Source organism: Vibrio sp. Vb1554 (assembly GCF_033344235.1).
This window is the reverse complement of the sequence record NZ_JAWPOJ010000006.1, coordinates 1-200,424: the sequence shown is the minus strand read 5'-3', so window position 1 is coordinate 200,424 and position 200,424 is coordinate 1. Positions and strand designations below refer to the sequence as shown.

178 protein-coding genes, 5 tRNA genes, 1 rRNA gene and 3 pseudogenes are annotated in these 200,424 nt (G+C 45.1%); 77 read left to right on the top strand and 110 right to left on the bottom strand.

Annotated features, from left to right (window positions below; genetic code table 11):
- Positions 1-77 precede the first annotated feature (77 nt).
- A pseudogene (locus tag R8N28_RS07830) lies at positions 78-425 on the top strand (IS66 family transposase); the annotation flags it as partial.
- Positions 426-594: 169 nt separating this feature from the next.
- Here R8N28_RS07830 and R8N28_RS07825 read toward each other — a convergent pair.
- From R8N28_RS07825 to R8N28_RS07780, 11 genes and pseudogenes are all read right to left on the bottom strand, one after another.
- Positions 595-1,608: a glycosyltransferase gene (locus R8N28_RS07825; RefSeq protein WP_213971421.1), complete on the bottom strand. Its 1,014-nt coding sequence runs from the start codon at positions 1,606-1,608 to the stop codon at positions 595-597.
- A gap of 18 nt (positions 1,609-1,626) precedes the next feature.
- Positions 1,627-2,721 carry a glycosyltransferase gene (locus tag R8N28_RS07820; RefSeq protein WP_213971422.1) on the bottom strand — a complete coding sequence of 365 codons (1,095 nt, stop codon included), beginning with the start codon at positions 2,719-2,721 and terminating at the stop codon, positions 1,627-1,629.
- Positions 2,718-3,686 carry an EpsG family protein gene (locus tag R8N28_RS07815; protein ID WP_213971423.1) on the bottom strand — a complete coding sequence of 323 codons (969 nt, stop codon included), beginning with the start codon at positions 3,684-3,686 and terminating at the stop codon, positions 2,718-2,720. Before R8N28_RS07815 ends, R8N28_RS07820 begins: the two co-directional genes overlap by 4 nt.
- Complete coding sequence (locus R8N28_RS07810; RefSeq protein WP_250159977.1) at positions 3,679-4,797, bottom strand: glycosyltransferase; 1,119 nt, start codon at positions 4,795-4,797, stop codon at positions 3,679-3,681. The genes R8N28_RS07815 and R8N28_RS07810 overlap by 8 nt, the downstream gene beginning before the upstream one ends.
- A gap of 1 nt (position 4,798) precedes the next feature.
- Entirely contained in the window at positions 4,799-6,022 is a 1,224-nt protein-coding gene (locus tag R8N28_RS07805) for an oligosaccharide flippase family protein (protein ID WP_213971424.1), read from the bottom strand.
- Between the two features lie 56 nt (positions 6,023-6,078).
- Complete coding sequence (locus R8N28_RS07800; RefSeq protein ID WP_213971425.1) at positions 6,079-7,197, bottom strand: N(5)-(carboxyethyl)ornithine synthase; 1,119 nt, start codon at positions 7,195-7,197, stop codon at positions 6,079-6,081.
- A gap of 1 nt (position 7,198) precedes the next feature.
- A complete protein-coding gene (locus R8N28_RS07795) occupies positions 7,199-8,188 on the bottom strand; it encodes an ATP-grasp domain-containing protein (protein WP_213971426.1) in 990 nt (329 codons plus the stop codon).
- Positions 8,189-8,228: 40 nt separating this feature from the next.
- Positions 8,229-9,188, bottom strand: a complete 960-nt coding sequence (locus tag R8N28_RS07790; RefSeq protein WP_086046462.1) for a Wzz/FepE/Etk N-terminal domain-containing protein — start codon at positions 9,186-9,188, stop codon at positions 8,229-8,231.
- A gap of 113 nt (positions 9,189-9,301) precedes the next feature.
- Positions 9,302-10,450: pseudogene (locus tag R8N28_RS27460) on the bottom strand (SLBB domain-containing protein); the annotation flags it as partial.
- A 120-nt stretch (positions 10,451-10,570) separates the two neighbouring features.
- Positions 10,571-12,070, bottom strand: a pseudogene (locus R8N28_RS27455) (SLBB domain-containing protein); the annotation flags it as partial.
- 65 nt (positions 12,071-12,135) lie between these two features.
- The gene (locus R8N28_RS07780) at positions 12,136-12,654 is read right to left on the bottom strand and encodes a porin family protein (protein WP_213971428.1); all 519 of its coding nucleotides are present in this window, start codon (positions 12,652-12,654) and stop codon (positions 12,136-12,138) included.
- Positions 12,655-13,049: 395 nt separating this feature from the next.
- Here R8N28_RS07780 and R8N28_RS07775 point away from each other — a divergent pair, with 395 nt between their 5' ends.
- The 13 genes from R8N28_RS07775 (at position 13,050) to cysN (ending at position 26,920) form a co-directional block, all read left to right on the top strand.
- A complete protein-coding gene (locus tag R8N28_RS07775; protein WP_025503633.1) occupies positions 13,050-13,274 on the top strand; it encodes a hypothetical protein in 225 nt (74 codons plus the stop codon).
- A gap of 69 nt (positions 13,275-13,343) precedes the next feature.
- Entirely contained in the window at positions 13,344-14,024 is a 681-nt protein-coding gene (locus R8N28_RS07770) for a YjbF family lipoprotein (RefSeq protein ID WP_140278278.1), read from the top strand.
- On the top strand, positions 14,021-14,779 hold the full coding sequence (locus R8N28_RS07765) for a capsule biosynthesis GfcC family protein (protein WP_213971429.1): 759 nt from the start codon (positions 14,021-14,023) through the stop codon (positions 14,777-14,779). Before R8N28_RS07770 ends, R8N28_RS07765 begins: the two co-directional genes overlap by 4 nt.
- Positions 14,776-16,968 (top strand): YjbH domain-containing protein, encoded by a 2,193-nt coding sequence (locus R8N28_RS07760; protein ID WP_318183342.1) that lies wholly within the window; start codon positions 14,776-14,778, stop codon positions 16,966-16,968. The genes R8N28_RS07765 and R8N28_RS07760 overlap by 4 nt, the downstream gene beginning before the upstream one ends.
- A gap of 148 nt (positions 16,969-17,116) precedes the next feature.
- Positions 17,117-18,058, top strand: coding sequence for an ADP-glyceromanno-heptose 6-epimerase (gene rfaD, locus R8N28_RS07755; RefSeq protein WP_005379462.1), 942 nt, complete (start codon positions 17,117-17,119; stop codon positions 18,056-18,058).
- Positions 18,059-18,184: 126 nt separating this feature from the next.
- Positions 18,185-19,171: a lauroyl-Kdo(2)-lipid IV(A) myristoyltransferase gene (gene lpxM / locus R8N28_RS07750; RefSeq protein WP_005379461.1), complete on the top strand. Its 987-nt coding sequence runs from the start codon at positions 18,185-18,187 to the stop codon at positions 19,169-19,171.
- The gene (locus tag R8N28_RS07745; protein WP_005379459.1) at positions 19,168-19,890 is read left to right on the top strand and encodes a glycosyltransferase family 25 protein; all 723 of its coding nucleotides are present in this window, start codon (positions 19,168-19,170) and stop codon (positions 19,888-19,890) included. The genes lpxM and R8N28_RS07745 overlap by 4 nt, the downstream gene beginning before the upstream one ends.
- Positions 19,887-20,942 carry a lipopolysaccharide heptosyltransferase II gene (gene waaF, locus R8N28_RS07740; protein WP_005379458.1) on the top strand — a complete coding sequence of 352 codons (1,056 nt, stop codon included), beginning with the start codon at positions 19,887-19,889 and terminating at the stop codon, positions 20,940-20,942. Before R8N28_RS07745 ends, waaF begins: the two co-directional genes overlap by 4 nt.
- Positions 20,936-22,180: a lipid IV(A) 3-deoxy-D-manno-octulosonic acid transferase gene (gene waaA, locus R8N28_RS07735; RefSeq protein ID WP_054576850.1), complete on the top strand. Its 1,245-nt coding sequence runs from the start codon at positions 20,936-20,938 to the stop codon at positions 22,178-22,180. Before waaF ends, waaA begins: the two co-directional genes overlap by 7 nt.
- Positions 22,180-23,916, top strand: a complete 1,737-nt coding sequence (locus R8N28_RS07730; RefSeq protein ID WP_054576849.1) for an SLC13 family permease — start codon at positions 22,180-22,182, stop codon at positions 23,914-23,916. The genes waaA and R8N28_RS07730 overlap by 1 nt, the downstream gene beginning before the upstream one ends.
- A 29-nt stretch (positions 23,917-23,945) precedes the next feature.
- The gene (gene cysD, locus R8N28_RS07725) at positions 23,946-24,860 is read left to right on the top strand and encodes a sulfate adenylyltransferase subunit CysD (RefSeq protein ID WP_049534422.1); all 915 of its coding nucleotides are present in this window, start codon (positions 23,946-23,948) and stop codon (positions 24,858-24,860) included.
- A 2-nt stretch (positions 24,861-24,862) separates the two neighbouring features.
- A complete protein-coding gene (gene cysC, locus R8N28_RS07720; RefSeq protein ID WP_054576848.1) occupies positions 24,863-25,492 on the top strand; it encodes an adenylyl-sulfate kinase in 630 nt (209 codons plus the stop codon).
- Between the two features lie 12 nt (positions 25,493-25,504).
- Positions 25,505-26,920, top strand: a complete 1,416-nt coding sequence (gene cysN, locus R8N28_RS07715; protein WP_054576847.1) for a sulfate adenylyltransferase subunit CysN — start codon at positions 25,505-25,507, stop codon at positions 26,918-26,920.
- Positions 26,921-26,957: 37 nt separating this feature from the next.
- On the opposite strand, the gene R8N28_RS07710 is transcribed toward cysN, so the two are convergent.
- The 8 genes from R8N28_RS07710 to R8N28_RS07675 form a co-directional block, all read right to left on the bottom strand.
- The gene (locus tag R8N28_RS07710) at positions 26,958-27,833 is read right to left on the bottom strand and encodes a glycosyltransferase family 2 protein (protein ID WP_054576846.1); all 876 of its coding nucleotides are present in this window, start codon (positions 27,831-27,833) and stop codon (positions 26,958-26,960) included.
- A gap of 12 nt (positions 27,834-27,845) precedes the next feature.
- Complete coding sequence (locus tag R8N28_RS07705; RefSeq protein ID WP_054576845.1) at positions 27,846-28,646, bottom strand: sulfotransferase family protein; 801 nt, start codon at positions 28,644-28,646, stop codon at positions 27,846-27,848.
- On the bottom strand, positions 28,643-29,332 hold the full coding sequence (locus R8N28_RS07700; RefSeq protein WP_318183341.1) for a WbqC family protein: 690 nt from the start codon (positions 29,330-29,332) through the stop codon (positions 28,643-28,645). The genes R8N28_RS07705 and R8N28_RS07700 overlap by 4 nt, the downstream gene beginning before the upstream one ends.
- A 21-nt stretch (positions 29,333-29,353) precedes the next feature.
- Positions 29,354-30,436, bottom strand: a complete 1,083-nt coding sequence (locus R8N28_RS07695) for a DegT/DnrJ/EryC1/StrS family aminotransferase (RefSeq protein ID WP_054576843.1) — start codon at positions 30,434-30,436, stop codon at positions 29,354-29,356.
- Positions 30,426-31,310, bottom strand: a complete 885-nt coding sequence (rfbA, locus tag R8N28_RS07690) for a glucose-1-phosphate thymidylyltransferase RfbA (RefSeq protein WP_054576842.1) — start codon at positions 31,308-31,310, stop codon at positions 30,426-30,428. Before rfbA ends, R8N28_RS07695 begins: the two co-directional genes overlap by 11 nt.
- Positions 31,310-32,374, bottom strand: a complete 1,065-nt coding sequence (gene rfbB / locus R8N28_RS07685; protein WP_237306200.1) for a dTDP-glucose 4,6-dehydratase — start codon at positions 32,372-32,374, stop codon at positions 31,310-31,312. The genes rfbA and rfbB overlap by 1 nt, the downstream gene beginning before the upstream one ends.
- 144 nt (positions 32,375-32,518) lie before the next feature.
- Positions 32,519-33,229, bottom strand: a complete 711-nt coding sequence (locus R8N28_RS07680) for a 3-deoxy-D-manno-octulosonic acid kinase (protein ID WP_005379425.1) — start codon at positions 33,227-33,229, stop codon at positions 32,519-32,521.
- A gap of 11 nt (positions 33,230-33,240) precedes the next feature.
- Positions 33,241-33,648: a diacylglycerol kinase gene (locus tag R8N28_RS07675; RefSeq protein WP_005395798.1), complete on the bottom strand. Its 408-nt coding sequence runs from the start codon at positions 33,646-33,648 to the stop codon at positions 33,241-33,243.
- 107 nt (positions 33,649-33,755) lie between these two features.
- On the opposite strand from R8N28_RS07675, the gene R8N28_RS07670 reads away from it, so the two are divergent.
- The 3 genes from R8N28_RS07670 to R8N28_RS07660 are packed head-to-tail and all read left to right on the top strand — an operon-like array spanning position 33,756 to position 36,399.
- Complete coding sequence (locus R8N28_RS07670) at positions 33,756-34,811, top strand: glycosyltransferase family 9 protein (RefSeq protein ID WP_017820712.1); 1,056 nt, start codon at positions 33,756-33,758, stop codon at positions 34,809-34,811.
- A 35-nt stretch (positions 34,812-34,846) separates the two neighbouring features.
- Positions 34,847-35,614: a glycosyltransferase family 2 protein gene (locus R8N28_RS07665; protein WP_047103887.1), complete on the top strand. Its 768-nt coding sequence runs from the start codon at positions 34,847-34,849 to the stop codon at positions 35,612-35,614.
- Positions 35,611-36,399 carry a glycosyltransferase family 2 protein gene (locus R8N28_RS07660; protein ID WP_017634986.1) on the top strand — a complete coding sequence of 263 codons (789 nt, stop codon included), beginning with the start codon at positions 35,611-35,613 and terminating at the stop codon, positions 36,397-36,399. Before R8N28_RS07665 ends, R8N28_RS07660 begins: the two co-directional genes overlap by 4 nt.
- Positions 36,400-36,430: 31 nt before the next feature.
- Here the strand turns inward: R8N28_RS07660 and R8N28_RS07655 are convergent, their stop codons facing one another.
- The 8 genes from R8N28_RS07655 to R8N28_RS07620 all read right to left on the bottom strand — a co-directional run bounded on the left by R8N28_RS07655 (position 36,431) and on the right by R8N28_RS07620 (position 42,768).
- The gene (locus R8N28_RS07655; RefSeq protein WP_262657588.1) at positions 36,431-37,366 is read right to left on the bottom strand and encodes a glycosyl transferase family 90; all 936 of its coding nucleotides are present in this window, start codon (positions 37,364-37,366) and stop codon (positions 36,431-36,433) included.
- Entirely contained in the window at positions 37,353-37,835 is a 483-nt protein-coding gene (coaD, locus tag R8N28_RS07650) for a pantetheine-phosphate adenylyltransferase (RefSeq protein WP_017820709.1), read from the bottom strand. Before coaD ends, R8N28_RS07655 begins: the two co-directional genes overlap by 14 nt.
- 86 nt (positions 37,836-37,921) lie before the next feature.
- Complete coding sequence (gene mutM / locus R8N28_RS07645; protein WP_053349744.1) at positions 37,922-38,731, bottom strand: bifunctional DNA-formamidopyrimidine glycosylase/DNA-(apurinic or apyrimidinic site) lyase; 810 nt, start codon at positions 38,729-38,731, stop codon at positions 37,922-37,924.
- Between the two features lie 102 nt (positions 38,732-38,833).
- Positions 38,834-39,310 carry a hypothetical protein gene (locus R8N28_RS07640; RefSeq protein ID WP_025998646.1) on the bottom strand — a complete coding sequence of 159 codons (477 nt, stop codon included), beginning with the start codon at positions 39,308-39,310 and terminating at the stop codon, positions 38,834-38,836.
- Between the two features lie 272 nt (positions 39,311-39,582).
- A complete protein-coding gene (rpmG, locus tag R8N28_RS07635) occupies positions 39,583-39,753 on the bottom strand; it encodes a 50S ribosomal protein L33 (protein ID WP_004410866.1) in 171 nt (56 codons plus the stop codon).
- 13 nt (positions 39,754-39,766) lie between these two features.
- Positions 39,767-40,003 (bottom strand): 50S ribosomal protein L28, encoded by a 237-nt coding sequence (rpmB, locus tag R8N28_RS07630; protein WP_005384783.1) that lies wholly within the window; start codon positions 40,001-40,003, stop codon positions 39,767-39,769.
- Positions 40,004-40,305: 302 nt separating this feature from the next.
- Positions 40,306-40,980: a RadC family protein gene (gene radC, locus R8N28_RS07625; protein ID WP_017820707.1), complete on the bottom strand. Its 675-nt coding sequence runs from the start codon at positions 40,978-40,980 to the stop codon at positions 40,306-40,308.
- Positions 40,981-41,094: 114 nt separating this feature from the next.
- Positions 41,095-42,768, bottom strand: a complete 1,674-nt coding sequence (locus R8N28_RS07620; protein WP_033905951.1) for a methyl-accepting chemotaxis protein — start codon at positions 42,766-42,768, stop codon at positions 41,095-41,097.
- A 193-nt stretch (positions 42,769-42,961) separates the two neighbouring features.
- Here R8N28_RS07620 and coaBC point away from each other — a divergent pair, with 193 nt between their 5' ends.
- The 3 genes from coaBC (at position 42,962) to R8N28_RS07605 (ending at position 45,880) form a co-directional block, all read left to right on the top strand.
- Positions 42,962-44,161: a bifunctional phosphopantothenoylcysteine decarboxylase/phosphopantothenate--cysteine ligase CoaBC gene (coaBC, locus tag R8N28_RS07615; RefSeq protein WP_017820705.1), complete on the top strand. Its 1,200-nt coding sequence runs from the start codon at positions 42,962-42,964 to the stop codon at positions 44,159-44,161.
- A gap of 171 nt (positions 44,162-44,332) precedes the next feature.
- Positions 44,333-44,923, top strand: coding sequence for a nucleoid occlusion factor SlmA (gene slmA, locus R8N28_RS07610; RefSeq protein WP_005379386.1), 591 nt, complete (start codon positions 44,333-44,335; stop codon positions 44,921-44,923).
- Between the two features lie 6 nt (positions 44,924-44,929).
- The gene (locus R8N28_RS07605) at positions 44,930-45,880 is read left to right on the top strand and encodes a Kdo(2)-lipid IV(A) acyltransferase (protein ID WP_033905948.1); all 951 of its coding nucleotides are present in this window, start codon (positions 44,930-44,932) and stop codon (positions 45,878-45,880) included.
- A gap of 84 nt (positions 45,881-45,964) precedes the next feature.
- Here R8N28_RS07605 and pyrE read toward each other — a convergent pair whose 3' ends face one another.
- Both pyrE and rph read right to left on the bottom strand, forming a co-directional pair.
- Positions 45,965-46,606, bottom strand: a complete 642-nt coding sequence (pyrE, locus tag R8N28_RS07600; RefSeq protein ID WP_026000307.1) for an orotate phosphoribosyltransferase — start codon at positions 46,604-46,606, stop codon at positions 45,965-45,967.
- 104 nt (positions 46,607-46,710) lie between these two features.
- Positions 46,711-47,427, bottom strand: coding sequence for a ribonuclease PH (rph, locus tag R8N28_RS07595; RefSeq protein WP_031780917.1), 717 nt, complete (start codon positions 47,425-47,427; stop codon positions 46,711-46,713).
- A gap of 184 nt (positions 47,428-47,611) precedes the next feature.
- On the opposite strand from rph, the gene R8N28_RS07590 reads away from it, so the two are divergent.
- A complete protein-coding gene (locus R8N28_RS07590; protein ID WP_005384776.1) occupies positions 47,612-48,478 on the top strand; it encodes a YicC/YloC family endoribonuclease in 867 nt (288 codons plus the stop codon).
- Between the two features lie 55 nt (positions 48,479-48,533).
- Here R8N28_RS07590 and R8N28_RS07585 read toward each other — a convergent pair whose 3' ends face one another.
- The 6 genes from R8N28_RS07585 to R8N28_RS07560 form a co-directional block, all read right to left on the bottom strand.
- Positions 48,534-48,959: a phosphate-starvation-inducible protein PsiE gene (locus R8N28_RS07585; RefSeq protein WP_025768316.1), complete on the bottom strand. Its 426-nt coding sequence runs from the start codon at positions 48,957-48,959 to the stop codon at positions 48,534-48,536.
- A 168-nt stretch (positions 48,960-49,127) separates the two neighbouring features.
- Complete coding sequence (locus tag R8N28_RS07580) at positions 49,128-49,967, bottom strand: ABC transporter ATP-binding protein (protein ID WP_005379372.1); 840 nt, start codon at positions 49,965-49,967, stop codon at positions 49,128-49,130.
- A gap of 35 nt (positions 49,968-50,002) precedes the next feature.
- Positions 50,003-50,860: an ABC transporter ATP-binding protein gene (locus R8N28_RS07575; RefSeq protein WP_005379371.1), complete on the bottom strand. Its 858-nt coding sequence runs from the start codon at positions 50,858-50,860 to the stop codon at positions 50,003-50,005.
- A gap of 9 nt (positions 50,861-50,869) precedes the next feature.
- A complete protein-coding gene (locus tag R8N28_RS07570; protein WP_017634997.1) occupies positions 50,870-52,696 on the bottom strand; it encodes an extracellular solute-binding protein in 1,827 nt (608 codons plus the stop codon).
- Between the two features lie 37 nt (positions 52,697-52,733).
- Complete coding sequence (locus R8N28_RS07565) at positions 52,734-53,777, bottom strand: ABC transporter permease (RefSeq protein ID WP_005379369.1); 1,044 nt, start codon at positions 53,775-53,777, stop codon at positions 52,734-52,736.
- A 1-nt stretch (position 53,778) separates the two neighbouring features.
- Positions 53,779-54,804, bottom strand: a complete 1,026-nt coding sequence (locus tag R8N28_RS07560; RefSeq protein ID WP_005384771.1) for an ABC transporter permease subunit — start codon at positions 54,802-54,804, stop codon at positions 53,779-53,781.
- 820 nt (positions 54,805-55,624) lie between these two features.
- On the opposite strand from R8N28_RS07560, the gene R8N28_RS07555 reads away from it, so the two are divergent.
- From R8N28_RS07555 to R8N28_RS07495, 13 genes are all read left to right on the top strand, one after another.
- Positions 55,625-58,225, top strand: coding sequence for a TonB-dependent receptor plug domain-containing protein (locus R8N28_RS07555; protein ID WP_017634998.1), 2,601 nt, complete (start codon positions 55,625-55,627; stop codon positions 58,223-58,225).
- Between the two features lie 65 nt (positions 58,226-58,290).
- Positions 58,291-59,055 carry a DUF3450 domain-containing protein gene (locus tag R8N28_RS07550; RefSeq protein ID WP_047103763.1) on the top strand — a complete coding sequence of 255 codons (765 nt, stop codon included), beginning with the start codon at positions 58,291-58,293 and terminating at the stop codon, positions 59,053-59,055.
- 3 nt (positions 59,056-59,058) lie between these two features.
- A complete protein-coding gene (locus R8N28_RS07545; protein ID WP_065275018.1) occupies positions 59,059-60,420 on the top strand; it encodes a MotA/TolQ/ExbB proton channel family protein in 1,362 nt (453 codons plus the stop codon).
- 9 nt (positions 60,421-60,429) lie between these two features.
- A complete protein-coding gene (locus R8N28_RS07540; protein WP_005379363.1) occupies positions 60,430-60,957 on the top strand; it encodes a MotA/TolQ/ExbB proton channel family protein in 528 nt (175 codons plus the stop codon).
- 25 nt (positions 60,958-60,982) lie between these two features.
- Positions 60,983-61,390 carry an ExbD/TolR family protein gene (locus R8N28_RS07535; protein WP_005379359.1) on the top strand — a complete coding sequence of 136 codons (408 nt, stop codon included), beginning with the start codon at positions 60,983-60,985 and terminating at the stop codon, positions 61,388-61,390.
- Positions 61,391-61,394: 4 nt separating this feature from the next.
- Positions 61,395-62,027 (top strand): energy transducer TonB, encoded by a 633-nt coding sequence (locus R8N28_RS07530; RefSeq protein ID WP_005379353.1) that lies wholly within the window; start codon positions 61,395-61,397, stop codon positions 62,025-62,027.
- Positions 62,028-62,036: 9 nt separating this feature from the next.
- A complete protein-coding gene (locus R8N28_RS07525; RefSeq protein WP_206959420.1) occupies positions 62,037-63,260 on the top strand; it encodes a tetratricopeptide repeat protein in 1,224 nt (407 codons plus the stop codon).
- Between the two features lie 448 nt (positions 63,261-63,708).
- On the top strand, positions 63,709-64,332 hold the full coding sequence (gmk, locus tag R8N28_RS07520) for a guanylate kinase (RefSeq protein WP_005379347.1): 624 nt from the start codon (positions 63,709-63,711) through the stop codon (positions 64,330-64,332).
- Positions 64,333-64,513: 181 nt separating this feature from the next.
- Positions 64,514-64,786, top strand: a complete 273-nt coding sequence (rpoZ, locus tag R8N28_RS07515; RefSeq protein WP_005379346.1) for a DNA-directed RNA polymerase subunit omega — start codon at positions 64,514-64,516, stop codon at positions 64,784-64,786.
- 39 nt (positions 64,787-64,825) lie between these two features.
- Positions 64,826-66,946: a bifunctional GTP diphosphokinase/guanosine-3',5'-bis pyrophosphate 3'-pyrophosphohydrolase gene (gene spoT / locus R8N28_RS07510; RefSeq protein WP_005379340.1), complete on the top strand. Its 2,121-nt coding sequence runs from the start codon at positions 64,826-64,828 to the stop codon at positions 66,944-66,946.
- A 52-nt stretch (positions 66,947-66,998) separates the two neighbouring features.
- Positions 66,999-67,682: a tRNA (guanosine(18)-2'-O)-methyltransferase TrmH gene (trmH, locus tag R8N28_RS07505; protein WP_017820702.1), complete on the top strand. Its 684-nt coding sequence runs from the start codon at positions 66,999-67,001 to the stop codon at positions 67,680-67,682.
- Positions 67,683-67,935: 253 nt separating this feature from the next.
- On the top strand, positions 67,936-70,017 hold the full coding sequence (gene recG, locus R8N28_RS07500; protein ID WP_262635395.1) for an ATP-dependent DNA helicase RecG: 2,082 nt from the start codon (positions 67,936-67,938) through the stop codon (positions 70,015-70,017).
- A 227-nt stretch (positions 70,018-70,244) separates the two neighbouring features.
- A complete protein-coding gene (locus tag R8N28_RS07495; protein WP_025768313.1) occupies positions 70,245-71,633 on the top strand; it encodes a uracil-xanthine permease family protein in 1,389 nt (462 codons plus the stop codon).
- Between the two features lie 72 nt (positions 71,634-71,705).
- Here the strand turns inward: R8N28_RS07495 and envZ are convergent, their stop codons facing one another.
- From envZ to R8N28_RS07470, 5 genes are all read right to left on the bottom strand, one after another.
- Positions 71,706-72,998, bottom strand: a complete 1,293-nt coding sequence (gene envZ, locus R8N28_RS07490; RefSeq protein WP_025768312.1) for a two-component system sensor histidine kinase EnvZ — start codon at positions 72,996-72,998, stop codon at positions 71,706-71,708.
- 102 nt (positions 72,999-73,100) lie between these two features.
- Positions 73,101-73,820, bottom strand: coding sequence for a two-component system response regulator OmpR (gene ompR / locus R8N28_RS07485; RefSeq protein WP_005379333.1), 720 nt, complete (start codon positions 73,818-73,820; stop codon positions 73,101-73,103).
- Between the two features lie 129 nt (positions 73,821-73,949).
- A complete protein-coding gene (locus tag R8N28_RS07480) occupies positions 73,950-74,345 on the bottom strand; it encodes a DUF1090 domain-containing protein (protein WP_005379332.1) in 396 nt (131 codons plus the stop codon).
- Between the two features lie 105 nt (positions 74,346-74,450).
- Positions 74,451-74,942, bottom strand: coding sequence for a transcription elongation factor GreB (gene greB / locus R8N28_RS07475; RefSeq protein ID WP_005379321.1), 492 nt, complete (start codon positions 74,940-74,942; stop codon positions 74,451-74,453).
- A 117-nt stretch (positions 74,943-75,059) separates the two neighbouring features.
- Positions 75,060-76,940 (bottom strand): RimK/LysX family protein, encoded by a 1,881-nt coding sequence (locus R8N28_RS07470; protein ID WP_262635396.1) that lies wholly within the window; start codon positions 76,938-76,940, stop codon positions 75,060-75,062.
- Positions 76,941-77,169: 229 nt separating this feature from the next.
- On the opposite strand from R8N28_RS07470, the gene R8N28_RS07465 reads away from it, so the two are divergent.
- Positions 77,170-79,491: a Tex family protein gene (locus tag R8N28_RS07465; protein WP_053303402.1), complete on the top strand. Its 2,322-nt coding sequence runs from the start codon at positions 77,170-77,172 to the stop codon at positions 79,489-79,491.
- 104 nt (positions 79,492-79,595) lie between these two features.
- Here R8N28_RS07465 and R8N28_RS07460 read toward each other — a convergent pair whose 3' ends face one another.
- On the bottom strand, positions 79,596-80,060 hold the full coding sequence (locus R8N28_RS07460) for a hypothetical protein (RefSeq protein ID WP_005379316.1): 465 nt from the start codon (positions 80,058-80,060) through the stop codon (positions 79,596-79,598).
- 124 nt (positions 80,061-80,184) lie between these two features.
- Positions 80,185-80,952 (bottom strand): pimeloyl-ACP methyl ester esterase BioH, encoded by a 768-nt coding sequence (bioH, locus tag R8N28_RS07455; RefSeq protein WP_005384724.1) that lies wholly within the window; start codon positions 80,950-80,952, stop codon positions 80,185-80,187.
- Between the two features lie 84 nt (positions 80,953-81,036).
- On the opposite strand from bioH, the gene R8N28_RS07450 reads away from it, so the two are divergent.
- The 4 genes from R8N28_RS07450 (at position 81,037) to cysQ (ending at position 84,062) form a co-directional block, all read left to right on the top strand.
- Positions 81,037-81,762: an amidophosphoribosyltransferase gene (locus tag R8N28_RS07450; protein WP_033905914.1), complete on the top strand. Its 726-nt coding sequence runs from the start codon at positions 81,037-81,039 to the stop codon at positions 81,760-81,762.
- Between the two features lie 97 nt (positions 81,763-81,859).
- On the top strand, positions 81,860-82,444 hold the full coding sequence (gene nfuA, locus R8N28_RS07445; protein ID WP_005379313.1) for a Fe-S biogenesis protein NfuA: 585 nt from the start codon (positions 81,860-81,862) through the stop codon (positions 82,442-82,444).
- Between the two features lie 176 nt (positions 82,445-82,620).
- Entirely contained in the window at positions 82,621-83,190 is a 570-nt protein-coding gene (nudE, locus tag R8N28_RS07440) for an ADP compounds hydrolase NudE (RefSeq protein WP_005379309.1), read from the top strand.
- Between the two features lie 44 nt (positions 83,191-83,234).
- Positions 83,235-84,062: a 3'(2'),5'-bisphosphate nucleotidase CysQ gene (gene cysQ, locus R8N28_RS07435; protein WP_005379308.1), complete on the top strand. Its 828-nt coding sequence runs from the start codon at positions 83,235-83,237 to the stop codon at positions 84,060-84,062.
- A 302-nt stretch (positions 84,063-84,364) separates the two neighbouring features.
- On the opposite strand, the gene R8N28_RS07430 is transcribed toward cysQ, so the two are convergent.
- Genes R8N28_RS07430 through gspC form a run of 12 tightly spaced genes read right to left on the bottom strand, consistent with a single transcriptional unit; the run spans position 84,365 to position 95,673 of the window.
- Positions 84,365-85,126 carry a type II secretion system protein N gene (locus R8N28_RS07430; protein ID WP_158157102.1) on the bottom strand — a complete coding sequence of 254 codons (762 nt, stop codon included), beginning with the start codon at positions 85,124-85,126 and terminating at the stop codon, positions 84,365-84,367.
- 1 nt (position 85,127) lies between these two features.
- On the bottom strand, positions 85,128-85,619 hold the full coding sequence (locus R8N28_RS07425) for a type II secretion system protein M (protein ID WP_005383002.1): 492 nt from the start codon (positions 85,617-85,619) through the stop codon (positions 85,128-85,130).
- Between the two features lie 7 nt (positions 85,620-85,626).
- Complete coding sequence (gspL, locus tag R8N28_RS07420; RefSeq protein ID WP_262635397.1) at positions 85,627-86,829, bottom strand: type II secretion system protein GspL; 1,203 nt, start codon at positions 86,827-86,829, stop codon at positions 85,627-85,629.
- Positions 86,798-87,808, bottom strand: coding sequence for a type II secretion system minor pseudopilin GspK (gene gspK / locus R8N28_RS07415; RefSeq protein ID WP_104979926.1), 1,011 nt, complete (start codon positions 87,806-87,808; stop codon positions 86,798-86,800). The genes gspL and gspK overlap by 32 nt, the downstream gene beginning before the upstream one ends.
- Complete coding sequence (gene gspJ / locus R8N28_RS07410) at positions 87,801-88,478, bottom strand: type II secretion system minor pseudopilin GspJ (RefSeq protein ID WP_132936677.1); 678 nt, start codon at positions 88,476-88,478, stop codon at positions 87,801-87,803. The genes gspK and gspJ overlap by 8 nt, the downstream gene beginning before the upstream one ends.
- Complete coding sequence (gene gspI, locus R8N28_RS07405; protein WP_017635009.1) at positions 88,465-88,854, bottom strand: type II secretion system minor pseudopilin GspI; 390 nt, start codon at positions 88,852-88,854, stop codon at positions 88,465-88,467. The genes gspJ and gspI overlap by 14 nt, the downstream gene beginning before the upstream one ends.
- Positions 88,841-89,440: a prepilin-type N-terminal cleavage/methylation domain-containing protein gene (locus tag R8N28_RS07400; protein ID WP_031779019.1), complete on the bottom strand. Its 600-nt coding sequence runs from the start codon at positions 89,438-89,440 to the stop codon at positions 88,841-88,843. The genes gspI and R8N28_RS07400 overlap by 14 nt, the downstream gene beginning before the upstream one ends.
- 29 nt (positions 89,441-89,469) lie before the next feature.
- Positions 89,470-89,913: a type II secretion system major pseudopilin GspG gene (gene gspG, locus R8N28_RS07395; RefSeq protein ID WP_005379298.1), complete on the bottom strand. Its 444-nt coding sequence runs from the start codon at positions 89,911-89,913 to the stop codon at positions 89,470-89,472.
- 59 nt (positions 89,914-89,972) lie between these two features.
- Positions 89,973-91,190: a type II secretion system inner membrane protein GspF gene (gspF, locus tag R8N28_RS07390; protein WP_005379297.1), complete on the bottom strand. Its 1,218-nt coding sequence runs from the start codon at positions 91,188-91,190 to the stop codon at positions 89,973-89,975.
- Positions 91,190-92,692 carry a type II secretion system ATPase GspE gene (gene gspE, locus R8N28_RS07385; protein WP_005379296.1) on the bottom strand — a complete coding sequence of 501 codons (1,503 nt, stop codon included), beginning with the start codon at positions 92,690-92,692 and terminating at the stop codon, positions 91,190-91,192. Before gspE ends, gspF begins: the two co-directional genes overlap by 1 nt.
- Entirely contained in the window at positions 92,692-94,710 is a 2,019-nt protein-coding gene (gene gspD / locus R8N28_RS07380) for a type II secretion system secretin GspD (RefSeq protein ID WP_005379295.1), read from the bottom strand. Before gspD ends, gspE begins: the two co-directional genes overlap by 1 nt.
- A 36-nt stretch (positions 94,711-94,746) precedes the next feature.
- Positions 94,747-95,673, bottom strand: coding sequence for a type II secretion system protein GspC (gene gspC, locus R8N28_RS07375; protein WP_005379294.1), 927 nt, complete (start codon positions 95,671-95,673; stop codon positions 94,747-94,749).
- Positions 95,674-95,926: 253 nt separating this feature from the next.
- Here gspC and hslR point away from each other — a divergent pair, with 253 nt between their 5' ends.
- The 4 genes from hslR (at position 95,927) to R8N28_RS07355 (ending at position 101,493) form a co-directional block, all read left to right on the top strand.
- Complete coding sequence (gene hslR / locus R8N28_RS07370) at positions 95,927-96,313, top strand: ribosome-associated heat shock protein Hsp15 (protein WP_005379292.1); 387 nt, start codon at positions 95,927-95,929, stop codon at positions 96,311-96,313.
- Between the two features lie 31 nt (positions 96,314-96,344).
- Positions 96,345-97,220, top strand: a complete 876-nt coding sequence (gene hslO / locus R8N28_RS07365; RefSeq protein ID WP_031780788.1) for an Hsp33 family molecular chaperone HslO — start codon at positions 96,345-96,347, stop codon at positions 97,218-97,220.
- A gap of 336 nt (positions 97,221-97,556) precedes the next feature.
- On the top strand, positions 97,557-99,185 hold the full coding sequence (gene pckA / locus R8N28_RS07360; RefSeq protein WP_053307278.1) for a phosphoenolpyruvate carboxykinase (ATP): 1,629 nt from the start codon (positions 97,557-97,559) through the stop codon (positions 99,183-99,185).
- Positions 99,186-99,375: 190 nt separating this feature from the next.
- Positions 99,376-101,493 carry an AsmA family protein gene (locus R8N28_RS07355; RefSeq protein WP_262635398.1) on the top strand — a complete coding sequence of 706 codons (2,118 nt, stop codon included), beginning with the start codon at positions 99,376-99,378 and terminating at the stop codon, positions 101,491-101,493.
- On the opposite strand, the gene R8N28_RS07350 is transcribed toward R8N28_RS07355, so the two are convergent.
- The 3 genes from R8N28_RS07350 to R8N28_RS07340 form a co-directional block, all read right to left on the bottom strand.
- The gene (locus tag R8N28_RS07350) at positions 101,479-102,396 is read right to left on the bottom strand and encodes a bifunctional GNAT family N-acetyltransferase/hotdog fold thioesterase (protein WP_005379283.1); all 918 of its coding nucleotides are present in this window, start codon (positions 102,394-102,396) and stop codon (positions 101,479-101,481) included. The two genes, R8N28_RS07355 and R8N28_RS07350, sit on opposite strands and share 15 nt — an antisense overlap.
- Positions 102,397-102,502: 106 nt before the next feature.
- Positions 102,503-102,937 carry a D-aminoacyl-tRNA deacylase gene (gene dtd / locus R8N28_RS07345; RefSeq protein WP_005379282.1) on the bottom strand — a complete coding sequence of 145 codons (435 nt, stop codon included), beginning with the start codon at positions 102,935-102,937 and terminating at the stop codon, positions 102,503-102,505.
- Positions 102,909-103,853, bottom strand: a complete 945-nt coding sequence (locus tag R8N28_RS07340) for a virulence factor BrkB family protein (protein ID WP_005379281.1) — start codon at positions 103,851-103,853, stop codon at positions 102,909-102,911. Before R8N28_RS07340 ends, dtd begins: the two co-directional genes overlap by 29 nt.
- Before the next feature lie 34 nt (positions 103,854-103,887).
- On the opposite strand from R8N28_RS07340, the gene R8N28_RS07335 reads away from it, so the two are divergent.
- Complete coding sequence (locus R8N28_RS07335; protein ID WP_005382972.1) at positions 103,888-104,529, top strand: DUF2959 domain-containing protein; 642 nt, start codon at positions 103,888-103,890, stop codon at positions 104,527-104,529.
- A 31-nt stretch (positions 104,530-104,560) separates the two neighbouring features.
- On the opposite strand, the gene R8N28_RS07330 is transcribed toward R8N28_RS07335, so the two are convergent.
- Both R8N28_RS07330 and typA read right to left on the bottom strand, forming a co-directional pair.
- Complete coding sequence (locus R8N28_RS07330; RefSeq protein ID WP_203345743.1) at positions 104,561-105,103, bottom strand: AAA family ATPase; 543 nt, start codon at positions 105,101-105,103, stop codon at positions 104,561-104,563.
- A 72-nt stretch (positions 105,104-105,175) separates the two neighbouring features.
- Positions 105,176-107,005, bottom strand: a complete 1,830-nt coding sequence (gene typA, locus R8N28_RS07325; protein WP_318183340.1) for a translational GTPase TypA — start codon at positions 107,003-107,005, stop codon at positions 105,176-105,178.
- Between the two features lie 530 nt (positions 107,006-107,535).
- On the opposite strand from typA, the gene glnA reads away from it, so the two are divergent.
- From glnA to add, 6 genes are all read left to right on the top strand, one after another.
- On the top strand, positions 107,536-108,945 hold the full coding sequence (glnA, locus tag R8N28_RS07320) for a glutamate--ammonia ligase (protein WP_005379275.1): 1,410 nt from the start codon (positions 107,536-107,538) through the stop codon (positions 108,943-108,945).
- Positions 108,946-109,140: 195 nt separating this feature from the next.
- Positions 109,141-109,722, top strand: coding sequence for a DUF4124 domain-containing protein (locus R8N28_RS07315; protein WP_262635399.1), 582 nt, complete (start codon positions 109,141-109,143; stop codon positions 109,720-109,722).
- A 132-nt stretch (positions 109,723-109,854) separates the two neighbouring features.
- On the top strand, positions 109,855-110,901 hold the full coding sequence (gene glnL, locus R8N28_RS07310) for a nitrogen regulation protein NR(II) (protein ID WP_017821940.1): 1,047 nt from the start codon (positions 109,855-109,857) through the stop codon (positions 110,899-110,901).
- A 57-nt stretch (positions 110,902-110,958) separates the two neighbouring features.
- Positions 110,959-112,362: a nitrogen regulation protein NR(I) gene (gene glnG / locus R8N28_RS07305; RefSeq protein ID WP_005379267.1), complete on the top strand. Its 1,404-nt coding sequence runs from the start codon at positions 110,959-110,961 to the stop codon at positions 112,360-112,362.
- A 102-nt stretch (positions 112,363-112,464) separates the two neighbouring features.
- Positions 112,465-115,011 (top strand): EAL domain-containing protein, encoded by a 2,547-nt coding sequence (locus R8N28_RS07300; protein ID WP_149192284.1) that lies wholly within the window; start codon positions 112,465-112,467, stop codon positions 115,009-115,011.
- A 147-nt stretch (positions 115,012-115,158) separates the two neighbouring features.
- Complete coding sequence (add, locus tag R8N28_RS07295) at positions 115,159-116,163, top strand: adenosine deaminase (RefSeq protein ID WP_017821942.1); 1,005 nt, start codon at positions 115,159-115,161, stop codon at positions 116,161-116,163.
- Positions 116,164-116,232: 69 nt separating this feature from the next.
- Here the strand turns inward: add and hemN are convergent, their stop codons facing one another.
- The 5 genes from hemN to R8N28_RS07270 all read right to left on the bottom strand — a co-directional run bounded on the left by hemN (position 116,233) and on the right by R8N28_RS07270 (position 120,941).
- On the bottom strand, positions 116,233-117,624 hold the full coding sequence (gene hemN / locus R8N28_RS07290; protein WP_017821952.1) for an oxygen-independent coproporphyrinogen III oxidase: 1,392 nt from the start codon (positions 117,622-117,624) through the stop codon (positions 116,233-116,235).
- A 184-nt stretch (positions 117,625-117,808) separates the two neighbouring features.
- Positions 117,809-118,297 carry a DUF2489 domain-containing protein gene (locus R8N28_RS07285; RefSeq protein ID WP_005379254.1) on the bottom strand — a complete coding sequence of 163 codons (489 nt, stop codon included), beginning with the start codon at positions 118,295-118,297 and terminating at the stop codon, positions 117,809-117,811.
- A gap of 7 nt (positions 118,298-118,304) precedes the next feature.
- The gene (gene yihI, locus R8N28_RS07280) at positions 118,305-118,847 is read right to left on the bottom strand and encodes a Der GTPase-activating protein YihI (RefSeq protein ID WP_005379252.1); all 543 of its coding nucleotides are present in this window, start codon (positions 118,845-118,847) and stop codon (positions 118,305-118,307) included.
- Positions 118,847-119,485, bottom strand: coding sequence for a class I SAM-dependent methyltransferase (locus tag R8N28_RS07275; RefSeq protein WP_017821951.1), 639 nt, complete (start codon positions 119,483-119,485; stop codon positions 118,847-118,849). The genes yihI and R8N28_RS07275 overlap by 1 nt, the downstream gene beginning before the upstream one ends.
- Before the next feature lie 838 nt (positions 119,486-120,323).
- Complete coding sequence (locus R8N28_RS07270; protein ID WP_017821950.1) at positions 120,324-120,941, bottom strand: c-type cytochrome; 618 nt, start codon at positions 120,939-120,941, stop codon at positions 120,324-120,326.
- 159 nt (positions 120,942-121,100) lie between these two features.
- Between R8N28_RS07270 and yihA the strand changes: the two genes are divergently transcribed.
- Positions 121,101-121,760, top strand: a complete 660-nt coding sequence (gene yihA, locus R8N28_RS07265) for a ribosome biogenesis GTP-binding protein YihA/YsxC (protein WP_017635019.1) — start codon at positions 121,101-121,103, stop codon at positions 121,758-121,760.
- Positions 121,761-122,507: 747 nt separating this feature from the next.
- Here yihA and polA read toward each other — a convergent pair.
- The 3 genes from polA to hemB all read right to left on the bottom strand — a co-directional run bounded on the left by polA (position 122,508) and on the right by hemB (position 127,537).
- Positions 122,508-125,294, bottom strand: a complete 2,787-nt coding sequence (gene polA / locus R8N28_RS07260) for a DNA polymerase I (RefSeq protein WP_053303417.1) — start codon at positions 125,292-125,294, stop codon at positions 122,508-122,510.
- 619 nt (positions 125,295-125,913) lie between these two features.
- Positions 125,914-126,348, bottom strand: a complete 435-nt coding sequence (locus R8N28_RS07255) for a GNAT family N-acetyltransferase (RefSeq protein WP_005379245.1) — start codon at positions 126,346-126,348, stop codon at positions 125,914-125,916.
- 127 nt (positions 126,349-126,475) lie between these two features.
- A complete protein-coding gene (gene hemB, locus R8N28_RS07250) occupies positions 126,476-127,537 on the bottom strand; it encodes a porphobilinogen synthase (protein WP_031777176.1) in 1,062 nt (353 codons plus the stop codon).
- Between the two features lie 184 nt (positions 127,538-127,721).
- Between hemB and R8N28_RS07245 the strand changes: the two genes are divergently transcribed.
- On the top strand, positions 127,722-128,483 hold the full coding sequence (locus R8N28_RS07245) for a TatD family hydrolase (RefSeq protein WP_262635400.1): 762 nt from the start codon (positions 127,722-127,724) through the stop codon (positions 128,481-128,483).
- 459 nt (positions 128,484-128,942) lie between these two features.
- Here R8N28_RS07245 and tatC read toward each other — a convergent pair whose 3' ends face one another.
- From tatC to rmuC, 7 genes are all read right to left on the bottom strand, one after another.
- Positions 128,943-129,695: a twin-arginine translocase subunit TatC gene (gene tatC, locus R8N28_RS07240; RefSeq protein ID WP_005379234.1), complete on the bottom strand. Its 753-nt coding sequence runs from the start codon at positions 129,693-129,695 to the stop codon at positions 128,943-128,945.
- Positions 129,696-129,763: 68 nt separating this feature from the next.
- Positions 129,764-130,162 (bottom strand): Sec-independent protein translocase protein TatB, encoded by a 399-nt coding sequence (gene tatB, locus R8N28_RS07235; RefSeq protein ID WP_017635021.1) that lies wholly within the window; start codon positions 130,160-130,162, stop codon positions 129,764-129,766.
- 3 nt (positions 130,163-130,165) lie between these two features.
- A complete protein-coding gene (gene tatA / locus R8N28_RS07230; protein ID WP_005382958.1) occupies positions 130,166-130,411 on the bottom strand; it encodes a Sec-independent protein translocase subunit TatA in 246 nt (81 codons plus the stop codon).
- A 52-nt stretch (positions 130,412-130,463) separates the two neighbouring features.
- Positions 130,464-132,098, bottom strand: coding sequence for a ubiquinone biosynthesis regulatory protein kinase UbiB (gene ubiB, locus R8N28_RS07225; RefSeq protein ID WP_262600256.1), 1,635 nt, complete (start codon positions 132,096-132,098; stop codon positions 130,464-130,466).
- Positions 132,095-132,730, bottom strand: a complete 636-nt coding sequence (locus R8N28_RS07220; RefSeq protein ID WP_005379213.1) for an SCP2 domain-containing protein — start codon at positions 132,728-132,730, stop codon at positions 132,095-132,097. Before R8N28_RS07220 ends, ubiB begins: the two co-directional genes overlap by 4 nt.
- A gap of 11 nt (positions 132,731-132,741) precedes the next feature.
- Positions 132,742-133,521 (bottom strand): bifunctional demethylmenaquinone methyltransferase/2-methoxy-6-polyprenyl-1,4-benzoquinol methylase UbiE, encoded by a 780-nt coding sequence (gene ubiE, locus R8N28_RS07215; RefSeq protein ID WP_005379210.1) that lies wholly within the window; start codon positions 133,519-133,521, stop codon positions 132,742-132,744.
- Positions 133,522-133,598: 77 nt separating this feature from the next.
- Positions 133,599-135,131 carry a DNA recombination protein RmuC gene (rmuC, locus tag R8N28_RS07210; protein ID WP_005379209.1) on the bottom strand — a complete coding sequence of 511 codons (1,533 nt, stop codon included), beginning with the start codon at positions 135,129-135,131 and terminating at the stop codon, positions 133,599-133,601.
- Between the two features lie 168 nt (positions 135,132-135,299).
- On the opposite strand from rmuC, the gene R8N28_RS07205 reads away from it, so the two are divergent.
- Both R8N28_RS07205 and R8N28_RS07200 read left to right on the top strand, forming a co-directional pair.
- On the top strand, positions 135,300-136,205 hold the full coding sequence (locus tag R8N28_RS07205; protein WP_053349759.1) for a DMT family transporter: 906 nt from the start codon (positions 135,300-135,302) through the stop codon (positions 136,203-136,205).
- A 194-nt stretch (positions 136,206-136,399) separates the two neighbouring features.
- On the top strand, positions 136,400-138,847 hold the full coding sequence (locus tag R8N28_RS07200; RefSeq protein WP_053349760.1) for an EAL domain-containing protein: 2,448 nt from the start codon (positions 136,400-136,402) through the stop codon (positions 138,845-138,847).
- An 18-nt stretch (positions 138,848-138,865) separates the two neighbouring features.
- Here R8N28_RS07200 and R8N28_RS07195 read toward each other — a convergent pair whose 3' ends face one another.
- The 4 genes from R8N28_RS07195 to R8N28_RS07180 all read right to left on the bottom strand — a co-directional run bounded on the left by R8N28_RS07195 (position 138,866) and on the right by R8N28_RS07180 (position 141,112).
- The gene (locus tag R8N28_RS07195; RefSeq protein ID WP_005379202.1) at positions 138,866-139,936 is read right to left on the bottom strand and encodes an AI-2E family transporter; all 1,071 of its coding nucleotides are present in this window, start codon (positions 139,934-139,936) and stop codon (positions 138,866-138,868) included.
- A gap of 80 nt (positions 139,937-140,016) precedes the next feature.
- Entirely contained in the window at positions 140,017-140,313 is a 297-nt protein-coding gene (locus R8N28_RS07190) for a glycine zipper domain-containing protein (protein ID WP_053349761.1), read from the bottom strand.
- Complete coding sequence (locus tag R8N28_RS07185; protein ID WP_005379198.1) at positions 140,303-140,815, bottom strand: phage holin family protein; 513 nt, start codon at positions 140,813-140,815, stop codon at positions 140,303-140,305. Before R8N28_RS07185 ends, R8N28_RS07190 begins: the two co-directional genes overlap by 11 nt.
- 48 nt (positions 140,816-140,863) lie before the next feature.
- The gene (locus R8N28_RS07180) at positions 140,864-141,112 is read right to left on the bottom strand and encodes a hypothetical protein (RefSeq protein ID WP_005379196.1); all 249 of its coding nucleotides are present in this window, start codon (positions 141,110-141,112) and stop codon (positions 140,864-140,866) included.
- Between the two features lie 361 nt (positions 141,113-141,473).
- On the opposite strand from R8N28_RS07180, the gene R8N28_RS07175 reads away from it, so the two are divergent.
- Positions 141,474-141,911: a DUF2383 domain-containing protein gene (locus tag R8N28_RS07175; protein WP_005379194.1), complete on the top strand. Its 438-nt coding sequence runs from the start codon at positions 141,474-141,476 to the stop codon at positions 141,909-141,911.
- Positions 141,912-142,059: 148 nt separating this feature from the next.
- On the top strand, positions 142,060-142,458 hold the full coding sequence (locus R8N28_RS07170) for a hypothetical protein (protein ID WP_005379193.1): 399 nt from the start codon (positions 142,060-142,062) through the stop codon (positions 142,456-142,458).
- Between the two features lie 202 nt (positions 142,459-142,660).
- Here R8N28_RS07170 and R8N28_RS07165 read toward each other — a convergent pair whose 3' ends face one another.
- The 5 genes from R8N28_RS07165 to R8N28_RS07145 form a co-directional block, all read right to left on the bottom strand.
- A complete protein-coding gene (locus R8N28_RS07165) occupies positions 142,661-144,325 on the bottom strand; it encodes a diacylglycerol kinase family protein (RefSeq protein WP_262635401.1) in 1,665 nt (554 codons plus the stop codon).
- A gap of 144 nt (positions 144,326-144,469) precedes the next feature.
- Positions 144,470-144,901 carry a hemerythrin domain-containing protein gene (locus R8N28_RS07160; RefSeq protein WP_005379185.1) on the bottom strand — a complete coding sequence of 144 codons (432 nt, stop codon included), beginning with the start codon at positions 144,899-144,901 and terminating at the stop codon, positions 144,470-144,472.
- A gap of 104 nt (positions 144,902-145,005) precedes the next feature.
- A complete protein-coding gene (locus R8N28_RS07155; protein WP_005394413.1) occupies positions 145,006-145,203 on the bottom strand; it encodes a hypothetical protein in 198 nt (65 codons plus the stop codon).
- An 8-nt stretch (positions 145,204-145,211) separates the two neighbouring features.
- Positions 145,212-145,388 (bottom strand): DUF1328 family protein, encoded by a 177-nt coding sequence (locus R8N28_RS07150; RefSeq protein ID WP_005379177.1) that lies wholly within the window; start codon positions 145,386-145,388, stop codon positions 145,212-145,214.
- Positions 145,389-145,433: 45 nt separating this feature from the next.
- Positions 145,434-145,985, bottom strand: a complete 552-nt coding sequence (locus R8N28_RS07145) for a BON domain-containing protein (RefSeq protein ID WP_005379174.1) — start codon at positions 145,983-145,985, stop codon at positions 145,434-145,436.
- A 435-nt stretch (positions 145,986-146,420) separates the two neighbouring features.
- On the opposite strand from R8N28_RS07145, the gene R8N28_RS07140 reads away from it, so the two are divergent.
- Positions 146,421-147,764 (top strand): sigma-54 interaction domain-containing protein, encoded by a 1,344-nt coding sequence (locus R8N28_RS07140; protein WP_005382945.1) that lies wholly within the window; start codon positions 146,421-146,423, stop codon positions 147,762-147,764.
- 93 nt (positions 147,765-147,857) lie between these two features.
- Here the strand turns inward: R8N28_RS07140 and R8N28_RS07135 are convergent, their stop codons facing one another.
- From R8N28_RS07135 to ftnA, 3 genes are all read right to left on the bottom strand, one after another.
- Positions 147,858-149,051 (bottom strand): NAD(P)/FAD-dependent oxidoreductase, encoded by a 1,194-nt coding sequence (locus R8N28_RS07135; RefSeq protein ID WP_262635402.1) that lies wholly within the window; start codon positions 149,049-149,051, stop codon positions 147,858-147,860.
- A 180-nt stretch (positions 149,052-149,231) separates the two neighbouring features.
- Positions 149,232-149,555 carry a universal stress protein UspB gene (uspB, locus tag R8N28_RS07130; protein WP_005379169.1) on the bottom strand — a complete coding sequence of 108 codons (324 nt, stop codon included), beginning with the start codon at positions 149,553-149,555 and terminating at the stop codon, positions 149,232-149,234.
- Positions 149,556-149,646: 91 nt separating this feature from the next.
- Positions 149,647-150,174: a non-heme ferritin gene (ftnA, locus tag R8N28_RS07125; protein WP_005379167.1), complete on the bottom strand. Its 528-nt coding sequence runs from the start codon at positions 150,172-150,174 to the stop codon at positions 149,647-149,649.
- Between the two features lie 282 nt (positions 150,175-150,456).
- Between ftnA and uspA the strand changes: the two genes are divergently transcribed.
- Positions 150,457-150,882 (top strand): universal stress protein UspA, encoded by a 426-nt coding sequence (gene uspA / locus R8N28_RS07120; protein ID WP_005379165.1) that lies wholly within the window; start codon positions 150,457-150,459, stop codon positions 150,880-150,882.
- A gap of 64 nt (positions 150,883-150,946) precedes the next feature.
- Positions 150,947-151,825: a carboxylate/amino acid/amine transporter gene (locus tag R8N28_RS07115; protein WP_065274996.1), complete on the top strand. Its 879-nt coding sequence runs from the start codon at positions 150,947-150,949 to the stop codon at positions 151,823-151,825.
- A gap of 68 nt (positions 151,826-151,893) precedes the next feature.
- On the opposite strand, the gene R8N28_RS07110 is transcribed toward R8N28_RS07115, so the two are convergent.
- From R8N28_RS07110 to R8N28_RS07100, 3 genes are all read right to left on the bottom strand, one after another.
- Positions 151,894-152,466 (bottom strand): hypothetical protein, encoded by a 573-nt coding sequence (locus tag R8N28_RS07110; RefSeq protein ID WP_053349764.1) that lies wholly within the window; start codon positions 152,464-152,466, stop codon positions 151,894-151,896.
- Between the two features lie 186 nt (positions 152,467-152,652).
- Entirely contained in the window at positions 152,653-153,432 is a 780-nt protein-coding gene (locus R8N28_RS07105) for a class I SAM-dependent methyltransferase (protein WP_033905881.1), read from the bottom strand.
- Positions 153,433-153,521: 89 nt separating this feature from the next.
- On the bottom strand, positions 153,522-156,647 hold the full coding sequence (locus R8N28_RS07100; protein WP_262635403.1) for an EAL domain-containing protein: 3,126 nt from the start codon (positions 156,645-156,647) through the stop codon (positions 153,522-153,524).
- 113 nt (positions 156,648-156,760) lie between these two features.
- Between R8N28_RS07100 and asnC the strand changes: the two genes are divergently transcribed.
- Complete coding sequence (asnC, locus tag R8N28_RS07095; protein WP_005389595.1) at positions 156,761-157,225, top strand: transcriptional regulator AsnC; 465 nt, start codon at positions 156,761-156,763, stop codon at positions 157,223-157,225.
- Between the two features lie 66 nt (positions 157,226-157,291).
- Here the strand turns inward: asnC and prlC are convergent, their stop codons facing one another.
- Complete coding sequence (gene prlC, locus R8N28_RS07090) at positions 157,292-159,334, bottom strand: oligopeptidase A (protein WP_017635033.1); 2,043 nt, start codon at positions 159,332-159,334, stop codon at positions 157,292-157,294.
- 399 nt (positions 159,335-159,733) lie between these two features.
- Between prlC and R8N28_RS07085 the strand changes: the two genes are divergently transcribed.
- Positions 159,734-160,573: a 23S rRNA (adenine(2030)-N(6))-methyltransferase RlmJ gene (locus tag R8N28_RS07085; RefSeq protein ID WP_005379158.1), complete on the top strand. Its 840-nt coding sequence runs from the start codon at positions 159,734-159,736 to the stop codon at positions 160,571-160,573.
- 259 nt (positions 160,574-160,832) lie between these two features.
- Entirely contained in the window at positions 160,833-162,188 is a 1,356-nt protein-coding gene (gene gorA, locus R8N28_RS07080; RefSeq protein ID WP_262635404.1) for a glutathione-disulfide reductase, read from the top strand.
- 81 nt (positions 162,189-162,269) lie between these two features.
- Here the strand turns inward: gorA and R8N28_RS07075 are convergent, their stop codons facing one another.
- Entirely contained in the window at positions 162,270-163,175 is a 906-nt protein-coding gene (locus tag R8N28_RS07075) for a LysR family transcriptional regulator (protein ID WP_005379156.1), read from the bottom strand.
- Between the two features lie 121 nt (positions 163,176-163,296).
- On the opposite strand from R8N28_RS07075, the gene xapA reads away from it, so the two are divergent.
- Positions 163,297-164,121 carry a xanthosine phosphorylase gene (xapA, locus tag R8N28_RS07070; protein WP_005379149.1) on the top strand — a complete coding sequence of 275 codons (825 nt, stop codon included), beginning with the start codon at positions 163,297-163,299 and terminating at the stop codon, positions 164,119-164,121.
- 105 nt (positions 164,122-164,226) lie between these two features.
- Here xapA and R8N28_RS07065 read toward each other — a convergent pair whose 3' ends face one another.
- Together R8N28_RS07065 and R8N28_RS07060 are read right to left on the bottom strand one after the other, a co-directional pair.
- A complete protein-coding gene (locus tag R8N28_RS07065) occupies positions 164,227-164,838 on the bottom strand; it encodes a bifunctional 4-hydroxy-2-oxoglutarate aldolase/2-dehydro-3-deoxy-phosphogluconate aldolase (RefSeq protein ID WP_005379148.1) in 612 nt (203 codons plus the stop codon).
- 9 nt (positions 164,839-164,847) lie between these two features.
- Positions 164,848-166,224: a GntP family permease gene (locus R8N28_RS07060; protein WP_182016010.1), complete on the bottom strand. Its 1,377-nt coding sequence runs from the start codon at positions 166,222-166,224 to the stop codon at positions 164,848-164,850.
- 153 nt (positions 166,225-166,377) lie between these two features.
- On the opposite strand from R8N28_RS07060, the gene R8N28_RS07055 reads away from it, so the two are divergent.
- Positions 166,378-166,902 (top strand): gluconokinase, encoded by a 525-nt coding sequence (locus R8N28_RS07055; RefSeq protein WP_005379140.1) that lies wholly within the window; start codon positions 166,378-166,380, stop codon positions 166,900-166,902.
- Positions 166,902-168,698, top strand: coding sequence for a phosphogluconate dehydratase (gene edd / locus R8N28_RS07050; protein ID WP_169644353.1), 1,797 nt, complete (start codon positions 166,902-166,904; stop codon positions 168,696-168,698). Before R8N28_RS07055 ends, edd begins: the two co-directional genes overlap by 1 nt.
- Positions 168,699-169,400: 702 nt before the next feature.
- Here edd and R8N28_RS07045 read toward each other — a convergent pair.
- From R8N28_RS07045 to R8N28_RS07030, 4 genes are all read right to left on the bottom strand, one after another.
- Positions 169,401-169,730, bottom strand: coding sequence for an SMR family transporter (locus tag R8N28_RS07045; protein ID WP_005478614.1), 330 nt, complete (start codon positions 169,728-169,730; stop codon positions 169,401-169,403).
- Complete coding sequence (locus tag R8N28_RS07040; RefSeq protein WP_005384225.1) at positions 169,727-170,131, bottom strand: SMR family transporter; 405 nt, start codon at positions 170,129-170,131, stop codon at positions 169,727-169,729. Before R8N28_RS07040 ends, R8N28_RS07045 begins: the two co-directional genes overlap by 4 nt.
- 269 nt (positions 170,132-170,400) lie before the next feature.
- A complete protein-coding gene (locus R8N28_RS07035; protein WP_005379132.1) occupies positions 170,401-171,336 on the bottom strand; it encodes a LysR family transcriptional regulator in 936 nt (311 codons plus the stop codon).
- A gap of 55 nt (positions 171,337-171,391) precedes the next feature.
- Positions 171,392-172,399 (bottom strand): substrate-binding domain-containing protein, encoded by a 1,008-nt coding sequence (locus R8N28_RS07030; RefSeq protein WP_005379123.1) that lies wholly within the window; start codon positions 172,397-172,399, stop codon positions 171,392-171,394.
- Between the two features lie 219 nt (positions 172,400-172,618).
- Between R8N28_RS07030 and R8N28_RS07025 the strand changes: the two genes are divergently transcribed.
- The 5 genes from R8N28_RS07025 to R8N28_RS07005 all read left to right on the top strand — a co-directional run bounded on the left by R8N28_RS07025 (position 172,619) and on the right by R8N28_RS07005 (position 180,187).
- The gene (locus R8N28_RS07025; protein ID WP_005379122.1) at positions 172,619-173,971 is read left to right on the top strand and encodes a serine/threonine-protein kinase; all 1,353 of its coding nucleotides are present in this window, start codon (positions 172,619-172,621) and stop codon (positions 173,969-173,971) included.
- Between the two features lie 13 nt (positions 173,972-173,984).
- Positions 173,985-175,457, top strand: a complete 1,473-nt coding sequence (locus tag R8N28_RS07020; RefSeq protein WP_042523863.1) for a hypothetical protein — start codon at positions 173,985-173,987, stop codon at positions 175,455-175,457.
- A gap of 2 nt (positions 175,458-175,459) precedes the next feature.
- Positions 175,460-176,032: a sigma-70 family RNA polymerase sigma factor gene (locus tag R8N28_RS07015; RefSeq protein ID WP_005379118.1), complete on the top strand. Its 573-nt coding sequence runs from the start codon at positions 175,460-175,462 to the stop codon at positions 176,030-176,032.
- Positions 176,033-176,034: 2 nt separating this feature from the next.
- On the top strand, positions 176,035-177,603 hold the full coding sequence (locus R8N28_RS07010) for a hypothetical protein (protein WP_042523865.1): 1,569 nt from the start codon (positions 176,035-176,037) through the stop codon (positions 177,601-177,603).
- Positions 177,604-177,865: 262 nt separating this feature from the next.
- Positions 177,866-180,187 (top strand): acid phosphatase, encoded by a 2,322-nt coding sequence (locus R8N28_RS07005; protein ID WP_262635406.1) that lies wholly within the window; start codon positions 177,866-177,868, stop codon positions 180,185-180,187.
- A gap of 207 nt (positions 180,188-180,394) precedes the next feature.
- Here R8N28_RS07005 and R8N28_RS07000 read toward each other — a convergent pair whose 3' ends face one another.
- From R8N28_RS07000 to R8N28_RS06980, 5 genes are all read right to left on the bottom strand, one after another.
- Positions 180,395-181,414, bottom strand: coding sequence for an SPOR domain-containing protein (locus tag R8N28_RS07000; protein WP_213908236.1), 1,020 nt, complete (start codon positions 181,412-181,414; stop codon positions 180,395-180,397).
- Between the two features lie 157 nt (positions 181,415-181,571).
- A complete protein-coding gene (locus tag R8N28_RS06995) occupies positions 181,572-182,522 on the bottom strand; it encodes an ABC transporter permease (RefSeq protein ID WP_033907403.1) in 951 nt (316 codons plus the stop codon).
- Positions 182,523-182,524: 2 nt separating this feature from the next.
- Positions 182,525-183,502, bottom strand: coding sequence for an ABC transporter permease (locus tag R8N28_RS06990; RefSeq protein WP_005379110.1), 978 nt, complete (start codon positions 183,500-183,502; stop codon positions 182,525-182,527).
- A gap of 147 nt (positions 183,503-183,649) precedes the next feature.
- Positions 183,650-185,203, bottom strand: coding sequence for an ABC transporter substrate-binding protein (locus R8N28_RS06985; protein WP_005379109.1), 1,554 nt, complete (start codon positions 185,201-185,203; stop codon positions 183,650-183,652).
- 92 nt (positions 185,204-185,295) lie between these two features.
- Positions 185,296-187,011 carry a dipeptide ABC transporter ATP-binding protein gene (locus tag R8N28_RS06980; protein WP_005379108.1) on the bottom strand — a complete coding sequence of 572 codons (1,716 nt, stop codon included), beginning with the start codon at positions 187,009-187,011 and terminating at the stop codon, positions 185,296-185,298.
- 661 nt (positions 187,012-187,672) lie between these two features.
- On the opposite strand from R8N28_RS06980, the gene R8N28_RS06975 reads away from it, so the two are divergent.
- Entirely contained in the window at positions 187,673-188,398 is a 726-nt protein-coding gene (locus R8N28_RS06975) for an HAD family hydrolase (protein ID WP_005379107.1), read from the top strand.
- Positions 188,399-188,593: 195 nt separating this feature from the next.
- Here R8N28_RS06975 and R8N28_RS06970 read toward each other — a convergent pair.
- From R8N28_RS06970 to R8N28_RS06950, 5 genes are all read right to left on the bottom strand, one after another.
- Positions 188,594-188,670, bottom strand: a tRNA-Pro gene (locus R8N28_RS06970).
- A 64-nt stretch (positions 188,671-188,734) separates the two neighbouring features.
- Positions 188,735-188,810 (bottom strand) — tRNA-His (locus R8N28_RS06965).
- Positions 188,811-188,858: 48 nt separating this feature from the next.
- A tRNA-Pro gene (locus tag R8N28_RS06960) sits at positions 188,859-188,935 on the bottom strand.
- 69 nt (positions 188,936-189,004) lie between these two features.
- Positions 189,005-189,080, bottom strand: a tRNA-His gene (locus R8N28_RS06955).
- 33 nt (positions 189,081-189,113) lie between these two features.
- Positions 189,114-189,190, bottom strand: a tRNA-Arg gene (locus R8N28_RS06950).
- A 335-nt stretch (positions 189,191-189,525) separates the two neighbouring features.
- Between R8N28_RS06950 and R8N28_RS06945 the strand changes: the two genes are divergently transcribed.
- Positions 189,526-189,939 (top strand): c-type cytochrome, encoded by a 414-nt coding sequence (locus R8N28_RS06945; protein WP_005384252.1) that lies wholly within the window; start codon positions 189,526-189,528, stop codon positions 189,937-189,939.
- A 73-nt stretch (positions 189,940-190,012) separates the two neighbouring features.
- Here R8N28_RS06945 and rep read toward each other — a convergent pair whose 3' ends face one another.
- The gene (gene rep / locus R8N28_RS06940) at positions 190,013-192,028 is read right to left on the bottom strand and encodes a DNA helicase Rep (RefSeq protein WP_005379104.1); all 2,016 of its coding nucleotides are present in this window, start codon (positions 192,026-192,028) and stop codon (positions 190,013-190,015) included.
- Between the two features lie 170 nt (positions 192,029-192,198).
- Between rep and R8N28_RS06935 the strand changes: the two genes are divergently transcribed.
- The 4 genes from R8N28_RS06935 to ubiK all read left to right on the top strand — a co-directional run bounded on the left by R8N28_RS06935 (position 192,199) and on the right by ubiK (position 197,423).
- Positions 192,199-192,780 (top strand): TetR/AcrR family transcriptional regulator, encoded by a 582-nt coding sequence (locus R8N28_RS06935; RefSeq protein WP_005384254.1) that lies wholly within the window; start codon positions 192,199-192,201, stop codon positions 192,778-192,780.
- An 18-nt stretch (positions 192,781-192,798) separates the two neighbouring features.
- The gene (vmeC, locus tag R8N28_RS06930; RefSeq protein WP_238970144.1) at positions 192,799-193,905 is read left to right on the top strand and encodes a multidrug efflux RND transporter periplasmic adaptor subunit VmeC; all 1,107 of its coding nucleotides are present in this window, start codon (positions 192,799-192,801) and stop codon (positions 193,903-193,905) included.
- 12 nt (positions 193,906-193,917) lie between these two features.
- Positions 193,918-197,040, top strand: a complete 3,123-nt coding sequence (vmeD, locus tag R8N28_RS06925; RefSeq protein ID WP_005379100.1) for a multidrug efflux RND transporter permease subunit VmeD — start codon at positions 193,918-193,920, stop codon at positions 197,038-197,040.
- Positions 197,041-197,171: 131 nt separating this feature from the next.
- On the top strand, positions 197,172-197,423 hold the full coding sequence (gene ubiK / locus R8N28_RS06920; protein WP_005379099.1) for a ubiquinone biosynthesis accessory factor UbiK: 252 nt from the start codon (positions 197,172-197,174) through the stop codon (positions 197,421-197,423).
- A 265-nt stretch (positions 197,424-197,688) separates the two neighbouring features.
- Here the strand turns inward: ubiK and ilvC are convergent, their stop codons facing one another.
- Entirely contained in the window at positions 197,689-199,173 is a 1,485-nt protein-coding gene (gene ilvC / locus R8N28_RS06915) for a ketol-acid reductoisomerase (protein ID WP_005379098.1), read from the bottom strand.
- A 143-nt stretch (positions 199,174-199,316) separates the two neighbouring features.
- Between ilvC and ilvY the strand changes: the two genes are divergently transcribed.
- On the top strand, positions 199,317-200,207 hold the full coding sequence (gene ilvY, locus R8N28_RS06910) for an HTH-type transcriptional activator IlvY (RefSeq protein WP_005379097.1): 891 nt from the start codon (positions 199,317-199,319) through the stop codon (positions 200,205-200,207).
- Between the two features lie 91 nt (positions 200,208-200,298).
- On the opposite strand, the gene rrf is transcribed toward ilvY, so the two are convergent.
- Positions 200,299-200,415: ribosomal RNA gene (gene rrf, locus R8N28_RS06905) — 5S ribosomal RNA — on the bottom strand.
- Positions 200,416-200,424: the final 9 nt, after the last annotated feature.

The window sequence follows — 200,424 nt, the reverse complement described above, 5'->3', positions numbered from 1 at the left end:
CAGACTATTTTTTCTCTTAGGTAGAATCGTAAAAATAAAAACTCTTAAAAATCAATGGCCGTCATGAATTTTCCCTGGGAGCAATACAAATCCCGATTCAGCGTTATCAAGAGCGGTGTCGAAAACTTAAAGAGCATAGCCAAAGTCTATGGCTGTTCCTAACTAATCCCAAAATCCCTCTCACCAATAATGAGGCAGAGCGACGGTTGCGTGGCTTCGTTATTCAACGAAAAATCAGCTACGGCACAACCTCAGATGCAGGGGATAAGTTCCGAGACAGGCTGCACTCGCTGATAGAAACCTGCAAGAAGAGGCAGATATCTTCAATCGAGACTTTAACTCACATTGTAACTGCTGTGATCTTACAGCAGCCATACCCTAATGTCTTCGACCTTAACGAAGCTAGCTTTTACGCAAACGCTTAGTCAATAACCCGTTGGTGAACGGTTACCTTTTCGGTAGCTGCTCTTTTTATTTTGTCCTTTGCACTATAAACTCAAGCACTACTAAATGCTTAATCCATACACCTAACTAAACCAAGCGCATATCAACTTAAAATATTCAAGTAATGCAACAAGCAACACAATTAGCCCCTTAGTGACGGCCAGTGTAGATTCTTATATATGAATCTCGATAGTTACGGATATCAAACTCAGTTGAACAATGTAAAGCCTGACCTTTTACTGTTTTATAGTTGGATTTAAGCAACTGTAGTTTAGTGGCAATATCATCAGGGTAATTGTCGACTAAAACCCCATTTCCATTTATTAACTCAGAGCACCCACCAACATTACTCAATAACAAGGGCACCCCTGCAGATGCAGCCTCTAACGCTGACATCGGTAGACCTTCACTATCAGAAACTAAAGCGAAAAGGTCGTAACGACCAAAATCATCGAAATCACTTACAGCACCAACGAAGTTGACGTTTTGAGTTTGTTTGCAATCTCGCTTTAATGGTCCATCTCCAACGATGTCCAATTGAACATCGGCTAGGTTTTCAATAGCTTCGATCAAAATATCGGGTCTTTTGGGTTTAGCCAAACGGCCTAAAAAGAGAATACGAAATATCTCAGATTCTTCTTTTCTCACTATATTACGAGGAAATACACTATTTCTTATATACGCCAGCTTATTATCTCGAATGCCTATTATGTCAATGGCATCTTGGCGATCCTTTTCTGAAACACAAAGAATTGAATCAGACAAATAAGAAAGTAACTTTTCGACTGTTATAAACAATTTCTTCAGGCTGCCGCCATTATAAATACACGACCAGCCATGAGAGACGTATATCACCCTACATCCGGTGAATAACTTTAGCAAACGGGCGTATACGCCTGCATTGGCTGAACTTGCGATAAGAATATCTATTCTATTGCTTCGAACAAAGTGAACTAATTTAAATAATGTCTTTAAACAAAACTTTTTTTCTATTCCCGGAACGAATAGAGTTTGTTGAACACTCACACGCTCAGAAAGCCAACCAGGCTTGTTGGTCACCAAAAAATGTTCGAAATCTTTGTCTAACAGAGATATTTGGTCCTTCACCCAAGTCTGAGCTCCGCCAATCTCAGACTTAGTGATTATATGTGCAACTTTTAACATAAAGGTAAGATCATATGACTACAATGAACGGTAAATTGAAACCCACTTGTCGGCAACTGCGCTTAATGAGTAGTTCGCTACAATATATTCTCGAGCTAGTTTTCCTATTTTTTCTCTTTTAGATGCTGGTAATTCGATATATGTGGCCAGCGCTTCCGCTAAAGCGTTGCTGTTTCGAGTAGGCACAACCTTACCATTTTCCTGAACTGCTCCTCGGATCCCACCGCAATCGGTAGCAACGACTACTCGCTCACACGCCATGGCTTCCAGAAGAACAAGTGGCAATCCTTCCCAAGCAGACGACATAACAAAAATGTCTGCAGCGCACATCCAGTTTTCGACATCAGACTGAAGCCCAAGAAACTGAACGCTATTACTGAGATTCATATCATGAACCTTTGCCTTTATTTCTTCTTCTAGCTCACCAACACCAACAATCGCAAGCTTGGCCTTTACGTTGTTGCTTGCTATCAACTCAGAAAACGCATCAAGTAAGTTTGGATAGTCTTTGGGCTCTGATAAACGGCCGACGGCTAAAAGCAGCATCTCATCAGAACCAAGTTTGAGAAGCTTTCTTTTCTCTTCACGGACGCTGACATCAAAGTGAAATTTGTCTACATCTATCCCGTTGACTACCGCAGCAATTTTCCCTGGCTTACAAGTTTTCTTGTCTAAATATACCTTTACCGCTTCTTCACTTACATTGGTGTTCAGGTTACATAACCAATCCGTATACCTGTAAGCTAATGTACGCAGAGTTCCACCTTCATTTGTACTATGAGCGGTGCACACTAAGGGTGCAGATGAACCAATCAGCTTTAGAAATCGCGAAAAGATATTTGCATGGATCATGTGGCTGTGGACAACGTCTGGCTGAAAACGGTCTATGTGCTTTTTGGCTTTTAACAAGGCTTGCAGAAGACTCAATGGTGCCTTAGTTGCCTTAAGTTCAATGAGCTCTACAGTGCTACTTTTGGGAGTTAAAATAGTCTTTCCTGTCAACGAGATAAGCTGAACCAAATGCCCTTTAGAGGAAAACTGGTCAGCTAAGTCACACACTTGCTTTTCTCCTCCCCCGACTTCAAGTCCAGTTGAGATTAACGTTATTTTCAAGATGATACTCCCCAACCAAAGTAAGGCATACTAATTCGGCCCATATAACTAAAAATAAAAAACAATATGAAAGCACATCTAAAGAGTACTTTTCTTGACGATGTTAAATAACAACCAGCAATCAAAACCAATACAACAAAGCTTTCAAACACACGTCCAGTCACTTCGGTTAAAAAATATGTCGACAGGTAGAAGAGAGCACCTGATATTTCAAAAGCATACTTATGACAATAACGTCTACCTTGCATCCAATAGAGTACGAGAATCGACGACCAGAACAAAAATGCTCCGCCACTAACATTTGCATTTACGAACGCGTATTCGTTAGCTTGCCTTGCGCCTAAAAATGCACTAATGATGGCCAAAGATAGTGCAATCCCAATACCAATAGCGGATATGGTAACGCCTCTGAAATTACGTGTAAGCTTTATCTTTTTTGATAAAATTACGACACCATATACAAGAAGAACAAAAAAGAATGATACATGTATAAGAGGTGTAATTAAAAAAAGGACTTTCCTAAAAAAGCAGTCTTTATAGTAGTAAGCCAATAAAAATACTGATATTGCCACACCTTGTCTTAAGTGAATAATGTAATTTTTAACAACCTGTGGAAAGAGAAGTATAATTAAAACGAGAAAAACTTCCTTTCTGTTATTCTTCAAGCAAACATAGCAACTCAAAAAAGACGAAAAGAAGACTAAAACTCTTATGATGTTTTCAGGTGAAAAGAACACTCTGAGAGACATATTCATTAATAACCAAATAGGTTCATTAAATAAGACTCTCACATCTCCCTTAGATAAATAACGCAACATAATTAGCCATGCATTACTAGCATAGTCTAAGTAATTTGCTCTATCTATGATAGAACCATCTATAGGAAAAATTAACACCAAGCTCAAGGCATAAATCATCGATAACGAAAATATTGCCAACTTTGGTGTATTTCTAACTCTATGCATTAAACAATAATCTCTCCCAAGATTTTAATATGTAATCCCTTTGATAACGAAGTGCCGTTTCTTTAACTGACTCATTGGCTGGTGGGTGTTCATAAGCTTCAATTATGGCTGTAGCGAGAGCTTGAACATTCCCTTGTTCTACTAATGTACCATTACTATTATTTACGATTATTTCACTTGGGCCGCTTGGGCAATCAAAGGAAACAATAGGCGTTCCCAACGTTATAGATTCGACCAACACATTGGGAAACCCTTCGTATAAGCTCGTCATTAAGGTTAGGCGAGCCTTGTTATAATATCCTATTGTGTCTGATTGAAATCCTTCAAACTTAACTCTATCGGAGAGCCCTAGCTCTTCAACTTGTTGCTCTAGAGCACCTAGCAGACTACCTTGACCAATAAACACAAGAGATACCTCAGGAATGCTTTTAGCGACTATAGAGAATGCGTCAATTGCATAGTGAAACGCCTTCTGCTTCTCCAAGCGACCCACGCACAATATATAGTTTTCCTTTGCCGACTCTCCAGGAAAACTCTGACTAAAGCTTTCAACCTTGCTCGACACAGGATTATAAATCACGGAAGTTTTACTCTCAGTCGATGGAATGGTCTTAACAAGATCATCTCTCATGCCAACGCACTGGTTAACGATGTGATCAGCCTTACCGTAAAGAAGTTTGATTAAAGGCACAACGACAAACTTCCCCAAAAAGCCCTTAATATCCTTAGTGTTACGTGAAATTGTATTAATATTTCTTGATATGATGGTGTAGTTTTTAATAAGCGTCCATCGAATGATTACCAATACCATTGTTAACTCGTAATTAAACGCCAACCATTTGTCTATATCACTATTTTTAATAAAATTTCTTAAAGGAGCCAACGCATGACGAGCTTGGCGCACATCCAAAGATACCAGTTTTACTTTATCACTAACAATGCTTAGATAGTCTGCATTATCTAGATTAAGAACAACGAGTGTTACGTCAGCTCCACGCTCGGCCAAACCATTTGCGATATTTACGCAGACCCCTTCAGCCCCCCCGCCAGCCAAAGAGCTGATTAATAGGCATACTTTATTTTTACTCATATTATTTGACTTCGCTTTCATTCTAGCTTTGTTGGACTTTTCGAGACTGTAGTTTATAGCTAACGTAATAATCCATGAAGAATAGGAAGCGAGCCGTTGTAATGGACAACGCTCCTCCAATCAGGCCATAGTGAGTTATTAATACTAAGGCTAGCCCGCCTGAAATCAATGAGACTCGGAGAGAAATATTTCTGTAGAGTTTATCCATACCTTTGGGCAGAAAATACCCTTGACTGTATGAATTTGCGACACCAACAAATAACACTCCAACAATAAGGATTATGAGATATTCGTTTGCAGATGAAAACTCTTTACCTAAGAAGACACCTAAAACATACTCACCAAATAGGAATATAAATATCATCGGCGGAACGCTAACAAAAACATTGGCTATAATTAATTTTGATACCTGACTTTCGTTTATTCTCGAAACAACAGGATAGACAGCTTTAGCCAGTACGTTTTGTAATGTAACAACCACTGAACACAATCTGGATGCTATTGCAAACTTTGCAAACTGCTCTGGAGGATATGATGTACCTAGAATAATAGTTGGAATTGAGTTATACAAGTTAGGTGCTAAAAGCCCGATAAAAACATGAAAACTACTTTTTAATGTACTCAAAAATCCAAATGAAAATTTTATACTTAGCTTTTCATTTTTCTTGCAGCTGTAAGTCAAATATAGTCCACTCAATAGCGAGGGTAGACTTGTAGCCAGCAAAGCGTTACTTATATCACTTTCATTGTTTATAAAAAACAATATTACCAATAAATTCGCAAATTTATTGGCTAGCATAACCTTTGTAACTAGCATCATCTCACTCATACCCTGATAATACCAAACAGGCGTAAGAGCGTAGCCAATTAAGTAAGGTATGGCAGCGACTGACATGTAGGTCAAAAATTCTTCACTACCATAAAACACAGCATAACCTAAACAACATAGGATATAGACTGTAGCTAGAAATAACCTTAGACTTTGCGTTTGAACAAATAGACTATTTTTTACTGAGAAGTTATTTCTATTTTTTGACAGTTCTCGTACAGACGTATAGTGAGTACCGTAATCAATAATAGTATGTCCAAAATAGAGAACCGTCAGAATAAGGAGGTAAATTCCATATGATGTGGCTCCAAGTGCCCTTGTTAGTAGGGGCATGGTCACAATTGGAATTACTAAACCAATTAGGTCTATCACTCCAAAACCAATGAAATTTTTAGCAATTTCTTTTAACTTTGACATATTTTATATAAAAACAGCACTGGCATTATATAAATACCAGTGCTTTGAGCTACAAATTAAGCAAGTCTATCGTGAGGATACTCTTCACCACGCTGCTGAAAATCTAAAATTTTTCTATTGACCACTCTGCCATTTTCTATCTCTAATGCCTTGAGCAGTGTTTTATTTTCTTTCCAGCTATCCGATACCAGCATAGGTATATAGTCAAATATTGACTTGGTAATCTCATATGAGGCTGATTTCCAATAGATAGTTGGAGTATGATCTACACAATAGTAATAAACTTTGTTTTTTACGGTAAATGCTGGCTCATCAAAGTCTGTAGGTTTAGCAAAGTAAAAACCCATACCTTCGTCACAACTGATATCAATGATATCAATTTGCTTATCCAAAGAATCGACAAAGCTTTCATCACGGATAAACATCAATGGATCTGTAGGATTTTGTAATACACAGTTAATGATCACATCATATTGTTCAAGTGCTTTGTGACTATCTATGTATTGAGCATCATCAGTTTCTAGAATAACGTTATTGCCATCCAGCTTCATTTGCTTGTAGTCGACACTTTCTACTGGCGCATTAATTAAATAGCTAGGTCTTTTGCTGTAAACAGAAATGTCATTAATGCCGAGAGATTTTAAACTGCTAATAGCACCTCGAGCCGTAGCCCCAAAACCTAACACACAAGCTTTAATTCTTTTACCAAAAAAGCCATTCTTGCCACTTAACATCATCATGTGCTGAACTGCTGCATAACCAGCCAGCTCATTGTTACGATAGAAAATATGGGTATTGTCATTCCCACCGTACATGGCTTCCCAAGCAATTATTGTCATTTTCTTATCGATTGCTGCTTGAGTAATTTCCTTACCTTGCACACAATGAGGCCATCCCCAAAGGACTTTACCTTCATCAAAATATTTGAAGTCTTCCGTTGTAGGTTTTGGTAATAGCCATACGTCACAGTATGTGTACAAACTCTCGCGATCTAGAACGCCTCCGAACTCTTGTTCAAAAAAAGCATCACTGATACCAAAGGCTTCTCCATAGCCTTTTTCAAAATACATATGTTCTCTTACATCACTTGGGAACCGTTCTAGAAAGTCTGGATGTATCGCAATTCGTTTCTCATGTTTTTTGGCTGACCGACCAAATACAGCTAGCTTTTTCATTCTATACTCCTTCATGCAGCATTTTTATAAAATCATTCACTCTTGGATCCCAGCAAGAGTTGTCACAATGTATACCTTCCTCAAAGACAAACTGATTATCTTCAAGCTTAAACCTGCCAGGTTTTCCATCTACTTTCATTTGATACGGTCTGTATGCACCAATAACCGACTGCATTTCGTTGACAAAATACTCACCCTCTGTGGTCTCAAAGACATCGAGAACCATGCATCGCATTTGCATTTTGTCTGTTGCATCTTTAAGAAGATGCAGTAGCTCGTCCGTAGGCCTGTTCCAGCCAACCAGTTCAGAGCCGCTAGCATAGCCATTTTCTCCCAACAACTTTTGATGACCAAAATAGCTATCTCCAATACGTATCATTCGCCATTCCCACTTAATGTTCAGGAAATCCTGAATGATAGCGTAGTGCTTTTGAGCTCGACCAAATCGAGGAACTTTAATCCCTTTAGTTGAGATCCATGGAACTAAACCTAAAGCTAACTCTGGGCTGAATCGACCAAAAACACGATCGATATATTTTTTGTACTGCTTTGCATCTTTTATAATTGATACAGCGCTTCCCCCAGCTCCAATATTACTCTTTGAAACTACTGGGAATGTAATATCCTCAAGATTTGAGAGAGCTTCATGCTTGCTAGAATAAATTCTGGTTTTTGGATGAGGTATGTCAAAATGCTTTAGAAACAGACACATATTTCTTTTGTTTTCATATGTATATATTTCATTCAAAGATGGGTATATAGGCTTTTTCAAAACCTCATTGATGAAATATACTCTTTCATCAAATATTGTCTTATGCTCTTGATAATTACATGGAGGGCGAACGATATATCCATCAATATTTTCTTCGCAGCTATCAAGCCAGTCATTAGACATTAAATCAATAACTTTATAATCCGCACCAGACTTTCTTACAGAGTCTTTCATTTTTTCCAACTCGTGCCCCTGATAGCATAAAATGCCAATTTTCATATCATTCACCAAAACTTTATAATATCAATTTGTTTTATTTTTATCGTTTTCTATATATAGATAGAACAATGCTAACCATTGCACCCAATATAAAACCTAATAATGTACCAACAATACAGATGAGTGCTCTTGATGGTTTAACTTTAACTTCGGGAACAACCGCTGGGTCAACTACTTTGAAAATGAACTCCTCTTGCGCTTCTGCAAGCATTAGTTTCTTTGTTTGTTCTTCTATTAACTTGTAAAACGTACTTTGCATTTCAGCTACAGATGTCTTATTGAGCTGCTGCTTTAAATAAACCAAGTTGTTGGACACTTCTGATATTGTCCTCTCACGCATAACTCTATTGATCTCATTTACTATCCAATCAACCCACTGTTTCGCAATGTATGGGGAGTAATATGTCATTGAGACAGTATATAAACCACTTGACTTATCTTGCTTTATACTAAATATATCTTTGATAAAAAGCTCATATGCTTCTTGTTCTGTGGGGGCCTCCCCTCTTAAACCATCAGGAGTTCGTAACCACTTATTGTTACTTTCACTATATATGTCATCATCAATGACCAATGTATTATCTTCCAACACCCAGCCTTTAGTAGCCATCAAAGGTACCAGTAAATCATGACTCCCAATAAATGAACTTATAAACTTTCTCGAAGACATCACCTGAACTGCCAGATCAGTTTTCGATGTATCTCCACTACCAAGGCTAACACCTGTTAGAGCTGCTATGCCGCCAAACTGACCGGCTATTTTCTCTAGTCCTCCACTATCACTTCTCTCTGTCGGTGCGAGCAATGCATAAGCTTTATATATGTTTGGTTGATTTAACGCATAGATTACAGAGCCAACAGCAAATATAACTGTGGTAATTATAATAATCCACTTGCCTTTCCATAGAGCCATAAATAAGTCAGTTAAACCAATCTCGTCTTCTGGACGATATACTTCATTGGTAGGCAAATTGTATTGGTCACGATCTTCATTTGACATTATTGATTGTTCCATTCGTGGATAGTTAGCATCTTAGAATACTTTTACTATTCCAGCTTATTCGTCATAAATTAAGTAAAGGCTCTTAATCATCGATTAAGAGCTTTCTTGCTTTACTTCAGAGCATTTATTGCTACCCCTGTCTGATACAGGATCTGTGTTGCAGCTGTCCAAGTGCTTAGCGCATCTCGGTAATCGGTATCAATTGGTACGACAATTGTGTCACCAGCCTCCAGCTCCTCCTGGTTGTTACCGAACCAGTAACCAGAGGATGGTTTGTAAACAGAGCCGTCAGCACGAACTACGAAGATGCGATCTTCATCCGCTTGTTTCTTCGCACCGCCTGCTTTGTTCAAGTAATCATTAACATCAAGTCTGTTATCCAACAAGTAAGTAATTGGAACCTGAACTTCACCCATAATTGAAACTGTGTTGCGGAAGGTAGGTACAAAGAGGAAGTCGCCGTCTTCTAACATAAAGTCTGCTGAGCGATCACCTTTGAAGATACGGTTTAGCTGCACTACCATACGCCCAAGCGCCTTACTGCGACTTGCTTCTTCAACAAATGCTAGCGTTTTCTGTGGATCGGTAATTACGGAACCAATATTGCTGTCGGCCCTGAATGTTTTCTTCGCAGTTTCTGCGCGCATATCAGCGGCGTATTGATTTAAGAGCTTCTGCTCTTGTAAGCGCAATGCCTCACGCGTGAATATTGCTCCTTGAGGGTGAGCAAATTCTGTCAGACCACCAGCTCGACCCAATAACTCACTTAAGGTTTCACCTTGGCGCAATGTATAGGTTCCAGGGAAGCGAACTTCACCCTGTAAAGTTACTGTGCTTTGTAGCTTCACATTTGGCTTTTCTAAGATGTTCAAACGATCTCGGCCCACGATAACTGCATCGTCTGAGGTACCGCCTTGTATTGCTTTACGTAAATCAATCCGTTCAACATCAATATAAGCACGCTCATCTGCACTATTAATCGCGGTTCGTGCTAACTCTGCGCTAATTGTGAATGCGTTATAAGTCAAACCACCAGCGGCTTCAATCAGCGTTGATACCGTCATTCTTGGAGTAATCGGGTAGCGCCCAGGGTGCTTCACTTCACCAAATACTTCTGCAATTTGAGGGGCTAGCCCCAAACGAGACTGTTGTTGGAGTTGTAACAATACTGGTGCAAGCAAAGTGCGACGAGTATTTTGCTTCAGCTTTTCAAAGTCTTCCTCTGTAATCTCTTTACCGCGGAAAATAATTTTTCTTTCTTCTTTTGCTTGCTGGTTCCAGCCAACATAATTCTGTTGGTTATTGAAATTAGTTTGTTGCGGATTATTGCTAGTCATCGCATTGTTACCTGCGATTATCGAACCTGCAGGGTTATTAACCATAGCAACAGACGAGCTCATCTGTTGCTGTTCTTTCTGTTGCTCCATCTCCGCCTGTTTTTGAGCTTGCTCGAGTGTTTTCGCTTTTGTAATTTCTTCATCATTAGCGAGTGTATCTAAATCTTCGTTATTGAACCGGTTGAAGACTAGAACTCGGTCACGAGAACGTAGAGACATATTGTCTTTGCTGTTAGGAGATAAAATCGCGTTCGCGAGGTTTATCTGAAATACTTCGATATCACGTTGAGTATTAACTTCTCGAACAACAACGGCGTAGTTAACATCAGCAGTGGCATTAAATGCAGAGTCGACAGATTTAAACAAATCAGCAATACGCAAACTTTGATGCCACTCTACATACCCAGGGTGTCTGACATCCCCTTCGATTTGAACATATCGAGTAAGCTCTTCGCTTTTTTTCAAGATTTTAATAACATCGCCATTTTTTACTTTGCTTTGCTTATCTTGACTCTTACTAAAATCGAGAGTGACCGCTTCACGAGTCCCATGCGTTGCATAGCGTTTGATTTCTAGCTGTTCTTTATACGCGTTGGCAGTAAAACCACCAGCTATTTGAATAAGTTGTTGGTAGGTTTCACCCGGCTTAACCTCATAAATTGCAGGACGATTAATCTCGCCTTCTATAGAGACTGTATCTTTAACAGAGCCGATTAAAACAACATCATCCGGTAGTAAGCGCACATCATCACTCGCATCACCTTTTAGTAACAGATCATACATGTCCAACTTACGAATAATTTTTCCGTCACGCTTTAGCTGAATATCTCTTAGTGCCCCACTTTCACCAAAACCACCGCTGTAGTAGATAGCCTGTGATATTGTCGTTAATGCGCTAACCGTGTACGCTCCTGGCTTATATGCATCGCCCATAACAAATACTTGCATGGTACGTAGTTCACCTAATGAAATATCGCTACGAACACCTATCATTTGCTCTTTTACACGTTGCGTTAGAGAGTCTCTAACATCAGAAAAGTGCATACCTGCAACATTTACTGGCCCAAGAGAAGGAAAGTTGATTGTTCCTGCGCGATTTACACGTAAGCGATGTGTTTCGTTCTCCTTACCAAATAACTGCACGATGATTTCATCGCCTGCACCCACAGTGTAATTAGCCGGAACTGGAACATCACTTATCGGAGCAAAGGTACTTGGAGAGCCAGCAAAGAGTTCAAGGCCAAAGCGTTGTAACTCATCATCTTCTTTTTTAGTATCCCATATTTTTTCTACTTCAGTAGAACTCGCCCCACTCAATTGAGTTCTAGGTTGAATAACTTGCGGATTTGAGTATGACGTAGACTGGGAAGAAGAGCCTGAAGGGATACTAAAGCCATACTTACTCGCCAGTGCTTGCTGCTGATCTGCTGGTAAGTTCTGAAACATTTTGATTTGTTCTGAAGTAGGTGTTTGCGCAGTCGAGTAAGACGCAAACATGCTTGCCAAGACACAAACGGCAATGGAGAGATATCCTTTAAACATGATATGCCACTATAATAATTGGATAAAAGGCCCTAGCGCTCAAGTTTGAGTTCTAGGTATTTAAATTAGAATCTGTGCTGGAAACCCAGTGTAATCGAGTTAAGGCGAACTTGGTTTTCTGAAACGTTATCAACGAACTCAAACACAACTGCGCTTTGTTTGTTCAAAGCGTAATGCATACCTAACCCAAAACTGAATCCTTGCTCTTTGTCGGAGCCTACATTTTGTAAGTCAAGTTGAACGCTCGAGTACCCTGCTAAACCGTAAAGTGCAACTCGCTCTGAAACAGGCATATTTAGCTTAAAAAAGCCACTCATTGCACTATCAACGGCAAGCCCACTATCACGCTGAACTGACGTTCCATAGCGTCCTTCTAAACCAATATAATCGTTAAAGAAGTACCCTGCTTGCGCACTAAGAAGAAAGGGGCTTCCCTCTTTCACGGACTCAGAAGGCGAGCTTTTCAATTCGGCATTTGAGTAACTCACTAGTGCACCAGCGTAAAAATCGGCAGATGCTGAAAAAGAACTCAGGCTTAAGCACAGTACACTAAGTATTCCTAAACAATGCTGTTTTCTTATCACGTAAAAGTTCCTAGTACTGGTAATAATGAGTGCTACGGACTTCAACGTACGCCTCGAAGACTCATTAATTATTGATTTTTGGCACGCTACCGCCCGGCGGCGTTGAGCGTTAGCCACTGTATCGCTTTCTTTATATTCAAGCGCCCAGCTCCCTCCAAACACTTAAGCCATACTGAAGGAACAGGCCGCCAAATTATGCACGCTTGATGGTTTATCAGCAAGTAAGGGAATAAGATAACCGCGCTATGTCACGTTGGTGTTAGGAATGAGATCGGAAGCCTGGCAAAATAAGAAACTATTTACATGCTAACGCTTTTTTATCTAGAATATAGTTTGGAGCATTTTTTATGCTACCAAACATCGATGTTTTTATACCGGATATACAAGGATTAATAATGAAGAATACAGCTCTAGCTATTCTTATGGCTCTAAGCGCATCAACTGCATTTGCAGCAGAAGAAGCAGGTTCAGCAGGCGCAGCTTCTGCATCTGCAACAGGTACAACAGCCGTAGCAGTAGGTGCAGCAGCAGCTGTAACTGTAGTGGCAGTTGCAGCGTCAGATAGTGACTCGTCTACAGCAACAAACTCTAATTCTGGCTCTGGCTCAGTAGCTAAATAATTTAGCTCTAGTATAGTCCAGCTGATCGCCCTGAAATAATCAGGGCGATTTTATTTACAAGAGGGTACAATGAATATCTTCAAAGCGTCTAAATGGATACGCCCACTTCTCACTCTTCCGTTATTCTTCATAATTCAGGGTTGTACACAAAAGTTCAATGATGTTTCAGCAACCGTCCAAGAAGCATACGGTAACTACATCGATGTAGAGATGTCCTCAGACGAAATAAACGCAGTTCCTTATGCCAGTGCCTATTTGAGACTGGGGAATCAAAAACAGGTCTTTGTTGTTTTAGCTTTTGCAGAGCAAAATCCTCTCAATGGAAAAATACAACTGAAATGGGTAAGTGCTGACAAAGCTATGATCGTTACGGAGAATGGGCATATCGTCAAAACGATAGGTCTACAGAATGGGGACTTAGCGGGTGTTTATGGTGATGTGCCAGATTTTTCCTCTGATTCAGCCTCTGTTAACTACGCACTCTCATACGACTGGGCAACACAATATCGTTATGGCTTTCCAGCAAGTGTGACTCGTTCTTACTCAGGTCAAGAAACGTTGACGACACCAATGTCTAGCGCTACGACCAATGTATATAAAGAAACTGTTGAGTTTAGTAGTCTTTCCCACGGTATCGAAAATATTTATTGGGTTGATGAACTAGGTCAGGTTGTTAAAACCTTACAATATTTAGGACCTAATATGATCCCGGTTGAGTTGACCATTTTAAAGGGGTATAGTAAATCATGAGCAAGCAACTAATCACATTATTATGTTTGGTCATGCCACTTTTGAGCTCATATAGTTTAGCTCAAACAGAAACCTCTACAACACAGTCATTAAATGTTGAGTTGCTTCAGGTGGGTAAACAGCTACAATTCCAAGTACCTGCTCGTTTAGAAAGTGTGCTAGCACTCGCTTCAGAACACAACGTCTCACTACAATACCCTCTTGGTACGACTTTGTTTGATAAATCGGATCGTGCTGAGAAAACGTCTACCGCTTTAAAGAACTCGGTACTCAATCAAATGATCCAGCACAATTTGGTTGCACATCCATTCTACAAATTCATTAAGAAGCAAAGCTTTGCGCCACGAGCACTATCTGCAATTGATGTTGATAAAATTCGACTAAATAAATTCGATAATCCTCTTTTGCACGGTACCTACGCTCTAGCGACTCCTCTACGCGAAGAGAAAGTGTATTACGTAGGAAACCTAAATAATGTGTATTCCGTTAAGGATCAGGCAGGCATCCCTTTACAAAGACAAATAGAGAACTTGGAAAGTAACATTGATACATTATCAAATGCGCCAGTGTTGATTTACCCAGATGGACACGTAGTTAAGCCGCATCATGGAGCTTGGTTGACAACACAATATTACTTACCACCTCTGACATTGGTATATGTCCCGTTTGGTGATTTTGAACACTCCGAAATGGATCAAGATATTGTCCGCCTACTCACTCAACTGATACCAAACTCCACAAAGAGACCGCAATGATGCCAATTAGAAAAAGCTTAACCCTTTCTTTAATGGGCCCAGCATTGGTTTGGGCTCAAGACATGCCGTTTGAAGCTCCCTCTTTACAACCTTCCCAATCTGATTTTGGTGGTGTTGGTTTAATGCAGATGCCAACAGGACGTATGGCACCAGAAGGTGAGTTCAACTTTTCTGTCACCGGAAGTGATGAATACCTTTTTTATAATGCAACATTACAAGTTATGCCTTGGTTGGAGACGACTATTCGTTATACGAGAGTAGCATCAATACCCTACGATCCAACTTTTCCTAATGTTGATAATGAGTACACCGATAAAGGTATAGACTTCAAAGTTCGATTGCTAAAAGAGTCTCAGTATATTCCTGAGGTCTCTCTCGGTGTCCGAGACTTTGCTGGAACAGGACTATTTGATGGTGAATTCATCGCAGCAACAAAACGTTGGTCCAATAGCAATATTGGAACATTCGATTTTACACTGGGGATAGGTTGGGGGTATTTAGGAACTAGAAATAACATATCTAATCCAACATGTAAGCTTTCTGAGAGTTTCTGCGAACGCCCTTCAGACACACTTGCCAGTGGAGGCACCACGAACCTAGATCGTGCTTTTAAAGGCTCAGCAGCTTTGTTCGGTGGGATAGAATATCAAACTCTACATTCCCCTCTTCGTTTGAAATTAGAATATGATAGCAACGACTATAGCGAAGACTTTCCAGCTGTAATGGCGGGTGTAGACATGTCCCCGCACACACCGTGGAACTTTGGAGTGCTCTACCGCCTAGGAATGGCCGATTTTCGTTTAAGCTATGAACGTGGAGACACGTTGGTCGCGGGCTTAACGCTAAACACTAATTTCAATGATATGCCATCATTCTGGCGAGACACACCAACCCCTGAAGTGAAAGATAACCAGCCTGAAGAACTATCTGATGTTGACTGGGAACGTGTAACAGAAGATTTAGATAAAATTGCTGGTTACCAAAACACGCGCATTTATGTCGATGATAATACAGTAACTGTCGTTGGTGAGCAGAAGAAATATCGTGACCGTAACGAAGCACACGAAAAAGCCGCAGCTGTACTCCATAATGAAATGCCTGACGGTATTGATATCTATGCGATCAATGAACGTAACCGAGGCTTAATCAGTGAGCAAACTATTATTTCTAAAGAGAAATATCGCGACTTTGCTCAAGTCAATTATATCAACCCGAAAATAGAAGATACCACCTCCATAGCTACTACTAAGCCAACAGGAGAGTCTGTCTATGATGGATTTGAGCGCTTTGATTGGGGCTTTGCACCAAAGTTAGTTCAAACACTGGGAAGCGCAGAAGACTTTTATTTGTTTAGTATTGGCTTGAGTGGCAGTGCTTCTTATTGGTTAGCTGACAACCTAGAGATCGGTGGCTCACTGTACTGGGATTGGTATAACAACTACGATAAGTTTATCTATGTAACTCCACCTGATGGCACTACAGTTCCTCGTGTTCGCACCATGTTCCGAGCTTACCAAAATGAACATGCTGTAACCATGTCAAACTTACAATTGACTTGGTTCCAAGAGTATTCCAATACGATGGACCAGCAATTCTACGCGGGTTATCTGGAGAGCATGTTTGCCGGAGTAGGTACCGAGTTTCTTTACCGACCACAAGGAGCTAACTGGGCGATTGGCGCTGACGTCAACTTAATTTCTCAACGTGATCCACAAAGTTACTTTGGTGTTTACGATGAGAAATGGCAAAACGTGCCAGAATATGGACGTCCGTTCCAAGTTATTGATAAAGGCTTCACTGGTTTTGTATCTGGTTACTACTACCCTCAATGGGATTTCCTACAAGATTTGATGATCCAAGTCGATGTTGGTCAGTTCCTAGCTGGTGATGTAGGTACACAAATCAATATTTCTAAGCAGTTCAAGAGTGGCGTAATTGCTGGCGCCTTTGCCTCATTTACAGACTTGTCTGCGGACGAATTTGGTGAAGGTAGCTTTACTAAAGGTTTCTACTTGTCGATTCCGTTTGACATCATGACCGTTAAGCCAAGTAACAATCGTGCGAACTTTAGTTGGCAGCCTCTTACTCGTGACGGAGGGCAGAAGCTCGGCCGAAAATACAGCTTAATTGAGTTAACCGACGAACGAAATCCTTGGTACCAAAGACCTAACCGTTCGGATGTGGAATAATAAAGTAATCAAGGGAGCTGCGGCTCCCTTTTTCATATATAGATACTGAGTCATAGAAGACTAAAACCTATCTTCCTGCTTCCAATAGCGCTACTTTTCGTTTCTTGCTAGAATTCCTGAGAAAATTTTAATCTATGGTGGAAGTTCTATGATCATCGTAACTGGTGGCGCTGGCATGATCGGCAGCAACATTGTTAAAGCACTAAACGAAGCTGGTATTAACGATATCCTGGTTGTCGACAACCTAAAAAATGGCAAAAAGTTTAAGAACTTAGTTGATCTGGACATCACAGATTACATGGATCGTGACGACTTTCTGACCCAAATTATGGCGGGCGATGATTTTGGTCCGATTGAGGCAATTTTCCACGAAGGTGCTTGTTCTGCAACGACTGAGTGGGATGGTAAGTACATGATGCTAAACAATTATGAGTACTCTAAAGAGCTGCTGCATTACTGTTTAGATCGCGAGATTCCATTCCTATACGCTTCTTCAGCAGCCACTTACGGCGATACAGAGACTTTCGTTGAAGAACGCGAATACGAAGGCGCACTGAATGTATACGGTTACTCGAAACAGCAGTTTGATAACTACGTTCGTCGCCTATGGCAAGATGCTGAAGAACATGGTGAGACCCTTTCTCAAATCACCGGCTTCCGCTACTTCAACGTATATGGCCCACGTGAAGACCACAAAGGTAGCATGGCATCAGTTGCATTCCACCTAAACAACCAACTTAACGCAGGTGAAAATCCTAAATTGTTCGCGGGCAGCGAATCATTCAAACGCGACTTCGTTTACGTTGGTGATGTATGTAAAGTAAACCTGTGGTTCTTAGAAAACGGCGTATCAGGCATTTTTAACTGTGGTACTGGCCGTGCTGAATCTTTTGAAGAGGTAGCAAAAGCAGTTATCAAGCATCATGGCAAAGGCCAAATTGAAACCATCCCATTCCCTGAGCACCTAAAAGGCGCTTACCAAGAATTCACACAAGCGGATCTGACCAAACTGCGCACCGCAGGTTGTGATGTTGAATTCAAGACAGTTGCAGAAGGCGTTGCCGAATACTTAACTATCCAAAACAGTTAAGCACCACAAGGTGGTAGAACCATAACCTGCCACCTTTACTCAAGTGCAATAGCCTGTATCATTCCTAACTATCTTTTTCTCATTTAAACCACTTCGCCCGTACACGAATAGGTAACTAGACACGCCATGACAATAAAACGTGATGACTTCGACCCCAAAGCATATAACCCTGAGTTTAAGCGCCACTTTCTGTCGCCTAAGTACTGGGGCACGTGGTTAGGTGTTATCTTATTTTTACCGTTATCATTAATGCCACTGGGTTTACAAAAGTGGTTGGCGAAAACCATAGCCAAAAAACTGTCTAAATCCCACAAAGGTCCAGCTCATCGAGCGAGGGTTAACTTTGAGCTGTGTTTTCCGGAAAAATCGTTCCAAGAACGTGAAGCTTTGATAGAAAAAACACTCTACACAGCGGCCATGTTCTTTTTTCGCTTCGGGTTACTAAGTTTACGCTCACCAAAATGGCTTCAGAACCGTTGCCAAATTCGCGGCCTAGACATTTTACGACAGCACATTGATAGCAACGAAAATGTAATTTTAATGGTTCCCCACTCTTGGGCTATTGATGTGCCTGCTATCTTGCTCGCTTCAATGGGAATGCCAGTTTCTGCAATGGCGAAGAAGCAAAAGAATGATGTTGCTGACTGGCTGATGCACAAGCAAAGGGTCCAATACGGTGGTCGTGTTTATGAACGCTCAGGTGGCATTAAGCCTTTTCTGAAATCCATTCGAGATGGCTATGTAGGGTATTATCTACCTGATCAAGATCACGGCCCAGAGCATAGTGTGTTTGTGGATTTTTTTGCAACACGTAAAGCAACGCTACCTGGTTTAGGCAAAATTGCGAAACTATCACGCTCAAAAGTACTGCCTCTATTTGCGTCGATGAACACTGAAGATGGTACGTTTGATATTGAGATTTTACCAGCGTTTGAGCTGGATAAAGGCGAAGAGCAAGACGCTCGTACCTGTAATGAAGCCATTGAATATTTTGTCGGTGATAAACCCGAACAATATATGTGGGTACTACAGTTGCTGCACTCTCAAGAAGACGGCAATAACTATTACAATTTGTTTAAACCAAGATATAACAGCGACTGGAAAGTGCAGTGAAAGTATTTGTCGTAAGCTTGGCTCGATCGCTAGATCGCCGAGAACGTATTGAAGAAAAGTTAAAACAACAAGACATTACGTTTGAATTTTTTGATGCAGTAGATGGCTCTGTTGACCGTTTTCTTCATTCAGAAAAAAGTCGTCCTACCATTACTCTACGCCGCAAAGGGTATCAATTAAAAACCAGTGAAGTCGCCTGTTTTGCAAGCCATTACGAGTTGTGGGTTCGCTGTGTTGAGCTTGATGAACCGATCGTCATCTTAGAAGACAACGTCGACCCCGTAGAAGGGCTGAAGCAAGTACTCGAACATACCCTTCCATTGACTTCTAATTATGACTACATCAAGTTGTCTGCCACTCAGAAGCGTGTATTCACCCCAATCGTACCGATTGATGATAATCATATGCTAGGGGGATACTCAGCAGGCACTTGTGGTACCACCGCTTATATCGTTACACCTAAAGCAGCCTCAAAGTTTGTTATGCATGCTCAAGAGTTTATTGAACCAGTCGATGACTACATGGAAAAACCATGGAGACATGGTGTTCAAGTCTACAGCGTGTCTCCAGATCTCTTTACTAGAGCAGAGATTGCTTCGACGATTGGTGGTAAAAGAAAAGATAAATCCAAAATGACTCTTGCGAATAAAATATACGCTGAACTTTTTAGAACTTATGAGTCAATTTTGAAATTCCTATACTGGAAAAACAAAGCATGAAGATTTTAGTCATTGGCCCTGCATGGGTCGGCGATATGGTAATGTCGCAATCGTTATATATCGTATTAAAGCAACGCCATCCAGATAGCCAAATTGACGTTATCGCTCCAGGATGGTGTAAACCGATTCTTGAGCGTATGCCAGAAATCCATCAAGCGATTGAAATGCCTATCGGTCATGGTGAGTTTAACTTATTAGGCCGCAGGGAAATTGGCAAATCATTACGTGAAAAGCAATATGACCACGCCTATATCTTGCCTAAGTCAGCGAAATCAGCACTGATCCCATGGTTTGCCAACATTCCCCTTCGTACTGGCTGGAAGGGAGAAATGCGCTATGGTTTATTGAACGACTTACGCCCTAACATGAAGTCTTTTCAGTACATGGTAGAGCGCTATGTAGCGTTAGCTTATCCAAAAGCAGAAATGGTGGATTCTAACTCTCTCGGCGGGCTTGAAACCTTGCCTCGCCCACGCCTTGCAATCAACGCGGCAGAGCAACAAGCCACGCTCAAAAAGTTCAACTTAACGCAAGACCAACCAATTATTGGACTGTGCCCGGGAGCAGAGTTTGGTCCTGCCAAAAAATGGCCCGAAACACACTACGCTGAAGTTGCGACGCAAATGGCTCGTTCTGGGCACCAAATCTGGTTGTTTGGTTCTCAAAAGGACTTAGAGACTTGTAACAATATTCGCGCACTTGTTCCGACGCAATTCCATGAGCACATTCATGTTCTGGCAGGCCAAACCAGCTTAATTGAAGCAGTCGATCTCCTTGCTGCATGTAAGACTGTTGTCGCGAATGACTCAGGCTTAATGCATGTGGCAGCTGCGGTTGGTTGTAATGTTGTTGCCGTGTATGGCTCAACTTCACCGAAGTACACCCCCCCACTCGCAGAAAAAGTGGAGATTGTTCATACCGATATTGATTGTCGCCCTTGTTTCCAGCGTGAATGTCAATACAAACACCTTAAGTGCTTGACAGAACTTTCGCCTAAGCAAGTGCTAGATAGCATCCAAAAACTTGACGCCATTACGATAAGCTCATGTTAGTTCGTATTGTTTATACCTTACTACTCGCCCTAGCGTCACCGCTGCTTTTATTTGGTTTGTACAAGAGCAAACCAAATAAGCCTAAGTTCGGCTCTCGCTGGAAAGAGCACTTTGGCATAACCCCCAAGCTAAAAAGCAACGACAAACCTATTTGGATACATGCCGTATCTGTTGGTGAAAGCATAGCAGCAACACCTTTAATCAAAGCCCTTAAGGAACAAAACCCCGAACAATCTATTCTAGTTACAACAACAACAAGTACCGGAGCTGAACAGATTGCTAAGTTGGGTGATTTAATTGAACACCGCTATATGCCAATTGACTTTGGGTTTGCTATCAAAGGTTTTCTTAAAGCAGTGCAACCAAAACAGATGTTGATCATTGAGACTGAGCTGTGGCCAAACACGCTTCACAATGTTCACAAAGCGGGTGTCCCTATAACTGTCGTAAATGCGCGCCTATCTGAAAAATCGTGTCAGAACTACGCCAAAATACAGCGGCTTTTTAACCAGCTTCATCCATGCCTAACTCAAGTACTCTGCCAAACGGATTCAGATGCAGAGCGCTTCGAACGCTTAGGCGTTGAGAAAAAGAAACTATCCGTTACTGGCTCGATTAAGTTCGATATTCAAATATCAGAGCAAGTGAAACAGCAAGGACAGCAGCTTCGAGCCCAACTTGGAAACGATCGTCCGATTTGGATTGCAGCTAGCACCCACAAAGGCGAGGACGAACAGGTATTAGATGCACATAGACAAGTTTTAAAATCTCATCCAAATGCATTACTTATTTTGGTTCCTCGCCATCCGGAACGATTTGATGATGTGTTTGCGCTTTGCCAAAATTCCGGCTTTAATAGCACCAGAAGAACCAATGCTGCAATAGTTAACGCCGATACACAGGTATACCTTGCTGATACTATGGGTGAAATGCTGATTCTCCTTGGTGCCAGTGATGTTTGCTTTATGGCTGGGAGTTTGCTTGGGGATAAAGTTGGTGGACATAATGTGCTTGAACCAGTCGCACTCAACGTTCCAGTGATATCAGGCCCTAGTTACTTCAACTTCAAAGCGATTGTAGAAGACATGATTGCTCTGAATATTATAGACATTACCGATAAAACTCAGCTAGCGAGTAAAGTACTAGAGCGCTTTCAACATAGTAACTCTCAGCAAATGAGTGATTTTATTCAAGGCTATTTAAACTCGACTCAAAAAACAATTGAAGCAATTAAATAATGTCACAGACCCATTCAGCCTACTTTGTCATTACCGTTTTTGTGATTGCAATAATTGCCCTTGTCACAAGGTATCAAAACAAACCTGAAAAGGTTTTTGGAGTAGTTTTGCTTGTTTTATATAGCAGCAGATCCGTATCGACAGAGCAACTCATTAGCAGTATTGCCAATCCTGGCGTACTTACGCTGGTACTACTTATCATCTGCTCGCTAGCTTTAGAAAAGACCTCACTACTTCGTAGAATCTCGCAATTAGTCATCAAACCTAGCTATAAATCTACCTGGGTTCGACTGTTCTCGATAACCACATTGTCTTCAGCATTTCTAAACAACACAGCGGTGGTCTCTACCATGATCGCCCCAATACGTGCCAATGCCCTTCACCCAGCCAGCAAACTGCTACTTCCCCTATCTTTTGCTGCCATCCTTGGCGGAACACTAACGCTGATCGGCACTTCGACGAATTTAATCGTCAATAGTATGGTGCTCGATGCTGGGCTACCTAGTCTCTCCTTTTTTGATTTTTCACTTGTTGGCAGCATTGTTGTACTTGGGTGCGGGCTCACCCTGTTTTTACTTAGCCATTGGCTACCTAGCAACATTGAACGAGCAGATACTCAAGCTCAATACTTCATTGACGCTGAGGTAGAACCAAACTCCCCACTTATCGGTAAAACTATTCAGCGCAACGGGCTGAGAAATCTAAACTCTCTGTTTTTAGTCGAGATTCATCGCCAAGGAAGAACTATTTCACCAGTATCACCACATGAGTTAATAGAGGAAAATGATCGCCTATTATTCTGTGGAGAGATTAGAAAAGTAACTCAACTGAATCACTTCCCGGGCTTATCACTCTTTGCTCATAAAGGCGAAAGACTAAGTCATGATCTCAAAGAGGTCGTATTACGCCCTGAAAGTGCTTTAGTAAATAAGACCTTAAAACAAATTGGCTTTCGCGCTATGTTCAACGCTGCAGTTGTCGCGATCCGACGCGATGGCCACACGGTTTCCGGAAAGCTCGGTGAAGTTACCTTAAAAGCTGGTGACTATCTGGTACTCGCTGTAGGTGATGACTATCACCAGAGAAATAACATCGCTAAAAACTTTATCCAGCTCCAAGCGCTAAAAGCCGATAGGCTGCTCAAAGGACCACAAGAAATTGTCGCTGTTCTTGGCTTTTTTAGTGCTATCGCCCTCGCAGCTATGGAGATAGCTCCACTGCTGCACAACCTGATCTTGTTGCTTGGTGTTCTACTATTAACTGGAGCACTGAAAACGAATGAAATTATACGAAGGCTACCAGTCCAGATATGGCTAGTAATTTCATCTGCACTTTTGCTGTCTCAGGCATTAGATAATAGTACAGCAGTCGACCTCCTGCGGAGCGCAATGACAGAACAAGCTGAATTTATGAGCCCATTGTCAGGGCTTATCATGGTTTACTTGGTCACTTTATTGCTAACGGAGTTGGTCACCAACAATGCGGCGGCGGCCTTAGTCTTCCCCGTTGCTTATGCCCTCGCGACGAGTCTAGATGCAAATCTTCACAGCTATATTTTAGCTGTCGCGTTCGGCGCAAGTGCAAGCTTTATTAGCCCATATGGATACCAAACCAACTTAATGGTTTACAATGCAGGTCAGTACTGTATCAAGGATTATATAAAGATTGGGGTGCCGATGAGTATTACGTATAGCGGTTTAGTATTAACGGCTATCACAACTATCTATGGCGTTTAACTCCCTCATCGAATCAAAGAGAGACCGGAATGAAACTTTCTCCACAACGAATGACTCACCTTAAGCAGCTTGAGGCAGAATCTATCCATATTATGCGTGAGGTAGCTGCCGAGTTTGATAACCCAGTGATGCTTTACTCTGTTGGTAAAGACTCTTCAGTGATGCTACACCTTGCGCAGAAAGCCTTTGCGCCTGGCATTCCCCCGTTTCCACTTATGCATGTTGATACCACATGGAAATTCAAAGAAATGATTGAGTTTCGTGACTACATGGCGAAAAAGCTTGGTATGAAGCTGATTGTGCACCAAAATCCAGAAGGGCTTGCGATGAACATCAGCCCATTTGTGCATGGCAGCTCAAAACATACTGATATCATGAAGACACAAGGCCTAAAACAAGCCTTAGATAATCATGGCTTTGATGCTGCTTTTGGTGGTGCTCGTCGTGACGAAGAAAAGTCTCGCGCGAAAGAGCGTGTTTACTCTTTCCGTGATGAACATCACCGCTGGGATCCTAAAAATCAACGCCCTGAGCTTTGGAATATCTACAACGGCAAAGTAAACCAAGGCGAGAGCATTCGCGTATTCCCTCTTTCTAACTGGACTGAGCTGGATATCTGGCAATATATCTACCTAGAGAGCATCGAGATTCCAAGCCTGTACTTTGCAAAAGAGCGTCCCGTCGTTGAGCGTGACGGTATGTTGATCATGAAAGATGATGATCGCATGGAGCTTCGTGAAGGGGAGACGGTAGAACAACGCATGGTTCGCTTCCGTACACTAGGCTGCTACCCATTAACGGGAGCGGTTGAATCTCAAGCAACAACGCTACCAGAGATCATTCAAGAGATGCTGCTTACAACCACTTCTGAGCGCCAAGGCCGTGCCATTGACCATGATAGCTCTGGCTCCATGGAGAAAAAGAAACGTGAGGGTTACTTCTAACTATGACCTCGCCGTATCAAAAGAAGCACAATGAGTCTGTGAGTGACGATGTGGTTTGGCATAACACCAGCGTAACTCATGAAGATCGTGTTGCGCTTAAGCAGCAAAAGCCTGTTGTACTTTGGTTTACCGGACTTAGTGGCTCAGGAAAATCGACCGTCGCTAACGCGGTAGAAAGCAAGCTATTAGCGTTAGGTAAACATAGTTACCTTCTTGATGGTGACAATGTGCGCCACGGTCTAAACAAAGATCTTGGCTTTAGTGATCTAGACCGTATTGAGAACATTCGCCGCATTGGCGAGGTGGCTAAACTATTTGTCGATGCCGGGAACATTGTTCTGACCGCGTTTATTTCGCCATTTATCTCAGATAGAGAGCAAGTGCGCCAGTTAATGCAGCAAGGCGAGTTTTTAGAGGTGTTTGTTGATACTCCACTCGCAATCTGCGAGCAAAGAGATCCTAAAGGCCTGTATAAAAAGGCACGCGCAGGTGAGATTAAACACTTCACTGGCATCGACTCTGAGTACCAAGCGCCTATATCTCCAGAAATTCACATCAAGACAGCTGAGCTGTCTGTCGAAGCGTGTGCCGACCAAGTGATTCAAGCGCTCACTGAAAAAGAATACATTTAAAAGGAAGTCATTATGTCTCATAGCTCTGAGCTTATCGCTAAAGACATTGAAGCGTACCTAAACGTACATGAAAACAAAGACCTACTTCGTTTCTTAACTTGTGGTAACGTTGATGACGGCAAATCTACACTGATTGGTCGCCTGCTATACGACAGCAAGCTGATTTATGAAGATCAAATGGCTGCGATCGAAAAAGATTCTCAAAAGTTCAATACGACAGATGAAGCGTTCGACTTAGCACTACTAGTCGACGGTCTACAGTCCGAGCGTGAACAAGGCATCACGATTGATGTTGCCTACCGCTACTTCTCAACCGACAAGCGTAAATTCATCATCGCCGACACTCCAGGACATGAACAGTACACTCGTAATATGGTTACGGGTGCTTCTACCTGTGATCTTGCGATTGTAATGGTTGATGCTCGCCACGGTATCCAGACGCAAACACGTCGTCATAGCTATATCTGTAGTCTACTTGGAATTCAGCACGTTATCGTTGCCGTTAACAAAATGGATCTGATGGACTACAGCCAAGAGGTGTATCAGAAAATCAAAGCCGATTACCGAGATATGGCAAAGAACTTCAACATCAAGGATATCCGCTTTGTGCCAATCTCTGCTCTAAAAGGCGACAATGTTGTCACTCCAAGTGAGAACATGGATTGGTACCCTGGCGCTACATTAATGAAGCTGCTTGAAACAGTTAAGATTAACCAAGACATCAACACTGAAGTCATGCGCTTCCCAGTGCAATATGTCAATCGCCCAAACCTAAACTTCCGTGGTTTTTGTGGCACCCTTGCTTCAGGCATTGTACAGGTTGGTGATGAGGTTACTGCTCTTCCATCGAACAAAGTTTCTCGCATCAAATCTATCTTTACCTTCGATGGTGAGCTAAAAGAAGCAATGCCGGGTCAAGCCATCACCCTAACGCTTGAAGATGAAATCGATGTGTCACGCGGCGATATGCTTGTCCATTCCAACAACATTCCGGAGGTTGTAGACGCTTACCAAGCTCATATCGTTTGGATGGATGAATCTCCGATGCAAACGCATAAAGAATACCTATTCAAATTTGCGACTAAAACCTGTACAGGTAAGGTTTCTCAAATTGAGCATAAGGTTGATGTCAATACACTTAAGCAGCATGATCATAAAAATACGCGCCTTGAGTTAAACGAGATTGCACTCGCCTCAATAAAGCTTACCGATAAAGTTGCAATGGATGTTTATCAGCAGCTACCTCAAACTGGCGCTTTTATCATTATTGACCGCATTAGTAACGTGACTGTCGGCGCGGGTATGGTGTCATCGATACAATTAAACCATACTGAAGAACCAGCTCGTGTTTACTCAGAAGCAGAGAAAGAGCTCAATGCTTATGTATGTAAGCACTTCCCAGAGTGGGGCTGTGTAAAAATAAACTAAATAAATAGGTGGGCCATAAACATATCGCTCACCTATTTTATTGGGAAGGGTTAGAGAATATTAGATTTCTGATCCTCTCCTTTATCGCCTTCCTTTGAGATTTTCGCGCTCTCTGTTTATATTTTCTTATTCGATTGTTAAATGACTTTAAGTTCACTCCATCCAAGTCTTGTTTTAGTGACTCCAAACTATTGGCCATTGCTAACAAAAAGTCTCTCTGATTTTCGTGAGAGGACGAGGATATCCTTGTTGAAAAAGAATCTTTTTGATTAATTCTATATACAGACATTGGTTCAGGTAAGTAGACTCCGCCTCCCTTTACAGAAGACATAATCTGCATAAAATAGTCCCCACATGGCATTAATTTAATAGTGCTTGATGAAGCTAGGGATAAAGCAGACTTACGGATAAATAAAGATGCTGTTGGGCAGTAATCACCATCTCCTAGTATAACTTCATCAGTAGAAACGTAATGGGTCCCCTCAAAATGATTTGAGACTAGCTCTCTATTGCCTTCTGGGTCCTCTGAGTATGCTGGGTGAAAGCAAAGGTCTATATTTGGGTTCCCCTCTAAAGCATCAAATTGTTTCTGTAGCTTTGTATTATCTATCCAATAGTCATCACCTTCGCAAAAAGCTAAGTACTCTCCTTTAGCCTTTGGTGATAAGTGTGACAATGCTAGAGTTCGGATGCCTTTAGAGTAAAGATTTTCATCAGTATACATTCGAACTATGTTCGAATGCTTTTCACATATCTCATCAATAATTTCTCTACTATTGTCCGTAGAGAGATCATCATAAACAATAACTTCAAATTCGAAATCACAGGACTGGTTGAGAAAGCTATTAATTGTTTTTTCAATATATTTAGAGTGATTATAACAAACACAAAGAATTGAAACTTTAACAGACATATTATTACCGACCTACAAGTAGTGTTCCAACTTACTCTCTTTAACAAAATCCTCTATACGACTTACAATATCTGCATCAAGGCTATTTTGCCAGCTTATGTCTTTATCCTTGTTTTTGAATACAGAGTAGGTAGTATCAACCTTCTTTTTTGATATAAGAAATGACTTAGTTTGTGAGGTAAGCTCTAGCCCTAGAAAAGCGAATATATCTTCAACTTGTTCTAGAGGGTCTTCTAGCAGCGCACTATAGTGCACAAGTTTAAAGTTATCTGGATACAGCTGAGAAAGTTTTTCAAATAACTTTGTAGTCTCCACCCACTTAGACAGACCAAAATATTCTTCTTTTTTCTCTAAGTTTTTCTTACCTGCATAGATCAACTCTTCTTCCAAAAGCCAGCCTAAATCGGATCTAAATTCTCGCTTTGCATTATACCAACTGCTAATTACAGCTCTCGGGTCTCTAACCAAGCCTAAAACCTTTACATCAGGGCACTTTTTGATCATATTCTCTATGATATGATGGTATCTAACTTCCTTATATACGATAGTACCCAAATGATTGTTCTTTTCGAATATAGGCTTACGACCTTCCTTTCGTTCAGCATCTTGACGAATAAAAGAAGAGTTGGTTTGTGCAATGTTATTAAAAAACGCATCGATATCATCTTTTTTAGAATTTTCATCTAGAAATGATTTAAACTCGTAGGAAAAAAGCGGCTGATATAGATAGTTAACATCAGGAGAGCTATTAATAATCTCACCTAACCAAGATGAACCGGATCTTGGCACAGAGTGAATTGCAAATCTTTTCATATTAAATAATCCATCAACTGGGTCTTAGGTACATTAAAAATCATATCAAGTATTGAAAGTCCTGGCTCAAAATCACTTGTCTGAGTATGCGTATATGGTTTTAATGATACATTTAGGAATTCTAGAGTTAAGCCTTGAGATCGAAAGTTCGATTCACTGTATAAATCCCGCCCTCCAGGAGGATTGATATAAGTGCCACCAGCTAATTTAACACAAGTATCTATAACTCTATCTTGTCCTTTAAGATTTTTATTATTCAGACTCGATGAAATTATAATTTCAGTATCAATATCTAAATAAGATTTTATTTTTTCTATAGAGTTTAGAATGAAAAGAAATAGATTATCTTCTTCATCCAACAAAATATCACTAAAAATCTGATATCCTTCATCAAAATTTGGTGACTTTCGATAAGACTCTCTAATCTTATTTAATAGTTTAGTTCTTTCTTTCAAGAATGTTGGAGATATAAAACGCTCTCTAACATCAAGGTAATCAGAGTCTTTCTTAATAGGAATGGTAAAAGTCTCTACTTTCCCTGAAGCACTTAAGTAACGGTTACGATTTATCCACCCTTTCTTGGTGTACTGAATATCATCATAAACAACAAATTTATCTACAGAAGCCAAGAGCTGCCAGTAGCCAATATATGGTAAAAAATAAGGCTGCATAATAGCAATTTTCATACTATAAGAACTCTCACATGGTTAATTTAATATCAATTCTATAACTTTACATACTGCTTCAACATCATTTGAAGACATACTGGCATGTAGCGGTAGACAAATAATTCCTTTTGATATCTTCTGACTTATAGGGCATCCAAAGCTCAGATTATCAGGGTAAGCAACATCTAAAGATGGTGTAAAATATCGTCGATGTTCAATATCATGCTCAGACAAAGCATCAAGTAGTCTTTCCTGCTTGTCTTTATCTCTAACGAAAATTGGCATGTAAGCACCGTTATACGACGCTTCGGGTAGCCAAAGAGGTAATTCAACATAAGGTTCTAAAAGCGTCCGGTACAAACTAAACAGGTTGGATCGATGCTCAATTACCTCTTCAATCTGATCAAGTAGTGTTAATCCTACTGCGCATTGGTACTCATTCAACTTTGCATTAATACCTGGCTCGCCTAATTGTCCATTCGCTTGAAGACCAAAGTTAATGAACTCTTTCGCACGTAAATAATCTTCATGCCGCTTGAATACAATTGCACCACCTTCGACTGTATGGAATATCTTAGTGGCATGAAAACTCAATGTACTAGCATCGCCAAAGTTTAAGAGAGACTCCTGACCAACCTTAACTCCAAATGCATGAGCAGCGTCGTATAGAACTTTGACCTTATATTGCTCTGCAATTTCTTTGAAACTCTCAACTTCACAAGGATTTCCATATACATGTGTTGCAACAACACCATCTACTTGAGAATTTGCTTCAAGAGCTGCTTTCAAAGCATCTGGAGATAAGTTATAAGATTTTGAATCGATATCGCAATAGCTCACATCAATACCTTGCCACATCAACGCTGATGAAGTTGCAACAAAGCTAAATGGTGTAGAGATCGCGGATTCAATTCCTAAAACTTTACATGCCACCTGAAGTGCCAGCGTACCATTAGAAACTAACAATAAGTTTTTAACACCCAAAAACGTTTCAAGTCGTCTAGTAAGCTTTTCATGCAATGGCCCAAAGTTAGTATACCAACCACTCTCATTTACTTGAGATAAATAGTTAGAAAGCTTAGTTAAGTCTGGGGCTAATGGACTGTTAAGTTTAATTGTCATCTTCGCTCACAATGCTTGATAGGTAGATACCATAATTGTTCTTCTTAAGGGCATCAGCTGCCGCCATTAACTTCTGTTTGCTAATCCAACCATTGTTAAAGGCAATTTCTTCCAAACATGCAATCTTATAACCTTGTCGTTTCTCTATCGTCGAAACAAATTGAGCAGCTTCGAGCAAGCTTTCGTAAGTACCTGTGTCTAACCAGGCAAAACCACGCCCTAACATTTCAACATTGAGCTCGTTTGCTGTTAGGTACATTTGATTTAATGTGGTAATTTCCAGCTCACCTCGCTCTGATGGTTCGACTTGCTTAGCTCTACTCACGACTTGGTTGTCAAAGAAGTACAGCCCCGTCACAGCATAGTGGCTCTTTGGCTTAGCTGGTTTTTCTTCAATAGAGATAGCTTTTCTGTCGGCGTCAAACTCAACCACACCAAAGCGCTCAGGGTCTTTCACTTGGTAGCCAAACACCGTAGCCCCATTGCCACTCTCTGCCGTCTCAACCGCTTTCTTTAACTTTGGAGTGAACCCTTGCCCATAAAAGATGTTGTCACCCAGCACCAAACATACTGAGTCATCGCCAATGAATTCTTCACCAATGATGAAGGCTTGAGCTAAGCCATCTGGGCTTGGCTGAATCGCGTATTGCAACTCAATGCCAAACTCTGAGCCATCACCTAATAGGCGCTGAAAACCCTCCTGGTCTTCTGGCGTGGTGATGATCAAGATTTCACGAATGCCCGCAAGCATAAGTACTGACAACGGGTAGTAAATCATTGGTTTGTCATAAACCGGCAGTAACTGCTTAGAGACACCGCGTGTAATAGGGTAAAGGCGAGTGCCCGAGCCACCTGCTAAAATAATGCCTTTCATTATTCGCCCGCTCCTAATCGCTCTAAACTGTATGAACCATCAAGCACACGTTGCCACCATTGTGGGTTGTTTAGGTACCATTCGACGGTTTTGCGAATACCGCTTTCAAACGTTTCTTCTGGCGTCCAGCCAAGCTCTTGAGCAATCTTGGTGGCATCAATTGCGTAGCGCACATCATGACCAGGGCGATCTTTCACATACGTGATCAAAGATTCATAAGACTCAACACCTGCAGGTTTGTTTGGTCGCAGCTCTTCAAGTAGCGAGCAAATGGTTTTCACGACTTCAATATTCGCTTTTTCATTGTGACCACCAATGTTGTAGGTTTCACCGACTTCACCTTCGTTGACCACTTTGTAAAGCGCGCGAGCATGGTCTTCCACAAACAGCCAATCTCGGATCTGCATACCATCACCATACACAGGCAACGGCTTGCCATCGAGGGCATTTAGAATCATCAGAGGGATCAACTTCTCTGGGAAGTGGTACGGGCCATAGTTGTTGGAGCAATTCGTGATAAGTGTTGGTAAGCCATAAGTCCGTTGCCAAGCGCGAACCAGGTGATCGCTCGAAGCTTTAGATGCAGAATATGGGCTGCTCGGCGCGTATGAGGTGGTTTCGGTGAACAAATCATCCGTTCCCTCTAGATCGCCATACACTTCATCCGTAGAAATATGATGAAAACGGAATGCCGATTGGCGCGCTTCATCTAAGCCCGACCAATATTGACGGGCCGCTTCGAGCAGATGGTAAGTGCCCATCACGTTGGTCTCAATAAAAGCAGCAGGACCATCAATAGAGCGATCGACATGAGACTCAGCCGCTAAATGCATCACCATATCGGGTTGATGCTCTGAAAACACGCGATCTAGTTCAGCTCGGTCACAGATATCTACTTGCTCAAAGTAGTAACGTTCACTCTCTGAGACATCAACCAGTGATTCTAGATTCCCTGCGTAGGTCAGTTTATCTAAATTGATGACGGTATCTTGGGTGTCACGAATGATATGTCGGACAACAGCTGACCCAATGAAGCCTGCTCCACCGGTTACTAATATTTTCATTACAAATGTTACCTACGTTAATTTTTGTGCCATCAGATACACATGAATACTTTATGATTATTGTAGTTTATAGACTCACTCGAGCATCGTTAGACTCAAGAAGGCTTACTTAGAGCAATCAACATAAAATGATAAAAAACTCAATTAAGATTGAGAAGCATAACCGTCCTGAAAATGTTCAAAATCGGATTCTTGCCAAATAATCTGTCGCTTTAAACGCTCCTTATTAAATGAACGCAGAAGTCTATTTAGATTTTGATGCTTCCAGTCACCAGAAGTTTCAAAACGGCACTTATCAAAATCGATAATCCATACCTTATCTTTGTCGTCGATCAAGATATTGTGGATATTCAAATCGGTATGGTTAACGCCAACCTGATGCATCTTGGCAATTTCTTGCCCTATTTTCTGATACATTTCTACCGATAAAGACTGTTCTTGCAAGATACTAACCAGATCTCTGGCGTTTGGGATTCGCTCACTTAATAAATCAGCTTGATAGAAGAGTCCTGACTTTACGGCTCTTGCTGCAATAGGACGAGGAACGTGTACCCCAGCCTCAATTAGCGCCAACAAAAGCTGAAACTCTTGCGCACAACGGGTGTTATCCCAGCCAGAGAACCAATAATGATCGTTAACTAACTTCCCAAACAAACCGCCACGACGGTAATGACGTAGTGCCGCTTGCATGTTCTCTAGTTGGATAAACCATGTCGTGCCTCGCCCCGTCGCACTGCCAACCACCTTGTCGGAGGACTGCCAGTATTCCGCATCAAATATCGGTTGGCTAGGGTCTGTAATGATCTCGTCATCAAACCAGATCACTTGGTTGTTGTTTTTATACTGTTGAGTCATACGCTCACCCTCTAGCCTAAATACCGGCTGGCTAATATATACAACCAAGTAAATGCAGCAAACGCCAAAGCAACCATAACGGCAGCAGAGCCTATATCTTTAGCTCGACCACTGAGTTCATGCCGTTCAATACCGATACGATCCACTACCGCCTCAATCGCTGAGTTTACAAGCTCTACAATCAAGACTAACACCACGACCCCGATCATTAAGATACGCTCAACCATGCCGACATCCACGAGCCAAGCCAAAATCACGGCGATACTCAACAGAGCCAACTCTTGTCGAATGGCAGCTTCATGCTTAAAAGCCGCTTTTAATCCTTGGATCGAATAACCCGTCGCTTTAACGATACGCTTTAGCCCGGTGTTACCCGGCTTGCCAGATTCTTGCGATTGATGTGGTGTTGTCTTTGACATTGCAGAACACTTATCAGTACTTAGCTATATTCGAGCCGTGTATTTTACATTTATTGGGGATGTCTGCATAATTTACCTGCCTCTATTCATCGAATCAGACAATAATTATGTTCACTTCTGCCCCATCGTCACTATGCGTCTTGCGTTTGTCCGCTATCGGAGACGTTTGCAATACTATCGCCAGCATTCAAGCTATTCAGAAACACTGGCCTTCGACCCAGATTACTTGGATAACGGGTAAACTTGAAGCCCAGTTATTAGCCGCCATCGATGGTGTAGAAGTGATTGTTTTTGATAAAAAAGCGGGACTTGATGGCTACAAATCACTTTGGCGACAGCTGAAAGGCAGAGAGTTTGATGCGCTATTGCATATGCAGTACGCGATTCGAGCGAGTGTCGCAACGTTGGGCATTAAAGCAAAATACAAACTTGGTTTCTCTTCTGATAGAAGCCAGGACTTTCAAACACTATTTACCAATGTCAAAGTGCCTTCCCCGCAATCTCTGCATGTCGCAGATGGCTTAATGGCCTTTGCCCATCAAATTGGGGTACCAAAGGCAGGACTAGACTGGGTACTTTCTTATTCAGACCACGACCAAGCTTGGGCAGAGTCTCATATTTCTCGTAGTAAACCTAACCTGCTGATTGTGCCTGGTGCGAGCAAAGCTTATAAAAACTGGAACGCGGAAGGTTATGTGGATGTGATTCATCACGCCAGAGCAAAAGGCTGGAACGTGATTCTGGCAGGCAGCCCGGCTCAGGTAGAATTGGATCTGGCAGAAGCCATTCAATCTCGCTTGGAAGAACCGTGTCTAAATTTAGTTGGACAAAGTTCAATTCTGCAAATGCTTGCGTTAATAGATAAGGTTGAAATGGTCATCGCCCCCGATACCGGACCAGCACACATGGCGAATGCCATGAAAACGCCAATCATCGGGCTCTATGCACACCATAATCCGCTGCGAGTGGGACCTTACCGTTATCTAAAATACGTTGTCTCGGTGTATGAAGAAACGATCTTTGCGGAAACAGGTAAAAACAGTCACGAGTTAAGCTGGCGAACTCGCGCTAAAGATGAAACGGCAATGAACCGCATTACCAGCACTCAAGTAATGAGCATGTTCGATCAAGTCTTAGAAGATTTGTATCCTCAATACCAGTAAACTTACTGTCTTGATTTGTTAAGAAGGAAATGACCTTGTCCAAACCAACCTTAGCCGTTGCCTTAATTGTAAAAAATGAAGAGAAGCACTTACAAGCTTGTCTAGACACAGTAAAAGATTGGGTCGATGAGATTGTCCTTCTAGACTCGGGCAGCACTGATCGCACTGAAGAAATCGCCCGACAATACACAGATAAGTTTTACACCAACCTAGATTGGCCAGGATTCGGTAAACAGCGCCAACTGGCGCAGCAATACGTTACGGCAGACTACGTTTTGTGGCTTGATGCAGACGAACAAGTCACTCCAGAGCTAAAAGAAAGTATCTTACACGCGGTATCAGCCAATAAGCCGAACGTTTTATACAAACTTAATCGACTAAGCTCAGCGTTTGGTAAGTTCATCTACCATTCTGGTTGGTCTCCAGACTGGATTGTGCGCTTATATCGCACCGAATATACACAATATAATGATTCGCTCGTTCATGAAAAAGTTGATGAGAAAAACTATCAAACTGAAAAGCTGGATGGTCGACTGCATCACTACACTTACGAGCACCTTCATCATTACATCAATAAAACCACTGGTTACCTCAAGGCCTGGACAGATGAACGGGAAGGTAAAAAGAAAGCGGGGTTAACGACCGCTATCGTTCACGCTCTTGCGAGCTTTTTGAAGATGTATGTGCTCAAACGAGGTTTCCTTGATGGCAAACATGGCTTCATTCTAGCTTGGCTAAGCATGCACTCTACTTTTGTAAAATACATCGATCTCTACTTACGTGAACAGGCAAGAAAATCATGAAAACGACTTTAATTATCACCACTTACAACTGGAAAGAAGCATTAAAAGCGGTGTTAGAAAGCGTGAAACGTCAAACCGTTTTGCCTGACGAAGTCATTGTTGCAGATGACGGTTCTCGAGACGATACCAAAGCAATGATCGACCAACTGCGTGACGGCTTTCCAGTACCACTTATTCATAGCTGGCACGAAGATAATGGCTTTCAACTTTCAATGAGCCGCAACCGTGCGATCGCCAAAGCATCAGGTGACTACCTCATCATGATTGATGGCGACATGGTGCTGTCCCAAACGTTTATTGAATCACATAAGCAAGTCGCAAAACCAAATTGGTTTGTGCAGGGTGGACGTGTGTTAACGGATGAAAGCTGCAGCAAGGCCATCATGGAAAACGGCTTAGTGCCTTCTATCTTCAGCAAAGGCATTCGCAATCGTAAAAACTGCATCACCAACGCTTTGCTATCGAAATGGTTCTCTTACGAGCGCAATAACGATAAAGCCACTCGCGGTTGCAACATGGCGTTTTGGCGACAAGATGTCATCGAGGTGAATGGCTTCAACCAAGATTTTGTTGGATGGGGACGCGAAGACAGCGAGTTTGTTCATCGTATGTTGAATGCGGGTAAGTCACGTCTTTACCTAAAATTCGCAGGTGTAGGCTACCACTTGTACCACGTAGAAAACTCTCGTGCGTCACTCGGACAAAATGACGAGATTTTAGAAAACACCATTAAAAACAAGCTTAAACGCTGTGAGAATGGTGTTGATCAATTTCTAGAAGCTTAAGATTATAAAAAAGGGGCGTTTCGCCCCTTTTTTATTGTTGCTGAGATAAAGCGAAGTACTTATCGGCAACCATCAATGAGATCAAACGCTCTTTACGTTTATCTTTGAACTGCTCAACCCACTGGTGCGCATTTTCAATGATCGCTAATGCTTCTTGCTCATTCGCTAGGTAATAATCCATCTTTTCGGGCAAATCCGAATAGTCATCCTTCACTTTAACATAGTGGACGCCTGCCTCTAACTTACCTTCCATAAACCAAGTCTCATATTTTGGCTTTGACATAATAACCAAGGAGTTAGACGACATAGCCCACTTAAGGTTGGTGGCCACATCATTGCCTTCTATACAGAGCAAAAACTTATACTGCAGTTGCTCTTCAATACTCATAAAGCCCTTTTCCCATGGTTTCCCTTCTACCGGGCGGGTCTGGCCAATATTGCATTGCGGATGGTTGTAAAACGCATGAATCACCTTTTTACGATGCGGCTGAAAACCCACGCCGCGCCACGCTACCATGTCCTTTTTATCTTGATAGCGAACAGGATCATCAATAAATTTAAAATGACGAACTTGATTAAGTTTCAACACCACTGAATTTTGGTTGTTACCAAAAATAGGGCGGCTTTTTATAAAGCTCGGTACATTGGGGATGTGTGTAACATCGCCGTTGATGTAGTTAAACGCAAAACTGGAAGGGAAATAGCGTACAACTTGGCGAAGATCGAAAAAATACGTCCAGCCTTTCGTTTTTTTGAATGTATCGATGGTCGAGTAACTTTGTTCTCGGCTATCAACTGAAAACGGCGTTTCACACTTATTGTAATAGTTCACCCGCTCAAGACAGCGTTGCTGCTCTGCTTCGGTCAGATTCGAAAGTAAACGCTTGGCTTGTGCTCGATATACAAAGCGAGGGATAAGTATCGAGAGAGCGTTTGAGAAATAATAAGGGAACTTACTGTCTTTCATTCAGTTTTTCCCCAATCGCGATGGCTACTGGCTTGGGAACGAATTGTTCGATACTTCCGCCATGAATCGCTACTTCTCTCACGATAGTCGACGATAAAAACGCAAACTCTTCTTCAGGAGTTAAAAATACGCTCTCGATTCCTGGTAATAGCTTTCGGTACATGTTGGTCAGTCCAAACTCGTATTCAAAGTCTACCGTTGTTCGTAAACCACGAATAAGAACCTTAGCTTTCTCATTTCTCGCGAAATCCACTAATAACCCGGAGAACCCCTTTACCGTCACACCAGGTAAATGCGCTACAACGTCCTGCATCAGTGCAACGCGCTCTTCCAATGAAAACATAGTGTTCTTCGATGGGCTTGCGGCTACGCCAATCACAACCTCATCAAACATTTCGTGAGTACGTTCTATTAGATTGAGGTGACCATTAGTCACTGGATCAAAAGTGCCCGGATAAATGACTTTCATATAATTTACTAAGTTATTCGAAACTGATTGAATTATTGAGGCTCGAACGCAAGATTACAACAACTTAAGCTCAATAATAGCTCGACTTACTTCTGACACTCACTACAAAAGAAGGTATTACGTTGGCCAATCTTTAGCTCTTGAAGTCGTTCGCCGCACTCTGGGCATGGCTCTCCGGCTTTTCCGTAAACCAATAACTCTTGTGCAAAGTAACCCGGCTTTCCATCGGCTTGCGCAAAGTCTTTCAGCGTAGTCCCACCTTGCGTAATGGCAATCTCAAGTGTCATTTTGATATTTTCAACAAGTAACCCCCACTCTTGAGAAGTCAACTTACCTGCGGGCCTTGAAGGGTGAATTCGAGACTTAAACAACGACTCATTCGCGTAGATGTTCCCAACACCAACCACGACTTTGTTGTCCATGATGAACTGCTTGACGGCGACACGCTTATTTTTAGCTTTCTCCGCTACATATTCCGCATTGAACTCTTCAGTTAAAGGCTCAGGCCCCATGTTTGCTAGCACAGCATGTGACTCGCCAGGAGCACACCACAGCCATGCCCCAAAACGACGCGGATCGTTATAACGCAGTATTTTTCCACTGCTTAGTTTGAGATCCACATGATCGTGCTTTGCTGGCGGAAAGTCAGCATCTAGGACACGTAAAGACCCAGACATGCCCAAGTGAACAATGGCTGTACCTGTGTTTGTCTCGATCAGTAAGTATTTCGCACGACGGCTAATCGCACGGATCACCTGCCCTTCCAATTTTTTAAGCTCTGTAGGAATATCCCAGCGCAATTTAGGCGTTCGAAAAGTAAACGACTGGATCGTTTGTCCAACCATGTGGGGGCTAATCCCCATACGGCTGACTTCAACTTCTGGCAACTCAGGCATTAGATTCTCCAATTCACCGGCTAATAGTTCTCGCTGCTAGCATAATCGAAAAGAAAAACGATAAATAGGGAAGCTTATTAGGGGTATAGGCGAAAAAAGGCTCTACTCTGGCATAAGGTAGTTTTCATCGACGGAGATAGCGACCCATTTGTCTTGCCAGGTTTTAAATAGCCAAAAATCAGGTAAACGAAAGAAAGTCACCCGCTGCGGCTCTTCGAGATCCTGATACCAAACTTCTACCGTTTCAGGTACCGCCAGGTTAGGTTTTAAATGATCGTACTGTTCTGAGGTGAGCTCGGTCCCTTCCAATGATTGCCAGCGTGATACAAGTTCACTGATCGGTGCATCAACTTTGATGTTGGATTGCCACCGTCCATCATGCAGCTCGAACTCCCAGCCACTATAGTACAAAGACTCCACCGTATAGTCGGAGCGAAGTACATTTGGGTAAGGGTCTGCTTGATCTGTTAATAGGTAAGTTTTGATCCACATCGGCGCATTTAAGATCACTATAAATGCGATAATGCCCAGAATAAGAATATTGTTCCATCGGCGGCGACGAGCCGGACTCACACGCATAACCATCTCTACTCTCTTATCGTTATGAGTAAATTACCAAAGAGTATTGAGCTTGACTAGAACAACGGTGTGCAAGTGTGTAGGGAGTGGTGACTAAGCGGCAGAGGCGATCAATCAAAAATTCGAGTATAGAGTCGGACCAGTAGAATAACTTCAGCAGTGCCTTATAACCCGATGACGTACTGAACCTTTTCTTCAGCACTTTTATTCACGTAATAAAAAACCCAACTCGAAAGTTGGGTTTTTCAATTCCTCAAAGAGACTGAAACCAATTATTTGATTTTTGCTTCTTTGTACATAACGTGCTGGCGAACTACTGGATCAAACTTTTTGATCTCAAATTTGCCTGGCATGTTACGCTTGTTCTTATCAGTTGTGTAGAAGTGGCCTGTACCTGCAGAAGATACTAGACGGATTTTCTCACGAACGCCTTTCTTTGCCATTGCTTATTTCCTCTTAAACGTTTTCGCCACGTGCACGCATGTCTGCAAGAACAGTATCAATACCTTTCTTGTCGATGATGCGCATACCTTTAGCAGATAGACGTAGTTTAACAAAACGTTTTTCGCTCTCTACCCAGAAACGATGAGTTTGTAGGTTCGGCAGAAAACGACGCTTAGTAGCATTTCGTGCGTGTGAACGGTTGTTACCCGTTACTGGACGCTTACCAGTTACTTGGCATACTCGTGACATGAATGTCTTCTCCAAAATCGTTTCAGCTCGATATCAACCTTGGTGGCCGAACCTCTCTATCTCTCGAAAAGAAGTTAGAGGTTAAGAACCGCTATGGAAAATCCATACAAGGCTATCAAAGGTCGCGCATTATACTAACTTGATATGCATTGCTCAAGACCCGAACAGATCCTTTTTACAGGTTTTCGTGATCTTTTTTTAGACAGCAGATTTTTTTAGCAGTCCAAGCTGAATTCAGTTAAAAATTTAGTGGCGTGGATGATAGCAGATTTTTAGCAACTAACAACCTAAAAAACGCACAGTTATATCCAGCCTCTTTCAGCAAAAGAGACACTTTCCCCATCTCCGATGACGAAATGGTCCAAAATACGAATATCCACCAATGCTAATGCGTCAATGAGACGCCTTGTAATCCTTCTGTCAGCTTGGCTCGGCTCAGCAACCCCTGAAGGATGATTGTGCGCCAAAATCAAAGCCGCCGCGTTATGATGCAGAGCACGCTTAACAACTTCTCTCGGATACACCGACGCTGCATCCAACGTTCCTTCAAATAAAATTTCATCTTTTATCACTCGGTGCTGGTTATCGAGAAAAAGAATATAAAAAGCCTCTCTTTGCCGATCCCTCAAAATAGAAGACAGATATAACTTAGTTTGGTCGGGGCTGGTTAAGGCATCACCACGCTTTAGCGTCTCCGCCAAGTAACGTTGTGTCATTTCTAGTACAGCTTGCAATTGAACATACTTGGCTTGCCCTAATCCTTTGTGACGACAAAACTCTTCTTCTGATGCTGAAAATAGTTGTCTGAGCGAACCAAAGTCTTGAATAAGGAAGTCTGCAAGCTCAATCACGTTCATTCCGCGGGTGCCTGTGCGCAAGAAGATGGCCAGTAGCTCAGCATCGGTCAAAGCTTGCGGCCCTCGTTGCAGTAGCTTCTCTCTGGGCATGGACTCATTTGGCAAAGCTTTCAGTATCATCTGATGTCTCTTTATATGGAAAGTGTCCCTATTCCACAAAACAAAAAGCGAAAGTCGAGTATGACTTTCGCTTTCTTCGTACTATCAGTGTTTTCCATGCAACTTAACAGTTCATCAGAGTTTAAAGTTGCCAACCAAGCCGTGAATTTCTGTTCCAGACTGTGATAGCTGCGTGCTGATTGACTCGGCATGCTGCAACGTCTCATTAATGTTGTTCACGATCTGTTGAATAGCCACTAAGTTTTGGTTGATGTCTTCTGCAACCGCGCTTTGTTCTTCTGCGGCAGACGCGGTTTGAATACCCATATCTCGAATTGTTCCGATAGAATGATGAACACCAGAAAGAGATTGCTGAATGAGCGCAGATTCTTCCGCCGTTTTGACACCTCGTTTTTGGCTCACCGACATCGTACTGACCGCTCTTGATACACCATTTTGTAGCTGCTTGAGCATGTCGCCAATTTCATGAGTACTATTTTGCGTACGACTGGCTAACGAGCGCACTTCATCCGCAACGACGGCAAACCCTCGACCTTGCTCACCGGCTCTAGCCGCTTCAATCGCCGCATTTAGGGCCAACAAATTCGTTTGCTCGGCTATCTCGCCAATCACATCCAGCACTTTGGTTATTTTTTCGGTCTGTAAACTCAACTCAGAAATTGCATCTGACGTGCTGTCTATCTCCGTCACGAGTTCGGTAATGCCTTCTATTGCTTGCTCGACCTCATGCTGAGCGGCGGTGACTTGACTGTTGGCATCGTCAATTGCCTGCGCGGTCGCATTAGTATTGCTGGCTACTTCTTTGGCAGTCATGCTCATTTGTGTCACCGCAGTCACGACTTTGTCCGTCTCTAAACAGTGGTCCTGCATTTGGCCGCTCGCTTGGCTGGTCTGAGTGTTCAGGCTTTGGGAAACGGTTTGTACTGTCGTCGCAGAGCGGTGGATATCCTGCATCAGTGGGTGCAGCTTATCCATAAACTCATTAAACGCCGCTGCCACTTCACCGACTTCATCCTGACTTTCGACTTTTAAACGAGCCGTTAAGTCACCGCCGCCTGCGGCAACATCTTTTAATGAAGCCGCGACATGTTGTAATGGCTGAATGCCTTTAGACACCACGATACTGGTGAGAACACTGGTAATGATCAATCCAATAGCGGAAATCAACACGGCAGATAATGTATGCTCTTTTAGCTCTTGAGTCTTTAACTCTCTGTGCATCGCAACTTGCTGGTCGATGTCATCAATATAAACGCCAGTACCTAAAACCCAGTCCCATTTCGATAGATATTCTGCATAGCCCAACTTAGGCGCTTGTGCGTCAATGGTCGGTTTGTGCCACGAGAAATAGAGGAACCCATCCCCTTTTTGAGAAGCGTCAATCAAGCCCGCAATAACTGCGACCCCATTTTCATCTTTTAAGTCGTAAAGGTTTTTACCCTCTAATGCAGGTTTGATGGCGTGCAACGTATTCACACCTTGAGAGTCGTAGGCAAAAAAGTAACCATCGCTTTCAAAGCGCATGGCTTTCAGAATTTCTTTTGCTGCCTCTTTATTACTTCCATTTACATCCGTGTCGTATAACGGTTTTATCGCCGTCACGCCCATCATCATATAGGCTTGTAACTCTTTCTTTTTCGTTTCGATGAGCTCTTGCCTGTCTCTTGCCAGCTCTGCTTCCAAACTTTTACTGCTGTTGATGTAATACACCACTGAGATCAACGTGGTGATCAACAACAGCGGAATTAGGGTTATCAGCAGCAATTTGTTTCGACTTTTCAACACCATGGTTTCCACTACCTCTTTTTCTTTTCAGACTTGCAAACTCCGCGCAACTTGTCTGTGAGGTAGGCGAGAATTTTCCCTTCCTCGGTCAGATTAATACTCTGGAGTTTGATGTGAATTATCTTCTCGTTATATATGCTCGGGCGGTCAGACTTTGAATTGTGTTAAAATCCGGTCATCAAATTGGAGATCTCACATGCAAACACTAGCAGGAAAGAAAATTCTACTCGGCATCAGTGGCGGTATTGCCGCGTATAAATGTGCGGAGCTAACCCGTCGCCTCATAGAGAGAGGAGCGCAAGTTCAAGTTGTAATGACGAAAGCCGCAAAAGAGTTCATTACCCCTTTAACCATGCAAGCCGTTTCGGGCCGTCCTGTCTCGGACAGTTTACTAGACCCAGCAGCGGAAGCCTCTATGGGCCATATTGAATTGGCCAAATGGGCAGATTTAGTGCTATTAGCGCCCGCGACCGCGGACTTAATCGCGCGCATGTCCGCAGGCATGGGGAACGATTTACTTACTACGCTCGTGCTCGCGACGGATTCCCCTGTTGCTGTTTCTCCTGCGATGAATCAACAGATGTATCGCAATATCGCAACCCAAGAGAACATCGCTACGTTAGCGCGTCGTGGTATGCACATCTGGGGCCCTGCGGCAGGAGAGCAAGCCTGTGGTGATGTAGGACCAGGTCGAATGCTGGAACCAATGCAGCTAGTACATCTATGTGAACAGTTCTTTCAACCAAAATTGCTAGAAGGTAAGTCGATACTCATTACCGCCGGACCAACTCGCGAAGCGATTGATCCAGTGCGTTACATTACAAACCATAGCTCCGGGAAAATGGGCTATGCATTGGCGAGCGCCGCAGCGCAGATGGGAGCAAAAGTCACCCTCGTGAGCGGTCCTGTCAGTTTAAATACGCCCGTAGGTGTTGAGCGCATAAATGTTTCCAGTGCACAAGAGATGCACGAAGCCGTTATGACACATGCAAACCAGCATGATGCCTTTATTAGCTGCGCTGCCGTTGCCGACTACCGCCCACAAACGATCGCGTCTCAAAAGTTGAAAAAGACAGAAGACAACGACGAAATGGTCATTAATATGGTTAAAAATCCTGATATTGTTGCATCTGTGGCAGCAATGACGGAGAAGCGTCCGTTTACCGTCGGTTTTGCGGCTGAAACCAATGATGTAGAGACCTATGCTCGAGGCAAGTTAACAAAGAAAAACCTCGATATGATCTGTGCAAACGACGTTTCGGTTGCAGGGCAAGGATTTAACAGCAACGACAACGCAATTACCCTTTACTGGCCTGAAGGTGAACTTGCGCTCGCTTTAGAATCAAAAGAAGCATTGAGCTTTAAAATTCTCGAAAAAATGCATCAATTGATGTAACTAACGTTTGAAAACCCTGCCAATTTTTTACAAAAGCTGGCATAAATTTGGTACAAAAATGACAACTAAGGGTGTTAAATCTCCCATTCCACCCTTAGTGGTCTAGTTTGAGGCGAAATAGCGTCTTATAATCCCCTCCGCTCAACTTTGTATTTTGAAAGGAAGTAACTAATGGCCGGCAGTAAAAAATCCAACCGTCGTGAAGAGATCTTACAAGCATTGGCAGAAATGCTTGAATCAACAGATGGCGCTTCACGCATTACTACGGCAAAACTGGCCAAGCAAGTCGGCGTTTCAGAAGCCGCGCTGTATCGTCATTTCCCAAGTAAAGCGCGCATGTTCGAAGGGTTGATTGAGTTCATTGAAGAAGCCTTGATGACACGTATCAACCGTATTCTAGACGACGAAAAAGATACATTAGAGCGTATTCGTATGGTGATGCACCTTATTTTGGCGTTCTCTGAACGTAACCCAGGTCTGACACGCATTTTGTCGGGTCATGCTCTAATGTTTGAAAATGAACGTCTACGTGAACGCATCAATCAACTCTTTGAGCGTATAGAAACACAATTGCGCCAAATCCTGCGTGAACGTAAGATTCGTGAAGGGAAGTCTTTCCCTGTCGAAGAGCGCATCCTAGCCGCGCAAATTCTGGGACAAGTTGAGGGGAGCCTAAACCGCTTTGTGCGTAGCGACTTTAAATACCAGCCGACTGCAAACTTTGACGAGTACTGGGCGCTTTTGAGTGCACAAATAAAGTAAAAGACTATGAGTAAAGACAAATACACGCAGCCCGAGTTTTCTCTTTCACTTCTTCACCCTCGTAACTGGGGCGTATGGCTTGGTTTTGGTCTGTTGGCCATCCTCGTCAATATTCTTCCTTATCGGCTGCTGCTTTCATTAGGTCGTTCACTCGGTAAACTTGGCATGCGCTACGGTAAAAAGCGTGTCCACGTTGCTCAGCGTAACTTAGAATTGGCCTTTCCAGACAAAACACCTGAAGAGATTCAACATATTGTTGAAGAGAACTTCAAAAATACCGGTATGGCACTGATAGAAACCGGAATCACTTGGTTCTGGCCGACTTGGCGCTTTAAAAACCTGATCGTCGAGAAAGATCTCGGCGCACTGCGTGAAAAAGCCAAAGAAGGTAAAGGCGTCCTACTTTGTTGTGTCCACGCTCTTAATCTAGAGATCACTGCGCGTGCTTTCGCCGTGTTAGGCGTGGCCGGGTACGGCGCGTTTCGTCCGCATAATAATCCTGCTTATAACTTTATCCAGTATTGGGGACGGACACATAACGGCAATAAACTGATTGATCGTAAAGATGTAAAAAAGATGATTCGTGTATTACGCAGTGGTGAGCGTCTGTTCTATTTACCGGATCACGATTACGGTCGCAAAAAATCAGTATTTGTGCCCTTCTTTGCCGTAGACGATGCGTGTACAACAACAGGCACGAGCATTCTGGCGTATACCTCAAAATGTGCGATCATCCCAGGCTCAGGGTTTCGCAATGACGAAGGAAAATACGACATCATCGCCGATAAGTGCATTGAAGCCGATTATCCACAAAAAGACGAAGTCGCCGCTGCCGCTTATATGAACAAGTATGTGGAAGAAGTCATTCTACGCGCTCCAGAGCAATGGATGTGGCTCCATAAACGCTATAAAACCATGCAAGATGAGCATGTCGAGAAAGGCATTCGCTATAAGTAAGTGGTCAAGGCGATAAATCCAAAAACAAAAAAGGGCAGATGAATATCCATCTGCCCTTTTTACTTTTTCAGAAAAAGTAACGAATTAAATGCCGTATTCTGCGCGGTACGCTTTGACTGCTTCTAGATGCTCTTTGTCTGTGCCTTTCTCTTCAAGGAAAGTCACAAGGTCAGTCAGGCTAACGATCGAGATGATTGCACAACCAAAATCACGCTCCACTTCTTGGATCGCAGACAACTCACCTTTGCCTTTTTCTTGGCGGTCAATCGCAACCAACACACCAGCAAGGTCTGCGCCATTTGCTTGAATGATTTCCATCGATTCACGAATCGCAGTACCTGCTGTGATTACGTCATCTACTAGCATGATACGGCCTTCAAGCGCAGAGCCTACAAGGTTACCGCCTTCGCCGTGATCTTTCGCTTCTTTACGGTTGAAGCAGTAAGGCGTGTCGACGTCATGATGATCCGCCAGCGCGACTGCTGTTGTCGTCGCGATTGGAATCCCTTTGTACGCAGGGCCAAACAGCACATCAAACTCAATGCCTGAATCAGCGAGCGCGGCTGCGTAAAAACGACCAAGACGCGCTAGGTCACGGCCTGTATTGAAAAGACCAGCGTTAAAGAAGTACGGGCTTTTACGGCCAGATTTCAAAGTAAACTCACCAAACTTAAGAACTTCTTTCTCAAGTGCAAACTCAATAAATTCACGCTGGTATGCTTTCATTATTTTCTCTCTATGTCCTTGGTTTCTCGTGTCTCTTCTCGACAATCATTCATTTCTCTATTGTCGAGATAAAAAAATAGCCCCCATAATGGGAGCTATCTAAATCAATTGGCTAACGCCGCCTTCTGCGCTGCGACAATTTCTGTAATGCCGACTTTCGCCGACTCGAGCAATGCCATCAGCTGTTCGTGACTGAACGGTTCACCTTCTGCGGTGCCCTGAATTTCAATCATCTTGCCTTCTTCGGTCATTACCACGTTCATGTCTGTGTCTGCCGCTGAATCTTCAACGTATTCAAGATCACACAATACTTCGTCGCCTAGTAAGCCGACAGAAACTGCCGCTACGTGGCCTTTCATTGGATTCGCTTTTAGCTTGCCGCTATCCACTAGGTGTTGGAATGCATCGGCCATTGCAACACTTGCGCCGCTGATAGATGCAGTGCGAGTGCCGCCGTCTGCTTGGATAACGTCACAGTCAACGGTGATCATGAACTCACCCATGGCTTTTAGGTCGACAACAGCGCGTAGGCTTCGCGCGATAAGACGCTGAATTTCCATCGTACGGCCGCCTTGTTTGCCACTTGCCGCTTCACGACGAGTACGCGAATGTGTTGCTCGAGGTAGCATGCCGTATTCAGCTGTAACCCAGCCTTTACCTTGACCTTTTAGCCAACGTGGCACAGATTCTTCGACGGTCGCATTACACAACACTTTGGTGTTACCGAACTCAACTAGCACTGACCCTTCAGCGTAAGCTGTGTAGTTACGAGTAATTTTGATAGGGCGAACTTGATCCGCCTTGCGATCGTTTGGACGCATGGGCATCTACCTTAAATATGAGGAGAAGACGATTTGGTTGGGCGAAGATTATAACGGAATCGATTCCGGATTCATAGGTTACGCCGCTGGCACAACATAAACAATCCATACATCCCGCGCACCTATCGACGCAGCATGATACACTCTTGAAGTAATTTTCAAAAAATGAAGACAGGAAAATTCGATGATTTACAGTATGACAGCGTATGCACGCAAAGAAGTAAAAGGCGATTGGGGCTCTGCGGTATGGGAAATCCGCAGCGTGAACCAGCGTTATTTAGAAACATACTTCCGCATGCCAGAGCAATTTCGCGGGTTAGAGCCCGTTTTACGTGAGCGCTTTCGTAAGCGCTTAGCGCGAGGCAAAGTAGAATGTAATCTGCGTTTTGAAGCAAACCCTGCCGCAAAAGGTGAGCTTAGCATCAATGAAGCGCTTGCTAGCCAGGTAATTAAAGCCGCTGAACAAGTCATGCACATGACTGGTGAACTGAGCCGAATCAATCCATTTCAAGTCATGCAATGGCCGGGGGTAATGGAAACGCCAGAGCAAGACATGGATGCGGTAAATAAAGTGCTACTAGAAGCATTTGATGGCGCAATGGATGAATTTATTGAAGCGCGCGCTCGTGAAGGCGAGAACATGAAGGCGCTGATTGAGCAACGCCTAGAAGCGATCACATCAGAAGTTGTGAAGGTGCGCGCACGCATGCCAGAAATACTAGAGTGGCAACGTGAGCGTCTGTTCTCTAAATTTGAAGATGCGAAAGTAGAGCTAGACCCATCTCGCGTTGAGCAAGAGCTAATCCTTCTGGCACAGAAATCAGACGTAGCAGAAGAGCTAGACCGTCTTGATTCTCACGTAAAAGAAACCACAAACATTCTGAAAAAAGGTGGCGCAGTCGGTCGTCGTCTGGACTTCATGATGCAAGAGTTCAACCGTGAATCGAACACGCTAGCGTCGAAATCCATCAGCACCGACATCACCGCATCGGGCGTTGAACTGAAAGTTCTAATTGAACAGATGCGTGAGCAGATCCAAAACATTGAATGATCTAAAAGTCATCGAGTATTGAAACAAAAAAGCCCCGCTAATACGGGGTTTTCTTTTATTCGTCTTTTTCCAAGGTACTGTTATCAACGTAGGGCCAATAATGGTGCCCAATTCTGATCAGCAAAGTAGCCGCAGCCAAAATAAACGCAGCCAGAGATAACCACACAACCAAAACTGCATCCAGCTCTTTCATTCCGAGTGTGATGTAGCGGGCGATGGCCATCATCGCGATGTAGATAGGATAGCGTACCGGAATTTTACCGTTCATCACGAACTGCTGCACCATAGCGAGCACTTCCAGATAGATAAACATCAACAGAATATCCGTGAGTAAGACACGCTTCTCTACAAATACGTGCACAAACTCTTGCATCATGGCGTACAACGTCGCCAAGGTAATAGAGACTAATAACACCGCCTCCAAAATATGGAAGATTTTCAGGAAAGGTCGACTAAAGGATTTCGGTAAATTCGACGGCATGGTCCATTATCCAAACAAAGAAAATAGGCCTTGAGTTTAGCATGCAACGATCTTCAATCAATCAGAATAAACATCAGTGCAAATCGACTCCAAGTCCTGGCATTTGCTTATAAAAACGCTCCGCTTATTTGGCGGAGCGCTTTTGTGTTATAGGACCTGTGGCATCACTTACGCCACTTGCTGCTTTTTTTCAGCTACGCGCTTTTTCTTCCGATATTTAGGGTGAGTGATCGGAATCGCAGATAGGAGTTTTTTGGTGTATTCGTTTTGCGGGTTTGCATAAATTTCTTTAGCACTGCCTGCTTCTACCACTTTACCAAAATACATCACGGCAACTTTGTCAGAAACATGTTTCACCACCGAGAGATCGTGAGAGATAAATATGATCGCCAAGTTCATTTCTTGTTGCAGTTGTAGCAATAGGTTCAAGATTTGCGCCTGTACCGACACATCTAACGCAGATACCGATTCATCACAAATCAGCAGTTTAGGCTTCAATGCAATCGCGCGAGCGATACCGATACGCTGCCGTTGCCCGCCTGAAAATTCATGTGGATAACGGTTTACTGCCGTTTCTGGTAATCCCACTTTGATTAAAAGCTCTTTTACCCATTGTTTACGCTCTGTTGGCGTGCCAATTTTATGAATAACAAACGGTTCTTCCAGAATCATACCGATGGTATGACGCTGATTGAGTGACTCCATTGGGTCTTGAAAGACGATTTGCATGTCTTTACGCAGCGATCGCATCTCTTTCACAGACAATTTAGTGATGTCTTTACCTTCAAAGAAAATCTTACCTTCTGTTGGCTCGTATAACTTTAAGATCGTGCGACCAAGGGTGCTTTTACCACAACCTGACTCACCAACTAGCCCCAGTGTTTCACCTTCAGAAACAGACAGTGAAACCCCGTCTACCGCTTTGATGGTGTAGCCTTTCTTGAACAGCCCTTTACCAGAAACAAAGTGCTGCTTAAGATTTTCAATTCTTAATACTTCTTTTGCCATAACATCCTCTTTTATGACTGGTTCACTTTGCCCAGTTAACTGGCAAACATACTGGCATCAATAGGCTTGATATCGATCATCTGCTTCGGCTCATTATCTAAGCTCGGCATCAATCCCATTAAACGCTCTGTGTATGGGTGCTGCGGGTTATCAAACAACTCAAAAATTTCTGCTTTTTCGACAATACGTCCGCCATACATCACGGCAACATCATCACACACTTCTGCCACAACCCCGAGATCGTGAGTGATGAAGATCATCGCCATGCCCGTTTCTTCCTGAAGCTCGTTCATCAGTTCAAGGATAGACGCCTGAACCGTAACATCCAACGCTGTAGTCGGTTCATCACAAATCAGAATATCCGGCTTACAGGCCAATGCCATCGCGATCATGACACGCTGGCGCATACCACCAGATAGGTTATGGGGATACTCATTCAATCGCTTCTCTGGCATTGGAATTTTTACTTTTGCCAGCATTTCAATCGAGTACGCCTCCCGCTCCTTTTTGTCGAGCTCAGGTCGATGGAGCTCAAGCACTTCACATATTTGACGACCAATGGTGTGCACTGGGTTGAGCGCCGTCATCGGGTCTTGGAAGATGATCGAAATGCGATCGCCACGCATGGCGTACATCTCTTCCGCAGGCAAATCAACTAGGTTGGTGCCGCGATAATTCACTTCACCTTTGATAATGTTGCCATATGGCTTAGGTAATAGCCCCATGATCGACATTGAGGTTACGCTCTTACCACTACCTGACTCTCCTACCAGACCGAGTGTACGTCCGGCTCTCACATCAAAGTTCACACCATGCAGAACCTTCACTGGCCCATCATCGGTGGTAAATTCAACTTCGAGATCTTTAACACTTAGGATTACATCGTTTTCCATAACCAATCCTTACAGCTTATAAGTGTCATCTACGACAACAACAGGTTCAAAAGCTTTGCCTGACTTCATCGCTTGTTTCGTTTCTTTTTTGATATCACTATCAATCCAGTAAGTGCCATCGCCTATGATTGCACCACTGAACAGCGCCTCTGTCATGCGATTCATTGGCTTATCTGGAAACTTTAACCAGCGCCAGTGACCATAGCGGACATAAGGAACCATGTAGCCTGGGACGATAACGTGAGCATCAATGATGTCACGCTGAATCTCATGACCTAGCTGGATCTTTTTATCCATATCCATGCCAAAACGATACTCGATGATCTTTTCATCCAGTTCAGGCGTGCTGTAGTTTGTGAAAGAGTTAGTTTGCGGCTTGTTCGCATTGACTGAATGGAAGTACTCCCAATACGTTGGGATCTCAGACGTACCCATATCTAAGAAAGCCAAATCGTGCTTTTTCTCACGTACGTATTTGAACATGGATGAGCCATCAACTAACTTGAGCTCAATATCCAGCCCTGCTAGCTTGGCTTGCTCACGCAAAAATGCAATACGAGGAGTATGAACAGGTGTTCCGTAGGTCAGCTCGAAGCTTAAGCGCTCACCTTTATCATTAACACGAATACCATCAGAACCAATTTTGTTAAAGCCTGCGGCTTCGAATGCCTCGGCCGCTTTTGCGGGATCGAACTTCGGTGCCTTAGCATCTGGTAGGGTGTATTTACCATGACCATAACCGGTCGGGTTCGGTTTACGGGAGTAGTCGCCACGCATGACATTCTCTATCATGCCATCAAAGTCAATCGCGTAAGTAATGCCCTTGCGAATGTTTAAATCATCCAGCAAAGGCATCGCGGTGTTCATCCATACACCACCAGCCCCAACTGGGAATTGGTTGTAACCCCAGAACTTTTGAATGTATCCCTTTTGGTAAGGTTCCGTATTCGATTTATCATGCCATAAGCTTGGTAAAACAAGACCAAATGCGTCCAGCTTCCCTTTCTCAAAGTGCTTCATCGCGATATCACTGTCGCGAATCACTGTGATGCGGATTTTGTCGACATTATAACGATGTTGATAATACTTATTGCTGTAACCCCACCAGTCTTCACCGACATGTTTGAAGGTAACACTTTTACCTTTTTTAATGTCATCTAGGTAGTATGCACTGGTCGTTGGTTCACTTTTAAAATTGTAGTAGCGGACAAAGTTGTCATGTATACCGTCACCATTTTCATCTTTTGAAGGGTTAGCATAAAAATGTGCGGGACGTGGGCGCAGGGCCCCCATTCGTAACAGCAACTCTTCCGGATTAAACTCTTTCGCCGCCTTAACAGCAAACGTGTGAGTGTCGTACTTGATAACATCCGCAATCGTTTTGTTGTAGTAATCGTTGTACCAAGGCTCCAAGATGTCCTTGGAACGATAAAACTTCAGCATGAACACGAAATCGTCGGCAGTCACAGGTTTGCCGTCCGACCATTTGGCTTCAGGGTTGAGTTTGAAATAGACCGTTTTGTTGTCACCTGCTAACGCCCACTCGTTAGCAAGCTCAGGGATAAACTCTAAAGTATCTGGGTGGCGGACCACCAAGCCTGGTGTTTCATCTAAGATAAAAGAACGTAGCCCTGCATTAGCGTCTGGGCCAACACTACGTAACGTCTGCGGGAAACTGGACATAAAGGTGCGATAAGTCCCTCCACGTTTCGCTTCTGGCGAACCATATTGAGGCTCATCCCAGTTTGTTTGCCAGTTTAAGTCAGTCGGAAGCGTTGCTGACATTGCACCAAAACTCAGGGCGCTCAGCGTGGACGCTAAAAATAATTTCTTCATAAAACTTCCCTTTTTATGTTTTGCTCACAATGCTCGCTTAAACATAGCGTGTGAATTTTTTCGGGTCGAAAGCCGCTCGAATGGCTTCACCAATAAAGGTCACCATTACCAGAACCAGAACAATAGAAGTCACTACTGACGCAACAATCCATGGCGAATCTAAGTTTGACTTACCTTGTTGCAGTAGTTCACCCCAACTTGGCGTTGGTGGCATCAAGCCTAATCCTAGGTAATCGAGAGCAGTCAGTGCTGTGATGTTAGCTGCAATAGTGAAAGGCGCTAGGGTTACAATCATCACCATCGTATTTGGCAAGATGTGATTAAACAAGATACGTCCGGTCGATGCCCCTAAAGCACGAGCCGCCATTACATATTCTCGTGCCGCTTCTTTATAGGTCATGGTCCGCATGTACCATGTCATCCCCATCCAAGTGAAAAGCACGTTAATAGCGACAAAGAGAGCGAACGTCGGCTGAACGATTGAGACAAGAATCATAATGACGTACAAAAACGGGACCATTGACCAGATTTCGATAAGTCGCTGTACAAACAAGTCAAATTTACCGCCCCAAAAACCCATAGCACAACCGACTGCAGTACCGATCGCGTAGGAAATGGCCATCGTAAGCAACGCAAATCCCATCGCCGTTCTGAATCCGTAGACGAGTCGCGCCAAAATATCGCGACCTATCACATCTGTACCTAAATAATGCTTATTTTCGGCACTAGGCGCTGTTGGCGGGAAATCACCACTAAAATCTTGTTCGTATGGGTTCCACGGCACAAGCGGCAAAATAACAAAGTTGTCGCCCCCTTCAGCCTCAAACGCTTTTTGCAGTACACGATAATCGGCTTCACTGGATGACTCTTGGCCGAATTCGCTACCTAAACGTACGTCACTGACAACAGGAAAATAGTAGCTACCATCGTACTTGACGACTAGCGCTTTACTGTTGATCAAAAGTTCGGCGAATAGAGAAAGGATCAACATGATAGAAAGAGCAACAAACGACCAATAGCCTCGTTTGATCTCTTTAAAGTGACGAATTTTCTTTTGAGTTAATGGACTAACTTTAATCATGTTACGCTCCAAACTTCACACGTGGGTCGACTAAAGCAACACAAATATCTGAAATGATGTTACCAATGAGCAGTAACAACGCATTAATGGCGACAATACCCATAACAACAGGGTAATCACGCTCCATGATTGATTCGTAACCCAATAAGCCAATGCCATCAATATTGAAGATAACTTCAATCAGGAAGGCACCGGTCATGAAGAACAACAAAGAGTTACCAAAGTGACTCGCGATCGGAATTAAGCTGTTACGCAACGCGTGCTTACGAACTGCTTTTTTGAAAGGTAATCCTTTCGCAATTGCGGTGCGGATGTAATCTGAGGAAAGGTTTTCCATCAGGTTATTTTTCATTGTCATCGTCAGCGTGGCAAAATCACCAATGAGGTAACAGATCAAAGGCAACACCGCATGCCACATAATGTCTTTAGCGCGTTCAAAGAAGGTTTCGTAATCGTCGAAGTCATCGCCGACAAAGCCTCCCATCGGAAACCATTCCAAGTGATAACTAAATAACGTGATCAGCAATACACCCACCACATAACCTGGTAGCGCGTAGCCTACGAAAATGAGTACTGAAGAGGCGGAATCAAACACAGAACCGTGCTTGAGCGCCTTATAGTAACCAAGAGGAATCGAGATAAAATAACTAATAAAGAAGGTCATGCCGCCATAAAACAACGACACTGGCAAACGCTCTGCGATCATATCCGAGACAGGCTCGTAGTAACGCGTCGACTCGCCAAGATCTAGCATTACCAAACGACTTAACCACTCGACGTACGCTTCCGTTACAGGTTTATCCAGGCCATAAAACGCATTCAGCTCCGCGATTTGATCGTCAGAAAGGGCCGTATTACCACCCGCAGACGTCATTGATGCGGCGCCATCTCCCTGAGACTGCATTTGTGACAACATGCGTTCAACAGGTCCGCCAGGCACGAAACGAGTGATAGCAAAGATGAGAATAGTTATCCCGAGAAACGTTGGGATAACCAACGCCAAACGGCGTAAAAAGTACGACAGCATATACAACTTGCTCCTTGTCTACTGTCCAGTTCAAACGGAGTGAAAGAGGATATTTTCCGCCCAAAATGGTGCATATTTATCTCGTAGTAACTAAAACTGTTGAAGCACACTCCCTGCGCCTCAAGAGCTAGACTTTTCTACTACTGCAATAATTTCAGCGTCATATTTATCTTGAATCCACATCAGCTTCAAGTGTTTGAAACCAAAACATGACAAACTTCCTTCGATGTCGAAAAACAGAAATGTTTTTGTAAAAAATTATAAAAAACCACAAAAATAATTCATACAGAATATCAATCTAGGCTGTTTAGAGCCAAAACCCTACATAAAAATGCACCCTACACACATAAATAGACACATAATCCAAGGTTATATTTGACCTAAAAATACGAGTGAGCCCTTTAACCGCAATGGGTATCATATTTTGATACCAACTAATAAGTTCGAGCTAACAAAGTATGGATTCGATATAAAACTCATCTCAGAACAATTCACTGGAAAAATATCTTTTTCCAGATTCAATTACCCACTAAAAAACCATAGGCAAGATAAGTCATTAAAGTTTATAAGAAACACAAAATACGGTGTTTTATTGAAATTTAATCTCGATTCATAAACCTTATTCGGTTTTTTATTCCGCCTTTTAAATAAAGCCTGGTTATTTACATCTTTTTTACATTTAAGCATCCCCGTTTACCACTGGTTTGACTTCCTTTTTTCATCTCGGTTATACATTGGCCGAACGTTAACGAAATATTAACGTCACATTTGGCCGCTATGCGGCCAGACATAGGAAATAATAATAATCGGAGCAACAAGGATGTATAAAAACACAACCGCTTTATCTGTTGCGATAAGCCTTGCTTTGGGGACAGCAGCAGTTGCAGCCCCAGCAACAGCACTGGCAGAAGAGCAGCAAGTTGAAAAACTTCAAAAGATGAAAGTTACTGGTTCGCGTATCTCCACGACGGATATGGAAGGTCCTTCACCAGTTACTGTTATTAATAGTAAAGACATTGAGTCTAAAGGCTTTAACAGCGCGCAAGACGTATTGAACAGTTTGACCCAAAACACAGGTGGTGTAATGGCTCAAACAGACTCTTTCTCGTTTACACCAGCAGCGCAGTCAGTCAACTTACGTGGCCTTGGCGCGTCACGCACATTGATTCTTATTGATGGCCGTCGTCTTCCTCAATACCCGCTAGCACAAGATGGTACATCTAACTTCCAAGATATCGGCCAAATCCCTGTCGCCGCTATTGAGCGTGTTGAAGTAATGACCGACTCAGGTTCTGCTATCTACGGCTCCGACGCAATCGGTGGTGTCGTAAACTTCATTTTAAAGAAAGACTTTGATGGCGTTTCTGTAAAAGTACGCGCGGGTGACGCGACGGATGGTGGTTACCAAAATGGTCGTTTAGACGTTGTAGCTGGCAAAAACTTTGACGACAAACGTATTCTCTTCGTTGGCCAATTTGCGGGCAACGAAATGCTAAAGCAATCTGACCGAGATGATTGGGCTGGCGATGACGGTTCTAGCCGTTCTCAGCTAAGTGGCTACTCTAGCTACGGTGCAAACTTTGAAGGCGCCAACGGAACACTTCTAACACCAGCTGATGCTGGTTCTTCATGTAAAGAAGTCGTTGGTGATGCCGCGATTGAACGAGCGGATGGAAAGTGTGGTGTTAACCGCTCTGCATACCGAACATTAAAACCAGAAAACAAACAAGTAGACCTACTTTTACGTGGTGAAATGGACATTAACGACAATGTCACTGCCATGGCAGAAGCCCGTTTTGGCTACAAGTCTACAGAATCTGAATTCGAACCTAACCCTTACAGCGTTGAAGTTGATGCCACTCACTTCCGCGGCGAAGGCGAATACACTCGCCGTATGGTCGAATTTGGACCACGCGAAAGTAACACTGAAGCCGATTCTTTTGGCTTAACCTTAGGCTTGAACGGCCTGCTTGCTGATACGTATGATTGGGACCTATCCGCTGGTTACTCTGAGCAAAGCGTTGAAACAAGCAACCCAGCAATCTTTCTAACTCTCGACCAAGCTGTACAAAATGGTGATGTCGATCTTCTAGGGCCTATCTCACAAGACGTTGTAGACAAATACAGCGGCACTTCAAGCAAAGAAGCTTACTCAAAGCTTTACTCTGTTAACGGCTCACTGGCTGGTGATTTGGTTGAACTTCCTGCAGGTATGTCTGGCTTTGCTGTTTATGGTGAATGGAACCGTACTGACTACAATGAGACGATTGATGCTACAACAGCAGCTGGTGGTTTCTCTGGTCTAGGTGGAACATCAGGCGGCGGTGACCGTGATCAGATTGGTCTTGGTGTTGAAGCTCTTATTCCTATCATTGAAGATTTAGAAATGACTGTCGCTGGTCGTTACGACCACTACTTCGACGACTCGGCAACTGGTGGCGCATTCACTCCTAAAGTAGCCCTAGCATACCGTCCTACTGACACCCTATTGCTACGTGGTAGCTACGGTCTAGGCTTCCGAGCTCCAGACTTGAAGCGACTATTTGGTGATCAAACTCGAGGCTTTGGTTCTGGTTTTGACCCTGTGCTTTGTGCCAACGCTGGTGGTAGCGGCCCACAAGATAAAGACAAGTACCCAGAGTGTGATACTCAGTACTTCGATACGCTTAATGGACCTAACTCAGAGCTGAAAGAAGAAACAAGTACAAACATTAACTTGGGTCTAGCGTGGGAGCCTGTGGATGATCTTGGTGTAACCGTTGACTGGTACCACATCAAGATGGAAGACGTCGTAACAGCACCAACTTACCAAGACGTAATTAACGATCCAGGTAAATACCCAGGTACTGAAGTCGTTCGTAACCCAGATGGCACCATCAAGTCGGTATCCTATGGTCCAGTGAACCAGTCGTATGAAGAGCGTTCTGGTATTGACCTAGCGATCAAATACGCATACGACACTAATGAGTTCGGCTCATTTAACACGCGTGTTGCTGTAACGAAGATCTTGATTGCTGAATATCAAGAAAACGACAGCGAGCCTGTAACGGATGAAAGAGATTTCATGCCTGAATACACCGCAACGTTAAATCTTGGCTGGGCATATGAAGATGTCGCTATCAACCTATTTGGTAAATACCGCGACCGTATGTGTTCAAGCTACGCAAACCGTTACTACTTTGATGACTGTGATTCTGCTAAAAAAGCGGGTTACAAAGCAGAAATCGCTAGTATGACAACGTGGAACCTAACGGCTTCTTACCAATTCAACGAGAGTGGTCGTGTAACTCTTGGTGCTATCAACATGTTTGACAAAGTACCGCCTGCAGATCCTCTAAGCGATACCTCTCCATTCTATGCAACTGGGTATGACGATCCAATCGGACGTCAACTATACGTCGAGGCATCATACGACTTCTAAAAAATATTTGGCGCGGGTTTTCCGCGCCCTTTTCGACTGACTAAAACACTGACAAGGATGCAACCATGAAATTCAAGGAATTTGGTCTCAGTGCCATAGCTGCAGCATTGCTTACTATCAGTAGTAGCTCTATAGCGGCCAACTCTGGTGCTGTCGTTTCCACACAAGCAAAAGCAAATCAATCTTCAGAAGCTTCGCAACAAAAAATCGACAATTATGCCGAAAGTACTGAAGGCATGTTGGCAGAATACAAAGGCTTACTACGTCAAATCGACAGCATGAAAGTCTACAACGAGCAAATTAACCGTATGGTTCAATCACAGCAAAGTGAATTGGACTCATTAAATAACCAAATTGCTCAGATCGATCAAACGGCAACAGAAGTAGTGCCACTAACACTTAAAATGATCGATGCACTCGATGAGTTTGTGACTCTCGATCTGCCTTTCCAGAAAAAAGAACGTAATAAACGTGTCCAAGAACTGCGTCGTCTCATGGATCGCGCCGACGTAACGACTTCTGAGAAATTCCGTAAAGTGATGGAAGCCTACCAAATTGAAGAAGGCTTCTCTCGCTCAATTGAATCTTACAAAGCTAGCCTAGATAGAAATGGGGAAACCGTGACTTACGATTTCCTACGTATTGGTCGCACGGCGCTTTTATTCCAATCTCCAGACGGTGGTGAGACAGGTATGTGGAACCAACAAACACGTCAATGGGAAACATTACCGGAAAGCTACCGCATAGCGGTACAGCAAGGCCTTCGTATCGCGAAGAAGCAAGCGCCACCAGCGCTAATCAAATTGCCTGTATATGCTGGGGAGGAATAAGAGATGAAAGGATTCAAAACTCTAGCCGCTGGCCTACTAGCGAGCTTATTTATGGTTTCTGGCGTACAAGCAGAAGCGCCTAAAAACTTATCTGAACTACTTAAAAACGTAAAATCAGAAAGCATCGTTGAGTCGAAAGAGAACAAAGCCCGTGAAGCTGAGTTCAAGAACAATCGCGATAAGCAAGCGGCATTATTGCAACAAGCTCGCGAAGAGTTAGCTGCGCAGCAAGCACTGGGCGATCAACTTAAAGCAACATTTGATGAAAACGATAAGCAGCTGACTGAACTAACAGAAACCCTACGTGTTCGCTCTGGTACTTTGGGCGAAATGTTTGGTGTGGTCCGCCAGTATGCGGGAGAGTTTAAGGGCTTATTTGCAGCCTCTCAAAACGCTGTTCAGTTCCCGGAGCGTGACGCTCTACTAACGAAACTGGCTGAAAGTAAAGAACTGCCGTCAACACAAGAGCTAGAAGCTTTCTGGCATACCATTCTCCAACAAGTAGTTGCTTCTGGCGAAACTGCAACAACCCAAGCAACGGTTGTTTATGGCGAAGGTAAAGAAGCGGTTCGCGATGTTACTCTTGTCGGTGAATTTAACGCGATTGCCGATGGTAAGTACGTTACTTATGTACCTCAAACAGGTAAGTTCGAAGAACTCTCTCGACAGCCTCGCACCAATATTACACGTCATGTTGCGGGCTTTGAGTCAGCGTCAAACAGCTATGAGCCACTGTTTATTGACCCATCCCGTGGTGTAATTCTGTCTCTACTTGTACAAAGCCCTACCGTTCAAGAACGTATTGATCAAGGTGGCATTGTAGGTTACGTCATCCTTGGTATGGGTGCAGTTGGCGCTATCATTGCTCTAGTTTGCTTCCTACGCCTTCAAGTGATTGGCGGTAAAATGCGTAAGCAAGCGAAATCAGAAACCGTGATTCCTGGTAACCCATTGGGTGAAGTTATCCAGGCTTACCAAGAACACAAAGGTGACAACCTTGAAGATCTTGAAGCGAAACTGGACGAAATCATCCTACGTAACGCACCGAGCATTGAACGCTTTATCAGCTCAATCAAACTGTTCGCTTCTGTAGCACCACTTCTAGGTCTACTGGGTACGGTTATGGGTATGATCGGTACGTTCCAAGCAATCACACTATTTGGTACAGGTGATCCTAAGCTAATGGCTGGCGGTATCTCTGAAGCACTTGTTACTACGATGCTTGGTCTGGTTGTCGCAATTCCTCTACTGTTCTTGTACACCATCGTACACAGTAAAGGTCGTCGTTTGGTTCAAACTCTTGAAGAACAGAGTGCAGGCTTCATCGCTCGCTATCAGGAAAAACTACATAAAGCCGAAAGCTAAGGAGGCGTTATGTGGTGGTTAGTTGGAGAACTTGAATCAATTAGGCGCTTCTTGGGAATGGGTGGCGATGTACTCGTCGCCATCTTCATCCTCAGCTTTATGCTTTGGGCAGTATTGTTAGAACGTTGGTTCTATTTTGCTGCCGTCGCTCCAAAAGCCATGAAAAAAGCCGTTGGCTCATGGCAGGGGCGATCAGAGCACCAGAGCTGGAACGCTAAGATGATCCGACAAGAAATTGTTTCTCGTCAGGACATTGAGAATAAAAAGGGCCTGCCAATCGTGAAAGTATTGATTGCGCTTTGTCCCTTACTGGGTTTGCTCGGCACCGTTGTTGGCATGATCCAAGTATTCGACATCTTAGCGGTAACAGGAACAGGAAGCCCTCGAGCAATGGCCTCGGGGATCTCAAAGGCAACAATCCCAACTTTAGCCGGGATGGTGGCTTCTCTATCAGGACTGTTCTTTAGTTCACGTCTTGATCATTTAGCCAAAGTCACAACGCAAAAGCTGGAAGATAAGCTAAAGCATATTGCCTGAGTAAATGGAATTAGAGGTATAGGTCATGAAAAGACGCTATAGCAGTGATAGCAGTGATGAAACCGCTATCGATATGACACCGATGCTCGACATCGTATTCATCATGTTGATCTTCTTTATCGTAACAACATCGTTCGTAAAAGAAGCTGGTCTAGAAGTAAACCGCCCGACAGCAAGCTCTGCGCAAACCGTGAAAAAAGGTAACATCATGGTCGCAGTTGGTGCGGCGGGTGATGTTTGGGTTGATAAACGCCGCATCGAAGTGGACGCGGTTCGCGCGAATATTGAACGTCTTCGTGCAGAAAGCCCTGATGGCGCAGTTGTTATCCAAGCCGACACAGAAGCAAATGCTGGCGTAGTCGTGAAGGTTATGGACCAGATCAAAATGGCAGGTGTAGAAAGCATCTCCATTGCCGCAACCAATAAGGATTAAGCTTATGCGGTATCTGGCCTCAATTGCACTGGCGCTCATTGTCTCCCTCGGGTTGTTCTGGGGGATGGACAAGCTAGTAAACAAAGAGCGCCACGAGTTAGTGTCGAATGATGACCTGCGTATGGTCGAGTTTATTCGCATTAAACCAGACGAAAAAATACAGGAGAAAAAACGCGAACTTCCAAAGCCACCACCGCCTAAGCGTCCGCCGCCGCCGCCAGAAATGAAAGTGACAGCGACAGTAAAACCGGTGATGGAGCAGACCCCAATGGATATGCCAAAGCTTGACCTACCCGTAAATGTTACAGGTGGTTCGGTGCTTGGACATTATAGCCAGGGTGGAGGTGCGCAACTCGCGGGTAGCGGAGGTCCAACACCTCTAGCGACATTCCAACCTCAAATGCCTAGGAAAGCTGCGAAAGCAGGAATAGAAAAAGGGGTCGTCTTATTAGAGTTTACTGTCAACGCACGTGGTGCCGTAGAGGACATCAAAGTTCTTAAAGAGCAACCACGACGCTTAGGCCTCGGTCGAGCGGCAAGAAAAACAGTCTCTAAATGGACATTTAAACCAAAATTGGTTGACGGGAAACCTGTTAGCTCGCGCCTATCGCAAGAAATAGAGTTCTCAACCAATTAAGGAGTCACGATGAAAAGTTTATGGAAAAGCAAAGTGGCTTCTTTAATTCTCTTCGTAGGAGTGGCAATGGCCGCTCCTACGATGGCAAAAGAAGCTCCTCAGTTATCAGATCGGACATTTCGAACCGTTAACAAAGTGCAAGAGTTGATCGCAACTGAAAAATATTCAGCAGCGAAAGAAAAACTAGCAAGCGCTTTAGAAAGCACAAGTTCGAAAAAATACGACCGAGCAGTTTTACTTCAGCAGACTGGCTTTTTGTATTCGCTACAAGACAATTATGTGCAAGCAGCAAAATACTTTGCCGAAGCATTACAGCTCGACGCACTTCCCGTTCCTGTTGCTCAACAAGTTCGCTACAGCTTGGCTCAGCTTTACCTAGCTGAAGAAAAGTATACGTTATCTGTAAAAACGATGAAGGAATGGTTCAAGGTTGCAGAAACAACCAAAGAGAAGCCTCAAGCTCATGCTTATATCACGTTAGCGAGCGCCTATGTTCAGTTGGAAGATTACAGAAATGCAATCCCGCCAACCAAAAAAGCCATCGCGATGAGCAAGAGCCCAAGTGAGTCTTGGTACTTAATTCTCGTTGCATCTCACTACGAGTTAGGCCAGCTGAAAAGCGTTGCCAGTGTACTCAAAACTCTGACTTCAAAGTACCCTCAGAAAAAGCGTTACTGGATGCAACTTTCTGGTGTCTACATGGAGCTAGGTCAAGAGCGAAACTCTCTAGCCACCCTAGAAATGGTTTACAAAATGGGGAAACTAGAAGGAGAGAAGGAATATTTACGCTTTGTAAACTTCTTGGCTTATCAAGGTATTCCATATAAAGCAGCCAAAACTCTTGAAAAGGAAATGGCAGCTGGAAACATTGAAAAGACGAAGGAAAACTATGACCGCCTAGCCAGTTTCTGGCAGCAAGCTAAAGAGCTAGATAAATCAATTCTCGCTTATAAAAAGTCATATAACCTCGCTCCTTCTGCTAACACGCAAATTCAGATTGCTCGCTTAATGATACAAGACAAGCAGTATTCTGAAGCAACTCGTTTTGTAGAAAGCGCGGCATCCAGTGCCTCTAAAGAGCAAAAGGCAGAACTTGAATACATTCGCGGGATGGCCTATTTCGAGCTTAAGCAACCACAAAAGGCCTTGCAGGCGATGAAAGGCGCTGCTCAATCGCCAAAATTCAGGTCAACCGTTAGCCCTTGGATAAATTTCCTAGAGTCTCAAGGATAATTCGAAGATTAAGTGTGAGTCAGTCGCACGCCTGGGGAAGTGAAAGCTTCCCCTTTTTTCCGTTTTATCTTTATTAACCCCTATTTTTAACCAGAGTCACTCACGCAAGCCAAATCGGGACTCTAAACCTAAAATCAGCACACTAAACGGTTGTAGAAATGGTTTTAATAACAGAGTGCGCGGATGGTAAGTCCTGTACCACGCTCCTTCTTCGCTGTTTAGGAACACTCTGGCGTAAGTAACTATTTCATCTGGGACGATCACAGACAGAAAGATCAACTGGTAACAAAATAGAGATCATGATACTCTTCGCCTCCATTTTTCTGGCGGGATTATCACCAATATCCACCCCTTTGGTGGTTGATTTCTCAATGCCAGTGCTATCGTTATAAGAATGTCGAACTTTCCTTCGGCACTCAATCAATCCAATCAAAAGTGGAACAGTACAATGGGCAAAGGTACTCTCTATATCGTATCTGCACCTAGCGGCGCAGGTAAATCTAGCTTGATCTCAGCGATGTTGGAACGCAACCCAACCTACGCAATGAAAGTGTCTGTGTCTCACACCACGCGCAACATGCGACCTGGTGAAGAAAATGGTGTCCACTACCATTTTGTAGCGAAAGATGAGTTTGAAGCCCTGATCGCTAAAGGTGACTTCCTAGAATACGCAGAAGTGTTTGGTAATTATTACGGCACATCTCGTGTATGGATTGAAGAAACACTAAATAAAGGTATCGACGTTTTTCTAGATATCGACTGGCAAGGCGCACGCCAAATCCGTGAACAAATGCCAGAAGCCAAAAGCATCTTCATCCTGCCACCATCAAACGGTGAGTTAGAGCGTCGCTTGAACACTCGTGGTCAAGATAGCGATGAAGTGATCGCAAAGCGTATGGCTGAAGCCAAGTCGGAAATCTCTCATTACAACGAGTACGACTACGTGATCGTAAACGACGATTTTGATACCGCTTTGATGGATTTTAAAGCTATCTTGCGTGCTGAAAGATTGAAGGAAGAAAAGCAAGCTGCTAAATATAAAGGTATGCTTGACGCGTTGTTAGCAGAGTAACTTCAAAAAAGTCACGCTGTAAAACATAAAGAATTTCCCGTTTTTTGCCCAGTGCGAAAAACACAATAAACTACCTGAGAAAGTCCACAAACGGTGGCTTGTCTAATTGCTAGTAAATAAAGTAGTTAGGTTGTATACTTTCTCGTCATTCTAAAATTTTAGTTAACTATTTGGAGTCCTCATGGCACGCGTAACTGTTCAAGACGCTGTTGAAAAAGTTGGCAACCGTTTCGACCTAGTACTGATTGCGGCTCGCCGCGCTCGTCAAATGCAAACTGGCGGTAAAGATGCACTAGTGCCAGAAGAGAACGATAAGCCAACGGTTATCGCTCTACGCGAAATCGAAGAAGGTTTAATTACTAAAGAAGTTCTAGACGCTCGTGAACGTCAAGAACAGCAAGAGCAAGAAGCGGCAGAGCTAGCGGCAGTAAGCAGCATCGCTCACAACCGTTAATTCTGACTTTAGAATTCAACAACCTCCCGGGCCTATAATTTGTATCTATTCGATAGCCTCAAAGACGTTGCCCAAGAATACCTAACAGAGCCTCAGATTGAGGCTCTGCGTCAATCTTATGTGGTAGCGAGAGATGCCCATGAAGGGCAAACCCGCTCTAGCGGTGAACCATACATCATCCACCCTGTCGCTGTGGCTCGTATCTTGGCCGAAATGCGCCTTGATATCGAAACCCTCCAAGCTGCTTTGCTGCATGACGTCATTGAAGACTGTGATGTAACTAAAGAAGATCTCGAAGAGAAATTCGGCAACACTGTCGCAGAATTGGTTGATGGTGTATCTAAACTGGACAAACTCAAATTCCGCGATAGGAAAGAGGCTCAGGCTGAGAACTTTCGTAAGATGGTTCTGGCCATGGTGCAAGATATCCGCGTCATTCTGATCAAACTGGCTGACCGCACGCACAACATGCGTACGCTTGGCGCGCTTCGACCAGATAAAAAGCGTCGTATTGCTCGTGAAACGTTAGAAATTTACGCGCCCCTCGCTCATCGTCTTGGTATTCACAATATCAAAACCGAACTCGAAGAGTTGGGCTTTGAGGCGCTATATCCCAACCGCTACCGCGTACTGAAAGAAGTGGTTAAAGCCGCACGTGGTAATCGTAAAGAGATGATCCAACGCATTCACAGCGAAATAGAAGGCCGTCTGCAAGATTTTGGCTTGAATGCTCGCGTCGTTGGTCGTGAGAAAAACCTGTTCTCTATCTACAACAAGATGAAAACCAAAGAACAGCGCTTTCACACCATCATGGATATCTATGCGTTCCGAGTCGTTGTTGATACCGCTGATACTTGTTATCGCGTTTTAGGCCAAGTACACAGCTTGTATAAGCCACGTCCTGGTCGCATGAAAGATTACATCGCGGTACCAAAGGCGAACGGCTATCAATCGCTACACACTTCCATGGTTGGCCCACACGGCGTACCTGTTGAAGTTCAGATCCGTACTGAAGATATGGATCAAATGGCGGACAAAGGTGTCGCGGCACACTGGTCTTACAAAGACAAAGGCGACAAGTCTGGTACCACTGCGCAAGTGAAAGCTCAGCGTTGGATGCAAAGCCTGTTAGAGCTACAACAAAGCGCGGGTAACTCATTCGAATTCATTGAAAACGTAAAATCCGATCTTTTCCCAGATGAGATTTACGTCTTCACACCAAAAGGTCGTATCGTTGAACTACCTTTAGGCGCAACGGCTGTCGACTTTGCCTATGCCGTACATACCGATGTAGGCAACTCTTGTGTTGGTGCTCGTGTTGATCGTAACCCTTACCCATTGAGTAAGGCATTGAAAAACGGTCAGACAGTGGAAATTATCAGTGCCCCTGGTGCGCGTCCGAATGCGGCATGGCTGAACTATGTCGTGACTTCTCGTGCCCGCACTAAGATTCGACAAGTACTGAAAACGATGCGTCGTGAAGAGTCGATTACTTTAGGTCGTCGCCTACTTAATCACGCACTTGGCCGTCACTCGATTGATTCAATTTATCCAGAAAATATCCAAGAAGTCTTGAATGATCTTCGCCTAGAAAGCATCGATGATTTATTGGCTGCTATTGGATTGGGTGAGTTGATGAGCATTGTGATCGCACGTCGTCTCCTTGGTGACACCGAAGAGCTCACGACAACAAGTTCAATCCCAACGGACTCGAAGAAGAAGCTTCCGATTCGTGGCGCAGAAGGCTTATTGCTGACGTTTGCAAATTGTTGTCATCCTATCCCAGATGATCACATTATTGCTCACGTATCGCCTGGTCGTGGTTTGGTTGTTCACCGAGAAACATGTCCGAACGTTCGTGGTTATCAGAAAGAGCCAGACCGTTATATGGCTGTCGCTTGGTCTGAAGACTACGATAAAGAGTTCATTGCTGAACTTAAAGTCGACATGCTTAACAACCAAGGTGCTCTTGCAGAACTGACCAACGTGATCTCGAAAACAGGATCAAACATTCATGGCCTTTCAACGGAAGAACGTGATGGTCGTCTATACACTGTGACTGTGCTGTTGACGACGAAAGATCGTGTCCACCTTGCTGGTATCATGCGTAAGATTAAGGCAATGCCTCAAGCAACCCGAGTCAGACGCAGAAAGAACTAACCTCTATCGCCACCTACTCTGTTAGGTGGCGATTTTTTATACCTCAATAAATATGAACCTAGAACGTTACAACCGTATTCACCAAGTCCTAAAAACTCGCCAAACTGATCTGACACTTTGTCTCGAAGAAGTACATAAGCCAAACAACGTCTCTGCTGTGATCCGCACCGCTGACGCGACAGGCTTACACAAAGTTCACGCAATTTGGCCAGACAAAATGCGTACGCTGAGCCATACCTCAGCTGGCGCGCGTAACTGGGTTGAAGTGGATACTCACGATTCGATTGAAACTGCGATTACCGAACTCAAAGCGCAAGGTATGCAGGTTTTGGTGACCAATCTTTCGGACACCGCCGTCGATTTTCGCGAAATCGACTACACCAAACCAACGGCAATCATTTTAGGCAGCGAAAAGGTTGGCGCTTCGGAGCAAGCCAAACAGCTTGCCGATCAAGACATTATTATCCCGATGGTGGGCATGGTGCAGTCACTAAACGTATCGGTTGCCAGTGCCGTAATTTTGTATGAAGCGCAACGTCAACGTGAAGCCGCAGGCATGTACGACCGAGAAGAAAGCGCTCTGCCTAAAGAGACAATCAACCGTATTCTCTTTGAACGTGGTCACCCAGTGCTGGCAAAGGTCGCGAAACGAAAAGGGCTCGTTTACCCACCACTCGATGAAGAAGGTCAAATCATCGCCGATGACGCGTGGTGGCAAGAGATGCAAAGCAAGTAACAGACTTTCGTCATCCTGAACGGCGGCGAAGGAGCGTGGTTCAGGATCTAATTCTCAAATATACAGATGCTGATAGTGTTAACTTCAGCGACATACTTGTTGGAAATAGAATCGTGATGTCGCTAAAGCTCCTCGGAATGATAGGTTATCAGTCAAATCATGACACTAACTAAAGCATGACTATTTTTTCCTGTACAAAAACACAGCTCCATGGTTAACATACTGCTATGTTAACCATTTTCTTGAGCCCTCTATGCCCGCCCAAATGTTATCTGCCGTCCCATTAACCTCCCTTTCTGGAGTTGGCGCGAAAGTCGCAGAAAAACTCGCCAAAGTTGGCTTACATAGCGTTCAAGATTTGCTGTTTCACCTTCCGTTACGCTACGAAGATCGTACTCGTATTTACCCTATTGCCAAACTGCATGCTGGCCTTTGGGCGGCCGTGCAAGGTAAGGTCATGGCAGTCGACACCATCTTCGGTAAGCGCAAAATGCTAACGGTAAAAATCAGCGACGGTAATGGCACTATCACGCTGCGCTTTTTCAACTTTACCGCAGCCATGAAGAACAATTTCACGCAAGGTAAGTTAGTACATGCTTACGGTGAAATTAAGCGCGGTGGCATGGGTTTGGAAATTGTTCATCCTGACTACAAGTTTTACGTTAGCGAGCAAAAGCCCGATGTAGAACAGAGCTTAACCCCTGTTTATCCCACCACCGATGGTTTACGTCAAATCACATTGCGCAACCTTACCGAACAAGCTTTAGCCCTGCTTGATAAAACCGCAGTGCGGGAATTACTTCCAGCTGGGTTGTATGATCATCAAATCACGATGTCGCAAGCGCTGCACACCATTCATCGCCCACCACCAACCATTAATTTAGATGAGTTTGACGAAGGCAAACATCCTGCCCAAATCCGCTTGATCATGGAAGAATTGCTCGCACAAAACTTATCGATGCTGGCGGTGCGTAGCAAAGGTCAGAAGGATTCAGCGCTACCTCTCGGTCCTTGTCATAAACTAAAAACGCAGCTTTTAGCCCAACTGCCTTTCTCTCCTACAAACGCTCAAACCCGAGTAGTACAAGAGATTGAAGCCGATCTAGAAAAACCGCACCCAATGATGCGATTAGTGCAAGGCGATGTTGGTTCGGGGAAAACATTGGTTGCCGCTTTGGCCGCTGTTAGAGCCATTGAGCATGGCCATCAGGTGGCACTCATGGCGCCAACCGAACTATTGGCCGAGCAACACGCTATCAACTTCGCAAACTGGTTTGAAACAATGGGCATTCAAGTCGGTTGGTTAGCGGGCAAACTCAAAGGTAAGGCAAAGGAAGCCGAGCTGGCTCGTATTGCCAGTGGTGAAGCGCAAATGGTAGTGGGTACTCACGCGCTATTCCAAGAGCACGTTGAATTTCATCACCTTGCTTTGGTCATCATTGATGAACAGCACCGCTTCGGTGTCCATCAGCGATTAGAATTGCGTGAAAAAGGCGCAAAACAAGGCGCCTATCCACATCAGCTCATCATGACAGCAACGCCGATTCCGCGAACGTTAGCCATGACTGCTTATGCTGACTTAGAAACGTCGGTGATTGATGAGTTACCGCCAGGTCGAACACCAATCCAGACTGTCGCGATTCCAGATACCAAACGCAATGATATCGTCGAACGTGTCCGAAATGCCTGCTTAAACGAAGGCAAGCAGGCATATTGGGTGTGTACCCTGATTGATGAGTCGGAAGTATTAGAAGCGCAAGCCGCGGCAGATACCGCAGAAGAGCTTCAACGTAAGCTACCGGACGTAAAAATTGGTCTAGTACACGGACGAATGAAGCCGGCAGAGAAACAAGCGGTGATGCAAGATTTCAAAGACAATAAACTGCATTTGCTGGTCGCAACGACAGTGATTGAAGTTGGTGTGGATGTGCCAAACTCTAGCTTGATGATCATAGAAAACCCTGAACGTCTTGGTTTGGCACAATTACACCAGTTAAGAGGTCGCGTGGGCCGAGGTTCCGTTGCTAGCCATTGTGTGCTGCTGTACCACTCTCCGCTGTCAAAAACCGCGCAAAAACGTCTCGGAGTACTACGTGAAAGTAACGATGGCTTCGTCATTGCGCAGAAAGACCTAGAAATTCGCGGCCCTGGAGAACTATTGGGTACAAAGCAGACAGGTCTTGCTGATTTCAAAATCGCAGACTTAGTTCGAGATCAACGCCTGATTCCCGAAGTTCAGCGTATTGCGCGTCATATTCATGACAATTACCCGACTAACGCAACAGCGATTATCGATCGCTGGTTGGGTGAGCGGGATATTTACTCCAAAGCGTAATGATTGAAAGCGAGCCAAATGGCTCGTTTTTTAATACGCCAAAAGCAAACGTTTGCTTTTTGAGAAAATCTCTCTATAATCGCGCACAAATTTTTAAGTGTGTTAGATCACACTCCACCAACCTGAGTTGACTCTGATTAACAGCAATCACAGGTAACGACGTCAACTCCACCCTGCTCTCCCATTCAGCGAGAACTAGGGAAATATTGCGACTAGCGAGACAAACAATGACAACTTCAAACCGATCTTCGGAACTGGTCTATCAACTCAACGATCGACCACCTTTGCCTCAAACCATTTTTGCCGCACTTCAGCACTTATTGGCGATGTTCGTCGCGGTTATCACTCCGTCACTGATCATCTGTCAGTCTTTGGGTGTACCAGCAGACCAAACGAATACCATCATCAGCATGTCTTTGTTTGCGTCAGGCGTGTCTTCGTTTATTCAAATTCGCACCGTTGGCCCAATTGGCTCTGGTTTGCTCTCTGTTCAAGGCACCAGCTTTAACTTTTTAGGTCCTATTATTGGTGCAGGCCTATCGCTGAAAGCCGGTGGAGCAGACATCAGTACCATGATGGCTGCCATTTTTGGTACGATTTTAGTCGCATCATTTGCAGAAATTTTTCTATCTCGCGTGTTGGAGCATGCCCGCCGAATCATCACTCCGCTTGTTTCAGGCATCGTCGTCACTCTTATCGGTCTCACACTGATTCAAGTCGGCTTAGTATCAATGGGCGGTGGCTACGCAGCATTAAATGAAGGAACCTTCGGCAGCTTAGACAAACTTGCTCTGGCTGGGACGGTACTTGGATTAATTGTGATTTTAAACCGCTCGAAAAACCCATACATCCGTGTGGCTTCAATCGTGATTGCGATGCTAGTGGGCTACATCATGGCGTATTTTATGGGGATGGTAGATACTTCTCAGCTAGGCGCAACCGAGATCGTAGCACTGCCCGTACCAATGCAATATGGCTTATCGTTTGACTGGTCTCTGTTCATTCCGCTGGTACTGATTTTCTTTATTACCGCACTAGAAGCCATCGGTGATATTACCGCAACATCTGAAGTGTCTGGTGAGCCAGTAAAAGGCCCAGTGTACATGAAACGCATTAAGGGCGGTGTGTTAGCAGACGGCTTAAACTCTGCAATCGCAGCCGTTTTCAACAGCTTCCCGAACTCAACGTTTAGCCAGAATAACGGCATCATCATGCTAACAGGAGTCGCGAGCCGCTACGTGGGTTACTTTATTTCTGGCATGTTAGTGATTCTTGGCTTGTTTCCTGGCGTCGCTAGCTTTGTTCAGCTGATTCCTGAGCCAGTACTTGGCGGCGCAACGATTGTCATGTTTGGTACGATTGCTGCCGCTGGTGTGCGTATTATCTCTCGTGTTGAGCTCGATCGCCGCGCAATTCTGATCATGGCCTTATCCTTCTCAATGGGACTTGGTATCGCACAAAAACCAGAGATCCTGCAATTTATGCCAGAATTTATTAAGAGTATTTTCTCAACTGGTGTTGCAGCAGGTGGCATCACAGCGATCATTTTAAATCTACTTCTGCCAGAGAAACTGGAAGACGAAGATGAACTTCCTCAGGAAGCGAAAGAGTCTTAAGATTATTGAGAATAAGAAAAGCCCAACCTATTTAGGTTGGGCTTTTTGTTTTAAAGGGTGCAGGCCATCGACTTACTTGGTAGGAAAACTGATTTGAGCGATTAAACCGCCTTCACTGCGATTACGTATCACCACAGAGCCTGAATGCTGGCTGATTATACGCTTCACAATCGCCAACCCTAGCCCAGTGCCTTCACTACCGCGAGCGGTGTCACCACGCGTAAAGGGTTCAAATAACCTCGCGATTTGAGAATGCTCGATACCCGGTCCGTTGTCCTCTACTGAAATCCACACTAGCTGCTTATCTGCTGTCACACCAGTGCTGACTTTGACCCAGCCATTACCATAACGTAGCGCATTCACAACTAAATTACTGATCGCCCGCTTAATCGCAATCGCGCTTCCTTTGGCTGGTGGCAAGTTAAGATTAAGATCTGTTTCAATTTCAACCTCATAGCCACCTTCAGAACTGGCAACGTCACTGGCAATCGTACTGATATCAACCGCTTCAAACGATTCTTGGTTCACCGGTTTGAGATAATCCATAAACTGACTGATGATCTCATTACATTCTTCCGTATCGCTAATGATCCCCTCCGCAAGATAGCTGTCCTCAGGAGACATCATTTCTGTCGCTAGGCGAATACGCGTCAGAGGTGTTCGTAAGTCATGGCTAATCCCCGCCATTAATAAGGCTCGGTCCTCTTCTAGCTCTTGAATACCTTTCGACATTTGATTAAAGGCTCGAGTTACAGAGCGAATCTCCGATGCGCCTTTCTCTGCTAAGGGGGGCGGGATCTCACCTCGACCGACGTCTTTCGCGGCTCTCTCTAAAGCCAAAAGTGGACGGTTTTGCAAACGAATAAACAACCAACCACCAGCAATGATCAGCAGCGCCATAATCAAACTGTTACGAAACAGCGGTGCAAAATCTTCTTCTTGCAGCTCAGATAACGGAATACGAATGATGGAGTTCGGCAACTTTTCGATGTGCATCCACAAAATGTAACTTTCATCGCCAAGCAATAAGCGTACTTCTGTAGGCGAACCCAGCTCTTGGCTCATTTCTTCAGACATCAAATCAATCGACATTGCGTGATGAAATTCAATCGCCTTATCGCTGTCAAGGCTGTGAACCGTCACCCCTAATCTTTCTAATAATTGACGCCTTAACGGTGCATCAGACTTTAAAGGTCCTTCATCATCAAGCACCAAATTGAGCTCATGGGCGAGAATTTTATTGAACTGCTGCAAACTCGGCATCAACGCGTAGTTAAAAACGGCGTAGTAAGAGAAAACTTGGCTCGCGAGAAGCAAAGAGATGAACAGCAGAATAGATTGTGTCAGTGAACTTCGGATGCGCATGGAACGTTCCTAGTGGTCCTAATCGCGAAATTTCAGCCTTCAAAGGGAAGGTAATGAAGGCTGAAGTTGCTATAGCCAAGTGCTGGCTATGGAGTGAAGAGGTTACACCTCTTTGCCGTCTGGGACGAAAACATAACCTAGGCCCCATACGGTTTGAATGTAGCGCGGCTTGCTCGGATCGTCTTCTAACATGCGACGTAAACGTGAGATTTGTACGTCAATAGAACGTTCCATTGCAGAATATTCACGGCCACGCGCCATGTTCATCAATTTGTCTCGTGACATTGGCTCACGTGCATTCATCACGAGCGCCTTTAGAACAGCAAACTCTCCAGAGGTGAGTGGCATTGCCTCGTCACCGCGGAACATCTCGCGAGTGCCTAGATTGAGTCGGAACTCCCCGAACTCCACCACTTTTTCTTCCGTGCTTGGTGCACCCGGCAACTCTACAGTTTGGCGGCGTAATACGGCCTTGATGCGAGCCAACAATTCGCGTGGGTTAAACGGTTTTGGCAAATAATCATCCGCCCCTACCTCAAGACCTACGATGCGGTCCACTTCATCACCTTTCGCGGTGAGCATTAAGATTGGCAACATATTGTTCGCGTGGCGTAGACGACGACAAATTGACAAACCGTCTTCACCTGGCAACATTAGGTCCAGCACCATTAAGTGAAAGTTTTCGCGCGTTAGTAGGCGATCCATCTGTTCGCCATTGGCGACACTTCGTACCTGAAAACCTTGCTCAGAAAGGTAACGCTCCAATAGAGCACGTAAACGAGCATCGTCATCAACCACTAAAATTTTATGATTTTCTTGCATTGAAACATCCTTTCAGAAGCGTCTATTGTCGAAAATGTATCACTGTTTTTCCTAACGTGCTCAAGCAAATTGTTACTCTTTTTATCTTAAGCGCTTTATTCTCTCTCTAGCAGGTATTTTCAGCACCTACTATTGACCATAATTCCATTCCAGTTCACGTTTGGCCTCAAGCAGCTCTTGCTGTGCCTCAGCCAGCTTGTGACGTTTTTTCTCAATTTTGTCTGCTTTCCCTGAATGCTGAGCTTCGACTAATTCTTCCTCTCGCTCCTCAACTTCTTTAGTCTTTTCTTCCACTTCTGTTTGCAGCTCTTGGCGCAGCTCACCTTCCGAGCATTCATTCTGGATAGCGGAAAGTGCTTGCTCCAAGCCTTTAATGCGATGCTCATTACCTTGCGCTTTTGCATACTCAAGCTGCTGCTCTACCGCTAACTCTTTAGCGTCACAGCCTTTCACTTCATCTTGAGCAAAAACTGAAAGTGAGAAACCTATTGTTAGTGCAGCACTACACATGACTGCTTTGTTCATTTTACTTCTCCGAGAAAGGCACCATGCCTTTATACCAAATATTCTGACGTTGAGACCCAAGTCACTTCTAGTGAACTTCATGAGACTTGAATCGGTGATAAAGCCTCAGTCTTCCGAGGCCGGTTGAGTGTATTCAATTGAGTTGATGAACCACTCTTTTTCACCTTCTGGGGTGCGTACCGTGAACTCTTCATCCACTTGTTTTTTCAACATCGCTCGCGCCATAGGTGAATCGATAGAGATGTAGTCTTTCGCATCGCCATAAATCTCTTCAGGCCCGACAATACGAAACTTTTTCACTTCTCCTGCCTCATTTTCTATTTCCACCCATGCACCAAAAAAGACTTTGCCTTCTTGTTGCGGAGAATAGTCAACGATCGTGACTTCTGGCAGGAATTTACGAAGGAAGCGGACACGACGGTCGATCTGACGGAGTAAACGTTTATTGAAGGTGTAATCCGCATTTTCTGAGCGATCGCCCAGGCTCGCAGCCCAAGTGACGATCTTGGTGATTTCCGGGCGCTTTTCATTCCAAAGGTAATCATGCTCTTGTTTGAGTTTGTTGTAACCTTCTCGTGTAATCAGCTTAGTTTTCAAATTAACTCCTATCTCAACTAAAAAATGCTGCTCTTTGGCAGCATTAAGGAGATGATATACCCAAAGATCCAATGTTTTTCAGGCTTTGGGTATCAAGGTGATAAGGCGGCCAGAGTGTTACTTTTCGTAATCCGGTTTTTGCGTCACGATGTAATTCGTATCACTCGAAACAACCGCGCCATGTTTTAGGAAGTTTTTACCTAAAATCATGCTGTAATGGAAGCGACCTCGGTCCTGTAAGTTGACTCGGATCTTCTTCTCTAATTCGCCAAGCTTAACATGCATTTCAACCACAGGGCGTACGTTCGCTTTCTCGCCTTTCTTCGCTTTAATACGCATGACATCAACAACAGGCTTGGTAAACGCCTGTTTCATGCCAAGATCGTTCTCATAGGTAAAGCTCACCATGTCTTTGCCGTCTTTCTTAAACTGCTTGATGTTCTTAGCATTGATTGAGCTTACATCTGCACCCGTGTCTAACTTCACAGGGAAAGACATCCCCTCAACTTCAGCCACTTCGATATGGCCAGCTTTGAAAAGTGGCCTTGCATCTAGTAGATGGTCTGCGCGAGTGTTCAGCAACACACCACCCTTGGCTATGTCATGACCAAAGACGAAAAAGGGTTGAGTGTCACCCTCATCAAGCACATCGAGCGCAAACTTCATTGATGTGTCTTTTCTACCGAGAAGAAAGTCTCCTTCGACAACAGGGCGAACCGCGCTGCCAACCTTGAGCTTTTTCAACACTGGTTTGGTGATTTTTTCTTCTTTCCCCTCATCGTTCATTAAATAAAACGTGACGGATTCATCCTTACCTTTTTCTGTTACTTCAAACCCATTTACACGCAGTAATGGCGTTTTCACAGTAAAAGTGGGGTAAGCAGGGACGGTATAACCATCAATGGTGACCTGTTCTTCTGGTGAAACGACAAGAGGTTTTGATTTGAGTGCGCTTTTGAACGTTTTTTCTACGCCACCCAGTAGATTTTCTCTGTCCGTATCAATAACAAAGTGCTGACTCGCGACGTCCCGACCTAAGCGAATTTGCGAACTGAACTTACTGCGATCACGCAGATACACCAACCAACGTTGAGTTTCATTTTCGCCGACTTTGACGGGTAAATAGACTAAAGGGCGCTCGCTTTTGGTCGTTTTCAGCATTCGTACCAAGGGTAATGTCATTGGATGACGCTTGCCATTCTCGCCCTCTAACATAAAAGAGACTTCGTTATGCTTTTTGTCTACCTTGATGTCCAGTGCATGGACGTTGGTATAACGGCTAGAAGTTGAGATGCTGATCTTATATGGCACACCTTCGACTTCAACCGTCTCTTTTTTGCCAATCATTTTTGCGCGTGGCTGTTCTTGAAGGTAATCGTAACCAGCGAAGACCCATGCGTTATCATCGAGATAGGTTTTACCAATCAAGATAGGAGAAGAGAATTGCGTACGCTTGGTCAGGTTCACTTCCGTATCAACGGTGTGACCAGCGATTGTCATCGGCATTTTTATTGTCGGGCGTAGGATGGGCTTTTTGCTTGTTCGACTGCGAATCGCGCTCACTCTTTCCAGATGATCGGTAATCTGTATTTCCTTCCCTGTATAAGGGTGAGGAACCGTAAAGCTAACCTTTACTTGATATGGCTTAAAGCTGTCGGCGTCCCACTTTGCCTTCGTACCACCTAAGTCATCGACAATCGCCCAAAGTAACTCGTTATCTTTCAAATCTTGGTAATCTGGGTGTGAGCTACTGACATGGATATTCTCCGCATGCATCGATGTCGTATCTGCACCAGTATCAATCTTGCCAATAAATGGCACCGCTTTTAGTTCCGGAATGTCACTGTAGTAGACGCTCTCCACACGCCCTAGTACCAATTTGTTATCGAGCTGATAAACGGGAGCTTGTGTGGTTCCTGAGATAGACTGCGCCCAACTAAGCGGGGCGACAAGTAAGGCACTCGTAAGCGCTAACGCCAAAGACATTTTTTTCATCATGATTATCCGTATAAGCCGAGGTACATTTAGTGATATCAACAACCGTGGAATTAGGTTAGTCGATAACTGCGGATATAAGTTCTCAATTTAATTACAGTTTTGACATAAATCTGACTGATGTCCACCAGCGCCCGGTAAATTTTTGCCTCGTTAATTTAAAACATTGCAAATTCTTCGAACGACCCCAATGTTCTATACAACCAAAACCGAATTAAAAGAGAAAACACGGATGAGCCAAGCTATCTGTCGCATGATTGCTCAAGAACTGAATGTTCGCCCAGAGCAAGTCAACGCCGCTGTCACCCTAATTGATGATGGCAACACTGTCCCTTTTATTGCACGTTACCGCAAAGAGGTGACGGGGGGCCTTGATGATACCCAGCTTCGTACTTTGGACAGCCGTCTGTCTTACCTTCGTGAAATGGATGATCGCCGTCAAACCATCCTCAAATCAATCCAAGAGCAAGGCAAACTGACGCCAGAGCTAGAACAAGAGATCGCGCAGGCAGACAGCAAAACTCGTCTTGAAGACTTATACCTACCTTACAAACCCAAGCGTCGTACGAAAGGTCAGATCGCGATTGAGGCTGGTCTTGAGCCGCTCGCAGATCAGCTTTGGAATCACCCACAAACCGAGCCAGAAAGCGAAGCAAGCAAATACCTTGATGCAGACAAAGGCATCGCAGACACCAAAGCTGCATTGGATGGCGCTCGCGCGATCATCATGGAGCGCATCGCAGAAGACGCAAACTTACTGGAAAAAATTCGCAACCACTTAAATCGCAATGCGGAACTGGTCTCACGAGTCGTTGAAGGCAAAGAGCAAGAAGGCGAGAAGTTTAAAGATTACTTCAACCACAACGAGCCCCTAAGCAAAGTGCCATCGCACCGCGCACTGGCGATGCTACGCGGCCGTAACGAAGGCTTCCTGACATTGGCAATGAACGCTGATCCAGAACAGGAAGAAGGCGCTCGTCAGTCTTACTGCGAAACGATTATCGCCGATCATTATGGCGTGACGCTAAGCAGCGCACCGGCGGATACCTGGCGTAAGCAAGTGATCAGCTGGGCATGGCGCATCAAAGTATCGATGCACATGGAAACCGAGCTAATGGGCGCAATGAAAGAGCGCGCTGAAATCGAAGCGATTGAAGTATTCGCCACTAACCTAAAAGACTTGTTGATGGCAGCACCGGCTGGCCCTCGTGCAACACTTGGCCTAGATCCGGGTCTGCGTACAGGTTCAAAAATCGCGGTTGTCGACTCAACAGGTAAAGTGCTTGCCACCGAAACCATCTACCCTCACCCACCACAAAAACAATACGACAAGTCAGCACAAATCGTTGATCAGTTGGTGCGTAAGTACAATGTGGATTTGATTGCGATTGGTAACGGTACGGCTTCACGTGAAACCGACAGCTTTGTCGCAGACGTCATCAAACGTGGCAACCTGAAAGTTCAGAAGATCATCGTAAGTGAAGCGGGGGCTTCGGTTTACTCAGCGTCTGAGCTTGCAGCAAAAGAGTTCCCGAATATGGACGTATCACTGCGTGGTGCAGTGTCGATTGCACGTCGTTTGCAAGATCCATTGGCTGAACTCGTGAAAATTGATCCGAAATCTATTGGTGTGGGTCAATACCAGCACGATGTAAGCCAATCTATGTTGGCAAAACGCCTAGATGCGATTGTGGAAGACTGTGTAAACGCGGTTGGTGTTGATGTGAACACTGCTTCTGCGGAGCTACTGACGCGCGTAGCAGGCTTATCAAGCACCATCGCGCAGAACATTGTCGACTTCCGCGATGAGAACGGCCGCTTCGAAGCACGTACAACCTTGAAGAAAGTACCTCGTTTAGGTCCTAAGGCGTTCGAGCAGTGTGCGGGCTTCCTGCGTATTATGGATGGTAAGAACCCACTTGATGCGTCTGCGGTTCACCCAGAAGCGTACCCAGTGGTCAAAGCGATTTCTGAGAAGAACAACAAAGATATCAAAGCACTGATTGGTGATTCAAGCTTCCTTAAAGGTCTGCATGCGGTCGATTACACCGACGATAACTTCGGCGTTCCAACCATTACAGACATCATCAAAGAGTTAGACAAGCCGGGTCGTGACCCACGTCCAGAATTCAAAACGGCGACCTTTGCAGAAGGTGTAAACTCGGTATCTGACTTGGAACCGGGCATGATTCTAGAAGGCGTGGTGTCTAACGTAGCCAACTTCGGTGCCTTCGTTGATATCGGCGTTCACCAAGATGGTCTTGTGCATATTTCTGCACTGACAGATCGTTATGTGTCTGACCCACGTGAAGTGGTGAAAGCGGGCGACATCGTCAAAGTGAAAGTGATGGAAGTTGACGTGCAGCGTAAACGTATTGGTCTATCGATGCGTATGAACGACGAACCGGGTCAAGACAACCGTAGCCAACGCTCATCAGCAGCGCCGCGTCGTAATGACCAACCGCAGCGTCGTCAGCCTCGCCGTGATGATTCGTCATCGAACAGCGCGATGGGCGGTGCATTTGCTGCAGCGTTTGCTAAAGCGAAAAAGTAATCTTACCTAGGCTTCACCGCTAACGAGCTTTCATAACTAAAAAGAAAACGCTCCAATCAGTCAACCTGCTTGGAGCGTTTTTGTTTGAGTAGGATATTGAGTCGTCATAATACTGCTATCACTTCTGACGGGGTATGGGGAGCGACTGCATGACCATAATGAAACTTGATCACCTTCCTGCGCTTTTCCATTAATCCTTCATTGATCGCAGCATCCAAAATGCGCTTTGGTAAGCGAAAGCGGATCGCGTAGCCTTTCCCCTGGTCTTCACTATACGATTTGAGCGCAAGCAAACTAAAAAGCCGTTCTAGTGTATCTTCCGGCTCTTCTTGATAACGCGTGTCGACTTCCGTTTCCATATCATAATCAGGATGCTCTGAAGGATCCCAAGAAGACTGACGTCGGCGCTTGTCATCACCTTTTACTTTTCGCTCTGCATTGGTTTTGGCCAATGCGACCGTTGGCGTTACAGGCTCTCGGACTTTATTGTCGCGAGCTGCTTGTTCCGTCTGCACATTCACGGATGGGGCGATCAGTGGCACACTTACGTTGGTCGGTGACACAATCATTGCGAACCCTCCTCAGAGTCGCCCAACTCGTCAATATGGCTTAGCTTTATTGGCTAATAAAACCTCACCAGCCTTTATATCGACCACTTTTTAAACAACTTGAGGTATTTCCGCTCGTACTTGCTCAATCGTGAGCAAACTCTCGGATTTGAACACAAAATTCGTCATGTTCGGTGATAAAAGGCGCATGAGAGGACTGATTAAAAACAAACTGCTGGGTATGAGGCAACTGTTCACTTAAATCGTTAGCTACTTTAATTGGCACCAACCCATCTAAACGGCCATAAAGACGCAACATTGGAACAGAAAGAGACGTCAACGCATCGCGCAGATCCACATCAGCAAGGATGTTTAGCCCAACCAACAGCGATTCAGGGTTTGGCTGAGGGCGCGATAGTACCGCTTGCTTGAGCTGTTTAACGTCTTTACGCGCTGATGGGCTGCCCATCGCTTGCAACGCCATAAAGCGCTCAATGGTCAGTGAGAAATCTTCTAGCAACTGAGAGGTGAACGCACTCAGTACATTCGGTTGAATGCCACGCCACGGTTTTTCTGCGGCAAATTTAGGTGAGCTGGCAACCGTAATCAACTTAGCCACGCGCTCGGGCATATTTAATGCCACATGCGTCGCCACTAAACCTCCGAGGGACCAACCAAGCCAAATCGCTTTCTCTGGCGCACCTTGCACCACCAAGTTAGCAATATGGTCTAAATCTTCAGCATGAGATTCGGCGCTATGTCCGTACCCCGGAAGGTCAACCACATGAACTCGGAAATAAGGTTGAAGAGACTCGACTGTCTGCTGCCATACCGCACCATTCATGCCCCAACCATGCAGTAACACCAAATCTGGTCCCTGACCAAATGACTGCCAGTGTAATTTCGTGCTCATGCTCTCAATCTCTCCCACTTATTTTATTCCCTACGGCTTCAGCCAAGCGTTAGGCTGAGTAAAATATCACCATGAATAAACGCTATGTTATCTCATCACTGGCAAAACATCATGCATCGCGTATTGAGCAGTCAATGCGGCCTGTGTCGGTTCCCTATTCAAACACCAAGCCACACAAATACTCTGCGCTGGTGCGAGCACTGTTTAAAATACCTAACTCCGGTAAAACGATGTCAACGCTGCGGTTTATCATTACAGAAAGAAGAAATGAGTACGGATAGTATTTGTGGTGAATGTCTTTCAAAGCCACCGCCATGGCAAAGGCTATACACGTTAGGCGATTACGACTTTCCCCTTTCACGGGAAGTACAACGCTTTAAAGATCACGGAGAGTCTTGGCATGTAAAAGCATTAACCGAGCAACTGGCACAGCGCATCACCACGCCAGCTCCAATCATTACCAGTGTGCCATTGCACTGGCAGCGTTACCTGCGCCGGGGTTTTAATCAAAGTGATGTTTTAGCCCGACACCTCGCCAAGCAATTGCAGACTAATTTTGATGCGAAGGTCTTTCGTCGAGTAAGGCTCGCCCAATCACAGCGTGGTAATACCAAAACAAGCCGTGAACAAAACTTAAAAGGCGCGTTTATTCTCAATAAGCGCCCTCACTCTTCCCATGTTGCCATCGTCGATGATGTAGTCACCACAGGCAGTACCGTCCGACAATTATGTCATTTACTACTTGAAGTTGGCGTAGAAAGCATCGATATTTACTGCATCTGCAGAACACCTGCTCCTCGTTCTCTCTAGATCGCTTCGCCATGCCTTAGCATCAAAAAGACTAGACCCATACGTCAACAAGAGTAGAATAGCAGCAGTGACCTACAAATTTACTCGGGTATTCGTCGTGTCAAATATTACTATTACAGAAACTGCGCAAACGCATTTCGCTAACCTTTTAGGTCAACAACCTGAAGGCACTAACATTCGTATTTTCGTTGTGAACCCAGGTACACAAAACGCTGAGTGTGGCGTGTCTTACTGCCCACCAGAAGCAGTAGAATCGACCGACACTGAACTCTCTTACAGCGGTTTTTCAGCTTACGTGGATGAGCTGAGCCTGCCATTCCTTGAAGACGCTGAAATCGATTTTGTTACCGATAAAATGGGCTCTCAGCTAACGCTAAAAGCACCTAACGCTAAAATGCGTAAAGTTGCGGACGACGCACCACTGGTTGAGCGCGTTGAGTACGTTATCCAAACCCAAGTCAACCCACAGCTTGCTGGCCACGGTGGTCACGTAAACTTGGTTGAGATCACTGAAGACGGTGTTGCAATTGTTGCATTTGGTGGCGGTTGTAATGGCTGTTCTATGGTTGACGTAACACTAAAAGAAGGCATCGAGAAAGAGCTGCTAAACCAGTTCATTGGTGAACTAACCGCAGTTCGTGATGCTACAGAACATGACCGTGGTGATCACTCTTACTACTAAGAGTAAACACTGTCAGAAAATGGGAGGCTTCGGTCTCCCATTTTTGTATCGATACTGAGGTGATGCTGAGATGCTTAGCTCGACTCGTAAAATCCGCTAGAAACTCAGGCGGAGTTCTCATATATTAAGAATCTTACGCATCTCGTAAACGCCAACGACACCAAGGAGCCAGCGTCATGCCGAAACGAACCCCACCAGAGATACTCTCATGCCAGACGGTTGCAAAATCCAAACTGTTTGCTGTGGAAGCGCTCGACCTTCGTTTTTCCAATGGTGAGCATCGTACTTATGAGCGTATGAAGCCAAGTGGACGAGATGCTGTAATGGTGGTTCCTGTAACAGAACAAGGCGATTTATTACTGGTGCGTGAATACGCCGCTGGAACTGAACGTTACGAGCTAGGTTTCCCAAAAGGGCTGATTGACCCAGGAGAAACACCACACCAAGCTGCGGATCGTGAGTTAAAAGAAGAAATCGGCTTTGGCTGTAATCAGTTAACCCCGTTGAAACAAGTTATCCTCGCGCCATCTTACTTTTCGAGCAAAATGACTCTATTTTTAGGACAGGCGCTTTATCCAGAGAAGCAAGAAGGCGATGAGCCTGAACCACTGGAAATTGTGCGTTGGCCACTTGCGCAAGCCGAAGAGTTATTAACTCACATGGATTTCTGTGAAGCACGAAGCATCACTGCGCTAATGTTGGCACTGAAACACTTACCAAACACCACTCACAAGCATAACCAATAACGGTCATTAGAACCGAATAACACTGTGAGTAAGGACTATCACTTATGCCAATGACAAAAGATCTATCTCACCTACTTCCTCAAGTCATCGAGATTGCCCGCAGTGCTGGGCAAATGATCCTCGAAATATATGAAAAGAAACAATACGAGGCCTACACCAAAAGTGACGAAACTCCCGTAACAAGTGCGGATATTGCAGCTCACAAGTTCATCACTGAACGCTTGAGTGATCTGACGCCTGACATTCCCGTGTTGTCAGAAGAAGACGCAGACATAAGCTTAGAGCAACGCGCTCAGTGGGAACGTTATTGGTTAGTCGACCCTCTTGATGGTACTCAAGAATTCATCGCTCGCAGTGGTGACTTTGCCACTATTATCGCGTTGGTCGACAACAATCGACCAACCATGGGCGTCGTTTACGGTCCTGTATCTGGCGTGACTTACTACGCTTATAATGGCAAAGGCGCCTGGAAAATTCCCGACATGTCGGACAGCGTCAAAATCCATACACACAAACACGAACAGCCAGAGCAAAGCATCGCAATTGCTATTAGTCGTCGCCAAGACATCAATCGTATTACTAACCGTATGAGCAGCGCCTGGAATTACGACTTAATACCGCTCGGTTCTGCGGCATTGAAAGCATGCCTCGTCGCGGAAGGGGCGGTAGATTGCTATCTCCGACTAGGTCCAACAGGTGAGTGGGACACCGCTGCGACACAATGCATTGTTGAAGAAGCTGGCGGACGTATTCTCAGCACGCAATTAGAACCGCTGTCATATAACGAGCGGGAAACACTAGAAAACCCGAATTTTATTGTTCTTGGTGATGCGGATTTACCTTGGAATGAGATTTTACAACGCAAAGATTAAGCGCCCTATCGGTAAAATTTAGAGCACAAAATTCTAGCAATAGAAAGGCCACGAATATCTTCGTGGCCTTTTCTTTTTGACCTTCTGTACAGCACTTGGAGTATTTGGCCTACCATGTTCCAGTTACTTGCAAAGCTGAACAAAAGAAACAAATCACTTAAAAATCATGACTTTAAGCTTTCATTCACTCCCAATCAAGATCGAATGTACAGCGAATAGAGGTTTTAGCTTACGATGATCCAAAAGCAAAAAGAGCTGCACAATAGCAGCTCTTTTAAGATATTGGATTTTGTCACGATAGGTTAGAAGCGCCCTTGGTAGTTAAACTCATATTGACCTTGAGCATTCGGCTTACCCAACCATTTCAGTTGCTCCCCCATGCTGGATGGGAACTCTGCACCAGGTTTGAACCACGCTTTGGTTGAGTACCGTTGATTAGGCATCAGTTCAGCGGAAAACGCCGCAGAGACTTGTTTGCTGCTCTGCTCACCAGTTGCCGTCAATACACTATCCTGACAGTTTATATCGGCAATCACAGGACCGAGATCTAAGCTGCCAACGGGGCTTTGAATACCACTGGCATTCCATACTAAAGTGCCTTCACCGTCCTTACACCAAGGCGCAGCATAAGTCGCATGACGAATATTCAGCTCAAGCTGCCCATCAACACCAACAGGCACAGGGAGGCGCGCTTGCTCAACAACTTTTACCGCCGGAATCGAGGCAACTAAGTTTTTGGCATAAGGGCCATCACTTAAGCTATAGCCGACAAAACCGCGCCCACGGACGTCTATTTCACTACCACGACCAAAGCGCACAGCAAACTCAGCTTTACCTGTCAGTAGACTCGACCATTGGAAATCCCAATTAACTTCTCCAAGGTTCTGGCGCTGCCAACGAATACTAGAAGCTTGACCTTGCCATACCGAACCGTTGGCTCCTTGAATGTCCAGGCCTCTCACTGTTGGTGCTTGTTGTAACACCCAAGAGACTGGTAATCCCATTAAAAGACTGACTGAAAAAAAGACGATAAAGATAACAACGTAAAGTACTGCTCGCTTCACCTTAACCTCGCTTAAACTGAAGGCGGTTTACATCGATCATGCCCGCTTGCTCTGTTCGGTCGATATCTAAAAATTCGACTTCAATACCCTGTTGCTCTTTCAAGTAACGTAACCAATCCACTAGTTGATTAAACGCGAGTGGTTTGATCCACACTTGAACGCTCTCATTACGAGGTTGCACTCTAATCAACTCAACTTTATAACGACGAGCTGAAGAAGAAACTAACTGATTCAACGGTTGACTAGAGTAGCTCACACCGCTGCTTTTTCGCAGTGCAGTGATGCCATCCGCTTTATCTTGTACCCAAGCTAGCAACTGTTTTTCACTTTGAATACGTGACTGAGCTAGCTCCGCACGTTGACTCATTGGCTGTAATAAACCCCAATAAATAATACCGATAACGGCAATAGCGCCACATCCCATGACCAAACGCTGCTCACGCTGCGAGATGCTGCTCCACCAAACCTGAGCTTGAGAAATTAAATTTTTCATCATTACCTCACAAACGCTTCAAAACAAAGCTGCCAACCACAACGTTATCGCTACGGTTCAACTGACCTTGCTCAACATTAAACTTCTCTGCCAATTTCACACGAGCCTGCTCAAAAGGTTGGAAGTCTGAACTACGAGCCTGAATACGTACTTCGCCACGTTGCCCATCGTATTTAAAGCTGGTGATTTCCAAGTCGCTGACCTGACCAAGCGTCGCGGGTAATGCCGCCAACCATGACAACATTGCCTGCTGACCACTTCCACCAGATAAGCGGCGCTCTTCATCATCCATTTGTCGTTTGAGGTAACTAACGGTAGGAATGCGTCGTTTATTTGGGAACACCTGACGGAAAATACGCTCACTCTCCTCACGATACGCTTGAGCTTGTGCTTCGTACTTGTGGACCACGAGCAACTGCTGCGCAACCATGACGACAATAAGCACCCCCGCAGCAATGGTGGCTTTTTGCCAGAGCTTCCAGTATTTACCCCAAGAAGATTTCGGCTTGAAGATCCCGGTCAGCAAATTGACTTGGCTTTCTGTCACCCCCTTCGCCAGTAAAGCCATCGTCATTTCTTCTGGTTGCGGCTCCCATATTTCAGGTAACGCAGATTCCGGGACCGAGCTATAGCAATCGAGCTTCCAACCTTCATGATTTTGTAGATAAGAAGAGAGGTAAAGGTCTAACCAAGAAGCGTCGACAACCGCGCCCTCTGTCGCAGAGTGACGAATTAACCATTGCTCGCCAATCATTGCAGCACTGCTGTGATCTCCACGAACCGGTAACGCAAGCACATCGGGTAAAATGCGTTTAATGGCGATACCTTGGCTTGAGAAACGTTGCAGTACAGTCTGAATCCAAGCACGTTCAACTGCGCAAATCTGCGCTTTATCCGCTTGTTTACCCAACACGCTAAAGTGCAGGCCATCAACGTCCTGAGCAACTTCGTCTTCCACTAAGTACGGTAACATAGCCTCGAATTGGCGTGTTGCACCAGGTGGTATATCCACTTGCGTCAGGACTACATCATTACTCGCCAACAGCGCCACAACTTGGCGCTGACCAGCATATGAGACCAATTCATCTAAGTGTTCCCACCCGGCGATTTCACCGCTAGCAATCACTTCCTGTTGATCTGTCGACCACACCACCCAAGGAATGGTACTTTGTTGTTCGCTACTCAGCCGAACGGTCAGAAACTCGCTCACTGATCCCTCCAAAACGACGGCGAACTACGGTCACCGTTTCTCTATTTGTACTTTGCAAAAGGCTTCGGATACGTACACGTGATTCATCCACCAACACTTGTGCATCCAATTCAAAAAAGGCGCTATCTACACCCAAATAGCCTTTGGCGTTTTTCTTTACATCTTCACTTAAGCCAGCCATTTCTGACTCTGCTAAAAATTCATCAATGCTATCCCACCCATCAAATGGGCGTTTTTCAATTAGCTGAATCGCATCACTACTGCTTAAGTTTGGTGAGAACATTGCCACCAAAATCGGAGCTTGCTCAACATCAATCGTATTCACGTTTAAACGCCAGTCATCACTTGGCAATGCACAGACCAACGGCTCCAATTTTTGGAAAATTTCACCACTCACCTGATAGACAGCCCGTAACTCGGAAGCATCTGCCATCCAACCATTTGATGCCAAATAGGAAGGTTTCATCGCTTCATATGTGCTGTCTTCAACCCCAGTAGTCGAACGGGCAGAGTCATCAGCATCAATGTATTCCCAAGTAGAGTCTGCAATGATTTCTGCTTGATATGGCTCGACATCCAACTCTTCTAACAGGCGCTGCAATACATTCACTAAATATGGTCTTGTAATTTGCTGACCCGTTGGTTGCACACGACTCAATACATTTAGATTAAAGCACGCTTGCTTGTCTCTAATTCGTCCCGCCGCTTGACCATAATCTAACGGATAGACTTGCTCTTTTATCGCCCACGGTTGACTCATATTAATCGTGTCGGTGTCTTTATAACTTTGTTCGATACCCACTTTTGCTAGCGCCTCGACGCCAAGGCTGTACCAGTACGCTTGCTGGTAATTGATTTGATTAGCGCCTCGCTGAAACTGCAAGAACAAACGTTCCGACATGCTGGCGGCAACCGTCGCCATAATCGCCAGCAACATCAACACTATAATCAAAGCAACACCGCGCTGACGGTTAACCATTATTGCTGTCTCCTGAACTTTCCTCTTTCTGACTCAATGTGCCATCAGGAGTGAGATAAGTGCGGGCAATTTCTCCATAGTCTTTGAGAGTGAGAACAACAGAAACCGCTTTCGGCAGCGCTTTTTCTTCAGCCCACTCTTTTTTCCATTGCTTACCATCATAGAAACGCATATCAAATGACTCGACCTGCGTTAGCAATGGAGTAACAGTACCTTGTTGCCCAACCGGCGTATCAGGATAGCGCCACCATACTCGCTGCAGTGTTTCTTCTTTTAAGCGATAGCCAACCTTGGTTACTTCTCCACGAGGGAACTGCTGCTGAGGATTGTGCCAACCTAAACGGGCAAACATCAGCCCTTTAGTATCGGAGTCCAACAGGTAATCGGACCAAAAAATTAGCCGGCTAGCAGGCTCTTCACCATTAGTACGTGTTTGACGCATCGCCATTTGACGAAAATCGTTATCCATCATAACCATGGCACGCTGAATTTCGTTTAAGCGTTGGGTTCGTTCTTGTGATAGCGCATTGCTACGCTGTACTTGCGATACCACTTGGTACGCTGCGACACTTAAACTGGCAAAGATGGCAATCGATACCAACACTTCAATAAGTGTAAAACCTTTTACCCTTTGGCGCGTGTTTGCGCGGAGATGATTATTGCGCCACATAGCTTCGTACCGTTACTACAGGGCTCGCGCTTTTCTCTACCGAGACGCTCACATCAAATGCTTTCAGCAATGGCTGCGTCGTGGCGACTGGCGTGACTTTCCAGAACCAAGTGCGTCCTGCCAGCTCTTCTGTGCCGTTTTTCGCTTTGAGTTCTCCGGTATTCAACATCACATTTGCCATCTGATTATCCACAACCATGGCTGCAAACATTTTTTCTTCTAGATAACTGATTGTATTAATATGCTGGCTCACAGAGCGAATGACACTGATGGCAGCGGTAGCGAAAATTGCCAGTGCGACCAATACTTCCAGTAAGGTCATGCCTCTCGTCCGGCGATGACTCAAATTTGGGCGAGCTTGCTTAAAATTGCGCATTCTCATCCTCTTTCACTTCTTCGCCCGGAGCTAATAACAAAATTTGTCCACTTTCTTTGCCAATGACTCGCCAACCGTCATTAAAGGCATCACCATTTTGCGGAAAAAAAGACAGGGTAAATGGCGTGACTTCGGCGCTGGAAAAGATAAACACTTGCGGTGGCTGAATTTTCTTTTCGTCCTCTTCTTCTGCGAACATGTCTTCATCAAAAAGAGAACCTGGTTTGAATAAGCGCTCATCATTATCCCAAGCACCACCTCCGAGCTCGAGTTGTAGCGTAATATCTTCTTCTAGCTTGGTTTTGCTCGGAATCTGCTTTAATTTCAGAGGCTGCCAACCTTCTGAGGTTAAACTCAGTAGAGCGTAGGTCGATTTGGTATCATCCACTCGAACGCCAAAATCTTTACCGCTCAGCACCGCTTCTTCATTGAGCAGCTGTAAACGCTGAAAAAAGCTTTGAGCATACTGTTTGGAAAGATCTTTTTGGCTAGTCGGTAACGTCGAGATCACGGCCACAGCCGTAAGAGATAGCAAAACCAGCACCAATAGAATTTCTATCAATGTAAAACCGTTATGTTTTCGCATTTGTTTCATTAGTGCTGGCTTAGGCTCAATTATTGGAAGTCTTGCATGTTCCAGTTGCCAATATCTGCAGCTGGACCTTCTCCACCCTCTTGGCCATCTGCGCCTAGAGTGAAGATATCGATTGTACCGTTATCACCTGGGCTTAAGTATTGGTACTGGTTGCCCCAAGGGTCATTAGGAAGACGTTTGATGTAACCACCATCACGGTAGTTGCGTGGCTCTGGGTTAGATGGCTTACTAACCAATGCTTCTAGACCTTGGTCCGTTGTTGGGTAAACGCTGTTATCCAACTTGTACATATCTAAGGCATTTTCCAACGCGACAATGTCCGTAATCGCTTTTTGTTGGTCAGCCTTCTCTTTGTTACCCAATAGGTTTGGAACAACAAAACTTGCCAAAATACCTAGGATAACCACAACAACCATCACTTCTAAAAGTGTAAAACCCTGTTGTTTACTACGCTTAAACTTCATTTTTTTCTCCGAAAGTTAGATTAAAGCCATGCCGTTAGTAGACACGTCTTAATTCGAAATTATCCACTCATCAAGTTATTCATTTCTAGCATTGGCATCAAGGTCGCCATCACAATGAACAACACTAATCCAGCCATTAATGCAATCAGCGCAGGAGTAAACACACCCAGAGCAATATTGACTGTTGATTCAAAGTTTTGATCTTGGTTATCGGCAGCCCGCGTCAACATGCTCTCTAATTCACCACTTTGCTCACCACTGGCGATCATGTGTAGCATCATTGGTGGAAACAAGCGAGTTTGATCCAACGCCTTACGCAGACTAGCCCCCTCTCGAACGTTATCCGCTGCAAGCAAGACTTGCTGCTTCACATAACGGTTAGACATAACATCTACCGCAACGCGCATACCCTCTAGAATTGGAATCGCACTGGAAGTACAGATCGAAAGCGTTCGTGCGAATCGTGCGGTATTCAAACCTCGAGAGATCTTACCTATTAGCGGTAAGCTCAAGATTTTTCTGTCCCAAGCTAAGCGAAAGTCTGGCTTTTGCAACGCCAGTTTGAGGCCATAGAAAAGCGCCACCAGCACAACGAAAATAATCAGCCCCCAATCTTGCACAAACTCACTGGCTGCCAGTAAAAATTGCGTCGATTGAGGTAACTCTTGGCCCATCTGAATGATGGGTTCAATGATTTTAGGAACAACTGTCGCCAATAAGAACGAAACGATGACAACCGCGAATACCACCAAAACTACAGGATAAATCATGGCTTGAAGCAATTTAGATCGCATCTTTTGGCGGTTTTCGACGTAGTCTGCCAAACGCTCTAATACGGTATCGAGGTGACCTGATTTTTCGCCCGCCGCAACCATGGAGCGGTACAGTTCATCAAACACATGTGGGTAATCGGCAAAACTGTCGGCAAGCGGATAACCCTCTGTTACTTTCGAGCGAACCGCAGCCAACATAGAACGAATCCTCGGCTTTTCAGCCTGCTCAGAGACCGCACGCAAACACTCTTCCAAAGGCATACCTGATTGGACTAGCGTAGACAATTGCCGTGTGATGAGTGCCAGCTCAGATGTTGAGACGCCGCGCTTAAAGCTGACTGAACCTGAAGACTTAGCCGATTTAGCTTTCGTCTCAACCACTTCAATCGGGATCATCCCTTGCTCTTTGAGTCGCTGGCGCACTTGTCGGGCGTTGTCCCCTTCTATCGTGCCTTTTTTATGCTTGCCTTTTGCATCTAGCGCTTTGTACTCAAATGCCGCCATTAGGTTTCCTTCGTCACTCGCATCACTTCTTCAAGTGACGTAATGCCACGACGCACTTTGCTTAAACCATCGCTGCGAATACTTGGCGTATGGGCGCGAACGGCTCTCTCAATTTCTTGCTCACCAGACTCTCGGTGAATCAACTCTTGTACTTGCTCATCAACCATAATGAGCTCGTGGATACCTGTTCGACCTCGGTAGCCTTTTTGGTTACACGCTTCACAGCCTTTTGCTCGGTGCAGTTCTAACGGTTCATGCGCTTCCATACCAAACAGTTTTTTCTGTTCCGCATCGGCTTCATACGGCTCTTTACAGCTTGGACAAAGCGTTCGAACTAAGCGCTGCGCTAGCACCCCTAATAACGAAGAAGAAATAAGGAATGGCTCAATACCCATATCACGTAGACGCGTAATCGCACCCACTGCGGTGTTGGTGTGGAGAGTCGACATTACCAAGTGACCCGTTAAGGACGCTTGCACTGCAATTTGTGCGGTTTCTAAGTCACGGATCTCACCGACCATCACCACATCCGGGTCCTGACGCAGAATGGCACGCAAGCCGCGCGCAAACGTCATGTCGACCTTTGGGTTCACCTGAGTTTGACCGATGCCATCAATATCAAATTCGATCGGGTCTTCAACCGTTAGAATGTTGCGTTCGTTGCTATTGATCTCTTGCAAGCCAGCGTACAAGGTGGTGGATTTACCAGAACCTGTCGGGCCCGTCACCAAGATGATACCGTGAGGGCGGCCAATCAAGTGACGGAAGTTGTCATGCACTGAAGGGGTCATGCCCAAACTATGTAAATCAAGACGAGTCGCGTTTTTATCCAACAGACGCATTACCACGCGCTCCCCATGAGAGGACGGCATCGTCGATACACGCACGTCCACCGCACGACCACCGATACGCAACGAAATACGGCCATCTTGAGGCACACGCTTTTCTGCGATATCTAGTTTAGCCATAACCTTCACACGAGAAACCAGCAAAGGCGCTAGCTTACGACTTGGGGTCAGAACTTCACGCAATACGCCATCGACACGGAAACGAATCGAAAGGGTTTTCTCGAACGTCTCAATATGAATATCCGACGCACCTTCTTTGATCGCTTCGCCCAACATGGCGTTGATCAATTTGATGATTGGCGCATCGTCTTCCGATTCTAATAAGTCTTCATCATGCGGCAGTTCTTCAGCCAAAGAGAAGAAATCATCGCTATCAGCACCAATATCTTCCATCAACTGACGCGCTTCAGACGAGTCGCGTTGATATGCTTCAGTCAGCTTTTTATCAAAGGCTTCTTTATCGATAGGTTGCGGTACGAAGCTTTTCTTTAATACACGACGGACTTCAACCAGAGCCGCAGGGTTAAGCGGCTCGACATAGTAAAGAATAGGTGGACGCTCAGGATGCTCTGTCTCCAGCACCAGTTTAAAGCGGTTGGCAAAACTGAATGGCAGACGACGCATACTTGGCGCTGTGTCTAACATATCAACCATTAGTTGTTTTCCATTTGATCAATAAACGCTTGGATCTCTGTTGGGTGCTGACGCTCCTGGCCAAAGGCTGGCATAACCGGGATCTTCTCGTCAGCCATCAACTTCAAACCTTGATCCGCTTTGTAAAGCTGTTCTGCGCGAATAAAGTTGTATTTACGCTGCGTAATACCGTCGGCCGTCACACCATCGCGAATAATCGTCGGCTTGATGAACACCATCAAGTTACGTTTTTCTGTTTGCGTGCTAGTTGACTTGAACAGATGGCCAAGTACCGGAATGTCACCCAATAGCGGCACTTTAGACTCACTTTCAAGTGCGCGTTCATCGACCAAACCACCAAGAACCAACATCTGACCATCTTGGATCATGACAGAGGTGTTTAACTGTCGTTTAGCAAAGCGAACGTCAACCGCACCGTTTGCGCCTAATACGTTGGAAACTTCTTGTTCAATGTTTAACTGTACAGAGTCACCTTCGTTAATTTGTGGCACTACTTTGAGTTTGATACCGACTTCTTTACGGTCAACCGTTTGGAATGGGTTGTCGTTGTTTGAGCCAGCCGTAGAGCCCGTAATAACCGGAACCTCTTCACCCACAATAAATGATGCTTCGCCATTATCCATTACGGTAATACTCGGAGAAGATAGAATGTTTGAGTTGGAGTCAGAAGCAACAGCACTAATTAGCGCTGTCCAGTCACCCATGACAATACTCATTGCCGCACCATTTACTCCGCTAAGTGCTGACGCTAGCGTAGAGTAGTCACCTGATTCAGTAACATCATATGGCGTTCGTTCGCCATTAGAGTTGGTATAGTATTCAGTTCGGGTTTGATCTTTTGCTTCTTCTAGACCAACCATCACCTGACCAATCGGGGCTCCTGAGTTACCGTACTGAATTACAGCACCCGTTTCTAATGAACCCCACTGAACACCTAGGTTAATACCATCACCTTCAGACATTTCGACAATTAACGCTTCAATAAGAACCTGAGCACGACGAATATCGAGTTGAGAAATGACGTCTTGTAATGCCATCATAATATCTGGTGGCGCTGTTAAAACTAACGAGTTAGTTGCAGCGTGAGCAGCAATGACGACCTCACCACGCGATGCACCTGATGTTTTCTGACCGGCTTGCTTTTCAGCTTGCAGGTTATCGGAAACACCTTTCAATACATCCACCAAGTCTTCAGCTTTCGCATTTTTCAGGTACACAACTCGGTTGTTACCTTTTGTCGCCATTTCAACATCAAGTTGACGAATCAAACGTTTCAAGCGGGCTCTTACTTTTGGATCACCAGAAATTAAAATCGCGTTAGTACGTTCATCGGCCACAATTTTAGGTTCAAGGAACTCTGGCGTGCTTTTCTGATTCGCACTTTTATTCAGTGCTTCGACAATGCGTACCATTTCAGCAGCAGATGCATTACGCAGCTCCACCAATTCAATTTCTTTATCACCGGCTTGGTCAACACGCTTGATGATCTCTGCTAAGCGATTCACTACTGCCGCACGACCAGTAATCAAGATAATATTCGCTGGATCATAATGAACCACGTTACCGGCACCGGCGTTATCAATCAGCTGACGAAGTAGAGGAGACAACTCTCGAACCGACACATTACGCACCGCGACAACTCGAGTGATAACACTATCGCCTTGCGCGCTGCCATCACCTAACACAGGGATTGCTGAGGTTTTTGAGTCTTTTGCTTTGATAACCTTAAGTACCCCATTGTCCATTTCTACGACTGCGTAACCGTATACTTCAAGGACATTAAGGAAAAAGCTGTAGTATTGCTCTTCGTTAAGAACGTCATAGCTGCGGACATCGATTTTACCGCGTACTGAAGGATCAACAATGATGGTCTTTTCGAGGTTACGACCCACTATGTTGATGAATTCTTGAATATCAGTGCCTTTAAAGCTCGCACTAAATTCGTTTGCCATTGCACCTGGTACGCAGAGTAAACTTCCTGCTAGTAGCCAAGCACTTTTGCTGAACCAATGTTTCACGTATGTCTCCCTGAACTTACGCCGGTTGCCTAAGTCTTACAATTGGATATAGATATCGTACTGTTGGCCGTCTCGCTCAACAGTTAAATTTAATTCTTGCGGATCGCTCATCACTTGCATCAGTTGTACTGAAGAAGACGGGTCACTTAAATCGATCCCGTTCAGTTGAACCGCAATATCGCCAGGTTGTAGCCCTACATCATTAAATAATGCGGCATCACGACCAGGTGATACTCGATAACCAACAATGTCTCCGTCTTTTTTGACGGGTGAAATGGTGATGTATTTAAAAACGCTTTGTGGATCTTTCGCAATTTCCTCGCGGATTTGCTCTAATTTCTCTCCAACGTCAGACGTCGCTGCTTCTGCTCGCTGAGCTTGCGCCCTAGCTACCTGCGGCGATTCAGATAGCTTCTTATATTCTATACCTTCCATCATTAAGGTCTCGTCTCGACCTTGGTTATCAATGATGACGCGATCCACCAATACCGCTTTTAGTGTCGCACGTGTCCCTTCGATTTCTTCACCCAAACCGTACGTAGCTTGCTTACCTCGGTTAGCAATAACAGCAAGGCTGGTGTTGGCATCACTACTTGCAACCGCACCGACCAGCGTAAGGTTAAGGCGCGTCTTAGGGGCGTCTTTAACAATAGGCTGTTCTACAACCGCCGCTTTTTGCTCAGTGTATTTACCGAATAGGTTGGCATTCTGAAGGGCATTAAAATCTATCGCGTCGCCTTTATTGCTCGCAGCAACGCTACTCGCCGATGGACGCCATTGCGGCACTTCCGACGATTGAGGTATGGCTAACCACACAATTTTGCCAAGTATCCATCCGGTTATCGCAATAAACAGACAGGTAAGCAACAAGCTAAGTTTGGCTTGAATGGTATAATGATTGGACTTGATCTGAGCCAGTAGCGGTCTGCTTGATAATCCTGCACTTAGCTCTAAACGTTTCACTGAATGGATTCCTTTATTCTAACGTCCGTCATTTAAGCTATAACGATAGCTATCGACTTTAAATTGCTAAATTTGCAATAAAATTATTACTCAACAAAGAGCAGTGAACTATATCACAAGTTGTCTTTCATACCTTTTTCTTATGCAGTTTTTGCCAACTCCCTTGAAAAAAATACGCCTTGACTCCATCTGTAGGTGAATAATCCATCACTCATTGCCGTATTCGGGCAGTGATTAGATAGCGTAGTGTTCTATGAGTTCCCTAAATGAAGCCGTTAGGCTAGATAAATGGCTATGGGCCGCAAGATTTTACAAAACCCGCTCCATCGCGCGTAACATGGTCGATGGCGGTAAAGTCCACTATAATGGCCAACGAAGCAAGCCGAGTAAAATCGTTGAAGTGGGCGCTGAAGTCAGACTTCGTCAAGGCAACGAAGAAAAAATCGTGATAATCGAACAAATCTCAGATCAACGCCGAGGCGCTCCCATCGCACAAACCTTATATCGCGAAACCAATGAGAGTATCGCGAAACGTGAGGAACACGCGACTCAACGTAAGCTTAATGCCCACAACCCAAGTCCGGAACGCCGCCCAGATAAAAAGCAGCGCAGAGACATCATTAAGTTCAAACACCAATAAAAGCCGGAATTACCAACGAGGAAAGCACTCCATGGCAAATAATGTTTTAAACCGCTACCTATTCGAAGATCTTTCAGTACGTGGCGAGTTGGTACAATTGGATGAAGCGTACCAACGTGTTATCTCCAGCAAGGAATATCCGGCAGCAATAGAGAAACTGCTGGGTGAGCTACTCGTTTCAACTACTCTTTTAACTGCCACTCTTAAGTTCGAAGGTTCGATCACCATCCAGCTACAAGGCGACGGTCCTGTGTCTCTTGCCGTTATCAACGGTGACCATAACCAACGTGTTCGTGGCGTAGCTCGCTGGGAAGGCGATATTGCCGATGACGCAAACATTCACGATCTAATGGGTAAGGGCTACCTTGTGATCACCATCGAACCGAAAAACGGCGAGCGTTACCAAGGCGTCGTTGGATTAGAAGGTGACACTTTAGCAGAAGTGCTAGAAGGCTACTTTGCAAACTCAGAGCAGTTAAAAACGCGCCTATGGATCCGCACTGGTGAGCATGAAGGCAAAGCACACGCAGCAGGTATGTTGATTCAAGTGATCCCTGACGGCACTGGCTCTCCAGATGATTTCGAACATCTAGAGCAGCTCACTGACACAGTAAAAGATGAAGAATTGTTTGGTTTAGAAGCGAACGAGTTATTGTATCGACTATATAACCAAGACAAAGTACGTCTGTACGAGCCGCAACCTGTCGAGTTCCATTGTGGCTGTTCTCGTGAGCGTAGCGGTGCAGCAATCATCACCGTTGAGAAAGCTGAAATTTATGACATTTTGGCAGAAGTTGGATCAGTTTCTTTACATTGTGATTACTGTGGCACAACTTATACGTTCGACGAATCTGAAGTCACTGAACTGTATGCACAAGCTTCTACAGACAAGAAAACCCTGCATTAATTTACATAGCTTATCAAGCACGTAATTTACCCTACAAAAGGCCAGCTTAATGCTGGCCTTTTTGTGATCAACCCCTCGTAATAACTAGCCTCAAGCGTAATAAAACAACTGCTTAATTTTAAACAATTAATAATGATTTTGCCCTAGCGCAAAGGATTGCGTGCACGATAGACTATTCCCACCAATATGTGACGGGTTACCTAAAACCTTATTGAAATCATGGGTAAATTTTGAGCTATCTCCCTGTTTTCTCCCCGCCCCGTTGCTAGCATGGTGAGCAGATTAAAATTAAAACATTCTTACAAAATCCCTACAAAATCCTTATAAGGAGCACCTATGACCGTTATGGAACATACTAAGGCTGCAACACTTGATCTAACCAAGCACGGACTGCATAACGTAAAAGAGGTTATTCGCAACCCAAGCTACGAAATGTTGTTTGAGGAAGAAACGCGTGAAGACCTAACCGGTTATGAGCGCGGCGTGGTTACTGAACTAGGTGCGGTTGCCGTTGACACTGGCATCTTTACTGGTCGCTCACCAAAAGATAAATATATCGTCAAAGACGCTACGACAGAAGAACATATGTGGTGGACGTCTGATCAAGTGAAAAATGATAACAAACCAATCACTCCTGAAGTGTGGGACGAGCTAAAAGAACTGGTCACAAACCAGCTTTCTAACAAACGCTTGTTTGTTGTTGACGGTTACTGTGGTGCAAACCCAGATACACGTTTGAGCATTCGTGTTATCACAGAAGTCGCATGGCAAGCGCACTTCGTTAAAAACATGTTTATTCGCCCGACGGAAGAAGAGTTAGCGATATTTGAACCAGACTTCGTAGTAATGAATGGCGCAAAATGCACTAATCCAAAATGGGAAGAGCAAGGCCTGAACTCAGAAAACTTCACCGTATTTAACCTAACCGAGCGCATGCAACTTATCGGTGGTACTTGGTACGGCGGTGAAATGAAGAAAGGTATGTTCGCCATGATGAACTACTTCCTTCCACTAAAAGACATCGCATCAATGCACTGTAGCGCTAACATGGGCAAAGATGGCGATGTAGCGGTATTCTTCGGTCTATCTGGTACGGGTAAAACGACCCTGTCGACTGATCCTAAACGCGCGCTAATTGGTGATGATGAGCACGGCTGGGATGATGACGGTGTCTTCAACTTCGAAGGTGGTTGTTACGCAAAAACCATCAAACTTTCGAAAGAAGCAGAGCCGGACATCTACAATGCAATTCGTCGTGATGCACTGCTAGAAAACGTAACAGTACGTGGCGATGGTTCTATCGACTTTGATGATGGTTCGAAAACAGAAAACACACGTGTTTCTTACCCTATCTACCATATCGATAATATCGTTAAGCCAGTATCAAAAGGCGGTCACGCGAATAAAGTGATCTTCCTATCAGCCGATGCATTTGGCGTACTGCCTCCAGTATCTAAATTGACACCCGAGCAAACTAAGTACCACTTCCTGTCTGGCTTTACCGCCAAACTAGCGGGAACAGAGCGCGGTATTACTGAGCCAACACCAACTTTCTCTGCTTGTTTCGGCGCGGCGTTCCTAACGCTTCACCCAACTAAATACGCAGAAGTACTGGTTAAACGCATGGAAGCAGCAGGCGCTGAGGCTTACCTAGTGAATACTGGTTGGAACGGCACTGGCAAACGTATCTCTATTCAAGATACACGCGGAATTATTGATGCCATTCTTGATGGTTCGATTGAAGAAGCACCAACTAAGCACATTCCAATCTTCAACCTTGAAGTACCAACGTCACTACCAGGTGTGGATCCTAGCATTCTAGACCCTCGCGACACGTACGTTGACCCACTTCAGTGGGAAAGCAAAGCGAAAGATTTAGCAGCGCGCTTTATCAATAACTTTGATAAGTACACAGACAACGCTGAAGGTAAATCCCTGGTTGCGGCTGGTCCTCAGATTGATTAAATCGAGTAACCGCGACGTCGCGTAAACGCAGTGAAAAGTTGGCATTAACTTATCACCTTTACGTAGGCCAAGTTACAAAAATTGCTTCAAGCCCCTCTTTTGAGGGGCTTTTTATTGAATACCACAGAATATTGATACAAGCTAAAGCCTATCTAGTTTTATTTCATAACACACGTAGGTTCTAGCAAAGATGAAAACAGCGCGTCGAGTTCTACTTCTGTTACTGGTTATCTTAGTTGCCATTCCAGCCGCTACGATTGCGCTGCTAACAACATCTTACGCGGACGCAACCTGGCGCTTGCTGTCAAACACCTTTTCTCTTCCCTTCCGGGCCGGAAGCGTGCGTTATGGCTTTCCCTATCACCTAACTTTACAACGCGTGAACACCAGCGGAGACGATGCGTCTTACATCGAGCAAGTCGATTTATGGATGAATCCCGATGTTTATCGCGATGGTAAATGGATCGTTGATAGTTTATTGATTGATGGTATGAGCTTGCAGTATGGCGCACCAAAGCTCCCACCTTTAGACAACGTTTTATTCCATCAAATCGCGCTCAAAAATATTGATTACGCCGACGAGCAGTTCTCTGCCAATGGCATTGACCTTCAAATTCAATCACCACAATGGAATGGTCAATTAATACCATATGGCGAAGTTCAACTTGCGGCCGACCAACTCTATTGGAATGGCGAAGCCTTTAATCAAGTCTTAGTCGATATAGACTACAAACCGCAAGACAGTACGCTTTATGGCACCTCTTTTAACTGGCGTAACAGTCAAATATCTGGGCAAGGGGAGCAGTATCCTCAAGGCTGGTCTTTAGTAAATGTGACCATCAACAAGCTGAAACTGAGTAATACGCAGCGCCAATCACTGCTTGCAAAACCTTGGCACGATCTACCATTTAGCATTAATCATATTAATAGCTTAGATTTGCTTAACGCCGATATTGAATGGGGCGACTGGCACTGGCAGAACTTGGATCTTTCTGTGGAAAACGCCACACTGCCACTGTCTCTCTGGAAGACAAAAGCTCAAGTGTCATTGCAGGCGGATAGCGTTCGATTCCAGCAGCAAACCGCAATAGAGCCACGTTTGAGTGCCGCTATCGAGCCAGGAGTAATCCAGCTCAACGAGCTCAGCTTAGATTGGCAGCAAGGTCGAGTGCAAGTTTCTGGATTGTTCACGCCAACACAATGGAAGCTCAAAGAAGCCTCTATTCAAGGCCTCAAGTGGGCAACACAGCCAGAAGACAACCTAAATTGGTGGCACGCCGCCACCAGCGAGTTAGAGCATGTTGCAATCGAACGACTCGACATTGAGCGCAGCCAAATTATCCAGCTATCTCACGAACCTTATTGGCAACTTTCCGGTTTAAATATCGAAGGACAACAGCTTGATATTAAACAGTCGGCTCAACGTTGGGGCCTTTGGCAAGGCGAATTGGAAGTCAGCGTTGTCAACGCCAGCTATGACCAAATACTCACGTCTCACGCAGCACTTGCCATGCAAAGCAAAGATGGCTTTTGGCAATTGACTCGCCTTTTTGCGCCACTCGAGGAAGGCTACGTAGAAGGCATCGGACAGATAGATTTGAGTACCCCAAGCCAACCTTGGGCGCTCAACGTCAATGCTGATGGTATTCCCTTATCGCTCTTCCACGATTATTTTTTACCCGACACACTGGCTATTGATGGTTTTTCCGATCTTAGCCTCGATCTACAAGGGTTATCAGGTGATCGCAACATGCTGGCCTACAGCTTATCGGGTGAAGTGGAAGCCAATCTCCGAGATACCCGCTTGAAGTCCCAAGCGGATCATTCGCTCAAAGCCATTACCTTAAGTCCACTGCGTTTAAGCGCGCAACGAGGGGAAGTTGCCATAACGCCGGTCACCATCTCAGGAAAAGCCATAAGTGGTAAGGTTTGGGGAACATTTGATATGGCCAACAACCCGCTAAGTGGCATTACTTATCAATTGGAAGAGTCGTGCGGAAACATTGAAGGCGATCTACTAAGTGGCGAAACCCACCGTAATGAGTGCGTGAACGCATCAAAACTGGCCGAGCCTACTGATATTGAGACTCCACAGAAAAATGAACCTTCCATCGAGCAGCCAATCGTAATTGATAACATCAATTTGGAGACTCAAGAGGAAGAGCTTTACGAAGAAGTTATCGAAGAAGATGAAGTACCCGACACGAATTCCGCAGCAGAACAAACCCTCTCACCGACAGAGCAAGAAGGTGAAACAGATAAGCGCCCAGCAGATCAGTCGGCGCTTACCCCATCAGCAACTGAGTAACTGCGAGTAGTTCGGTATCAGCATATAGGTACCGACAAAATCAACAGCTGGCGTGTCACCACTATAAATCACTACGTGAATAACGATGCGTGCTTTGCGTCCCGACTCCAATCGGTCTAGGTCACCACTGATCCCATCCAACGAAGTACTCGCCACGGGGTTTTGTTCGACTGGTTGACGATAGCGAATCGAGCTGTCGGCCAACACAATATCACCGTGCAGCCCACGCTCTTTAAGCAGCAGCCACGTCATCCCCCACCCTGTCAGGGTTGCTAAGGTAAAAGCTGACCCAGCGAACATGGTGTTATGCGGATTAAGGTTAGGATTAAGCTGCGCACAGCATTCAAACTGGTAACCCGTGTACTGGTTAATCTTGATCCCCATTTTGTCGCTAATTGGGATTTGTTGCTCCCAGCGCTGTTGAAGCTCAGTACACCATTCAGGGCGACGTAACACATTGGCCATCGGATCCAGTTGCTTCACCATTTGCTGATGGCGCACAGGGCCACGCTCATCGGTCAGCTCACCTCGACGCTCAAAGCCATTTTTTTCATAAAAGGCGATGGCATCTTCACGGGCATTACACACCAAGCGTTTCGCTCCTTCCTGGCGTGCTAACGACTCTAGTGCAACCAAAACCAGCGAACCCATCCCTTTGCTACGGCGATTATTTTTAACCGCCATATAGCGGATCTGGCCATCATTGTCCGGCGTAATGTATAAACGGCCAATCGCCATAGGACGACCTCGACCATCAACAATCATGCGGTGATGACTCATTTCGTCGTATTCATCGCGCTCTGAGCCGATCGGCATACGCCATGGCTCACGAAGCAGTTGCCAGCGAAACTGATAATACTTGTTTATCTGATTATCGGTTTTGGGAGTAATGAGTTTGAACATATCAATCCTTTGAAAGCACAACACTAATCAGTGTCGGAAAAATTACTCCAAGCCAATTCCATGAGCTTGGAGTTAAAGCTTAGACTATGGCGCCTGTGTTACCAGATTAGACCTGCAACCAAAACGTCACAGGACCGTCATTCACCAAGGACACTTTCATATCGGCAGCGAAGCGGCCACGCTGTGTGGGTAAGACTTCTTCACACAAGTCAGAAAAGTAATCATACAAGCGCTCTGCATCAACAGGATGCGCACCGCGAGAAAAGCCAGCTCGCGTGCCTTTTTTTGTATCCGCAGGCAGCGTAAATTGAGAAACCACCAGCACTTTACCTTCCACCTGTTTAACGTTCAGGTTCATCTTGCCTTCGTCATCTTCGAACACACGGTAGGTTGTAACACGCTCCATTAAACGCTTTGCTTTAGCTTCATCGTCGTCCTTCTCTACGCCCAATAAGACCAGCAGACCACGATCAATTTCTCCTACGACTTCACCATCCACGCGGACGGCTGCTTCACTGACTCGTTGAATTAGCGCTATCACTACTCTCGCTTCCTTCATCTGTTAACTGAGATTCAGCGGTCGAGTGTATCATGTCTAAATCTTCACTCCAGTGCTCTCGCTCACCAAGCGCAGCCGTAACTTCCGCCCCCAATAACACGATCATCCAGCATAAATACACCCAAACAAATAAGATAGGAATCGCCGCTAACGCGCCGTAGATGAGCTGATAAGACGGAAACTGAGTGATGTAAAGCGCAAAGCCTTTTTTACTCAACTCGAACAGTATCGCGGCGACTGCTGCCCCCATGGCACCATGAGCGAGGTGTACTTTTTTATTCGGCACTAGAATATACAAGCCAAGAAAAGCAAAAAAGGACAGCAACAACGGTAGCCAACGCAGAAATAAATTAAACGCACCAGATAATGTCTCGTTCTCTAAAATTTGCAGCGAAGTCACGTACGACGTCGCCGCAATACTCGCACCGACCATGATCGGCCCTAACGTGAGTACCATCCAATACATAGAGAATGAAAAGACTAAACGGCGCTTGTCTTTAACTCGCCAAATGTAGTTTAAGTTCTTATCAATGTTGGAAATCAGCATGACCGCTGCGATGAATAAAAACCCACCGCCAACCGCGCTCATTTTGCCCGTATTCGCCACAAATTCCTGTAATGCCGTATGTACAGCTTCTCCAGAAGCTGGCACAAAATTCTCAATAATGTAGCCTTGCAGCACCTCACCAACGTTCGCAAAAACGGGAAATTTCGACAATATTGATAACAATACCGTCAGCATTGGCACGATGGATAACAAGGTAATGTAGGCAAGATAGCCCGCGTTCACATTCACACGGTCATGCGTTAATCGCTTAAGAAGATACTTAAAAAACGCGACGCAACTTGGCAGTAGATTGATTAATCTCGCCTTGTAACTCTCTGATAACTGGTTCATAGTTCATCCCATAATTAGCGCCGAGGACATAAGAATGCCTTATTTATTAGCAATTGTACTATCAATTTTCACTTTAACAGGGTGTCAATCTGCTTATTACTCAGCAATGGAGCAGGTTGGGTATCATAAACGAGATATTATGGTCGACCGCGTCGAAGATGCCAAAGAATCTCAACAAGATGCACAAGAAGAATTCACCAGTGCACTTGAAGCCTTGTCTGCGATCACCAACTTTGATGGTGGTGAGCTAGAAAATGTCTACAACAACATCAATGACAAATACGAAGATAGCGAAAAAGCGGCTCAAGACGTACGTGACCGTATTGCTGCGATTGAAGACGTATCCGGCGCACTGTTTGATGAGTGGCAAGATGAGCTAGAGCTGTACTCGAGTGCGAAACTGCGTCGTTCAAGCGAGCAAAAACTACGTGAAACCAAAGCCTCGTACAAAACCATGCTTAGCGCTATGAAGCGTGCAGAGAAAAAGATGACACCGGTACTGGACACGCTGCGTGACAACACGTTGTACTTAAAACACAACCTTAACGCCAGTGCGATTGGTTCTTTGCAAGGTGAGTTCTCTAGCTTAGAGAAGGACATTCAGTTTGCGATCAAACAAATGAACGAAGCGATTGCAGAGTCCGATAAATTCCTACAAAAGCTCAATCAAAAGTAAATGATTCAGACCTCCTCCTAGCGAGGAGGTTTTAGTCGGCGACCTTACCGAGTAAACCGATGACTCTTCGAACAAAGCCTACCCTCTCTGGCACAGTTCCCCATGGCACTTCTACCACTTCATAACCCAACTCAGTATAGACACTCACTAACGACTGATGAATCTCCAATGCTTCTTCAAAGCTGTACGGACGCACTTCATCTTGTACGTAAATGGATGCTTCAGGTCGACAAGTAAACACCTGACTATGGTACCCAGCGCTTTCGGTTAAGAAAGCTTGGTCAACCTTACAGCCGCCCACTTGTAGGTATGCAATGATGTCGGGGATGGCGCGATCAACAAACGCAACATCATGACAACGCGCATCACTCTTTTGTTTGTCCATCAACCCAAGGCATAACTTGGCAAACTCAGGTAAATTCGTCCACGGCAAAATACCATTTTCTAACTGGCTTTGCTGCTCAATCAAGTCGCGAGACCCTTCAGGAAACGTGGCGTAACCACACGCGTCTAGCGCATTCAGCAGTGTTGTTTTTCCCGCACCAGGCCCACCGGTGATAATAATCGGGTTCATATTCAACTCCAGAAAACAAAAAGCCCCGAGCATAACTCGAGGCTTCTTCTTAATTGAATCGCTTAACGAAAATTATTTCGCGCCACGAGAAGCACGCTTACGGTCGCTTTCCGTTAGGAACTTCTTACGGATACGGATGCTTTCAGGCGTTACTTCTACTAGCTCGTCGTCATCGATGAATTCTAGTGCTTGCTCAAGAGTCATCTTGATTGGCGGAGTAAGAACCTGTGCGTCATCTGTACCTGATGCACGAACGTTGGTTAGCTGCTTACCTTTCAGTGCGTTTACCGTTAGGTCGTTGTCACGGCTGTGAATACCGATAACCATACCTTCGTAAACTTCAACACCGTGACCGATAAATAGACGACCACGCTCTTGAAGGTTGAACAGTGCGTTAGTTAGCGCTTTACCCATCGCGTTCGCGATTAGTACACCGTTTACACGTTGACCGATGTTACCGCCTTTGTGAGGGCCGTAGTGATCAAACGTATGGTAAAGAAGACCTGAACCTGAAGTCAGTGTCATGAATTCCGTTTGGAAACCGATCAGACCACGTGATGGCATAACGAAGTCCATACGCACACGACCTTTACCGTCTGGAGACATGTCTTTCAGCTCACCTTTACGTAGGCCAATGTTCTCCATGATGCCGCCTTGGTGCTCTTCCATTACGTCGATAGTTACCGTTTCGAACGGTTCCATCAACTGACCATCTTCTTCTTTGATGATTACTTCTGGACGAGATACCGCAAGCTCGAAGCCTTCACGACGCATGGTTTCGATCAGGATAGAAAGGTGAAGTTCACCACGACCTGATACGCGGAATTTATCTGGATCGTCTGTTTGCTCAACGCGTAGTGCAACGTTGTGTACCAGTTCCTTCTCAAGACGCTCAAGGATGTTACGTGACGTTACGAACTTACCTTCTTTACCCGCGAATGGAGACGTGTTTACTTGGAACGTCATTGTTACTGTTGGTTCATCAACAGACAATGGTGGTAATGCTTCTACTGCGTTTTGTGCACAGATAGTGTCAGAAATTTTCAGCTCGCCAAGACCAGTGATTGCGATGATATCACCCGCGTTAGCTTGTTCAACTTCGTGACGCTCTAGGCCAAGGTAGCCCATTACTGTACCCACTTTACCGTTGCGAGTTTTACCATCAGCACCAATAATGGTTACCTGCTGGTTTGGTTTAACGCTACCACGAGTTACGCGAGCCACGCCGATAACACCAACGTAAGAGCTGTAGTCTAGCTGAGAAACTTGCATCTGTAGTGGACCATCAAGGTCAACATTTGGCGCGTCAACAACATCAACGATAGTTTGGAATAGTGGTTCCATGTTCTCGCCAGTTTCGCCTTCTTCTAGAGAAGCCCAACCGTTAAGTGCTGATGCGTAAACTACTTTAAAGTCTAGCTGGTCATCAGTTGCACCTAGGTTGTCGAACAGGTCGAACACTTGGTCCATAACCCAATCAGGACGTGCGCCAGGGCGGTCAATCTTGTTGATTACAACGATTGGTTTTAGACCGTGAGCAAACGCTTTTTGTGTTACGAAACGCGTTTGAGGCATTGGACCATCAACTGCGTCAACGATAAGTAGTACAGAGTCTACCATCGACATGATACGCTCAACTTCACCACCGAAGTCCGCGTGTCCCGGAGTATCTACGATGTTGATACGGTAATCGTTCCAGTCGATTGCTGTGTTTTTAGCAAGAATGGTAATACCGCGCTCTTTCTCGATGTCGTTCGAGTCCATGACTCGCTCTTCAGCTTCACCGCGAGACTCAAGCGTGCCTGATTGTTGTAGCAGCTTGTCAACCAACGTGGTTTTACCGTGGTCAACGTGCGCGATGATCGCGATATTTCTTAATTTATCAATCTGTGGAGTAGCCATGGATATTGATTCACTTAGATAGATGAAATGCCCCCACGCTGAGAACGGGTGCTCTCTGGCGACATTTGCTGATTAAAAAAACGGCCATAATGTACCAGATTTTAGCAAAAAGCCTAGAAATATGTGATCTACTCCCGAGCATTTCTGCGATTTTTACGCTTAATGCCCATTTTCTTCCTCAGAACGAATTGATTAAACGCAACTTTATTCTAATCGATGCATAATTCAAATTGACTCTTGCTCAAAAACTGGGCTGAATACGCAATGTACCTGTCACATTATGGTGCAACAATGATTTTTAGCACCATAATAGTGCAATCAAAGATCATTTTGGTGCAAGCAACTGCACCAAACTAGCATTCAAAAACACAATTGCTTGAAATTAATGGAATATTTTTTTTGGCACGGTTTTGGCTTTAGTTAAAACAGCATCGATTAATGAAAAGTCAAATTGATTAATCAATGCCAGGTTTCATGAATAATTCATAAATCGAGCTTTTACCGCTTATTAACACTGGAGGTTATCCAAGATGTCAGTAGAAAACGTTCTATCGCTGATCCAAGAAAACGAAGTTAAGTTTGTTGACCTACGCTTCACTGATACAAAAGGTAAAGAGCAGCACATTTCGATCCCTGCTCACCAAATCGACGCAGACTTCTTCGAAGAAGGTAAAATGTTCGATGGTTCATCAGTTGCTGGCTGGAAAGGTATCAACGAATCAGACATGGTAATGATGCCTGACGCATCTTCTGCTGTGCTTGACCCATTCACGGAAGACGCAACACTAAATATCCGTTGTGACATCTTAGAGCCTGCAACAATGCAAGGCTACGACCGTGACCCACGCTCTATCGCAAAACGCGCTGAAGACTTCATGCGTTCTACTGGTGTTGCAGATACTGTACTTATCGGTCCTGAGCCAGAATTCTTCCTATTTGATGACGTGAAGTTCTCGACAGACATGTCAGGCTCTTTCTTCAAAATCGACGACGTAGAAGCAGCATGGAACACAGGTTCTGACTACGAAGAAGGTAACAAAGGCCACCGTCCAGGCGTTAAAGGTGGTTACTTCCCAGTCGCTCCAGTAGATTCATCTCAAGACATCCGTTCTGCTATGTGTCTAGTAATGGAAGAAATGGGTCTTGTTGTTGAAGCGCACCACCACGAAGTGGCAACGGCGGGTCAAAACGAAATCGCAACTCGTTTCAACACGCTAACAACCAAAGCTGACGAAATCCAAATCTACAAGTACGTTGTACACAACGTTGCTCACGCGTTTGGTAAAACAGCGACGTTTATGCCTAAACCACTTGTTGGCGACAACGGCAGCGGTATGCACGTTCACCAGTCTCTAGCAAAAGATGGCGTAAACCTATTTGCTGGTGACAAGTACGGCGGTCTATCTGAAATGGCGCTTTACTACATCGGTGGTATCATCAAACACGCTCGTGCAATCAACGCATTCGCTAACCCATCAACAAACTCGTACAAACGCCTTGTACCAGGCTTCGAAGCACCAGTAATGCTAGCTTACTCAGCGCGTAACCGCTCTGCTTCAATCCGTATCCCAGTGGTACCAAGCCCGAAAGCACGTCGTATCGAAGTTCGTTTCGGTGACCCAGCGGCGAACCCATACCTATGTTTCGCAGCAATGCTTATGGCTGGTCTTGACGGTATCAAGAATAAGATCCACCCAGGCGAAGCGATGGATAAAGACCTTTACGATCTTCCAGCTGAAGAAGCAGCAGAAATCCCAACTGTTGCATACTCACTAAAAGACGCGCTAGCAGAGCTAGATGCTGATCGTGAGTTCTTAACAGCGGGCGGCGTATTCTCTGACGACTTCATCGATTCATACATCGACCTTAAGTCTCAGGACGTAGAGCGTGTGAACATGACAACTCACCCTGTTGAGTTCGAACTTTACTACTCTGTGTAAGGTCGACACTGTGTAAAATGTAAACACAGCAATAAAATATTAGGCTCGCCTCGCAGGCGGGCCTTTTTTGTATTCGCCACTCAAGCTTCGACGTTTAACATGAGGGGATAATAAAAATACGCTTAGAATTTTTCCTTACAGGTCAAAGAGCTAAGCCATTGAAACGTGAAATCATCGAACAAGAGAAGGTGAGCAATGAAAGTTCAGCTTATTCCATCACTGTGTGCACTCAGCGGATTGTTAATCGCCTCTATCGCCTTCGCGCAGGTCGCGTATACGTGGGTAGATGAAAATGGCGTGGTTCACTTTAGTGATACGCCAAACAAAGGAGCAAAAGCGATCGCACTGCCAAACCTTGAAGTCAGCGCACCAGCTCCTGAGGTAGAAAGTACTGAATCGCTCGCACCTCAGACTACGCCATCTACTGCATCACAAAACAAGCCAGAGAAAACAACCGATCAGCCTCTCCCATTACAACTCTCGATGCTGACTCCCAAGCACAACGAGACCATCCGCAGCAATCGAGGCATCATCAATATTCAATTAGAAACCAATCGCAAGCTTGGTATCGGTGAGCAATTGCAATTGTTACTCGATGGAAAACCTTATGGTGCACCACAAAACCATATAGTGTGGCAGTTAAACAATATTGACCGAGGCACTCACACACTTGCTGTGCACGCGAAAAGAAGCGGCAAGCTTATTGCATCTACTAGCCCTATAACGGTGCATTTACATAGAGCAAGTGTTAAGCCGACCGTAAAAGGGGCAAAATAGAATATCTGGTGAAAAAAATCACATCACAGCGATGCTTTTCACTTTTTCTTCTAAGATTTATTCGCCATACTTAACGTTCAATTGCACCATTATTGTGCATCGCACAATCTTAAAGCAAAACAAGGACGTAATGTGGATACCAGTCTTCCTAGTGCCATTCTCAACAATATGGTGACAGCAACGCTGATTCTTGATGATGGATTGGCCATCCGTTATGCCAATCCGGCTGCCGAATTGCTGTTTTCTCAAAGCGCCAAACGAATTATTGAACAATCACTTTCTCAATTGATTCAGCATGCGTCGCTGGATCTCGCGCTGCTCACTCAACCGTTGCAAAGTGGCCAAAGCATCACCGACAGTGACGTCACTTTCGTTGTTGATGGCCGCCCTTTAATGCTAGAGGTGACGGTTAGCCCTATCACTTGGCAAAAGCAGTTGATGCTTCTGGTCGAGATGCGCAAAATTGATCAGCAGCGCCGACTCTCTCAAGAACTGAACCAACACGCCCAACAACAAGCAGCGAAGCTGTTAGTCCGAGGGCTTGCACATGAGATTAAAAATCCGCTTGGCGGCTTACGCGGTGCGGCGCAATTGCTAGAAAAAATGCTGCCAGAGCCCTCTCTCACCGAATATACACACATCATCATTGAGCAAGCAGACCGTTTAAGGGCGCTCGTGGATCGATTACTAGGACCGCAAAAGCCAGGTAAGAAGACACAAGAGAATCTGCACCAAATTCTTGAAAAGGTTCGCCAACTGGTTGAATTAGAGTCACAACGCTCAATCATCATTGAACGAGATTATGACCCAAGCTTGCCAGAGATTTTGATGGATACAGACCAAATCGAGCAGGCAATGCTTAATATCGTCAGCAACGCCGCACAAATTCTTAGCCATCAAGAGCACGGGAAAATAACCATTCGCACCAGAACGGTGCATCAAGCCAATATTCACGGCAAACGCTGTAAACTCGCTGCTCGTGTCGAAATCACAGACAACGGCCCAGGTATTCCACCGGAACTACAAGACACGCTGTTCTATCCCATGGTCAGTGGCCGCGAGGGAGGAACTGGATTAGGGCTATCTATTTCGCAAAATTTGATCGACCAGCACAATGGAAAAATAGACGTAGAAAGCTGGCCTGGTCACACAACATTTACTATTTATCTGCCGATCTGAGTGCGCTAATGGACTTCAAGTCGCGTCAGTTTTTCGGTTTGCTGCAAGGATTACTACATGAGTAAAGGATATGTTTGGGTCGTTGATGACGACAGTTCAATTCGCTGGGTAATGGAGAAAACGCTCTCCTCTGCCAACATCAAATGTGAAACCTATGCCGATGGGGAAAGCGTGTTAATGGCGCTCGAACGCGAAGTGCCGGATGTTCTAGTATCAGACATTCGCATGCCAGGTATTGATGGGTTGGAGCTACTAAAACAAGTACAGCGCGATTACCCAGACCTTCCCGTGATTATCATGACCGCGCACTCAGATTTAGATGCAGCAGTGAATGCGTACCAAAAAGGTGCTTTTGAATATTTACCAAAACCTTTTGATATTGATGAAACTTTAACTCTGGTTGAACGAGCCATTGCACACAGCCACGAAAACAAACGCGAGCAGCTCTCTCCAGAAGACATTCCAGCAGAAACGCCTGAAATTATCGGTGAAGCACCAGCGATGCAAGAGGTGTTTCGCGCCATTGGTCGTCTTTCTCGCTCCTCTATTTCAGTCTTGATTAACGGTGAATCGGGCACGGGTAAAGAACTCGTTGCTCATGCACTGCACCGTCACAGTCCACGTGCTAACAAACCTTTCATTGCGCTCAATATGGCGGCGATTCCCAAAGACTTGATTGAATCAGAACTGTTTGGCCACGAAAAAGGCGCGTTTACGGGGGCAAACAATGTTCGTCAAGGACGATTCGAACAAGCCAATGGCGGCACTCTATTTTTAGACGAAATCGGCGACATGCCATTGGACATTCAAACTCGTTTACTACGCGTTCTAGCTGACGGGCAGTTTTATCGAGTGGGCGGTCACTCTCCGATCAGTGTCGATGTACGAATTGTCGCGGCAACACACCAGAACTTAGAAAAGCTGGTGCACGAAGGTGACTTTCGTGAGGACCTATTTCATCGCTTAAACGTGATTCGCGTTCAGATCCCGGCACTGCGTGAGCGTAAGCAAGACATTGAAAAGCTTACACAGCATTTTCTTATCCGTGCGGCTGATGAGCTTGGTGTGGAAACAAAGACTCTCCACCCGTCGACCGTAGAGATTCTTAACCGTCTTGATTGGCCTGGCAACGTGCGTCAATTAGAGAATATTTGCCGTTGGTTAACCGTTATGGCCAGTGGTAGCGAAGTGTTACCAAATGACTTGCCAAGCGAACTACTCGAAGAGAAAAAATCCATTTCAGACTCTGCACATGGTAGTTGGCAAGAACAATTGGCGGATTGGGCACGGCATTCACTCGCAGCAGGAGATAAAGAACTACTTTCTTACGCTTTACCAGAATTTGAACGCATTTTATTAGAAGCAGCCTTAGAGCACACTAAAGGTCATAAGCAAGATGCCGCTAAAGTATTAGGCTGGGGGCGAAATACACTCACCAGAAAATTAAAAGAATTGTACTGACAATCACTTACGTGGTGCGTTAACAACGAGCGTCGTTTGTCACTCGATATTAATAAAAACATCAGTACAATTGTGGCGCACCACCATCTATGTGATTAGGCGATGTCTACTGCTACGACTCAAATTACACTGCGTACTGCTGTTCTGATTCCATTTGTCATGATCTTCTTACTGGCGATCGGTGTCATTGTCTACGTCCAAAAACAAAGTTACGAAGAAGTGGTCACGGATATCAGTGACAAGCAACTTTCCGTGTTAACCGAAAGTGTCCACGACCACCTCAATAGCTATCTACGTAAGCCTTTTACTGCGGTTATGGCTCTCGCGCACAACGTCAGCTATCACAACCTTTATCGCCCTCACGATACCTCAGACATTCAAAACTACCTGCTGAGTGCATTCAAAAATCTTTACCAATCGATACCGCAGTTGGATGTAATCGCATTTGGTTCAGAAAACGGCGACTTTGCAGGCTTTCGCCGCGAGCTTTCCGACGATTACACCTTAATGGTGCAAGATCGCTACACCGATGGTGATCTGGTTATTTATGGAACCAACCATGTGAGTAACAACATTCGAACGGTTATCTCCCAATACGATCCTCGCACTCGCCCATGGTATAAGCCCGTTGCAGAGAGCCAAAACGCCACTTGGTCTGAAATTTATACCAACGCTGATGAACGCCAGGATATTACGCTATCAGCCATGACGCCGGTGTACAAACACGACCAATTTGCTGGTGTTTTGGTGACAGACATTCGTATCAATACATTCAACGAGTTTCTGCGCGAGTTAAAATACAACACTAAAGCGTCGGTCTACATCATGGACCCAGATCATCGTTTAATCGCTCACTCAGGCCCGGGAAGCGTCATCTCATGGGGCACAAAATTTTCGGATAAAGGGCAGCGTTTGCTTGCCGCTGAAAACGCAGACCCGATCATCAAAATCAGTGCGAGCCGCGTCCGGTCTTTCGATCTCAACAACACCAAGCAACCTTATACTTTTTCATTTGAACATGATGGACAACGTATTTTCAGTCGGCTAACCCCGTATCGAGACCAAGATGGCTTAACATGGTTTATTGGCACCTCCATTTCGGAGTCCGAGCTTCTCGGCCTGTTACCAAAAAGCCAGCAAGAGAGTTGGCTCGTTGGCATTATTGTAAGCCTATTTGGGATCGCCATCAGTTGGATCATTTTCAACCGAGTTACCAGACCAATTAACGCGACGGCCGCCGCCGCTCAGCACCTGGCAAATGGGGATTGGGATAGCGGCATGCCAAAGCCTGGTTATGTGTATGAGACAACCGTACTGGTTCATGCTTTTAATGAAATGGCGAACAATCTAAGAGCTTCATTCAAAGCATTGCGTGAACAGTTAGTTTATGACTCTCTAACACGCTTATATAGCCGTCAGGGTTTGGTCGAAATCTGTGAAAATCAGTCTCATCTTTGTCACGGCAGTTTATTTTTACTTGGTATCAACAAATTTAGAGATATCAACGACAGTGTGGGTCATCACAACGGCGACCAGTTGTTGGTCAGCATCGCTGAAAGGCTAAAACAGCAGTTTCGTGACAACGCATTATTGGCTCGGATTGGTGGTGATGAGTTCGCGGTGTTTCTCTCAAATGTCGACACTGAAACCAAAATTAAACAAACCGAGCGTCGATTACAGCAACTCTTTTCCACCCCATTTATGGTGGAAGGCGAGAATGTAGTGATGAAGATTTCACTTGGTATTGTACAAACCCAGCCAAACGAAACCATGCCTTTATGGTTACGCAACGCCAGCATCGCATTAAGTTACGCTAAACAAGACTCACTGACTGGTGTTTGTCACTACAGCCCAGAACTAGCGAGCGCTTCAAAGTTTCGTACGCAAATGCTGACCAAGATCCAAACTGGCATTGAAAACCGAGAGTTTATTCCTCATTACCAACCGATTGTGGATCTCGTCAGTGGCACAGTGTGTGGCGCCGAAGCACTGGCGCGTTGGCATAGCGACTCAGGTATGGTGTCACCATTAGATTTTATCCCAATCGCGGAAGAAAGCGGCATGATCAAAGCCATCGGCCAACAGATTCTGTTACAAGCTTGTCGCGACACTTACCAAGCGATCGAAAGCAAACAGTGGCCGTCGGACTTCCAACTGCATGTGAATATCTCCGTTAATCAACTATCTTGCCCAAGTTTTGTTGATACGGTGACAAGCGTATTGGATATCACGAAATTACCAGCAAGTAACCTCACACTAGAGATCACAGAATCACGTATCATTGATAGCGCACCGACCACACTAGAAAATATGACTAAACTGCGTGAAATGGGTATTGGTATCGCGATAGATGACTTTGGCACCGGCTACTCATCACTGGGTTACCTCCACTCTCTGCCGTTTACCTGCTTGAAGATTGATCGCACCTTCATCAATCAACTCACACAAGAAAACTTAAACAGTTCAGTCGTCGCTGCCGTCATCAATATCACAGCAGGTCTCAAAACTAATGTCGTCGCGGAAGGTGTCGAGGATAGCAATCAAGCACAATTACTGCGCTCTTTAGGCTGTAATCAGGTGCAAGGCTTCTACTACAGCCGCCCTATGCCACTAGAAGAATGGCCAACACATTTGGTGAACATGAAGTAGAAAAGAGCGAGAATCGTTGATTTCCTAGTCATCCTCTACTGACAATCTACCCAACTGTTATTTATACTTAACTGCAAATCTTACCCATGTATTGTCACAGATGATGTTTGGGCCCTGTTCCAGTTCATAACTATCCGGATCGACAAAATGATAACGAAGAACCTTCCTCTTACTGATTTGCACCGTCACCTCGACGGTAACATTCGTACTAAAACGATTCTTGAGCTAGGCCAAAAGTTTGGCATTGCCCTACCAGCGTACGATATTGAGTCTCTCACTCCTCACGTTCAAATTGTCGAAGCGGAACCCTCTCTTGTTGCTTTCCTTTCTAAGCTCGACTGGGGTGTTGCTGTACTGGGCGATCTAGATGCGTGTCGTCGTGTCGCGTACGAAAACGTAGAAGACGCGCTAAACGCACAAATCGATTACGCAGAGCTGCGTTTCTCTCCTTACTACATGGCGATGAAACACAAACTACCAGTAACGGGGGTTGTTGAAGCCGTCGTGGACGGTGTGCAAGCGGGTATGCGCGATTTTGGCGTGAAAGCCAACCTGATCGGTATCATGAGTCGCACATTTGGCACTGACGCATGTCAACAAGAACTGGACGGCATTCTGAGCCAGAAAGATCACATCGTTGCCGTCGACCTTGCGGGTGACGAGCTAGGCCAACCGGGTGATCGCTTTGTGTCTCACTTCAAGCAAGTACGCGATGCTGGCCTTGGGGTAACGGTCCATGCTGGTGAAGCAGCAGGTGCAGAGAGCATGTGGCAAGCAATCAATGAGCTGGGCGCAACTCGTATCGGTCACGGCGTAAAAGCGATTCACGATCCAAAACTGATGGATTACCTAGCAGAAAACCGCATTGGTATTGAATCTTGCCTGACGTCAAACTACCAAACAAGTACGGTAGAAACGCTAGAAAACCACCCTCTCAAGCAGTTCCTAGAGCATGGCGTTCTTGCGTGTCTGAACACTGACGATCCAGCGGTTGAAGGTATCGAACTGCCATACGAATACGAAGTAGCGGCACCAGCCGCTGGCCTGAGCCAAGACCAGATTCGCCAAGCGCAAATCAATGGCCTTGAGATTGCGTTCCTTTCAGAAGCAGAAAAATCGGAACTGAGAGAAAAAGTAAAAGATCGCGCTTAAATCCAGCGAAAACATAAAAAAATGCCAGCATCTGCTGGCATTTTTTATATCTTGAATCTGTATCTCTGATTAAATAACACGAGAGAACTGTTGCTGACGTGCCTTTGCTCGTAGGTATTTATCGAAGCTCATACAAATATTACGGATCAACAAACGACCTCGCAGCGTCACACGAATTTCATTGTCATCCACTTCCACCAGCTCATCGTTAATAAAGGTCTGAAGTAGCTGCAAATCTTCTTTAAAGTACTGTTCAAACCTCACTTTAAACTCAGACTCAATGGCTTTCTTGTCTAACTTGAAGTTACAAATCAGCTGCTTAATCACTTCGCGACGGAGCAAATCATCGGAGTCCAGAGAGACCCCTTTCCATAGAGCGTGACGAAGTTCGTTGACTTGAGCGTAGTATTTCTTCAGCTCTTTCTGGTTTTGCGCGTACGCATCGCCGATCATCGAGATTGCAGAAACACCAAAGCCAACCAAGTCACATTCACCTTGTGTGGTGTAGCCTTGGAAATTGCGATGCAAAATACCTTCGCGCTGGGCAACAGCAAGTTCATCGTCCGGCAAAGCAAAGTGGTCCATACCGATAAATTGGTAGCCAGCATCAGTCAGTGTCGCGATGGTGTCTTGCAGAATCGCCATCTTCTCTTCTGCCTTTGGCAGGTCTTCGTCTTTAATCTTACGCTGCGCTGCAAATAGCTGTGGCATGTGCGCGTAGTTAAACACGGATAGACGGCCCGGCTGCATCTCTAGCACTTGTTCTAGAGTCTTGGCAAAAGATTCTTTGGTCTGCTTCGGTAAACCGTAAATTAAATCTAGGTTCGTCGAACGAAAGCCTAACTCTTTTGCGCGCGCAACCATCGCAACGATGAACTCTTCATCTTGCTCACGATTCACCAGCTTTTGCACTTCTTTGTTGAAGTCCTGAACACCGATGCTCAAGCGATTGAAGCCTTCACTACGCAGATGATCCAGCATGGTCAGCTCGATTTCACGCGGGTCAACCTCGATACTGATTTCAGCATCGCTACTAAAAGTAAACTCTTGGCGTAGCAGGCTCATTACACGCGTGATTTGCTTTTCAGAGAGAAACGTCGGTGTACCACCACCAAAATGCAATTGCGTCACGGTGCGACCAACAAGTAATGCAGCACGTTGACGAATTTCGTGTTCAAGCACGTCGAGGTATTCATCCGCTTTGTGCGAATGGCGTGTAATGACTTTATTACATCCACAGTAGTAACAAAGCTTGTGACAGAACGGAATGTGTACGTACAGCGATAATGGGCGTTCTGGGTATTGAGTGCATGCCATATCATAATCAGAAATGGTGAACGCTTCATGAAACTCCAGCGCCGTTGGGTACGACGTATAACGAGGCCCGGAATAGTTGTACTTATCCAATACCGCTTGATCCCAGACGATTTGCTGTTTCGATTCAGTGTGTTGATTCGACATGGTGGTACTTTCCGTTAAATGCTAGGGCAACGAAAGCCGTCACCCGATATTCAGAGCCGCTATTTTGCCATACGACGATGACAAGCGTGGCAACGCCGACTGGCTTTTTAAGTATAAAACTAAAGAAGTGCTAGCGTGATCACGATACCCCCATTAGTCATAAGGAGACTATTGGGGGTCGCGCTTAAATCATCTGAATATTGATTTGATTATTCAGTGGCTGGACGTTTTTCTGCAACACTTTGAGCTCCTCAATAATCGCATCAGTGAGGCGGCTTTCCGCTTTATGACGCGTCAAGTTCTGTTGCATACGCTCTTTCTTGGCAAGTTGTTGGCGTTCTTCGCCACGCGCCATATCTTTCACTATGTGGTAAAGCTCAGAAATCGCAGGGTACGTTTTATCGAAATCAACGCGGTCTTCACCTTGTACATAATCCATGATGTTATACACACGGATACTGATTTCAGATAAATCGCACTGCCCTTGAATGCCCGCCTGACACAAGGTATGCACATTCTCAAAAATGTTGGCGTTACGTTTGTCTATCGCCAATTTTTGATGCTTCAGCTGCAATTCCTTTTGCTTTTTCAATTGAAGCAGAAGGTAACCTGCATAAGAAGCGAGTGCGATGATAATCACAACACCAGCAATAGCTAATAAGGTTACATTCATAGCTTAATTATCCTTTATAGTCGTCGAAATTAATGTCGTCGAAATCTGCCAGCAAGTCATCATCGTTGCGCGTGCTTTTCTCAGCAGGTGCAGTGAAGTCTTCCTCTTCTTCAGGTTCCAACAAACCTAGTTGGTCCATTAGCTTCTCAATGCGATCGAGTTTCTCATCGACGAATTTCTGTAGACCTGTGCCCAGGTTTTCACCCGCTTCAATACGGTCTAGCAACACGTTCAATTGCGCGTCATTTTCTAGCATCTCTAGTTCTTGCTCTGCCGACAAACGACGCTCTTGCTTCGTCATTTTCTTCGCAGGTTCAACAATCAGAGGTATTTTCTTTTTGCTGCCTAAGCGCGGGTCGCGATTTTGTGCAGCAGCTTGCTTTTTCTGCTCGTTAACTTCTGAGTTACGGTTACCCGTTTTCAGACCTTTACGCTTTTTAGCACGCTTGCGTAAGCGGCCTTCCACATCAGATTCTGTACGGTTACGAGTTACAACAAACTCAGGTGCACCAGCGGCACCCGGTTTTCTAGATTTTTTACTACGGCTCATTACTGGGGTTTCCTCAGTAAAATTACATCATTACCAATAAATTCGAGTTCGAGCTTATCCCGCTCTGCTAGGAACTGGAACGTGTCACGACTAAAGAACACTACGTGAGTGAGATCGTTCTTATAATGCCATGATTTGAAAGCCTCCACGTCGATGACCATTTTCGTCATCAGGCCTATCCAGCCCCCTGGCTTAACTAAATTCAACCATTGCTTCCACACCAAATCTGGGTGGTAGAGGTGCTCTATCACCTCTGTTGCTGTCATGAAGTCGTACGTTTTTTCTAAAACCGACGTATCAGGGTGGTAGTAGAGATCGTACAACGCCATGTTGTGCCCCGCCTCTTCCAGCATCAAGGAGAGCGTTGGGCCAGGACCACAACCAAAGTCGATACCATTTGATTGTGGAGAAATTCGCTCTGTGATCGGGTCAGTAATACGCGACAAAAAGCGTCGGTAACCCAAATCATCGGGGTTGTTCTCATGCAAATCATAGTGAGCTTTTTCGCTTTCCGCATCCAAACGTTGGTCTGGATTTACGAATACCAAGCTGCACTGCTCACATTGAAGATATTCACGACGCTTATCTTCAAAATAATGGTGAGTGCGCTGATTTTGGCATAAAGGACAGGTATGCATGCTGACTTCCTCAAACAGGGATGCGAAACATACCAGAAAGTGAACTCGGATTGGAGTGTTGTTGAGTGTTTTTTCAGCAATTTTTGTTAAAAAACTTTGTTTACAACCTATAAAGCTAAATAAGTGCAGTAATATCAATTCAAGTTACGACTGAGCAAGTCAACGGATATAAAAAAAGCGACAGTCAGACTGTCGCTTTCTAAGTGCCATCAATTGGCGAAACTGTGTTGCACACATTTGGTGCACCAATGATCCCTTTGTTTTTAGAGCTTTCCCTGCCAAAAAGAGTTGTTTTTCATCTTCCTGATGAATTTTGGCTATCCGTTTACTTCCTGTCTACTGAGCAACTTCCTGTGCCTGATCCGTTTCACTGTCTTAACCGTCAGACGAGATGACCATCCTTATCTGATAGGCTCCCTACCTATCTAAATCCCTTTCTAAATCACCAAGCATCCGAGCTACATCCTTGGAGACCTAAACCGTGGTCTTAAATCCTTACATTCACTCCCTGTGAACGACTTCTACTTTACGCCATCCCGTTATGCTCACAAGTAATGGGTTGAAAAAATAATCCGCCTATTTTTCTAAAAAATCAAAATTATCATTTAATCAAAAACTTAAAAACACTAACAAGAAAAAGCCAACATCAAGTATGGCAAATGTCTCACAAACTGCCGAGCCAACTATCGCTTTCGCATCCAAACTCGACTGTGATATCTGTCACGAACAAAAATGCCCTAGTGGATTCACTAGGGCATTTTTGTACAAGTTGCTCGAACGATGTAGGGACATCTACCCAACCAGCTCAAGATGCAGGTTCTTGAGCGATTTAGGTATATTAGTGCAGACCGCCAACGTATTTAGACAGCACTTCGATATCTTCGTCTGTCATTTTCTTCGCGATGTCGCGCATCATGGCATTCATATCATTACCACGGTCGCCATCACGGAATTTTTCTAGCTGAGCTTTGATGTAGTCAGCATGCTGACCAGAAATTTTCGGGAAACCTGAAAGCTCAGTACCATTGCCACGAGGACCATGACATGCAATACATGCGGTTAGGCCACGCTCGGCATCACCAGCGGTATAAAGCGTTTTGCCTTTTGCTACTACATCTTCAGGTGTTGAGTTTTCTGAAACTGGTAGCGAAGCGTAGTAAGCAGATAGGTCTGCGATATCTTCATCGCTCAGTGGCATTGCCATACCACTCATTACAGGATCGTAACGACCTTGTTTACCACCACTTGTCATGCCTAGCTTAAGTTCTTTTAACTGCTTCTCAAGATACTTAGCGTGTTGGCCTGCGAGTTTCGGGTACGTTGTTATTGCACTGTTGCCATCTGCTCCGTGACAGGCGACACAGGTTTGTGATTTTGCTTTACCAGCCTCAATATTACCTTGGGCCCATACTGAGCAACTGGCTAAAAGACTCAAAATTAGCGCTAATTTATTCATGACATTCCATTATAATTATCAAGCTTCCAGTACCACGGAATGTGAACATACCGCGTACACTCATGGTACAATAGGCGACCTTATGCCGAGCACGGTTATTTTACACATTTTCACAAAAAAGTAATCAATCGACTACACAAAGTCGAGATGGAGTTAACAGTGAGCGTAAAAATTCATTACCAAAATACGCATTTCATCACCAGCGCACCCGATATTCGTCACCTGCCGGAAGACGAAGGTGTCGAAATTGCGTTTGCAGGACGCTCAAACGCTGGTAAATCGAGTGCACTTAACCGTCTAACTAATCAAAAAAGCTTAGCCAAGACATCAAAGACACCTGGTCGTACGCAATTAATCAACCTTTTCAAAGTAGAAGAAGGTTGTCACATTGTCGATCTACCTGGATACGGTTTTGCTCAAGTACCGGTAGAGATGAAAAACAAATGGCAGAAATCTTTGGGTGAATACCTACAGAAACGCGAGTGCCTAAAAGGCTTAGTGGTTCTAATGGACATTCGTCATCCAATGAAAGATCTCGACCAACAAATGATTTTCTGGGCCATCGATAGCCACATTCCTGTGCAAGTTTTGCTAACCAAAGCAGATAAACTAAAAAGTGGTGCACGCAAACAAACTCTACTGAAAGTTCGTAAGCAAGTAGAAACTTTCGGTGGTGACGTTTCTGTTGATGTGTTCTCTTCACTGAAAGGATTAGGTGTCGATCAGCTACGTGCAAAACTGGATACCTGGTTTGCACCAGCACTAGCACACCTGATAGAAGAAGACGAACAAGAGATACCTGCGAGCGATGAAGAATAATTAACAATATTTGTTAAATTTCTTCGACACGGCCCTGCCATTTGGTGGGGCTTTTGTTTATCTGAACTAAATAACAGGCAATAAAAATCCCCGCCTTCCTGGCAGGGATAACGGGAGAGAAAAATTGGTAATTATTGTTATGTGACGAAGCATTGCTGAACTGAGATTCGATTTCAATAGGTTAAAAAGCGCTCTTGTTTCCTGTGTATCACCAAACATTCACTCCAAAAACACCCAATAGCGTTACAATTCAGACAGTTAAGCCAAGCAAATCTTCAAAAAGATGTAACTTAGTTTCTTTCAAGAAAAAATAATAGTGTGACTGACGTAAATTTACAGGATGAATAACGCAATAAATTTGAAGGAAAAATCGAGATTTTGCAGTGACTTAGAAAGGTCAAAAAAGAAGGTTTTTGAAGGCTAACTTTAAGCTGCTGATCCAAAAGAATAATTTTCTTTCGCCCAATAAAAAACGCCCCAGTCAAAAACTGACTGGGGCGGCTGAATCAGCCTAATCCAATAACGTGAAACAAAAGGTCTGAAAGATAGAACATCTTACCTCTGTACCCTACGAGTATTAATGTACAACAATTGGTCAGAATTGCAAAGAATTTTTGTAGTTTTTTTTCATGAAATTTTTATTAAGCAACATCAAAGTTAACTTTGCGCTAGCTTTTTTAATCTCAAAAAAAAGCCAGCGTTTGTGCGCTGGCTCATAATTAATTGGTTATTTTGGTCTAAAAGTGACTAATGAGCTTGATCCCAGTTATCACCGTGACCTGCTTCTGCAACCAACGGTACTTTTAGCTCTGCTGCAGATTCCATCAATTTCTGTACTTTACTTTCAATTTCGGACAATGATGACTCTTCAACTTCAAAGACCAATTCATCGTGTACTTGCATTAATAACTTCACACGACCATTGCCTTCTTCCTGAATCCACTGATCAACCAACAGCATCGCTTTCTTAATGATGTCCGCTGCCGTACCTTGCATTGGTGCGTTGATTGCCGCACGTTCAGCAGCTTTACGACGCATCCCGTTGCGCGATTTGATTTCTGGCAAATGCAAACGTCGACCAAAAATCGTTTCAACATACCCTTTATCTGCTGCTGTGCTGCGTGTGTCTTCCATGTACTGCATCACGCCTGGGTAACGTTCAAAGTATGTATCCATGTACGCTTGAGCCTCACCACGAGGAATGCCTAATTGCTTCGCCAAACCAAACGCACTCATGCCGTAAATAAGACCGAAATTAACCGCTTTCGCACGACGACGTTGCTCACTTGAAACGTCCTCAATAGAAACACCCATGATTTCTGCTGCGGTTGCCGCGTGGATATCTTTGCCATCACGGAATGCATTCAATAAAGCTTGGTCGCCAGAAAGGTGCGCCATGATGCGCAGTTCGATTTGCGAGTAGTCGACCGCTAAGATTTTATGCCCTGATGGCGCGACAAACGCTTGACGAATACGACGGCCAGCTTCGTTACGAATTGGAATGTTCTGTAAGTTCGGATCAGTAGAAGATAGACGACCCGTTGCAGTCACTGCTTGGTGGTAAGAAGTATGCACGCGCCCCGTTGATGGGTTGATCATCTTCGGCAGTTTGTCGGTGTAAGTTGATTTTAGCTTCGCCAAACCACGGTATTCCAAAATCAGTTTTGGTAGTGGGTAGTCTAGCGCGAGTTCTTGCAGAACTTCTTCATTCGTCGATGGTGTGCCTGATGGCGTTTTCTTCACAACCGGTAAACCCATTTTTTCAAATAGGATGGCTTGTAATTGCTTTGGCGAGTTCATGTTAAACTCTTGCTCTGCAATTTCGTACGCTTTCTTTTCAAGCTCATCAAGGCGAGCGGTAATCTCGACCGACTGCGCACTCAGCTTCATTTCATCGATAAAGACCCCAGTGCGTTCAATGCGCGAAAGAACTGGCACCAACGGCATTTCAATCTCTTCGTAAACTGTCTTCAGGCTTTCATCCTGCTCGATATTAGCAAACAAGCGATTGTGCAGACGAAGGGTCACATCCGCATCTTCTGCCGCGTATGGCGATGCTTGTTCCAGTTCGATTTGGTTAAACGTAAGCTGATTTTTGCCTTTACCTGCAATTTGCTCAAAAGAAATGCAGCTGTGCTGTAGGAAGCGAAGCGCCAAGCTGTCCATATCGTGTTTACCGCCGACACTGTTGTAGATATACGATTCCAACATCGTGTCGTGCTTAATACCTTTTAGCTCAATGTCGTAACGAGCGAGTACAGACGCATCATACTTTAAGTTTTGACCGACTTTTGCTTTCGCTGCATCTTCAAGAATTGGCTTCAGCTGTTCTAGTACCCAATCACGATCAAGCTGTTCAGGCGCATCTAAATAGTCATGTGCAACTGGCACATAAGCCGCAATACCTTCATCGACAGCGAATGACAAACCAACTAGATTCGCTAGCATGTAATCTAGGTTATCGGTCTCCGTATCAAATGCAAACAGCTCAGCCGTTTGAAGTTTATCTAGCCAAGCATTGAAGGTTTCTTTATCCAGAATTGTTTCATATTGGCTGCGATCGATTGTTACCGCAGAAGTTTCCATCTCGGCTTGAGAAGAAGAAGCTTGTGAAGATCCTGCAAGCTCTACGGCCTCCACAGATCCAGAACCGCCTTCAAGTAGTTCATTCAACCAAGATTTAAACGTCAGTTGGCCATACAGCTTCACTAATTCGTCTTTATTTGGTTCCGCTTTCAGCAATGATTCTGGCGTTTCCTCAAGCTCAACATCCAATTTGATGGTCGCGAGCTCATACGAAAGCATGGCATTTTCTTTGTTGTCGATGAGCTTTTTCGCCATGGTTTTAGAACCACGGAAACCAAGCCCTGCAATATCATCGAGGTTTTCATACAACTTCGTCAGACCACCAATACCTTGCAGTAGTGCGGTCGCTGTTTTATCACCGACACCCGGTACACCAGGAATGTTATCTACTTTATCGCCCATCAGTGCTAAGTAGTCGATGATCAACTCAGGTGGAATGCCAAACTTTTCAACCACACCTTCACGATCCATTACGACGTTCGTCATGGTGTTGATCAAGGTAATGTTATCATCCACTAGCTGCGCCATGTCTTTATCACCAGTACTGATCAATACAGGCATGCCCTTTTGTGATGCTTGGTATGCTAACGTACCGATGACGTCATCCGCCTCGACGCCAGGAACACAGATCAGCGGCAAACCCATTGCACGAATAACATTGTGTAATGGTTCAATTTGACAACGCAGGTCATCCGGCATTGGCGGACGATTCGCTTTGTATTCTGCATACATATCATCACGAAAGGTTTTTCCCTTTGCATCGAAAACCACCGCGATGCGCTCAGACGCAAACTGACGCATCATGCTGCGTAACATGTTCACGACGCCGTAAACGGCATTAGTTGGAATTTCACCATTGCTCATGGTGCCCGGGTAGGCGTGAAAAGCGCGATATAGGTAAGAAGAGCCGTCGATAAGGATCAACGGATTTTCAGGAATACTTGCCATAATTGTCTGTATCCAATTCAGTACTTGAGAGATCTGCCTAGGATGCCATGACTGCTGATCTGAATCTATCTTGTTCGCTCGATCTAGGTCGCGTAAATTTTTCCGACTTTATTCACGAAAACACCACCTCCTGTGGATAACTCTGTTTATAGAAATTATCCACTGGTTATCCAATAACAAAAAACACAAGAAAACACCAACCCAAACCATTGATTAATAACAACAAATTCGCATAACGGCGAGAAGATCAACGATCCTAAAATGATCATCGCATGTGGAAAAGATATTAATAGTGACGTCAAATAGAAATCGTAGAAAAGAAAAAAGCGACCCGAATGGGGTCGCCTAGCAGAAGTGGTAAAGCAAATTCTGTAAATAGAGCAGCTTAACCAAGAAGCTATAAATTACACTGGAAGCAATGTGAGCAATGTCGTGTCAAAAAGAATTCGTGCAAGTTCTCGGAAAAATGTTTCATCACTTCTCAACTTTCAGTTAATTAACTTCTGTTAATAAGTCACTCAACGTCCTTGTGAACTTTCCTCATTCCCTAAGACAGGTTTAATAATAATGATTCTCATTTCGTAGTCAACAGTTAAATGAGAAAAAATCTCATTTATTTTCACATTGCTTTAATGAAATGCACTCGAGATTCTCGAAGATTTACTTTTTCTTCAAACTTTTCAATTATATAGCCATTTCTCAATAACAAGCGAAGCATAGCCGGAAACTGGTTTCGAGATTTCACTTTTAATGTGTTGTAGCCTTGTTCTGCCACCCAATCCTCTTGAGCTTCCAAAAGCAGTTGTGCCACGCCTTCATTTCGAGCTTCAGGGACAACACCACCTAACCAGCTATAGAAAACACCATCCTCTAATTCGTAACCTATTTTGAAGCCGACAATCGTGCCATTTTTTTCTGCAACGAGGATTAAACTGTTTTTCTCTTCTAAACGTTGAGTCATGGAGTCTACCGTTTCTCCTTTCGAAAACTCGGTAACACGCGCCACAACTTGAAGTGCTTCTTCCAATGTGCCTTCACGAATCAGCATTGTCATTGTTCTCTTCTCCAAAATAAAAATACCCAAGCACCTTGGATTGTTACTGTTGTAATCCGCCTGAGGTTACTTGGGTATATACAGACGAACAACTCTTGTTGGTCTGGTATTTCTCACTGAGCGATAATTACTCTTCTGTCGCTTCCGGAGTACGATTTAGGTGTTGAGCAGTTTGTGCATTCTCTTCTGCCAACCACTCAGCAACGTCTTTCGCAAAGTACGTTAAGATGCCATCTGCACCTGCACGTTTGAAGCACAATAGTGATTCCATCACAATTTCACGCTCTTTGAGCCAGCCATTCATGATCGCCGCTTTATGCATCGCGTACTCGCCAGAGACTTGATAAGCAAATGTCGGTACTTGAAGTTCAGTTTTTACTCGGCGAACTACATCTAAGTATGGCATACCAGGTTTAACCATCACCATGTCCGCACCTTCATTGATGTCTAGCGCCACTTCGTGAATCGCTTCATCAATGTTTGCTGGGTCCATTTGGTAGTTTTTCTTGTTGCCGCCTTTTAGATTTGAAGAAGAGCCAACCGCATCACGGAATGGTCCGTAGTAGTTCGACGCGTACTTAGCCGAGTAAGCCATGATTTGAGTATGAATGTAGCCCGCGTTTTCTAATGCTTCGCGGATCTTACCAATTCGGCCATCCATCATGTCTGAAGGCGCAACTACGTCAGCACCCGCTTCTGCATGAGACAAAGCCTGCTTAACCAATACTTCTGTGGTTTCATCATTCATTACGTAGCCATCTTCATCGATGATGCCGTCTTGGCCATGTGTCGTGAATGGGTCGAGTGCCACGTCTGTGATTACACCAATTTGAGGAATGTGTTCTTTAAGCGCTCGTACTGCTCGCTGAACCAAACCTTCTGGGTTGTAGGCTTCAGTAGCACATAAGCTTTTAGCGTCTTGGTTTACGACAGGGAAAAGCGCGATTGCTGGAACGCCTAGATTTGCAAGGTATTGTGCTTCTTCTAGCATTAAATCAATCGACAAACGCTCTACACCCGGCATGGACTCCACGCTCTCACGACGATCTTTACCCATAAGAATGAACATTGGGTAAATCAGATCATTAACAGAAAGTTGGTTCTCAGCCATCAAACGACGACTAAAATCGTGCTTACGTAAACGACGCATACGGCGTGCAGGGAATGGACCTTGAATTGATACAGACACCATTTTCTCCTTGTCTGGACGGTTATGATGATCAAATCATCTGGTGAACAAAATCATATCACTCTTGATGCATGTTGCGAGTGACAATCTGGAAAAAGGTAATGAAAAAAACTGAAAATGACCCAGCACTCACACTCAAGTATACTTCGAATACGAAACCAACCATGAAGCACAGAGAGTAACGATGATCGATACCCACGCGCACATCTATGCCAGCGAATTTGATAACGACCGCGATGAAGTAGTACAACGCGCCTTAACGCAAGGCATTAATAAAATCCTGTTGCCAAACATCGATCTGGACTCAATTGAGCCCATGCTAAAAACCGAAGCGACATATCCTGACGTATGCCACTCAATGATGGGGCTGCACCCTTGTTATGTGGACAGCAATGTTGAACAAACGTTGGAGATCATCCGCGGTTGGTTTGAGAAACACAAGTTTATTGCGGTGGGCGAAATTGGTATCGACCTATATTGGGATAAAACCTATCGTGCTGAGCAAGAAATGGCGTTCGTAGCTCAACTTAACTGGGCAAAAGAGATGGATTTACCGGTCGTTATCCACACTCGTGATTCGATTGAAGAAACACTCACTTTGCTACGACAAGAGCAAGATGGTCGTCTGCGTGGTGTATTCCACTGTTTTGGAGGCAGCTTAGAAGAAGCGCAAGCAATCAATGAGCTAGGCTTCCACTTAGGCTTGGGTGGCGTATCGACCTTTAAGAATGGCGGGATGGATAAAGTCATTCCACATTTGGATATGCAGTGGGTCATTTTAGAAACCGACTGTCCATATTTAGCGCCGGTGCCACACCGTGGTAAACGTAATGAACCAGCCTACACTTCTCTCGTTGCACAACGTGTTGCCGACTTGCGTGATGTTGACATCGCAACCATCGATGCCATAACGACTGAGAATGCCAAAACGCTGTTTAATATTTAGTTCACGAGAATTGAAAAAAGCGACGAAATCAACGTCGCTTTTTTATCACCTAAACTATTGAATGAACGATTCAACCCGTTGAAATAGTAGAACAATCCATACAAAATTATTGATAAACATAATAATTAACTAGCAACTCTACTTACTTCTCATATCGTCACTTTACTTCGTCCGCTTTGCAAAACTGTCGACAACTCGACACATTATTTTTCTATACTGATTTACGCCCATTAATTAGCAAAAGTGTAAAACAGCATGAATATGGAAATTGAAGTGTGTACACATGGTGCTTACTTACAACGCGTACCGCGCAGTTTTTTTCAAAAGCTGCTGGGCATCAAAGAAGTATACGTATGCACAAAATGTGGTTACGTCATGAAAGTTAAGTAATTAGCCCAAGAAAAAACCAACCGCAAAAAAAGCGGCTCAATTGAGCCGCTTTTCACATCTAGATTAGCCTTATTCTTCGGTTTCCGCTTCTACTTCTTCGCTTCGACGAGTATAAAAACGCGCGAAGAACAAACCGACTTCAAACAGTAAACACATCGGAATAGCGAGTAAGGTTTGCGAGATCATGTCTGGTGGCGTTAACACCATACCTACGACAAACGCAGCCACTATAATATAAGGACGTTTCTGTCTTAAATCTTCTGGTGTAGTGGCCCCAGTCCAACACAACAAAATAATCGCAACAGGCACCTCGAATGCGATACCAAACGCCATAAATAGCGCCAGCACAAAGTCGAGATAACTCGAGATATCAGTTGCAAACTCTACTCCACCAAGAGAGATGGCGGTAAAGAAGCCAAACACCAATGGAAATACCACGAAGTAGGCAAATGCCACTCCACAGTAGAACAATAGCGAACTAGAAAACAGCAGTGGCATGATCAATCGACGTTCATGCTTGTACAAACCTGGCGCTACAAAGGCCCAAACTTGATACAAAATAAACGGCACCGCAATAAATACCGAAGCAATTAACGTCAGCTTAAGTGGCGTAAAAAAAGGTGACGCTACATCCGTAGCAATCATGGTCGCGCCTTCAGGTAGACGTTCTACTAAAGGTGCGGAAACAAACTCGTAAATGTGGTTAGAGAAATAAATTAGTCCGACAAACACGACCAACACTGCGAGGATTGAGCGCAGTAGTCGGTTGCGAAGCTCCAACAAATGACTAATTAAAGGTTGTGTCTGCTCGACGGTAGACATGGCAAACCTCTTATTAAAAACCAGATCAAAAAGGAGCTACCAATCACTAGTAGCTCCTCCTAATGAGACTATTCGGCTTTCTTATCTGCCGCTGTAACCTTGCTCTCTTGCGCTTTCACGGCCTCTTCGACTGCTGGCTCTGTTTTTACAGGCTCAGCCTCTGAATCGGTGTTCTTTGCGTAAGGACGATTTACAGATTGCGCTGCCTTCTTCAACTCTTCAACTGAAGATTTCAACTCAGGGGACAAATCATCCATCCCCATTTGTTCTGCTTTGCGCAAGTTTTCTTGCAGCTCTTGGACTTTCAGCTCGTGTGACAATTCGTCTTTGACGCTATTTGCCATACTCTTAGCGGCACCGATAAAGCGAGACACGCTGCGAATAGCATGAGGCAAACGCTCCGGCCCAAGAACGACCAGACCAACAACAGATATTAATACCAGTTCCCAAAAACCGATATCAAACACGTTTTACGCCTGCTCTTTGTCTTTTTTCGTTTCAGGAGCAGCTTCTTTTTTCTGCTGCTCTTCTAGACTTTTTGGTTCGAAGTCTGCGTCTTTGTCATTTTTCGCAGGTTCATCTTCGCTCATCGCTTTTTTGAAGCCCTTAACGGCACCACCCAGATCGCCACCGATACCGCGTAGTTTCTTTGTTCCGAATAGCAATACAACAATTACAGCAATGATTAGAAGTTGCCAAACACTGATACCACCCATTCTCTTTACCTCGGGTCTTTAAACAAACAAAAATATTTCAAGAGTTTAACGTCTATTGACGATAAGCTCGCCAACTAAGCAGCCAAAATGTGACACCTGCGATACCGCAGGCCAACGAAAGCTGCTCAAAAGCATCGTTCACCAATATTGCCGAGCATACGACTAAAGTCGCGCCAACGCCAAACAAAAACTTTCCTGTCGCCTGCTGGCGCTTGCTCTGGCGATACCCTTGATAAAGCTGATCCATACGTTGATTCATCGCTTTACCTTGTTTCAGGCTATCGTAAAGTAGCTCTGGCAGTTCAGGTAATTTCTCTGCCCAAAATGGTGCGCGGTCTTTAATCGCATTCACTAGAGCTTGCGGCCCAACTTGATTCATCATCCATTCCTCCAGGAATGGTTTTGCGGTCTCCCACAAATCAAGTTGAGGATATAGCTGCCTACCAAGCCCTTCCACGTACAACAGCGTTTTTTGCAACAGTACAAGCTGTGGCTGAACCTCCATATTGAATCGACGTGCCGTGTTGAACAAATTCAACAACACATGACCAAAGGAGATTTCGCACAATGGCTTAGCAAAAATAGGCTCACACACAATGCGAATCGCGAACTCAAACTCATCGACATTGGTATCCGCAGGCACCCACCCTGAATCCACATGTAACTCCGCCACTCGGCGGTAGTCACGATTGAAAAACGCCAGGAAGTTTTCCGCCAGATAACGCTTGTCTTCGCTATTAAGTGTACCAACGATTCCGCAATCTATCCCTATCCACATTGGGTTCTCTAGATGTTCGGGTTTGACGAACACATTACCCGGATGCATATCGGCATGGAAAAAGCTGTCTCGGAACACCTGAGTGAAGAACACACTCACACCGCGTTCCGCGAGCAATTTCATATTGGTGCCATTTGCTTTCAAGCCTTCAATATCAGAGACTTGAATGCCATATATTCGCTCAGAAACCATGACAGTTTCATTACTGAAGTCGGGAAAAACTTCAGGAACATACAATTCTTCGCTGCCCTCAAAGTTGCGGCGCAACTGAATGGCATTCGCCGCCTCACGTCGCAAGTCGAGTTCATCAAGCAGGGTTTTCTCGTACTCACGCACGACTTCAACTGGTTTTAAACGACGTGCTTCAGGCATCGCTCCGGCGACTATACGCGCCATTCGGTGCATCAGTTTTAGATCTGAATCAATGACTGGGCGAATATCTGGGCGGATAACCTTTAATACCACTTCTTGGTTAGTGTCTTTTATGCGCGCAGTATGTACCTGAGCAATCGACGCAGACGCCAGTGGTTTGATATCAAACTCGGTAAACCATTTTTCTAACGGACCACCTAATGCTTGCTCCATCTGCTTTTTTGCCAACTCGCCATCAAAAGGAGCGACTTGGTCTTGAAGTAAAGCTAGGGGATCAGCGATATGCGGAGGAAATAAGTCACGGCGCGTCGACATCATCTGACCGAACTTAATCCAAACCGGCCCCAGCTCTTGCAGTGCTAAACGCAGACGTTCACCGAGTGGTTTTTCTGGGTGCTTGTTCTTAATCCAAAACAAGCTTTTGCGCAGTAAAAGCGGAGCTTTGGTCAGTTGGTGATCGGGAAGCAGCTCATCTAAGCCGTATTCCAGTTGTACTTTGGCGATGTGGTATAAGCGCTTTAGTTCTGCTGGCGTCATGGTTTCTCCAATGCAGGCTTATCTGCATCCAGCTTATTCAGCAAAGCCGTTAAACGAGCTTCAATGCGAGAAGCCTGGCTGCGAACCTCATCAACTTGGTCGCAGAAATAGGCCACTTCTAACGGAGCGGGAGCCAGTTTCCATTCTTCAGTCACTACTTGCGCAAGATGACGCTGGTGTTTTTCTGCTTGAGACGCAAGAAAGTTGCCGATGTTTTTTGAACCTTGCACAAAGGTATGTGCGGCGACATCGCCAGTCACGCGAGACAACCACTCTTCAACATCTGGTTTGCAATCCACCATCAACTGAGAGAATTTCTGCGCCAATTGAATATCGCCTTCGAGTTCAAGTTTATCTTGTTTAATAAGACGAGTGATGTTGGCCTGATCGCGCAGCTCTGGTAACACACTCAAGTTGAGCGATAGATAGCAGTTAGGCTGCCCTTCGTAATGACCAAGCACATCAATTTGCTGACTAAAAACGAATGTCAGTGTTTTATTGATCTCTTTCAGGTGAACTTGAATAACTTGACCTTTTAGACGCGCTAAACGACGGCCCAATGCTGGGTCGTCTTTGATCAGTGTATTCAGTGACGTTTCAATCACAGCGGTGATAAGTGGTTCAAATGGCATGCCGTTAACCCTTAGAATTTATAACCGCGATGCAAAGCCACAATACCACCAGTTAAGTTGTAGTATTTGGTGTTTTCAAAACCTGCGTCTTGCATCATGCCTTCCAGCGTTTCTTGGTCTGGATGCATACGGATTGACTCCGCTAGGTAGCGGTAACTCTCTGAGTCATTCGCAACTAGCTCACCGATTCTCGGCAACAAGTGGAATGAATATGCGTCGTATACTTTCGATAACGGCTCTAGCACTGGTTTTGAAAATTCCAACACCAATAGACGGCCGCCTGGCTTCAGTACGCGGAACATTGAACGAAGCGCTTTGTCTTTGTCTGTCACATTACGCAAACAAAAACTGATGGTGATAACATCAAAATAATCATCAGGGAACGGCAGTTCTTCTGCGTTGGCTTGAACGTAATGCACGTTACCCACAATACCGTTGTCACGCAGTTTATCGCGACCAACGTTAAGCATTGAGTTATTGATATCGGCAAGGATGACATGGCCTTCATCGCCAACAATGCGCGAGAATTTCGCCGTCAAATCCCCCGTACCACCACCTAGGTCAAGAATACGCTGGCCAGGGCGAGCGCCACTACAATCGATAGTGAAGCGCTTCCAAAGGCGGTGAATACCACCTGACATCAGGTCATTCATGATGTCGTATTTTGTTGCCACGGAGTGGAATACTTCGGCAACCTTAGTCACTTTTTCGTCTTTTGCCACTGTAGAGAAACCAAAGTGAGTGGTTTCATTCTCTAACGCTGTATTGGATTGCAAACTTGTGTCCGTCATTCTAATTCCTCTTAGGCAGCGCTTTCCTCTACGGGGCGTTTGTTGACAAATAAAATCGCCCACTGCACTGCGGGCGATTAGTTTACTTTATCCTCAGCCGGATGTCTTTCTACTAACGGGTCATTTTCTGAAAATGCATCACTCTGCGCTAACTGCGCGAGGTCGGAAGAAATCGGTCGTTTAATTTCAACTCCCAAGTGTTTAAAGCTTTCGGCTTGGCGAATCACATTTCCGCGCCCTGTGGCAAGCTTGTTCATCGCACCTTGATAGCTTTGATTCGCCTTATCCAGCGCACCACCGAGCCCCTCCATGTCGTCTACAAACAATCGTAATTTGTCGTAGAGTTTTGTCGCACGCTGCGCAATCATTTTGGCGTTTTCATTTTGGCGTTCATTGCGCCATAGATTATCAATGGTGCGCAATGCCACCAGCAACGTTGTTGGGCTCACCAAAATGATGTTTTGCTCCATCGCGTCTTTGATCAAACTTGGATCGGCTTGAATCGCGACTTGGAACGCCGGCTCAACCGGGATAAACATCAGAACATAGTCCAAACTCTGAATACCTTTGAGTTTGTGGTAGTCCTTCATGCTTAACCCTTTGATATGTGCACGTAGAGCGGCTAAATGCGCATTCAAAGCCTGATCGCGCTCAGCATCAGTTTCGGCGTTGAAGTAGCGCTCATAGGCAACCAGCGCCATTTTAGAATCCACAACCACTTGTTTGTTTTGTGGGAGATGAACAATGACATCAGGTTGGTAACGCTTGCCAGCTTCATTTTGTAAGTTCACCTGAGTCTGATATTCGTGCCCTTCACGCAAGCCAGATTCGGCAAGTACCCTAGCGAGCACCACTTCGCCCCAGTTACCTTGCTGTTTGTTGTCCCCTTTCAACGCTTGGGTCAAATTAACCGCTTCGCGCGTCATTTGCTCGTTCAAACGTTGCAGGTTTTTCAGCTCATGCACTAAGGTATGGCGCTCTTTAGCTTCTTGACTAAAGCTGTCATTAACGTGCTTTTTGAACCCTTCTAACTGTTCTCTAAGCGGTGACAACAAGCCTTCTAAACTCTGACGGTTTTGCAAATCGACCTTCGCGGTTTTTTCTTCAAACAGTTGATTGGCCAAGTGCTCAAATTGTTGTTTCAAGCGTGCTTCTGCTTGTTCTAAAATTTGCAGTTTTTCGGCATTAGCTTGGTTAATTTGCTCATGGCGAGCTTGCTGTTCACGCAGCTGCGTTTCTAGACGTGATTTGTGTTCACGCATTTGGCCAAGCTCATCAAAGTATTGCTGGCGCTCTTGCTTTACAGCCTCGAAGTAACGCAGTTTTTCCATTGCTGCCATCAGCTTTCCATGTGTTTGGCGTACTTCAAACGCGGCTTTATCGCGCTCATCATCTAATTCATCCAACTCTTGCTGAGCATCGGCAAGGCTTTGCTTGACCTGTTCAAGTTGCTGTTGATGAAGCTGTTTTTCTGAAACAAGTTGTTGCTCGAGAAGCTGAGTTTGGGTGATAAAACGCTGTTTCACCCACCAACCGGCAGCGACACCACTAAGCGTGGCAGCACAAAGAGAAGAGAGAATGAGAGATTGGTACTCAAGAATCCATTGCATAATAGCGAGTTAGCCTGTGTTTTGTATCTATAACAATGGTATTTAGACACTGGATAAATGTCCAGTTTGTTGGATGAAAAATCCTCGCATACACTAGGCCTTCCTATAATATTCTTTCTTCCGCTCAAATTATCCAAACCGAGCGGCACATCATCACGCAGAGGCATCATGAACGAGCGTCGCGCCCTAGGATTTGGGCTCTCAGCAGTATTACTTTGGTCTACCGTTGCAACCGCATTTAAACTCACGTTGGCAGAATTTACGCCTATTCAAATGCTATGCATTGCCAGCATCGTCTCTGCGATTGCGCTAACAGTAATCTGTGGTGTGCAAGGTAAATTGGGCCAGTTAAGTGCTACATTTTTCTCAAACCCTTGGTATTACCTACTGCTTGGGTTGATTAACCCTTTGGCGTATTACGTTATTCTGTTCAAAGCATATGACTTGCTGCCCGCATCTCAGGCTCAAGCGATCAACTACAGCTGGGCCATCACCTTAACGCTAATGGCCGCTGTTTTCTTAGGACAAAAGATCCGTGGTAAGGACTGGCTGGCTTGCGGTTTTAGTTATGTCGGCGTGATAGTGATTGCCACACAAGGCAATCTTTTAGGCATGGAATTTGAGAGCCCGTTGGGTGTTGGTCTTGCGCTGCTATCAACGCTGCTGTGGGCCGGTTACTGGATTTTAAATACCAAAAATAAGGCCGACCCTGTGGTTGGCGTTCTGCTCGGCTTTTTGGTCGCTATTCCATTCGCCATTGGTTTAAGTCTTTATGAAGGTGCTGGCTGGCAGATGATCTCAGCTAAAGGCTGGGCAGCGGTGACGTATGTCGGACTGTTTGAAATGGGGATCACTTTCGTTTTGTGGCTGAGCGCACTCAAATCAACGCAAAACACCGCGCGTATCAGTAATCTGATCTTTGCTTCTCCATTTATCTCACTCATGTTGTTAGCTACCATCATCGGCGAAGAAATTCACCCTTCAACCTTGATTGGCCTAGTATTGATCATCAGTGGCTTAGTCATTCAGCAAGTCTCATGGGGCAAGAAAACCAAAGCGGTAAACGCTTCTTAATCACCTATCAAAAGCCCTAAAAAACGATGCAATAAGTTGGATAAAAAAGAGATATAGATAACATTTTAATGATAGAAAGCACTTTACGCTGCTAGGATTTAGCTACGCGTTGGATACGATACTCACAAAGCCCAATAGCTTACGCTAGATTCTAATATAATTACCTTTGGGCGATTTAGGACTCGTTATTAATTATGTTTCGCTTCGCTATTCCTTCGCCTTTGATGGCAGACTGGCAACACGTTCTGCGACAATGCTGTAATGTAACTCAAGCTCAGGGACAGCTTTATACTCTGAGCGATACTCAGCAGTGGCTATCGACTGAGGTGTCCACCTCAACCCAAAATCATCGTGCTATCGTCGATGTGATAACGCAAGTTGTCGATCACTTTACGCCGACAGATTTTACAGTTAGCCATACCCCCTTTGAAGAGCAAACCTTGAGCATTGGACCGATTTGGCTACCTAATGGCGAATTGCTTGCCGTACTGACACTGACTCACCCTAATGATCAATCAACGGTTGTTTCGGCATGGCTAAGCGCAATCGCGGGGCGGATCAGCTTTGATATCAACTTGCACTGTCAGCAAGAACAAACGCGACATCAAAGCGCGGAAATAAAGCCAACACCAACACTACAAGAGTTTATCGACTGCCTTGAAGACCACGTATGGATAAAAGGCATGGATGGTCTTTATTCGATGACCAACCGAAGCGTAGAAAATGCGTGGCAAAAAACCAACAGTGAAATCATTGGCAAAGACGATTTTGCCCTGTTTAGCCATGAACGTGCGGAAAAATTCATTGATGCCGATAAATTGGTGGTAGCCACTGGCACGCAAAATATTGTTGAAGAATGCCGTCAAATTGATGAAAACAATAACCCCACTTGGCTAGAAACCATTAAGTCTCCTGTCCGTGATCATGCGGGAAACTTAATCGGCATTCTGGGGATGACACGTAACATCACCCGCCGAAAAATGGTAGAAACGCAGCTCTCCTTAGCGTCCCAAATTTTCAACAATTCGCAAGAAGGCATGGTCATTACAGACCGCAATGCCAACATCATTGATGTAAACACGGCTTTTACCCAAATTACAGGTTACCGCTCTGAAGAGGTGATAGGAAAAAACCCACGAATTCTGCGCTCAGGTCATCATGATCAAGGTTTCTATCAACAGTTGTGGCATCAACTCGAAAACAAAGGCCAATGGAAAGGCGAATTCATCAACAGAAAGAAAGATGGCAGCATTTATCCGCAATTAGCGACCATTAGCGCCGTAATGGACGATAAAAACCACCTTATTAACTACATTTGTGTGTTTGAAGATATCTCTGTGCGTAAGGCACACGAAGAAAAGCTGCAGCGCATGGCTTTTTACGATCCATTAACCAATCTACCTAATCGCACTCATTTACTTAGCTTACTCGAGCAACACATCGAAACCGGACACAAAAGCCAGCAGACGTTTGCCACCCTATTCTTAGATATCGACCATTTCAAACACATCAACGATAGCATGGGCCACTTCTGTGGTGACCAATTGCTGTCTAAGTTAGCGATTCGTCTGCAAGATGTGCTTCACCTCAATGCGCATGTGGCTCGCATTGGCGGCGATGAATTTGTGATTATTTTGCCAGACATCCATAGTGATGTTTCCTTATTGGAAACCGTCGGCGATATTCTAAGCGTATTCCAGCAACCATTCGACTTGGCAAACCACGACTCACTTCGTGTCTCGACAAGTATTGGTATTGCCTTGTACCCAAGAGACGGTCAAGACAGTGAAACCTTACTGAAAAACGCAGACACCGCGATGTACTTAGCGAAGAAAAATGGACGCAACGGCTACGCGTTTTACTCACCGGATTTGACCGATAAATCCGTATCCCATGTACGCATTCAATCCGCTTTGCATCAAGCAATAGAAAAACAACAACTCCGGTTAGAATTCCAACCGCAATACAATTTGGAACAAAATACGATTGTCGGCGTGGAAGCTTTATTACGCTGGCAGCATCCAGAGTTTGGCCTTGTACCACCAGCAGACTTTATTCCAATTGCAGAAAAAACAGGGCTGATTCAAAGCATTGGTGAGTGGGTGTTACAACAAGCCTGTTTGCAAGGTAATGCTTGGCTGGACCAGGGCATCGAGTTTGGCAAAATCGCCGTCAATGTTTCTGCATTGCAGCTTCAGCAGTCAAATTTCATTCAGCGATTAAGTACTATCCTCGATAACACCGGATACCCTGCCCAACGGTTAGATTTGGAGATCACAGAGAGCTTTTTACTGATCGACCCTCAACAAGCCATTGCATCGTTAAATCAATTACGAGAGCTGGGTATTGAGATTTCTCTGGATGACTTTGGAACTGGCTATTCGTCTTTGTCTTACTTGAAAGGTTTGCCAATCAACAAACTGAAAATTGACCGCTCATTTGTCAGTGATGTCCCAAGTAATAGCGACAGCAACGCGATTGTGAATGCCATTATTGCCATGGGAAAAACGCTGTCGTTGAAAGTCGTCGCGGAAGGGATAGAAACTCGGGAACAAGCCGATTATTTATTCGAAAAAGGCTGTATTTATGGTCAGGGATATTTATTTAGTCAGCCAGTGAGCGCTGAAAAACTGTTTCGTTGAACCAGCTTGCTCCTCAAGTCACTCTCGCGGTGCCACGTCCGCGGAGGTGATTTGTTTTGCTTGATTTTGGGTTGATTGGCATAGCTCTAGACGATCAACCAAAATATTGATACAAACCAGCAACGGCACACCGATCAATAGTCCCATTCCGCCCCAAAGCCAGCCCCAAAAAACAAGCCAAACAAAAATCACTAACGGGTTTAAGTTAAACCTTTTCCCCAATAGTGTTGGTGTAACAAACTGACTTTCAATCAAATTGAGCAGTAAATAGATAGACACCACCGTCAGCATAAAACTGACCGACTCCAACTGCAGATAAGCCACAAAACCGAAACTCACCATGGAGATGACTGGGCCGAGATACGGCGCAAAATTCATCACGCCAGCAAACGCGCCCCACAAGAACGGGTCCTCAAGGCCTAAAACAAAAAACACCGCCCCAACACTCAACCCAAGTCCCGCATTCACCAACGTGATAGTGCCAATGTATCGAGATAGGTCTTTCTGTAGTGCTTTGACCAGTTCAATCGCTTGGCGCTGCTTGGCAAACCCATGTAAGTAAGACACTGACTTTCGAAATAAGCTTCGTCCATGATTGAGCATAAAGTAAACCATAAACAGCACGATCATCGCTTGTGTCAAAATCGTCGGCGTAGTGGTCGCGAGCGTTTTTACCAAAGAAAAGACGGTGTTGTTCCCGACCTCATCCATACTCATATCATTGGCGATATTCAATGGAGTATTAAGGTGATCAGCCGAAGCTTTAGTAACTTCACTTACTTCTTGCGACACATTTTTCACGATACTGGGCAGCTCAGACCACCATTGCTTGGCGGGCTCCGACATGGCGGCAAGACCAATAATTGAGGCGCCAACGAGGAATGACAGTGTCAACACGACGGTAATAGCACGTGGTAAGCCTTTGTCTTCAAGATAATTAATGAAAGGACTGCACAGCAGAGAAATAAAGGTGCTAAGTACAATAGGTAACAATATTGGCTTGGCAAAATACAGCCCTGGGACGAGTAACAGGACGAGAAGCGTTGCACCAATCGCAGTGTTGGCAGGAATGTTCAATTTCGCTGTCATAATAAGCTCAGAATCGGTAAGAAAATTTTGCGGTGAAATCCGCTATTAGAGTGGTTCGCCCTCTGTCGTCGCAGCGTTGCTTATTTGTTTTGTGTTGCTGCATTTCCATTTTGCTCCGCATCTGACTCATCCAGAGAAGCTGCTGCGACCGGCTTTGTGAGCGAATCGGTAATATCAGACACGCTGCTAACCAATAGCCCCATTGACGAAATAGAAGAAGTCAGTCGAGACAATCGACCTGCTTTTGCAGCGGTAACGGCAACGACAGCACTAATGCCTAATGTCGTCCAAGGGTTTTCTCTCACAAACTTCTTGGTGGTAAACGTGAACATTTCCATCGACAAACAGCATTGCTCTAGAGACGCTTTACCTTCCATCCGCTTGATCCGCATGGCTCGATTGAGCTTTTGTAGCGAGCGCATCCCACCCCTCCTGTAATTGTTCTGTCGTATTTTTGAATCCAAGAAATCCAACTAAACGCTTCTGCCACCAGGCTAAAGCAAATAATGCCAAGCCTAATGATGTGATAAATACACCCACGGCAACATATACGTTGGCAGTTAACTGATAAGCCACCACCCCAGAGGCAAGGCACAAACTGAATACGAACAATACCGACAATAGGGTAAAAACAACGGTACACAGCAAAATCTGACGCACTGCGGACACGTTAACTTTCATCTCCAAGAGGAACAAATCCAACGTTGAACCTGACCATGCTTTTAGCGATTTCGTCAGTTGGTCCAATTGCGCAAGAATGCTGCTCAAACCATTAATGGTTTGTTGGATATCCTGTTCTTCTGCCCCATCAGGGGCTCGGCCGCTGTCTGAAGCCGCCGAGCCTGATTGCTGATTGGTAACTTGCCCTGAGTTATTCATGTGAAGCCTCGCCTTTCTGTTGTGTGGCTTAATCCTTGATGACCACTATTATTTGATCAGCTTCGAAACCGCCCAACCAGCAAGGAAGGCACAGCCTATGCTCAGCAATGGGCGCTCCTTGATTACATTTTCTGCCGACTTAGTCGCCTGCTGAACTTGCTGTGCACCTACATCCAGCTTCTCTTTGGCTTGGTCTTTCATCGCGCCAACGGCTTCCGTCGTGGCTTGTTCCGCTAAGTGATATGCTTCTTCTAACTGCTCTTGAGGTTTTACTGTGCTTTCTTTTGTAGTAGCCATAACTAGCCTCCATTAATGAGTTGAATAGTGAATCAAGTGAAACAATGTTTGACCTCACTTACTCCCTACAAAGCCATATCCATGCCAGAATTTTAAGTTATTGTTTTTTATTGATTTTATTTTTATTTTGATAAAAAGCCGTATCTGTACGTGTAATTCTTTCCAGGCTTTCCCCGCCATTCTTGTAATTTTTTCTTAGCGCCTTACCGACTGTTAGCAAGTTATTGCAAAACAAGATATTAAGTCACTGATTAATAAGACTTAAAGTTCATTGGCATACAACCTGCAACTGAAGACGAAACATCGTGTTTGTATTCCATACGCTCAAACACCCCTATCACCAGTAAATAAGGAGTGGCATATGAAAAATGAAAACATCGCCTCAATCATTGAGCTTATCGAAAGCGGAAATGAAATTTACAACAAGGCCATCGAGAACATCGACAACACTTCTTTGAATAATGTGTTGGTAGAACTGCTCAGAGTACGTGAGCGTGCAGTCATTGAGCTCACTCCCTACTCTCTAGCAAGTAACAATGAAGAATCTGCCGACGACACTCCGGTTTCCTACACCATCAAGGCGCGTGAGGTCTACAGCGACGTGATGAAGGAAGTGTCCTCTGACAAAGAGTCTATGTATTTAGAACAGCTTGAAGGTGTCGAAAGCAAGGTACTCAAAGAGATTGAGAATTTGATTACTTCCCACCCAGAGCAGGCGGATAACTCGGTTCTGCTGAAAGTTCGTAGCGATATAAAAAGCTGCAAAGAAAAACTCAGCAGCATCAGCCTTATTAGCTAAAACTTGGTGGTCGCCTTTGCAATAAAGCTCAGTATTGAGCAAAGAAATGGCCAACTTGCTTTGGCCATTTCTGACAAGCCCACAGGCGCATTAACATAACCATCACGAGAAATGCCCCACGACAATAGTCATAAATAAAGAGGTCACTATGACATTGGATAACAATCGAGTAAGGGAGCTACTCGTAAAAATGACACACCATCGCCAAACGTGTTTGCCTCTCGTTAACCCGCAATCACATATGACACTCGCAAGAGCGGCATATCGATTCGTGAAAATAGAAAAAGTGATGATCAAAAAGATGGCGAAGCTGTTCTTCGATCAAGACGGTGAACAATTCATTGCAGAAAATGCCACCGAATACGGCGTTGCCGAGTTAGGCAATTACAAAGAAATGCATTTTATGAATAAACTACTGTTAGATGATTTAAAAGCCCTGCTTAGAGCCATTGACGACACCAACTTAACCGCACTTGTTTCTTATTGGTTAGCTGCTTTACAAGTTGAAAACGATGAAATTGAAAAGCACTTACCTCAGGGTGAGTAATTGTACTCGCCCTTCTTTCTTTCACTTTGTTTAAACCACATCCCCAATCAACCTAGTAAAAGGTGCAGATAGAAAAAAGCCGCTGCATCTACGCAGCGACCTTAATAGCCTTTTTACGACGCACACCAAATCATCAAACAACACAGAAAAAGCGCCATGTAGAATACGAAGCAAATGGCGCGTTATCCGCGGATTATCTGTGTTAAAGCGAAGCTGATTTACGTCTCTGGCTTGGAACAAATACGTTCAATGACTTTGGACGCAGCTTGATTGCCAGTTGCTCATCAGAATACAGTTCACCATCAATCACATACTCAATCGGTTTATTCGCAGAAATAGTGACGCTCTGAGCCGTCGCGTATTGAAAATGTGTCGATTCTTCCTGTGCGCCTACGCTCGTTAATGTCAGATCCGACAATGCGATAAGACGTCCGCCTAAAGACTCGGTGTTATCTAAATATGTGATATGCAGCTTGCCATCATCAGGCTGCGGCGCATCACCACCTTGGGCAAGCAACGTACTAAATGGAGCGATATTCGCAACGACAAAACTATGGACGTCAAGCGTTTGTGTATTATTGTCGTGGTTTCCATCTCCAGTTGGAGCATCTAACGAAACGGTTAAAGCTTGCGTTTCTTCCGCCACTACAGCATTAAAAAAGCCGGTGAGGTAAGCGAGTTGTCCAAAAACATTTTTCTCTTCTCGCTGAGCGTGCTCGATCATTTTCTGTTCTAGCCCAATGCCTAAGACCAATAAAATAAGCCGCTGATTACATTCCGCAGTATCAATACGTTGGCAGTGTCCGCCAAGCAACGCTTCACACGCTTTTTCGACCGGTGAGAATTTTGCGCCAACGCCATAGAGCACATGACATAACGCATTGGCAGTTCCGAGCGGAACAATACCGAGTTTGAGGTCGGTATCCACCAATTGGCTCGCCACCTCTGTTACTGTGCCATCGCCACCAGCTACGATGATTTGCTTAGCTCCACTTTCTTTTGCCTGTTGTGTTAGCTGCTCGGCGCTGAGGTTTGTGGTGGTTTGATGAATACTCAAGCGATATTTTTTGGTTAGTTCACGAATCAAGTGCTGTTCGTTTTCCTCCCATTTGCCGCCACCTGCAACAGGGTTAACCACCATCCAAGTGGATTGATCCAGCCCCAGTACGCCTTTTTCACTGATCGCTCGTAACGTCCTAATCTGTAATTTATTCAATCTCGCGGTACTGCGTACGTCATTGATTTTTTTCATCACGGATTCAACCGTCAGTGACGGGTCTTTGCTCAGTAAATACGCCGCCACAACAAACACTGAACGACCACGCCCTAACGCACAATGCACAACCACTGCCCGCGAGCACGAGATTTGAGTATCAATCCAGTTAATCGCATGGCGAAGGCGCTCTAGCGTCGGGGCTTTGTGGTCGAGTACCGGAATCGAAAGGTAATGAAACTGCTTGTCGGTCATCGCACTTTCAAGGCCTGCAAATTCTGCGGTGACATCGACAATACAAGAGATTTCATTGGATTCGAGAAAATCTAAGTCACTCTGAAACAAACGGCGAGATAGGTATAAATTGTCGCTGACTTTTTGGATTGGAGGCACTGTATCACGCCGTCTTTCCCAGGCGTTATACGCTCTAGCCCCCAATAGAAATGGGATGAATGCCCAGCGAATCCACCTGACAATCTTGCCATCTTGGTTTTTTCTAAAAATAGAGGGAATGTCGAATACGTAGGCTACGCTGACCAACGCTAAAGAAAGAGATATCCACAAGAACAGCAAACTAACGATAATTTGAGGCGTATATATAGCGGCCAATAAACTGATCAGAGCGCCAAGAATATAATATTTGATGATAAACATTCGCTCTCCTTGCCTTCAGCGAGTGCACTTTTTAGTGGAAGTTAGAATACGCGGGGGATTGAGCTTGGATACATGAACTTGAGTAAACGCCTTGATTGAGTGCCTTCCCGTGCCGAAATGGCACGAAAAGGTCCAACACTCTACCTAGCTTGCCATCTCTTCAACATAACCATCCGCTAGTTTCATTTTCTGCTTATCGGTCATTACTTTGCCGGCTAACTGGAAGAAACGCTGTTCTTCTTCCTCAAGATGGTGCAACACTTTGTGACGCAAGGTTTTCATTAGGTTGAGCCACGCTGGCGAGCTCATATCGGTTGCATCAAGCTGTGCAATCACTTTATCAATTTCATGATGCTCTGCGATGCCATGGCGAGTGAGATCAATGGTCTTATCGCTATCTATTAAAGGCGCGTAGAAAAATCGCTCTTCTGCCGCTGCGTGCTGTTCGAGTTCCTCTTTAAGGTTGTGGTAAAACTCTTCACGAGCGGGGGAATCTCCAGACGTTTCCATCAGAGCATCGAGTAAAAGGCGCTGCTTTTCATGACTCTCTTTCAGTACATCAAATATGTTTTTCATCTTTGACTCCTTATCTGATTGTAAACAATTGGGACAAAAGGAAGGGCGGTGATTGACCGCCCCTCTCTTACATAGCTATGCGTAAAAAACCTAACCTGATTCGGCTAACAGTCTTGGTCTTCAGCGTTTAGATTTTCTTTAATGTTTTCACATTCATCTTCAATCGCATTTTGGGTTTCTTCGGCGGCTTCATCTATCTTTTTGCCGGCCTGTTCCATTGGCCCTTCTTCACTACAAGCTGCCAACGCAAACACCAAACCGAATACTGCGGCGATACGGTAAATAAATGACGTAAGTTGCATGGAATCTCCTATCTATTTACGTTTTTTCTTCCTAGCAGAACAATCACTATTGATACAATTAATGACAATAGGAATAGGTAAAATATCACTTGCGCGATAGAGGCAGCAGCTCCTGCAATACCAGTAAAGCCTAATAGTGCAGAAATTAGTGCCAGTGCCAGAAAAATAAACATCCAACGAACCATAGTGTTACCTCCTAATAAAAGTGGGTTAAATCACTCGGCTCGCTATTATTGAACCACTTCTAGCTTATCAATCACCTTATTTACGTCATTGGTGTTATTTGCAATTGAAATTGCAAGATCATGCTCCGCATCTGAATTAACTTTACCTGCCAACGTTACCGTTTTGCGTTCTGTCGTTACATCAATATCCGTACCACTCACATTGGTATCCATTAGTAGGCGCGTTTTAACTATAGTCGTGATTTTAGAATCGGTCAGTGTAGCTAAAGCTTCTGAATCAGTTTCTTTCTTGCCTTCATTCACTACTGACAATTCGTTGTTTACTTTTTTCACACCATCAAGACCAGTAACAAGCTCTTCGGCAAGTGATTTTTCAAGATCATTGTTTACCGAACCAGAAAGGGTAACGACCTGATTCTCAACATCGGTATTGATATCAAAAGAGTTGAGATTGCTGTTTAGCAGTAGTGTGGTTTCAGCTTTACCATCTAGCCAAGCGTCCATGGATTCTTTTTCCCATTTATCACTCGCTAAGACTGCTGTAGATGAAGTAGCAAGAACTGACGTAAGTACAATTTTAGCTGCGATGTTATTCATGGTAATTCTCCTTTATTGACGTTGCACTTCCCTAGGAGCAAACCATGTGCCAACTTTATAACTTATTGTTTTTAATTAACTAATAAAGAAAAGAGGTAAAAATGAGATGAGCAATAAAGTATAAGCATGAATTATTTACACGTAAAAAATGTAATTTTTAATCGGTGATAAGCCTCCGTCACTTGTGCCGAAATAACCTGATAAAACAGAAAGGCTATTTCTCCAGAATCAATTAATAGCAAAATTATTATTTAAAAAATAAAAATCTGAACAAAAGGAAATATCTACTGATGGCTCTCACCGATATATATCAAAAAGGGGCTAACAACATAAAAATACCGAACAAATCCTTAAATCTATGCTGACAATATTTTGTCTTGTGAAGTGAGAATAATCCACGTACATTGTTTCTGTCATAGTAAAGAGGACATTTCTATGTCGATGCCAAGCCTGTTTCTAAGAATACAAGATCCATCACTTAAAAATGCCATCGCTTCTTGCCAGGAACTGAACAAATTTCGTCTGCATGACATCGATGCCGCAGACCAATGGATTGAAGATTTCCTACAACTCAAACCGGAAGTTGCGATTGTTGAAGTCGCCCACTTTACTAGTGCAGATTATCAACGTCTTTCTAATATCGAAGACATCTACGATATGGACTTGATCATCATTAGCTCAGGCGCTCCAAACGAGAACTTGGATAAGCTGATGAACTTGGGTGCTATTTTTCACTACAGAAAGCCCGTTGATATTGCCATTCTGACGGACACCCTGAGCGAAGTCAGCCAGTACTATCAACACAAACAAGATCAAGGGCGTAAAGTGTCCACCAGCGATCTTGACCAATTTGGTCTTTTGGTCGGCTCTTCCTCTCCGATGCATCAGCTCTATCGTATGATCAGGCGCGTTGCTAAAACAGAAGCCAACGTCCTTATTGTCGGTGAAAGTGGATCAGGCAAAGAACTGGTGGCGCAGACCATCCACTTAGCGAGTGAGCGTAAACAACAGCCCTTTATAGCGATTAACTGTGGTGCCATTAGCCCTGAATTGGTTGATAGTGAACTGTTTGGCCATGAGAAAGGCGCTTTTACCGGAGCAAATAAAACTCACCAAGGTGTATTTAAGCAGGCAGAGGGCGGCACCCTATTTTTAGATGAAATCACCGAGATGCCTATCGAGCATCAAGTGAAGCTATTACGGGTGCTAGAAACCGGAGAGTATCGCCCAGTTGGCAGTAATACGGTTCATATCGCTAATACTCGCATCATTGCTGCTACAAACCGTGATCCTAAAATCGCCATTGAGGAGCAGTTCCTGCGTGAAGATCTGTTTTTCCGCTTATCGCATTTCCCATTAACGATACCGCCACTGCGAGAACGAGGCGGTGATATCGTCGGTCTGGCCAAGCACTTTATCGCGCACCGCAACGCCAATGAGGCAAAAACCAAAACGATTCTTGACTCTGCGATCCAAAAAATCGCTGCACACGACTGGCCAGGTAATGTCCGTGAGCTCAAACACACGATCGAGCGTGCATTTATTTTGGCTGATGACACCATCCGAGATGAACACCTTATCTTCGACACACCACCATTGGAAACAGGCACCAGCATCGAAGACCTTGTTCCGGCGGGCGTTTCGCTAGAAGAGCTAGAAAAAGCCGCCATTCTCAATACCCTTGAAGAGAATCAAGGCAATAAAACGGAATCAGCGCAGGAGTTAGGCATTAGCGTGAAAACGCTCTATAACAAACTCGAAAAGTATCAAGACGAGTAACTCGCTATGGGAATACAAAAAGAGCACTGACTTTTATTCAGTGCTCTTTTTGTATCTTATCTTTTATGCAGTTAGGCTGCGTTTGGTGTTTGATTAAACCCACTGCCCCGCAACAAAGCCGCTCGACCAGCACCACTGAAAATTGTAGCCCCCTAGCCAACCAGTCACATCCATCACCTCACCAATAAAATAAAGCCCTTTAATGTCTTTGCATTCCATGGTTTTCGAGGATAAGTGATCAGTATCGACACCGCCGAGTGTCACTTCCGCAGTTCGGTAGCCTTCAGTGCCATTCGGGGCGATATCCCAATGCTCTAGGCGCTCCACAATCGCCGCAAGCTCCTTTTGATTGAACTGTTTTAGCGGTTTATCGACTAGCTCTTTACGTTCAATTAAGACTTCAACCAGACGCTTAGGCAGCACTTTGGCAAGCGTATTCTTGAGTGACTGATTTGGATGCTTCTCACGACTGCGTTCTAATAACTCAGCAACATCATCGTTTGGCACAAGATTGATCAACACCTTTTGTCCGGCCCGCCAGAATGAAGAAATCTGTAACACTGCTGGACCAGATAAACCACGATGTGTGAACAACAGGGCTTCTTTGAACATGGTGCCATCTTCAGCCGTAATTTCCGCAGGTACCGCGATACCAGATAACTCAGCAAAGTCTTCTTTGTCTTCTTTATGCAGAGTAAATGGTACAAGACCTGCCGTGGTTGGGATAACTCGAAGACCAAATTGTTCCGCGACTTTATAACCAAATGGTGTCGCTCCCAGTTTTGGCATCGACAAGCCACCTGTTGCGATAACTAAAGACTCACATTCGACAATCTCAGTACCAGCATGCAAACGAAAGCCTTCATCAATTTTTTCAATCGAATGAACATCGCATTGGTAACGCTGCTCGATGTTCGGCATGTCACACTCAGCTAACAACATCTTCACGATATCTTTGGCCGTAAATGCATCGACACAAAACAACTGGCCGTGATCACGCTCTTCGAAATCAATGCCATGTTTACACACCATCGAGATGAAATCCCAGTTAGTGTATTGGGAGAGCGCCGACTTAACAAAGTGCGGGTTTTGACACAAATAGTGATTAGCTGAAACGTCGTAGTTAGTGAAGTTACAACGACCACCGCCCGAGATAAGGATTTTACGTCCTGGCTTTTTAGCATGATCGAGCACCAAAACACGGCGGCCTCGCTTGCCTGCTTCTGCAGCACACATTAAACCTGCTGCGCCTGCGCCAATTACAACAACATCAAATTTCTTACTCATCGGTAGCTCTTAGACTGATTGGTATCGAATCAAAATAAAAAAGGATGTGCACATTGCACATCCTTGCTTTCTAGGCGCGACATTCTACCGACAAATACCGAAAGGGAAAAGCGCTTAAACTCTAAGCGCTCTGTATGTACGTAAAATCTCAGACAGAACAACTATCTAGATCATCGACTCTTAGAGAATGAAGGCAGCAAGTAGCGTCACGCCGAGCAACGCAGTCGATAGAACAAACAATTCACGCACTCTTTCACACTTACCAGTAAAAATTTCATCGTGGTGATGATGATATTCTTTACTTTTAATGTAGTGATACAACCTCACCTGCTTGGTGACATTTCCATGAGTGGTAAAAAAACCATTACCATCAACTTGCTGATATAACAGCGGATGCGCTTCACGCATGATATAAATTAGAGAACGAAGAGCGGTGAGATACCGGACCATATTAACTCCAGTTACCACCATTAGCGCAAATAAGATTGTGTCTCCACTGATCATCTTTTCCTCCCTACATCTTCAACAATGCTCAAGAGAAAAAGACGACCAACACTTCGTCTTTACCCGCTACTTACAACGTCCCAAAACGCGTTTACGCAGCTGGAGCATCCATGATTGAAGATGAACCTTCTTTCGCCATTTGTGCTAGATCTTTGTCGATGAAGAACAACGCTTTACCGTCTTCACCTACCAGTTCGATCTTATCTAAAATCCCTTTAAACAACTTCTCTTCTTCGTGCTGTTCTGACACGTACCACTGTAGGAAGTTAAACGTTGAGTAGTCTTGGCTAGTAAATGCAACGTGCGCCAGTTTGTTGATTTTTTCCGTTATCATTTGCTCATGTTCAAATGTCTCGCGGAAAACGTCACCTAGGCTCGCAAAGTCATGCTTTGGCGCATCAATAGCGCCTAAGATTGGCATTGAGCCAGTTTCACTCACGTAAGTGAATAGGCGTTGCATGTGCTCCATTTCTTCTACGGCGTGAGCGCGTAAAAATTCAGCCGCACCTTCAAAACCTTTGTCTTCACACCAAGCACTCATTTGTAAGTATAGATTGGATGAGAAAAATTCTAGGTTAATTTGCTCATTCAATTGTTCGACCATAGTTTGAGACAGCATGTTAACTCCTATTATTGTGCATGCAATATACCCAAGTAACCTCGAAATAAGTGACGCTGCGAGAATAGCTTGGTCTGGCAGACACGGCGAAGTTTCACTTCAACTCTAGTCAGTAACACTACGCTTATTTCAGCATATCAAAGTCACTTGGGTATAACGCCACTATAACATGATTACTGAGACAAGACTTTGTACCTACGGCACCGATATGAGATCACTTCAGCAAATTTTTTTTGGGGTTGGTGCTAATCTAAAACTATGACCTTACAAGGAGATAGCAATATGAGTTACAAACACATACTTGTGGCAGTCGACCTTTCAGACGACAGTAAAGTGTTGATTAAGAAAGCCGTATCACTGGCTAAACCTCTGGATGCGAAAGTCTCTTTTATTCACATCGACGTGAACTACGCAGAACTCTACACCGGGCTTATCGATATCAATATGGCAGAAGCGCAACATCAAGCAATGGAAGCATCGCGCACACAATTGGCAAACTTCGCAGAATATGCGCAATACCCAATTGCCCATACTTTAGTCGGTAGTGGCGATTTGAGTAATGAGCTGTGCGATACTATTCAAGACTACAGTATCGATTTGGTGGTTTGTGGTCATCACCAAGATTTCTGGAGCAAGATTCTATCTTCGACTCGACAGCTGATTAACTGCTCACCAGTCGATATGCTGGTCGTACCGCTAAAAGACTGATTGGCGCAGCGATAAAACTTGGTTAGACTGCGGGCACATTTGTTGTTGATAAAGATTCTCATCCATGGCTTATCTATCCGCAGTTACCCTACTTTGGGCATTCTCATTTAGCCTGATCGGCGTTTACCTCGCCGGTCAGGTTGATTCTTGGTTCTCGGTGTTCATGCGCGTGGCACTGGCGAGCCTGGTTTTCATTCCCTTTTTGAAATTCCGTGGCGTTAGCAAACCCCTGATCGCGAAACTGATGACCGTCGGTGGCTTCCAGCTCGGCTTGATGTATTGCTTCTACTACCAATCTTTTTTGCTCCTATCCGTGCCAGAAGTATTGCTGTTCACCGTATTCACACCCATTTACGTCACGCTAATCTATGACTTCTTGAAAGGTCGCTTTTCACCTTGGTACTTAGTTACCGCTGCAATAGCCGTATTTGGTGCCGCTTGGATTAAATTTGCAGGCATTAATGAAGATTTCCTACTGGGCTTTTTGGTCGTACAAGGAGCAAACCTCTGCTTTGCCATCGGTCAGGTGGGCTACAAATATATCATGGAGAGTGAGCCCGTCGATTTGCCACAACACACCGTGTTTGGCTACTTCTACTTAGGTGCACTTTGTGTAGCAACCGTGGCTTTCGCGCTCATGGGTAACCTCGACAAACTACCAACCACTACAACGCAATGGGGCATTCTGACATACCTTGGGTTGATTGCTTCTGGTTTTGGTTACTTTGCTTGGAACAAAGGCGCGACTATGGTGAACGCAGGTGCACTGGCAGTAATGAACAATGCATTGGTTCCGGCGGGCTTGATTGTAAACATTGTGATTTGGAACCGCGATGTTGATGTCATGCGACTCGCCATTGGCGGTGCGATCATCATGCTATCCCTATGGATTAACGAAACCTGGGTGAAAAAGCGCGTAGAGATGAGTTACGCCAATAAGTAACGCAGCTAATCCTATAAACATTTCGACAATAAAAAACGCTCTCCGACTGGAGAGCGTTTTTTGTTTGATTAATGCACTTTGGCTTGTGAGATTGCGTTCATCAAAGCATTAGGTGGCGTTGGCAGCAGCACTTCTAGTTTCGCATTGCGCGCTTCAAGCTTGCGCTGACGCTTAAGTAACTTTTGTTGTTTTTTCGCCACTTTTAGCAACTTCTTTTGCTGCTTATAGTGCTTTTTCAGTGCTTTTTTCGCTTTCTTGAGCGATTTTTTATCCGCTAAATCAAACCATACTGGTGCGTCGGCTCTTACTGGCTCCGGAGATTTTTCGGCTTGTTTTTTCTCTTTCACACGCTCAACAACACGCTTCACAATCGCGGCTTTTTCGTTGCTTTGTTTAGTGGTCACTGGAATCGCTTGTGATGGCAGAGCTTCAACCAATAAGCCACATGCTTGTTGCTCACTCAATGGCTTGTCTTGGCATTTTTGTGGAGGAATTGCGGCTGGCTTACAAAGGGTATCTTTGGCCGATGAAGAGCGTGCGCAAGAACGACAAACGAATTTTGGTGCGACAACTAAACGATGGATATCACCAAGTTCTGCCGCGATCTGTTTGCGACTCATTTTACATAAACGTTTAGCCATTCTACTACTCCAGCTTCCCAGTTATCGACCGCATCACAACAAGTGAAATAATAATAATTCTTAGTTAGATATACAGTCAGGGAAGGGAATTAGCAAGAGAAAACTATCAATAGAGACGAGGAAAGAGAGGCTGAGTCACAGCACGACACACCGTACTGTGACAAGAAAAGTTGAGCCGTCAGGAAGTTATGCCATCGATGCTTTAACATAGACATCGAAGCGATTTTTTTTCGTTTCAATCGCCATGGTCGGTTTTTTCTCGTTCAGCCAGTTAGCATAATCTGGGCGTTTAACTACTACACGCTTTGTGGCTAACGCCATGGCTGGTTCTAGTAAGCCATCGGCGTCCAAATCGGCGCCAACCAACGATTGGAAAACGCGCATTTCTTTTTTTACGAGCGCCGACTTCTTTTTATTTTCTGGGTGCGGATACATCGGGTCAAGATACACCACATCTGGCTGGACAAAGTCTTTATCTTGCGCCAATTGTTCCAGCGCATCATGGCTAGAAGCATGGATTAGCGACATGCGCTCAGATACCCAGGTGCCGATTTCTGGGTCTTGTTTCGCTCGATCCAAGCCATCATCTAACAAAGCCGCTACGACTGGATGACGCTCGACCATCTGCACTTTACAACCTAGCGAGGCGAGCACAAACGCATCACGACCAAGACCTGCCGTGCCGTCTAACACGGTTGGCGTTACCCCTTTGTTCAACCCCGCAGCTTTCGCAATTGCTTGGCCTTTACCACCACCGAACTTGCGACGATGACCTACCGCACCACCAATCAAATCCACAAAGATTGCACCCAGCTTTGGCTCATCCACTTTACGTAGCTCCAAACGCTCGGTGGTTAGCACCAAAGCAAAATCGCTATCGTCAGTGTGAGAAAGCTGCCAACGCGCAGCGAGTTCATCAAGATGAGATTGTTGAGACGGGTTTTCACAGATCAATTGCAGTTGCAAAAGGAGGCTCCAATAAAAATCGAGGTAACTGGCGCTGAGTGTATACCTAAGTTACCTATTAATGCTAGGTTGAGCTTGCTACGCAGAGGTTATACAACCGTCAGTTGCTCCACTAGCTCAGAAAGCGGCTTAGGATGACCAATACCGTAGCCTTGACCGTAGTCCACACCGAGGTCTATCAAATGCTGCATAACCTGGTCATTTTCGACAAACTCCGCCACCGTCACTTTACCTAGTTGCTTCGCCAAGTCATTGATTGAACGAACCATCACGCGGTCCATTTCATTTACGTTGATATCTTGCACGAAAAGACCATCAATTTTCACGATATCGACAGGAAGTTTCTTTAAGTAGCCAAATGAAGACAATCCAGATCCGAAATCATCCAATGCAATCATACAACCCAAAGCCTTTAGCTTGGTAAACAGCTCAATGGCTTGATCCAGATTGCTCATCGCCGCTGTCTCGGTGATTTCTAAGCAGATTTTTTCACACGGCAGAGTCGAACTTTCCAATCGCTCCAATAAGAAGTCTATAAACTCTTGATTCCCCATAGATTGACCTGAAAGGTTTATCGAACAGCGACCAAGCTGTTCAACCACCTCAGGACGCTGTTCAAACCACTCTAGTGTTTGAGTAATAACCTGCTTATCAATCCAATGGGCAATGTTGTAACGCTCGGAAGCAGGGATAAACAGCGCAGGAGAAACATAATCACCGTACCCATTGCGAATACGCACCAAAATCTCAAAATACATTTGAGTCTCGTGCTTTTGTAAGCTTTTTATCGGTTGAGCAAACAGTTCTAAACGTTGATTCGACAATGCCTCATGCACCAAATTGACGCTCTGCATTTCCATCTGACGACGCTGCAACTCTTCGTTATCTAAGCTGAATAGATTATAGCGGTTACGGCCTTGCTCTTTAGCGGCGTGACAAGCAGAGTCTGCTTGAGCGTGCACCATTTGTGGCGTATCAGCGGTATGATCGATGATACGGATACCAATTGAGCAACTGATGAACAGGCGTGTGTCTTCCCAAATAAAGAGGTGTTCGCTTAGTGTCGAGATGATCAGTTTGGCAATATTGATGGCGCCATATTCGTCACAGTCTTTGAGTAACACCGCAAACTCATCGCCTCCCATTCGAGCCAAGATGGAATTGTACGGCAGAACGCCTTCCAGCATACTGGCGCAGAATTGAATCGCCGCATCACCTGCATCATGCCCAACCGTATCATTGAGGACTTTTAGTTGATCTAAGTCGAGGTACAACATGGCGTGGACTCGACGATGGCTGTCCACTTCGCACAGTGCGGTCTTAAGCTCTAGTTCAAAATGGTTTCTGTTGTAAGTCCCCGTCAGTAAGTCATAGCGAGCTTGGTATTCCAATTTCTCGGAAAGCAGTTTGGTTTCGGTAATATCTTCGCCCACAATCAGTAGTTGCTCAGATTCACTCAGCGGACGAATATTCTCGCGCACCCAAACACGATGACCATTTGCATGACGATACTCGACTTCACGTCGCCAAACACCATGCACTTGCTGGTTGGGTTGCAATAACACTTGGCGAGGGAACAGCACTTTGTCATCAAAATAGAACTCCCTCAGGCGATGTCCGAGCATGTCCATCGGTTTGTAGCCAAGAAGTAGTTGAGCAAATCGATTCACTTCTTGAATTCGGTTATTACTATCAAGCGTCACCATCATCACGGGCTGCTGCTCATAATAGTTGCGTAGGGTTGACTCACGTTGGTAGAGCTTGTCCTCCATCAATTTACGACTGGTAATATCGCGCGCTTCAAACAAGTATTGCTTATGATTCCCTACTTGCTGAGAAAAAGGCTTGAGCGAAACTTCTAATACCAAGGCGCCGTGTTCTTTACTCCAAATTTCAGCTTCAAACGTCGACACTTGATGGTGAGGCGCGTGGAAATACTCCTCAAGCAACGCTTGTGCTTTTTCACTCCAGTTGGGGTGAAACCAAAGTGGTCGGTCTAAGCGCAGTCCTTGGTGATAAAGTAAGGATTGAAGGTGATCGTTGCCCGATTTAAGCACACCGTTGGCATCCAAAATGCCCATATACTGCATGCTCTGATCGAAAATCGATTCTAGAATAGCCTGGCTTTCTCGCGCAGCGCTCTCACTTCGACGCATCCGCTGTAAATAATAACCCATCAGCAAAATGACCACCGACATCACCACAAACAGGCTACCAAACAGGCGAATTTCCTTGGCAAAACGTTCAGAAAGCTTCATTGGCTTATTAAAAAATACCGCAGAAACCTCTTGTTCAGCCCCCAATCCCCAACGCGCTACCGCTTGGTAATCGAGCTTTATTTCAGAATCACTTTTTTTCACCGCAGGCAGAGGCTGATCAGGGTTATCCAAAACGAACTCAAGCATCTCTGCGCTCTCAATACCATGCCGATAACCACTTTGAATAACCCCTCCAACTGCGCCATGACCCAAACCAATGTCATGCACCATAAACAGCGGCGCGTTTGAGACTTTGTTGACACCAACCCAGTCACGCTCGCTGCCAACCATACCTTGTTTATCTCGGTAATAGGTCCAGAACAAGACGACTTTATCGGAACTCAGTTTTGCGACTTGTTGTTTTAGAACGATGATGCTGTCTGGGACAAGTTGTACGATTTTGTCTCGATATTGCGGGAACTTGAGGACAAAATTGTCGATTTGATAACGCAACACCTCACCGGTCACCGAGTGGTCACTGACGATGAGAACTTGTGTGTAGTTCGGATGTAAGCGCTCAATAAGAGCGAGATTCGCTTCCAAATCGACATCTTCCATGACTCCGGTTGCATTCAGAGAACGATGTAAAGAAGGATGGTAGTTATTAATGCCGTTAAATATAACTGGGGTGTCTTTGATGATTGGGGCTAAACGCTGCATGAGTTCAAGCGCATTGTTATCGCTCACTAAAATGGCATCGAATCGCTCTTTGCGTAATTTCGTAAGATATAAGGATTTTAGTTGTGCAAAAAACTGCTCACTCTGGTTACGTTTCGAGTCTAGATAGAGCACACGCATGTCCAGCGCTCGATCGCCCAGCTGTTGCTCGATGCCTCGCTGTATGGAGTCCGTCCAGAAAAAAACCTGATGATAGGAGTGCACGACCAACACCTTCGGATCTGAGGCCGTAGCAAACGCGCTCCAACATAGCGCGGCAATAACCAGAAAACGCTGCACATTATCTCCATAGCTCGGAGTTAACCCGCAGTTACTCCTGCCAAACCTTGTGAATCCTATCCGCTATGAGTATAAAAGGGAGGTAAAACTCTATCCCTAACGGAAATCATAGTATGAATGCGAGCCTGCCGAAACTCGACGACCTTGACCGCGCAATATTAAAAACACTGATGGCTGACGCCAGAACGCCCTACGCAGAAATGGCAAAGCAGTTCGATGTCAGCCCTGCCACTATCCATGTGCGTATCGAGAAGATGAAGTCGGCTGACATCATCGAAGGAACGGAGGTGATCATCAATACCAAAAAGCTTGGCTACGATGTGTGCTGCTTTATTGGTATTAACCTCAATGCAGCTCGTGATTACCACTCCGCGTTAGAAAAACTCAACGCGCTCGACGAAGTCGTTGAAGCTTACTACACCACGGGCGCGTATAACATATTCGTCAAATTGATGTGCAAATCGATTGAAGAGCTGCAATTTGTACTGATCGACAAGCTGCAAGCCATTGATGAGGTTCAGTCCACGGAGACATTGATATCGTTGCAGAACCCGATCAACCGCAACGTAAATCCGTAAAATTTTTTATAAAAAATGTACAAAAAAGGCCAACCGTTCGGTTGGCCTTGATATTTTTTGCTCAATTTACGCCGCAATACCCGAATGGCGCAACAGTGCGTCGATTTGTGGCTCGCGGCCACGGAAGCGCTTAAACAGCTCCATTGGCTCTTCACTGCCCCCCATTTCTAGAATGTTGTTCAGGAAGCTTAGGCCCGTCTCTTTGTTGAAGATGCCTTCTTCTTCAAAGCGAGAATACGCGTCTGACGACAGCACTTCAGCCCATAGGTAGCTGTAGTAACCCGCACTGTAGCCACCAGCAAAAATATGGCCGAAGCTGTGTGAGAAACGCGCCCACTCAACCGCAGGAACTACCGCGACTTTCTCTTTCACTTTTGCCAGAGTTTCCAGTACACGCGCACCCACTTCTGGGTCATATTCGGTGTGAAGCGTGAAATCGAACAAGCCGAATTCTAGCTGACGCAAAATACCCATCGCAGATTGGAAGTTTTTCGCTGCGAGCATTTTGTCTAGCATCGCTTTAGGTAGCGGCTCACCTGTCTCATAGTGACCAGAAATGAACGCCAGCGCATCCTCTTCCCAACACCAGTTTTCTAGGAACTGACTTGGTAGCTCAACCGCATCCCAAGGCACGCCATTAATACCTGAAACAGCACCTGTATCAACTTGCGTCAACATGTGGTGGATTCCATGACCAAACTCATGGAATAGCGTCACGACTTCATCGTGCGTGAACAGTGCTGGTTTGTCGCCCACTGGACGGTTGAAGTTACACGTTAGATACGCAACCGGCGTTTGCAGCTCGCCAGATAGCGTAACGCGACGACCACGACAATCATCCATCCACGCGCCGCCACGTTTGTGTTCACGAGCGTAGAGATCTAGGTAGAAACTGCCACGGAGTGTGCCTTCAGCATCAAAGATATCGAAAAAGCGCACGGACTCATGCCAAGTGTCTACGCCTTCGCGCTCAGTAACGGTCATGCCAAACACGCGGTTTAGCACTTCAAACAGACCGCTCACGACTTTTGACTCTGGGAAGTATGGGCGCAGTTCTTCATCCGAAATTTGGAACAGGTGCTGCTTTTGTTTCTCGCTGTAGTAAGCGATATCCCAAACGTTCAGCTCTTCAACACCAAACTCACTTTTCGCAAACTGACGTAACTCTTCGACTTCACGTTCACCTTGCGGTTTCGCTCGTGTCGCTAGGTCATTCAGGAAGCCCAGCACTTGATCCGGCGTTTCAGCCATCTTTGTTGCTAACGACTTTTCACTATAAGTATTGAAACCTAGCATACGTGAAATTTCATGGCGCAGTTTTAGCTGCTCAGTAATGATTTCTGAGTTATCCCATTTGCCTGCGTTTGGACCTCGATCAGAAGCGCGCGTCACGTACGCTTCGTACACTTCTTTACGCAACTCTTGGTTATCGCAGTACGTCATGACAGGTAGGTAAGATGGGATATCTAGCGTAATGAGGTAACCATCTAACTCTTTTGCTTCTGCGGCAGCTTTCGCTGCTGCCAGCGCCGATTCTGGCATACCTGCTAGGTCTTTCTCGTCTGTGATGTGCTTGGTCCAACCCATGGTGGCATCCAGCACATTGTTAGAGAATTTAGAGCTCAGCTCAGACATACGTTTGCTGATCTCGCCGTAACGGTGCTGCTCATCGGATGGCAAACCAATGCCTGATAACTCGAAATCACGCAGTGCATCAGTGATGGTTTTCTGCTGGGCACGAGTTAACGTTGCAAATTCTTCGCTCGCTTTGATGGTTTTGTACGCTTCGTACAACCCTTTGTGCTGACCAACCCAAGTGCCGTACTCTGACAAAATTGGTAGGCAACTTTCGTAAGCTTCACGTAGCTCTTCGCTGTTCACTACCGAGTTCATGTGACCCACTGGCGACCAGATGCGGCTTAAGCGATCATCCGCTTCTTCAATTGGCGCAATCACACTGTCCCAAGTTGGGTGAGCGTTGTCTTGTAGAACTTCATCGATTTTTGCTCGGCAGTCAGCAATCGCTTGCTCAACGGCAGGCTTGATGTGTTCTGGTTTAATTTGAGAAAACGGAGGTAGGTCCGTAAACGTCAGAAGAGGATTAGACATGAATAATTCCTTTTGTGTTTTGACTCTGTGATTGCCTGTCTATTTTGTGTAGATAGGCCAACTCAATGTACAGACGAGCCAGCAACATGGATTGGGGGAGCTCCGTTCCCTTTCTCTATGCCGCGATGACCATCTTATAGTCAACCAGCGCTACTCTGTCCTTGAGTCTTGTTATACCTAAATGAGATTTCACACCCTTTTGAGTGCGAGAAACTCACCTAGTTCAATTCGATTACCAATAGTAAGTGTGGGTGACTTAAAGAAATTTCAATAGCGTCCCCTTATCAGAGGAACAGATTTGATTGGAAGTTCTACATCTTTAAGTTACTTGAGTATAATACCGCCATAGAGTGAAAATCACAGACCACACTCAGCCAAAGAGTGTTTCGAGAGTTTAATTTGTTAAGTTACCGCCACAGCTTCCACGCTGGCAACCATGCCGACGTGGTCAAACACATCGTTCAAAGCCTCATTCTTGATGCGCTGAAACAAAAAGATAAGCCATTCGTTTATCACGATACCCACTCGGGTGTGGGCCGTTACGATCTGACTCACGAATGGTCTGAAAAAACGGGCGAATACAAACAAGGCATCGCACGTATTTGGGATAACCCAAGCATTCCTGAAGACATCAAAAGCTACATCGATGCCATTAAAGTGCTCAACAATGGCGAGAAGCTGCGTTACTACCCAGGCTCACCACGTGTAGCGCGCGCGCAAATCCGCCCACAAGATCGTATGGTGCTGACCGAGTTGCACCCGGCCGATCACCCATTGTTAGAGCAAGAATTCCATCGTGATCGCCAAGTGAGCATCTTCAAAGAAGACGGATTCCAACGCCTCAAAGCAAGCTTACCGCCACAAGAGCGTCGTGGTTTGGTGCTGATTGACCCACCATACGAACTCGCGAAAGAGTACCGCGATGTGGTGCGAGCGATTCATCAGAGCCATAAACGTTGGGCAACCGGTATCTACGCGATTTGGTACCCAGTGGTAAACCGCCACGACATCGAAGATATGATCGAAGGCTTGGAAGCACTGGGCATTCGTAAAATTCTGCAAATCGAGTTAGGTGTTGCACCAGATACCAACGAGCGCGGCATGACGGCATCCGGCATGATTGTGATTAACCCGCCATGGAAACTGGAAAGCCAGATGAAAGAGATTCTGCCATTCCTGCAAGACGCGATCGCACCAGCAACTGGCCACTGGAAAGTGGACTGGATTGTGCCAGAGTAAGCACTTCAGTACTGCTATCTTCAAGCGCAACGATATTCTCGTTGCGCTTTTTTATGCTCTCACCTTCTCCCTCCAATCGTGCTTATTCTTCTTTTTGTGCCTCTCATCGCTATTTGTCATAAGTATTGTCGCTTTTTCCCATTTAGGAATTAGTCGAATTCGATTTATGATAGTGGGATAACGGTGGCATTGAGTTCGGACAAGGTCATCCCAATCTATCTATGTACCAGATAAAATTTATAAGCTCTTGGAGAAAGTAATGGCGACTCATTTTGACTATATCTGTATCGGTGGCGGCAGTGGCGGCATCGCATCTGCAAACCGTGCGGCGATGTACGGCGCGAAAGTTGCGCTAATCGAAGCTCAAGACCTTGGCGGTACCTGTGTCAACGTAGGTTGTGTACCGAAAAAAGTGATGTGGCATGGCGCGCAAATCGCAGAAGCAATGAACCTGTACGCAGAAGATTACGGTTTTGATGTCGACGTGAAAGGTTTCAACTGGAGCAAACTAGTTGAGAGCCGTCAGGCGTACATTGGTCGTATTCACCAATCTTACGATCGCGTTCTTGGCAACAACAAAGTAAACGTGACTAAAGGCTTTGCTAAGTTTGTTGACGAAAAAACTGTCGAAGTAAACGGTGAACACTACACAGCAGATCACATCCTGATCGCGGTTGGTGGTCGTCCTACTATTCCAAACATTCCAGGCGCTGAATACGGCATCGATTCAAACGGCTTCTTCGACCTAGCAGAGCAACCAAAACGCGTTGCGGTTGTGGGCGCAGGCTACATCGCAGTTGAAATTGCTGGCGTACTGCACGCGCTAGGTACAGAAACGCACCTGTTCGTACGTAAAGAGTCACCACTGCGTAGCTTCGATCCAATGATCATCGATACGTTGGTTGAAGTGATGGACGCAGAAGGTCCAAAACTGCACACCCACTCTGTACCAAAAGAAGTGGTAAAAGAAGCCGATGGCAGCCTAACTCTGCACCTAGAAAACGGTGAAAGCCAAAACGTTGACCAACTGATTTGGGCAATCGGTCGTCACCCTGCGACAGACGCAATCAACCTAGCGTCAACCGGTGTGGCAACGAACGAAAAAGGCTACATCAAGGTAGACGAATACCAAGAAACCAACGTGAAAGGCATCTACTGTGTGGGTGACATCATGGAAGGCGGTATCGAGCTAACGCCAGTAGCAGTGAAAGCGGGTCGTCAACTTTCTGAGCGTTTGTTCAACAACAAACCAAACGCGAAGATGGACTACGATTTGGTACCAACTGTGGTATTTAGCCACCCACCAATCGGCACTATCGGTCTTACAACGCAAGAAGCAGAAGAGAAGTACGGCAAAGACAACATCAAAGTCTACACATCTGGCTTTACTGCGATGTACACCGCTGTTACTAAGCACCGTCAACCATGTAAGATGAAGCTTGTATGTGCGGGCGAAGAAGAAACGGTTGTTGGCCTACACGGCATCGGTTTCACGGTAGATGAAATGATCCAAGGCTTCGGCGTAGCAATGAAGATGGGCGCAACCAAAGCAGACTTCGACTCTGTTGTGGCTATCCACCCAACGGGCTCTGAAGAGTTCGTAACGATGCGTTAATTACGCTCTAATCGCATTGCTGATTTCAGTGAATCATTTGAAAAGGTCATCTTAGGATGACCTTTTTTTGTTATCCCATGCTTAACTCGCATTCTCTAATAATGTGCGAATAAACTCGGCTTTAATAGCACTCTCTTGCTTACCATCATGAATCAGACACAAGTCTGCACGCAGTGACTCTTTCAGCTTGATAAAACGAATCCCATGCCAATGATGCTGAGAAAACGTCGACGGAACCAACGTCACGGTATTGCTGTTTGCTACATATGCCATCAAGGTGCTTGGCTCCACCACTTGTTTGCCAATATGGGGTGAAAAGCCTTCTTGCAGACAGGCATTGATGATGAAGTTTGCCGAGGCAGAATTCGCCAAACTCATAAACGCAAACTCACACGTCTTTAAATCTTGGAGCCGCAGCAAAGATTTGCTGGCTAACTCATGTTGCTCCGACACCGCCACCACAAACACATCTTTGCCCAAAGATACCGACTGATACGGATAAATGTTGAGTGCATCAGCAAAACGCACAATGCCCACATCGATTTTCTTCTCGCTCAGATGCTTCTTTTGCGTCTCTGGGTTAAGGTCAAAAATGTCGGCGTGATAAGTGTCATGCTCAGCATGGAAGCGCTGTAACAGACGATCAAATCCGCCCCAAAATGCGCTACTTACCACACCAACTCGCAGGATATTTCTCTGGTTCAACCCCACTTGCTGCACTTGATTGAGCGAGACATCCAAGGTCTGAAAAATCAGTTGGCATTTGGACTCCAACAATCGCCCGGCCTCCGTCAGCATGACATTTCTTGAATCGCGCTCAAACAGTTTGACGTTAAGCACCTCTTCCAACTCTTTGATGCGATTGCTCAACGGCGAATTGGTGATATTGAGATTCTCAGCCGCCTTAGTGAAATGCTTGGTTTGTGCGACCTCGTAAAAGTAACGCAGCATCTTCAGCGTCACGCGCTCAAATGGTTCTGACTTCATGCATTGAGTCCTAGCGAATTTCATCATCCTCTTTTTAAGGATGATAGTAGCGAATAAAGCAAAGATAACCAGCGCAGAAAGTCACACAATGGAATCAACACACAACCAGAAGGTGACTAACATGAATCACGATCCAGTAATCGGCGCGCTACAAACCATTCGCGAACGCAAACCAAACTTCCAACCTAAAGCGGCGTTTATTTTAGGCTCTGGCTTAGGCGTATTGGCAGACGAACTACAAGACAAAGTGGTCATTCCATACGAAGAGCTCGAAGGCTTTCCGGTTAGTACCGTGCAAGGCCACTCTGGTGAGTTGGTGCTTGGTACCATGGGCGGCGTAGACGTAGTGTGCATGAAAGGTCGCGGTCACTACTACGAACACGGCTCAATGAAGGTCATGACCACGCCCGTACGCACCTTTAAAAAGCTGGGCTGTGAGTTTCTGCTCGTCACCAACGCGGCAGGCTCACTTCGCCCTGAACGCATCGACGTCGGTTCTCTGGTGGTATTTCATGACCACATCAATACCATGCCTGAATCGCCAATGATCGGTCCGAATGATGAAGAGTACGGCCCGAGGTTCTTCAGCCTCGCCAATGCGTACGACAAAGACCTACGTGCAGAAGCGTTTGAAGTCGGCAAAGCCAATGGTATTCACCTGAATGAAGGTGTGTTTGTCTCTTACACAGGCCCCAACTTTGAGACCGCAGCCGAAATCCGCATGATGCAAATCATCGGTGGTGATGTCGTGGGCATGTCGGTCGTGCCAGAAGTGATTTCTGCGGCGCATTGCGGCTTACCCGTATTGGCAGTATGTGCGATCACCAACATGGCAGAAGGCTTGGGAGATGTAGAATTGTCTCACGCCCAAACATTGAAGTGCGCGAAGCTAGCCGAAGCCGATTTCATTCGCTTTATTAAGCGCTTTATGAAGCATCACTTCTAAAGCCGTTTCATCCCAAAAAGAAAAAGGGTCATCAAGTTACTTGATGACCCTTTTTCGTATCACGTTTCCCAACGTTCGGGGGCATTTCGGAGCCGTTTGTGCGTTTTACTTAACTGCGCGAACCAATTCAGCAATGCCTTCCCAATCGCCGTTGTCCATCATTGCGGTTGGCACCATCCACGTACCGCCACAAGCTACAACCGATTTCAGCGCTAGGTAATCTTCCACGTTGGATGGGCTTACGCCACCTGTTGGCATGAATTCAACTGGGTAAACCGCCGTGAGTGCTTTCAGCATGCTTACGCCGCCTGATGGCTCAGCAGGGAAGAACTTCAACGTACGCAGACCCATTTCCATCGCTTGCTCAACCAAGCTTGGGTTGTTTACACCCGGTACGATAGTCACACCACGTTGCTGACAGTATTTCACTGTGGTTGGGTTGAAGCCTGGGCTAACGATAAAGTCCACGCCCGCTTCGATCGCGATGTCCACTTGTTCTGTGGTCAGAACGGTGCCCGCGCCAATCAACAATTCTGGGTACGCTTCACGCATGATGCGAATCGACTCCGCCGCAGCTTCGGTGCGGAATGTCACTTCCGCACATGGTAAACCGTTTTCTACCAACACTTTTGCCAGTGGCAGAGCGTGTGCTACGTCGTTGATTGCGATAACTGGGACGATTTTGATTTCTCTTAATCGTTGTTCAAGTGTTGTCATGGGGAACCTCTAAAGAATAAAGCTTAATGTTGCGACGATAATAAACGCGATACTGCCAAGTAACGTTTCCATTACCGTCCAAGTTTTTAATGTGGTTTTCTCATCCATCTCAAGCAGACGAGATACCAACCAGAAACCAGAGTCATTGAAGTGAGACAGTACCGTTGCACCACCCGCAATCGCGATTACGATAAAGCAAAGGTCGAGTTCACTCAAACCTGTTGATGCTGCCACAACTGGAGCGATAAGAGCCGCCGTAGTGGTTAGCGCTACGGTTGCCGAGCCTTGAGCAACACGCAGACAAGTTGAAATCACAAACGCCGCCACAATCACAGGCATACCTGTGTCTGTAAGAACGTCAGCCAGTGCATCACCAATACCGCTTGAGCGCAGTACGCCGCCAAACATGCCACCTGCACCCGTTACTAGGATAACACCACAGATAGGAGCCAATGACTCACCACATAATTTTTCTAGTTTTGCCATGCCGTAGTCTTTGGCAAACACAGCCAGACAGACAATCAAAGTGATCAGCAACGCAACTGGGGTTTTACCTAGCATACGTAGGAACTCAACCAGTGCCGTTTTACCATCAATCACACCCGCAACCGCCAGTGTGTTCAATACCGTATCCAAACAGATTAGCAGTACTGGCAGCACAAGGATGGTCATAACCGTGCCAAATTTTGGTGCGTTGCGCTCATCCACCATCGCTTCGCCATTAAAGAAGGCTTTAGATAGTGGGATATCGAATTTTTTGCCCGCGTACAAACCAAATAGGTAAGCGCCAAGGTACCAAGTTGGAATAGCCACCAGAATACCCACCACCAATAACAGACCGATGTTTGCGCCAAGGAATTCTGCCGCTGCAACCGGACCTGGATGTGGTGGAACAAACGCGTGCATAACCGCAAAAGCACCGGCTGCTGGCAACGCGTATTTAATTGGTGAGCCACCAAAACGAGCCGCCACACTTAGGATGATTGGCATCATCACTACAAGGCCAGCATCGAAGAAGATTGGGAAGCCAAACAGTAATGAAGCGACGCCCAAAGCAAATGGTGCGCGCTCTTTACCAAAGCGACCAATCAAAGTGTCTGCCAGCACTTTCGCACCGCCAGTCACTTCAAGAATTTTACCGATCATCGCACCAAGACCAACCAGCAATGCCACGGAAGCCAGTGTGCCGCCGAAGCCGCCCATCATGGTCGATACGACTTTCTCAGAAGGAACGCCAGTGGCGATTGCCGTACCTAAACTCACCATAGTAAGGGAAGCAAAAGCATGGACTTTCAGTTTAATGATCAGAACGAGTAACGCTGCAATGGCAAGGCCTGCAATCGTCAGTAGGAACGTAGGATCTGGGGCTTGGGTTAATTGCTCCATAGGTTCACCTTTAAGAATTATTGTTTGTGTTATGGTTCACATTTATTTCAGTTACCGGTAACATGTTACCGATAACATGAATAAGATAAACCCATATTTTAAAGTGAATTCAAAAATTGAGATCACGCGCAAATTTGGTTATGAGGATAAGTTATGGCTGGTAGTAGTGTCATCGTTATGGGCGTTTGTGCTAGTGGTAAAAGCACAATTGGTGAGCATCTAGCGAAAAAGCTAGGGCGTAAATTCATTGATGGTGATGATCTTCATCCACGAGCGAACATTCAGAAAATGGCATCGGGCCAGCCTCTGAACGATGATGATCGCAAGCCATGGCTAGAACGCATTCGTGATGCGGCGTACAGCCTAGAAAGCAAAAACGAACACGGCATCATTGTCTGTTCAGCACTGAAAAAGATTTACCGCGATCAGATCCGCGAAGGCAACAACAACGTGACCTTCCTGTTCCTTGATGGCGATAGGGAGTTGATCCTTAATCGCATGCGTATGCGCAAAGGCCACTTCATGAAAGAAAACATGGTGAAGAGCCAATTCGAGACGCTAGAGCGCCCAGACAACGAGCCTCAAACTCTGATCGTCAGTATCGACGGAGACATCAGCGACGTGGTGGAACGCTCTGCCGCTGAGCTAATCAAAATGCAAGCGATCGAGGTGGCGTAATGACTCACTCTGTTGTTCTTGAGGTCACACAACGTTTGACCGAGCGCAGCCGTGAAGCGCGCGCTGCCTTTCTTACTCGCACCGAAGTGCAAGCCGAAGCGGGCAAAGGCCGCGTTGGTTTATCTTGTGGTAACTTAGCCCATGCAGTCGCCGCTTCTTGCTCTTCTGAAAAGAAAAATATTCTCGATTTTACTCATGCCAATGTCGCGCTGATCAGCGCCTACAACGACATGTTGAGCGCCCACCAGCCGTACCAAGATTACCCAGTGCAAATCAAACAAGTGCTGGCGGACTACGGCCATACGGCGCAAGTCGCAGGTTGTGTGCCAGCGATGTGCGATGGGGTGACTCAAGGTCAAGCAGGCATGGATATGTCGCTGTTTTCACGTGACTTAATTGCGCAATCAACGGCGTTGTCTTTGAGTCACAATGTCTTTGATGCCACATTACTGCTTGGCATATGTGACAAAATCGCACCGGGGCAACTGATGGGCGCGCTGTCTTACGCACACTTACCAACGGCGTTTGTGCCTGCGGGTCTGATGGCAACAGGCATCAGCAACGAAGAGAAAGTCGACGTGCGCCAAAAATACGCAGCGGGAGAAGTCGGCAAAGACGCTCTGCTGGATATGGAGTGTCGCGCTTACCACTCTGCGGGGACGTGTACGTTTTACGGCACCGCCAACACCAACCAGTTGGTGTTCGAAGCCATGGGCTTGATGCTGCCAGGTTCGGCATTCATTCATCCCCATACCCAACTGCGTAAAGCGTTAACCGATCACGCGGCTCTGAAAATCGCCTCAATGACGGCGGGTTCTGCACACTTCCGTCCGCTGGCCGAGGTGGTCACAGAAAAGAGCTTGGTCAACGGCATCATCGCTCTACTTGCATCTGGCGGCAGCACCAATCACACCATTCATATGATCGCCGTGGCGCGTGCTGCTGGCATCTTGCTCACCTGGCAAGACATCAGCGATCTGTCGGATGTGGTTCCTTTATTAGCGCGCGTTTACCCGAACGGCCCAGCCGATATGAACGCGTTCCAAGACGCGGGGGGCGTGCCCGCGTTATTGCACCGCTTGAACCAATCCGAGCTTTTGCATCGCGATGTGAAACCCGTGTTTGGTGAATTTGAAGACCAAATGACGCTGCCGAGCCTTGTCGATGGCCAACTGACCTGGACATCGTGCCAAGGCAGCCAAGACGGTGACGTGATCGCCAAACCAGACGCCACTTTCCAAAACACTGGCGGCACTCGCGTACTGACTGGCAACCTGGGCAAAGCCGTGGTGAAAGTGTCTGCGGTAAAAGAAGAGCAACGCGTAATAGTGGCACCTGCGATCGTATTCCAATGCCAACACGAAGTGGAAGCCGCGTACAAACGTGGCGAGCTGAACAAAGATTGCATCGTTGTGGTCACACACAACGGCCCAGCGGCAAACGGCATGCCTGAACTGCACAAGCTGATGCCAATTTTAGGTAACGTGCAAAAAGCGGGCTTTAAAGTGGCGCTAGTGACTGACGGTCGTTTATCTGGCGCGTCAGGTAAAATTCCGTCTGCGATTCATGTTTCTCCAGAAGCCATTCGTGGTGGCGCGATTGGTTTAGTGCGCAACGGTGATTTGATTCGCCTTGATTGTCAAACGGGCGAACTGAACAACTTAAGCGACACCACTGGTCGCGAGTTGATTCATTTCGATACCGAATCGACCCAACAAACTTGGGGACGAGGCTTGTTTAGCGTGATCCGCCAAAACGTATCGAGTGCAGAAGAAGGCGCAAGCTTTATTGTTTAAGGCGAGAAGAAAGACCTCGTCGTTCCGACGAGCCCAAGCAAGATCAGGAATTTAATATCAACGTGCTGTGAAGCCAGAGAAACCCCCTCTACCACAGCACTTTTTGTTGGTAGATTCTGAATCACGCTCGTCCCTCGCTGTCCAGAATGACGAGCTTTGGGATTGGCCACTGCTCTTTCTAAAAAATGAATCCGTCAGTTCGACGAGCCTAGACGAGATCAGGAATCTACTATCAACGTGCTGTGAAGCCAGAGAAAACTCCTCTACCACTGCACTTTTTGTTGGTAGATTCTGAATCACACTCGTCCCTCGCTGTTCAGAATGACGAGCTTTGGGATTGGCCACTGCTCTTTCTAAAAAATGAATCCGTCGTTCCGACGAGCCTAGGCGAGATCAGGAATTTAATATCAACGTGCTGTGAAGCCAGAGAAACCCCCTCTACCACAGCACTTTTTGTTGGTAGATTCTGAATCACGCTCGTCCCTCGCTGTTCAGAATGACGAGCTTTAGGATTGGTCACTGCTCTTTCTAAAAAAATAAATCCGTCATTCCGACGAGCCTAGGCGAGATCAGGAATCTACTATCAACGTGTTGTGAAGCTAGAGAAAACTCCTCTGCCACTGCACTTTTTGTTGGTAGATTCTGAATCACGCTCGTCTCTTGCTGCTCAGAATGACGATATCTAGCATTCAGTAAATTACATCAAGCGGTCTTCATCACTACGACGGCAGCAATCACCACAAAGATACCAAACCAGCCGATTGGTTTGAGTTTCTGCTTAAACAGCAAGGCTCCACCCACTGCGGTACCCAAGATACCGATCGCACCCCAAGAGGCATAAGCAATGGCTAAGTCGATCTCTTTCACCGCTTGTGCCAACAGCGTGAATGCTGTCAGTACCAACACAATCGCCGCAATGCCCCAGCCTTTATATTTAAAACCTTTTGAGCGTGTCAGCGCCATATTGGCCATGATATCGACCAAGGCAGCCATCACGACAAATCCAAATGACATCGTAAAAAATTGACTCATGATTCGCACCTCGTACTAGTAGAAAATGAACGTTCTTTTGCCGGTTTATCGGCATTTTTCTTGGCGTTAGGTTGACCATGTGATTCCCCTAAGGTCACACACACAATGCCAACAACGGCTAACATCAAACCAAACAACTCTTGATGGTTTAAGTGTGCATCAAAGGCGATGATCGACACCACGGTGATCAACGAGATACCTAACCCTTCCCAAACAGCGTATGCCACACCTATCGATATTTTCTTCGCGGCAAACGCGAGAAAGTAGTAAGAGATTGCGATCAGCACATACATTACGATGTAGCCCCACCACCCGTGCCCTTGTCCGATAAGAGACATAGTGCTGGTGCCAGCCACTTCGGCAACGATGGCGAGCAATAAAAATAGACGTGCAACTAGCATGATTAATCCTCCATCAGAAATTAAAAAAATGCATAACGGAGAATGGTGAATGCCGCGTACCTGTATCGACATTCAAAAAGTTAAAAAGATAAAAATGAGCCACTTCTCCTGACTATTTGAGATAAGGTTAGCGCTGGGTAGGAAAAAGAGACAGGTAATTGAGATATTCATTTTTGAATATCTTAAGAAGTAAGTTGTCTATGTAATCACACAATATTGATAAGGTTAAAGCATCTACTCTCTCATTCAGCCGATGCCATAAGGTGACGTCATTGCGTAAAAATCAGCGGCGTATTGAGGGTTTGTCGCACCACTTTATGCAGGTGTCTGTGCAAAGGATGGTTGCGGTTGGTTTGAAGGAAACCGCCAGAGACAACAAACTGGCTAAACTCACGATTAACGGGTGGCATTGCGTAAGAGGCGAGTTCTGGCATCAACAATGCCGAGCTTTGACTGGCATACATAATCGCGTCGGTTTCTTGCAACATTTGGCAAGCCAAACGCAAATTATAGGACTTCAGTAACACTACTGGCTCATAACCCATGCGTCGATACTCGGACTCCACGGTACAAAGCGGTTTATATGACGCAGGCGCAGGCAAAGAGACGAGTGGTAGTTTGGACACCGTGTCCCAATCATTGCTGACTTTCGACAACGTTGGGTGGTTTTTGCGCGCCAAAATCACTCGTTTTTCAACGAATAACGGGCGCATGTAAATGTCTTTCGACAGCTCGGTCTCTTGGTCAAGAATGCAGTAATCGTGCTCACCTTCTAACATTTCATCGTGCGAGTAAGTATTCCAGCTGGAAAAGGCAAAGTGCGCTTTGGGAAAGGCTCGATGACAACCAGTGAGCAGTCGCTGCCCTTGCTCATCCATCAAATAAGGGTCAGTTACAATCGCAATCTGCCCTTGGTATTGCAGTGGGTCGAACACTTCAAATTCTTGCACCACTTTTTCCAGTGGTGCAACCATATTGTCGAACTCGGCGGCGAGACGAATCGCCATGGGTGATGGCTCTACCCCATGTGCTTTACGCACAAAAAGCGGGTCATCAAACACTTGCTTCAACTTCATCACGCCGCGGCTGGCGCTCGGTTGAGAAATGCCAAGCTGCATTGCGGCCAGCTTGATGCTGCGGTTTTCCACCACAGCTTTTAATAAACGCATTAAGTTGAGATCCAATGCATCCAGCTGATGTGCCATACCCTAACCTACCAATACCATTGATGAGCGAATACAAAGAGCAGTTAACAATTAGTTAAACACTCTCTCCCGACGTGATCTGATAACCCATATCGAAGACTTTTTCTTCTTGTGTTTCGCCTTTCAGGCGCGCAATTAATAGCTCTGCGCTCTTTACACCAATTTGGAAACGCGGCGTATCAACGCTGGTCAGTTTCGGGCTGATGGTTTGACCGATATCCAGCGCGTTATAGCCCGCCACTGCCAATTGCTGTGGAACTTGAATGCCACGTTGCTGCGCACTCAGCATGGTGCCAATTGCGATGTCATCGTTGGTACAGAACACCCCATCGAGCGTTGGGTGCATTTCCAGTGCGCGTTCGAGCAAATCATGCGCTAAAGAAAAACTAGAATGATCACCAGTTAATACATGTTTGGGTTCTAGCCCTGCTTCTGTCATCGCGCGATCGTAACCTTGCATCCGCAATTTGGTTCGCGTATCCAGACGCGCGCCAAAATAGACGATTGTACGCTTCCCCGTATCTAGCATCTGCTTAACCACGGTGTACGACGCATCTTCATGATCGAGTCCAACCGCCATATCAATCGGCTCCGATGGCAGTTCCATGGTTTCGACCACCGGAATGCCCGCATTTTTGATCATCTGTAATGTACGCGGCGTGTGATGGCTTTCAGTTAGAATAAGTCCATCGACTTGATAAGAGAGTAATGACGCGATCTTGCGCTCTTCTTCAAGCTCATCGTAGCTAAAATGCGCTAAAAGCGTCTCATAGCCATTGGCTTTGGTCACCATCTCTATGCCCTGAACAAAGGAAGCAAAAATTTGGTTGGACAAAGACGGCAGTAAAATACCAATGGCTTTACTGGAGGACTTTGACAACATCGCCGGTGCACGGTTTTCGATGTAACCCATCTCTTCAATCGCAGTCGCAATCTTAGCCCGAGTCTTTTCTGCCACCGACTCAGGGTTACGCATATAGCGTGAAACGGTCATCTTCGTGACGCCAACCTGGTCTGCGACATCCTGCAATGTCGTACGCGTTTTCTTATTCTGTTGAGCCATAAATATGTGATTTATCAGTAATGTTACAAGTAACATTATGACGAATAGACTCTCTGCCGACAAGCTCAGTGAAAATAATTCGCAAAATCATGACGTTATTACTCCATTAGCCATCAAATTGCGTTTCATGGATTGTGAATCAAAACCGAATAAATAAATGACATTTATATCAAAGTTCTTATAAAATGCCGTACCTAAAAGAATAAGACATTAGTCACAGTGCAGTTAGGCTCTAGCGAAACCCAGATTTACTACCACCTGCTTGATCTGGACGACTCCCAAAAGCAGCAATACCTCCAAGCATTGCAACGAAGTCAACCTGAGCTGTATCGACAACTCGTTCCTCTTTTAGCCAACGAGACACCGGAAGAACAACTAAAGCAGTTACTTTATTTTGGTGCTCATCAGGCAACGAACCAAGACGTCGATCTAAGCGGAGAAATCATCAGTAAGTACCGCCTAACTCATGAGTTGGGGCGTGGTGGCATGGGTGTCGTATACGCAGCTCTACGTGCAGATGAAACGTTCGAGCAAGATCTGGCTATCAAGTTTATTCAAAGCAATTTGAGTAATGTGTTAGGGCAACGCGCACTCTTCGATGAAGCTCAACTTCTCGCGCGTCTAAACCATCCTTACATCGCGAAAGTGTTTGACGGCGGTCTCCATCAAGATTCGGTTTACATCGTGATGGAGCGGGTGTTTGGTCAAACTTTAGATGAGTACCTATCTGAAAATAAGCTAGAAAAAACGGAGAAGCTGCTGCTGTTTAAGCAGATCTGTCAGGCGATGGAGCACGCCCACCAACACCAGGTTTTGCATGCCGATCTAAAACCAGAAAATATACTGATTGATCGTAGCAAGCGTCCCAAGCTGCTTGACTTCAACTTGACTCAAAAAGCGCACTCCAACCGAGAAGACTCACCCTCAGCGCTGATTGCTTTTAGCCAAAATTTTGCCAGCCCAGAGCAGCAAGCAGGACAGGTTCTAACAGAGCAAAGCGACGTGTACTCCTTGGGCAAAATTCTCGCTTTGATGTTTCCATCACCAACAATTTGGTCTGATGTTTACTGGGTGATAAGACGCGCAACGCGTCCTGCCACTCAAATGCGATATACCGATGCTAGAGCATTGCGCATTGATATCGAACGAATTATCGAACGCCGCCCAATCGAGCAGAAAAAAAACTGGCCATTGTATAGCGCCTTTCGCTTGGTACAGCGACGTCCCCTTGCTTCGGTATTGTCAGGCATCATTGTGCTCTCTGGTGTGTTATTTGGCAGCGCCATGATGCAAAAGAATATCCAGCTGCAACAAGAGAAGAAGATTGCAGAAGATATGATGTACGAAATGACTCGCCTCATCTTCCACGCGAAGGGGCAAAATGTCGAACATCTCTCAGTGAACTCCATGATGGAGTTAACACGAAGGCGGATACTCTCTAACCCAGATATCCCCAAACATATAAAACAAAAAATGTTGTTGGCGATGATGACACCGGTGCCAGAGAAGCACCTAACTACACCAATGAGTTGTCAGCCAAATTGTGCGTCTAAGGACAGCACCAACCAATAAGGCTTAAAACAAGATGTATACACGTTCAGTGGTATTTTGGCTGTCTGCATTGACGGCTACGTCCACGTTGGCAGCAGACGTTTCAGTTGCCACTTCACACCCACCAGCTTCAACCTTGAAGCAAGGCTACTTTATCGACGCCCCAGTGACTGGCCTGTATTACAAAACCAGTTCCAATATCACTGGCGTCACTCAGCAAGGTGCATTTCATTACCAACCCGGTGATGTAATTAGCTTCTTCCTTGGTAACGATGATAAAGGTTATCTGCTGACGACCTTATCAAGCCAAGAAGTGCTGACGCCGACGATGGCGACAACCAAACCTAGCCGCAGCATCAATATGACGCGTCTGCTGCTTTCTCTCGACAGCACGCCTGAGAATCGTGAGGAAATTGTCCTAGCAAACCGTGTGCTTTCTGATCCTCACTTTCAAAGCCAGCTCAAAGGCCTTGATCTCAATTACCTGGATGACGCTAAACGCTACCTCAATCTCGATTGGGTATCTGTCAATGAGGCGATTGAGCACCTAAACGAAAGCCAGCAGTACATTGAAAAAAACTTTTCCTCTGATGAGATCATTTTTGAACCTCGCGACATGACGTTCAAAAACATCGTCATCAAAAAGAAGGATTGGCAAGGCCGCGCTTGTGCTTACGATCTACGCTATCAGCATCATCCCAAATATCGTCCTCCTATTGGTGAAACTCGATTCACTATCACCAAAGACTCATTGATTGAACACCCAAGCATTGGCGACCATTTTCAAGGCTGCTTCCTCTCGATGAAGCGCCCTATCACGGAAGATGTCGTCGAACCGATAAGCAAGTTTGCGGATTGGTTTAATATCGTTGGTTGTTCAATCACAGGGTGCACCCGCAACGACTTGAATGGCTTCTCTCTCGAAGACTTCGATGATGAAGGTGACTGGAAGTACCGCTCCGTTGCCCTCAATTTTGATCCGAGCACCGAGTTATTGATGGAAAAAGTACAAGGTCTCGGGCGTAAAAAAAACATCCAACACAATAACCGCACAGAAATGCTCTGGTTTACGTATCCAAATACTAGCGAACACGATATTGACTACCTCGGTGTGTGGCAGCAAACCGAATACCACCAACAGTCCATGACACAATCGTGCCTATTGATGCGCCATCAACAAGTCATGCGACTGCCGCAAAATACGGACACCTGCCCAACCGATACAAGCCTGTACACCCAAGATGTTACCCGCGAATTTGCCGACATGTGGTGGGTCAACAATAGCGCCCCCAAAGCCGAACTCGCGCAAATGAACGTCATGGTACGTTGGTCAACAACCCCATCTGAAATCAATTACACCACCTGGGAATACTTGCCAGCTGGTGCAACTTGGGAGCAAGGCATTTTATATCGCTATCAACAAAATGTTCTGCGCAACCAAGACGGTTCCGATCGCATTGAAACCCACACCATTTCTGAATTTGTCAAAGTGAGCGAGGATGTATAACCATGGCAACAGCAGTAGCACTGACACAAATCATTCAACAATGGCAATCTGGTGATAAACGAGCTGAGAGCGAGCTCTATCAGTTTGCTTATTTACAGTTGCGTAAGATCGCCCAGCACGAGCGTGAACGAAATGCAGAAAAGTACGGCACCGACAACAAAGTACTGGCAGACAGCGTCAACAGCACCACGGCATTAATTCATGATGCTTACCTGAAAATGTCCAACTGCGACATGAGTGAAATTGAAACAAAGCGCGATTTCTTTTTGATGGCCGCCAAAGTGATGCGTCAAATCTTGATCGACAACGCACGCTCGCACCAAGCACAAAAGCGTCAACACATTACATTGATGAGAGATGAAGAAGATCGTTTCGAGCAATTGATTATCATGGATAAAGCTCTGGATAGTTTCAGTAGCCGCTATCCACGCCAATCGAGCGCACTCAAACTCAAGTATTTAATGGGCATGAAAAACCAAGAAATCAGTGAGCTACTCGAGTGCAGCGCAAGCCTGATAGAGAAAGACCTCAAATTCTCTCGCAGTTGGCTACAATCACGAATGGCGCACACGTAATCATGAACAAAAAGCTTTGGATAATCGGCGCAGTATGCGTCGGTTTGTTCGGTATTTACTTCATTTCAAACAAACACAATTTGGCATCTGTGAAAGACTCGTCAGACAACGCCGACAAGTCAACCCAGCAAGCACATCGTCAATATGAGCGCACATCTTTAGTTGAAGTAAAGCAAGCGTTGACAGGTTCTGCGTTGGATCGCACTCCTAAAAAGACGGGAGATGACGCATTTAACTCCGCCCTTTTAGGACAACCTGGCCCTGTTACGAATCCATTTCATACCACAGAAGACAACACGTTTTACGAGTCAGCATTGGGTGATAAGAACAGCCGACCACAAGAGGACCCATCAGAGAATAATAAACCCATCATCAACCTCACTGTGGAACAGCAGCTACAAACCATTATTTATGCTTGGGAGCTGAAACAAAACTCTCCGGTGAGTTATTCGCTCAACCTTAACCAGCTTTTTGAAGACCCAGATGGCGATCTCCTCACCACTCAGATTTGGCTTGAAAACGCCAATGGGTTAAGAGTCCTCAACCAAGGACAAATGATGGTACAAGGAGCGCCTGAGGAAATAAAAACCACCACATATTTGGCGGTAGCAGCGCGCGATGATTATCACGGTAATAGCGATCATGCATGGGTCACAACGCGCTTTGAGTTACCCGTTATCACACCCGATCAAAATGACACAGAACATCCGTTAGTTGGCGATGTAGTTTATCGCCTAGAGACGACACAAAATCTTGCCGGTATCGCGTACGCGTATGAAGTGGTGTATTGCGAGGCCTTTCAGTTTGAGGGGGGCGAAGTAAGTTATGCCGCCTCACACAACAAACGCCAGTGTCCTGAAAAGGGAGACTTGAAAAAAGTGGGCAAGTACAAAATCAGTGATGACTCGTTGATCGTTTATGTCCAAGGTGTACGCCAAATTTGGACCATCAAAAAAGAATACCCATCTCAGGTTCATGAAGATACTCGGAACTACTTCACCACCGTGTTTGATGGTAAACAATTCGAAAGCTATACCATGCAAAAGAACAAGCAGTCCATGGAAAAGCGCATCAATGCACCGACAGGACGATATCTGCATCAAATCTCCTTTTTTGATTATTTGCTACCTCTCCCAAGTGGGGGGTATCTGGTTGCTGAAGTTGGCAATTATATTTATCACTATGGTACTCAAGTCATTGGTCCTCATGGTGAAAGCATCGAATCCGATTTCAATTTACACACTTATGGTCCTAACCTGTATTGTAGCGATGTCGCCATTTGGTATCACAGCCATGTCATTGCTGGTCAAGGAGACTATCAAATCGACATCATATCAGACCCTAACCCAGACGATCCGACTTACCAAATTGATTGCCACGAGTTCATCAGCACCCCCGCTACTGGACAACAATCGTTATCGTTTGATCTTAACTATTCCCCTTACGACGAGCTACTTGATGGCGAGGTGTATAGCTACATTTTACGTCCAAAACCTGAGCTCGCTGATCGCGTTGAGGAATTTAAGATCAACATGATTTATCACGCCCCTGTCCTTAGCGACACCCAATAAACCTTTTTTACAGGTGGTTATTTTAACAAAACAATCATTTCCAAAATAAAACTGGAACCGTGATCAAATTATAAATTTTCCATCATAGACAAAAAATAGAAATAAATTTTACGGGTTTTGTGCGGATTTTCGTGTCTTGAACCTAAGCTCAATAGTCATTAAAAAGACACCACTCTCTTATATCTCACTAGTGAGATATAAAGAAAAAAAGAATAAAAAAAGCGACTTTCTCATTCGGAAACGAAACAAGGACAAATAAATAATGAATAAGGTGAGTTTACTAGCAGCGTCAGTGGCTATCGCTCTTACAGGCTGTGGCGGTTCAGATGGTGGTTCAAACAGTGCTAACGACGGCGTTGTGATCACAGGTTTTGACGGCTACTTCAAGCATGCCGTTGTTTTTGAAGATACGAACAACAACGGCCAATGGGACACTCAAGAAACATTCCTTGGTCTGACCGATGAGAAAGGTCAACTGAAATTGGATGCAAAACCAGAAAGCACTCTAGCGCTACAGACCATCACACCAAACGGTTCAAAGCAGAAACAGCTCATCGCCTTGGATGCGAAAGAGTACGCTGGCAAATACACGGTAGATATGGATCATCCAGGCCAAGCTATGGCGCACGAAATCGTATTCCGTGCACCAACATCATCAAACGTGATTTCACCTATCACGGATCTTGTGGCGATTGAAATGGCAAAGGATCCAGCCATTAGTGAAGAAGACGCGAAAGCGAAAGTAAACCAAGCGCTAGGAGGCTCAGAAGAAGCACCAATTGATCTGTACAGTGATTTTGTTGAAGGTGCGACAAAAAACGCCGAACTACATAAAACCGCTCAGATTCTGACCGACTCGAAAGCACAAAACCCAACGAATTACGAGAAAAAAGCCACGGAGTTTGCTCAAGCGGCAAACCAAGAAGTGGAACGTCTTGTTACATCTGGCGAAAACATCAATGACCCAAATCTACGTCCAATCATCACTGACGCGACCCCACACAGCGACACCTTAGCACCTGAAACGGCAGTTAATAACAAGCTAACCGTAAACAAAATCGTCGAAAAGGCAGCTAAAGATAAGCTAGAAAAACTACCAAAAATCGTACAAGGCGTGGACTTTGATGGCTTAGAGCTAGACATTGAAGGTCTATTTGCAGACAAAGACCAAAACCTTGTGACAACCAAACTGACGCACAACTTTGCAGGCACAGGCATTGAAGTTGTGCAAACTGGCAACCTGATTGTTCTACATCCAACAGCAATCGTAGAGAAAGCTGGTGATTTTGAGATTGTTCTAACGGCGCAAGACATTGATTCGTCAGGTAAGGTTTTGGGTACGGTAAGCACCGTATTTCAGTTCGAAATCGAATCGGCAAACTTACCACCAATGGTTGTAGAAACAGAACAAGCGCGTCTGCAGTCCATCGTTGATGGTTGGTACCTACAACAAGGTGAAGTGTTTGAACAAACACTCGATATTTCTGGTTTGTTCCAAGATAAAGACGGTCAAATTACCGACTACTCAGCGGACTATGTAGACATTGAAGGTCTAACAGTATCTGAGGATGGTAATGCAATTATCACCATTAAAGGCACACCAACAAAAGCAGGTGAAGCTGGAGCAGTACTTGCGATTAGCGCAACAGATGGCCATACCGCGGTACAAATTGCGCTCAGCATGCCAACGGTTATCGAAGGCGTCACGCCACCACCAGTAGTACCGACTTTGGGCTTCACTCACGAGCACTTCAACGGTCAAGAATGGAAAATGGGTAGCTTTGCACAGAAAGATGGTGAAATTGGCTACGCCATGTTGATGCAAGATTCTGAAGGCCTACTATTCTGCTGGGGTTCAAACCACGATGAGATGAATCAAGAGTACAAAGCGAACATCAGTGACTTCCTAAAAGACACATGGGAACACGATGCTTACGCCATTCTTGCCGATCTGGACCAACAAACTGGTTACACAGAATACAACAATAAAGACTGTAACGACGTTGAGTTGAAAGACGGCAAGCTATACAACAGCTACGGCGACGAGTATGAAATGTTGTACCAGCACAAAACCGAGCATAACGGCACTCAAATGATCGTTAAAATCTCAGATGATGAGCTGTTCTGGATGGACTCAAGCAATACCCCATTCGCAGAATCACTTTCGGTTGCAGAACACATCAAACAAGGCACGGTAGAGCATGACTTGATGGTAGAAAGTAATGGCACAGGCGACGACACAGTCCTGAAATACTCGTCAGGTGCGTACGAATACGACACTGATACTTACAACTACACTTCGTTCATGCCAACAGGATTCCAAACTCCAGGTAATTGGGAAATCCAGAATGATGAAGACCGTGAACTGCTGATTCTAGAAGAAACAGGCTCAGAGTCAGATTACAAAACTCGTCATCGTTACATCAACCGCGATTTTGGTGACTTTTATATTGGTATTCGTTGGAGTAAAGAACAAAACGGTCATGAATCCGCACCGGAATATGGTCTGTACTCTAACAGCAAAGAAGCCATGACAAGCATCGCGAGTTCACTACCGATTTTGGAGCCTGGTGATGATGACTAAAGCAACCATCGTTAACCCTTGCTGTGATAGCGTGCATTTGCGTAGAAGACGCAGAACATTTTGGGAACGATTGGTCGGCATCAAAGAAGTGTATATCTGCTCTAACTGTCACAAAGAAACGCCACTCAAATAGCGATAATATTTGAGACCGCAAAAAGCCCCGAACTCGGGGCTTTCTTCTATATTTTGACCGCAATATCTGAGTCGTTATTTCACGCACACCACGTTCAATAATGAGGTTCCGGTGAGCTGATTGGGCTCACGATCGGCGAACAAACCTTTCTTATCTTTGCCCCAATACGGCAGTTGCAGTGGCCATTGATTTTTTTCCATCACCCCAGACGCCCTCAGCGCTTTAAACTCTGCAGGGTTAGCTAAGTTCATACCCAGTTGCTGACATACTTTGTGCGAGTTTTCGTAGTTGAGGCGGTTCCACGGCTTACCATGTTCCATGTAAAACTGATTATGGTGATCGAGTAAATATGGGACCACGTACGTTTTGCCCTGTACTGAAGTTCTCAACCGAACTTCAATGTCATCATTTCCAGTGACAATTGGCTTCGCTTTGGTCTTAGCAACAGGCGTAGACGAAGAGCTATCACGTGAACTTTTTGCCTTGGTATCTGGCTTCTCTGCCCGCGCTTTAAAGGCGTCGGTATCAGCTCGCACAGCAGGAACTGGCGCGGGTTTCGGGGTCACCGTCGGTGTTGGCTTAACCGAAGATGCGGCTGATTTCGACGATACAGTAGATTTAGGTGTAGGTGGTGTTACTGGTTGTTTCGTCCCTTTCCCAACCACTCGGATGAACGCCTCTTTGTAGTTCGACAAGGTTTTGACTCCTCGTAAGTCATCCCTCGCATCAGACAATGCCTTGTAAGGTCCAATCAAACAGCGATAGCCTTTGGATTCAGGCTTCATCCATACGTCAGTCGTGATTTTACTATAGAGAGGCTTAGCTTTCGCGAGAGACATAGGCTTGGGTAGCAATCCGCATTGAATCCAGTAAAGGTAGTTGCCCCCCTGCGGCACTTTCTTTCCCCATACTCCGTTACCAATTGGGCACGTTTTCTCAAGCATCGGTAATTCTTTCTCGCTGGCTTGAGTGGCTTGGCAAAGGAACTCCTCCGCCGATACTGGGCTAGAAAACTGGGCGCATACCAGCAACAAGCCGAAAGCTAGGCTTGCTTGGAAGATACGAGATGGGTGTTGTGCCTTCTTCATTTCCATACACTTCACTCTAAATTAGTGGGTAAGGTCATTATGGCGGCAAAGCGCCAAAAAAATGTGAACAAAGAATAACTAGCAAAAAAAGAGCCGGAATTTGCATCCGGCTCTCAGTTTAGGAAGGAATTAAGCGAATTTACAACGCTTGGCGGGAAAATTCTTAACCTTTGTACAGTTTCGGGTTGAATACATCTCGTAACCAGTCACCCAATAAGTTGATAACCAGAACCAGTGTAACCAACACGATGCCTGGGAAGGCAGTAATCCACCACGCACCTGAGAAGATGTAGTTAAAGCCGATGCTGATCAGCGCACCTAGTGACGGCTGATCAACAGGAAGACCCAAACCTAGGAATGACAGTGCCGCTTCCGACATGATCGCATTCGCTACCTGTACCGTCGAGATAACCAAGATTGGTGATAGACAGTTCGGCAGGATGTGACGGAACATGATGCGTGGCGCTTTAAAGCCCATCACTCGTGCCGCTTCTACGTATTCTTTCTTCTTCTCTGCCAATACCGAGGCGCGAATGGTCCGTGCGTATTGCGGCCATTCTGCCACACCGATGATCACCACCAGCATGACCACCGCATATTGGCTGTAAAAATCACTGCCAAAGCTGGCTTTGAAGATAGCTGACACGATGATCGCGACCATCATGGTCGAGAACGACAACTGTACGTCTGCAAAACGCATCAAGAAGCTATCGATACGGCCACCGAAATAACCCGCCGACAAACCAATGATGATACCCAGTACCAACTGAAGGCCAACAGCCAGGAAGCCGATGGTTAGAGACAGACGAGAGCCGTAAAGAATGGTCGATAAAATATCGCGACCTTGCTCGTCAGTACCCAACACAAAGCGCTCATCGCCATCTTCCATCCACGAAGGTGGCAACTCAGAATCCATGATGTCGATAGACGTCAGATCGTACGGGTCTGTTGGCGCAAGAATCGGTGCAGCCAATGCCAATACTAAGAACATCATAAAGACGGTAAAACTCGCCATCGCCACTTTGTCGCGTTTGAAGTAATACAGAAAATCTGACTCTTTGAAACGCTGCCACGCTGATGGAGCAGGAGCTGGTGTTAAATTTGATTGGCTCATGATTAAGCTCCTTTTCCAGTTAGGTTCACAGTTGGGTTGATGATGCCGTACAGCAAGTCAACGATGGTATTGGTTACCACGAAGATCAGACCAACAAAGATAACGTAGGCAGTGATCAGCGGTGTATCTACACGGTTGATTGCCTCTAGGAAAAGGAAGCCAGTGCCCGGCCATTGGAAGACGGTTTCAGTAAGAATGGTGTAGGCCACCATGGTACCAATCTGCACGCCACCTACCGTCAATACTGGTAGCATGGTGTTCTTAAGTGCATGTTGGTAATAAATCTTTTGTAAGTTCAAACCTTTTGCTTTGGCGAACTTAATGTATTCCGAACTCAGAACTTCCAGCATTTCTGAACGTACCAAACGGATGAACAACGGCAGCATGATAGACGCTAGCGCAATACAAGGTAGGATGAGGTGCTTGATACCATCAATGGTAAAGAAGCCAGATTCCCAACCGAGTACGTTAGCGGTTTCACCTCGCCCATAGGAAGGCAACCAACCGAGTTCTATTGAAAAGACATACATCAGCATGATTGCGGTTAAGAACACCGGAATCGAGATACCGACACTGCTCATCGCCATCACAAATTTGGTAAAAACACTCTTAGGATGAATCGCAGAGTACACCCCAAGCGGAATAGAGAAAACAATGATGATAAGCGTCGCGCCAAACACGAGCTCTAATGTAGCCACCAGCTTGTCGAGAATCACCTCAACCGCAGGTCGCTTGAAAAAATATGAGGTACCCAAATCACCTTGCAGTGCATTACCCACAAAGCGCGTGTACTTTGTGATAAAGGGATCGTTCAGGCCCAAGTCGTCGCGTAGCGCTTGACGCTCCGATTCCGAAACCGACTGACCTACAAGCTCACGCAGCGGATCACCCAGGTTGTCCTGAATGGCAAACGCCACCAAACTGATCACAAACATCACTATCAGTGCCTGAAACAGGCGCTTGACCAGAAACGAAAACATTCCTTGCCCCTTAACTATCCATAGATCTCTAAATTAGAGAGAAAATTCAGTCTAAATAACCAACTCAATCCGACTGAAACAAAATTGAGTCGAGTGCTTTAAGTTGAGGAGGGAAATCCATCCCTCCTCAAAGTAGACTAACCGTGATTATTCAACCACTAGGTCACCGAAGTAAGGCATTACCATTGGGTTAACGATATCTGCCGCTTTCACGTTAGACTTCGCGCCCCATGCTTCACTTTGCCAGTGTAGCGGTACGAATGCTGCGTCGTTGTATAGTGTCGCTTCTACGCCCTTCAGCATTTCTGCACGTTTCGCAGGATCCGTCTCTACGTTCGCAGCTTCAACCACTTTGTCCATTTCTGGGTTTGAGTAGTAACCACAGTTGTACTGACCACGACCGGTTTCTTCGTTACGAGTCATCGTTAGGAACTCGTTGAAGTTCGCTGAGTCTTCTGTATCTGAGTGCCAACCGATCATTAGCATGTCTGCCGCACACTTGTCGAACTCAGGCCAGTACTGCGCTTTTGGCATGGTCTTCAGATCAACCTTGATACCGATCTTAGACAACATTGCCGCCGCCGCTTGTGCTACTTTCGCATCATTCACGTAACGGTTGTTTGGTGCGATCATCGTTAGCGTCAGGCCATTTTCGTAACCCGCTTCTTTCATCAGCTCTTTCGCTTTCTTCAGATCGTAGCGAGGAACCAGTTTGTCATCGTGACCCACGTAACCTGCCGGGCTTTGCTGACCAGCGGCCGTTGCGAAGCCTTTCATGATTTTCTTCACGATACCTTCGTTATTGATTGCGTGAACAATCGCTTGGCGAACGCGAACGTCTTTCAATGCTTCGTTGCTGTTTTGGTTTAGTTGGAACGTGATGATACGAGTACCAGGTAGCGTAACTAGGTCGATGCCGTCAGCATCTTCAACGCGTTTGTGGTCGTTTGGCGCTACAGGGTGAATCATGTCAACACCGCCAGAAAGCAGCGCTGCTACACGAGTTGCGTCTTCTTTAATTGGCACAAGCGTTAGCTTATCAACGTTACCTTTCGACTCTTTGTCCCAGTAATCTTTAAAGCGTTCAAATTCCACTTTTACGCCCTGCTCACGTGAAGTCACAATGAATGGACCCGTGCCAGATACGTTAGTCGATGCAAATGAGTTACCGTGCTTCACTAGCTCAGACTTGTCTTTGCCGTCCGCAGTTTTGCCCGTGTAGAACTTGCTGTCCATTGGGAAAATGTACGTTGCGGTTTGCAGCACTAGTGGGTAAGGACCTTTAGTTACAAGATCGAACGTGTTGTCGTCAACTTTGACGATTTTTTCGTACGGGTCGAAGATGTTTTTAAAGTCAGGAGAGCTTTGTAAACGCTGGAACGTCCACACGACGTCGTCAGCCGTTAGAGTATTGCCAGAATGGAATTTCACACCTTCACGCAGTTTGAAACGAACAGTCGTATCGTTAATACGTTCCCAGCTTTCTGCTAGGCGAGGCTCGAAATCCATTTTTTGAGTAAAGCGAACCAACGGATCAAATACCATGTGTGACATTTGCAGTGTGCCACCTGATAGCTGCTCATGTGGGTCAAGCGATACTGGGTCAGCTGCATAGCCAACTTTGATATCTGCTGCCATTGCGTTAAAGCTTAGGCCCGCAGCCATTAGCGCCACTGCTAATTTGCTTTTCATGGTTTTCATTTGCATAACTCCTTCATGCGGGGATACGGATCCCTTGTTGTTGTGTTTGCGTCTTTGTTATGACTAAAGGTTAGCCAAGCGAATTGCTTGGTTTATGCCGTTTCGATCTCTTCTCGCAAGCCTGTAAACTCCGGCATCAGAGAAATCAATTTTTTGCTGTATTCGTGTTGAGGTGCCGTGAATAACTGTTCTGTTGGTGCCACTTCTAAAAGTGTACCCATTTGCATCACACCTACTCGGTCACACATCTGACGAATAACAGGTAAATCGTGGCTGATAAACAACATAGTCAAGTTCAGCTCACTTTGCAGATCTTTCAGCAAGTTTAGAATTTGTGCCTGTACCGATACGTCCAGTGCTGAGGTCGGTTCATCACAAATCAAAAGTCGAGGACGAGTCGCCAACGCACGCGCAATAGAAATACGCTGACGCTGACCACCGGAGAATTCATGAGGGTACTTAAGCCCAGCCATTCGACCCAAACCAACATGATCCAATAGGTCATTCACGATTTGGCGAGTTTCCGACTCGTTTTTCGTCAATTTATGGAAACGGATTGGCTCAGCAATAATATCGAATACCTTCATACGAGGGTTCATTGAAGTATATGGGTTTTGGAACACCATCTGCATTTGACGACGCATCGGGCGGCGCTCTTTCTCAGAGGTTAAAGCGGTCAGGTCAATGCCCTCGAATTTCACCTGACCAGAGTTAGGTTGGTATAAACCAGCAATCACACGTGCAATGGTCGATTTACCTGAACCAGACTCGCCCACCAAACCAAAGGTTTCGCCTTCGTGCACTTCAAAGCTCACATTATTAGATGCTTGCACGTATTCTCGGCGGCTCTCGAACAAAGAGTCTTTGGTCACAAAGCGAAGATTGACGTTCTTCACGTCCAAAAGCGGGCCAGTGTACTCACGCTCATCTTGGCTTTGTCCTAACCAGTGGTTCTTGATATCGAGTGGCTCCATTTCCGCCGCTTCTTCGATATAGCTTACTAACGGGAAACGATCTAACTTTCTGTCTGAACGTGGTACCGCTGAAATTAGACTGCGAGTGTAAGAGTGATCAGGATCGCCCAATACTTTGGCTGTTGGTCCAAACTCCACCAAGTCACCACGATACATTACCGCCACGCGATCGGTGACGTTGGAGACTACCCCCATATCGTGAGTAACCAACATACAGCCGACATTGTTCTTGATACACAGCTCGCGGATCAAGTTGAGGATTTGGTCTTGGATAGAAACGTCTAACGCCGTAGTTGGTTCGTCCGCAATGATGAGATCAGGCTCACCAGCCAAAGCAATGGCAATGACAACACGCTGACGCATACCACCAGAGAATTGGTGCGGGTACTGCTTTAAGCGGTTTTCTGGTTGAGGAATACCAACCTGCTGCATAAGAGAAAGCGCGCGCTGATACGCCTCTTCATCAGAGACCTTCATGTTGGCGTGGATCGTCTCTTTCAGCTGTTGCTCAACAGTAAAAAGTGGATTGAGCGAGGTCATCGGATCTTGGAAAATAAAACCTATTTTCGAGCCGCGAACCTTACGCATCGCTTCTGGTGATAGGCCAGAAATTTTTTCTCCATCCAAGAATACATCACCGCTAGCAACGCGACCTGGGGGACTAAGCAAATCGATAACAGCGTTACCAACGGTGGATTTACCCGCACCTGATTCGCCAACAACACCCACGATTTCACCACGTTCAATATGAAAAGAAAGTGACTTCACGGCAGCGTGAACGCCGTGTCGGGATGGGTATTCAATACGAAGGTTTTTCACTTCTAATAGTGACATTTCAGACCTCTACTGCCTTGTCTGTGGTATCGAATCATGCCAAAGGCACCATTCATCACCTGAATGAATCCGTTCAAATTCAGAATAATACTCTGAAATCTTAATGCGGAAATAATTTGGCAAAAATCACACAAAAAAGCAACAATTAAAGTATATTCCGCCGAAAAAACATTAAATAAACGCACAATTAGCGAATAAAAATGCATTAACAAGTATTTAACCATTTTCATATCACACTATTTTTGTGCGTCATGCACCAATAAAACTAGAAAAATGCTCTAAAAGTAAACATGAGCTAAACAAGATCATTAACCATATTATTCATGTGCATTTGTTAACATTTAACAAACAATATCATATGAAAAAAGTGTTTTTTCAACATAAAAAACTATTAATAAAATAGTCGGCAAATACAAAAAGCCAAACTTAGGAAGAGAAAGGATCGGTCAAAACGTGAACAAAACAGCAAAACCACACAAATCCTGCTCCAACGCAGATTATGCGCCACTTAAGCGGTTTATTGACTAAGCAAAGGAAAGTACCGCTATCCTCATTCGTACGTCATAAGAAAACTCGCCGATTTTAACCCTTTACGACACAATTGAGAGTGGGATAATAGATGAACAGTGTCAAAGCCAAGCCGTAAATAAAAGGAGCTCCTGTGCTTAAAGCGATTTTTTTTGATATGGACGAGACTTTATGTGCAACGTCACAAGCCGATAAAGTTGCAGGACAAGCGTTTACAACTTGGATTCATAAAACCTACCCACAAGTGACTGAGCCAAAAGCGTTTTTGCAGCGCTACTTACAGGGTGTATACAAAAAGCTGAATGCTGAGTTCCCTCACCTTGTGGCTCTGCTACCCGATGAAAATGCCTTCCGTTGTGGCCTGATCCAAAACATCTTGGCGGAGCAAGGCGTCAGCATCACTGCAAAAGAGGCTCAACAAGCTCAAGACTACTTTGACTCTGCACGTATGGGCGCGTTCACCTTCTTCCCTGGTGTAAAAGAAATGCTCAGCGACCTTCGTCAACATTACAAACTCGTCGTGATCACTAACGGTCCGATTTTTTCTCAACACCCTAAATTAAACGCGACACAAATGAGCAACTGGGTGGACCATATTATTGTGGGAGGAGAAGAGCCAGAAGAGAAACCTGCTACAAGTATTTTCCAAAAAGCGCTCGACTTGGTCGAAGTAAAACCAGAAGAGGCTCTACACGTGGGCGACTCTTTACCTGCTGACATTGCTGGCGCTAACAATATGGGTATTTTGAGTGTGTGGGTGAATGCGACAGGCGCAAGTAACTCAACGGATATAACGCCAAGTTTTGAAATCCAAGAAACGGTAGAACTGAAAGAAATCCTTAAAACACTCGCCCAATAAAAGCAGCGGATTAGAAAACTACAAAACCCCAGACACTGCTCTGGGGTTTATTTTGTCAGCTCGAAAAGCATTTGGATCATAGGTGGTCAAAAGCCCCTAGAGCTGTACACTTTTGGGGAAAATTGAAATGGAATGCCGATTCTTTTCAGGAGAGATGCAAAAAAGCCCCAGTCTTTCGACTGAGGCTTTAAATAGTGGTCGGTGAAGAGGGATTCGAACCCCCGACCCTCTGGTCCCAAACCAGATGCGCTACCAAGCTGCGCTATTCACCGAACTGTATTTGCTGATTTTCTCAAATCAGACAGGACACTTCAACTAAGAAGTCACCTTAATTAATGGGGTGGCTAACGAGATTCGAACTCGCGACCACCGGAATCACAATCCAGGGCTCTACCAACTGAGCTATAGCCACCATCAATTTTTGCTGTTTACCGCTCTATTAGAGCCATAAACTAAATAGTGGTCGGTGAAGAGGGATTCGAACCCCCGACCCTCTGGTCCCAAACCAGATGCGCTACCAAGCTGCGCTATTCACCGACGATGTTTTATCTTGATTGAATCAAGATTGGGAGCAATGCTACCGCATTCAATCTAAAAAAGAAAGAATGGGGTGGCTAACGAGACTTGAACTCGCGACAACCGGAATCACAATCCGGGGCTCTACCAACTGAGCTATAGCCACCACTGATTTTTACCGATGTATCCTCCGAGGCAATGGTACGCCCGAAAGGATTCGAACCTTCGACCTTTGGCTCCGGAGGCCAACGCTCTATCCAACTGAGCTACGGGCGCATGCCCTATCGGCGGAGTGGAATAATACGGATATCACACTATGCCGTCTAGTACTTTTTTTACTTTTTTTATCGTTTGGTCTCTTTTTCGACAGTTATCTTCCGTTAAAGTGGATTTTTGATGTGATTCACGCCCTGTCATGGATAACTTGTTGTTTATTGCAACAAGTTATCGGGATATAATCACCCATTATTTACATTGATTTAACAGCTGCAACCAAGTTGTCTAATCATTCTATGCCATTCAGTGGAATTTAATGATTTCTCTGCTCGGCATTAATACTCTAACTATATAAATAGGTAAGTCACTTACCTCGGGAATGTGAAGTGGGTTTAATGGATATGTCTCGACAAATGATTAGCGTTTTGTTCGCTGCCTTAACGTTTTCTACGGCAGCTTTAGCTTCTGACATCAGCCAAACTGAATACGATGCGATCGCAGAACGCATCCAACCTGTCGGTGATGTTTATCTAGCAGGTTCTGAGCCAGTGAAAGAAGAACCAACCGGTCCACGTGATGGCGCCACAGTTTATGGTACTTTTTGTATTGCTTGTCACGCATCTGGTGTAAACGGCGCACCTAAAACAGGTAATGCCGATGATTGGGCACCGCGTATTGCACAAGGCAAAGATACGTTAGTGAAGCACGCATTAGAAGGCTTCAATGCGATGCCAGCCAAAGGAACCTGTATGGACTGTTCTGACGATGAAATCATCGCAGCAATTGACCACATGATTGAAGGTCTATAAGTAAAGACATCAACGAAAAAGGCTTGCCAGTTGGCAAGCCTTTTTGTTTTTAATCAGTGAGAACAAGGTTACTTTACTTCTTAAACATTGCTCGAATATTGGCAATGTGTGCTTGACCTTTCGCCATACGTTCTTCCGCTGATACTGGCTTTTTGTTTACTTCCCATTCAACGTCATCAAATGGTAACTCATCCAAAAAGCGGCTTTGAGTCGGTTTGATCAACTCGCCGAACTGTCGACGCTCTTTGCACATAGTGAAAGTCAGTTCACGTTGCGCGCGAGTAATACCAACGTACATCAGGCGACGTTCTTCTTCCACGTTATCTTCATCAATACTGGTTTGGTGCGGTAAAATACCTTCTTCGGACCCAATTAAGTATACATATGGGAACTCAAGGCCTTTTGAGGCGTGCAAGGTCATCAGTTGTACTGCATCACTGTCTTCATCTTCTTCACCGCGCTCCATCATGTCACGCAAGGTCAAACGTTGAACGACTTCTTTTAACGTTTTCTCTTCTTGATCGTAGTTGTCACCCTCTAGGTCCGCCACTATCCATGAATAAAGGTCAGAAACGTTCTTCATTCGCATTTCAGCGGCTTTTGGACTTGCTGAAGTTTCGTATAGCCAATCTTCATAATGGATATCACGAACTAGCGAACGAACCGCTTCGACGGTATCACCACGCTCAGCTTGATCAGCAATCGCCACTAGCCATTGGGTGAAACGACGCAAGTTTTCTAGACCACGTCCCGTTAGGTGCTGTTCGAGCCCCATTTCAAAGCTCGATTCAAACAGGCTCTTCCCTCGCATATTGGCATAACTGCCTAACTTCTCTAACGTTACTGGGCCAATTTCACGTCGTGGAGTATTCACAATGCGCAAAAATGCATTGTCGTCATCCGGATTAACCAAAACGCGCAAATACGCCATGATGTCTTTAATCTCTGCGCGCGCAAAAAACGAGGTGCCGCCAGAAATTTTATACGGTACGCGGTTTTGCATCAGAGACTTTTCAATCAAACGTGATTGGTGGTTACCACGATATAGAATCGCATAATCTTTATATTCGGTACGGTTTAGGAACTTATGCGCAATTAGTTCACCCGTTACTCGCTCCGCTTCGTGCTCTTCATTTTTAGCCAACAACACTTTGAGTTTTTCACCGTCAGGAATTTCAGAGAACAAGGACTTCTCATAGACGTGAGGGTTGTTAGCTATCAAAATGTTGGCCGCACGCAGGATTCGACTCGTTGAACGGTAGTTTTGCTCTAGCTTAATCAAACGCAAATTCGGATAATCTTCACCCAGCAACACGAGGTTCTGAGGTTTCGCACCACGCCATGAATAAATAGACTGATCGTCATCCCCTACAACAGTCAATCGCCCACGTTCTCCGACAATTAATTTGACCAGCTCATACTGACTCGTGTTGGTATCTTGATACTCGTCAACCAGTAGGTAACGGATACGATTCTGCCAACGCTGACGAACATCTTCATGATTACGTAAGAGTAAAACGGGCATCAAAATTAGGTCATCAAAATCGAGCGCGTTATAGGCTTTCATTTGCTTTTGGTACATATCAAAACAGAACGCAAACAATTGTTGCTGTTCACCTTGCGCACGCGCTTTGGCTTGCTCTGGCGTCAACATGTCGTTTTTCCAGTTGGAAATACAACTCAGAAGCTGACGTAGCAGATCTTTATCACCATCAAGCTGCTTTTCGGTAAGTTCTTTGAGCAGCGCTAGCTGGTCTTGGTCATCAAACAGTGAGAAGCCCGCTTTCAACCCTAAATGCTTGTACTCACGCTTGATGATGTTCAATCCTAAAGTGTGGAATGTTGATACCATCAAACCTTTAGACTCACCTTTCCCTAACGTTTGACCTACACGCTCCTTCATTTCACGTGCTGCTTTGTTGGTAAACGTCACCGCCGCAATGTTACGCGCTTTGTAACCACATTGCTGAACCAGATAAGCGATTTTATTGGTAATAACACGAGTTTTGCCCGAGCCAGCACCAGCTAGCACTAGGCATGGACCAGACACGTATTTCACGGCTTCATCTTGACTAGGGTTCAGCTTCATAGAAATTCTCTGCGGGTGATGAATGTGGCGCCTATGATAAAGGGGTGGCCTCGTGAAAGCTATGCTGATTTCTTGTAATTTTCACACCAATTAAGTGCAATATTCTGTTGCATAAATGGCGGGTATTTAAGCTATAATGAATGAACGTTCATTCACTAAAGGGTGACATTATGAAGGATAACCCTGCTGTAGATAAACGAGAACAAATCTTAGTCGCTGCTGAACAACTCATTGCTGAATCTGGCTTTCAAGGGCTTTCCATGCAAAAGCTCGCCAATGAGGCAGGTGTCGCAGCAGGGACGATTTACCGTTATTTCTCAGATAAAGAACATCTTTTAGAGGAACTACGCCTTAACGTTGCTAAGCGTGTTGCTACTGCGGTGCAACTAGGTGTTAGTGAAGAGATGCCTTTAAAACAGCGTTATCGAACCATGTGGCTCAATATTTGGAATCTAGCGAGCTCGAACTTAAGTGCGATCAGCAACCGAGTCCAATATGAATCTTTACCCTGTTCAAATAGTAGCAAAGCTCGGGAACTTGAGAGACAAATGTTTGCCCAAGTAGATCTTCTTTTTAATCAGGGTAAAGACGAGGGAGTATTCAAGCTTCTCGATAACGAAGTACTTTCTGGATTAAGTTTTGAGGCAAGTGTTGCACTTGCTCGGAAACACGCTTTGGGATTTTATCAACTGGATAAGACGGCATTAGAGGCCGCTATTGAAGCCAGTTGGGATGCAATTATTAAACACTAACTTGGAGTTCTTAATAGAATGAAAAAGTGGACTTTCTTTATGTTACTTATCGCCGTTCTCTTGTTCGGCAGCGTGATAGGTTTCAATTTATTTAAGCAACAAAAGATCGCTGAATACATGGCAAACCGTCCTGAACCTGAGTTCCCAGTAACCGTGACAGAAGTGCAAGCGGTGGATTGGGTACCAGTCATCGAGGCAATTGGTTTTATCGAGCCAAACCAAGGCGTGACGGTAGCGAACGAAACGAGCGGTGTTATCGATAAAATCGCGTTTGATTCCGGTACTCAAGTTAAATCGGGTCAGCCATTAGTGTTGCTTGATTCTGAAGTCGAAAAAGCAAATTTGAAGAGCTCGCAAGCTAAGTTGCCAGCGGCAGAAGCGAAATACAAACGCTACCAAGGCCTATTCAAAAAAGGCTCTATTTCTAAAGAAGCGTATGACGAAGCAGAAGCAAACTACTTCTCCTTAAAAGCGGATATTGAAAGCCTGAAAGCAACCATCGACCGACGCGAAATCAAAGCGCCATTTGATGGTGTGGTAGGTATTCGTAACGTGTACCTCGGTCAGTACCTACAGGCGGGCACCGATATTGTTCGCCTTGAAGATACCAGCGTGATGCGCTTGCGCTTCACCGTGCCACAAACCGATATTTCACGTATCAATATCGATCAAGAAGTGGATATCTTTGTTGACGCTTATCCAGACCAACCTTTCAAAGGGTCTATTTCTGCGATTGAACCAGCTGTAAACGTACAAAGTGGCTTGATTCAGGTTCAAGCGGATATCCCTAACAGTGACGGCAAACTACGTAGTGGTATGTTCGCGCGTGCAAACATCATTCTGCCTAAATTAGAAAATCAGGTCACTCTACCTCAAACCGCGATCACATTTACGCTGTATGGCGACAATGTTTACATCGTAACAGAAGAAGATGGCGAAAAACGCGTTAAGCAGCATGTGGTAAAAGTTGGCGAACGCTCTAAAGATATCGCACACATTCTAGAAGGCGTGAAGCCAGGTGATATAGTGGTGACGTCGGGTCAAGTCCGTTTGAGTAACCATGCGAAAGTAAGCATTGTCGAAAGCGATGCAACTACCCCACCTGCTGAAACACCAATGCTTTAAGTTGGAGGCATCATGCGCTTTACAGATGTTTTTATAAAACGTCCAGTTTTAGCGGTATCGATCAGCTTTTTGATTGCATTGCTTGGTTTGCAAGCGGTGTTCAAAATGCAGGTTCGTGAATACCCTGAAATGACGAATACGGTGGTCACCGTGACCACCAGTTACTACGGTGCAAGTGCCAACTTGATCCAAGGCTTTATTACTCAGCCATTGGAGCAAGCGGTAGCGCAAGCCGATAATATTGATTACATGACTTCGCAATCGGTATTGGGTAAATCGACCATTACTGTAAACATGAAGTTGAATACTGATCCAAATGCGGCGTTGTCTGACATTCTGGCGAAAACCAACTCGGTACGTTCACAGCTACCAAAAGAAGCCGAAGACCCAACCGTAACCATGTCGACAGGTTCGACAACGGCGGTACTGTACATCGGCTTTACGAGTGACGAGTTATCTTCAAGCCAGATCACTGACTACCTTGAGCGTGTAATCAACCCGCAGTTGTTCACCGTAAACGGTGTGTCCAAAGTTGACCTGTATGGTGGTATGAAGTACGCACTGCGCGTATGGTTAGATCCTGCCAAAATGGGCGCTTTGAAGTTGACCGCAACCGATGTGATGAGCGTTCTTAACGCCAACAACTACCAATCTGCAACCGGTCAAGCGACGGGTGAGTTCGTGCTTTATAACGGTAGCGCAGATACTCAGGTATCAAACGTTGCTGAACTTGAAGCATTGGTCGTGAAAACTGGTGAAGGGGATGTCATCCGCCTAGGTGATATCGCTAAAGTAACGCTAGAGAAGAGTCACGACGTTTATCGCGCAAGTGCAAACGGTCAAGAAGCTGTGGTTGCGGCGATCAACGCAGCGCCAAGTGCTAACCCAATCAACATTGCAGCAGACGTACTTGAACTGTTGCCTCAGCTTGAGCGCAACCTACCAAGTAACATCAAAATGAACGTGATGTACGACTCTACGATTGCGATCAACGAGTCAATTCACGAGGTAGTCAAAACGATTCTTGAAGCAGCGGTCATCGTACTTGTGGTTATCACACTGTTCCTAGGTTCATTCCGCGCGGTAATCATTCCTATCGTGACCATTCCACTTTCATTGATTGGTGTGGCAATGGTGATGCAAGCAATGGGTTTCTCTTGGAACTTGATGACGCTACTGGCGATGGTGCTTGCCATCGGTCTGGTGGTGGATGACGCGATCGTTGTACTAGAAAACGTTGACCGTCACATCAAAGAAGGGGAATCGCCATTCCGAGCTGCAATTATTGGTACGCGTGAAATTGCGGTTCCAGTTATCGCGATGACATTGACGCTAGGTGCAGTGTACGCGCCGATCGCATTGATGGGTGGTATCACCGGTTCATTGTTCAAAGAGTTCGCTTTGACACTGGCAGGTTCAGTATTCGTATCCGGCATCATCGCTTTGACACTATCACCAATGATGTGTTCGAAGATGCTGAAGGCGAACGAGAAGCCAAGCAAGTTTGAGCAAAAAGTTCACCATATCCTTGATGGCATGACCACTCGTTACGAAGGCATGTTGAAAGCGGTAATGGCTCATCGTCCGGTTGTTATTGCGTTTGCAATCATTGTATTTGCAAGCTTACCGGTCTTGTTCAAGTTTATTCCTAGCGAACTAGCACCATCTGAAGATAAAGGTGTGGTCATGCTGATGGGTACCGCCCCATCAAACGCGAACTTGGACTATATCCAAAATACCATGGATGACGTAAACCAAATACTCTCAGATCAACCGGAGGTGGAATACGCACAGGTCTTTAATGGTGTACCAAACTCAAACCAAGCGTTTGGCCTAGCAACATTGAAGCCTTGGAGTGAACGAGAGGCAAGCCAATCTGAAATCACGAAACGTGTGGGTGGCCTAGTATCAAGTGTGCCTGGTATGTCTGTCACTGCATTCCAAATGCCAGAGCTTCCAGGTGCAGGCTCAGGTCTACCTGTTCAGTTTGTAATTACAACACCAAATAGCTTCGAGAGCTTGTTTACTATCGCTAGCGATATTCTAACCGATGTTGCAAGTAGCCCAATGTTTGTCTATTCCGACCTGGATTTGAACTACGATTCAGCAACGATGAAGATCAAGATCGATAAAGACAAAGCGGGTGCCTACGGTGTGACTATGCAAGACATTGGCATCACTCTCAGCACCATGATGGCAGATGGTTATGTAAACCGAATCGACCTGAATGGCCGCTCGTATGAGGTGATCCCTCAAGTTGAGCGTAAATGGCGTCTAAACCCAGAATCGATGAAGAACTACTATGTACGCTCTGTGGATGGTAAAGCGGTTCCATTAGGCAGTCTGATTACTATCGATGTGGTGGCTGAGCCTCGCTCTTTGCCACACTTCAACCAGCTAAACTCAGCGACTGTGGGTGCAGTACCATCGCCTAGTGTTGCTATGGGTGACGCAATCGACTGGTTTGAAAATATTGCACAAACCAAACTGCCTGCAGGGTATAACCATGATTACATGGGCGAATCTCGTCAGTTTGTAACGGAAGGTAGTGCCTTGTATGCAACCTTCGGTCTTGCACTTGCGATCATCTTCCTCGTTCTGGCGATTCAATTTGAATCACTCCGCGATCCTATTGTCATCATGGTATCTGTACCTCTGGCAATATGTGGTGCCTTGATCGCATTGGCCTGGGGTACGGCCTCGATGAACATCTACTCGCAGGTTGGTTTGATCACGCTGGTCGGCCTAATAACCAAGCACGGTATCTTGATCTGTGAAGTCGCCAAGGAAGAGCAGTTACATAATAAACTGTCTCGTATTGATGCGGTGATGGAAGCTGCGAAAGTGCGTCTTCGCCCTATCCTAATGACCACTGCAGCGATGATCGCAGGTTTGATCCCGCTGATGTACGCAACAGGTGCAGGTGCCGCGCAACGTTTCAGTATCGGTATCGTCATCGTTGCTGGCCTTGCAATCGGTACACTGTTCACACTATTCGTACTACCTGTGATTTACAGCTACCTAGCTGAAAAACACAAACCTCTGCCAGTATTTGTTGAAGACAAAGACTTGGAGAAGTTAGCGCGAGTTGACGAAGCGAAAGCAGCTCATCGTGAATTAGCGGATAACAGATAAGCTATTAAGGCATTCAAAAAGGTCACTTCGGTGGCCTTTTTTATTGCCGCTCTCTTTTTTGCCATCTAAGTGGCGACTTTCACGTATCATTTACTTAAAATGAGGACAAATCAAAAGGAGTTTTAGCCACTATGTTTGACCCAAAGAAATTAGAGCAAATTGCTAAACAGATTCACGACTCAATGCCTCAACCTGTAAAAGAGTTGGGCTCTGATGTCGATCAGAAAGTTCGTCAAGTAATCCAAGGCCAGCTAAACAAGCTAGATGTTGTAAGTCGCGAAGAGTTTGATGTTCAAACTCAAGTTTTACTACGTACACGTCAAAAGCTAACAGAAATGGAACAGAAGTTGGCGCAACTTGAAGAAAAGCTTGCTGAAAAATAAGTATCAAAGCGCTCCTCACAAAGGAGCGTTTTTCTTATCGGCGCGCAGATAAATCGGCTAAAAACAAAAAGGCTTGGTCAACGGCGACCAAGCCTTTTGATTAGATGTTGTGTTTTATTTTGTATTTATCACTCCAGTCTGCCTGGAGTTTATCTACTGCGTTACTTGAGACTAAGTAAATTACGCAGTATTAAGGCTTCATTTCTAGGAGTACGATAGTAAACGAGCACCTTCGACACCGAAATGGAGCCTTAAGGCCAGTCATTTAGCCGCCCACCGCGATACGCTTCATATCAGTCATGTAACCACGTAGCTCTTCACCGATGTACTCTACAGGGTGGTTACGGATTGTTTCATTCACAGCGATAAGAGTCGCGTTATCCACTTGGTTAGACGTTTCACCTAAACCTTTACCAATTACGTCAGTATTTACGGCTGGCATAAACTTCTCACGTAGAAGCGGCGTTGCTACGTTAGCGAACAGGTAGTTACCGTATTCCGCAGTGTCTGAGATAACCACGTTCATCTCGTATAAACGCTTACGTGCGATAGTGTTTGCGATAAGTGGCAGCTCGTGTAGAGACTCGTAGTAAGCAGACTCATCGATGATGCCAGATGCCGTCATCGCTTCGAATGCTAGCTCAACACCCGCACGAACCATAGCAACCATCAAGATGCCGTTATCGAAGTACTCTTGCTCAGAGATTTCTACGTCAGTTTCTGGGTAGTTTTCGAAAGCAGTTTCACCTGTTTCTGCACGCCAGCCTAGTAGATTTGCATCGTCGTTTGCCCAGTCAGCCATCATAGTGCTAGAGAAGTGACCGGTGATGATGTCATCCATGTGCTTGTTGTATAGCGGACGCATAAGTTCTTTTAGCTCTTCAGAAAGCTCAAATGCTTTCACTTTTGCAGGGTTAGTTAGGCGATCCATCATGTGAGTGATACCACCAAACTTCAGTGCTTCAGTGATGGTTTCCCAACCGTATTGAAGAAGCTTACCAGCGTAGCCAGGATCGATACCATCAGCAATCATCTTCTCGTAACACACGATAGAGCCAGCCTGTAGCATGCCACAAAGGATAGTTTGCTCACCCATTAGGTCAGATTTCACCTCAGCAACAAAAGAAGACTCTAGACAGCCAGCACGGTGACCACCGGTTGCAGCAGCCCAAGCTTTCGCGATATCCCAACCTTCACCTTTTGGGTCGTTCTCTGGGTGAACAGCGATAAGAGTCGGTACACCGAAACCGCGCTTGTATTCTTCACGAACTTCCGTACCTGGACATTTAGGTGCAACCATTACTACCGTTAGGTCTTTACGGATTTGCATGCCTTCTTCAACAACGTTGAAACCGTGAGAGTAACCTAGTGCTGCGCCTTCTTTCATTAACGGCATTACCGTCTCAACAACGTTTGTGTGCTGCTTATCTGGAGTAAGGTTTACTACTAGATCAGCTTGTGGAATTAGCGTTTCGTAGCTACCTACCTCAAAACCGTTGTCTTTTGCGTTTTTGAATGACTGGCGTTGCTCATCAATCGCGGCTTGGCGAAGCGCATAAGCAACGTCTAGACCAGAGTCGCGCATGTTCAGACCTTGGTTAAGACCTTGAGCACCACAACCTACAATGACTACTTTCTTACCTTTCAGATAATCCGCTTCTGAAGCGAACTCACTGCGGTCCATAAAACGACAACGACCTAATTGGTCCAACTGCTCGCGCAAGTTTAGGGTATTGAAATAATTAGCCATCTGGGTGCTCCTTTGAGATTCTTCCATTGAGGTCAGTAATTGCCTTACCGAATAACTTCATACTAAAACAGACATGAGATTGCTTAAAGTGATATATTCACAATTAGTTATTGCAATTTATGCAACATGGAAATGAAAATTTAATGAATATCAAAAGCCTGCAACTTTTCATTCATCTCTGTGAGAGTAAAAGTTTCGCCAAGACCGCAGCGGCAATGCATATTAGCCCTTCAGCCTTAAGCCGACAGATACAAAAATTAGAGGAGGAAACCAGCCAACAATTGTTTTTACGCGACAACCGTAGCGTTGATTTAACTATCCAAGGTAAAAAGCTAGTCCCAGTCGCCTTAAAGATTCTTGGCGAATGGCAGCAGTATCAGAGTCACCTGAAGGGAACCGAGGATGAATTGAAAGGAGAAATCCGTCTCTTTTGTTCTGTTACTGCAAGCTACAGCCATCTTCCGGAGCTAATATCTGACTTTCGTATTCAGAACCCTTTCATTGAATTCAAACTATCAACCGGCGATCCAGCTCAAGCGATCGACAAAATACTAGCAGATGAAGCCGATATTGCCATATCAGCCAAGTCAGAACAGATGCCAAATAAAATCGCATTTGAAACGATCAGTGAAATCCCACTTTCTGTCATCGTACCTGTTGGGGTTAGTGCGTTTGCTGAAGAGCTACAAAAAGAAAAACCAGACTGGTCGGTCATTCCATTCATACTCCCAGAAGCAGGAACGGCAAGGGACAGGGCCAATACTTGGCTCAAACAAATGAAAATAAAGCCAAAGATCTACGCACAAACCTCCGGACATGAAGCCATCGTAAGTATGGTTGCATTGGGGTGTGGAGTAGGTATCGCACCTGATGTTGTAATCAACAACAGTCCGGTAAGAGAAAAGATAAATCGTTTAAAAGTCTTACCAATTAAACCTTTTAAACTTGGTGTTTGCTGCAACAAAACTCAGCTGGAAAATCCGCTTGTTAAAGCCTTTTGGAAGGTTGCAGAGAGCAAGTATATCGCACCTTAGATGAACACTTTTTAGGTATAAAGTGAGCTAATTTTAAAACTCTATAGATGAAAAAAAGCCCGCTCTTTCGAGCGGGCTTCTTAAATTTAAAGCCTGGCGATGTCCTACTCTCACATGGGGAAGCCCCACACTACCATCGGCGCTATTTCGTTTCACTTCTGAGTTCGGCATGGAAATCAGGTGGGTCCAAAACGCTATGGTCGCCAAGCAAATTCTT

Coding starts and splice junctions, on each gene's coding strand:
- coaD (WP_017820709.1), bottom strand. CDS start 37,835: ATGAAAGTCATTTATCCGGGCACTTTTGATCCAGTGACTAATGGTCAC.
- R8N28_RS07135 (WP_262635402.1), bottom strand. CDS start 149,051: ATGAGTAAGAAATTTGATGTTGTTGTAATTGGCGCAGGCGCAGCAGGT.
- R8N28_RS07155 (WP_005394413.1), bottom strand. CDS start 145,203: ATGCAACTTACGTCATTTATTTACCGTATCGCCGCAGTATTCGGTTTG.
- rfbA (WP_054576842.1), bottom strand. CDS start 31,310: ATGAAAGGCATTATTTTAGCAGGTGGCTCGGGCACTCGCCTTTACCCT.
- R8N28_RS07710 (WP_054576846.1), bottom strand. CDS start 27,833: ATGTCTGTTAAAGTTTCAATTCTTTGTGTTTGTTATAATCACTCTAAA.
- R8N28_RS07450 (WP_033905914.1), top strand. CDS start 81,037: ATGTTATCTCATCACTGGCAAAACATCATGCATCGCGTATTGAGCAGT.
- R8N28_RS07605 (WP_033905948.1), top strand. CDS start 44,930: ATGAGTAAAGACAAATACACGCAGCCCGAGTTTTCTCTTTCACTTCTT.
- R8N28_RS07460 (WP_005379316.1), bottom strand. CDS start 80,060: ATGATTGTGTCACCGACCAACGTAAGTGTGCCACTGATCGCCCCATCC.
- R8N28_RS07670 (WP_017820712.1), top strand. CDS start 33,756: ATGTTCACTTCTGCCCCATCGTCACTATGCGTCTTGCGTTTGTCCGCT.
- cysC (WP_054576848.1), top strand. CDS start 24,863: ATGACCTCGCCGTATCAAAAGAAGCACAATGAGTCTGTGAGTGACGAT.
- envZ (WP_025768312.1), bottom strand. CDS start 72,998: ATGCGCATCCGAAGTTCACTGACACAATCTATTCTGCTGTTCATCTCT.
- gmk (WP_005379347.1), top strand. CDS start 63,709: ATGGGCAAAGGTACTCTCTATATCGTATCTGCACCTAGCGGCGCAGGT.
- gspJ (WP_132936677.1), bottom strand. CDS start 88,478: ATGTGGCGCAATAATCATCTCCGCGCAAACACGCGCCAAAGGGTAAAA.
- R8N28_RS07350 (WP_005379283.1), bottom strand. CDS start 102,396: ATGTTCAAACTCATTACTCCCAAAACCGATAATCAGATAAACAAGTAT.
- R8N28_RS07675 (WP_005395798.1), bottom strand. CDS start 33,648: ATGTCAAAGACAACACCACATCAATCGCAAGAATCTGGCAAGCCGGGT.
- R8N28_RS07165 (WP_262635401.1), bottom strand. CDS start 144,325: ATGTTTATCATCAAATATTATATTCTTGGCGCTCTGATCAGTTTATTG.
- uspA (WP_005379165.1), top strand. CDS start 150,457: ATGAGTTACAAACACATACTTGTGGCAGTCGACCTTTCAGACGACAGT.
- R8N28_RS07110 (WP_053349764.1), bottom strand. CDS start 152,466: ATGGCTAAACGTTTATGTAAAATGAGTCGCAAACAGATCGCGGCAGAA.
- gorA (WP_262635404.1), top strand. CDS start 160,833: ATGGCGACTCATTTTGACTATATCTGTATCGGTGGCGGCAGTGGCGGC.
- ubiE (WP_005379210.1), bottom strand. CDS start 133,521: ATGACGGACACAAGTTTGCAATCCAATACAGCGTTAGAGAATGAAACC.
- R8N28_RS07570 (WP_017634997.1), bottom strand. CDS start 52,696: ATGAAGAAATTATTTTTAGCGTCCACGCTGAGCGCCCTGAGTTTTGGT.
- radC (WP_017820707.1), bottom strand. CDS start 40,980: ATGATACTGAAAGCTTTGCCAAATGAGTCCATGCCCAGAGAGAAGCTA.
- R8N28_RS07185 (WP_005379198.1), bottom strand. CDS start 140,815: ATGAATAACTCAGGGCAAGTTACCAATCAGCAATCAGGCTCGGCGGCT.
- glnA (WP_005379275.1), top strand. CDS start 107,536: ATGTCAGTAGAAAACGTTCTATCGCTGATCCAAGAAAACGAAGTTAAG.
- R8N28_RS07000 (WP_213908236.1), bottom strand. CDS start 181,414: ATGGAAATGAAGAAGGCACAACACCCATCTCGTATCTTCCAAGCAAGC.
- hemN (WP_017821952.1), bottom strand. CDS start 117,624: ATGTCGAATCAACACACTGAATCGAAACAGCAAATCGTCTGGGATCAA.
- gspF (WP_005379297.1), bottom strand. CDS start 91,190: ATGGCGGCATTTGAGTACAAAGCGCTAGATGCAAAAGGCAAGCATAAA.
- R8N28_RS06945 (WP_005384252.1), top strand. CDS start 189,526: ATGGATATGTCTCGACAAATGATTAGCGTTTTGTTCGCTGCCTTAACG.
- vmeC (WP_238970144.1), top strand. CDS start 192,799: ATGAAAAAGTGGACTTTCTTTATGTTACTTATCGCCGTTCTCTTGTTC.
- R8N28_RS07425 (WP_005383002.1), bottom strand. CDS start 85,619: ATGAAAAATTTAATTTCTCAAGCTCAGGTTTGGTGGAGCAGCATCTCG.
- R8N28_RS07340 (WP_005379281.1), bottom strand. CDS start 103,853: ATGAACCAGTTATCAGAGAGTTACAAGGCGAGATTAATCAATCTACTG.
- gspE (WP_005379296.1), bottom strand. CDS start 92,692: ATGGTTGATATGTTAGACACAGCGCCAAGTATGCGTCGTCTGCCATTC.
- R8N28_RS07330 (WP_203345743.1), bottom strand. CDS start 105,103: ATGAACCCGATTATTATCACCGGTGGGCCTGGTGCGGGAAAAACAACA.
- ilvY (WP_005379097.1), top strand. CDS start 199,317: ATGAATATCAAAAGCCTGCAACTTTTCATTCATCTCTGTGAGAGTAAA.
- R8N28_RS07660 (WP_017634986.1), top strand. CDS start 35,611: ATGAAAACGACTTTAATTATCACCACTTACAACTGGAAAGAAGCATTA.
- R8N28_RS07035 (WP_005379132.1), bottom strand. CDS start 171,336: ATGGCACATCAGCTGGATGCATTGGATCTCAACTTAATGCGTTTATTA.
- R8N28_RS07355 (WP_262635398.1), top strand. CDS start 99,376: ATGAAAACAGCGCGTCGAGTTCTACTTCTGTTACTGGTTATCTTAGTT.
- R8N28_RS07180 (WP_005379196.1), bottom strand. CDS start 141,112: ATGGCTACTACAAAAGAAAGCACAGTAAAACCTCAAGAGCAGTTAGAA.
- R8N28_RS07730 (WP_054576849.1), top strand. CDS start 22,180: ATGTCACAGACCCATTCAGCCTACTTTGTCATTACCGTTTTTGTGATT.
- rmuC (WP_005379209.1), bottom strand. CDS start 135,131: ATGCAATGGATTCTTGAGTACCAATCTCTCATTCTCTCTTCTCTTTGT.
- R8N28_RS07190 (WP_053349761.1), bottom strand. CDS start 140,313: ATGGAAGGTAAAGCGTCTCTAGAGCAATGCTGTTTGTCGATGGAAATG.
- R8N28_RS07160 (WP_005379185.1), bottom strand. CDS start 144,901: ATGAAAAACATATTTGATGTACTGAAAGAGAGTCATGAAAAGCAGCGC.
- R8N28_RS07400 (WP_031779019.1), bottom strand. CDS start 89,440: ATGCGAAAACATAACGGTTTTACATTGATAGAAATTCTATTGGTGCTG.
- R8N28_RS07705 (WP_054576845.1), bottom strand. CDS start 28,646: ATGAAAAGATTTGCAATTCACTCTGTGCCAAGATCCGGTTCATCTTGG.
- R8N28_RS07010 (WP_042523865.1), top strand. CDS start 176,035: ATGAACAAAAAGCTTTGGATAATCGGCGCAGTATGCGTCGGTTTGTTC.
- R8N28_RS07535 (WP_005379359.1), top strand. CDS start 60,983: ATGAAAAGACGCTATAGCAGTGATAGCAGTGATGAAACCGCTATCGAT.
- typA (WP_318183340.1), bottom strand. CDS start 107,005: ATGGCTACTCCACAGATTGATAAATTAAGAAATATCGCGATCATCGCG.
- xapA (WP_005379149.1), top strand. CDS start 163,297: ATGAATCACGATCCAGTAATCGGCGCGCTACAAACCATTCGCGAACGC.
- R8N28_RS07700 (WP_318183341.1), bottom strand. CDS start 29,332: ATGAAAATTGCTATTATGCAGCCTTATTTTTTACCATATATTGGCTAC.
- ilvC (WP_005379098.1), bottom strand. CDS start 199,173: ATGGCTAATTATTTCAATACCCTAAACTTGCGCGAGCAGTTGGACCAA.
- R8N28_RS06980 (WP_005379108.1), bottom strand. CDS start 187,011: ATGTCACTATTAGAAGTGAAAAACCTTCGTATTGAATACCCATCCCGA.
- R8N28_RS07825 (WP_213971421.1), bottom strand. CDS start 1,608: ATGTTAAAAGTTGCACATATAATCACTAAGTCTGAGATTGGCGGAGCT.
- R8N28_RS07800 (WP_213971425.1), bottom strand. CDS start 7,197: ATGAAAAAGCTAGCTGTATTTGGTCGGTCAGCCAAAAAACATGAGAAA.
- rpoZ (WP_005379346.1), top strand. CDS start 64,514: ATGGCACGCGTAACTGTTCAAGACGCTGTTGAAAAAGTTGGCAACCGT.
- mutM (WP_053349744.1), bottom strand. CDS start 38,731: ATGCCTGAGTTGCCAGAAGTTGAAGTCAGCCGTATGGGGATTAGCCCC.
- ubiB (WP_262600256.1), bottom strand. CDS start 132,098: ATGACGCCAGCAGAACTAAAGCGCTTATACCACATCGCCAAAGTACAA.
- bioH (WP_005384724.1), bottom strand. CDS start 80,952: ATGAGCACGAAATTACACTGGCAGTCATTTGGTCAGGGACCAGATTTG.
- R8N28_RS07145 (WP_005379174.1), bottom strand. CDS start 145,985: ATGAATAACATCGCAGCTAAAATTGTACTTACGTCAGTTCTTGCTACT.
- add (WP_017821942.1), top strand. CDS start 115,159: ATGATAACGAAGAACCTTCCTCTTACTGATTTGCACCGTCACCTCGAC.
- R8N28_RS07770 (WP_140278278.1), top strand. CDS start 13,344: ATGAATATCTTCAAAGCGTCTAAATGGATACGCCCACTTCTCACTCTT.
- R8N28_RS07530 (WP_005379353.1), top strand. CDS start 61,395: ATGCGGTATCTGGCCTCAATTGCACTGGCGCTCATTGTCTCCCTCGGG.
- R8N28_RS07495 (WP_025768313.1), top strand. CDS start 70,245: ATGACAACTTCAAACCGATCTTCGGAACTGGTCTATCAACTCAACGAT.
- R8N28_RS07795 (WP_213971426.1), bottom strand. CDS start 8,188: ATGAAAATTGGCATTTTATGCTATCAGGGGCACGAGTTGGAAAAAATG.
- vmeD (WP_005379100.1), top strand. CDS start 193,918: ATGCGCTTTACAGATGTTTTTATAAAACGTCCAGTTTTAGCGGTATCG.
- R8N28_RS07640 (WP_025998646.1), bottom strand. CDS start 39,310: ATGCGTGTGAGTCCGGCTCGTCGCCGCCGATGGAACAATATTCTTATT.
- trmH (WP_017820702.1), top strand. CDS start 66,999: ATGAACCTAGAACGTTACAACCGTATTCACCAAGTCCTAAAAACTCGC.
- waaA (WP_054576850.1), top strand. CDS start 20,936: ATGTTAGTTCGTATTGTTTATACCTTACTACTCGCCCTAGCGTCACCG.
- R8N28_RS07270 (WP_017821950.1), bottom strand. CDS start 120,941: ATGAATAAATTAGCGCTAATTTTGAGTCTTTTAGCCAGTTGCTCAGTA.
- R8N28_RS07065 (WP_005379148.1), bottom strand. CDS start 164,838: ATGACAACACTTGAACAACGATTAAGAGAAATCAAAATCGTCCCAGTT.
- R8N28_RS07575 (WP_005379371.1), bottom strand. CDS start 50,860: ATGGAAAACGATGTAATCCTAAGTGTTAAAGATCTCGAAGTTGAATTT.
- recG (WP_262635395.1), top strand. CDS start 67,936: ATGCCCGCCCAAATGTTATCTGCCGTCCCATTAACCTCCCTTTCTGGA.
- R8N28_RS07275 (WP_017821951.1), bottom strand. CDS start 119,485: ATGCATACCTGTCCTTTATGCCAAAATCAGCGCACTCACCATTATTTT.
- prlC (WP_017635033.1), bottom strand. CDS start 159,334: ATGTCTAATCCTCTTCTGACGTTTACGGACCTACCTCCGTTTTCTCAA.
- R8N28_RS07150 (WP_005379177.1), bottom strand. CDS start 145,388: ATGGTTCGTTGGATGTTTATTTTTCTGGCACTGGCACTAATTTCTGCA.
- R8N28_RS07560 (WP_005384771.1), bottom strand. CDS start 54,804: ATGCTGTCGTACTTTTTACGCCGTTTGGCGTTGGTTATCCCAACGTTT.
- cysQ (WP_005379308.1), top strand. CDS start 83,235: ATGCCAATGACAAAAGATCTATCTCACCTACTTCCTCAAGTCATCGAG.
- R8N28_RS07040 (WP_005384225.1), bottom strand. CDS start 170,131: ATGCTAGTTGCACGTCTATTTTTATTGCTCGCCATCGTTGCCGAAGTG.
- R8N28_RS07170 (WP_005379193.1), top strand. CDS start 142,060: ATGACATTGGATAACAATCGAGTAAGGGAGCTACTCGTAAAAATGACA.
- R8N28_RS07175 (WP_005379194.1), top strand. CDS start 141,474: ATGAAAAATGAAAACATCGCCTCAATCATTGAGCTTATCGAAAGCGGA.
- tatC (WP_005379234.1), bottom strand. CDS start 129,695: ATGTCTACCGTCGAGCAGACACAACCTTTAATTAGTCATTTGTTGGAG.
- pckA (WP_053307278.1), top strand. CDS start 97,557: ATGACCGTTATGGAACATACTAAGGCTGCAACACTTGATCTAACCAAG.
- R8N28_RS07480 (WP_005379332.1), bottom strand. CDS start 74,345: ATGAACAAAGCAGTCATGTGTAGTGCTGCACTAACAATAGGTTTCTCA.
- R8N28_RS07335 (WP_005382972.1), top strand. CDS start 103,888: ATGCCTTATTTATTAGCAATTGTACTATCAATTTTCACTTTAACAGGG.
- R8N28_RS06990 (WP_005379110.1), bottom strand. CDS start 183,502: ATGTTTTCGTTTCTGGTCAAGCGCCTGTTTCAGGCACTGATAGTGATG.
- R8N28_RS07005 (WP_262635406.1), top strand. CDS start 177,866: ATGAATAAGGTGAGTTTACTAGCAGCGTCAGTGGCTATCGCTCTTACA.
- asnC (WP_005389595.1), top strand. CDS start 156,761: ATGAATGCGAGCCTGCCGAAACTCGACGACCTTGACCGCGCAATATTA.
- R8N28_RS07200 (WP_053349760.1), top strand. CDS start 136,400: ATGTTTCGCTTCGCTATTCCTTCGCCTTTGATGGCAGACTGGCAACAC.
- R8N28_RS07545 (WP_065275018.1), top strand. CDS start 59,059: ATGAAAGGATTCAAAACTCTAGCCGCTGGCCTACTAGCGAGCTTATTT.
- glnG (WP_005379267.1), top strand. CDS start 110,959: ATGAGTAAAGGATATGTTTGGGTCGTTGATGACGACAGTTCAATTCGC.
- R8N28_RS07540 (WP_005379363.1), top strand. CDS start 60,430: ATGTGGTGGTTAGTTGGAGAACTTGAATCAATTAGGCGCTTCTTGGGA.
- rpmG (WP_004410866.1), bottom strand. CDS start 39,753: ATGGCAAAGAAAGGCGTTCGTGAGAAAATCCGTCTAGTATCTTCTGCA.
- R8N28_RS07470 (WP_262635396.1), bottom strand. CDS start 76,940: ATGATGAAAAAAATGTCTTTGGCGTTAGCGCTTACGAGTGCCTTACTT.
- R8N28_RS07775 (WP_025503633.1), top strand. CDS start 13,050: ATGAAGAATACAGCTCTAGCTATTCTTATGGCTCTAAGCGCATCAACT.
- R8N28_RS07205 (WP_053349759.1), top strand. CDS start 135,300: ATGAACGAGCGTCGCGCCCTAGGATTTGGGCTCTCAGCAGTATTACTT.
- ftnA (WP_005379167.1), bottom strand. CDS start 150,174: ATGCTGTCTCAAACTATGGTCGAACAATTGAATGAGCAAATTAACCTA.
- R8N28_RS07285 (WP_005379254.1), bottom strand. CDS start 118,297: ATGAATGTAACCTTATTAGCTATTGCTGGTGTTGTGATTATCATCGCA.
- R8N28_RS07315 (WP_262635399.1), top strand. CDS start 109,141: ATGAAAGTTCAGCTTATTCCATCACTGTGTGCACTCAGCGGATTGTTA.
- cysD (WP_049534422.1), top strand. CDS start 23,946: ATGAAACTTTCTCCACAACGAATGACTCACCTTAAGCAGCTTGAGGCA.
- R8N28_RS07760 (WP_318183342.1), top strand. CDS start 14,776: ATGATGCCAATTAGAAAAAGCTTAACCCTTTCTTTAATGGGCCCAGCA.
- gspK (WP_104979926.1), bottom strand. CDS start 87,808: ATGGTTAACCGTCAGCGCGGTGTTGCTTTGATTATAGTGTTGATGTTG.
- tatA (WP_005382958.1), bottom strand. CDS start 130,411: ATGGGTGGTATCAGTGTTTGGCAACTTCTAATCATTGCTGTAATTGTT.
- R8N28_RS07585 (WP_025768316.1), bottom strand. CDS start 48,959: ATGCCGTCGAATTTACCGAAATCCTTTAGTCGACCTTTCCTGAAAATC.
- R8N28_RS07030 (WP_005379123.1), bottom strand. CDS start 172,399: ATGGCTCAACAGAATAAGAAAACGCGTACGACATTGCAGGATGTCGCA.
- R8N28_RS07245 (WP_262635400.1), top strand. CDS start 127,722: ATGATCGATACCCACGCGCACATCTATGCCAGCGAATTTGATAACGAC.
- R8N28_RS07590 (WP_005384776.1), top strand. CDS start 47,612: ATGATTTACAGTATGACAGCGTATGCACGCAAAGAAGTAAAAGGCGAT.
- R8N28_RS07465 (WP_053303402.1), top strand. CDS start 77,170: ATGAGCCAAGCTATCTGTCGCATGATTGCTCAAGAACTGAATGTTCGC.
- R8N28_RS07055 (WP_005379140.1), top strand. CDS start 166,378: ATGGCTGGTAGTAGTGTCATCGTTATGGGCGTTTGTGCTAGTGGTAAA.
- R8N28_RS07655 (WP_262657588.1), bottom strand. CDS start 37,366: ATGAAAGACAGTAAGTTCCCTTATTATTTCTCAAACGCTCTCTCGATA.
- slmA (WP_005379386.1), top strand. CDS start 44,333: ATGGCCGGCAGTAAAAAATCCAACCGTCGTGAAGAGATCTTACAAGCA.
- ubiK (WP_005379099.1), top strand. CDS start 197,172: ATGTTTGACCCAAAGAAATTAGAGCAAATTGCTAAACAGATTCACGAC.
- R8N28_RS07075 (WP_005379156.1), bottom strand. CDS start 163,175: ATGAAGTCAGAACCATTTGAGCGCGTGACGCTGAAGATGCTGCGTTAC.
- uspB (WP_005379169.1), bottom strand. CDS start 149,555: ATGATCAGTGGAGACACAATCTTATTTGCGCTAATGGTGGTAACTGGA.
- R8N28_RS07805 (WP_213971424.1), bottom strand. CDS start 6,022: ATGTCAAAGTTAAAAGAAATTGCTAAAAATTTCATTGGTTTTGGAGTG.
- edd (WP_169644353.1), top strand. CDS start 166,902: ATGACTCACTCTGTTGTTCTTGAGGTCACACAACGTTTGACCGAGCGC.
- polA (WP_053303417.1), bottom strand. CDS start 125,294: ATGGCAAGTATTCCTGAAAATCCGTTGATCCTTATCGACGGCTCTTCT.
- R8N28_RS07680 (WP_005379425.1), bottom strand. CDS start 33,229: ATGACTCAACAGTATAAAAACAACAACCAAGTGATCTGGTTTGATGAC.
- R8N28_RS07815 (WP_213971423.1), bottom strand. CDS start 3,686: ATGCATAGAGTTAGAAATACACCAAAGTTGGCAATATTTTCGTTATCG.
- R8N28_RS07255 (WP_005379245.1), bottom strand. CDS start 126,348: ATGACAATGCTGATTCGTGAAGGCACATTGGAAGAAGCACTTCAAGTT.
- R8N28_RS07695 (WP_054576843.1), bottom strand. CDS start 30,436: ATGACAATTAAACTTAACAGTCCATTAGCCCCAGACTTAACTAAGCTT.
- R8N28_RS07555 (WP_017634998.1), top strand. CDS start 55,625: ATGTATAAAAACACAACCGCTTTATCTGTTGCGATAAGCCTTGCTTTG.
- lpxM (WP_005379461.1), top strand. CDS start 18,185: ATGACAATAAAACGTGATGACTTCGACCCCAAAGCATATAACCCTGAG.
- R8N28_RS07045 (WP_005478614.1), bottom strand. CDS start 169,730: ATGAGTCAATTTTTTACGATGTCATTTGGATTTGTCGTGATGGCTGCC.
- rep (WP_005379104.1), bottom strand. CDS start 192,028: ATGAAGCTGAACCCTAGTCAAGATGAAGCCGTGAAATACGTGTCTGGT.
- R8N28_RS07765 (WP_213971429.1), top strand. CDS start 14,021: ATGAGCAAGCAACTAATCACATTATTATGTTTGGTCATGCCACTTTTG.
- yihI (WP_005379252.1), bottom strand. CDS start 118,847: ATGAGCCGTAGTAAAAAATCTAGAAAACCGGGTGCCGCTGGTGCACCT.
- gspI (WP_017635009.1), bottom strand. CDS start 88,854: ATGCGCAATTTTAAGCAAGCTCGCCCAAATTTGAGTCATCGCCGGACG.
- hslR (WP_005379292.1), top strand. CDS start 95,927: ATGAGTTCCCTAAATGAAGCCGTTAGGCTAGATAAATGGCTATGGGCC.
- R8N28_RS07810 (WP_250159977.1), bottom strand. CDS start 4,797: ATGAAAGCGAAGTCAAATAATATGAGTAAAAATAAAGTATGCCTATTA.
- R8N28_RS07220 (WP_005379213.1), bottom strand. CDS start 132,730: ATGCCATTTGAACCACTTATCACCGCTGTGATTGAAACGTCACTGAAT.
- R8N28_RS07015 (WP_005379118.1), top strand. CDS start 175,460: ATGGCAACAGCAGTAGCACTGACACAAATCATTCAACAATGGCAATCT.
- R8N28_RS07580 (WP_005379372.1), bottom strand. CDS start 49,967: ATGGCAAAAGAAGTATTAAGAATTGAAAATCTTAAGCAGCACTTTGTT.
- R8N28_RS07060 (WP_182016010.1), bottom strand. CDS start 166,224: ATGGAGCAATTAACCCAAGCCCCAGATCCTACGTTCCTACTGACGATT.
- R8N28_RS06995 (WP_033907403.1), bottom strand. CDS start 182,522: ATGAGCCAATCAAATTTAACACCAGCTCCTGCTCCATCAGCGTGGCAG.
- cysN (WP_054576847.1), top strand. CDS start 25,505: ATGTCTCATAGCTCTGAGCTTATCGCTAAAGACATTGAAGCGTACCTA.
- R8N28_RS07115 (WP_065274996.1), top strand. CDS start 150,947: ATGGCTTATCTATCCGCAGTTACCCTACTTTGGGCATTCTCATTTAGC.
- pyrE (WP_026000307.1), bottom strand. CDS start 46,606: ATGAAAGCATACCAGCGTGAATTTATTGAGTTTGCACTTGAGAAAGAA.
- R8N28_RS07300 (WP_149192284.1), top strand. CDS start 112,465: ATGTCTACTGCTACGACTCAAATTACACTGCGTACTGCTGTTCTGATT.
- R8N28_RS07565 (WP_005379369.1), bottom strand. CDS start 53,777: ATGATTAAAGTTAGTCCATTAACTCAAAAGAAAATTCGTCACTTTAAA.
- R8N28_RS07195 (WP_005379202.1), bottom strand. CDS start 139,936: ATGACAGCGAAATTGAACATTCCTGCCAACACTGCGATTGGTGCAACG.
- R8N28_RS07140 (WP_005382945.1), top strand. CDS start 146,421: ATGTCGATGCCAAGCCTGTTTCTAAGAATACAAGATCCATCACTTAAA.
- rfbB (WP_237306200.1), bottom strand. CDS start 32,374: ATGAAAATATTAGTAACCGGTGGAGCAGGCTTCATTGGGTCAGCTGTT.
- R8N28_RS06935 (WP_005384254.1), top strand. CDS start 192,199: ATGAAGGATAACCCTGCTGTAGATAAACGAGAACAAATCTTAGTCGCT.
- R8N28_RS07020 (WP_042523863.1), top strand. CDS start 173,985: ATGTATACACGTTCAGTGGTATTTTGGCTGTCTGCATTGACGGCTACG.
- R8N28_RS06985 (WP_005379109.1), bottom strand. CDS start 185,203: ATGAAAACCATGAAAAGCAAATTAGCAGTGGCGCTAATGGCTGCGGGC.
- R8N28_RS07790 (WP_086046462.1), bottom strand. CDS start 9,188: ATGTCAAATGAAGATCGTGACCAATACAATTTGCCTACCAATGAAGTA.
- hslO (WP_031780788.1), top strand. CDS start 96,345: ATGGCAAATAATGTTTTAAACCGCTACCTATTCGAAGATCTTTCAGTA.
- nudE (WP_005379309.1), top strand. CDS start 82,621: ATGCCGAAACGAACCCCACCAGAGATACTCTCATGCCAGACGGTTGCA.
- rpmB (WP_005384783.1), bottom strand. CDS start 40,003: ATGTCACGAGTATGCCAAGTAACTGGTAAGCGTCCAGTAACGGGTAAC.
- R8N28_RS07550 (WP_047103763.1), top strand. CDS start 58,291: ATGAAATTCAAGGAATTTGGTCTCAGTGCCATAGCTGCAGCATTGCTT.
- R8N28_RS07525 (WP_206959420.1), top strand. CDS start 62,037: ATGAAAAGTTTATGGAAAAGCAAAGTGGCTTCTTTAATTCTCTTCGTA.
- coaBC (WP_017820705.1), top strand. CDS start 42,962: ATGCAAACACTAGCAGGAAAGAAAATTCTACTCGGCATCAGTGGCGGT.
- gspG (WP_005379298.1), bottom strand. CDS start 89,913: ATGAAGTTTAAGCGTAGTAAACAACAGGGTTTTACACTTTTAGAAGTG.
- waaF (WP_005379458.1), top strand. CDS start 19,887: ATGAAGATTTTAGTCATTGGCCCTGCATGGGTCGGCGATATGGTAATG.
- rfaD (WP_005379462.1), top strand. CDS start 17,117: ATGATCATCGTAACTGGTGGCGCTGGCATGATCGGCAGCAACATTGTT.
- R8N28_RS07620 (WP_033905951.1), bottom strand. CDS start 42,768: ATGGTGTTGAAAAGTCGAAACAAATTGCTGCTGATAACCCTAATTCCG.
- ompR (WP_005379333.1), bottom strand. CDS start 73,820: ATGCAAGAAAATCATAAAATTTTAGTGGTTGATGACGATGCTCGTTTA.
- rph (WP_031780917.1), bottom strand. CDS start 47,427: ATGCGTCCAAACGATCGCAAGGCGGATCAAGTTCGCCCTATCAAAATT.